Source organism: Ensifer sp. 22521, from assembly GCF_052044795.1.
Classification (GTDB): Bacteria; Pseudomonadota; Alphaproteobacteria; order Rhizobiales; family Rhizobiaceae; genus Ensifer.
Genome location: NZ_JBQENM010000010.1, coordinates 1 through 226,934, shown reverse-complemented (window position 1 = coordinate 226,934; position 226,934 = coordinate 1). Strand labels below are relative to the sequence as shown.

The 226,934-nt window shown below is 62.7% G+C and carries 206 protein-coding genes, 5 tRNA genes, 5 pseudogenes and 1 riboswitch (1 of these 217 running past the window's edge); of the genes and pseudogenes, 125 read left to right on the top strand and 91 right to left on the bottom strand.

Translation table 11 applies throughout. The features are described from left to right. The 3 genes from ACTJKE_RS17675 to ACTJKE_RS17665 form a co-directional block, all read right to left on the bottom strand. Positions 1-1,605: the 5' portion of an efflux RND transporter permease subunit gene (locus ACTJKE_RS17675; RefSeq protein ID WP_058329086.1), read on the bottom strand. 1,581 nt of this gene lie to the left of the window's left edge; 1,605 of the gene's 3,186 nt are visible here — the first part of the coding sequence; its start codon is at positions 1,603-1,605; its stop codon lies beyond the left edge, outside the window. Between the two features lie 130 nt (positions 1,606-1,735). Next, on the bottom strand, positions 1,736-2,938 hold the full coding sequence (locus tag ACTJKE_RS17670) for an efflux RND transporter periplasmic adaptor subunit (RefSeq protein WP_058323638.1): 1,203 nt from the start codon (positions 2,936-2,938) through the stop codon (positions 1,736-1,738). Between the two features lie 84 nt (positions 2,939-3,022). Then, on the bottom strand, positions 3,023-3,847 hold the full coding sequence (locus ACTJKE_RS17665; protein WP_058323637.1) for an alpha/beta hydrolase fold domain-containing protein: 825 nt from the start codon (positions 3,845-3,847) through the stop codon (positions 3,023-3,025). Between the two features lie 140 nt (positions 3,848-3,987). Between ACTJKE_RS17665 and ACTJKE_RS17660 the strand changes: the two genes are divergently transcribed. Then, positions 3,988-4,899 (top strand): LysR family transcriptional regulator, encoded by a 912-nt coding sequence (locus ACTJKE_RS17660; protein ID WP_058323636.1) that lies wholly within the window; start codon positions 3,988-3,990, stop codon positions 4,897-4,899. A gap of 3 nt (positions 4,900-4,902) precedes the next feature. Here the strand turns inward: ACTJKE_RS17660 and ACTJKE_RS17655 are convergent, their stop codons facing one another. After that, positions 4,903-5,253 (bottom strand): winged helix-turn-helix transcriptional regulator, encoded by a 351-nt coding sequence (locus ACTJKE_RS17655; protein ID WP_425986117.1) that lies wholly within the window; start codon positions 5,251-5,253, stop codon positions 4,903-4,905. Positions 5,254-5,386: 133 nt separating this feature from the next. Between ACTJKE_RS17655 and ACTJKE_RS17650 the strand changes: the two genes are divergently transcribed. After that, a complete protein-coding gene (locus ACTJKE_RS17650; RefSeq protein WP_058329132.1) occupies positions 5,387-5,704 on the top strand; it encodes a DMT family transporter in 318 nt (105 codons plus the stop codon). A 91-nt stretch (positions 5,705-5,795) separates the two neighbouring features. Here ACTJKE_RS17650 and ACTJKE_RS17645 read toward each other — a convergent pair whose 3' ends face one another. From ACTJKE_RS17645 to dapD, 3 genes are all read right to left on the bottom strand, one after another. Beyond that, positions 5,796-7,739: a DEAD/DEAH box helicase gene (locus ACTJKE_RS17645; RefSeq protein WP_058329085.1), complete on the bottom strand. Its 1,944-nt coding sequence runs from the start codon at positions 7,737-7,739 to the stop codon at positions 5,796-5,798. Between the two features lie 251 nt (positions 7,740-7,990). Further along, positions 7,991-8,374, bottom strand: a complete 384-nt coding sequence (locus tag ACTJKE_RS17640) for a DUF805 domain-containing protein (RefSeq protein WP_058329084.1) — start codon at positions 8,372-8,374, stop codon at positions 7,991-7,993. A gap of 4 nt (positions 8,375-8,378) precedes the next feature. Beyond that, positions 8,379-9,236 (bottom strand): 2,3,4,5-tetrahydropyridine-2,6-dicarboxylate N-succinyltransferase, encoded by an 858-nt coding sequence (dapD, locus tag ACTJKE_RS17635; protein WP_058329083.1) that lies wholly within the window; start codon positions 9,234-9,236, stop codon positions 8,379-8,381. A gap of 367 nt (positions 9,237-9,603) precedes the next feature. Between dapD and ACTJKE_RS17630 the strand changes: the two genes are divergently transcribed. Then, complete coding sequence (locus ACTJKE_RS17630; RefSeq protein ID WP_057248043.1) at positions 9,604-10,503, top strand: LOG family protein; 900 nt, start codon at positions 9,604-9,606, stop codon at positions 10,501-10,503. Positions 10,504-10,607: 104 nt separating this feature from the next. On the opposite strand, the gene ACTJKE_RS17625 is transcribed toward ACTJKE_RS17630, so the two are convergent. After that, the gene (locus tag ACTJKE_RS17625) at positions 10,608-11,129 is read right to left on the bottom strand and encodes an EF-hand domain-containing protein (RefSeq protein ID WP_162261268.1); all 522 of its coding nucleotides are present in this window, start codon (positions 11,127-11,129) and stop codon (positions 10,608-10,610) included. 127 nt (positions 11,130-11,256) lie between these two features. After that, on the bottom strand, positions 11,257-11,970 hold the full coding sequence (locus ACTJKE_RS17620; RefSeq protein ID WP_082615700.1) for a pyrimidine 5'-nucleotidase: 714 nt from the start codon (positions 11,968-11,970) through the stop codon (positions 11,257-11,259). 156 nt (positions 11,971-12,126) lie between these two features. Between ACTJKE_RS17620 and ACTJKE_RS17615 the strand changes: the two genes are divergently transcribed. The 4 genes from ACTJKE_RS17615 (at position 12,127) to ACTJKE_RS17600 (ending at position 15,810) form a co-directional block, all read left to right on the top strand. After that, positions 12,127-12,918 (top strand): sterol desaturase family protein, encoded by a 792-nt coding sequence (locus ACTJKE_RS17615; protein ID WP_057248045.1) that lies wholly within the window; start codon positions 12,127-12,129, stop codon positions 12,916-12,918. Positions 12,919-12,975: 57 nt separating this feature from the next. Next, positions 12,976-13,890: a DMT family transporter gene (locus ACTJKE_RS17610; RefSeq protein WP_057248046.1), complete on the top strand. Its 915-nt coding sequence runs from the start codon at positions 12,976-12,978 to the stop codon at positions 13,888-13,890. 76 nt (positions 13,891-13,966) lie between these two features. Next, positions 13,967-15,046 carry a bifunctional transcriptional activator/DNA repair enzyme AdaA gene (locus ACTJKE_RS17605; RefSeq protein WP_058329081.1) on the top strand — a complete coding sequence of 360 codons (1,080 nt, stop codon included), beginning with the start codon at positions 13,967-13,969 and terminating at the stop codon, positions 15,044-15,046. Beyond that, positions 15,043-15,810 carry an isocitrate lyase/PEP mutase family protein gene (locus ACTJKE_RS17600; protein WP_058329080.1) on the top strand — a complete coding sequence of 256 codons (768 nt, stop codon included), beginning with the start codon at positions 15,043-15,045 and terminating at the stop codon, positions 15,808-15,810. Before ACTJKE_RS17605 ends, ACTJKE_RS17600 begins: the two co-directional genes overlap by 4 nt. A gap of 88 nt (positions 15,811-15,898) precedes the next feature. Here ACTJKE_RS17600 and argB read toward each other — a convergent pair whose 3' ends face one another. Further along, positions 15,899-16,786, bottom strand: coding sequence for an acetylglutamate kinase (argB, locus tag ACTJKE_RS17595; RefSeq protein WP_058323632.1), 888 nt, complete (start codon positions 16,784-16,786; stop codon positions 15,899-15,901). Between the two features lie 157 nt (positions 16,787-16,943). Between argB and ACTJKE_RS17590 the strand changes: the two genes are divergently transcribed. From ACTJKE_RS17590 to msrB, 4 genes are all read left to right on the top strand, one after another. Next, positions 16,944-17,483, top strand: coding sequence for a sigma-70 family RNA polymerase sigma factor (locus ACTJKE_RS17590; protein WP_058329079.1), 540 nt, complete (start codon positions 16,944-16,946; stop codon positions 17,481-17,483). After that, positions 17,480-18,202, top strand: a complete 723-nt coding sequence (locus ACTJKE_RS17585) for an anti-sigma factor (protein ID WP_058329078.1) — start codon at positions 17,480-17,482, stop codon at positions 18,200-18,202. The genes ACTJKE_RS17590 and ACTJKE_RS17585 overlap by 4 nt, the downstream gene beginning before the upstream one ends. A 169-nt stretch (positions 18,203-18,371) precedes the next feature. Then, complete coding sequence (locus ACTJKE_RS17580; protein ID WP_058329077.1) at positions 18,372-18,929, top strand: fasciclin domain-containing protein; 558 nt, start codon at positions 18,372-18,374, stop codon at positions 18,927-18,929. 162 nt (positions 18,930-19,091) lie between these two features. Further along, positions 19,092-19,592 (top strand): peptide-methionine (R)-S-oxide reductase MsrB, encoded by a 501-nt coding sequence (gene msrB / locus ACTJKE_RS17575; RefSeq protein WP_058329076.1) that lies wholly within the window; start codon positions 19,092-19,094, stop codon positions 19,590-19,592. 142 nt (positions 19,593-19,734) lie between these two features. Here the strand turns inward: msrB and ACTJKE_RS17570 are convergent, their stop codons facing one another. The 6 genes from ACTJKE_RS17570 to rpmH all read right to left on the bottom strand — a co-directional run bounded on the left by ACTJKE_RS17570 (position 19,735) and on the right by rpmH (position 24,580). Next, on the bottom strand, positions 19,735-20,274 hold the full coding sequence (locus ACTJKE_RS17570) for a DUF1269 domain-containing protein (protein ID WP_057248054.1): 540 nt from the start codon (positions 20,272-20,274) through the stop codon (positions 19,735-19,737). Between the two features lie 160 nt (positions 20,275-20,434). After that, entirely contained in the window at positions 20,435-21,088 is a 654-nt protein-coding gene (gene yihA / locus ACTJKE_RS17565) for a ribosome biogenesis GTP-binding protein YihA/YsxC (protein ID WP_058329131.1), read from the bottom strand. A 56-nt stretch (positions 21,089-21,144) separates the two neighbouring features. Continuing rightward, positions 21,145-22,077 carry a DMT family transporter gene (locus tag ACTJKE_RS17560; protein ID WP_057248055.1) on the bottom strand — a complete coding sequence of 311 codons (933 nt, stop codon included), beginning with the start codon at positions 22,075-22,077 and terminating at the stop codon, positions 21,145-21,147. 156 nt (positions 22,078-22,233) lie between these two features. After that, complete coding sequence (yidC, locus tag ACTJKE_RS17555; RefSeq protein WP_058329074.1) at positions 22,234-24,027, bottom strand: membrane protein insertase YidC; 1,794 nt, start codon at positions 24,025-24,027, stop codon at positions 22,234-22,236. Continuing rightward, positions 24,027-24,425, bottom strand: a complete 399-nt coding sequence (rnpA, locus tag ACTJKE_RS17550) for a ribonuclease P protein component (RefSeq protein WP_057248057.1) — start codon at positions 24,423-24,425, stop codon at positions 24,027-24,029. The genes yidC and rnpA overlap by 1 nt, the downstream gene beginning before the upstream one ends. 20 nt (positions 24,426-24,445) lie before the next feature. Next, positions 24,446-24,580: a 50S ribosomal protein L34 gene (gene rpmH / locus ACTJKE_RS17545; RefSeq protein ID WP_077962533.1), complete on the bottom strand. Its 135-nt coding sequence runs from the start codon at positions 24,578-24,580 to the stop codon at positions 24,446-24,448. Positions 24,581-24,974: 394 nt separating this feature from the next. Between rpmH and ACTJKE_RS17540 the strand changes: the two genes are divergently transcribed. The 3 genes from ACTJKE_RS17540 to ACTJKE_RS17530 all read left to right on the top strand — a co-directional run bounded on the left by ACTJKE_RS17540 (position 24,975) and on the right by ACTJKE_RS17530 (position 29,327). Beyond that, positions 24,975-26,975: a methyl-accepting chemotaxis protein gene (locus tag ACTJKE_RS17540; RefSeq protein WP_113512219.1), complete on the top strand. Its 2,001-nt coding sequence runs from the start codon at positions 24,975-24,977 to the stop codon at positions 26,973-26,975. A 542-nt stretch (positions 26,976-27,517) separates the two neighbouring features. After that, positions 27,518-28,999 (top strand): sensor histidine kinase, encoded by a 1,482-nt coding sequence (locus ACTJKE_RS17535; RefSeq protein WP_058323625.1) that lies wholly within the window; start codon positions 27,518-27,520, stop codon positions 28,997-28,999. Positions 29,000-29,250: 251 nt separating this feature from the next. After that, positions 29,251-29,327: transfer RNA gene (locus ACTJKE_RS17530), tRNA-Arg, on the top strand. A gap of 75 nt (positions 29,328-29,402) precedes the next feature. Here ACTJKE_RS17530 and ACTJKE_RS17525 read toward each other — a convergent pair. The 7 genes from ACTJKE_RS17525 to spdA all read right to left on the bottom strand — a co-directional run bounded on the left by ACTJKE_RS17525 (position 29,403) and on the right by spdA (position 38,043). Beyond that, on the bottom strand, positions 29,403-29,804 hold the full coding sequence (locus ACTJKE_RS17525; protein ID WP_058329073.1) for a hypothetical protein: 402 nt from the start codon (positions 29,802-29,804) through the stop codon (positions 29,403-29,405). Positions 29,805-30,418: 614 nt separating this feature from the next. Continuing rightward, positions 30,419-30,850 carry a DUF1810 domain-containing protein gene (locus tag ACTJKE_RS17520; protein WP_058329072.1) on the bottom strand — a complete coding sequence of 144 codons (432 nt, stop codon included), beginning with the start codon at positions 30,848-30,850 and terminating at the stop codon, positions 30,419-30,421. Positions 30,851-30,890: 40 nt separating this feature from the next. Beyond that, positions 30,891-31,877 carry an aldo/keto reductase gene (locus tag ACTJKE_RS17515; RefSeq protein ID WP_058329071.1) on the bottom strand — a complete coding sequence of 329 codons (987 nt, stop codon included), beginning with the start codon at positions 31,875-31,877 and terminating at the stop codon, positions 30,891-30,893. A 185-nt stretch (positions 31,878-32,062) separates the two neighbouring features. Then, complete coding sequence (locus ACTJKE_RS17510) at positions 32,063-32,647, bottom strand: IMPACT family protein (RefSeq protein ID WP_058329070.1); 585 nt, start codon at positions 32,645-32,647, stop codon at positions 32,063-32,065. Between the two features lie 343 nt (positions 32,648-32,990). After that, the gene (gene putA, locus ACTJKE_RS17505) at positions 32,991-36,698 is read right to left on the bottom strand and encodes a trifunctional transcriptional regulator/proline dehydrogenase/L-glutamate gamma-semialdehyde dehydrogenase (RefSeq protein WP_058329069.1); all 3,708 of its coding nucleotides are present in this window, start codon (positions 36,696-36,698) and stop codon (positions 32,991-32,993) included. Positions 36,699-36,884: 186 nt separating this feature from the next. Next, positions 36,885-37,211 (bottom strand): YkgJ family cysteine cluster protein, encoded by a 327-nt coding sequence (locus ACTJKE_RS17500; RefSeq protein WP_440635215.1) that lies wholly within the window; start codon positions 37,209-37,211, stop codon positions 36,885-36,887. Between the two features lie 25 nt (positions 37,212-37,236). After that, positions 37,237-38,043, bottom strand: coding sequence for a 2', 3'cyclic nucleotide phosphodiesterase SpdA (gene spdA, locus ACTJKE_RS17495; RefSeq protein ID WP_058329068.1), 807 nt, complete (start codon positions 38,041-38,043; stop codon positions 37,237-37,239). Positions 38,044-38,241: 198 nt separating this feature from the next. On the opposite strand from spdA, the gene ACTJKE_RS17490 reads away from it, so the two are divergent. Next, the gene (locus tag ACTJKE_RS17490; protein ID WP_034797259.1) at positions 38,242-39,276 is read left to right on the top strand and encodes a proline racemase family protein; all 1,035 of its coding nucleotides are present in this window, start codon (positions 38,242-38,244) and stop codon (positions 39,274-39,276) included. A 133-nt stretch (positions 39,277-39,409) separates the two neighbouring features. On the opposite strand, the gene ACTJKE_RS17485 is transcribed toward ACTJKE_RS17490, so the two are convergent. Continuing rightward, positions 39,410-39,748 (bottom strand): tetratricopeptide repeat protein, encoded by a 339-nt coding sequence (locus tag ACTJKE_RS17485; protein ID WP_306341304.1) that lies wholly within the window; start codon positions 39,746-39,748, stop codon positions 39,410-39,412. Further along, positions 39,725-40,270: pseudogene (locus ACTJKE_RS17480) on the bottom strand (sel1 repeat family protein); the annotation flags it as partial. The gene ACTJKE_RS17485 and the pseudogene ACTJKE_RS17480, both read right to left, overlap by 24 nt. A 214-nt stretch (positions 40,271-40,484) precedes the next feature. Here ACTJKE_RS17480 and ACTJKE_RS17475 point away from each other — a divergent pair. Then, entirely contained in the window at positions 40,485-41,108 is a 624-nt protein-coding gene (locus tag ACTJKE_RS17475; protein ID WP_058323708.1) for a FecR family protein, read from the top strand. A 61-nt stretch (positions 41,109-41,169) separates the two neighbouring features. Here the strand turns inward: ACTJKE_RS17475 and ACTJKE_RS17470 are convergent, their stop codons facing one another. Together ACTJKE_RS17470 and ACTJKE_RS17465 are read right to left on the bottom strand one after the other, a co-directional pair. Further along, complete coding sequence (locus tag ACTJKE_RS17470) at positions 41,170-43,032, bottom strand: CHASE2 domain-containing protein (RefSeq protein ID WP_058329067.1); 1,863 nt, start codon at positions 43,030-43,032, stop codon at positions 41,170-41,172. A 5-nt stretch (positions 43,033-43,037) separates the two neighbouring features. After that, complete coding sequence (locus tag ACTJKE_RS17465) at positions 43,038-43,742, bottom strand: Crp/Fnr family transcriptional regulator (protein ID WP_058323618.1); 705 nt, start codon at positions 43,740-43,742, stop codon at positions 43,038-43,040. 261 nt (positions 43,743-44,003) lie between these two features. Here ACTJKE_RS17465 and ACTJKE_RS17460 point away from each other — a divergent pair, with 261 nt between their 5' ends. Then, positions 44,004-44,426 carry a DoxX family protein gene (locus ACTJKE_RS17460; protein WP_057248255.1) on the top strand — a complete coding sequence of 141 codons (423 nt, stop codon included), beginning with the start codon at positions 44,004-44,006 and terminating at the stop codon, positions 44,424-44,426. A 98-nt stretch (positions 44,427-44,524) separates the two neighbouring features. Here the strand turns inward: ACTJKE_RS17460 and ACTJKE_RS17455 are convergent, their stop codons facing one another. Continuing rightward, a complete protein-coding gene (locus tag ACTJKE_RS17455) occupies positions 44,525-44,953 on the bottom strand; it encodes an RbsD/FucU family protein (RefSeq protein ID WP_057248068.1) in 429 nt (142 codons plus the stop codon). Continuing rightward, positions 44,953-46,185, bottom strand: coding sequence for an ROK family transcriptional regulator (locus ACTJKE_RS17450; protein WP_057248069.1), 1,233 nt, complete (start codon positions 46,183-46,185; stop codon positions 44,953-44,955). Before ACTJKE_RS17450 ends, ACTJKE_RS17455 begins: the two co-directional genes overlap by 1 nt. Before the next feature lie 398 nt (positions 46,186-46,583). On the opposite strand from ACTJKE_RS17450, the gene ACTJKE_RS17445 reads away from it, so the two are divergent. The 7 genes from ACTJKE_RS17445 to ACTJKE_RS17415 all read left to right on the top strand — a co-directional run bounded on the left by ACTJKE_RS17445 (position 46,584) and on the right by ACTJKE_RS17415 (position 53,352). Further along, positions 46,584-47,609: a sugar ABC transporter substrate-binding protein gene (locus tag ACTJKE_RS17445; RefSeq protein ID WP_057248256.1), complete on the top strand. Its 1,026-nt coding sequence runs from the start codon at positions 46,584-46,586 to the stop codon at positions 47,607-47,609. Positions 47,610-47,806: 197 nt separating this feature from the next. Then, a complete protein-coding gene (locus ACTJKE_RS17440) occupies positions 47,807-48,892 on the top strand; it encodes an ABC transporter permease (RefSeq protein ID WP_057248070.1) in 1,086 nt (361 codons plus the stop codon). After that, a complete protein-coding gene (locus ACTJKE_RS17435; protein WP_057248071.1) occupies positions 48,892-49,674 on the top strand; it encodes an ATP-binding cassette domain-containing protein in 783 nt (260 codons plus the stop codon). The genes ACTJKE_RS17440 and ACTJKE_RS17435 overlap by 1 nt, the downstream gene beginning before the upstream one ends. Continuing rightward, positions 49,671-50,291: a nucleoside triphosphate hydrolase gene (locus tag ACTJKE_RS17430; RefSeq protein ID WP_057248072.1), complete on the top strand. Its 621-nt coding sequence runs from the start codon at positions 49,671-49,673 to the stop codon at positions 50,289-50,291. The genes ACTJKE_RS17435 and ACTJKE_RS17430 overlap by 4 nt, the downstream gene beginning before the upstream one ends. Before the next feature lie 193 nt (positions 50,292-50,484). Continuing rightward, positions 50,485-51,522, top strand: coding sequence for a dihydroorotase (pyrC, locus tag ACTJKE_RS17425; RefSeq protein WP_057248073.1), 1,038 nt, complete (start codon positions 50,485-50,487; stop codon positions 51,520-51,522). 125 nt (positions 51,523-51,647) lie between these two features. Then, a complete protein-coding gene (locus tag ACTJKE_RS17420; protein ID WP_057248074.1) occupies positions 51,648-52,340 on the top strand; it encodes an orotate phosphoribosyltransferase in 693 nt (230 codons plus the stop codon). 85 nt (positions 52,341-52,425) lie between these two features. Continuing rightward, a complete protein-coding gene (locus tag ACTJKE_RS17415) occupies positions 52,426-53,352 on the top strand; it encodes a carbohydrate kinase family protein (protein ID WP_057248075.1) in 927 nt (308 codons plus the stop codon). A 15-nt stretch (positions 53,353-53,367) separates the two neighbouring features. Here ACTJKE_RS17415 and ACTJKE_RS17410 read toward each other — a convergent pair whose 3' ends face one another. The 4 genes from ACTJKE_RS17410 to ACTJKE_RS17395 form a co-directional block, all read right to left on the bottom strand. Continuing rightward, entirely contained in the window at positions 53,368-53,583 is a 216-nt protein-coding gene (locus ACTJKE_RS17410; RefSeq protein ID WP_058329066.1) for a helix-turn-helix domain-containing protein, read from the bottom strand. 3 nt (positions 53,584-53,586) lie between these two features. Then, complete coding sequence (locus tag ACTJKE_RS17405; protein ID WP_058329065.1) at positions 53,587-54,141, bottom strand: DUF2975 domain-containing protein; 555 nt, start codon at positions 54,139-54,141, stop codon at positions 53,587-53,589. Between the two features lie 298 nt (positions 54,142-54,439). Next, positions 54,440-56,065, bottom strand: coding sequence for a glucose-6-phosphate isomerase (pgi, locus tag ACTJKE_RS17400; RefSeq protein ID WP_058329064.1), 1,626 nt, complete (start codon positions 56,063-56,065; stop codon positions 54,440-54,442). A 140-nt stretch (positions 56,066-56,205) separates the two neighbouring features. After that, the gene (locus ACTJKE_RS17395; protein ID WP_440635224.1) at positions 56,206-57,906 is read right to left on the bottom strand and encodes a long-chain fatty acid--CoA ligase; all 1,701 of its coding nucleotides are present in this window, start codon (positions 57,904-57,906) and stop codon (positions 56,206-56,208) included. Positions 57,907-58,245: 339 nt separating this feature from the next. On the opposite strand from ACTJKE_RS17395, the gene ACTJKE_RS17390 reads away from it, so the two are divergent. From ACTJKE_RS17390 to ACTJKE_RS17355, 8 genes and pseudogenes are all read left to right on the top strand, one after another. After that, the gene (locus ACTJKE_RS17390; protein ID WP_057248080.1) at positions 58,246-59,469 is read left to right on the top strand and encodes an MFS transporter; all 1,224 of its coding nucleotides are present in this window, start codon (positions 58,246-58,248) and stop codon (positions 59,467-59,469) included. A 187-nt stretch (positions 59,470-59,656) separates the two neighbouring features. Then, on the top strand, positions 59,657-60,823 hold the full coding sequence (locus tag ACTJKE_RS17385) for an AI-2E family transporter (protein ID WP_057248257.1): 1,167 nt from the start codon (positions 59,657-59,659) through the stop codon (positions 60,821-60,823). A gap of 326 nt (positions 60,824-61,149) precedes the next feature. Further along, complete coding sequence (kdpF, locus tag ACTJKE_RS17380; RefSeq protein ID WP_057248082.1) at positions 61,150-61,236, top strand: K(+)-transporting ATPase subunit F; 87 nt, start codon at positions 61,150-61,152, stop codon at positions 61,234-61,236. Positions 61,237-61,257: 21 nt separating this feature from the next. Beyond that, positions 61,258-62,967 (top strand): potassium-transporting ATPase subunit KdpA, encoded by a 1,710-nt coding sequence (gene kdpA, locus ACTJKE_RS17375; protein WP_058329062.1) that lies wholly within the window; start codon positions 61,258-61,260, stop codon positions 62,965-62,967. 13 nt (positions 62,968-62,980) lie between these two features. Further along, positions 62,981-65,098 (top strand): potassium-transporting ATPase subunit KdpB, encoded by a 2,118-nt coding sequence (gene kdpB / locus ACTJKE_RS17370; protein ID WP_058323707.1) that lies wholly within the window; start codon positions 62,981-62,983, stop codon positions 65,096-65,098. A gap of 2 nt (positions 65,099-65,100) precedes the next feature. Further along, a complete protein-coding gene (kdpC, locus tag ACTJKE_RS17365; RefSeq protein ID WP_058329061.1) occupies positions 65,101-65,670 on the top strand; it encodes a potassium-transporting ATPase subunit KdpC in 570 nt (189 codons plus the stop codon). 22 nt (positions 65,671-65,692) lie between these two features. Continuing rightward, a pseudogene (locus tag ACTJKE_RS17360) lies at positions 65,693-68,385 on the top strand (DUF4118 domain-containing protein). Next, positions 68,382-69,074 (top strand): response regulator, encoded by a 693-nt coding sequence (locus tag ACTJKE_RS17355; RefSeq protein WP_057248087.1) that lies wholly within the window; start codon positions 68,382-68,384, stop codon positions 69,072-69,074. Before ACTJKE_RS17360 ends, ACTJKE_RS17355 begins: the two are co-directional and overlap by 4 nt. A gap of 37 nt (positions 69,075-69,111) precedes the next feature. On the opposite strand, the gene ACTJKE_RS17350 is transcribed toward ACTJKE_RS17355, so the two are convergent. Next, the gene (locus tag ACTJKE_RS17350) at positions 69,112-70,389 is read right to left on the bottom strand and encodes an alpha/beta hydrolase (protein ID WP_082615711.1); all 1,278 of its coding nucleotides are present in this window, start codon (positions 70,387-70,389) and stop codon (positions 69,112-69,114) included. A 194-nt stretch (positions 70,390-70,583) separates the two neighbouring features. Then, positions 70,584-71,747, bottom strand: coding sequence for a class C beta-lactamase (gene ampC / locus ACTJKE_RS17345; RefSeq protein WP_063893416.1), 1,164 nt, complete (start codon positions 71,745-71,747; stop codon positions 70,584-70,586). 535 nt (positions 71,748-72,282) lie between these two features. Here ampC and ACTJKE_RS17340 point away from each other — a divergent pair. Beyond that, entirely contained in the window at positions 72,283-72,534 is a 252-nt protein-coding gene (locus ACTJKE_RS17340) for a glycine zipper 2TM domain-containing protein (RefSeq protein WP_057248089.1), read from the top strand. A 17-nt stretch (positions 72,535-72,551) separates the two neighbouring features. Further along, entirely contained in the window at positions 72,552-72,902 is a 351-nt protein-coding gene (locus tag ACTJKE_RS17335) for an EF-hand domain-containing protein (protein ID WP_058323613.1), read from the top strand. A gap of 72 nt (positions 72,903-72,974) precedes the next feature. On the opposite strand, the gene ACTJKE_RS17330 is transcribed toward ACTJKE_RS17335, so the two are convergent. Both ACTJKE_RS17330 and ACTJKE_RS17325 read right to left on the bottom strand, forming a co-directional pair. Beyond that, positions 72,975-73,649 (bottom strand): type 1 glutamine amidotransferase domain-containing protein, encoded by a 675-nt coding sequence (locus tag ACTJKE_RS17330; RefSeq protein WP_057248091.1) that lies wholly within the window; start codon positions 73,647-73,649, stop codon positions 72,975-72,977. Positions 73,650-73,706: 57 nt separating this feature from the next. Continuing rightward, positions 73,707-74,311: pseudogene (locus ACTJKE_RS17325) on the bottom strand (enoyl-CoA hydratase/isomerase family protein); the annotation flags it as partial. A 2-nt stretch (positions 74,312-74,313) separates the two neighbouring features. Here ACTJKE_RS17325 and ACTJKE_RS17320 point away from each other — a divergent pair. Then, a pseudogene (locus ACTJKE_RS17320) lies at positions 74,314-74,526 on the top strand (DUF2721 domain-containing protein); the annotation flags it as partial. A 58-nt stretch (positions 74,527-74,584) separates the two neighbouring features. Here ACTJKE_RS17320 and ACTJKE_RS17315 read toward each other — a convergent pair. Next, entirely contained in the window at positions 74,585-75,595 is a 1,011-nt protein-coding gene (locus ACTJKE_RS17315) for an AraC family transcriptional regulator (RefSeq protein WP_057248092.1), read from the bottom strand. Positions 75,596-75,798: 203 nt separating this feature from the next. Between ACTJKE_RS17315 and ACTJKE_RS17310 the strand changes: the two genes are divergently transcribed. The 3 genes from ACTJKE_RS17310 to ACTJKE_RS17300 all read left to right on the top strand — a co-directional run bounded on the left by ACTJKE_RS17310 (position 75,799) and on the right by ACTJKE_RS17300 (position 78,728). Beyond that, complete coding sequence (locus tag ACTJKE_RS17310; protein ID WP_057248259.1) at positions 75,799-76,260, top strand: hypothetical protein; 462 nt, start codon at positions 75,799-75,801, stop codon at positions 76,258-76,260. A 165-nt stretch (positions 76,261-76,425) separates the two neighbouring features. Further along, positions 76,426-77,859 (top strand): DUF1254 domain-containing protein, encoded by a 1,434-nt coding sequence (locus tag ACTJKE_RS17305; RefSeq protein WP_058329058.1) that lies wholly within the window; start codon positions 76,426-76,428, stop codon positions 77,857-77,859. Between the two features lie 197 nt (positions 77,860-78,056). Continuing rightward, positions 78,057-78,728 (top strand): VOC family protein, encoded by a 672-nt coding sequence (locus tag ACTJKE_RS17300; protein WP_058329057.1) that lies wholly within the window; start codon positions 78,057-78,059, stop codon positions 78,726-78,728. A gap of 122 nt (positions 78,729-78,850) precedes the next feature. Here ACTJKE_RS17300 and ACTJKE_RS17295 read toward each other — a convergent pair. Further along, a tRNA-Thr gene (locus ACTJKE_RS17295) sits at positions 78,851-78,926 on the bottom strand. Between the two features lie 76 nt (positions 78,927-79,002). Then, entirely contained in the window at positions 79,003-80,013 is a 1,011-nt protein-coding gene (locus tag ACTJKE_RS17290; RefSeq protein ID WP_058329056.1) for an NAD(P)H-dependent flavin oxidoreductase, read from the bottom strand. 328 nt (positions 80,014-80,341) lie between these two features. Here ACTJKE_RS17290 and ACTJKE_RS17285 point away from each other — a divergent pair, with 328 nt between their 5' ends. Further along, a complete protein-coding gene (locus tag ACTJKE_RS17285; protein WP_058329055.1) occupies positions 80,342-81,556 on the top strand; it encodes a hypothetical protein in 1,215 nt (404 codons plus the stop codon). 101 nt (positions 81,557-81,657) lie between these two features. Here the strand turns inward: ACTJKE_RS17285 and ppk2 are convergent, their stop codons facing one another. After that, the gene (gene ppk2, locus ACTJKE_RS17280) at positions 81,658-82,554 is read right to left on the bottom strand and encodes a polyphosphate kinase 2 (protein WP_440692046.1); all 897 of its coding nucleotides are present in this window, start codon (positions 82,552-82,554) and stop codon (positions 81,658-81,660) included. A 232-nt stretch (positions 82,555-82,786) separates the two neighbouring features. Between ppk2 and phoR the strand changes: the two genes are divergently transcribed. The 7 genes from phoR (at position 82,787) to phoB (ending at position 90,723) form a co-directional block, all read left to right on the top strand. Further along, the gene (gene phoR / locus ACTJKE_RS17275; RefSeq protein ID WP_057248261.1) at positions 82,787-84,055 is read left to right on the top strand and encodes a phosphate regulon sensor histidine kinase PhoR; all 1,269 of its coding nucleotides are present in this window, start codon (positions 82,787-82,789) and stop codon (positions 84,053-84,055) included. 195 nt (positions 84,056-84,250) lie between these two features. Then, on the top strand, positions 84,251-85,285 hold the full coding sequence (locus ACTJKE_RS17270) for a substrate-binding domain-containing protein (RefSeq protein WP_057248097.1): 1,035 nt from the start codon (positions 84,251-84,253) through the stop codon (positions 85,283-85,285). Between the two features lie 96 nt (positions 85,286-85,381). Continuing rightward, on the top strand, positions 85,382-86,866 hold the full coding sequence (gene pstC / locus ACTJKE_RS17265; protein WP_058329054.1) for a phosphate ABC transporter permease subunit PstC: 1,485 nt from the start codon (positions 85,382-85,384) through the stop codon (positions 86,864-86,866). Further along, positions 86,863-88,185, top strand: a complete 1,323-nt coding sequence (gene pstA / locus ACTJKE_RS17260; protein ID WP_058329053.1) for a phosphate ABC transporter permease PstA — start codon at positions 86,863-86,865, stop codon at positions 88,183-88,185. Before pstC ends, pstA begins: the two co-directional genes overlap by 4 nt. 13 nt (positions 88,186-88,198) lie before the next feature. Beyond that, positions 88,199-89,014, top strand: coding sequence for a phosphate ABC transporter ATP-binding protein PstB (gene pstB, locus ACTJKE_RS17255; RefSeq protein ID WP_058329052.1), 816 nt, complete (start codon positions 88,199-88,201; stop codon positions 89,012-89,014). 50 nt (positions 89,015-89,064) lie between these two features. Continuing rightward, positions 89,065-89,778, top strand: coding sequence for a phosphate signaling complex protein PhoU (gene phoU, locus ACTJKE_RS17250; protein ID WP_093231848.1), 714 nt, complete (start codon positions 89,065-89,067; stop codon positions 89,776-89,778). 261 nt (positions 89,779-90,039) lie between these two features. Beyond that, complete coding sequence (gene phoB, locus ACTJKE_RS17245; protein WP_057248102.1) at positions 90,040-90,723, top strand: phosphate regulon transcriptional regulator PhoB; 684 nt, start codon at positions 90,040-90,042, stop codon at positions 90,721-90,723. Positions 90,724-90,791: 68 nt separating this feature from the next. On the opposite strand, the gene ACTJKE_RS17240 is transcribed toward phoB, so the two are convergent. After that, positions 90,792-91,313 carry a GcrA family cell cycle regulator gene (locus ACTJKE_RS17240; protein WP_058329051.1) on the bottom strand — a complete coding sequence of 174 codons (522 nt, stop codon included), beginning with the start codon at positions 91,311-91,313 and terminating at the stop codon, positions 90,792-90,794. A 420-nt stretch (positions 91,314-91,733) separates the two neighbouring features. Here ACTJKE_RS17240 and ACTJKE_RS17235 point away from each other — a divergent pair, with 420 nt between their 5' ends. From ACTJKE_RS17235 to ACTJKE_RS17225, 3 genes are all read left to right on the top strand, one after another. Next, the gene (locus ACTJKE_RS17235) at positions 91,734-92,933 is read left to right on the top strand and encodes an aspartate aminotransferase family protein (RefSeq protein ID WP_058329050.1); all 1,200 of its coding nucleotides are present in this window, start codon (positions 91,734-91,736) and stop codon (positions 92,931-92,933) included. Between the two features lie 100 nt (positions 92,934-93,033). Beyond that, a complete protein-coding gene (gene argF, locus ACTJKE_RS17230) occupies positions 93,034-93,951 on the top strand; it encodes an ornithine carbamoyltransferase (RefSeq protein ID WP_057248105.1) in 918 nt (305 codons plus the stop codon). 267 nt (positions 93,952-94,218) lie between these two features. Continuing rightward, positions 94,219-95,208 (top strand): Hsp33 family molecular chaperone, encoded by a 990-nt coding sequence (locus ACTJKE_RS17225; protein WP_058323604.1) that lies wholly within the window; start codon positions 94,219-94,221, stop codon positions 95,206-95,208. Positions 95,209-95,229: 21 nt separating this feature from the next. On the opposite strand, the gene apaG is transcribed toward ACTJKE_RS17225, so the two are convergent. Next, a complete protein-coding gene (gene apaG, locus ACTJKE_RS17220) occupies positions 95,230-95,622 on the bottom strand; it encodes a Co2+/Mg2+ efflux protein ApaG (protein ID WP_057248107.1) in 393 nt (130 codons plus the stop codon). Between the two features lie 238 nt (positions 95,623-95,860). Further along, the gene (locus tag ACTJKE_RS17215; protein ID WP_058329049.1) at positions 95,861-97,045 is read right to left on the bottom strand and encodes an O-succinylhomoserine sulfhydrylase; all 1,185 of its coding nucleotides are present in this window, start codon (positions 97,043-97,045) and stop codon (positions 95,861-95,863) included. Positions 97,046-97,090: 45 nt separating this feature from the next. Then, positions 97,091-97,169, bottom strand: a riboswitch (SAM riboswitch). A gap of 74 nt (positions 97,170-97,243) precedes the next feature. Between ACTJKE_RS17215 and ACTJKE_RS17210 the strand changes: the two genes are divergently transcribed. The 3 genes from ACTJKE_RS17210 (at position 97,244) to ACTJKE_RS17200 (ending at position 99,472) form a co-directional block, all read left to right on the top strand. Then, positions 97,244-98,341 carry a 2'-deoxycytidine 5'-triphosphate deaminase gene (locus ACTJKE_RS17210; RefSeq protein ID WP_057248109.1) on the top strand — a complete coding sequence of 366 codons (1,098 nt, stop codon included), beginning with the start codon at positions 97,244-97,246 and terminating at the stop codon, positions 98,339-98,341. Positions 98,342-98,422: 81 nt separating this feature from the next. Beyond that, positions 98,423-98,497, top strand: a tRNA-Gly gene (locus ACTJKE_RS17205). A 141-nt stretch (positions 98,498-98,638) separates the two neighbouring features. Continuing rightward, on the top strand, positions 98,639-99,472 hold the full coding sequence (locus ACTJKE_RS17200) for a transporter substrate-binding domain-containing protein (RefSeq protein WP_057248110.1): 834 nt from the start codon (positions 98,639-98,641) through the stop codon (positions 99,470-99,472). Positions 99,473-99,615: 143 nt separating this feature from the next. Here ACTJKE_RS17200 and ACTJKE_RS17195 read toward each other — a convergent pair whose 3' ends face one another. The 3 genes from ACTJKE_RS17195 to ACTJKE_RS17185 all read right to left on the bottom strand — a co-directional run bounded on the left by ACTJKE_RS17195 (position 99,616) and on the right by ACTJKE_RS17185 (position 101,694). Next, complete coding sequence (locus ACTJKE_RS17195; RefSeq protein ID WP_058323602.1) at positions 99,616-100,026, bottom strand: tellurite resistance TerB family protein; 411 nt, start codon at positions 100,024-100,026, stop codon at positions 99,616-99,618. Positions 100,027-100,175: 149 nt separating this feature from the next. After that, positions 100,176-101,030, bottom strand: coding sequence for a thermonuclease family protein (locus ACTJKE_RS17190; RefSeq protein WP_058323601.1), 855 nt, complete (start codon positions 101,028-101,030; stop codon positions 100,176-100,178). Between the two features lie 13 nt (positions 101,031-101,043). Next, entirely contained in the window at positions 101,044-101,694 is a 651-nt protein-coding gene (locus ACTJKE_RS17185) for a S24 family peptidase (protein ID WP_057248113.1), read from the bottom strand. A 181-nt stretch (positions 101,695-101,875) separates the two neighbouring features. Here ACTJKE_RS17185 and ACTJKE_RS17180 point away from each other — a divergent pair, with 181 nt between their 5' ends. Further along, positions 101,876-102,964, top strand: a complete 1,089-nt coding sequence (locus ACTJKE_RS17180; RefSeq protein WP_082615702.1) for a calcium:proton antiporter — start codon at positions 101,876-101,878, stop codon at positions 102,962-102,964. Positions 102,965-102,991: 27 nt separating this feature from the next. On the opposite strand, the gene ACTJKE_RS17175 is transcribed toward ACTJKE_RS17180, so the two are convergent. Continuing rightward, a complete protein-coding gene (locus tag ACTJKE_RS17175) occupies positions 102,992-103,501 on the bottom strand; it encodes a winged helix-turn-helix transcriptional regulator (RefSeq protein WP_057248115.1) in 510 nt (169 codons plus the stop codon). Positions 103,502-103,636: 135 nt separating this feature from the next. On the opposite strand from ACTJKE_RS17175, the gene ACTJKE_RS17170 reads away from it, so the two are divergent. Next, positions 103,637-104,110: an SRPBCC family protein gene (locus ACTJKE_RS17170; protein ID WP_058323600.1), complete on the top strand. Its 474-nt coding sequence runs from the start codon at positions 103,637-103,639 to the stop codon at positions 104,108-104,110. A 60-nt stretch (positions 104,111-104,170) separates the two neighbouring features. On the opposite strand, the gene ACTJKE_RS17165 is transcribed toward ACTJKE_RS17170, so the two are convergent. Then, positions 104,171-104,752, bottom strand: coding sequence for a LysE family translocator (locus tag ACTJKE_RS17165; protein WP_058323599.1), 582 nt, complete (start codon positions 104,750-104,752; stop codon positions 104,171-104,173). 219 nt (positions 104,753-104,971) lie between these two features. On the opposite strand from ACTJKE_RS17165, the gene ACTJKE_RS17160 reads away from it, so the two are divergent. Beyond that, positions 104,972-105,856: a DMT family transporter gene (locus tag ACTJKE_RS17160; protein WP_058323598.1), complete on the top strand. Its 885-nt coding sequence runs from the start codon at positions 104,972-104,974 to the stop codon at positions 105,854-105,856. A 68-nt stretch (positions 105,857-105,924) separates the two neighbouring features. Here ACTJKE_RS17160 and ACTJKE_RS17155 read toward each other — a convergent pair whose 3' ends face one another. The 6 genes from ACTJKE_RS17155 to ACTJKE_RS17130 form a co-directional block, all read right to left on the bottom strand. Further along, positions 105,925-106,758, bottom strand: a complete 834-nt coding sequence (locus tag ACTJKE_RS17155) for a methyltransferase domain-containing protein (protein WP_058329047.1) — start codon at positions 106,756-106,758, stop codon at positions 105,925-105,927. A 73-nt stretch (positions 106,759-106,831) separates the two neighbouring features. Further along, positions 106,832-107,260 (bottom strand): GNAT family N-acetyltransferase, encoded by a 429-nt coding sequence (locus ACTJKE_RS17150; protein WP_058323596.1) that lies wholly within the window; start codon positions 107,258-107,260, stop codon positions 106,832-106,834. Positions 107,261-107,428: 168 nt separating this feature from the next. Continuing rightward, entirely contained in the window at positions 107,429-109,645 is a 2,217-nt protein-coding gene (locus ACTJKE_RS17145) for an FAD-dependent oxidoreductase (protein WP_058329046.1), read from the bottom strand. Positions 109,646-109,656: 11 nt separating this feature from the next. Continuing rightward, positions 109,657-110,058: a YbaY family lipoprotein gene (locus ACTJKE_RS17140; protein ID WP_156437035.1), complete on the bottom strand. Its 402-nt coding sequence runs from the start codon at positions 110,056-110,058 to the stop codon at positions 109,657-109,659. Positions 110,059-110,069: 11 nt separating this feature from the next. Next, positions 110,070-111,278, bottom strand: a complete 1,209-nt coding sequence (locus ACTJKE_RS17135) for an acetyl-CoA C-acetyltransferase (RefSeq protein ID WP_058329044.1) — start codon at positions 111,276-111,278, stop codon at positions 110,070-110,072. A 65-nt stretch (positions 111,279-111,343) separates the two neighbouring features. Then, positions 111,344-113,140: an acyl-CoA dehydrogenase C-terminal domain-containing protein gene (locus ACTJKE_RS17130; protein ID WP_058329043.1), complete on the bottom strand. Its 1,797-nt coding sequence runs from the start codon at positions 113,138-113,140 to the stop codon at positions 111,344-111,346. Between the two features lie 485 nt (positions 113,141-113,625). Between ACTJKE_RS17130 and ACTJKE_RS17125 the strand changes: the two genes are divergently transcribed. The 4 genes from ACTJKE_RS17125 (at position 113,626) to ACTJKE_RS17110 (ending at position 119,950) form a co-directional block, all read left to right on the top strand. Continuing rightward, the gene (locus ACTJKE_RS17125) at positions 113,626-117,447 is read left to right on the top strand and encodes a peptidoglycan-binding protein (RefSeq protein ID WP_058329042.1); all 3,822 of its coding nucleotides are present in this window, start codon (positions 113,626-113,628) and stop codon (positions 117,445-117,447) included. 339 nt (positions 117,448-117,786) lie between these two features. Beyond that, a complete protein-coding gene (locus ACTJKE_RS17120) occupies positions 117,787-118,713 on the top strand; it encodes a sulfite exporter TauE/SafE family protein (protein ID WP_057248126.1) in 927 nt (308 codons plus the stop codon). Further along, a complete protein-coding gene (locus tag ACTJKE_RS17115; RefSeq protein ID WP_057248127.1) occupies positions 118,713-119,513 on the top strand; it encodes a TIGR02186 family protein in 801 nt (266 codons plus the stop codon). Before ACTJKE_RS17120 ends, ACTJKE_RS17115 begins: the two co-directional genes overlap by 1 nt. Positions 119,514-119,713: 200 nt before the next feature. Further along, positions 119,714-119,950, top strand: a complete 237-nt coding sequence (locus ACTJKE_RS17110) for an Lrp/AsnC ligand binding domain-containing protein (RefSeq protein WP_034797129.1) — start codon at positions 119,714-119,716, stop codon at positions 119,948-119,950. Between the two features lie 48 nt (positions 119,951-119,998). On the opposite strand, the gene pdeM is transcribed toward ACTJKE_RS17110, so the two are convergent. The 4 genes from pdeM to ACTJKE_RS17090 form a co-directional block, all read right to left on the bottom strand. After that, complete coding sequence (gene pdeM / locus ACTJKE_RS17105; RefSeq protein ID WP_057248128.1) at positions 119,999-120,724, bottom strand: ligase-associated DNA damage response endonuclease PdeM; 726 nt, start codon at positions 120,722-120,724, stop codon at positions 119,999-120,001. 87 nt (positions 120,725-120,811) lie between these two features. Further along, positions 120,812-123,358, bottom strand: a complete 2,547-nt coding sequence (locus tag ACTJKE_RS17100; protein WP_162764741.1) for a ligase-associated DNA damage response DEXH box helicase — start codon at positions 123,356-123,358, stop codon at positions 120,812-120,814. A 175-nt stretch (positions 123,359-123,533) separates the two neighbouring features. After that, the gene (locus ACTJKE_RS17095) at positions 123,534-124,169 is read right to left on the bottom strand and encodes a YitT family protein (protein WP_065372333.1); all 636 of its coding nucleotides are present in this window, start codon (positions 124,167-124,169) and stop codon (positions 123,534-123,536) included. A gap of 106 nt (positions 124,170-124,275) precedes the next feature. After that, the gene (locus ACTJKE_RS17090; protein ID WP_058329040.1) at positions 124,276-125,214 is read right to left on the bottom strand and encodes a methyltransferase; all 939 of its coding nucleotides are present in this window, start codon (positions 125,212-125,214) and stop codon (positions 124,276-124,278) included. 162 nt (positions 125,215-125,376) lie between these two features. On the opposite strand from ACTJKE_RS17090, the gene ACTJKE_RS17085 reads away from it, so the two are divergent. The 3 genes from ACTJKE_RS17085 (at position 125,377) to ACTJKE_RS17075 (ending at position 127,835) form a co-directional block, all read left to right on the top strand. Then, a complete protein-coding gene (locus tag ACTJKE_RS17085; RefSeq protein WP_057248131.1) occupies positions 125,377-125,643 on the top strand; it encodes a DUF6460 domain-containing protein in 267 nt (88 codons plus the stop codon). Between the two features lie 2 nt (positions 125,644-125,645). Beyond that, positions 125,646-126,149 (top strand): CAP domain-containing protein, encoded by a 504-nt coding sequence (locus ACTJKE_RS17080; protein WP_058329128.1) that lies wholly within the window; start codon positions 125,646-125,648, stop codon positions 126,147-126,149. A gap of 330 nt (positions 126,150-126,479) precedes the next feature. Continuing rightward, positions 126,480-127,835: an MATE family efflux transporter gene (locus tag ACTJKE_RS17075; protein WP_058329039.1), complete on the top strand. Its 1,356-nt coding sequence runs from the start codon at positions 126,480-126,482 to the stop codon at positions 127,833-127,835. Here ACTJKE_RS17075 and ACTJKE_RS17070 read toward each other — a convergent pair. After that, positions 127,811-128,896, bottom strand: coding sequence for a quinone-dependent dihydroorotate dehydrogenase (locus ACTJKE_RS17070; protein WP_058329038.1), 1,086 nt, complete (start codon positions 128,894-128,896; stop codon positions 127,811-127,813). The two genes, ACTJKE_RS17075 and ACTJKE_RS17070, sit on opposite strands and share 25 nt — an antisense overlap. After that, complete coding sequence (locus tag ACTJKE_RS17065) at positions 128,893-129,240, bottom strand: DUF952 domain-containing protein (protein WP_058323584.1); 348 nt, start codon at positions 129,238-129,240, stop codon at positions 128,893-128,895. The genes ACTJKE_RS17070 and ACTJKE_RS17065 overlap by 4 nt, the downstream gene beginning before the upstream one ends. Positions 129,241-129,409: 169 nt before the next feature. Between ACTJKE_RS17065 and ACTJKE_RS17060 the strand changes: the two genes are divergently transcribed. Further along, positions 129,410-129,829: a hypothetical protein gene (locus ACTJKE_RS17060; protein WP_057248135.1), complete on the top strand. Its 420-nt coding sequence runs from the start codon at positions 129,410-129,412 to the stop codon at positions 129,827-129,829. 81 nt (positions 129,830-129,910) lie between these two features. Continuing rightward, on the top strand, positions 129,911-130,561 hold the full coding sequence (locus ACTJKE_RS17055) for a response regulator transcription factor (RefSeq protein WP_058329037.1): 651 nt from the start codon (positions 129,911-129,913) through the stop codon (positions 130,559-130,561). 67 nt (positions 130,562-130,628) lie between these two features. Here the strand turns inward: ACTJKE_RS17055 and ACTJKE_RS17050 are convergent, their stop codons facing one another. After that, a complete protein-coding gene (locus tag ACTJKE_RS17050; protein ID WP_058329036.1) occupies positions 130,629-134,132 on the bottom strand; it encodes a PAS domain-containing hybrid sensor histidine kinase/response regulator in 3,504 nt (1,167 codons plus the stop codon). A 262-nt stretch (positions 134,133-134,394) separates the two neighbouring features. On the opposite strand from ACTJKE_RS17050, the gene mscL reads away from it, so the two are divergent. Both mscL and ACTJKE_RS17040 read left to right on the top strand, forming a co-directional pair. Next, entirely contained in the window at positions 134,395-134,823 is a 429-nt protein-coding gene (gene mscL / locus ACTJKE_RS17045; RefSeq protein WP_057248138.1) for a large conductance mechanosensitive channel protein MscL, read from the top strand. Between the two features lie 207 nt (positions 134,824-135,030). Beyond that, a complete protein-coding gene (locus ACTJKE_RS17040) occupies positions 135,031-136,197 on the top strand; it encodes a pyridoxal phosphate-dependent aminotransferase (protein WP_058323581.1) in 1,167 nt (388 codons plus the stop codon). A 34-nt stretch (positions 136,198-136,231) separates the two neighbouring features. On the opposite strand, the gene ACTJKE_RS17035 is transcribed toward ACTJKE_RS17040, so the two are convergent. From ACTJKE_RS17035 to ACTJKE_RS17000, 8 genes are all read right to left on the bottom strand, one after another. Continuing rightward, positions 136,232-136,540: a chorismate mutase family protein gene (locus ACTJKE_RS17035; RefSeq protein WP_057248140.1), complete on the bottom strand. Its 309-nt coding sequence runs from the start codon at positions 136,538-136,540 to the stop codon at positions 136,232-136,234. Positions 136,541-137,007: 467 nt separating this feature from the next. Then, entirely contained in the window at positions 137,008-138,012 is a 1,005-nt protein-coding gene (gene cydB, locus ACTJKE_RS17030) for a cytochrome d ubiquinol oxidase subunit II (protein WP_058323579.1), read from the bottom strand. Continuing rightward, on the bottom strand, positions 138,002-139,423 hold the full coding sequence (locus ACTJKE_RS17025) for a cytochrome ubiquinol oxidase subunit I (RefSeq protein WP_112947173.1): 1,422 nt from the start codon (positions 139,421-139,423) through the stop codon (positions 138,002-138,004). The genes cydB and ACTJKE_RS17025 overlap by 11 nt, the downstream gene beginning before the upstream one ends. 315 nt (positions 139,424-139,738) lie before the next feature. Then, entirely contained in the window at positions 139,739-140,908 is a 1,170-nt protein-coding gene (locus ACTJKE_RS17020; protein WP_058329034.1) for a M20 aminoacylase family protein, read from the bottom strand. 1 nt (position 140,909) lies between these two features. After that, the gene (locus ACTJKE_RS17015) at positions 140,910-141,734 is read right to left on the bottom strand and encodes an ABC transporter permease (RefSeq protein ID WP_058329033.1); all 825 of its coding nucleotides are present in this window, start codon (positions 141,732-141,734) and stop codon (positions 140,910-140,912) included. Beyond that, entirely contained in the window at positions 141,731-142,456 is a 726-nt protein-coding gene (locus tag ACTJKE_RS17010) for an ABC transporter permease (protein ID WP_057248145.1), read from the bottom strand. Before ACTJKE_RS17010 ends, ACTJKE_RS17015 begins: the two co-directional genes overlap by 4 nt. A 101-nt stretch (positions 142,457-142,557) precedes the next feature. Further along, entirely contained in the window at positions 142,558-143,340 is a 783-nt protein-coding gene (locus tag ACTJKE_RS17005) for a transporter substrate-binding domain-containing protein (protein WP_058329032.1), read from the bottom strand. 36 nt (positions 143,341-143,376) lie between these two features. Continuing rightward, complete coding sequence (locus ACTJKE_RS17000) at positions 143,377-144,150, bottom strand: ABC transporter ATP-binding protein (protein WP_057248147.1); 774 nt, start codon at positions 144,148-144,150, stop codon at positions 143,377-143,379. Positions 144,151-144,422: 272 nt separating this feature from the next. Here ACTJKE_RS17000 and ACTJKE_RS16995 point away from each other — a divergent pair, with 272 nt between their 5' ends. The 8 genes from ACTJKE_RS16995 (at position 144,423) to ACTJKE_RS16960 (ending at position 153,646) form a co-directional block, all read left to right on the top strand. Next, the gene (locus ACTJKE_RS16995; RefSeq protein WP_057248148.1) at positions 144,423-145,046 is read left to right on the top strand and encodes a TetR/AcrR family transcriptional regulator; all 624 of its coding nucleotides are present in this window, start codon (positions 144,423-144,425) and stop codon (positions 145,044-145,046) included. Between the two features lie 17 nt (positions 145,047-145,063). Continuing rightward, a complete protein-coding gene (locus ACTJKE_RS16990) occupies positions 145,064-146,254 on the top strand; it encodes a pyridoxal phosphate-dependent aminotransferase (RefSeq protein ID WP_057248149.1) in 1,191 nt (396 codons plus the stop codon). Further along, entirely contained in the window at positions 146,251-147,858 is a 1,608-nt protein-coding gene (locus tag ACTJKE_RS16985; RefSeq protein ID WP_057248150.1) for a 5-guanidino-2-oxopentanoate decarboxylase, read from the top strand. The genes ACTJKE_RS16990 and ACTJKE_RS16985 overlap by 4 nt, the downstream gene beginning before the upstream one ends. Before the next feature lie 183 nt (positions 147,859-148,041). Next, on the top strand, positions 148,042-148,449 hold the full coding sequence (locus tag ACTJKE_RS16980) for a hypothetical protein (RefSeq protein WP_245296243.1): 408 nt from the start codon (positions 148,042-148,044) through the stop codon (positions 148,447-148,449). Between the two features lie 112 nt (positions 148,450-148,561). Then, complete coding sequence (gene secD / locus ACTJKE_RS16975; protein ID WP_057248152.1) at positions 148,562-151,099, top strand: protein translocase subunit SecD; 2,538 nt, start codon at positions 148,562-148,564, stop codon at positions 151,097-151,099. 510 nt (positions 151,100-151,609) lie between these two features. Then, positions 151,610-151,822, top strand: coding sequence for a hypothetical protein (locus ACTJKE_RS16970; RefSeq protein WP_057248153.1), 213 nt, complete (start codon positions 151,610-151,612; stop codon positions 151,820-151,822). A gap of 212 nt (positions 151,823-152,034) precedes the next feature. Next, positions 152,035-152,490 carry an RrF2 family transcriptional regulator gene (locus ACTJKE_RS16965; RefSeq protein ID WP_057248154.1) on the top strand — a complete coding sequence of 152 codons (456 nt, stop codon included), beginning with the start codon at positions 152,035-152,037 and terminating at the stop codon, positions 152,488-152,490. Between the two features lie 145 nt (positions 152,491-152,635). After that, on the top strand, positions 152,636-153,646 hold the full coding sequence (locus ACTJKE_RS16960; RefSeq protein ID WP_057248155.1) for a KpsF/GutQ family sugar-phosphate isomerase: 1,011 nt from the start codon (positions 152,636-152,638) through the stop codon (positions 153,644-153,646). A gap of 32 nt (positions 153,647-153,678) precedes the next feature. Here ACTJKE_RS16960 and ACTJKE_RS16955 read toward each other — a convergent pair whose 3' ends face one another. After that, on the bottom strand, positions 153,679-154,203 hold the full coding sequence (locus ACTJKE_RS16955) for an Lrp/AsnC family transcriptional regulator (RefSeq protein ID WP_057248156.1): 525 nt from the start codon (positions 154,201-154,203) through the stop codon (positions 153,679-153,681). Between the two features lie 48 nt (positions 154,204-154,251). Between ACTJKE_RS16955 and ACTJKE_RS16950 the strand changes: the two are divergent. Next, positions 154,252-155,412, top strand: a pseudogene (locus ACTJKE_RS16950) (MFS transporter); the annotation flags it as partial. Positions 155,413-155,449: 37 nt separating this feature from the next. On the opposite strand, the gene ACTJKE_RS16945 reads toward ACTJKE_RS16950, so the two are convergent. The 5 genes from ACTJKE_RS16945 to ACTJKE_RS16925 form a co-directional block, all read right to left on the bottom strand. Next, the gene (locus ACTJKE_RS16945; RefSeq protein WP_058329029.1) at positions 155,450-156,760 is read right to left on the bottom strand and encodes a capsule biosynthesis protein; all 1,311 of its coding nucleotides are present in this window, start codon (positions 156,758-156,760) and stop codon (positions 155,450-155,452) included. 28 nt (positions 156,761-156,788) lie between these two features. Further along, complete coding sequence (locus tag ACTJKE_RS16940; RefSeq protein WP_093231877.1) at positions 156,789-158,381, bottom strand: LTA synthase family protein; 1,593 nt, start codon at positions 158,379-158,381, stop codon at positions 156,789-156,791. Between the two features lie 97 nt (positions 158,382-158,478). Continuing rightward, on the bottom strand, positions 158,479-159,318 hold the full coding sequence (locus ACTJKE_RS16935) for an SDR family oxidoreductase (protein WP_058329028.1): 840 nt from the start codon (positions 159,316-159,318) through the stop codon (positions 158,479-158,481). A 100-nt stretch (positions 159,319-159,418) separates the two neighbouring features. Further along, positions 159,419-160,834, bottom strand: coding sequence for an aminotransferase class I/II-fold pyridoxal phosphate-dependent enzyme (locus ACTJKE_RS16930; RefSeq protein ID WP_058329027.1), 1,416 nt, complete (start codon positions 160,832-160,834; stop codon positions 159,419-159,421). Further along, complete coding sequence (locus ACTJKE_RS16925; protein WP_058329026.1) at positions 160,831-168,339, bottom strand: type I polyketide synthase; 7,509 nt, start codon at positions 168,337-168,339, stop codon at positions 160,831-160,833. The genes ACTJKE_RS16930 and ACTJKE_RS16925 overlap by 4 nt, the downstream gene beginning before the upstream one ends. 407 nt (positions 168,340-168,746) lie before the next feature. Here ACTJKE_RS16925 and ACTJKE_RS16920 point away from each other — a divergent pair, with 407 nt between their 5' ends. The 3 genes from ACTJKE_RS16920 (at position 168,747) to pncB (ending at position 172,047) form a co-directional block, all read left to right on the top strand. Continuing rightward, the gene (locus tag ACTJKE_RS16920) at positions 168,747-169,928 is read left to right on the top strand and encodes a polysaccharide biosynthesis/export family protein (protein WP_057248163.1); all 1,182 of its coding nucleotides are present in this window, start codon (positions 168,747-168,749) and stop codon (positions 169,926-169,928) included. Positions 169,929-170,104: 176 nt separating this feature from the next. Continuing rightward, a complete protein-coding gene (pncA, locus tag ACTJKE_RS16915; protein ID WP_057248164.1) occupies positions 170,105-170,704 on the top strand; it encodes a bifunctional nicotinamidase/pyrazinamidase in 600 nt (199 codons plus the stop codon). Between the two features lie 38 nt (positions 170,705-170,742). Continuing rightward, on the top strand, positions 170,743-172,047 hold the full coding sequence (gene pncB, locus ACTJKE_RS16910; protein ID WP_058329025.1) for a nicotinate phosphoribosyltransferase: 1,305 nt from the start codon (positions 170,743-170,745) through the stop codon (positions 172,045-172,047). A gap of 611 nt (positions 172,048-172,658) precedes the next feature. Here the strand turns inward: pncB and ACTJKE_RS16905 are convergent. Further along, positions 172,659-172,733: transfer RNA gene (locus ACTJKE_RS16905), tRNA-Thr, on the bottom strand. A 157-nt stretch (positions 172,734-172,890) separates the two neighbouring features. Here ACTJKE_RS16905 and ACTJKE_RS16900 point away from each other — a divergent pair. The 12 genes from ACTJKE_RS16900 (at position 172,891) to ACTJKE_RS16845 (ending at position 180,371) form a co-directional block, all read left to right on the top strand. Continuing rightward, positions 172,891-173,136 carry a hypothetical protein gene (locus ACTJKE_RS16900; RefSeq protein ID WP_057248167.1) on the top strand — a complete coding sequence of 82 codons (246 nt, stop codon included), beginning with the start codon at positions 172,891-172,893 and terminating at the stop codon, positions 173,134-173,136. A 253-nt stretch (positions 173,137-173,389) separates the two neighbouring features. After that, positions 173,390-174,682 (top strand): UDP-N-acetylglucosamine 1-carboxyvinyltransferase, encoded by a 1,293-nt coding sequence (gene murA / locus ACTJKE_RS16895; protein ID WP_057248168.1) that lies wholly within the window; start codon positions 173,390-173,392, stop codon positions 174,680-174,682. Between the two features lie 105 nt (positions 174,683-174,787). Next, positions 174,788-175,228: a DUF2948 family protein gene (locus ACTJKE_RS16890; RefSeq protein WP_058323703.1), complete on the top strand. Its 441-nt coding sequence runs from the start codon at positions 174,788-174,790 to the stop codon at positions 175,226-175,228. A gap of 42 nt (positions 175,229-175,270) precedes the next feature. Further along, positions 175,271-176,575 (top strand): histidinol dehydrogenase, encoded by a 1,305-nt coding sequence (gene hisD / locus ACTJKE_RS16885; RefSeq protein ID WP_058323568.1) that lies wholly within the window; start codon positions 175,271-175,273, stop codon positions 176,573-176,575. Further along, a complete protein-coding gene (locus ACTJKE_RS16880; protein ID WP_057248170.1) occupies positions 176,572-177,048 on the top strand; it encodes a UPF0262 family protein in 477 nt (158 codons plus the stop codon). The genes hisD and ACTJKE_RS16880 overlap by 4 nt, the downstream gene beginning before the upstream one ends. Before the next feature lie 14 nt (positions 177,049-177,062). Then, on the top strand, positions 177,063-177,530 hold the full coding sequence (locus ACTJKE_RS16875; RefSeq protein WP_057248171.1) for an arsenate-mycothiol transferase ArsC: 468 nt from the start codon (positions 177,063-177,065) through the stop codon (positions 177,528-177,530). Positions 177,531-177,801: 271 nt separating this feature from the next. Further along, positions 177,802-178,020, top strand: coding sequence for a translation initiation factor IF-1 (gene infA / locus ACTJKE_RS16870; RefSeq protein ID WP_004435948.1), 219 nt, complete (start codon positions 177,802-177,804; stop codon positions 178,018-178,020). A 150-nt stretch (positions 178,021-178,170) separates the two neighbouring features. Continuing rightward, entirely contained in the window at positions 178,171-178,791 is a 621-nt protein-coding gene (locus ACTJKE_RS16865) for a Maf-like protein (protein ID WP_058323566.1), read from the top strand. A 5-nt stretch (positions 178,792-178,796) separates the two neighbouring features. Next, the gene (yacG, locus tag ACTJKE_RS16860; protein ID WP_057248174.1) at positions 178,797-179,021 is read left to right on the top strand and encodes a DNA gyrase inhibitor YacG; all 225 of its coding nucleotides are present in this window, start codon (positions 178,797-178,799) and stop codon (positions 179,019-179,021) included. A 342-nt stretch (positions 179,022-179,363) separates the two neighbouring features. After that, a tRNA-Phe gene (locus ACTJKE_RS16855) sits at positions 179,364-179,439 on the top strand. 75 nt (positions 179,440-179,514) lie between these two features. Continuing rightward, positions 179,515-179,895, top strand: a complete 381-nt coding sequence (locus tag ACTJKE_RS16850; RefSeq protein WP_440692034.1) for a flagellin — start codon at positions 179,515-179,517, stop codon at positions 179,893-179,895. Between the two features lie 254 nt (positions 179,896-180,149). Then, a complete protein-coding gene (locus tag ACTJKE_RS16845; protein ID WP_113398434.1) occupies positions 180,150-180,371 on the top strand; it encodes a hypothetical protein in 222 nt (73 codons plus the stop codon). A 121-nt stretch (positions 180,372-180,492) separates the two neighbouring features. Here ACTJKE_RS16845 and ACTJKE_RS16840 read toward each other — a convergent pair whose 3' ends face one another. The 7 genes from ACTJKE_RS16840 to ACTJKE_RS16810 all read right to left on the bottom strand — a co-directional run bounded on the left by ACTJKE_RS16840 (position 180,493) and on the right by ACTJKE_RS16810 (position 187,465). Further along, positions 180,493-181,740, bottom strand: a complete 1,248-nt coding sequence (locus ACTJKE_RS16840; RefSeq protein ID WP_058329023.1) for a glycosyltransferase family 2 protein — start codon at positions 181,738-181,740, stop codon at positions 180,493-180,495. A gap of 512 nt (positions 181,741-182,252) precedes the next feature. After that, positions 182,253-182,639 (bottom strand): DUF930 domain-containing protein, encoded by a 387-nt coding sequence (locus ACTJKE_RS16835; RefSeq protein WP_057248178.1) that lies wholly within the window; start codon positions 182,637-182,639, stop codon positions 182,253-182,255. Between the two features lie 120 nt (positions 182,640-182,759). Then, positions 182,760-183,221 carry a YbaK/EbsC family protein gene (locus ACTJKE_RS16830; protein ID WP_058323563.1) on the bottom strand — a complete coding sequence of 154 codons (462 nt, stop codon included), beginning with the start codon at positions 183,219-183,221 and terminating at the stop codon, positions 182,760-182,762. An 89-nt stretch (positions 183,222-183,310) separates the two neighbouring features. Beyond that, positions 183,311-183,499, bottom strand: a complete 189-nt coding sequence (locus ACTJKE_RS16825) for a hypothetical protein (RefSeq protein WP_057248180.1) — start codon at positions 183,497-183,499, stop codon at positions 183,311-183,313. Positions 183,500-183,642: 143 nt separating this feature from the next. After that, complete coding sequence (locus tag ACTJKE_RS16820; RefSeq protein WP_057248181.1) at positions 183,643-183,897, bottom strand: GlsB/YeaQ/YmgE family stress response membrane protein; 255 nt, start codon at positions 183,895-183,897, stop codon at positions 183,643-183,645. A 158-nt stretch (positions 183,898-184,055) separates the two neighbouring features. Next, on the bottom strand, positions 184,056-185,351 hold the full coding sequence (gene rhaI / locus ACTJKE_RS16815) for an L-rhamnose catabolism isomerase (RefSeq protein ID WP_058329022.1): 1,296 nt from the start codon (positions 185,349-185,351) through the stop codon (positions 184,056-184,058). A gap of 14 nt (positions 185,352-185,365) precedes the next feature. Then, positions 185,366-187,465 carry a bifunctional rhamnulose-1-phosphate aldolase/short-chain dehydrogenase gene (locus ACTJKE_RS16810; RefSeq protein WP_058329021.1) on the bottom strand — a complete coding sequence of 700 codons (2,100 nt, stop codon included), beginning with the start codon at positions 187,463-187,465 and terminating at the stop codon, positions 185,366-185,368. A gap of 202 nt (positions 187,466-187,667) precedes the next feature. Between ACTJKE_RS16810 and ACTJKE_RS16805 the strand changes: the two genes are divergently transcribed. The 20 genes from ACTJKE_RS16805 to visR all read left to right on the top strand — a co-directional run bounded on the left by ACTJKE_RS16805 (position 187,668) and on the right by visR (position 208,716). Next, positions 187,668-188,480 carry a DeoR/GlpR family DNA-binding transcription regulator gene (locus ACTJKE_RS16805; protein ID WP_057248184.1) on the top strand — a complete coding sequence of 271 codons (813 nt, stop codon included), beginning with the start codon at positions 187,668-187,670 and terminating at the stop codon, positions 188,478-188,480. A gap of 116 nt (positions 188,481-188,596) precedes the next feature. Next, the gene (gene rhaS / locus ACTJKE_RS16800) at positions 188,597-189,586 is read left to right on the top strand and encodes a rhamnose ABC transporter substrate-binding protein (RefSeq protein WP_057248265.1); all 990 of its coding nucleotides are present in this window, start codon (positions 188,597-188,599) and stop codon (positions 189,584-189,586) included. Positions 189,587-189,888: 302 nt separating this feature from the next. Further along, complete coding sequence (locus ACTJKE_RS16795; protein ID WP_057248185.1) at positions 189,889-191,385, top strand: sugar ABC transporter ATP-binding protein; 1,497 nt, start codon at positions 189,889-189,891, stop codon at positions 191,383-191,385. Then, positions 191,382-192,362, top strand: coding sequence for an ABC transporter permease (locus ACTJKE_RS16790; protein ID WP_057248186.1), 981 nt, complete (start codon positions 191,382-191,384; stop codon positions 192,360-192,362). Before ACTJKE_RS16795 ends, ACTJKE_RS16790 begins: the two co-directional genes overlap by 4 nt. Continuing rightward, positions 192,362-193,366, top strand: coding sequence for an ABC transporter permease (locus ACTJKE_RS16785; protein ID WP_058328715.1), 1,005 nt, complete (start codon positions 192,362-192,364; stop codon positions 193,364-193,366). Before ACTJKE_RS16790 ends, ACTJKE_RS16785 begins: the two co-directional genes overlap by 1 nt. A gap of 7 nt (positions 193,367-193,373) precedes the next feature. Then, entirely contained in the window at positions 193,374-193,688 is a 315-nt protein-coding gene (gene rhaM / locus ACTJKE_RS16780; protein ID WP_058323557.1) for an L-rhamnose mutarotase, read from the top strand. A gap of 4 nt (positions 193,689-193,692) precedes the next feature. After that, complete coding sequence (locus ACTJKE_RS16775) at positions 193,693-195,081, top strand: FGGY-family carbohydrate kinase (RefSeq protein WP_113513735.1); 1,389 nt, start codon at positions 193,693-193,695, stop codon at positions 195,079-195,081. Positions 195,082-195,881: 800 nt separating this feature from the next. Continuing rightward, entirely contained in the window at positions 195,882-197,495 is a 1,614-nt protein-coding gene (locus ACTJKE_RS16770) for a globin-coupled sensor protein (protein ID WP_058328714.1), read from the top strand. 41 nt (positions 197,496-197,536) lie between these two features. Next, positions 197,537-197,830: an STAS domain-containing protein gene (locus tag ACTJKE_RS16765; protein WP_057248191.1), complete on the top strand. Its 294-nt coding sequence runs from the start codon at positions 197,537-197,539 to the stop codon at positions 197,828-197,830. Between the two features lie 3 nt (positions 197,831-197,833). Next, positions 197,834-198,199 carry a response regulator gene (locus tag ACTJKE_RS16760; RefSeq protein ID WP_025425897.1) on the top strand — a complete coding sequence of 122 codons (366 nt, stop codon included), beginning with the start codon at positions 197,834-197,836 and terminating at the stop codon, positions 198,197-198,199. 19 nt (positions 198,200-198,218) lie between these two features. Next, a complete protein-coding gene (locus tag ACTJKE_RS16755; RefSeq protein ID WP_058328713.1) occupies positions 198,219-200,519 on the top strand; it encodes a chemotaxis protein CheA in 2,301 nt (766 codons plus the stop codon). 5 nt (positions 200,520-200,524) lie between these two features. Next, a complete protein-coding gene (locus ACTJKE_RS16750; protein WP_058328716.1) occupies positions 200,525-200,995 on the top strand; it encodes a chemotaxis protein CheW in 471 nt (156 codons plus the stop codon). Further along, on the top strand, positions 200,992-201,900 hold the full coding sequence (gene cheR / locus ACTJKE_RS16745; RefSeq protein ID WP_058328712.1) for a protein-glutamate O-methyltransferase CheR: 909 nt from the start codon (positions 200,992-200,994) through the stop codon (positions 201,898-201,900). Before ACTJKE_RS16750 ends, cheR begins: the two co-directional genes overlap by 4 nt. Beyond that, the gene (locus ACTJKE_RS16740; protein ID WP_057248194.1) at positions 201,897-202,958 is read left to right on the top strand and encodes a protein-glutamate methylesterase/protein-glutamine glutaminase; all 1,062 of its coding nucleotides are present in this window, start codon (positions 201,897-201,899) and stop codon (positions 202,956-202,958) included. The genes cheR and ACTJKE_RS16740 overlap by 4 nt, the downstream gene beginning before the upstream one ends. After that, positions 202,958-203,347, top strand: coding sequence for a response regulator (locus ACTJKE_RS16735; RefSeq protein WP_025425902.1), 390 nt, complete (start codon positions 202,958-202,960; stop codon positions 203,345-203,347). The genes ACTJKE_RS16740 and ACTJKE_RS16735 overlap by 1 nt, the downstream gene beginning before the upstream one ends. Further along, the gene (cheD, locus tag ACTJKE_RS16730) at positions 203,344-203,898 is read left to right on the top strand and encodes a chemoreceptor glutamine deamidase CheD (RefSeq protein ID WP_057248195.1); all 555 of its coding nucleotides are present in this window, start codon (positions 203,344-203,346) and stop codon (positions 203,896-203,898) included. The genes ACTJKE_RS16735 and cheD overlap by 4 nt, the downstream gene beginning before the upstream one ends. 74 nt (positions 203,899-203,972) lie before the next feature. Continuing rightward, positions 203,973-204,365: a chemotaxis protein CheT gene (cheT, locus tag ACTJKE_RS16725; protein ID WP_057248196.1), complete on the top strand. Its 393-nt coding sequence runs from the start codon at positions 203,973-203,975 to the stop codon at positions 204,363-204,365. Positions 204,366-204,724: 359 nt separating this feature from the next. Next, positions 204,725-206,395: a flagellar basal-body MS-ring/collar protein FliF gene (gene fliF, locus ACTJKE_RS16720; RefSeq protein WP_058328711.1), complete on the top strand. Its 1,671-nt coding sequence runs from the start codon at positions 204,725-204,727 to the stop codon at positions 206,393-206,395. Positions 206,396-207,222: 827 nt separating this feature from the next. After that, entirely contained in the window at positions 207,223-207,963 is a 741-nt protein-coding gene (visN, locus tag ACTJKE_RS16715) for a transcriptional regulator VisN (protein WP_058328710.1), read from the top strand. Between the two features lie 12 nt (positions 207,964-207,975). Further along, positions 207,976-208,716: a transcriptional regulator VisR gene (gene visR, locus ACTJKE_RS16710; protein WP_058328709.1), complete on the top strand. Its 741-nt coding sequence runs from the start codon at positions 207,976-207,978 to the stop codon at positions 208,714-208,716. 56 nt (positions 208,717-208,772) lie between these two features. On the opposite strand, the gene ACTJKE_RS16705 is transcribed toward visR, so the two are convergent. The 6 genes from ACTJKE_RS16705 to motA form a co-directional block, all read right to left on the bottom strand. Continuing rightward, positions 208,773-209,213: a hypothetical protein gene (locus tag ACTJKE_RS16705; protein WP_058323549.1), complete on the bottom strand. Its 441-nt coding sequence runs from the start codon at positions 209,211-209,213 to the stop codon at positions 208,773-208,775. 5 nt (positions 209,214-209,218) lie between these two features. Further along, complete coding sequence (gene flhB / locus ACTJKE_RS16700; RefSeq protein WP_058323548.1) at positions 209,219-210,295, bottom strand: flagellar biosynthesis protein FlhB; 1,077 nt, start codon at positions 210,293-210,295, stop codon at positions 209,219-209,221. Positions 210,296-210,567: 272 nt separating this feature from the next. After that, on the bottom strand, positions 210,568-211,599 hold the full coding sequence (gene fliG / locus ACTJKE_RS16695) for a flagellar motor switch protein FliG (RefSeq protein ID WP_057248202.1): 1,032 nt from the start codon (positions 211,597-211,599) through the stop codon (positions 210,568-210,570). Positions 211,600-211,628: 29 nt separating this feature from the next. Next, complete coding sequence (gene fliN, locus ACTJKE_RS16690; protein ID WP_082663651.1) at positions 211,629-212,288, bottom strand: flagellar motor switch protein FliN; 660 nt, start codon at positions 212,286-212,288, stop codon at positions 211,629-211,631. Between the two features lie 24 nt (positions 212,289-212,312). Continuing rightward, positions 212,313-213,257, bottom strand: a complete 945-nt coding sequence (locus ACTJKE_RS16685) for a FliM/FliN family flagellar motor switch protein (RefSeq protein ID WP_058328707.1) — start codon at positions 213,255-213,257, stop codon at positions 212,313-212,315. Between the two features lie 4 nt (positions 213,258-213,261). Next, positions 213,262-214,140, bottom strand: coding sequence for a flagellar motor stator protein MotA (gene motA, locus ACTJKE_RS16680; RefSeq protein ID WP_057248205.1), 879 nt, complete (start codon positions 214,138-214,140; stop codon positions 213,262-213,264). Positions 214,141-214,324: 184 nt separating this feature from the next. On the opposite strand from motA, the gene ACTJKE_RS16675 reads away from it, so the two are divergent. The 14 genes from ACTJKE_RS16675 to fliP all read left to right on the top strand — a co-directional run bounded on the left by ACTJKE_RS16675 (position 214,325) and on the right by fliP (position 224,059). Next, positions 214,325-215,104 (top strand): DUF1217 domain-containing protein, encoded by a 780-nt coding sequence (locus ACTJKE_RS16675; RefSeq protein ID WP_058323700.1) that lies wholly within the window; start codon positions 214,325-214,327, stop codon positions 215,102-215,104. 2 nt (positions 215,105-215,106) lie between these two features. Further along, a complete protein-coding gene (flgF, locus tag ACTJKE_RS16670; RefSeq protein ID WP_057248206.1) occupies positions 215,107-215,832 on the top strand; it encodes a flagellar basal-body rod protein FlgF in 726 nt (241 codons plus the stop codon). An 18-nt stretch (positions 215,833-215,850) separates the two neighbouring features. Continuing rightward, positions 215,851-217,242 (top strand): flagellar protein export ATPase FliI, encoded by a 1,392-nt coding sequence (gene fliI, locus ACTJKE_RS16665; RefSeq protein ID WP_058323545.1) that lies wholly within the window; start codon positions 215,851-215,853, stop codon positions 217,240-217,242. Beyond that, positions 217,242-217,799, top strand: a complete 558-nt coding sequence (locus ACTJKE_RS16660) for a hypothetical protein (RefSeq protein ID WP_058328706.1) — start codon at positions 217,242-217,244, stop codon at positions 217,797-217,799. The genes fliI and ACTJKE_RS16660 overlap by 1 nt, the downstream gene beginning before the upstream one ends. 166 nt (positions 217,800-217,965) lie before the next feature. Continuing rightward, positions 217,966-218,346, top strand: coding sequence for a flagellar basal body rod protein FlgB (gene flgB / locus ACTJKE_RS16655; protein ID WP_057248268.1), 381 nt, complete (start codon positions 217,966-217,968; stop codon positions 218,344-218,346). Positions 218,347-218,351: 5 nt separating this feature from the next. Beyond that, positions 218,352-218,771: a flagellar basal body rod protein FlgC gene (flgC, locus tag ACTJKE_RS16650; RefSeq protein WP_057248209.1), complete on the top strand. Its 420-nt coding sequence runs from the start codon at positions 218,352-218,354 to the stop codon at positions 218,769-218,771. Beyond that, a complete protein-coding gene (locus tag ACTJKE_RS16645; RefSeq protein ID WP_058328705.1) occupies positions 218,771-219,112 on the top strand; it encodes a flagellar hook-basal body complex protein FliE in 342 nt (113 codons plus the stop codon). Before flgC ends, ACTJKE_RS16645 begins: the two co-directional genes overlap by 1 nt. A gap of 11 nt (positions 219,113-219,123) precedes the next feature. Beyond that, positions 219,124-219,912: a flagellar basal-body rod protein FlgG gene (gene flgG, locus ACTJKE_RS16640; RefSeq protein ID WP_057248211.1), complete on the top strand. Its 789-nt coding sequence runs from the start codon at positions 219,124-219,126 to the stop codon at positions 219,910-219,912. A 17-nt stretch (positions 219,913-219,929) separates the two neighbouring features. Then, complete coding sequence (gene flgA / locus ACTJKE_RS16635) at positions 219,930-220,442, top strand: flagellar basal body P-ring formation chaperone FlgA (RefSeq protein ID WP_082615704.1); 513 nt, start codon at positions 219,930-219,932, stop codon at positions 220,440-220,442. Continuing rightward, entirely contained in the window at positions 220,439-221,554 is a 1,116-nt protein-coding gene (locus tag ACTJKE_RS16630) for a flagellar basal body P-ring protein FlgI (protein WP_058323543.1), read from the top strand. The genes flgA and ACTJKE_RS16630 overlap by 4 nt, the downstream gene beginning before the upstream one ends. A gap of 8 nt (positions 221,555-221,562) precedes the next feature. Further along, positions 221,563-222,090, top strand: coding sequence for a MotE family protein (locus ACTJKE_RS16625; RefSeq protein WP_373419912.1), 528 nt, complete (start codon positions 221,563-221,565; stop codon positions 222,088-222,090). Next, the gene (gene flgH / locus ACTJKE_RS16620) at positions 222,087-222,797 is read left to right on the top strand and encodes a flagellar basal body L-ring protein FlgH (RefSeq protein ID WP_057248214.1); all 711 of its coding nucleotides are present in this window, start codon (positions 222,087-222,089) and stop codon (positions 222,795-222,797) included. The genes ACTJKE_RS16625 and flgH overlap by 4 nt, the downstream gene beginning before the upstream one ends. A gap of 18 nt (positions 222,798-222,815) precedes the next feature. Beyond that, the gene (locus ACTJKE_RS16615; RefSeq protein ID WP_057248215.1) at positions 222,816-223,313 is read left to right on the top strand and encodes a flagellar basal body-associated FliL family protein; all 498 of its coding nucleotides are present in this window, start codon (positions 222,816-222,818) and stop codon (positions 223,311-223,313) included. A gap of 8 nt (positions 223,314-223,321) precedes the next feature. After that, positions 223,322-224,059, top strand: a complete 738-nt coding sequence (gene fliP, locus ACTJKE_RS16610; protein WP_057248216.1) for a flagellar type III secretion system pore protein FliP — start codon at positions 223,322-223,324, stop codon at positions 224,057-224,059. A 99-nt stretch (positions 224,060-224,158) separates the two neighbouring features. Here fliP and ACTJKE_RS16605 read toward each other — a convergent pair whose 3' ends face one another. Next, complete coding sequence (locus ACTJKE_RS16605; protein WP_058323541.1) at positions 224,159-226,102, bottom strand: O-linked N-acetylglucosamine transferase, SPINDLY family protein; 1,944 nt, start codon at positions 226,100-226,102, stop codon at positions 224,159-224,161. Positions 226,103-226,475: 373 nt separating this feature from the next. Between ACTJKE_RS16605 and ACTJKE_RS16600 the strand changes: the two genes are divergently transcribed. Next, positions 226,476-226,934: flagellin N-terminal helical domain-containing protein (locus tag ACTJKE_RS16600; protein WP_440661287.1), on the top strand; the 459-nt coding region annotated here is incomplete at its 3' end.

Here is a 226,934-nt window from a genome sequence, read left to right as displayed (position 1 = left end):
ATAGGCCTCCGAGCTTGCCCCGAAGAAGCGGTTGAAGCCGCGGAAGAACCAGCCGAAGGCCTTGTCCATCGCCCGCGTCAGCCAATCCTTCGGCGCGTGATGGTCCTTCAGGAGAAGGGCGGCCAGCGCCGGAGACAGCGTCAGCGAGTTGAGGGCCGAGATGACAGTCGAGATCGCGATCGTCAGCGCGAACTGGCGATAGAACTGACCGGTGAGGCCGGTGATGAAGGCGAGCGGCACGAAGACGGCGACGAGCACCAGCGCAATCGCGATGATCGGGCCGGAGACTTCCTGCATGGCGCGATAGGTCGCCTGAACCGGCGACAGGCCCTGCTCGATGTTGCGTTCGACGTTTTCCACCACCACGATCGCATCGTCGACGACGATGCCGATCGCAAGCACCAGGCCGAAGAGGCTGAGCGCGTTGATCGAGAAGCCGAAGACATACATCACCGCGAAGGTGCCGACGATCGAGACCGGCACGGCGACGAGCGGGATGATCGAGGCGCGCCACGTCTGCAGGAAGATGATGACGACAAGCACGACGAGCGCGATCGCTTCGAGCAGGGTATGGATGACCGACTCGATCGAGGCGCGGACGAATTGCGTCGTGTCGTAGACGATCTCGTAGTCGACGCCCTCAGGCATGGTGAGCTTCAGCTCAGCCATGGCCTTGTGCACGTTTTCGGAGATCTGGATCGCGTTCGAGCCCGGCGCCTGGAAAATGCCCATGCCGACCGCCGGCTTGTTGTCGAGCAGCGAGCGCAGCGAGTAGTCGGCAGCGCCCATCTCGACGCGGGCGACGTCGCCAAGGCGGGTCACTTCGCCCTCGGCGCCGGATTTGACGACGATGTTGGCGAAATCCTCAGGCGTCTGCAGACGCCCTTGCGCGTTGACGGAAAGCTGCAGATCGAGGCCGGGAACGGAAGGCGAAGCACCGATGACGCCGGCGGCCGCCTGGACGTTCTGACCGCGCACCGCATTGGCGATGTCGCTTGCGGCAAGACCGCGCTCGGCGGCCTTCTGCGGGTCGATCCAGACGCGCATCGAATAGTCGCCGCCGCCGAAGATCTGCACCTGGCCGACGCCGTCGATGCGGGCCAGCCGATCCTTGACGTTCAGCACACCGTAGTTGCGCAGATAGTTGATGTCATATTGCCCGTTGGGCGAGATCAGGTGCACGACCAGCGTCAAGTCTGGCGAGCTCTTGACGGTGGTGACGCCGAGGCGGCGCACCTCTTCGGGCAGCCGCGGCTCGGCCTGCGAGACGCGGTTCTGCACGAGCTGCTGGGCCTGGTCCGGATCGGTGCCGAGTTCGAAGGTGACCGTCAGCGTCATCAGGCCGTCGGCGGTCGCCTGGCTCTGCATGTAGAGCATGCCTTCGACGCCGTTGATCTGTTCTTCGAGCGGTGTCGCCACCGTCTCGGCGATAACGGCCGGGTTGGCGCCCGGGTACTGCGCGCGCACGACGATCTGCGGCGGAACGACTTCGGGATATTCGGAGATCGGCAGACCGGTCATGCCGATCAGGCCGGCCACGAAGATCAGGACCGAAAGAACGCCCGCGAAGACCGGGCGGTCGACGAAGAAGCGTGAGAAATTCATGGTATCCCCCTTGGGACGAGTTCGGGCAGACGGCGGGTGTGCCGCGGCGAAAAGTGTCGCCGCGCGGCGCTGTCTGCTGAGTGATGCCTAGGCCGGCCGCCTCTTCACACCAGGCGAAGAGGCACCTGGATTACTTGGCGATCGAGGCGGTCGTTTCCTCAACCTGCTGCGGCGCCACGACGACGCCAGGGCGAACCCGCTGCAGGCCGTTGACGACGATGTTCTCGCCGGACTTCAGGCCGCTTTCGACGATCCGCAGACCATCGGAATTCGGCCCGAGTTTCACCTGGCGGTACTCGACCTTGTTGTCGGTGCCGACGACGAAGACGAACTTCTTGTCCTGGTCGGAGCCGATGGCGCGGTCGCTGATCACGAGCTTTTCCTCGGGGTCCGGCTCGCCGATGCGGATGCGGACGAACTGGCCAGAGATCAGCTTGCCGTCGGCGTTTTCGAGCGCTGCACGCACCCGGATCGTGCCGGTTGCCGCATCCACCTCGTTGTTGATGAGCTGGATATGGCCCGTGATCGGCGTGCCCTCGTCCGCGGCGGTGCCGACCTGGACCGGAAGGCGCTCGATCGCGTCGCCGCCTGCCGAGGAGGCAAGTTTGGCGAGTGCGGTCGTGACCACCTCTTCGCTGGCGTTGAAGCTCGCATAGATCGGATCGACCGAGACGAGTGTCGTCAGCACCGGCGAGGCAGAGCCTGCGGCGACCAGGTTGCCGGCGGTGACGTCGAGCCGGCCGACGCGGCCGGAAATCGGCGCCCGCACCTCCGTATATTGCAGGTCGAGTTCGGCGGTACGCAACGCCGCCTTGGCCGAGCGCACTTCGGCTTGAGCTTCGTCATAGGCGCTGGAGCGCTGGTCGACGCTGCTCTGCGGCACGGCGCTGGTGGTCACCAGCTTGCGGCCGCGCTCGAGTTCGATCTTGGCAAGCGCGACGCGCGCTTCGGCTGCCTCGACCTGGGCCTTCGCCCGTTCGACGGCCGCGGCATAGGGCTCGGGATCGATCGTTACCAAGAGATCGCCCTGCTTGACGAGCGCGCCTTCGCGGAAATGCGCCTTGAGAATGGCGCCGCCGACGCGCGGGCGAACCTCGACCCGCTCGATCGCTTCGAGCCGGCCGGAGAATTCCTCCCAGGTGGTGATACGCTTGGACTGCGCCCGCGACACCGAGACCGGCACGGCCGGAGGTGGCGCCGCGGCGGTCTCGGTTGCGGCGTCGGCCTCGAAATGCTGCGGCAGGCCGAGCATGACGGCACCACCGCCGGCGACAGACAAAAGGATACTCAGGCCGGCGCCCCAGAGGGCCCGACGGGTCACTATCGATGTCATCTTTTCTCTCCTTGCCGGTTGGGAGCCGGCGCGTTGCTTTCGATGTCAGACAAGGTGAAGGGGCTGGGTGACCGCCGCTCTCGTCTAACGCACCGTCATTTCCGCCGGCTTCGCCCCCGTCTTCTGGAAGAATCGGGAGAAGATGCCGGTAATTTCTTCCTGCTGTGCCGCCCAGTTTTCCTTGGCGACCGTATTCTGCGGCAGCCATCCGGCTCGTCCCGGCAGGACGTGAGATTCAACTGATACGCCCGCCTGACGCAGGCGTTTGGCATAGGCTTCGGTTTCGTCGCGCATCGGACACTCCTCGCTGGTGAGGATCAGCGAAGGCACGAGGCCGGCGAGCCGCGTGCAGTGGGCCGGCGCGGCGTAAGGATGCGTGAAGCCGCCGCTTTGCCCGAGGTAGCGCTGCCAGCCGTCGGCGATCGATTGCGCCGAGGACTGCGGACAGTATTGCCGGAACGATTCCGTCGCGAGACACGGGTCGAGCATCGGCGACAAAAGAATCTGGCCCTTGAGGTCGGTCAGATACTGGTCACGCGCCATCAGCGCGGCGCCGGCGGCAACATTGCCGCCCGCCTCTTCGCCGGCCACGAACAGCGACGATTTCTTGTGCGCGAACTGCGGGCAGCGCGAGCGCATCGACGACAGCATGGCGTAGGCGACATCAAGCGCCGCGGGAAACGGATTGAGGCAAGCTGTGGAATATTCCGGCGAGATCACCACGGCGCCAGCCGCCGCAAGCGCCTCGGCGACGCGCTCACCGGCGGCGATCGTTCCGCCCATGAAGGAGCCGCCATGCAGGTGCAGCACGATCGGCGGCGGATTGAGCAAAGCTTCGCCGCGGTAGACGCGTGCCGTGCAGCAGCCTTGGCCGGTCTGCATCGTCTCCACTTTGAACAGTTCGCCCATCTCTCTTGCCTTCGGCCCGAGCTCAACCCACATGTGGCGACAACACGCCACGGTAGGAGAATAACATTGTCTTCTGTCTGGAATAGTCTTTTCAAACTGACTACACTATTCGTATTCTCGAACAATTATGGCTCTTGAAAATGGACCAGCTCACGGCCATGCGTGCGTTCCTCCGGGTCGTCGAAACCGGGAACTTCACGCGCGCCTCCGCGTCGCTCAGCATGCCCAAGGCAACGTTGACCAATCTCATCCAGGGGCTGGAGGCGCATCTGCGCACGAAGCTCCTGAACCGCACCACGCGCCGCGTGCTGGTGACGCCTGATGGTGCGCTTTATTACGAGCGGGCCGCGCGCCTCTTGACCGACCTCGACGAACTGGACGGCAGCCTGTCGAGCGCCCAGAGTTTGCCGAAGGGGCGATTGCGTGTCGAGACGGCGGGCGCCTTTGCCAATCTGATCATCGTTCCAGCGCTTCCTGAGTTCAATCGGAAGTATCCGGACATCCAGATCGACCTCGGCGTTTCCGATCGCACCGTCGACTATCTCGCGGAGAACGTCGATTGCGCCATCCGTGGCGGCGCACTGACGGATCAGTCGCTGATCGCCCGACGCATTACAGAGATGAAATTCGTCACCTGCGCCTCGCCGGAATATCTCAAGCGGCACGCAATGCCGCAGCATCCTTCCGATCTCGCGAAGAATTGCTCCGTTGTCGGCTATTTCATGCCGAAGACCGGCCAGCCGATGCCCTACCAGTTCCGCCGCGGCAACGAAGAGATGGAGGTCCAGGGTCGTTACAGCGTCGCGGCAAACGAGGCGACGACCTATCTTGCTGCCGCGCGCGCCGGATTGGGTGTCATCCAGGTGCCGCTCTTCATGGTCCGCGACGATCTGCGGGCCGGCACCATGGTTCCGGTGCTCAGCGACTGGCAGATCGATCCGGAGCCGGTCTATCTTGTCTATCCGCCGAACCGCCACTTGAGCAGTCGCCTGCGCGTCTTTGCCGACTGGGTGGTGAAGGTGGTCGCCCAGTCGCAACTCGACGCGGAGTGAGCCTCACTTGTCTCGTTCGGCGTCGTAGCGCTCGCGGGCCACATCCAGCGCGCCGAAATGCGTCTCGGCCCAACGATCGAGCACCAGCAAGGTTTCGCTGAGTGAGCGGCCGATCGGGCTCAAGCTGTATTCCACATGCGGCGGCACGGTCTTCTTGTCCTCGCGGATAACGAGGCCGTTGCGCTCCAGCTCCTTCAGCGTCTGCGTCAGCATCTTCTGCGAGATGTCGCCGAGCCGGCGCATCAGCGCGGCATTGCGCATCGGCCCACCTTCGAGCGCCGAGATAATGAGCATCGGCCATTTGCCGGCGATCAGCTCCAGCGCGTGGCGTGACGAGCAGGTTGGATCGAACACGTCAGGGATCGAGGCTGCGGGCGCTTTCGCCGGGCTTTCCGGATTTTCCATAGTTACCAAAAGGTGCGTAATTGTTCTTTGGTGCCTACCCTACCAGATTGTGAACCATGTGAGAATTCCAATGGAGACGAACATGGCATGGATCATTCTGATAGCGGCGAGCCTCGTCGAGATCGTCATGGGGCTGGCGCTGAAATACGCCGAGGGCTGGACGAAACTGATGCCGAGCGCGATCGGCATCGCGGCAGCTCTCGGCAGCGTCTATCTCCTGACGATCGCGATGCGAGACCTGCCGGCAGGCACAGCCTACGCCGCCTGGACCGGCATCGGCTCGGTCGGCATCACTGTGCTCGGCATCGTGCTCTTCGGCGACCCGATCTCCTGGATGCGCATCACCTGCATCGCGATGATCATCGTCGCCGTCGCCGGCCTTCGCTTCCTGGAAGCCTGAGACCACATCGTTCGCAACCCTGCTCACGAAAAAAGCGCCGCGATCCGATCGCGGCGCTTTTTAATTGACTGAGAACTCTGCCGGTGTCGGCTTAGCCCTGGCGGTTCTTGGCGTTGCCCTTGGGCTTGGTTTTGGGCTTGAAGCCGCCGTCCTTGCTGGCGTCCGGCTTGCCCTTCTTCTTGTTGTTCCAGGGCTTGTCGGCACCCTTGGCCGGCGGCCGGTCCTCGGTATGGGTCGGTCCATCGGAATAGGCGGCCTTCTTTTCGAACTTCCGCTTCGGCTTGAAGTCGCCGCGATCATCGCTCCGCACAGCATCGTCGGAATAGGGGCGCTTCTTGGCAAAGCCCGGCTTGTCCTTGGAGTAGCTCGGCTTTTCCTGACGCTGCTGCGAAAGGTCAGGCGCGCCAGCGAGCGGCTTCACCCGAATGCCTTTCTCCAGCATCTTGTCCTTGCCGATGGCCGACAGGAACCGTTCGGCACCCTCGGAGGTCATCTCGACGAAGGTTTCCTCCTGCTGCATGCGGATCGCGCCGATGTCGCGCTTCGTCAGCTTGCCGTGGCGGCAGAGCATCGGGATCAGCCAGCGCGGCTCAGCGCTCTGCTTGCGGCCGACCGATAGCGAGAACCAGCTGCCGTCGCTGAAATCCGCGCGATCGGCGCCGAAATCCTCGCGGGGTCCGGCGCGCTCGTCCCGGCGCGGTTTTGCACGATTGTCCCCGACGGCAACCTCGATCAGGTCTTCCGGAGCGGAGCGTCCCGAGCGGAACTGGCGCACAAAGGCAGCGGCCATCTGTTCAGCGCCGTGGCGTTCGATGAGCGCCGCGACGATCGCCTGTTCGTCCTCGCGGATCGGCTCGGCAAAGCTGGTGTCGGCAAGCAGGCGCTCGTCGTCACGCTGGCTGACCTCGTCGGCCGACGGTGGCCGGGCCCATGTCGCGGTGATCCGGCCGCCGTCGAGCAGGCGCTCGGCCTTGCGGCGCTGGTTGACCGGCACGATCAGCGCGCTCACACCCTTCTGGCCGGCGCGGCCGGTACGGCCGCTGCGGTGCAGCAGCGTTTCCGAGTTGGTCGGCAGGTCGGCGTGGATGACCAGTTCGAGGCCCGGCAGGTCAATGCCGCGGGCGGCGACGTCGGTGGCAATGCAGACACGGGCGCGGCCGTCGCGCATGGCCTGCAGCGCGTGGGTGCGCTCGTTCTGGCTGAGCTCGCCCGAGAGCGCCACCACCGAGAAGCCGCGGTTGTTGAAACGGGCGGTCAGGTGGTTGACCGCGGCGCGGGTCGAACAGAAGACGATCGCGTTTCTGGCCTCGTAGTAGCGCAGCACGTTGATGATCGCGTTCTCGCGATCGTTCGGCGCCACCGTCAGGGCGCGATATTCGATGTCGACATGCTGCTTCTGTTCGGAAGCGGTGCTGATGCGCACGGCGTCGCGCTGGTAGTTCTTGGCGAGCGTGGCGATCGATTTCGGCACGGTTGCCGAGAACATCAGCGTGCGGCGGTCATCGGGGGATTCCTCGAGAATGAATTCGAGGTCCTCGCGGAAGCCGAGGTCGAGCATCTCGTCGGCCTCGTCGAGCACGATGGCGCGCAGCGAGGAAATGTCGAGCGAGTTGCGGCGGATATGGTCGCAAAGACGTCCGGGCGTGCCGACGACGATGTGAGCGCCGCGTTCCAGCGCCCGCTTCTCGGTACGCATGTCCATGCCGCCAACACAGGAAGCGATGGTCGCGCCGGTTTGTTCGTAGAGCCATTCGAGCTCGCGCTTCACCTGCAGCGCCAATTCGCGCGTCGGGGCGATCGCCAGCGCCAGCGGTGCGCCGGCCGGGCCGAAGCGGCGCTCGTCACCCAGCAGGGTCGGCGCGAGCGCAAGGCCGAAGGCGACCGTCTTGCCGGAACCGGTCTGCGCCGAGACCAGCGCGTCCCTGTCGGCGAGCTCCGGGTCGCGCATCGCCTTTTGAACCGGCGTCAATTCGTTGTAACCGCGTTTTGCCAACGCCTCGGCGATCGCAGGCGCGATCCCTTCGAATTCAGTCATATCGTATCTTTCGGATTTCGGTCGTCATGCCCAGGACGAACGGATCGTCATTGGCGCGAATTGCCGTGGCCAGCACGTCGCGGGCCTGTCATGGCGCGCTACATACGCGCTCGCACGGTTCTTGTACAGGGGCGAAGGGTCCAGAGCGGGATGAGGAAAGGTGTGCACGGCTTTCCGCCCGCATCCCGCTCCAACTTACAGGAAACGATCCTTTTGTGATTTTGGGTCGATCCGATCCAAAATCATCGTGTCTAGAGTCCCGGTTGGTCGCTGCGCGCGCCGAATTCGTTGGGTCCCGGCTCACCCGGCCACAGGCAAAGCGCGATGAAGACCACCGGGCTGAGGACGGGAATGAACAGACAGAGCGAGAGCGGTCCGGGATAGCCGATATCGTGCAGGCGCTTGATCGCCAGCATGGCGATCGAGGGCAGGGAGACGATCGCCGAGATGGCGAACGCCAGCGTCCAGAGGGCCAGCGCCGTCTCGTGTTCTTCGTTGGCAACCATCCTGGCGACGATGAAGCCGCCGATGAGGAACCAGAACAGCCAGGACAGGAAGAAGGGCAGGCGGCCGATGCGACCGGAGGGGCTGAAGAACAGCCAGGTCATGCTCGGCTGCGGCCCCTCCGGTGTCATCGCATCAGTCCCGCAGCAGCTCGTTGATGCCGGTCTTCGAGCGGGTCTTCTCGTCGACGCGCTTGACGATGACGGCGCAATAGAGGTTCGGTGCCGGCTGGCCGTTGCCCATGGTCGAGCCGGAAGGCATCGAGCCTGCGACGACGACGGAATAGGGCGGCACTTCGCCATAGGTGATTTCGCCGGTGGCGCGGTCGACGATCTTGGTCGACTTGCCGATGAAGACGCCCATGCCGAGGACCGAGCCCTCGCGCACGATGCAGCCTTCTACGACTTCCGAGCGGGCGCCGATGAAGCAATTGTCCTCGATGATCGTCGGGCCGGCCTGCATCGGCTCCAGTACGCCGCCGATGCCGACGCCGCCAGAGAGATGCACGTGCTTGCCGATCTGGGCGCAGGAGCCGACGGTTGCCCAGGTATCGACCATCGTGCCTTCGCCGACATAGGCGCCGAGGTTGACGAAGGACGGCATCAGGATCGCGTTGGGGGCGATATAGGCCGAGCGGCGCACGACACAGTTCGGTACGGCGCGGAAGCCGGCCTTCTCGAATTCGTTGACGCTCCAGCCGTCGAACTTCGACGGCACCTTGTCCCACCAGACGGACTGGCCCGGGCCACCCTTGACGATTTCCATCGGGTTGAGGCGGAAGGAAAGCAGCACCGCCTTCTTCAGCCATTGATTGACCGTCCACACGCCATCCTCGCCGCGCTGGGCAACGCGGACCTTGCCGCCGTCGAGCAGGTTCAGTGCCGTCTCCACGGCATCGCGCACTGCGCCGCGCGTTCCGGTGTTAACGGAATCGCGGTCTTCAAAGGCGGTCTCGATCGTCTGCGACAGGGAGGTGAGGTCGTGGTTCGTCATCGGAATTCCTTAAAGTTCGGCGGTTATCCTGCGAAAGCTCTACTGCATAATTCCTCAAATCGGAATCGATTTAAGGACAAAAATACGCAGCAGATCTAGGTGCTGCAGCGATCTTGACACGTCTTGGCGGACGTGTGGCGCTGTAGAAGCCGGTCCTGAAAAGTTGAAGGGCTTTTCAGGCCGATGCGCTTGCCCGGGGTTGGCAAATCCGGGCGATTCCTGCACTACAGCGCCGCGCACCCGTTCGGGACGCGCAAGGGGCGCGCAGCGCAGTGGTGCGCTTGCAACCTTCATGACCGAGGATTGAGGATAGGACGCGTCTGGCCGAGATGCCGATTGTCCGGAACGCGACGAGAAAGACGACACGATGGCACGCATGAAGAAGCGCGCACTGCGCCGCAAGGACGGGGTCTGGGATCCACTGGCCGACAGCTCGCAGAGCCGGCAGCGAGCGCAGACGGTCCCGATCACGCCGCAATCGGCATCGCCCTCCTATCGCCTCGCCTATATCGACGACGATTTCCTTTGCCGCGAGGAACTGCGCCCGGTCCGTCTGCAGCTCGAACTCATGAAGACCGAGATGATGCTGGAAGAACGCGGCATCAATTCCACCATAGTGATGTTCGGCGGTGCCCGCATTCCCGAGCCCGGCGGTGATGCCTGGGCGGCAAAGAACGAGACCCAGCGCAAGAACCTCGAGGCGGCCTCGGTCTATTACGAGGAAGCGCGCAAGTTCGCGCGGCTCTGCTCCGAGCATTCGGCCAAGCTGCACCACAAGGAATATGTGGTCGTCACCGGCGGCGGACCTGGCGTGATGGAGGCGGGCAACCGCGGCGCCCACGATGTCGGTGCACCGTCGATCGGCCTCAACATCGTGCTGCCGCATGAGCAGGCGCCGAACCGCTTCGTGACGCCGGAACTGTCGTTCAACTTCCACTACTTCGCCATCCGCAAGATGCACTTCCTCTTGCGTGCCAAGGCCGTCACCGTCTTCCCCGGTGGCTTCGGCACGCTCGACGAGCTCTTTGAAACGATGACGCTGATGCAGACCGGACGTCTGGCGCTGGTGCCGCTCATTCTCTTCGGCGAAAAGTTCTGGCGTTCGATCGTCAACTTCGAGGCGCTTGCCGAGTTTGGCACGATCGCACCCAATGACATCGATCTGGTACACTTTGTCGAAACGGCGGACGAAGCCTGGGAGATCATTGCCCGCTTCTACGAAACCGTCGATCCGAAGTCGGTGCCGATGGCGAACGGGCGGCGCTAGGCGCGGCGTTCAATAATGCACATAGCCCCTTGCGCGGGTTGCAAGGGGCTATGGGTCAGGCAGGAGCCTCTCCACCGGGCGGTGGAAAGAGGGGGATGCTCCCGTCAGATCTTCTTGGTGAAGTCGGCTGCGTCGATGACACCGTCACCGTTCTTGTCTCGCCGCTTGAACATGGTCTCGGCGGCGCTCGAAACTTCGCTCGCGCTGAGCGAGCCATTGCCATCGGTGTCGATGCGTTTGAAGGCCTTCGGCCTGAGACCCGGCAGCATCGTTGGGCGAACTTCCTTGACCTTGGCAAGGGCCGCTTCGCGCTCGGTGCCAGTCTTGTCCTTGGCCTCTTTCCAGGCCTTGCGTGCCTCGCGGAAGGCTTCGCGTTTGGCCTTCATCTCATCGGCGCTGATCTGGCCATCGCCATTGGTGTCGAAGGTTTTGAAGTTGTCGGAGATCCGCGCCTGGAACTCGGCGAGCGAAACCTTCTGGTCCTTGTCGGTGTCGAGCCGCTGGATCATGCGCTCGCCCCGTTGCTCGGGCGTCATCTTTTCGCGCGCGGCAAAAGAGGGGCCGGCCATGCCGGTGACGGCGACTGAGAGCGCGGTCACGGTAAGGATCAGGATCTTGTTCGGCATCATGCTTCCTTTCGATCGGGTTGTCCCTGATCGAAAGGATAGCCGGTGAAGAGCGCCGTTCCAGTTAAACTTTGGTAATTTAAGTCATTGGCCGCAAAGAGGTTTTTTGCTGGCCAAATTGTGTCGGTCAGAGATCGGACAGGACGTGGCGCAGGAAGCCGGTGAGGTCCTCCGTCACGTAGTCGATCTGCTCATCCGTATCGTTCGACTTCTCCCAGGACTCCGCAAACGTGTATTCGAGGTTGTGCGGCACCAGCAGCACCGTCTTCATGCCGAGCGCCTTCGGCACCAGGAGGTTGCGCGGCAGGTCCTCGAACATCACGGCGTTCCGGGTGTCGACCCGGTGCAGGCTCATGAACTTGTCATAGGTCTCACCAGCCGGCTTCGGCACGAAATCGGCGGCAACGATGTCGAAGATGTCGTCGAAATGGTCGAGGATCCCGAGCGCTCGCGCCGTCATCTGCGCATGCGCGACACTGCCGTTGGTGAAGATGAACTTGCGGCCTGGAAGCGACTTGATGGCTTCGCCGAGTGCCGGATCCGGCGGCACGATCGAGTAGTCGATCGCATGCGCCTGCTCGAGGAACTCGTTCGGGTCGATGCCGTGGTGGATCATCAAACCTTTGAGCGTCGTGCCGTGGTCGCGGTAGTAGTCTTTCTGCAGCTTCTTCGCATCGGCCGGGTCCAGCGACAAAAGCTTCGCCACATAGGCCGTCATGTTGCGGTCGATTTGCGCAAACAGGTTGACGTGGTGCGGATAGAGCGTGTTGTCGAGGTCGAAGACCCAGTCGGTGACATGGGCGAAGTCGGATTGGTTCGGCAGGCGGTTGAGCTTTTTCATGACCGCCTTATGACATGGGGAAAGGTGGCGGCAAATGAGAAAAATGCAAATCGCTGCTCGGGCCGCAATGCTGGCGCATAGAATTCCACTTTGAATTGTCAAACCGGCGTGGCATCTTCCGGCGCGCGGTTTTGGCTCGGGGGAATGTAGGTGCCAATGTCGGACGAACTGTTCTATCTGCTGTTTCTGTTCGGATTCTATTCGTTCACTGTCGGGACCTATTTCGCGCTCGGTTACGGCATCACTTGGCTCAACGAGCGCAATCCCGAGCGAAAGATCCAGAAGGGACGCGGCTCCGACAAGCGGCGCAAAGCCGAGATCCGCCAGAGCCTGGCATCGATGTTCAGCGCCTGCCTGCCGCTGACGATCGGCCTCTATGCGCAGCAGAAAGGCTGGGCGCCGGCACCCTGGGATTTCAGCTGGTGGTGGGCGGTGCCGTTCTTCGTGCTCAGCATGATCCTCTACGATGCCTGGTTCTATTTCATGCACCGGCTGCTGCACACCAAGTGGCTCTATCCGCTGCATGCCCTGCATCATAAAAGCGTCGCGCCGACGATCTGGAGCACCTATTCGGAAGATGTCTTTGACAACTTCCTGCTTCAGAGCTTTTCCGCCGTCGTCGTTTTCGTCGTGCCGTTTCCGCCAGTGATCCTCATCGGGCATAGGCTGTTCGAGCATTTCAATGGCATGATCGGGCATTGCGGCTTCGAGTATTTCGCCACGTCGACGGCCCGTTATCCGTCTCCCCTGTTGTGCACGACGTTCCATGACCAGCACCATTCAGGCTTCAAATACAATTACGCCAACTATTTCTCGTTCTGGGATCGTGTGCTCGGCACGCTCGCACCCAACTACGATCAGCGCGTGAAGACGTTTGAGGACGAGGCGCCGCGGATCGCGATCAATCCGTCCGTTGTGCTCGCCGAGGCTCAGGAAAAGGCGGACTGAAACGCTGGAGCGCGCGGGGCCTTGGCAATGCCGGGAGCCGCGTGCTAGCTCGCAGCCATGGAAACCTGGGTCCTCATCACCGTCGCTGCGGCATTCCTTCAGAACGTCCGCTCGGCCATGCAGAAACACCTGAAAGGCGTCATGGGCACGACGGGCGCGACCTTCGTGCGCTTCGGCTTCGGCCTGCCTTTCGCCTTTCTCTATCTGTTTCTGCTCTGGCAGGTGGCCGGTCGTCCGCTTCCAGTGCCGAATGGCACGTTCTTCCTCTGGGCTATTATCGGCGGGCTGGCGCAGATTGCTGCGACCTTCCTGCTCGTCCACCTCTTCTCGTTCCGCAACTTTGCTGTCGGCACTGCCTATTCCCGCACCGAGCCGGCGCAGGCGGCGGTGTTTGGCCTTATCTTCCTCGGCGAAAAGGCGAGCCAGGGAACCCTGGTGGCAATCGCCATCTCGGTCGTCGGCGTGATGCTGATCTCGGTGGCGCGCACGACACTCAGCCCACGCACGCTCGTGACCTCGGTGTTCAGTCGCACGGCCGGCATCGGTCTGCTGTCAGGTACGTTCTTCGGTCTTTCGGCCGTTTCCTATCGTTCGGCCTCACTGGCGCTCGCGCCGAGCCTTCCGGCGCCCGACTACATCATGCAGGCGAGCTATACGCTCGGATTCGTCATCCTGCTGCAGACCGTGGTCATGCTGATCTGGATCGTGCTTCGCGAGCGTGACGAGCTGCCACGCATCGCCGCCGCCTGGAAGCCCGCCTTCGTCGTCGGCTTCGTCGGCGCATCCGCCTCCTTCGGCTGGTTCATGGCGATGACGCTGCAGCAGGCCGCTGTCGTCAAGGTCGTGGCGCAGGTGGAAATGCTCTTCACCTTCGCCTCGTCCTTCTTCATCTTCCGCGAATGGATCAACCGGCTCGAACTTTTCGGCTGCCTGCTGATCGTGCTCGGCGTGGTGATGCTCGTACTGATCTGAAAACGCGTGCTGATCTGAAAAAATAGGCGCCCGAAAACCGGCGCCTTCGCGCATGCGGGCGTGGTAGAACGCCTGCATGTTGTTCGATCTTCCCTCCGATGAAACGCTCTACGACGCGCTGATCGCGCGAAGCACCGAATACGAAGGTGCTGCCTTCGTTTGCGTCAAGACGACAGGCGTCTTCTGCCGCCTGTCTTGCCCCGCCCGCAAACCGAAGCGCGAGAACACGATCTTCGTGGGCTCTATCGGGACCTGCCTGGAGACGGGTTTCCGTCCATGCCAGCGCTGCCGGCCGCTCGCGACGTTCGGCGCCAAGGACCCGCTCGTCGAGGACCTGCTGCAGGCGCTGGAAGCGGCACCGGAACGGCGCTGGAGCGAGGACGATATCGTTCGTCGTGGCCTCGATCCCTCGACGGTCCGGCGCGCTTTCAAGCGCAGCCTCGGCATCACTTTCCTCGATCTCGCGCGTCATCGTCGCCTGGGGCTGGCCGCCCGCCAGCTTGCCGACGGCGGCCGGGTGATCGATGCCCAGCTCGAGGCCGGATACGAATCGCCAAGCGGCTTTCGTGCCGCATTCCAGAACCTGCTCGGCGACGCACCGGCGGCAGCGCAGGGGAGGGCCCTGCTTTTCTCCGACTGGATCGAAACGCCGCTCGGGCCCATGGTCGCCGTTGCCGATGCCACGCATGTGCATCTGCTCGAGTTCCACGACCGCAAGGCGCTGCCGACCGAACTGGAGAAACTGAAGAAAGGGACACGCTCGGCCATTGTATCAGGCAGAACGGCGCCGATCGACCAGATCGAAAGCGAGCTCAACGGCTATTTCGCGGGCAAAACGGGTGCTTTCGAAACGCCGCTCGCACCGGGCGGCACGGCCTTCGAACGCAACGTTTGGGCGCAGCTTGCAAAAATTCCCGTCGGCGAAACGCGATCCTATGGTGACATTGCCCGCGAGGTCGATACGATCCAGGCCGCGCGTGCCGTGGCCAAGGCCAACGGTTCCAACCGGATCGCCATTGTCATCCCCTGCCACCGTTGCATCGGCTCGGACGGTTCACTGACGGGGTATGGCGGCGGGCTCTGGCGGAAGCAATGGCTGCTCCGGCACGAAGGAAAACTGAAACCCAAGGGATTGTTCGTGGAGGAAATGCAATGAGCCAGAAGGAAAAGGCGCTCGCCTTTGCTGCCCTGCATCGGAAGGGCGACCCGGTGGTGCTCTATAATATCTGGGACGCCGGCAGCGCCAAGGCCGTGGCCGAAGCCGGTGCCAAGGCTCTTGCCACCGGAAGCTGGTCGGTGGCGGCCGCCCATGGTTTCGGCGATGGCGAGAAGGTGCCGATGGCGTGGCTCGCCGATGTCTCGCGGCTGATCGTGGCTTCGACGGAGCTGCCCGTCACCGTTGACTTCGAAGGCGCCTATTCCGACGATCCGGCGACCGGCGCTGCCAATGTCTCGCGCATTCTCGATGTCGGTGCCATCGGCATCAACTTCGAGGACCAGGTGGTCGGCAAGGGCGGCGTGCATGCGGTCGAAAAGCAGGCGGCACGCATCCGCGCCATTCGCGAGATGGCCGATAGGCGCGGCATCCCGTTGTTCATCAATGCCCGCACCGACCTGTTCCTGCAGGAGAGCGATGAGACGCGGCACGGCGGCCTCGTCGACGAGGCGATCGCGCGCGGCAAGGCTTTCGCCGAAGCAGGCGCTAACGGCTTCTTCGTGCCGTGGCTGGTGGACGAAGGCCTGATCGCCAAGGTTTGCGCCGCCTCCAGCCTGCCGGTCAACATCATGATGCGGCCGGCAGCGCCCGACGTGAAGACGCTTGCCCGCGCCGGCGTCGCGCGCATCAGCCATGGCCCGTTCCCCTACCGGGCGATGATGGAGAAGCTGAAAGCCGCAGCGACCGAGATCTACAAGGGCTGATCGGGCATCGCCCTCAAAAGGAAAGCGGGAGAAGGCCGATGCCGTCTCCCGCTTCTTTGTTTGATACGGTGTAGGTCGTTAAAGTCGATCAGGGCACGATCAGCGTGCCGGCTCCGCGCTCGGTGAAGATTTCGAGCAGCACCGAGTGGGCCGTCTTGCCGTTGAGGATGACGACGCCCTGGACGCCCGCCTTGATCGCCTCGATGCAGGTCTCGACCTTGGGGATCATGCCGCCGGAGATCGTGCCGTCGGCGATCAGCGCGCGGGCCTGGGAAACCGAGAGCTCCTTGATCAGGTTGCCCTGCTTATCGAGAACCCCGGGAACATCCGTCAGGAACAGGAGGCGCGTGGCGTTCAGCGCACCGGCGATGGCGCCGGCGAAGGTGTCGGCGTTGATGTTGTAGGTGTGGCCGTCGCGGCCGGGCGCCACCGGTGCGATGACCGGGATCATCTCCGAGCGGGCGAGCAGGTCGATCAGCGTGCGGTCGACTTCGACCACTTCGCCGACGAAGCCGAGATCGAGGACGCGTTCGATGTTGCTATCCGGATCCTTGATGGTCTTGCGTGCCTTTTCGGCGAAGACCATGTTGCCGTCCTTGCCGCAAAGGCCGATCGCCCATTCGCCCGTCTGGTTGATGAGCGCGACGATCTCCTTGTTGATCGAGCCGGCAAGCACCATCTCGACGATCTCGACCGTCTTCTCGTCGGTGACGCGCAGGCCGCCCTCGAACTTCGATTCGATGCCCATCTTCGTCAGCATCGCGCCGATCTGCGGGCCGCCGCCGTGCACGACGATCGGGTTGACGCCTGACTGCTTCAGAAGCGCGATGTCGCTGGCAAAGGCGCGGCCGAGCTCGCTGTTGCCCATGGCATGGCCGCCATATTTGACGACGATCGTCTTATTTTCGTAGCGCTGCATATAGGGCAGGGCCTGGGTGAGCAGGCGTGCCTGGATTTCACTTTCATTGGCGGACATGGCGGACCCTCGAAAAATACCGGCTGCTGTTTAGCGCAAGTTCCGGACCGATGGAATGATCGGCGAGCAATATAAAGCCGGAATGACGGAGATGGCTGGTGCATTGTGATCCGCGCCCTATCTCTGTTTACGGACGAGATTTTGGGGCGCACGCTGAATGATCGAGGAGGATGTAGCCGCGTTGCTTGGTCGCGTCTCGCTTGGCGATCGCGACGCCTTCGCCGAACTCTACCGGCAGACGAGCCCGAAACTCTTCGGCATCTGCGTTCGTATCCTCGGAAATCGGGGTGAAGCGGAAGAAGCGCTGCAGGAAATCTACGTCAAGATCTGGCAGCGGGCTGACCGATTTTCCCAAGGACAGGCGGCGGCGACGTCCTGGCTGGCGGCCATTGCACGCAATCAGGCGATCGACGTCGTCAGGGCGCGAAAACCGGCCGCCAACGCGATTGACGAAGCCTACGATTTGGCTGATCCTGCTGCCGATCCGGAAAAATCGGCGGTCGTCAGAGCAGAGGGCAGGCGGATCGACGCCTGCATGGAGGAGCTTGAAAAGGACCGCGCGGAGGCGGTTCGGCGTGCCTATGTCGAAGGTCTGAGTTACCAGGAACTGGCGGATACCTTCGCTGTGCCGCTGAACACGATGCGGACTTGGTTGAGGCGCAGCCTCATGAAGTTGCGAGAGTGTATGGAGCGATGACGACACCAACCCCAGAGGGCCGAGACTTCCGCCGCGACGAGGTGATCGCCGGCGAATATGTGCTTGGCGTGTTGTCTGCTGACGACCGACGCAAGGTCGAGGCCCGTCTTGCCTCCGATCGCAACTTCGCCGCCATGGTCGACCGCTGGCAGAGCAATCTCTCCTCCTTCGACGAGGCCTATGACGCGGTGGTGCCCCCACCCAGGAGCTTTTCGGCAATCGAGCGGCGGCTCTTCGAAACGGCGCGGCCCGAGCCGGTCACGCCGCGCCGCGGGCTGTGGAATTCACTGGCCCTTTGGCGGAGCCTGGCACTGGCTTCGCTGGCCGCTGTCATGGTCATGGGCGCTTCGCTCGCCGGCCTGTTCGAAGCGCCTTCGGCCGGCACCTCGCTCGTCGCGGAACTCGCCGGCAAAGGCACTGCCATCGATCTCGTCGCCCACTTCGATCTGGCATCGGGGCGGCTGAAGGTAACGCCGGTTGCAGCAAGGCAGGCGGAGCAGAAATCGCTCGAGCTTTGGCTCATCAATGGCAGCAATCCGGCGATCTCGCTCGGCGTGCTGCCGCAGTCCGGCGAAGGCGAGATCACCGTTCCATCCGCCTTCCAGTCGAGAATTTCGGCAGGCTCGGTTCTTGCCGTCAGCGTCGAACCACTGGGCGGATCGCCGACCGGATCGGCGACCGGGCCGATCATCGCGCTCGGCAAGGCGCGAAACCTCTAATCCGCCACAGAGCAAGAATTACCATTTTCTATCAGATAGATACGTTTCAGGAAAATTCCTGAAACTCTTTCTCTCGTGCTTCCGTTGCTTGTTATGTTCCCGCGGTGGGAACGGCAGCTTCGGCGGGGCGGCTCACGCGTCGCCTCCCTCAACAGGAAGGAAGAGAAAGATGTTCACGTCTGCTATCCGCACTCTGGCGACAGCGTCCCTTCTTGCGGCAAGCGCACTTGTCGCCCATGCCGAAAATCCGATGGTCGGCGGCGCGCCGATGTATGCGGAGAAGAATATCGTCGAGAACGCCGTCAATTCGAAGGATCACACCACGCTGGTCGCGGCCGTCAAGGCAGCCGGTCTGGTAGAAACCTTGGAGGGCAAGGGCCCGTTCACGGTGTTCGCTCCGACGAACGCCGCCTTCGACGCGCTGCCCGCGGGCACGGTCGAGACACTTCTTAAACCGGAAAATAAGGAGAAGCTCACCAAGATTCTGACTTGCCACGTTGTTGCCGCCGACGCGATGTCCTCGGCGATATCAGGCATGATCAAGGACGACGGTGGCGAACATGACGTGAAGACCGTCGGCGGTTGCGTTCTCAAGGCCAGGGAGGATGGCGGCAAGCTGATGCTGACCGACGAGACCGGCGGCACGGCGACAGTAACGATCGCCGACGTCAAGCAGTCGAACGGCGTCATCCATGTGATCGACAAGGTGCTGCTGCCGAAGGGTTGACGAGCTTGCGCCGAGGCGGCGGTTCGTCGTCCCGGCGCTTTGCCAGCGGCCAGATGGCCGCTGGCTTTTCGAACCGCGCCTCACGGTGCTTTGATCCGCATTGTTTTGCCGTCGTTGTGGCCGGTCGCTATGCTCGCGAAAGGATCGGTAGGGGAGGCTTTCATGATCAACCGGCGCGTCTTCCTGTTGGCGGGCTCCGCATTCGCCGCGGTGCCGATAATCCAAAGTCTCACGCCGCTCGCCCGGGCCGCCGGCGGCGAATCCTTCGAGATCGTTAGGAGTGATGAGGAGTGGCGGGCGGTTCTGACCGACGACCAATACCGAATCCTGCGGCATGAGGATACCGAGCGCCCCTTCACCAGCGCTCTCAACCACGAGAAGCGCAAGGGTCTCTTCCAATGCGCCGGTTGTGCGCTTCCGCTTTATTCGTCCGAGGCGAAGTATGACAGCGGCACCGGCTGGCCCAGCTTCTGGCAGTCATTGCCCGGCGCCGTGGCAACGCGCGAGGACACTTCCCTGTCCATGACCCGCACGGAGTGCCATTGCCGCCGCTGTGGCGGGCACCTCGGCCATATTTTCGATGACGGTCCACCGCCGACCGGCAAGCGCCATTGCATCAATGGCCTGGCGCTTGCCTTCGTACCGGCCGCCAAATCCAGCTAGCACTCCGGCTGGTGCGCTACAGCGCCGCGCGTCTTATCAGACGCGCAACGGTCGCTGTAGCACTTTGATTTACTGCATGTCTTCGTCCTTGAATCGAGGTCGATCTAAGGAGACATGCAGTAGCATCGGGCGTTCCGAATGTTCAGAACGACCCGGCCGGCGGCGAGGCTGCCGCGGCGCCGGAGAGTGCAGCCTGAAGCTTCTGCTCCTGTTCCGGTGAAAGCGACGTCTTCAGGACGCGGCCGCGCAGGTCCGGGAATTCGGCGAGCACTTTCTCAGGCTGAACCTTCCGCACGAGGATGAACAGTGCCGAGGAATTGTTTGGAATGGTGTTGCCGAGCGATTTGATGAACTCGTCGTCGATGCCGTAGTCCGTCAGCGAACCGGAGAGGGCGCCGGCACCGGCGCCGAGCGCGCCGCCGATCGCAAAGCCCGCCAGCGGGTTGAGGAAAAGAAGGCCGACGAGCCCGCCCCAGATCGAACCGGAAAGCAGCCCGGACGTGGCACCGACGGCCGTCAGGTTCAGGCTCTGCTTGAGATGAACCTTGCCTTCCGTGTCGCGCACGACCACGACCGCGTCCTCGAGGTCGATCAGGTATTCCTTCTTCAGCCCGGCGAGCCGGACCAGAACCCTATCGGCTTCCTCAGGGGAATCGAACCCGACAACGATCAAATCGGACATGACTTTCTCCTATCTCTGGCCGCGCCACCGATGTGGACGCAACGCAGAGATAGAGCGGATTGCATGTCGGGGTAGTGACAGAGATCAAAGACTTTGGGTCGATCGACCCCGTGCGCAGCGCGCGGTTCAAGACGCGCTTCGAACGCTTTCCAGGATCCCCTTAGCGGGCGATCGCCGTGCCGATCGCGGCACGCAGTTCGTCGATCCCCTCGCCCTTTTCCGAGGAGGTCGAGAGAACCTCCGGGAAGGCTGCGGGATGCTTCTTGATCTTCTCGAGCGTCTCGGCGATCAGCCGCGGCACGCCGGCGGCCTTGATCTTGTCGGTCTTGGTGAGCACGACCTGGTAGGAAACAGCCGCCTTGTCGAGCAGGGCGAGCACGTCCTCGTCATTCTTCTTGATGCCGTGGCGGGAGTCGATCAGCACATAGACGCGCTTCAGCGTCGAGCGGCCGCGCAGATAGTCGAACACCAGCTTCGTCCAGGCGTCGACCTGCTCCTTCGGCGCCTGGGCATAGCCGTAGCCCGGCATGTCGACGAGCGCCATCGGCGGCAGGTCGTCGGCCTCGCCGGAATAGCCATCGGGTACGAAGTAGTTGAGTTCCTGCGTGCGGCCCGGCGTGTTGGAGGTTCTCGCCAGCCCCTTATGGCCGACCAGCGCATTGATCAGCGACGACTTGCCGACATTCGAGCGGCCGGCAAAGGCGATTTCCACCGGTCCCTCCGGCGGCAGGAACTTCATGGCGGGCACGCCGCGAATGAAAATCCACGGCCGGCCGAACAACGGCTTGTCGTCTTTGGTTTTGCTTTCGGCCATCGGCGGTCGGTCCTTCATCGAGAAAGTCCATGGCTTCCCGGTTTTGGCCGTGGATGTCAAGGCGTCGGCGTGCGGACCGGCCGTGTGGGGATGGTTTGCGCCCGCCGGAACTCGTTGAAGAGATAGGCAAGCAGCGCCAGAAAGATGAAGGTGCCGCCGATGATCGTCCGGCTGCTCGGCACTTCGCCATGAATGATCGCGACCCAGAGCGGACCGAGCACGGTTTCGGCGGTGCCGAGCAGGGCGGCCAGCGCCGAAGGCACCAGCCGGGCACCGGTGACGAAGAGCGCCATGCCAAGCCCGAGGTTGAAGGCGCCGAAGACGAAGAGAAGTGCCAATTCGCCCGATGTCACCGCAAGCCCGGAAGACTGGCCCCCCGCAATGGCGCTGGCGGCGAAGCAGCCGAAGCAGGTGGCGGGCGTCATCCGCACATGCGGATAGCGGCGCGTGATGACGGTTGCCAGCGCGAAGACCACAGGGATCAGCAGCGCCAGCGCATCGCCAACCGGCGACACGCTGCCCGTCAGGCTTTCCGACACCATGATCGCGACCCCGACGATGACGGCCGTGATCGCGCCCCAGGTGAAGCGCGATACCCGCTCGCGAAACAGGATCCAGCTCATCAGCGCCGCAAACAGCGGCACGCCGGCGCCGAGCAGCACAACATTGGCAATCGTCGTATAGGAAATGGCGATTATGAAGGAGGTCGAGGCGATGGTGAAGCAGAGCCCGACGGCGATGCCCGGCCAGCCCATGCCCTTGAAGAGTGCCAACGTGCCGCGCGGTCCGTCGCGCACCAGCATGAAGGCAAGCAGGAAGAGGCCGGCAAACAGGCAGCGCCAGAAGACGATCGTCCAGCTGTCGGGGATCTCCAGGAAGCGGGCGATGGCTCCTCCGAAACTCCAGAAGAAGGCCGAGCCGAAGACGAGCAGGGCGCCAAGCTTCTCGTTGGCGGCGAACGGAGCGGAGGTGGCCGACGGGTCGGTCATGGCAAATTGTCCTGGAGCGAGGCGCAGAGATTTCGATATCGCCTGATGCCCGCGCCGCGCGCCCGCGTCAACGCCATTGCGTGTCGCGCGAGGGCGCAGAAACGAAAAAGCCCCGGACCGTGGTCCGGGGCTTTGGGATTGTCGTGCCGGCCGGCGTCATTCCGCCGGTTTGGGTTTCTTCGAAAACAGGCCCTTCAGGTTGTCGAAGAGCTCGATCTTCACGCCCTGGCGCTTCATGATGATCGACTGCTGGAGCACCGAAAGGGTGTTGTTCCAGGCCCAGTAGATCACGAGACCGGCCGGGAAGGATGCCAGCATGAAGGTGAAGACCACGGGCATCCAGGTGAACAGCATTGCCTGGGTCGGATCCGGCGGCGTCGGGTTCATGCGCATCTGCACGAACATGGTAACGCCCATGATGATCGGCCAGACGCCGAGATGCAGGAAGGTCGGACCGTCGAACGGCAGCAGGCCGAAGAGGTTGACGATCGTCGTCGGATCGGGCGCCGAGAGGTCGTGGATCCAGCCGAAGAACGGCGCATGGCGCATCTCGATGGTGATGTAGATCACCTTGTAGAGTGCGAAGAACACCGGGATCTGGATGAGGATCGGCCAGCAGCCCGCCAGCGGATTGATCTTCTCGTCCTTGTAGAGCTGCATCATCGCCTGCTGCAGGCCCATGCGGTCGTCGCCGAACTTCTTCTTCAGTTCCTCCATCTTCGGCTGAACCTTCTTCATGTTCGCCATCGATGCGTACTGCTTGTTGGCGAGCGGGAAGAAGAGGCCCTTGACCACGATCGTGGTGATCAGGATCGCGATGCCGAAGTTGCCGAACAGACGGAAGAAGAAATCCATCATTTTGAACATCGGCTTGGTGATGAAGTAGAACCAGCCCCAGTCGATCAGCTTGTCGAAGTTGGGGATCGAGTAGGCCACTTCGTAATTGTCGACGACAGGAACTTCCTTGGCGCCGGCGAAGACGAGGTTCTTGACCTCGGACGTCTGGCCGGGGGCCACGGTCACGGCGTCGCTCTTGTAGTCGCTCTGGTAGCGGGCGCGGCCATCGGTGAAGTGCGTGAAGCGGGTGTCGTAAGGGGTCGCCTGCGGCGGGACGATCGCTGCTGCCCAGTACTTGTCGGTGATGCCGAGCCAGCCGCCGGTCGCCTTGCCGGGTTCGACGGACTTTTCGTCTTCGATCTTGCCGTATTTCAGTTCCTGCAGGCCGTGTTCGCCGAGGACGCCGATGAAGCCTTCATGCAGCACGTAGACGCTCGGCGTCGTCGGCTTGTTGAAGCGGGTCACGCGGCCATAGGACGAAAGCGCCAGCGGCTCGGCCGTGCCGTTCTTGATGCTGTCGACCACCTGGAACATGTAGTGGTCGTCGACCGAGACCGTGCGGGTAAAGGTGACGCCCTTTTCGTTGGTGAAGCTCAGCGTTACCGGGGTCGCCGCAGTCAGCTTGTCGCCGCCTGCAAGCGTCCACACGGTCTGCGGGCCGGGCACGCTGCCGGTCGCATCGCTGCCGACATAGCCGAGTTCGGCGAAGTAGCCGTCGGTGGTCTCTGCCGGACTGAAGAGGGTGATGACGGGGCTCTTCGGATCGACCGTCTCGCGGTATTCCTTGAGCTTGAGGTCGTCGAAGCGCGCGCCGGTCAGGTTGATGGAGCCGGAAAGGGCTGGCGTGTCGATCGCAACGCGGGCCGATTTGGCAATTGCCTGGTCGCGGTTCTCGCCGGCGCCCGGAATTGCACCGCTGCCCGGCAGAGCTTGGCCCGAAGGCTGCTGCGTCGGGGTCGCTGGCTGCGACTGCGACTGCGCCTGTTGCGCCTGCAGGGCTTCCGCAGCGATGCGTTCCTTTTCCATCTTCGGATTGACGTAAAGGAACTGCCAGGCAATGAGGATCAGCACGGACAGGCCAATCGCCACGAAATAGTTGCGGTTTTTTTCCATCATGGTTTCCTGGAACCGGCCGGCGGCCGCTTCTGTTTCGGCTTGTTTTCGATGCGCTCGCCAAGCCCCCGGGTCAAGGCGTCGAAGGGGGCGTTCAGGAGATCGCGTCGGGCGACAATCACATAGTCGTGTCCGGGTTTCATTGCAAACCCGGCGGAAAGCCGCACCGCCTCTTTCAGGCGTCGGCGCATCCGGTTTCGCTCGACGGCATTGCCGTGTTTCTTGGTAACGGTGAAGCCGACGCGGGCTTCGCCCTCCGGATCGTTGCGGTCGAGCACTTCGAGGAGAAACAAGGGGCCTCTACGGCTTTCTCCTGCCCGAACGGCCAAAAACTGCGGACGGCTTTTCAGCCGCCCGACAGTCGTTTTGTCTTTATCTGACGTCATGTGCCCGGACACTGGTTTCGGGCAGTTTCGGCTTAAGCCGAAAGACGCTTGCGGCCACGAGCCCGGCGGGCTGCGAGGACCTTCTGGCCACCCTTGGTAGCCATACGCGAACGGAAGCCGTGACGACGCTTGCGGACAAGCTTGGACGGTTGGTAGGTACGCTTCATTTATTTAATACCGCGGTGTGCGGCCCTTCTTGGGTTTGCGTGTAGCAAGGAGCGTTTACGTTACCGGACGCGGCTCCGCCTTGCGGGCAGGAGGGCTTGACCGGACGTGCGCGGCTTATAAGGGGAAATTTCCCGGAAAGTCAATTGCGGCCGGCGATTCAGTGGCCGCGGGATCGTAAAAGTAACCGGCACACTGGATTGAGGCGTGTCACAGGCGCGCGAAAGGCGGGCATCTAGCCGAGATTGGTAAACAGAACTCTAACCGGCGCTCCCCAGAATGCCTGCCGGCTGCGACGAGTTTTATTAACTACGGCTATTTTAGGGTCGCCTCGGTGCAATGGGGTGGCGGCGTGTCCGATAAGCGGACAGGTCTCGCGACCTTGTGGAGGTCGGGATGAAAATACGCGGTAAAATCTATCTGATCGTCGGGATCATGAGCCTGCTGGCGGTTGCGGTGACCGGGATGTCGCTGGTCGCTGTCAGCAGATACAACGAGAAATTCCACCAGTACGAGAATGTTGCGACGCGCGCCTTCAACGCGGAACGCCTGAACCGTCTGGTGACCGCGGTCGTCATGGAATCGCGCGGTATTTACGCCGCCCCGACCATCGAGAAGGCCAAGCCCTTCGCCGAAGGCATCCGCAAGAACCTCGACAAGATCGACGCGCTGCTCACCGAGTGGCGCCCGCTGATCCCGGCTGAAACGAAAGCGTCCTTCGATACGTTGGTCGCCCGCGCCGCGGAGTTCAAGACTTTCCGCGTCGAGACGGCGCGGCTTGGCGAGGAGGTCTCGCCGCAGGCCGCCAACGAGCAGGGCAACACCGATGCCAATCGCGCGAACCGCAAGGCTTTCCAGCAGCAGATCGACGGCGTTGTCGACATAAACCTGAAGACGCTTGAAGTCGTTACGGCTGACGTTGCCACCTTCGAGCGCGGTGTAATCATCACCATTCTCGCCATCGCCGGCCTCGGCATGCTCGCCGGCCTCGGCGCGGCCTTCTATATCGCAACGAACCATTTGAGCCGCCCGATCCTCGAGCTGACCGGCAAGATGAAGCAACTGGCTGGCGGCGATCTGACCGTCGACGTGCCCTTCGCTGGCCGCAAGGACGAAATCGGCGAAATGGCTGAAGCCGTTCAGGTCTTCAAGCAGAACGGCCTTGCCGTTCGCGACCTCAATGCACAGGAAGCGGTGCTGCGTGAAAAGAGCGCCGACCTCCAGTCGAGCATCGGCGTCGTCGTGGCGGCCGCTGCCGCCGGCGATTTCACCAAGCGCATCGGCAAGGACTACGAGAACGACGACCTCAACCGGTTCGCCGCAAGTGTCAACGAACTGGTCGGCAGCGTCGATGCGGGCATCGCCGAGACCCGCCGGGTGGTCGCGAGCCTTGCGGGCGGCGACCTGACCCAGAGCATGAACGGCCATTTCCAGGGCGCCTTCGCCGAACTGCAGAAGAACGTCAACGAAACGCTGTCGACGCTGCAGAAGACGCTGCGTGAAGTCCGCGTGACGACCGACACGATCAACGGCAACTCGTCCGAACTGCGTGCCGCAGCGGACGACCTTTCGAAGCGCACCGAACAGCAGGCCGCGGCCCTCGAGGAAACCTCGGCTGCCCTGGACGAGATCACCGTTGCGGTGAAGAGCTCGACCGAGCGGGCGCAGGAAGCGACCGTCATGGTCAACGAGGCCAAGCACAGCGCCGCGCAGTCGGCCGCTGTCGTACGCAACGCCGTCGACGCGATGGGCCGCATCGAGCAGGCGTCGAGCGAGATCGGCCAGATCACCAACGTGATCGACGAAATCGCCTTCCAGACCAACCTTCTGGCGCTGAACGCCGGCGTCGAGGCGGCGCGTGCCGGTGATGCGGGCAAGGGCTTTGCGGTCGTCGCACAGGAAGTCCGCGAGCTTGCCCAGCGTGCGGCAAGTGCCGCCAAGGACATCAAGTCGTTGATCTCGAAGTCCGGCAGCGAAGTGGCGACCGGTGTCCGGCTGGTTCAGGAAACCGGTTCGGCTCTTGGTGAGATCGAAGACCGCGTCCTGAAGATCAACGATCATATCCATTCGATCGCAACGGCGGCGCGCGAGCAGTCGACGGGCCTCAGTGAAGTCAGCACCGCGGTCAACCAGATGGACCAAGTGACCCAGCAGAACGCGGCGATGGTGGAGGAGGCGAATGCCGCCACCCACAAGCTCTCCGCCGAGGCCAACAACCTCGCCAACCTGATCGCCTACTTCAAGGTGGACAATGTCGCCGCCCGGCCGATCGCTGTGGCGCGTGAGGCAGCCCGCCCGGTCGAATCGCCGGCGCGCCGCATGATGGGCAACGTCGCCCGCGCCTTTGGCGGTAGCTCCGCTGCGGCTGTGGCGAAGGACGATTGGCAAGAGTTCTGATCGGCGACTTGCCTCGCGACTGCTTGTTTCCGCAGGTGATCAAGGGCGAAAGCAGGCAGCACTTGAAAGCGCTACAGCGACCTTTGCGCGTCTAAGAGGACGCGCGGCGCTGCAGGTGATCGGAGCCCGCGGTACCGTCATGGTGCCGCGGGTTCGCTTTTTTGGCAGCCTCGAATGCCAGCCGCCGGTCTGGCGTCACAGCCGCCGACAACGCACCGGCCAGACGATTGCAGAACTGTTCCCTGGGTGACTTACACCGATCCGGATTCTGTGCAGGTAGGCCAGACCGAGGCGGCAGCGCGCCGAAGATTTCGCTTCGGCGATGCGAGGGGAGGGAGATAAGCGGGATGTGGTCCTTTGCAATTGCCAACGGCGCGACACTGAATGATGTCCGCGCCTATGTCGCACCCCGCCCGGCCGCTCCGAGATTGGAAAACAGACGGCCATCTCCTATTATGGACCCTTGGCGCGAAGCCGATTGGCTCGGGCACGTGTGCGGGCGCTCGGGCGTTTTGGTTGACGGGCAGGGAAGTTTGTAAGGCATGGCGGAAGAGACGCGTCCGGCAACGGCAAGTGAGCCACTGAAGACGAGTGCGGGGTTCTTCCGGGGCCTTTCCGGCAAGCTGCTCCTGCTGACGATCGTCTTCGTCATGCTGGCGGAGGTGCTGATCTTCGCGCCGTCTGTCGCCACCATGCGCATTCGTTGGCTTGAGGATCGGCTGAACACGGCTGCCGCCGCTGCCGTCGTTGTCGACGGCTTGCAGAATGTCGAGCTGCCGCGCAGCGTGCAGAAGGACACGCTGATGGCGACCGGCACCAAGGCGATCGTCATCCGCCGCAAGGATGCGTCGCGCATGATCGCGCTCACCGACATGCCCCTTGAGATCGAAGGCGAATACGACGTCGCCAATTCCACGGCCTTTGCAGCGATCCGCGATGCCTTCGATACCCTGCTCTTCGGCGGCGATCGTGTGATCCGTGTCTACGGGCCGCTCGGCGAAAGCGACGCGACGATCGAGCTCCTGATGAAGGATGCGAGCCTGCGCAAGGCGATGCTCGTCTATTCGCGCAACGTCTTTGTCCTGTCGCTTATCATTTCGCTGATCACGGCGGCGCTGATCTTCCTCGCCATCAACCGCATGCTGATCACGCCGATCCGGCGGATGACGGCGAGCATGCAGGAATTCTCGGACGATCCGGCCGATCCGGGTCGGGTGCTCGTGCCGCCGGAGGGGCGAGATGAGCTTGCCGTCGCCGGCCAGCATCTCGCCAGCATGCAGCGCGAGTTGCAGAAGACGCTGAAGCAGCAGAAGAGCCTTGCCGAGCTTGGCCTTGCCGTGTCGAAGATCAACCACGACATGCGCAATATTCTGTCTTCGGCACAACTGATCTCCGACCGCTTGGCCGACGTGGATGATCCCGTGGTCAAGCGTTTCGCCCCGACCCTGCTGCGCACCATCGACCGGGCTGTCGGCTATACGCGCGAGGTCCTCTCCTATGGCCGCACCACCGAGGCCGAGCCGCATCGCCGCTTCGTGGCGTTGAAGCCGCTTGTTTCCGATGTCGCCGAACTGCTGGCGATCGATCCCCAGGCGGGCATCGATTTCCAGATCCAGATGCAGGACGACATCGAGGTCGATGCGGACAGCGAGCAGCTCTTCCGGGTGGTGCACAATATCTGCCGCAATGCCGTCCAGGCCCTGACCAACCATGAGCCGGAGGACGGCCGTCCGCGGCTTGTCACGGTGTCGGCCATGCGCATCGGCAGCGTCGTCACCATCTCCGTCGACGATACCGGCCCCGGCATGCCGCCGAAGGCGCGGGAAAACCTGTTCGCCGCTTTCCGCGGCTCGGCCCGCTCCGGTGGCACCGGACTTGGTCTCGCGATCGCGCGCGAGCTGGTGCTTGCCCATGGCGGCACGATCGCGCTTGTCGAAAAGCCGACGCCCGGCACGCTCTTCCGCATCGAACTGCCCGACCGGCCGGTGCCGCTCGACGCATTCCGCTCGAAGTTTCGCCACTAGCGCACGGCAATTCCCGCCCCATGAGGCGGGTAGCCGCTAAGGCTGGCGCCTCCAACAAATTTTTCCGGGGCCGCTTCCGCGGCGCAACACCCTGCTTTTCAGGGCATTGCTGCACCGCAGTCGTAGCGACTGTCCACAGCAAGTCGGGGCATCGTCGTAAAAATGAAATTTTTTTGCCGAACGGCGCTTGCAATCCCCGAAAGGACCCTTTAGAGAACCGCTCACGCAAGCGGTTCGACCGCTTCAGGCAAGCACCCGTAGCTCAGCTGGATAGAGCACCAGACTACGAATCTGGGGGTCAGGAGTTCGAATCTCTTCGGGTGCGCCATTCTTCTTCAATAGCTTAGGCTAGTCCAGATCCCCGTCGTTTGTGCGGGGATTTTTGCGTTTTGGGGCCATCCTTTCAGTCAAGCGCGGCGCTGTGCGACGTTGGCGCAGCTGTCGGTCGCGCAGCCGTTCGGCCACGCTTGGTTGCGAGCCGATTGCTTTGGCGGCGGTGCGCGAACGGCCGAGCGATCCCGCTCGCTCGGATGGCGGCCCGAGTTTCTCGATATGACGCAAACCCCACCGCTGCGAAGATCGCAAGGATGGTCACGGCGATCGCGCTGAGGATGGCCGCGCTGTTGAAGCCTGTCGTAAAGGCCGCCCGGGCATTCTCGATGAGGCCCGCCGGCAGTTCCGCCTGCACCGCCCACGGGCCCCACAGACTGTCGCTGACAGCCTCGCGGGCCGCGTCCCCGAGGTCATCGGGTGTGCTGAGACCAATCGAATGGCGATAGATCGCAGTCGAGATGCTGCCGAGCACGGCGATGCCGAGCGAAATGCCGAGATTCCTGCACGGTTTCGGTCATGGCCGAGGCGGAGCCTGCCTTCTCGGGCGGTGCGGAGCCGACGACGAGGTCGGTACCGACTTCGCACATGAGACGTTGCTCGTCGACGAGCATCGTCATTTGCGGATGACCGTCCACTTCGAGGGGTAGGGGCCTTGCCCACAGTCACGACGATTTTTGCTACTGCGACATATTCGCCGCGCGGAGCGTGGGGGCAATTGTTCAATGCTCCGAAGTGGTTACGTGACAAGGAATATATATTAGTATAATGTAATTTCTAGAGGTCGTGGAGGCGCCGAACCCGTCTCGGAGCCTTTGGGGGATAGTGACTCCGGATCACAAAAAGGCGGAAGCGCCTTCACGAACTTTTGACGCCTGTGTCTGAGAATTGGCCCAATGACTTCCTATATTCACGAAGATATCGCGGCCGCTGAAGGAAAGGAGGTGCCGGATGTATCGCTATATGATGAAAGAACTGCTGGTGATCGTAGCTGGCCTTTCGATATGTGCCTTCACGATCCTGTTCTTCCTGGTTAACTCGACGCCCAATCTCTGACGGACGCCAAACGGCGTTCCGCGAGCGTTGGTGTCACCGAAGGTGCGCCAGTATGTCCAGAGTGCGCCGATCCTTCTCTCCCCCGAAATAGTGCTCAAGCGCCTGTTCGAACAGGTGCCCGCCCTCGTCGGCCTCGGCAAACAAGGTCATCGATGACCGGAACTTCACGTCGTCGGGGCTGGAGAAGATGTCGTGTGCCGATTTCCCTGAAACCGCATTGACCAGTTCGGTGCATTGCCGAAGCCGCAGCCCCAGCAGCGGGTGGGCGAGATAGGCCCGCGCTTCGTCGAGCCCGGAGATCGCATAGCGCTCTGCCATCGGCGAATGGCCGAGGCCGGCGATCTGCGGGAAGACGAACCACATCCAATGTGTCCGTTTGCGGCCGTGGCCGAGTTCGTCCAGAACCGCGGCATAGACACGGTCCTGGGCTTCGACGAAACGTTTGAGCTCGAAGGGATCAGGCATTACCGCGTCTCCTTCTCCACGCCTGCGGCGGTGGCGTCAGTTACCAGCGATGATGAACATGAACCTTCACCAGCCGCTCGTAAACTGCGGTGATGGCCGCCTTGGTCTGCTCGTCTATGGCTGCAAGCGCGCTGGCGGCTGCGTTGGATTTTGCCTGCGCCTCGTTGCGGGCGCCGGGGATGACCACCGAGACGGCCTGCTGCTCGAGGATCCAGCGTAGCGCGAACTGTGCCATCGGCACGCCTTCGGGCACCAGCGGACGAAGTTGCTCGACGGCTTCCAGCGCCGCTTCGAACGGCACACCGGCAAAGGTCTCGCCGACGTCGAAGGCTTCGCCGTGCCGGTTGAAGTTGCGGTGATCGTCAGCGGCAAAGGCGGTTTCCCGGGTGATCTTGCCGGAAAGCAGGCCGGAGGCGAGCGGCACGCGTACGATGACGCCGACATTCTTCTTCTGAGCTTCCGTGAAGAACAGGTCGTGCGGGCGCTGGCGGAAGATGTTGTAGATGATCTGCACGGTCGCAACGCCGGGATATTCGATCGCCTTCAGCGCTTCCTCGACCTTTTCGACCGACACGCCGTAGTGCCGGATCTTGCCCTTGGCGACGAGCCGGTCCAGCGCACCGAACAGCTCCGGACGATAGTAGACCTCGGTCGGCGGGCAGTGCAGCTGTACGAGATCGAGCGTCTCGACGCCGAGATTGGCGAGGCTGCGGTCGATGAAGGCCTCGATGTTCTCGCCCGTATAGCCTTCGGTCACGTGCGGGTTGAGCCGGCGGCCGGCCTTGGTTGCAACGAAGGGCCTGTCGCCGCCGCGCTCCTTCAACACTGCCGCGATGATCTTTTCGGACCGGCCATCGCCATAGACGTCGGCCGTATCAACGAAGGTGACGCCGGCATCAAGTGCGGCATTGAGTGCACGCTTGCCGTCTGCCTCGCTGACATCGCCCCAGGAGCCTCCGATCTGCCAGGCGCCGAAGCCGATCTCGGAAATGGTTGCGCCGGTCTTGCCAAGAACTCTCGTTTTCATGGTGCTGTCTCCTGTTTTGCGTCGTCGATCATAGGCTGTGTGGAGCGCTTCTATTATGACCGGTCTGATCGAGTAAATTAGAGCGAGATAGAGAGCGGGAAACCGCGCACACTTTTCTCGACAGGCTGGCTGAGAACGCGTTTTCGGGCGGAAGCTGATCGCTTGGGGCGTGGGCGCGCCGGGAGCTAGTCGTCGAGCGAGACTAAGGCCTTGCCGCGGCTGAGATCGACGACCATGGAAAGGATCGCCTCCGCTTCATCCTTGCGCAGGTCCACGGTCAGAACCGGGCCCTTGTCCGTGAAGCTCTCGCCGGCAATGGTCACGTCGCGGGCGAGGAGCCGCGCCTTGATCAGCGCCATGTCGGAAAAGTCGACTGCGACGGTCGCACGCACGGTTTTGATCATCTCGATCTTTTCCGCAGCCCTGAGGCAGAGCGCCGCCGTGCCGCCATAGGCGCGCACCAGGCCACCGCTGCCAAGCAGGATACCGCCGAACCAGCGGGTGACCACCACGGCGACCCGGTCGAGCTCTTGGCCGTCAATCGCGGCGAGAATAGGCTTGCCGGCCGTGCCGCTCGGCTCGCCGTCGTCGCTGAAGCGATAGGCCTGGCCGATGCGCCAGGCCCAGCAATTGTGGTTCGCCGTGGGATCGGAATGGGCGCTCAGGAAATCCTTCGCCGCCTGTTCATCGGCAATAGGCGCGGCAATGGCCAGAAACCGGCTCTTCTTGGCGTCCTGGGTTGCCGTTTCGATGCGCGTGAGGGTGAACATGGCTGCTTCCGTTTCTGAAACGCTGATAACGGATTGCGGGCAAGGGCGCCACCATGGTTTGGGGCGCGACACAGGGCTTGAGTATCGGAGCGGGTCCGAACTTTTCCGGCCCTCATTTCTGTGCTTGTCACGGAAATGCAGTCACGGCGCGTCTGCGGCGCCGTCTGCAGTGTCGCCTTGAAAGGTTCTTTCGCGCCGCCGACGCGGCGCAGCTGGATCTCTGTGACAAGCACAGAGATGAAGAGGAGAGGGCAGCGCCACGACGACCGGGTGAAGCCCCAGCCCCTTCATCGCCTCTCCCGCGTTCGGGAGAGGCATTCTTGTCTGTGAGGACGAGTGACGATCAGCCGATCGCCATCAGGCTGGCATTGCCGCCGGCGGCCGCCGTGTTGATCGAGGTCGAGACCTCCTCGAGCAGCCAGTTCAGGCAATAGGCGTCGGGGTTCCTGCCGATCTCTTCGGTCGAAGCCGCCTGGACGAGAACGAGCGGGCCCGGCAGGCCGGCAATCGCCTTGCTGACCTCGCGCACGCGTTCGCCGTCGCCTTCGACGAGTGCACCAGCGAACGGACCATCGGCCGCCCATTCCTTCGACCAGGAAAGTCGGGCGGAAACGCTCGCCGGCAGGTCCTTCAACGAGGCCTGGAGGCCGGAAGCGGCGTCGACGACCACGGTGTTGCCGGTCGCAAGCGCAGCACCCAGCTGGTGGTAGAGACCGGTTTCCGTCGCCGGAACCAGCAGGACGCGGCCGCGCGGGTGCAGCGCATAGAGGTTGCGTTCGCCGACCGGGCCCGGAAGCTCCGAAAGCAGGCCGAGGGCCGAGTTGCTGCCGGCGGTGCGGGCAGCTTCTGCCTCAGTCTTGGCACCCTTGCCGTCGAGCCACTTGGCAAAGTCGAGCAGCGCCGGATCGGTGTGAACCGAGCTGTGCTGTGGCGGAACCGGTGCGGTGGCGACGAGACGGCCGAGATAGAGCGGGCCGCCGGCCTTCGGGCCGGTGCCGGAGAGGCCGCGTCCGCCGAAGGGCTGAACGCCGACGACAGCGCCGATGACGTTGCGGTTGACATAGAGATTGCCCGCCTTCACCCGTGCGGTCACATGCGCGATCGTCTCGTCGAGGCGCGTGTGCAGGCCGAAGGTCAGGCCGTAGCCGGTGGCGTTGATGTCGTCGATCAGCTGGTCGAGATCGTCGCGGCGGTAACGGATGACGTGCAGCACCGGACCGAAGACTTCGCGCTTGAGGTCGGAGAGCTTGTCGAGCTCGATGATCGTCGGTGGCACGAAGGTGCCCTCTTCGGTTCCGGAGGCAAGGCCGATCTGCTCGACCTTGCGGCCGAGACCGCGCATCGCGTCGATATGCTTCTCGATGATGCCCTTGGCTTCGGCGGTGATGACCGGGCCGACATCGACCGAGAGCCGGTCCGTGCGGCCGATCTTCAGCTCGTGCAGCGCACCCTTCAGCATCGAAAGCGTGCGGTCGGCGACGTCTTCCTGCAGGCAGAGAACACGCAGCGCCGAGCAGCGCTGGCCGGCGCTGTCGAAAGCCGAGGCGATGACATCGCCGACGACCTGTTCGGCAAGTGCCGAGCTGTCGACGATCATGGCGTTCTGGCCGCCGGTCTCGGCGATCAGCGGGATCGGTCGGCCGGCGGGCGAAAGCCGGTCGGCAAGCTGCGCCTGGATCAGGCGCGCGACTTCGGTCGAGCCGGTGAACATGACGCCGGCGATTTCCGGTGCAGCCACCAGGGCCGCGCCGATACGGCCGTCGCCGGGGAGCAACTGCAGGGCGTCGGCGGGGATGCCGGCCTCGTGCAGGATGCGCACGCCTTCAGCGGCAATCAGCGGCGTTTCCTCGGCCGGCTTTGCCAGCACCGGGTTGCCGGCAACGAGGGCCGCGGCAATCTGGCCGGCGAAGATCGCCAGCGGGAAGTTCCACGGGCTGATGCAGACGATGGGTCCAAGCGCCTTGTGGGCCGGGCCGAGCGTGCGGCGCGTCTGTTCGGCGTAGTAACGCAGGAAGTCGATCGCTTCGCGTACTTCGGCAATGGCGTTCGGCAGAGACTTGCCGGCTTCGCGGGCAATCAGGCCGAGCAGCGTCGGCATGCGTGCCTGCATCAGATCGGCGGCGCGCACCAGGCAAGAAGCACGTTCGGCCGGCGAGACGGCGGCCCAGCTTGCGGCGGCCTTGGCGGCAAGGGTCGCGGCCTGACGGGCATCGGCTTCGGAAGCCTCGGTGACCGAGCCGACCACGTCGCGGTGGTCGCCGGGGTTGACGACGGCCCGCGTTTCGCCCGAGGCCGGGCCGGTTGCCAGCTGCGGAACGGCCTTCCAGTCGACGGCCGCACTGGCCTGAAGTGCTGCGGTCAGCGAGGTGAGGCCCGCTTCGTTCGAGAGATCGAGACCGGCCGAGTTGCGGCGCGTTTCGCCGAAGAGATTGTCGGGCAGAGCGATCTGGTCATGCGGCGCGCCGACGATGGGCATGGCGCGGACGATCTCGACCGGATCGGCAATCAGTTCGTCGACCGAGACCTTCGGGTCGGCGATGCGGTTGACGAAGGAGGAGTTCGCACCGTTCTCGAGCAGTCGGCGAACGAGATAGGCAAGCAGCGTCTCATGTGTGCCGACCGGCGCATAGATACGGCAGGGACGGTCGAGATTGCCCTTGCCGACCACCTCGTCATAGAGCGGCTCGCCCATGCCGTGCAGGCACTGGAACTCGTACTTACCGACCTTGAAGTCCTTGCCGGCCATTTCGTAGATGGTCGCAAGCGATTGGGCGTTGTGCGTGGCAAACTGCGGGAAGATCACGTCGGTTGCGGCCAAGAGCTTCTTGGCGCAGGCGATGTAGGAGACGTCGGTGTAGATCTTGCGGGTATAGACCGGGAAGTCTTCGAGACCGTCGAGCTGGGCGCGCTTGATCTCGGCGTCCCAATAGGCGCCCTTGACGAGGCGAACCATGACGCGGCGTTCGGCGCGGCGGGCAAGATCGATGATGAAATCGAGCACGTAGGGGCAGCGCTTACCGTAGGCCTGGACGACGAAGCCCATGCCGGCCCAGCCGGCGAGGTCCTTGTCGAGGCAGAGTTCTTCGAGCAGGTCGAGCGAAAGTTCGAGGCGATCGGCTTCCTCGGCGTCGATGTTGAGACCGATGTCGTATTTCTTGGCGATGAGAGCGAGCGCCTTCACCTTCGGCAGCAGCTCTTCCATGACGCGCGAGGCTTGCGAACGGGCGTAGCGCGGATGCAGCGCCGAAAGCTTGATCGAGATGCCGGGACCTTCATAGATGCCGCGGCCGGCGGACGCCTTGCCGATGGCATGGATCGCCGTCTCGTAGTCGCGGTAGTAGCGCTCCGCGTCGGCAGCCGTCGTCGCCGCTTCGCCGAGCATGTCGTAGGAATAGCGGAAGCCCTTCTGTTCGAGCGCGCGCGAACGGCGCAGCGCCTCGTCGATGGTCTCGCCGGTCACGAACTGTTCGCCCATCATGCGCATCGCCATGTCGACGCCGCGGCGGATGACCGGCTCGCCGCAACGGGCGATGAGACGGGTCAGAGCGGCCGAAAGGCTGCGGTCGTTCACGGTGGCGGTGAGCTTGCCGGTGACGACGAGACCCCAGGTGGCGGCGTTGACGAACAGCGAGCGGCCGCCGCCGATATGCGACTTCCAGTCGCCGTCGGAGATCTTGTCGCGGATCAGCGCGTCGCGCGTTGCGGTATCAGGAATGCGCAGCAGCGCTTCGGCAAGGCACATCAGCGCCACGCCTTCCTGGCTCGACAGCGAATACTCCTGCACCAGACCCTCGACGCCCGAACCCTTGTGCTTGGCGCGCAGTGCCTCGATCAGCTTGCGTGCGGTCTTGGCCGCTGCCGCGCGGGTCGCGGCGTCAAGCGTTGCGGCTTCGATCAGCGCCGGCAGCGCTTCCGTTTCCGGGCGGCGGTAGGCGGCAGTGATTGCCTGGCGCAGCGTGCTCTGCGGCCGCACCGGCGGGGCGAAATCGGCGAAGGGAGCCTGCGGCGCGCCGGTTTCGGTCGTGGTCTTTTGAAGCGGTGTCTGGCTCATCGAGCGCTATCCTCCGGGAAGCGGTTTGGAGGGCGCGGCGCGCCCCCGATCGTGGGCGGAAAATACGCTTCCTTTCGCCGTACATCCATCCGGCATTTTTTGTCTTTTGCGGAATGTTTCACCGCTACGGCCGAACATTACCGGAGACAATGCGGATTGTTCGCGATATCACCGGATGATCAGAGATCAGGCTGCCTTACCGAAATGCTTCTCGCGCGCCATCAGGCACTCGTCATCGCCGGGCATGCAGGTGCGGCAGACGATTGGCCTGATCGCATAGATCTTGCAGCCGACGTGCTCGCCGAGCTTGCCGCCGAGTGCGGAGCAACGATCGTCCTCGCAGCGCATGCCGCCGAGATCGGTCGACACATATTCCGCCGGGATCAGGTCGAGCTCCTCGTCCGTCTCCAGCGAGAAGCGCGGCCAGTCGGCCGAATAGGCGCAGCAGGCGCCGCAGCTCTGGCAATCGAAGATGTCGTCGGAAGCGGAATGGGTCATGCGCCAAACTAGCATGAAGGTCTGCTGTCCGAAATGGCCCTCACGCGATGGTCGCGTCACGGCGGGCAATCTCGTAGTCTTCCGTATGCACCAGCACGCCATCGTCGGTCACGACGGCGATGCCGTAGGCCGCCGGCTCGTCGACAGACAGAGACGTATCGGGTGTGTCGAAGGGCATCGGCTGCTGGTGCACGGGGCTCTTGAAGATCGAGAACGGAATGCCGCGGCTGGAGCCGCTGATCGTGCGGTGCACGTGGCCGGCAAAGATATGCCGCACGTTGCCGTGTCGTTTGACGAGCGCGTAGAACTCCGTCTCGTTGGCGAGCCGGATCATGTCCATGCCGGTAAAGCCCGTTCTGTGTGGCGGATGATGCATGAACAGCAGCGCCGGTTTGTCGCCGGCCTCGGCAAGCTGCCGGTCGAGCCAGGCAAGACGTTTGGCACAGAGCACGCCGACATGGCTGGTGGGATAATCATAGGGCGGCGCAAAGAGCGTATCGAGCAGGATGACGCGGCAATCCGGAAAATCGATCGCCTGCTGCACGAAGCCGTGTTCGTCTGTCGCCGTATCGGCAAAGACGTCGAGGAAGACCTCGCGCCGATCGTGGTTGCCGATGGTTATGGCAACCGGCGGCGTGAGCTGATCGATGAGCCGTTTCAGCCGTTCGTAGGAGGTGCGATCGGCGTAGTGGGTGAGGTCGCCGGTGAAAATCACCCGGTCGGCGTCCGCATGGTAACGGTTGACGTGTTCGATGCCATTGGCCAGGCGCTGGTAGGGATCGAGCCCGATGATCGTCGTGCCTTCGGGCACCATGTGTAGGTCGGTAAAGATGATCAGCTTTGTCATGGAGATCCAGAAGGTTGCGTCGCGGGTGGCCCAAGCTGTCGCGCGGCGTATGACGCGTCAAGCGGCAACTTTGGGGCGACTCTCTCGGAGCTCGGCGGTTCTTCTTGCGGCGGGCCTAGGAAAGCGCTAATGCAAACGCATCTGATATATCAGCTATGATCGCCGCTAGGGCGACGGCAAGCGAATTGGAGAAACTGCATGCGGTGGAAGCGCACAATCCAGTTGCTGGACGTTCATTGCGAGGGTGAGATCGGCAAGGTCGCGATCGGCGGCGTGCCGAAGATCCCGGGAAACTCGATCGCCGAGCAGCTCAACCACATCAACACGGTCGATGACAGCCTGCGCCGGTTCCTGTGCCTGGAGCCGCGCTCCGGTTCGATCGGCTCGGTCAACCTGCTGGTGCCGCCGAAGCGGCCGGAGGCAGACGCCGGCTTCATCATCCTCCAGGCCGACCAGGCGCATGCCATGTCCGGCTCGAACTCGATCTGCGTCACGACGGCGCTGCTCGAATCCGGCATCATCGAAATGAAAGAGCCCGAAACGGTGGTCATGCTCGACACGGCCTCCGGCCTCGTCAAGGCCACTGCGACCTGCCGCGACGGCCGGTGCGAGAAGGTGAAGCTGACGATGGTCCCGTCCTTCGTGCATGAGCTCGACGTCGAGGTCGATACGCCGAAGTGGGGCAAGATCAAGCTCGACCTCTGCTACGGCGGCATCTTCTACGCGCTGGTCGATGTCGGCCAGATCGGCACAACGATCGACAAGGCGAACGCCCGCGAGATCGTCGAAGCGGGCATGATCCTGAAGGATATCGTCAACCGCACCATCCCCGTCGTCCATCCGGAGATCCCGGAAATCAAGGGCGTCGCCTACGTCATGTTCCGCGATGTCGAGGCGGACGGCACGATCCGCACCTGCACGACCATGTGGCCGGGCCGCGTCGACCGCTCGCCTTGCGGCACCGGCAGCTCGGCCAATCTCGCGACGCTGCACGCCCGCGGCAAGGTCAAGGTCGGCGACGTCCTGAAGTCGCGCTCGATCATCGGCTCCGAGTTCGAAGTGGGCCTCGAAGGCGTGACGACCGTCGCCGGCCGCGAGGCGATCATCCCGACGATTGCTGGCCGCGGCTGGACCTTCGGCCTGCACCAGGTGGCGCTCGATCCCTTCGATCCGCTGGCCGACGGCTTTGCGCTGACCGATACCTGGGGACCGCAGGCGGGCGAAATTCGCTAACCCGACCTGCTTTGAAACATGCAGTTCCGAATGAATCGTCGCTTCACACCGTTTCTGGAATTGCCCAAACGAAAACGCGGGCCGAAGATCCCTATGATCTCCGGCCCGCGCGGCCCTTGGGAGGCGTGTTGGATTATTTGATGCGGCTGGTCTTGCCGAGCATGGCCGTCTGCAGGGCGTCGTTGCCGGTAAGTTCCGCGAGCTTGCGTTCGGCGAAGGCGTCACCTTCGTTGGCGGCCTTGCGGAAGATCGCACGGGCGGCCGGGATATCCTTGGCGGTGCCTTCACCGTTCTCGAGCATCAGGCCGAGATTGACCATGGCATCGACATTGCCGCGGTCTGCGGCCAGGCGATAAAGCTTGGCAGCCTTGGCGTTGTCTTCCGGCACCAGCTTGCCTTCGTCCAGGATCACCGCGAGGTTGAAGGCGGCGACGTCGTCGCCGGCGAGCGATGCCCGTTCGAACCATTCGATCGCCAGCTTGCCGTTGACCGGCGTGCCCATGCCGTCGCGGTAGGAGACGCCGAGATTGTAGGCCGCGAGAACGTTGCCGGCAGCAGCGGCCTTCTGGTTCAGCGCGAATTCGGTTGCCGTGTCGCCCTGTTCACCGACGAGAACGGCATAGTTGGTCATCGCCAGCGCGTGGCCATGTTCGGCGGCTTCACCGAGAATGCGCAGCGACTGGGTCTTCTGCCCGGCCTTGTCGAGCACGCGGGCGAGCTGAAATTCGGTGCGGGCGCCGCTCTTCTGGTTGTAGGCCTCGCGGCAGGCCGAAAGCGCCACGCCGATCCTGATGTCTTCGGCGGAAACGGCCGGGAAAGTCTGGTTGCGCTGCAGGTCGAAGATGCTGCCCGCTTCGCGGTCGCAGACTTCGGCGGCGGAGAGATCGGCAGCGCGTGCCGACGGGAGGGCGATCGCGGCCACTGCCAGCAGACTGACGATCGCCAGGAAGAGGGCATTGATGATGCGGGTTCCGGATGTGCTGCGCTTTTCCATGATGCTCTCCCCGTGTCTTCAGGATCAATTTATCGGCGACCGTCACGGAGGGCTGTTACGGCGGGAACAGCCTGGTGGCGAAAGCTCTGGCGAAGTGACGGAGGGACATAGAGAGCCGGGCCCTTGAGCCGGCTTGCATCCGGGAACGCCGGGGCTATCCTCGAAGGTCGCAACGCTCAAACGGGAGAGGGCAATGGAAGATCTGGCAGCGCCAATGCGCAAGATGCTGGTGAGCCGACGCGTTGTCGTCGGCGGCCTGCTGCTGACGGCGGCCGGCGGCGGTGTCGCCACCTCCTGGGCAAGCCCTTCACTTGGCGAGGCAACGGAGGTCCGCGGCGACGTTAGACGGAAGCAGGCGAAAAAGGACGACCCGCTCACGGTCGGTAGCCAGCTCTTCGAGAACGACCGCGTGCGCACGAACGTCGAGAGCTATGCGACCTTGAACCTCGGCACCGATACGCGCGTGCTGCTCGGCGCCGAAACCGAGCTGCTCGTCGACAGCTTCATCGCCGGTCAGGGTGGTACGCTCGAACTCGGAACGGGCCGCATGGTGTTCGATCGGCCCGAGGGCCTGCCCAAGGTCGATGTGGCGGTCCGCACGGCCTTCGGCATGATCGGCGTGCGCGGCACCAAGTTCTTTTGCGGACCGAGCCGGGCCGCATTTGCCGTCTTCGTCGAACATGGGAGCGTTTCGGTCGCGCGTGGCGGCGTGACCCGGATCGTCGCTGCGGGGCAGGGGGTGGAGTTTCATCATCGCGGTGACGCCCCGAGCGAGCCCGTCAACTGGGGTGAGCCGCGCATCAGGGAAGCCTATGCCAGCGTCGGGCTAACGCGTTGAGCCGTCGCTACTCCCGACGAAAAGCGCGCTCCGCGCATTGTGTCCCAGGCTTTGCGGCGCTTTACTCCGAAACCGTGAAAAGCTCCATCGTCGAGAAGCCGCGAATTTCGTGGCTGCCGAGCGGGCGAAGCGGCTGCTTGCTTTCCGCCGCTGCAGCAGGCCCGACGCAGATCGATGTGCCTAGGAACTTGTTCGCCTCCTGAAGCCGCGCCGCCAGATTGATCGCGTCGCCATGGGCGGTGTAGTCGAGCTTGCCGCCGGCGCCGACTTCGCCGACCACCGCCGGTCCGGTCTCGACGCCGATCCGGGTCCTGCCGAAGCTGTTGGCGGCAAACTGCGGGCGTCCCCGCATCTCTTCCGTCAATGCATGGATCGCTCTGGCACACGCGATCGCCCTGTCGACGTGTTCCGGCAGGTCCTCGGGCGCGTTGAAAAAGGCGTGCACGGCATCGCCCACCACCTTGTCGACCATGCCGCCGTGCTCGGCCACCAGCGCGTTGACCTCCGAAAAGTAGATGTCGAGCAAGGCAATGAGGTCCCGCGGCTTCAGTCTCTGCGACAGGGAGGAAAAGCTCTCGATGTCGGTGAAGAGCGCTGTCACCTGCCGTTCCTCGCCGGCCACGCGTGCAAGCCCGGGATTGTCGATATAGCGGGCGACGACCGATTGCGGCAGGTATTGCGAGAATTTCTGCCGTGCCGCCGCTTCCGATCGCCGCACCCGAGCAAATTGCAGGATGCTCGTCACCGCCAGAACGACGGCGAGCGCGACCGAAATGCTGACCGCATCGATAAGCCAGCCACTGGTGTCATAGATGAACGCTGCTGCCGCGACGACGGCGGCGACGGCGATAAGGCCAAGGGCCGCCGATATCAGTGGCCGAAGGCGCGCGGCCGCGAAGGCGAGACCACATCCGGCGACGAGGACCATGGCGGCCTCGGCGAGCGGAAGCCGGCTTTCGCGCTTCGGTATGAAGCCGGTCAGGACCGCGTTGGCGATATCCGCGTGGATCTGCACCGAGGGTTCGAGCGGCATCGAGGCGCTGGGCCGTAAGCCCCCGAGGCTCGGCAGGCTGCTGCCGATGAGTACGAGTTTGCCTGCAAACCGGTCCGCCGCCGCCTTGCCGGACAACACGTCGGCGGCGGAAACGGTGCGGGCGGCGAGCCGGTCCGCAGCACTGGCGACGAAGCGCAGGCTGCCGGTTTCATCGAGCGCGATCACCCGTCCGTCGATGCGCAGCCAGGCCGGTGCGCCGCCGAGGATCGGCGTGCCGGCCCCGCGCATCAGCCGTGTCGCCTCGATCGCCAGCGTCGGATAGGCGTCGTTGCCGAGGATGGCATAGGCCTGCACCCGCCGGATCCGCGCGTCTTCGTCGCCAACGAGAAACGAAGCGGCGGCCGCCTTCGCCCGGTCCATGAACGCGGCACAGGAGGTTTCGGCGCCGTCGAGGAACCAGAGTTCGGGCGGGGCGAAGGGGCGGCTCAGTGCCAGCGGTGGCACCGGACGTGGCCGCTCCTGGATCGTATCGGCAATCAGAAAGCCGAGCACGACGGGGACACGTCCAAGCGCGGAGGCGAGGGCCGCATTGCCGTCGCCGGTCGTGTTGCAATCGGCGCTGAAGACGAAGTCGACCGCCACGGCCTCGGCGCCGGCCGTCGCAAGCCGCGACAGAAGATCGGCGGTTGCCGTCCTGTCCCATTCGCCTGACGGGCGCGATTGATGGGCCTGGCGGTCGATGTCGACCACAATGATGTCAGGCGACTGCGGCGCGGGAATCCACTGTGTCAGGCTGTCGAAGAACAGCTCGCGCTGCGTTTCTAATACCGGCTCGGCGAAGAGATAGAGGGCGACGGCAACCAGCAAGCTCGTCAGGAACCCGCCGGCAAGCGGAGTGAAACGCAATTGCCGGCGCGGCTCAGCGGCCATGCGCGCTAGTCCTCCTCCGGATCGGCGATGCTTTGCAGGCGGCCGACCTTGCAGGCGATGATGCCCTCGTTTCTTCTGATCGCGCCGCTTTCCTCCAGCCACTGGATGGCGCGGTTGACCTTCGGCCGGCTGGCGCCGAGCACACCGGCGATGTCCGTCTGGCTCATGGTCAGCCTTAGATTGGCGCTTTCCGGCAGCTCGTTGCCGTGGATCTGGCGGAGCGTGGCGAGGAAGAAGCGCGCGACGCGGGCATTGAGATCATAGAGCGCGATGGTCTCGAGTCGCTCGGTCGTGTCGCGCAGCTGGGCGCAGAGGAAGCGGATGACGGCCTCGGCCGCTTCCGGCCGGTTGGTGACGATATCGAGGAACGACTTCTTGCCGATGACATACCCTTCCGACGCTGTCATCGCCGTTGCGTCGGCCGACCGCGTCTGGCCATCGAGCACCGCCATCTCGCCGAAGATCGCGCCGGCTTCGTGCTGGCGCAGCATTAGTTCCCGGCCTTGCGGCGTGATCAGCGACAGCTTGATGCGCCCGGAAATGACGACAATCATGTAATTGCCTTCGTCGCCACGCTGGAAGATTACGGTGCCGGCCGGCCACTTCCTGTAGGTCGCGATGTCGGCAAGCTCGGCAATGGCATTCTTGTCGAATTCTTCAAAGATCGGAAACGAGCGCCAGAAAGTCGGGCTCCTGTTGATTTCGTTCATGACATGCCCCCGCGCGGCGTCCCCTGCCGCGCCGAAATTCTTCGCCCAGCCGCCTCGTCCTTGCAATAGAAAAGAACGATGTGCCGACGATGTAGTTCCGTGTTTGTCTGCGGATAAGTCAGAAAGCGCCAAGCTCGGAGGTTGACGATGCCGGCTGGTCGTTTCATTTTCTTGAACGATCTGTCGCTCTCGGAGCGGCTAGATGAATTTCAAAATGCTGATACTTCTGTTGCCAACAACCGTTTCTCACAGGAGCCTCGCATGCCTCAGAATGTTGTCGTCCTCATCGGACGCGTCCTCCTCTCTATCATGTTCATCATGTCCGGTTTCAGCAAGCTGATGGATCCGTCGGGCACGGCCCAGATGATCACCGGCGCTGGCTGGCCGGCACCGACCGCACTCGCTTACCTTGCCGGCCTCTTCGAACTCGTCGCCGGTCTTGCCGTTCTCGTCGGCTTCCAGACGAAGATTGCCGCCTATCTGCTTGCGGCGTTCAGCCTTATCACCGCTTTCGCCTTCCACAGCGGAGCGATCAACATCCCGAACTTCCCGCCGGAAGCCAACGGCCTGCTGACCGTCTTCAACGGCCTGATGATGATGAAGAATATCGCGATCGCCGGTGGTTTCCTCGTGCTCGCCGTCTTCGGCCCCGGCGCTCTGTCGGTCGACAAGCGCGGCGCCTGAGACCGAACATGCCGCGCGTTGGGATCAACGCACAAGGCATACTCTGGTTTACCGCAGTAACATCAAGCCCGTCGCTCGTTCGGCGGGCTTCTTGCATTTCAGGGATAAATCACGCCCTTGCGCAGAATGACGTTGCCGTAGAGCCTGGGCTCGCTCGTCTGGACGACCGTGTGGGCGGCTCTTACGCGCGGGTAAAAATCCGCTCCGAGCAAGGGCACGACACGGCGGCCGGGCTCGTGCCGGGCGCAGCACGCGACGATCTCCTGATGCACCGGGTCCAGCGCCTCCCTGTCCTGTTTGACGGTGGCGCGGAAGATCGCTTCGGGCACGAAATCGTCGATTGGCAAAACGCTGAGGATGGCGTCGAGCACCGGGATCAGCGGGTGCCCGTCGAGCCGGACGAGACGGCGTGCATGTTCCTGGCCCGGATAGTTGCCGTCGACCAGCGCGATTTCATCGCCGTGCCCCATCGCCCGGAGCGTTGCGAGCAACTCGGGACTGAGGATCGGGTTTAGTCCTTTCAGCATCAGCCGAGCTCCTTGAAGAGGACATTGGTGTCGAGCAGATAGCGGGAGAAGAGCGGCAGGCTGGCGCCGCCGATGGCGCGCGCGTGGCTACCAACCAGGCCTTCCACCAGTTCAGGGATGGTAACGCCCTGGAGGTCGAGCTCGTAGAGCGCCCTGCGGGTGGCGGCGAGCAACCGGGCCCGGACCCAGGGTGGGAAGCCGCCGTCGATGACAACGGCCGAGAAGTCGACGATCGAGACGGCCGACACGACAGCCTGGGCAAGCGCCGCGCCACAGTCGTCGATCCAGATGTCGAGCGGTTCGCCGAAGTCGATCCAGTCGTCAGCCGAGTACCAGAGCGGCCGCGGGTCGATGCCGCGTTCGCGCAGCAGATTTTCGAGCACGAAGACCGAGGCGATCTTGAGGAGCTGGATGGTCCTGCCGTCCTTGCCCGAGACCGGCAGGGGGCCGATGGCGCCAGCCGTTCCGGTACGCCCGGAGAAGAGCGCCGAGTTCAGGACGACGCCGCCGCCGATGAACGAGCCGATATAGAAATAGACGAAGTCCGGGTAGATGGCGCCGACGCCGAAGGCGAGCTCGGCGCCGCAGGCGCTGGTGCCGTCGTTCTGCAGGAAGACCGGATAGGTGGTGCGGGCCGAGATTGCCGCCTGCAGATCGATGTCGCGCCACTTGTTCATTTCTTCCCGCGGCGCGCCCACTTCCTCCGCCCAGTTCCACAGTTCGAAGGGCGTGGCGATGCCGATGCCGGCGATCCGCTTGCGCTGATCGGGGTTGAGTTGCTGTTCGAGCTTCGCCATGCCGGAAATGATGAAATCGACGAGATCGCCGGGCAGCGGATAGGCATGCACATGATGCAGATGCAGCCGGATGGTGCCGACGAAATCCATCAGCACGAGATCGGCGCTGCGCCGGCCGATTTTCACGCCGAAGGAAAAGACCGCGTCCGGATTGAGCCGCATCGGTGTCGATGGTTGTCCAACCTTGCCGCGAACGGGATCGCCCTTGACCAGCAGGCCGTCGCTTTCCAGCGCCCGCATGATCACCGATACGGTCTGCGCCGAAAGGCCGGAACGCCGGGCGATATCGGCTTTGGAGAGGCCGCCGTGACGCCTGACCAGCGACATGACCAGGCGCTCGTTATAGGCGCGCACGCGCGTCTGGTTGGCCCCGCCGCTAGGGTCAATGACCTCAGGTTGCATCGGTCCCCGATCAGGACCGTCTGTCAGTGACATGCCACCGTCTCCTCCCGTTGGCATTAGATCACGATGGTTCAGGGTCGGATCGACCCAAAACCATAGACGTGATCGCTTCTCAAAAGCTGGAGCGGGATCAGGCGGAAAACCGCATGCACTTTTCCTCATTCCGCTCTGGTGCCCGCTTGGCGCAGGTCTGTTGTTTCCGCTTGCTGTGACTCTGTCAATTTGTCTGACGCTCCGCTTCTCGGACGGAGCGTCGTCATCCCAAGAATGCCACATCGAAATAATAATTCAATTTGATTTATTTATTGACACCCCGGAATTTTAATGTTTGTTTTTGTCTCGGAAGCGTCGATTGCAACGGAGGAAAATGTTGCTGTCGCGTGGCCTGGGGGCGGTCCGCCGACCCGATTTTCAATCCTTGGGAGGATTTCATGAAGAAGACTGTTCTTTCCGCTGCTTTCGGCGCGCTGTCCCTTGGCGTCGTTTTCGCCGCGCCGGCACAGGCTGCTGATGTCGGCGCCTGCCTCATTACCAAGACCGACACCAACCCCTTCTTCGTCAAGATGAAGGAGGGTGCTACCGCCAAGGCGCAGGAACTCGGCGTGACGCTGAAGGCCTATGCCGGCAAGATCGACGGCGACCACGACAGCCAGGTGGCTGCAATCGAATCCTGCATCGCCGATGGCGCCAAGGGCATCCTGATCGCCGCCTCCGACACCAAGGCGATCGTCGATCAGGTGAAGAAGGCGCAGGACGCTGGTCTGCTCGTGATCGCGCTCGATACACCGCTCGATCCGCCGACCGCTGCCGACGCGACGTTTGCAACCGACAACCTGCTCGCCGGCAAGCTGATCGGCCAATGGGCCGTCGCCACCATGGGCGAGGGTGCCAAGACCGCCAAGATCGGCTTCCTCGATCTACTTCCGTCGCAGCCGACGGTCGACGTCCTGCGCGACCAGGGCTTCATGATGGGCTTCGGCATCGACACGAAGGATCCGAACAAGATCGGCGACGAAGATGATCCGCGCATCGTCGGCCACGACGTCACCAACGGCAACGAAGAAGGTGGCCGCAAGGCGATGGAAAACCTTCTGCAGAAGGATCCCGACATCAACGTGATCCACACCATCAACGAGCCGGCCGCCGTTGGCGCCTATCAGGCGCTGAAGGCCGTCGGCAAGGAGAAGGACGTGCTGATCGTCTCTGTCGACGGCGGTTGCCCGGGCGTCAAGTCGGTCGCTGAAGGTGTCATCGGCGCCACCTCGCAGCAATATCCGCTGATGATGGCGGCCCTCGGCATCGAGGCGATCAAGAAGTTCGCCGATACCGGTGAAAAGCCGAAGCCGACGGAAGGCAAGGACTTCTTCGACACCGGCGTTTCGCTCGTCACCGACAAGCCGGCTGCCGGTGTCGAATCGATCGACACCAAGGTCGGCACGGAGAAGTGCTGGGGCTGATCGCCTTTGCTCTTCGAACGCATGAGCCATTAACGGAAGGGCGGCCCCGGCCGCCCTTCGCGTAAGCGCCGATGTCTTTGACACGGCGATGAAAACCGCGCAGCTTCTTAAGAGTGCTTATGCCCGCGTCTTTGTGGGCGGGCTGTGCACGACTGCATCGCAACCCCTTGGGAGCGGGGTTCACGGGAGGAAGGTCCATGGGCGAGCCCAACACAGCCGCACAACCATCCCAGGAATTCGAAAAAGTCCTGGTCAACAGTTCGACGCAGGTCGCGTCGTTCGATACGCATGACAAGACCGCGATCCAGAAGATCCAGCATTTCCTGCATTCGACGCCGGCGGCCGTGCCGTTCATCGTGCTTGTCGCAGCAATTCTGATCTTCGGCATTGCCATCGGCGGGAAGTTCTTCTCGTCCTACACGCTGACCCTCATCCTCCAGCAGATCGCCATCGTCGGTATCCTCGGCGCCGCGCAGACCCTGGTGATCCTGACCGCCGGTATCGATCTTTCGATCGGGGTGATCATGGTGCTTTCGGCGGTCATCATGGGCAACTGCGCCGTGACCTATGGGCTTCCGGCACCGATCGCGATCTTCCTCGGCTTCGTCGTCGGCGGCGCCTGCGGCTTTCTCAACGGCTTCCTCGTCTCCAGGGTCAAGCTTCCGCCGTTCATCGTCACGCTCGGCACCTGGTACGTGATCATGTCGACGAACTTCATCTATTCGGCCAATGCGACGATCCGCGAGGCCGATGTGACGGCCGTCACCCAGATGCTCCACGTCTTCGGTGTCAGCTTCAAGGTGGGCTCCGCTGTGTTCACGCTCGGTGTGGTGATGATGGTCTTGCTGGTCTTCGGCCTCTGGTATGCGCTCAATCACACGGCCTGGGGGCGTCATCTTTACGCTGTCGGCGACGATCCGGAAGCGGCCAAGCTCTCCGGTATCCGCACCAGCCGCGTCCTGCTCAGCGCCTATACACTGGCCGGGCTGATCGCCGCACTCGCCGCCTGGGTCTCGATCGGCCGCAATGGTTCGATCTCGCCGTCGGCAGCCGTCACCGACTACAATCTGCAGGCCATCACAGCAGCCGTGATCGGCGGCATCTCGCTCTTCGGCGGACGTGGGTCGATCCTTGGAACCCTGATCGGCGCGATGATCGTCGGCGTCGTCTCCATGGGCCTCAACATGCTGGGCGCTGACCCGCAATGGAAGGTCTTCCTCACCGGCGTGCTGATCATCACCGCCGTCGCCATCGACCAGTGGATCAGAAAGGTAGCTGCCTGATGACACAGGAACCCATTCTCACAGCCCGCGGCCTCGTCAAGCGCTACGGTCGCGTGACCGCCCTCGACTATGCCGACTTCGACCTCTATCCCGGCGAGATCCTCGCCGTGATCGGCGACAACGGTGCCGGCAAGTCCTCGATGATCAAGGCGATATCGGGCGCCGTCACGCCCGATGAGGGTGAGATCATGCTCGAGGGCCAGCCAGTCCACTTCCGCTCGCCGATGGATGCACGCTCGGCCGGCATCGAGACGGTCTACCAGAACCTGGCGCTGTCGCCGGCGCTGTCGATCGCCGACAACATGTTTCTCGGCCGCGAGATTCGCAAGCCGGGCATCATGGGCAAGCTCTTCCGCACGCTCGACCGTGGGGAGATGGAGAAGCGGGCACGGGCAAAGCTGTCCGAGCTCGGTCTGATGACCATCCAGAACATCAACCAGGCGGTGGAAACGCTTTCGGGCGGCCAGCGCCAGGGTGTGGCCGTGGCGCGCGCCGCAGCCTTCGGGTCCAAGGTGGTGATCATGGACGAGCCGACGGCAGCACTTGGTGTCAAGGAAAGCCGGCGGGTGCTGGAGCTGATCCTCGACGTGCGTTCCCGCGGTCTGCCGATCGTGCTGATCTCGCACAACATGCCGCATGTGTTCGAGGTGGCTGACAGAATCCATGTCCATCGTCTCGGCAAACGGCTATGCGTCATCAATCCGAAGGAGCACACGATGTCGGATGCTGTCGCCTTCATGACCGGGGCGAAGGAGCCGCCGCGCGAAGCGCTCGCGGCATGAACGTCGAGCCGATCGCCAACGAAATCCTGAAACGGGCGGCTGGTGCTGCCCGTTTCGTCGTCGCCATTGCCGGCCCTCCGGGTGCCGGCAAGTCGACGCTGTCGGACGCGCTCGCCGAGGCCCTGGTCGCCCGCGGCGAAAAGGCGGCGGTGCTGCCAATGGACGGCTTCCACATGGACAATGCCGTCCTGGAAGAAAAGGGCCTGCTCCCTCGCAAGGGCGCGCCGGAAACGTTTGACGTTAGGGCGTTCCTGTCGACGGTTCAGGCGGTCCGCGCCAATGACGGCGAGGTGCTTGTTCCGGTTTTCGACCGGTCGCGGGAATTGGCGATCGCCTCGGCCCGGATCGTTGCGCCCGAAACACGCATGGTTCTCGTGGAGGGCAACTATCTGCTTCTCGACGAGGCCCCCTGGAACAAGCTCGCGGGTGCCTTCGATTTCTCCATCTTTATCAACCCGGGGATCGAGGAGCTGGAGCGGCGTCTTTTGAAACGCTGGTACGATCACGGTTACGAGGAGGAGGCGGCGAAGCGGAAAGCCCACGGCAACGACATCCCCAACGCGCATCGCGTCGTCGAGCACCAGCGACGCGCAGATCTCGTGCTTGCGGATTTCTGATCGATGGTCGGATTGCGGATTGTGTTTCCTGGCGCATTGGTGTTATCGAGACGCGGTTCCACCACATGAGTAACCGCCCGCCACCCGCACCTGCCGGCTGCAAAGCCGCGCGCGCGGATCGGGCGCGAGCAGAGCGGGATGAGTGTAAGCGGTTTCCGCCTGCATTCCGTTCTGAGCTAGGAGAACGCTGACCATGCAAGACCTCGTTATCCGCCGGCCGGATGATTGGCACCTTCACCTGCGCGACGGCGACATGCTGAAAGGCGTTATCGCCGATACCAGCCGCCATTTCGCCCGCGCGATCATCATGCCCAACCTGGTGCCGCCGGTCGTGACGACCGCCGACGCCAGCGCCTATCGCGAGCGCATCCTCGCCGCGCTTCCCGCGGGCGACCGGTTCGAGCCGCTGATGACGCTCTATCTCACCGCAGGCACCAATCCTGACGACGTCGAGGCCGGCCACAGGAGCGGCCTCGTCAAGGCGGTCAAGCTTTACCCGGCGGGCGCGACGACCAATTCGCACAGCGGCGTGCGCAACATCGATGAAGCGATGCCGGTGCTGGAGCGCATGGCGAAGGTCGGCCTGCCGCTCTGCGTCCATGGCGAGGTCACGAGCTCGGATGTCGACATCTTCGACCGCGAAGCCGTGTTCATCGAGACCGTGCTCGATCCGTTGCGCAAGCGGCTGCCGGAACTGAAGGTGACGATGGAACACGTCACCACCAAGGACGGCATCGATTACATCAAGGCGTCGAAGGCAAACCTTGCCGGCTCGATCACCACCCATCACCTGATCATCAACCGCAATGCGATCCTGGTCGGCGGGATCAAGCCGCACTACTACTGCCTGCCGGTCGCCAAGCGTGAGAACCACCGTCTGGCGCTGCGCGCGGCCGCCGTCTCCGGCGACAAGCGCTTCTTCCTCGGCACCGACTCCGCCCCCCATGTCGATCCGCTGAAGGAATGCGCCTGCGGCTGCGCCGGCATCTACACCTCGATCAACACCATGAGCTGCCTGGCGCATGTGTTCGAGGAGGAGGGTGCACTCGACAAGCTCGAAGCCTTCGCCTCGCTGAACGGCCCCACCTGGTACGGTCTGCCGGTCAACGAGGAAACGATCACGCTGCGCAAGCAGGCTGAAGCGGTCACCTATCCCAAGAAGATCGAGACCGGCGCCGGTCTGGTCACCGTTTTCGATCCGATGTTCCCGCTGCACTGGGCCGTCGTCTGATCACTGCATAATTCCTTGTATCGGATGGATCCAAGGACAAAATTATGCAGCAGTTAAAAATGTTACAGCGACCTTTGCGCGTCTGAACAGACGCGCGGCGCTGTAGAGTTTTGAAGGAGAGTTTGATGTTTTCCAACGCGTTCACCGACAAGGCCGTTATGGCTGAGCTGGTCGCCAAGATGCTCTGGGAGATCAAGGCTGTACACTTCCGTGCCGATGAGCCCTACAAGCTGTCGTCCGGCATGGCGAGCCCCGTCTATATCGACTGCCGCAAGCTGATTTCCTACCCGCGCATCCGTTCGGCTGTGATGGATTTTGCCGCAGCCACGATCCTGCGTCAGGCCGGTTTCGAGAAATTCGACGTGGTTGCCGGCGGCGAAACGGCCGGCATTCCCTTCGCGGCCATGCTCGCCGAGCGCCTGGGCCTGCCGATGATCTATGTCCGCAAGGCGCCGAAGGGCCACGGCCGCAACGCCCAGATCGAAGGGCACATGCCGGAAGGCGCACGCGTGCTCGTTATCGAGGACCTGACGACGGCCGGCGGTTCGATGTTCAAGTTCATCGACGCCATTCGTGCGGCCGGCGGCATCGTCGACCACGGCATTGCGCTCTTCTACTACGACATCTTCCCGGAAGCGGTCGGCGAGATGAAGGGCAAGGGCGTCGATCTGCACTGGATCGCGACCTGGCGCAACGTCCTTGCGGTTGCCCGCGAGCAGGCGCTGTTCGACGAGAAGACGCTGAGCGAAGTCGAAGCCTTCCTCAACGCGCCGCTCGCCTGGTCCGGCCGCAACGGCGGCGTGAGCGCCCTGGCCTAACGATTGAAGAGGCCTATGCCGGGGCCTCGCAACTCCTGAGTTTTCGTTTTTAAATCGATTGAAGTCCATCGAGGAGGAAGAGCCGATGATCGTATGTTGCGGAGAAGCGCTGATCGACATGCTGCCGCGGGACACGGCCGCGGGCGAGAGCGCGTTTGCGCCCTATGCCGGCGGAGCGATCTTCAACACGGCAATCGCGCTCGGGCGCCTTGGCATCCAGACCGGTTTCTTCACGGGCCTCTCCGACGACATGTTCGGCGATATCCTGCGCGAAACGCTGAAGGCGGCGAATGTCGATTTCGGTCCGTGCGCGACGCTTTCGCTGCATACGACGCTTGCCTTCGTTAAGCTCGTCAATGGCCATGCAAGCTACGCCTTCTTTGATGAAAACACGGCAGGCCGGATGATCACGTCAGAGCACCTGCCGGCGCTTGGCGATTTCTGCGAGGCGCTGCATTTCGGTGCGATCAGCCTGATCCCCGAGCCCTGCGGCTCGACCTATGAAGCCTTGATGACGCGCGAGCACGAGAAGCGGGTCATCTCCTTCGATCCGAACATCCGGCCCGGCTTCATCCGGGACCGCGAGGCACATCTCGCCCGCATGAACCGCATGGCGGCGATGTCGGATATCATCAAGTTCTCCGACGAAGATCTTGCCTGGTTCGGCATGGAAGGCAGCCACGACGACCTTGCCGCCGAATGGCTGAAGCGCGGACCGAAGCTGGTGCTGATCACCAAGGGCGCCGATGGCGCCGTCGGCTACACGGCGCGCCACAAGGTCGAAGTTGCGGGCGAGAAGGTCACGGTGGTCGACACTGTCGGCGCCGGCGACACGTTCGATGCCGGCGTGCTGGCATCCCTCAAGCTCGGCGGTCTCCTGACCAAGGCCGATGTCGCCGATCTCAGCGAAACTGCCGTTCGCAACGCGCTGGCGCTCGCCGCCAAGGCCGCCGCGGTCACCGTCTCGCGCGCCGGCGCGAACCCGCCGTGGAAGCACGAAATCGGCCTCTGAGTCATTTTCTCTGGCCTACTCTTCCTGTTCCGGGCGGTATTCCAGGATATCGCCCGGCTGGCATTGCAGCACGGCGCAGATCTTCTCCAGCGTATCGAAGCGCACGCCTTTCACTTTTCCCGATTTCAACAGCGAGATGTTCTGCTCGGTGATCCCCACCTGCTCGGCGAGATCGCGTGAGCGGACCTTGCGCTTCGCCAGCATCACATCGAGATTGACGACGATCGGCATCCGCTAGACGAAGCTCCTGTTCTCCGCCTCGACCCCCGACGCGATGACCAGGACGTGGCCGAGACCGACGACGAGCCCCGCCATCAGCAGCACGATGATAGCGCCGCCACTGATATCGAAGACCACCGCATGTCCCGTGGTGCCCGGGTTGTCGTAGGTGACAGCCAGGATGCCGATGCCATTGCTGATCGTCATGCATAGTGCTCCCGCAAGCGCCGTCAGCCCCACGCGCCGCAACAGCACGCCATTGCGGCTGGTAAGAATCTCGCCGCGCTGGAAGCCATCGAACAGCTGCCACGCGAAGGCGAGGCCGGCGATGACGAGTGCGTTGTTGATCGCGGTCAGGAAAATGACGGTGGCGATGGCGCGGTAGGAAAGGGTGATGACATCGACGCGGGGAAAGACGACGTCCCGAATACCCTGTTCGAAGCCCTGTCGGTCGAAGAAAATCTGCCAGTGCCCGTAGACGACGGCTGAGCAGAACAGTGCGCCGCTCAACACCACCATGAGCTTCATGAAGCGGCTGAGCTTGCGCAGCCTCTCGGCGGTTTCCGTCATAAAAATTCCCTTATCGTTTGGCTTGTATTTTTATCGTAAAACAATAAGTAATTCTCGTCAATTGTGATTTTGGTGTCGCGGCATGCCTCTTCGATTTCTCAAAAATCCCTGTCTTTTCCTGCAGTTGAATACTATTTTCCGGTCCTATCGAATCTCGATCTGATGCAGGTGCTGAAACCGGCGGGCGCCACGGTGCTGCCGGCCTGCGCTATATGATAAGGCCCGAGGCGCGATCTGCGCTTCGGGCCTTATCGTTTGACGCGATGCGGTTCAGGATGGAACCGCTTGGAGATGCTCCTCAGCGCGCTGCCTTCAGCAACGCTGCGACCAGACCTGCGGTTGAAGAATCGTGGCCGGCAGCACTTTCCTTGCCTTCGACGACCGGAAGCAGGCCTGTTGCCAGCTCCTTGCCGAGTTCGACGCCCCACTGGTCGAAGGAGTTGATGTTGAAGAGCGCGCCTTCGACGAAGACGCGGTGCTCGTAGAGCGCGATCAGGCGGCCGAGCGCGAACGGGTCGAGCTGGTCGTAGACGATCGTCAGCGACGGGCGGTTGCCGGCAAAGACGCGGTGCGGCGCGATCTTGTCAGCCTTGACGTCGGCCATGCCCTTGGCAGTGAGCTGCGCCTTGGCCTCAGCCAGGGTACGACCCTTCATCAGCGCCTCGGATTGCGCTAGGCAATTGGCAATCAGCAGTTCGTGCTGGTGGCGCAGGTTCTTTTCATGGCCGTTTGCCGCGATCATGAACTCGGCCGGGATGATGTCCGTGCCCTGGTGGATGAGCTGATAGAATGCGTGCTGGCCATTGGTGCCGGGCTCGCCCCAGACGACGGGACCAGTCGAAAATTCGACCGGCTTGCTGTCGAGCGTTACCGCCTTGCCGTTCGATTCCATGTCGAGCTGTTGCAGATAGGCAGGGAAGCGCGACAGACGCTGGTCATAAGGCAGGATCGCGCGCGACGGGTAGCCGAGCACGTTGCGGTTATAGAAGCCGAGAAGGCCGAGCAGGACGGGAATGTTCTTGCGGATCGGGGCGGTGCGGAAATGCTCGTCGATGGCATGGCCGCCATCGAGGAAGCGCCCGAAATTCTCCTTGCCGATGGCGATCATCAGCGGCAGGCCGATCGCGGACCAGATCGAGTAGCGGCCGCCGACCCAATCCCAGAAACCGAAGACGCGGGCCTGGTCGATGCCGAAGGCGGCGACCTTGTCGAGCGCCGTCGAGACGGCAGCGAAGTGGTGGCCGACGGCGACCTCGCCGAGCTTGTCGGCGATGAAGGCGCGGGCGGTCGCGGCATTGGTCATCGTCTCGATCGTCGTGAAGGTCTTCGAGGCGATGATAAAGAGCGAGGTTTCCGGATCGACGAGCTTCAGCGTGTCGGCGATGTGGGCGCCGTCGATGTTGGAGACAAAGTGAAGGCGCGGGCCGTCATGGAAGGGCGCGAGAGCCAGCGTCGCCATGACCGGGCCAAGGTCGGAGCCGCCGATGCCGATGTTGATGACATCGGTGATCTTCTTGCCGGTGGCGCCTTTCAGCGCGCCCGAGCGGATGCCGTCGGCAAAGGCGCCCATGGCGTCGAGCACGCCGTTGACGTCGGGCATCACGTCCTTGCCGTCGACGAGGATCGCGCGGTTGCCGCGGTTGCGCAGCGCCGTGTGCAGCACGGCACGCTCCTCGGTGATGTTGATAATGTCGCCGCGGAACATGGCGTCCCGCTTCTCCTCGACCTTGGCCGCCTTGGCTAGCGCTTCGAGGCCGTCAAGCACCCTGTCATTGACGGCGCATTTCGAATAGTCGAGCAGCAGGTCGCCGAGCGTGGTGCTGAAGCGCTGGAAGCGTTCGGCGTCGCTGGCGAAGGCAGCGCGGATATCGGTTGCGTTGGTCTCAGAGGCGGTTGCTTTGAGTTGGTCGACAAGCGCTTTCATCGCAGGGCTCCTTGTGTCGGACAGGGGTGTCGGACAATCGCCTGCGTAGCTATTCGCTTTAAGCCGCTCAAATCAAGCCCGCAAAACCGCCGAAGTGGCGGTTTTCAGGATTTATTAAATCGTTTGAATTTTGGACTAATTCAGCCGCGCAGGTCTTTACGCAGGATCTTGCCGACATTGGTTTTCGGCAGCTCGGTGCGGAATTCGACGTAACGCGGGCGCTTGTAGTTGGTGAGGTTGGCGGCGCAGTGGCGCTTCACGTCGTCCTCCGTCAGCGCCGGATCCTTCTTGACCACGAAGAGCTTGACGGCCTCGCCGGAATGCTCGTCGGGAACGCCGATCGCGGCGCATTCGAGAATGCCCGGATGGGTCATCGCTACTTCCTCGATCTCGTTCGGGAAGACGTTGAAGCCGGAAACGAGGATCATGTCCTTCTTGCGGTCGACGATCTTGACTAGGCCGTCCGTGTTCATGAAGCCGATATCGCCCGAGCGGAAGAAACCGTCCGGCGAGATCGCCTTGGCTGTTTCATCCGGCCGCTGCCAGTAGCCGGCCATCACCTGCGGGCCGCGAATGCAGATCTCGCCGACTTCGCCAATCGGCAGCGTGTTGCCCAGGTCGTCGCGGATCTCGACTTCGGTCGAAGGGATCGGCATGCCGATCGTGCCGGTGAACTCGGTCGCGTCGAGGATGTTGGCCGTTGCCACCGGCGAAGTCTCCGACAGGCCGTAGCCTTCGGCAATCGAGCAACCGGTCATCTGCTTCCAGCGTTCGGCGACCGGACGCTGGATCGCCATGCCGCCACCGAAGGTCAGCATCAGCGACGAGAAATCGAGCTTCTGGAACTCCGCATTGTTCATCAGCGCGTTGAACAGCGTGTTGAGGCCCGGGAAGATATTGATCTTGTGCTTGCCGAGTTCCTTGACGAAGCCCGGAATGTCGCGCGGGTTCGGGATCAGGATGTTGTTGCCGCCGGTGGCAAGGCCCATCAGCGAATTCACCGTCAGCGCGAAGATGTGGTAGAGCGGCAGCGCGCACATGAAGACGAGATTTTCCGGGCGGGCGCGTGAGCGGAACGCCGTGTGGAACCAGATCTCCATCTGCGCCATGTTGGAGAGCAGGTTCGAATGGGTGAGTGTTGCGCCCTTCGAAACACCCGTGGTGCCGCCAGTATACTGCAGGAAGGCGACGTCGCTGGGAACAACGTTCGGCTTCGTCAACTTGGCTCGGCCGCCCTTGGCGAGCACGTTTTTGAAGGAGAGGTGACCGGGGATCGACCAGGCGGGAACCAGCTTCTTGACGCGACGGACCACGAGATTGACGATCGCGCCCTTGAGGCCCAGCATGTCGCCCATCGTTGCGACGACGACGTGCTTGACCGAGGTCTTGTCGGCCACCTGCTGCACCGTATGCGCGAAGTTTTCCAGAACGAAGATCGCCTTGGCGCCGGAATCGACGAGCTGGTGCTGCAACTCGCGCGGCGTATAGAGCGGGTTGACGTTTACGACGGTAAAGCCGGCTCTAAGAATGCCGTAGACGATGACGGGGTTCTGCAGGATGTTCGGCATCATCACGGCGACACGGTCGCCCTTGACGAGGCCGAGAGATTGCAGCCAGGCACCGATCTTGGCGGATTCGGCATTGAGGTCCGCAAAACTCAGCGTCTTGCCCATGCAGGTGAAGGCTGGGCGGGTCGAATAGCGGGCGACGGCGTGGTCGAAAAATTCGCCGATCGATTTATAGGGCAGGGGGCCGATTTCGGCGGCTATGCCGGGTGGATAGGATTTCAGCCAGATCTTGCCTGGGCTGGTACCCGTTTGTTGTGCGCTGACTTCCACCATGACCTCTCTCCCTCTGGTCGCCACAGGCTGGCCTGCTCGCGGCCTGAGAAAATCCCTCCTGACCTTCTCATGCCGATGAAGATGATGCTTTTGAGACACCTCTTCAAGCTGAGATTCGGGATTATATAACTTTGACGTAAACGTCAACTGAGCTTACGGTTAACGGGCGCGGATTGCGCCCTTGAAAAAGTATGACGAGAGCTGCAAAGCCTTTGCCTGCTAGGGCAAAACACTGTATTGCATTGCAGCATATCCCTGTTGGTTCGATCCAACATCCGCCGACATATCCCCCAGATTCTTCTCCGGTCCGCTCGGGCCGGACGACGCAGGCCATTGCTCATGTGTGACGAAGCTTGTTCTTCCGCCGTCGAACCGCGCCGTGCCCGTGTTTCTGCTGCCGAAGTGGCGCTTGCAGTCGGCGGCTTCGGGATCGGCACCGGCGAGTTCGCGATCATGGGTCTCTTGCCGCAAGTCGCTGAGGATGTCGCCGTTTCGGTGCCGCGGGCAGGGGCAGTGATCAGCGCCTATGCTCTCGGCGTCGTCGTCGGCGCGCCGCTGATCGCGGTGCTTGCTGCCCGCTTCTCCCGCTTCCGCGTGCTGCTCGCGCTGATGCTGGTTTTCGCCGTCGGCAATTTTGCAAGCGCGATCGCACCGGATTTCTACACGCTGATCGCCGCGCGCTTCTTCGCCGGCCTGCCGCATGGTGCGTATTTCGGTGTGGCCGCCTTGGTGGCCGCCGGCCTCGCGGCGCCGAACCAGCGGGCGCGCGCAGTCGGCCGGGTGATGATGGGGCTGACGATCGCAACCCTCTTCGGCACGCCGCTTGTCGCGTGGTTCGGCCAGGCGCTCGGCTGGCGGTCCGCTTTCGCCATCGTCGGCGCCATCAGCCTTTTGACCGTGGCGCTGACCTTCGTCCACGTGCCGCGCGACAAGGGCAATCCGAAGGCAACGCCGCTTCGCGAGCTCGGCGCGCTTGGCAAGCTGCAGGTCTGGCTGATGCTTGGCATCTGCGCCATCGGCTGCGGCGGCATGTTCGCAGTCTTCAGCTACATCACGCCGGCGCTGACCGAGGTCGCAGGTGTTTCTCTTGCCAATGTGCCGGTCATGCTCTCGGTCTTCGGCGCCGGCATGATCCTCGGCAACATCGTCGGCGCGCGACTGGCCGATTGGGCGCTGCTGCCGGCAATCGGCATCGCCATCGTCTTCAACATCTTCGCCTATGTGCTTTTCTATTTCACCATGGGCAATCCGTGGATCGCGATCGTCAACGTGCTCTTCATCGGCGGCGGTTTCGCCGTCGTGCCGGGCGTGCAGACCCGGCTGATGGATGTCGCCGGCGAGGCACAGACGCTTGCCGCCGCCCTTAGCCATTCCGCCTTCAATCTCGCCAACGCGCTTGGCGCCTGGCTCGGCGGTGCCTCGATCGCTGCAGGCTATGGCTGGACCTCCACAGGCCTCGTCGGCGCCGTTCTCGGCGTTGCCGGCTTCGGCATCTTCCTCGCATCCGTCTTTGTCGATCGCGCTCAACCGGCCGGCATGCGTGCCAAGCCTGCGGCGGAATGACCGATCAGGCCGAAAGAAAGCCTGGGGATCTTGAACCCTCCTAAATTTTTCTGTCATGTCCCGCCGCTAGCGTCAGTTATCGCCCTCAAACTACCGTAAAGCAGGGGCAAAGGGCCGCGCTTGGCGCTGCAAAGGCTGGCAAGGCCTCTGGATTGTTGTAAGCTCGTCGAAAGACGGAGGATCATTGGTGCAATTGGGCAATCGCGAACGAGAAAACTTCGCCGTGGAGCCACGGCTTCTCGGGCACACCGCGATTTCGCGCCATGCCCTCGTTGGACCGATGACGGCTGCCCGCTGGATGCTGGTCTTCGTTCTTCTTGCCGGCGTTTACTTTTTCCACGGTTTCCTCGTCCCGGTTCTGGCCGCCGTCGTCATCGGCTTTGCCAGCTGGCCGATCTATCGCCGGCTGCTTGCCGCCGTGAACGGCAACCGCACGCTTGCGGCCACCATCGCCATCGTCTGCGTCATCTCCTTCATCGTCGTGCCGATTTCTCTTGCTGCCGTCTATGCGGTGGACGAAGTGCGCGACTGGGTCGTCTGGGCCGTCGAGACCAATGCCAACGGTGCCGTGGTTCCCGCCTGGCTGACCAGCATTCCGATTGCCGGCGTTTGGCTTGGCGAACAATGGGTCAAGCATGTCGGTCATCCGGGTGCGCTCGGGGAACTGGTCCAGTTGGTCAGCGGCTCCAACATCGGCAACATCTACCGCGGCGTCCTCGTCGTCGGCGCGTCGACCTTTCACGCCTTCCTGACGCTGCTCTTCATGCTGATCACGCTGTTCTTCGTCTATCGTGATGGCCAGTCCTTCTCCGGCCAGCTCGACCGTCTCGGCGAACGCATCTTCCCGATGCGCTGGGAGCGCTTGTCGCGCGTCGTGCCAATGACGATCAGCTCCACAGTCACCGGCATGGGCATCATCGCCATCGGAGAAGGCATAGTTCTCGGCGTCGCCTACTGGCTCGCCGGCGTTCCGTCGCCGGTCACGCTCGGCATCATCACCGGCCTGATGGCGCTTGTTCCTGGTGGTGCGCCGCTGTGCTTCTCGCTGGTCTCGGTCTATCTCGTCGCCAGCGGTTCGCCGGTTCACGGCATCGCGCTGTTTGCCTGGGGCACGACCGAACTCTTCATCGTCGACAAGACGCTGCGTCCGCGCCTCGTCGGCGGGCCGATCAAGCTTCCCTTCCTGCCGACCTTCTTCGGCCTCGTCGGCGGCGTGAAGACCATGGGTTTCCTCGGCCTCTTCGTCGGCCCGGTGCTGATGGCGCTGCTGGTTGCCATCTGGCGCGAGTGGATGCGTGAAGTCACCACCCCCACCCCCACCGACACGACCGTCAACCACATCATCAAGGGCTGAGTCACCAATGGCTGAGCCGCCGGTTGCCTGGGCGCGGCCGGTGAGACCGTCTCCCTGTTTCATTGGAAACGCGAGATGATCCGATGCCTCGTATCTGCGCTTTCCGCCTCTCTCGGAATGTCGTCGGCGGGCGTCTTTATCTTTTCCTTACACCCCCTCCCAACCATCGCAATCGATAATTGACCCTGAGCGGACGCAAGATCCGGACTTCAATAGTCCGGAGTATTTTTGCATGTCCGATGTTCTTTTCCTTGCCGCCGGCATCGGCGGCTTTGTCGTGTTTGCGCTTTATGCGCGCGCGCTGAGCCGTCTTTGAGGAGGGCGTCATGTTCGAAGCCCTGATTGGTCTCGCAGTCGCCGTCGCCCTTGCGGCCTATCTCGTCGTCACCCTCGTTCGCCCCGAACGATTCTGACGCCCTTCGCGGAGAAATCTCATGTCTATCATCGGGTGGCTGCAGATCAGCCTCCTCTTCATCGCCGTCCTGATCGTCATCAAGCCGCTGGGGCTTTACATGGCGCGGGTCTTCTCCGGTGAACGCAACGTCTTTTCACCTGTCCTCGGTCCTGTCGAGCGCGGTCTTTGTCTCGCCGCCGGCGTCGATCCGAACAAGGAGCAGGGCTGGCTCGCCTACGCGATGTCGATGCTCGCCTTCAGCCTTGCAGGCTTCGTTTCTCTCTATGCGATTCTGCGGCTGCAGGCTTACCTGCCGATGAACCCGCAGGGTTTTGCCGGCATGCCATCCGATCTCGCCTTCAACACGGCGGTCAGCTTCGTCACCAACACCAACTGGCAGAACTACGGCGGCGAAACCACGCTCAGCCATTTCAGCCAGATGGCGGGGCTGACGGTGCATAACTTCGTGTCGGCGGCGACCGGCATCGCCATGGCGCTCGCCGTGACCCGCGCCTTTGCCCGCTCGAACGCCTCAACCGTCGGCAATTTCTGGGTCGATCTCACCCGTTCGACCCTCTACGTGCTGTTGCCGATCGCCGTCGTCATGGCGCTTGCCATGGTCTGGACCGGCCTGCCGCAGACCTTCCACGCGGACCTCACCGCAACGACGCTCGAAGGCGCCAAGCAGACGATCTCGCTCGGCCCGGTCGCGAGCCAGGAGGCGATCAAGCAGCTCGGCACCAATGGTGGCGGCTTCTTCAACGTCAACGCCGCCCACCCGTTCGAAAACCCGACGGCCCTCTCCAATTACCTCAACATCTTCGCGATGCTGTCGATCTCGGCCGCCCTCGTCTACACCTTCGGCCAGATGGTCGGTAACCGTCGCCAGGGCTGGGCCTTCATCGCCGTTACCGGCATCCTTTTGATATCGGGCGTCGCGGTGGTCTACTGGGCGGAAGCGCAGGGCAACCCGATCCTGACGACACTCGGTCTCGATGCTGCCCAGGGCAACATGGAAGGCAAGGAAGTCCGTTTCGGCCAGGCGATGACGGCGCTCTATGCCGCGGTCACCACCGGCCTGTCGGATGGCGGCGTCAACGGGATGCACGGCTCGCTCACCGGTATCGGCGGTCTTGTACCGATGTTCCTGATGCAGCTCGGCGAAGTTCTGCCTGGTGGCGTTGGGTCCGGTCTCTACGGCATGGTCGTCTTTGCCATCCTCGCCGTCTTCGTCGCCGGCCTGATGGTTGGCCGCACGCCGGAACTGCTCGGCAAGAAGATCGAATCTCGCGAGATGAAATACGCGATGTTCGCGGTCCTCATCCTGCCGGTGACGATCCTCGGCTTTGCCGCCGTCTCCGCCATGCTGCCTTTTGCCGTCGCAAGCATCGGTACCGCAGGCCCGCACGGCCTGTCGGAAATCCTCTATGCCTTCACTTCGGCTGCCGGCAACAACGGCTCGGCCTTTGGTGGCCTTACCGGCAATACGCCCTGGTACAACACCACGCTTGGTCTCGCCATGCTGCTCGGTCGCTTTGCCTATGCGGTGCCCGTCATGGCGATCGCCGGCTCGATCGCGGTCAAGACCCGTGTACCGGCCTCCAAGGGCACCTTCCCGACCGACACGCCGCTCTTCGTCGGCCTGCTCGTTGGCATCATCCTCATTCTCGGCGGGCTGCAGTTCTTCCCGGCGCTCGCTCTCGGTCCCATCGTCGAGCATTTCTCGATGCTTGCCGGCCAGACCTTCTAAAGGAATTCGACACATGTCTTCCAAACCAGTTGCTCCAAGTCTTCTGGATCCGGCAATCCTCCTGCCGGCTATCAAGGCGGCCTTCGTCAAGCTCGATCCGCGCCAACTCGTGCGCAACCCGGTGATCTTCGTCACCGAAGTGGTTGCGGCCGTGGTCACTGGCCTCTTTGTCCGCGATCTTATGACCGGCACCGGCAGCCCGCTCTTCTCCGGGCAGATCGCCGCCTGGCTGTGGTTCACCGTGCTCTTCGCCACCTTTGCCGAGGCTGTCGCCGAAGGCCGCGGCAAGGCTCAGGCCGACAGTCTGCGTCGCACCAAATCCGAACTGACGGCACGCAAGCTCGTATCGGCCGAGGGTCGCGAAACCCAGACGATCCCGGCGACTTCGCTGAAGGTCGGCGACGTCGTTCTGGTCGAAGCTGGGGAACTGATCCCCGGTGACGGCGACGTCGTCGAGGGTGTCGCTTCCGTCAACGAAAGCGCGATTACCGGTGAATCGGCTCCTGTCATTCGTGAATCCGGCGGCGACCGTTCGGCCGTCACCGGCGGCACGCAGGTGCTTTCCGATTGGATCAAGGTCCGCATCGGCGTTGCGCCCGGCAATACCTTCGTCGACCGCATGATCGCGCTGATCGAGGGTGCCCAGCGCCAGAAGACCCCGAACGAGATCGCGCTGTCGATCCTGCTCTCGGGCCTGACGCTGATCTTCCTCGTGGCCGTCGTCACACTCTGGGGGCTCGCCGGCTATTCCGGCACTCTGCTGTCGGTCACCGTGCTTTCTGCGCTGCTCGTCACTCTGATCCCGACCACCATCGGTGGCCTGCTCTCGGCCATCGGTATCGCCGGCATGGACCGCCTGGTCCGCTTCAACGTGATTGCCACCTCCGGCCGCGCGGTCGAGGCCGCCGGCGACGTCGACACGCTGCTGCTCGACAAGACAGGTACGATCACCTTCGGCAACCGCATGGCCGCCGACTTCATGCCGGTGCCGGGCGTCAGCGAGGCGGAGCTTGCCGACGCAGCGCTGCTTGCGAGCCTTGCCGACGAAACGCCGGAGGGACGCTCGATCGCAGCGCTTGCGACCGGCGAGTTCGGCCGCCAGGCGCCGGATGTTTCGCTTCCCGCGTCCGGAAAGGGGGAGGTCGTCGCGCTTGCCGTCGGCGGTGGCGCAAGCTCGGCCGGTACGACCGGCATCGATGCGGTCATCCCCTTTGCTGCGGAGACGAGGCTTTCGGGCGTCGATTTCGGCGGCCGCCGGCTGCGCAAGGGTGCGGTCGACTCGATCCTGAAGTTTACGGGCATCCGCGACGAGAATGTGCCGGCCGAGTTCCGCCGCGCCGTCGACCAGGTGGCGCGCACCGGCGGCACGCCGCTCGCCGTCGCCGACGGCCCGCGCCTGCTCGGCGTCATCCACTTGAAGGACGTCGTCAAGCCGGGCATCAAGGAGCGCTTTGCCGCCCTTCGCGCCATGGGCATCCGCACCGTCATGGTGACCGGCGACAACCCGGTGACCGCTGCAGCGATCGCATCCGAAGCTGGTGTCGACGACTTCCTGGCCGAAGCAACGCCTGAGGACAAGCTTGCCTATATCCGCAAGGAACAGCAGGGCGGACGCCTCATTGCCATGTGCGGCGACGGCACCAACGATGCGCCGGCGCTTGCCCAGGCCGATGTCGGCGTTGCCATGCAGACCGGCACGCAGGCCGCCCGCGAGGCCGCCAACATGGTGGATCTCGATTCCAGCCCGACAAAGCTCATCGAAATCGTCGAAATCGGCAAGCAGCTCCTGATGACCCGCGGTTCGCTGACGACCTTCTCCATCGCCAACGACGTGGCGAAGTACTTCGCCATCATCCCGGCGTTGTTCATCACCACCTATCCGGCGCTCGCCGCACTCAACGTCATGGGCCTTGCCTCGCCGCAATCGGCGATCCTCTCGGCGGTCATCTTCAACGCGTTGATCATCGTCGCGCTGATCCCGCTAGCGCTGAAGGGCGTCAAGTATCGGCCAGTTGGTGCCGCAGCGCTCTTGCGTCGCAACCTCCTCGTCTACGGTCTCGGCGGCATCCTGTTGCCCTTCGCAGGTATCAAGCTCGTCGATCTCGCCGTCAACGCACTCAATCTGGTGTAACCATGCTGAACCAACTTCGCCCTGCCATCGTGATGACATTGCTCTTGACGCTCATCACCGGGCTTGCCTATCCCTTCGCCATCACCGGCATGTCGCAGGTGCTGATGCCGGCACAGGCAAACGGCAGCCTCATCGAGAAGGACGGTGCCCTGATCGGTTCCGAGCTGATCGGCCAGAACTTCACCTCCGACAAATACTTCTGGCCCCGCCCATCGGCGACCGGACCGGAAGCCTACAATGCCGGCGCCTCGAGTGGCTCCAACCTTGGCACGACCTCGGTCAAGCTGAAGGATCGCGTCGCCGCCGACGTCGAGCGACTGAAGACCGCCGGCTTTACGGGCGAAATTCCTGCTGATGCGGTGACGACGTCAGGCTCCGGCCTCGATCCGCATATCACGCCGGCTTTTGCCCAGGCGCAGGTGGCCCGCATTGCCAAGGCGCGCGGTCTCAGCGAGGCGGATGTCACAGCTCTGGTCGACAGGGCGACGGAAGGTCGTCTGCTCGGGGTCGTAGGCGAGCCGCGCGTCAATGTGCTAGAACTCAATCTGGCCCTTGATGCGCCCCGAACCTGATACCTCACGCCTGAGACGATGAATGCCCGACAGTGAACGCGACGCCAAAAGTCGCCCGGATCCAGACGCACTGCTGGCCCTTGCCGCGCAGGACCGCCGAGGAAAANCGTTTTCCTCGGCGCAGCCCCAGGCGTCGGCAAGACCTATGCGATGCTGAGCCGGGCCCGTCGTCTGAAGGAAGACGGCGTCGATATCGTCATCGGGCTTGTCGAAACCCATGGGCGCAGCGAGACCGCCGCGCTGGTCGAGGGACTAGAAATCTTGCCACGCCGCGATGTGCCCCTTCGCGGCCGCGTGCTGTCCGAGTTCGACCTGGATGCGGCCCTTGCCCGACGTCCCAAGATCATCGTCGTTGACGAGCTCGCTCACAGCAACCCGGCTGAAAGCCGGCATCCGAAGCGCTATCAGGACATCGAGGAACTGATCGCCGCCGGCATCGATGTCTGGACAGCGCTCAACATCCAGCACCTGGAAAGTCTTTCCGATGTCGTTGCGCAGATCGCTGGCGTGCCTGTGCGCGAGCGGGTGCCGGATACGGTACTGAAGCGGGCCGACGAGGTGCTGCTCGTCGATCTCCCGCCGGCCGAACTGATCGAGCGGCTGAAGGAGGGCAAGGTATACCTGCCCGACAGCGCCAAGCGTGCTGTCGATCGCTTCTTTCGCCTCGGCAACTTGACGGCACTGCGCGAACTGGCGCTCAGGCGCACGGCCGACCGGGTCGACGACCAGATGGTCGACTACCTCAAGCAGAATGCGATCGAAGGCGTTTGGGCGAGCGGCGAGCGCCTGCTCGTCTGCATCGGGTCCGATGCGCTTTCCGAGAAGGTGGTCCGCACCGCAAGCCGGCTGGCAGAGGGATTGAACGCTCCCTGGATTGTCGTCTTCATTGAGCGCGCCGACCGTGAGAGCGGCGATGGTGAGGATGTGCGCCGGCTCGACGAGACCTTTCGTCTTGCCGAACAGCTTGGCGCCGAGACGCGCCGCATCATCGGCAACGACTTCGTCGAGGAGATCTTGAAGCTTGCGCGTCGCGAACATGCGACGCAGATCGTCATCGGTGCGCGCCGCCAGTCCTTTCCGATGCGCTTTCTGCGTCAATCTCTTCCCGACGCCCTGGCCGAGCGCGTGTCCGGGGTCGGCATCCACCTTGTCACCGATCGCGAGACGGTGCCTGCCAAGCGGCGGTCCACCGCGAAAAAGACGCTGCCGCCCGGCACCGGGCGCGCCGTTGGCATTGCCGCCGGCTCGGTGGGCGTGGCCACGGCGATCGGCCTGTTGATCGAGCGCTTCATCATCCTGCCCAACATCTCGCTTCTCTATCTGCTCGCCGTCTTGGCCTCGGCGACCTATGCCGGCCACATCTCGGCGATCGCGGCGGCTTTGTTTTCGGTTCTGGCCTATAACTTCTTCTTCATCGAGCCGGTCGGCACGTTCACCATTGCCGAGCCGCACGAGGTCTTCGCGCTCTTCATCTTCCTGGTCGCCGCTGCCCTTGCCGGCAGCCTCGCATCGCGGGTGCGCGAACAGGCGAAGACCGCCCGCCGGCGCGCCGCAGCGACCCAGGCGCTCTACGATTTCTCCCGCAAGCTTTCCGGCACCGCCAAGGCCGACGACGTGCTTTGGGCGGCGGTGACGCAGATGCAGACCACACTCAGGCGCAGTTCGGCGCTGCTTTTGCCGGAGGAGGGGGACCTGCAGTTGAAGGCCGCCTGGCCACCGGACACCGAGCTCGACGTCACCGACGTGATGGCGGCGCGCTGGGCAATGGACAAGAAGGAGCCGGCCGGAAATGGCACGGGAACGCTACCGAACAGCCCGTTTCACTTCCGTCCGCTGACGAGCCCACACGGCGTCGTCGGCGTCTGCGGCTTCGTTCAGGCGGACAAGCCGCTTGAAATCAACGAGGAGCGCGCGCTGGCGGCAATCCTCGACCAGACCGCGATCGCTGTCGACCGGGCGCGTCTGTCGCGCGAAAGCCTCGATCACGCAGCGAAACTTGAAGGCGAACGCTTTCGTGCGGCCCTCCTGTCGTCGATCTCCCATGACCTCCGGACGCCGCTTGCGACCATCACCGGCGCGGTCACCAGCCTGCGCCAACTCGGCGACCGCATGCCGCCGGAAAGCCGCGATGACCTGCTGCAGTCGATCGAGGAGGAGGGAGCGCGCCTGACGCGCTTCGTTGCGAACCTGCTCGACATGACCCGCATCGAGGCGGGCACAGTTAATGCCAAGCGCGATTGGGTCGATGTCGCTGATGCTGTGCGCGCCTCGGTCGATCGTGCCCGCAAATACTTCCCCGAGCGCGAGATCGAAACCAGCATCGCGCCGGATCTGCCTTTGATGCGCGGCGACAGCGTGCTTCTCGGGCAGGTGCTCTTCAACCTGCTCGACAACGCCAACAAATATGGCGGCGACGAGCCGATCAGCATCTATGCCCGCTCGGACGGTAACGAGATCGTGCTGTCGGTGACCGACCTCGGCAGGGGCATTGCGCCGAAGGATCTCGAGCAGGTCTTCGAGAAATTTTTCCGCCGCGGCAAGGCGGATGGCCGTACGCCAGGGACAGGCCTTGGGCTGTCGATCGCCAAGGGCTTCGTCGAGGCCATGGGCGGGCAGATCAAGGCGGAAAGCCCGGCGCTTCGCCGCCGCGGCACGCGCATTTCCATGCGCTTTCCTGCCGCCAAGGCCGAAATCTCCGAAAAGGACAGTGCATGAGCGTGGAGCGTATCCTCGTTGTCGACGACGAACCGCAGATCCAGCGTTTCCTGAAGCCCGCATTGAGCGCTGCCGGCTATGACGTGCTGGAGGCCATGACCGGTGCCGAGGCATTGAAGGCGGCCGCAACGACGGCGCCGGACCTCGTCATCCTCGATCTCGGCCTGCCCGATATGGACGGCAAGGAGGTCATCGCAAACCTGCGTGGCTGGTCCCAGGTGCCGATCATCATCCTGTCAGCCCGCGACCGTGAAAGCGAAAAGATCGCCGCGCTCGACCTTGGCGCCGACGATTACATTGAAAAACCCTTCGGCATCGGCGAGCTGACCGCCCGCATCCGCACGGCACTGCGTCACCGCATCCAGATGGAGGGCGGCCAGACGCAGCTTTCTGCCGATGGCGTATCGATCGACACCATCAAGCGCGTGGTGACGAAGGATGGCGAGCCGGTGCGGCTGACGCCGAAGGAATATGATCTCTTGGTGATGCTGGCGCACCATGCCGGCCGTGTCGTCACCCACAAGACGCTGCTGACCTCGGTCTGGGGCGTCGCGCATGGCGAGGACCTGCACTATCTCAGAGTCTTCATCGGTCAGTTGCGCGGCAAGATCGAGCGTGACCCGGCCGACCCGAAGATCATCCGCACGGAGCCGGGCGTCGGCTACCGCTTCGTCGGCGACGACGGTTGATGGCGGCTGCCGTCAAAGAGCGGCAGCCGCTGATCCGTCACTTGATCTTCACGGGCTGCGGCGTGTCGCTTGACAGCGTATCTCCGACGACCACCCTCTTCTTCTTCGTCGGCTGCGGATTTTCGAGGATCGATACCGGCGCCGAGACGGTGACCGCAGCGACATTGCCGACATTTCTCGCCGTGCCGGCAACAACCGCGGCAATGCCGGTTCCGACCGAGATGTCGGAGTCGGTGAGCGTCTGCCCCGTGGCAAGCCGCGTGCCGATGAGCTGAACGATCTGCGGGCTTTCTGCGAACTTGCCGTGATGCAGGCCGTCCTCCGTCTTGACCTTGGTCAGGTCGATGGCGGTGATGCCGGCCCTTTCCAGCTGGGTACGGTAGGGCTCCGCCGATGGGTCGATCGCGCCAAGGCGAGATACGTCACCGGAAATGAAACTCGAAAGTGCCAGCGCACGATCGTCCTGCGAAACGAAGATCGTGAACTTCGGCCGCTTCTTGCCCATCTCGACGAATTGCTTGGCAAAGACGTCGAGATCGATATCCGGCGAGGCGAGAATGACGTTCTCGATCTTCGACGGCACGTTGCCGTCGCGGATGGCCATCTGCCGGAGCGATTCCATCGTCAGCCAGGTCCCCATCGAATGGGCGAGGATGGTGATGTCCTTCACCTTCGGCGCGTCCGAGAGCTTTTTCAGAATGTCTTCGAGTGCCGTGCGCGAATAGTTCGTGCTTTCCTTGTCGTAATTGTAGTCGAACACATTGGCACGGGACGGCCAGGTAAACAGGACTGGCGTTGCCTGGACCTCCGAGTCGTGGACGATCTGGGCAAGGCGGTAGACGGAATCCTCGTAGCGGTTGTTGAAGCCGTGGACGAAGACGAAGGCGTGGCCGCCGACGTCGTGTTGTAGAAACCAGGACTTGGCTTCATCGAGTGTCTGGAGCTCACGCACACGCGTGACGGCGAATTCCTTGGCGGGATCCGGGGGCAGCTTGCGCGGCCATTGCACGGTGCCAGATTTCCGCACCGTGTCCGGCGGGATCGAGACCGCGACGTCGGTGAGGAAGGTATTGGCGTCTCGCTCGCCGGAAAACAGCGTCGCCGGATCGCCGGACGGTTGGCGCGTGGTTGCGACAAGCATGTCTACGGTCGATGTACCGGGGGTGGGAGCGGTGACCGCGACAGGTGCCATCACGCCCTTGGCATGACCACCGCATCCGGCAAGCAATGCCAAAGCCGCCAGGACGAAGGTTGTCCGCCCTCCTCTTGCACATCCGTGCTGCAGCGAACCCTGAAACCCCACCCGCTCGAACATCGGCATCCCCATATACGCCTGAACTTGGCCGCATCTGATCGCGCTTTCGCGAAACGAAGATGACAACACTCGGCGCTAATATGCAAGCGGCTGGGGATTGCGGTTTCGCCGTTGGGTTGTTGATGAGCGCAGGTTCTCCCGTGCTGCGGGCTGCCGCAACACGGGGAGGGTGCCTTTGATGGACGCTTGGCCGCCTATTCCGCCGCAGTTGCCAGCGTCTTCAGAATTGCATGCACTGCCTTGATGCGCTCCGGATTCGGGAAGTTCCGGTTCGCCAGCATGACGACACCGATCTTCTTTTCCGGAACGAAGGCGACATAGCCGCCGAAGCCGCTGGTGGATCCGGTCTTGTTGTAAAGCGTCGCGCCATCGGGCCGCTTCGGAGGGTTCAATGCCGTAGCCGGATTGGCTTCCATGGCCATCGTCCCGGAGTTGCCGTCGAGCAGCCGCTCCAGCGAAACCGGGTAGGGATACTGCTCCCAGCCGAGGCTCTGGATCATCTTGCCGGTATCGAAGTAGCCGATATGCGTTCCCTCTAGGGCCTTGCGAACGGGGCCGTCGAACTGCTCCGGCTGGATATTGGCTTCGACGAAGCGGATCATGTCTGCCGCGGAGGATTTCACGCCGTAGGCCTCGGCGTCGAACATGCCCGGGTTGACCCGGATCGGCTTGTCTGCCTTGCCGTAGCCCCAGGCGTAGCTGCCCATCGCGCTTCTGGGCACGGTGACATAGCTGTGCTTGAGGCCGAGCTTCGGAAACAACTCGGTCTCGAGCGCCGTGGCGAAATTGCTGCCCATCGCCAGGCCCGCGGCATGGCCGAAGAGGCCGATGCTCGGGTTGGAGTAGCGACGCTCCTTGCCTGGTTCGGCGCCCGGTTTCCAGTTGCTGAAGTAAGTCAGCATGTCAGCGTTGCTCTTGACCTCGTCGGGGAACTGCAACGGCAGGCCGCCGGCGGTATAGGTGGCGAGATTGAGCAGGGTCGCCTTGTCGATCGCGCTGCCGCTGAGATCTGGCATGTATTTGCCGGGATGGTCGTCGAAGGACAGCTTGCCGAGCACCTGCGCATAGGATGCGAGCGTGCCGGCAAAGGTCTTGCTGATCGAGCCCAGCTCGAACAGTGTGTTTTCGGTGACGGGCGCCTTCGTTTCCTTGGAGGCGACGCCGTAGTTGACGAAGTAGTGCTGGCCGTCAACGGTGACCGCGATCGCCATGCCCGGCACCTTGTATTCGCCCATGATCGGTCGGATTGCCTTGTCCACGGCTGCGGCAATTCGGGCCTGCTCGCCGTCGGCGGCAAAGACGGTCGCGGTGAGTGAAAAGAGGATTGCAGTAGTAAGCCCTAATTTGATTGTCGTCATTCTATCCATTCGGTCTGCTCTTTCTTGCAAGGCGGGGATGCCCATGGTTTGGCCGGATCGGGCATCTGCCCGAAACAGCAGCGGATAATCGGGTCGGTTCCGCTGAATGTGCGTTTCGTCCGTGCGGTGGATACGCGAGGTGAAAGCAAGAGGCCCGTGCCGGGCAAGCCAGACCTAGCCCGCTCGCCGCTAGGCCACAAACGATGATATCTCGCGGGAGACCCAAATAAATCTAGGGCGAGGGGGTTTTTCGTCCGTCGGCGCACGTCCCTGGCCAAGGCTGTGGGTTATTGCGGCGGGAAAGCTAATACTACGCGGAACATTGTCATTGCCGGCGGCAAAGGGTAGTATTCGCCCGTCAAGTTTGGGGCCCTTGTCTCCGGACTATGTGTTTTATTGGTGAGCTGCTTCAGAAAAAACAGAAGAGCCTCCCTTATCCTGGGAGCATACTCGGAAGCTTATTTACATCCGACGCCACTCAATGGCGCCTCCGCCCGATCTCTATTCCAAACAGACGGCCATATTGGAGGATAAAATGAGCAAACAGACCGTAACTATCATTCTTGCCGGCGCCCTAGCCTTGTCCGGGTGCCAATCTGCCTACGTGTCGAAGAGCGGCCCGACGGGCAACGAATTCGGCTGCATTGCCGGAACGGTGGGTGGCGCAATCGTCGGCGGCCTGATCGGCTCGACGATCGGCTCTGGTACTGGTCAGCTCTGGGCGGTTGGCGGTGGTGCGACACTTGGCGCTGCAGCCGGCAATGCGCTGACGTGCCGCTACTATTGATCGCGGAAGGTTGAGGGATGAGAAAGCTCGTTCTTTTGAGCGTCCTTGTGTTCTACCCGGCTGGTCTCGCTGTCGCGCAGCAGGCTGCAACGATGAACCAGGGCCAGATGAGTGCGCTCGACAGCAACAAGGACGGCGCGGTCGAACGTTCCGAATACGAGAGCTTCATGACGGCCGCCTTTGCCAACCTGGACAAGAACAAGGACGGAAGTCTCAGCCCCGACGAGACGAAGCAGGCGCTGAACGCTCAGCAGTTTGCAGCCACCGACGCCAACAGCGACGGCAAGGTCACCCAGAAGGAGTTTCTGGACAGGGTGATGGCCGACTTCAAGACTGCGGATCGCAGTGGCGACGGCAACCTGAAGTGACGGCTGAAACGGCAGGTTGGTCTGGGTTTGATGTCCCGTTGTGAATGTAGCGGCCGGNCCGCCACCTCGCATTCACCGCAGAAGCTTCAGCAATTCCTTGGCGCCAGAGGTCGAGGACGCCGGATTCTGTCCGGTGACGAGACGGCCATCGACGACCGTGAAATCCGCCCAATCGGCCGCCTTTTCGAAGCGACCGCCGAGACGCTTCAATTCGTCTTCGACGAGGAAGGGGACGACATCCGTCAGTTGCACGGCTTCCTCCTCCGAGTTGGTGAAGCCGGTGACGCGCTTTCCCTTGACGATAGGCTCACCCTGATAGGTTACCTTGCGGAGCACCCCCGGCCCATGGCAGACGGCAGCGACCGGCTTGCCGGCATTGTAGAAGCTCTCGATCAGCGCGATCGAGTTCACGTCGTTGGCGAGGTCCCACATTGGTCCGTGACCGCCCGGATAGAACACCGCGTCGAAATCATCGGCCTTGACGTCGGCAAGCCGGTGGGTGTTGGCGAGGACCCGTTGCGCGGCGGGATCGTCCTTGAAGCGGGCCATCGCTTCGGTCTGGTTGCCCGGATCGTCGCTTTTCGGGTCGATCGGCGGTTGCCCACCCTTGGGCGAGGCCAGGGTAATGTCGACGCCTGCATCCCGGAAAACGTAATAGGGCGCAGCGAATTCCTCGAGCCAGAATCCGGTCGGTTTGCCGGTATTGCCAAGCTGGTCATGTGAGGTCAGAACCATCAGTATCTTCATCTTTCGCTCCCTTTGACGCGGTGGCTCCCGTTGAGCCGCCGATTGGCATGGCACCGGCTACTCGCGGTACTTCGCGGTGTAGTGGCCGAGGTTCCTTTCAACGTCGCCGGGTTGCTGCAGTCCCTGCTCGACCAAAGCCTTGACGCGGGATTGCGCCGCTGGGCGCTGGACCGAAGTGATGAACGCATCCCACCCGGGTTGCATTTCCGCCTGCGGTGGCAGGCTGGCTCTGTCAATCAGCTTCTTGGTCTCGACAATGGCATATTGATCGAACGAGGCGATGCGTTTCGCCAGGGCATCGACAAAGGCATCAGTTCCGCGTCCGGTAGTGCTCTGTTCACGTAGCCGTAGCGTTCGGCCAGTTCACCGTTGAAATCATCCGCGCCGATCAGAATTTCGATCGCTCGGCCGCGGCCGACGAGGCGAGGCAGGTAGGCCATCGGCCCGCCGCCCGGGACGAAGCCGGCACCGACTTCGAACTGCGATAGTACCGCTTTCTCGCGGCTGGCGAAACGCATGTCGGCCGCAAGCGCCAGTTCGCTGCCGATGCCGCTTGCCCGCCCGCGAATGGAAACGATCGTCACGGCCTGCAGGCGGCTGAGGCGCGTCATGAAATCGGGCACGGGATGCATGCCCGTCGGCCCGGGAGGCATGCCGGTGGAAGATGGCCGGCATTTGCACGGGCGGCGCAATCCTAAATCTCCTTGCTGGCGCTCTTGCCATCGGGCTGCGCCAGGAGAATCTCTTCTGGTTTTTCGGTGGTGCCATAGTCTCGCTCATTGGATCACTTGTCGCATTCCTGTTTGAATTGCTGATCGCGGGACGAAACCTGTTACGGCAGATACGAATGGACCGAGTTCCCATGGAGCAAGACTGACCAAATACTTCTCACCTTGGCAGCCGTTCACGCTGCTGAACGGCCAACGGCCGTACCTTCAAGGCGAGATATTCGAGCGAAATTCCCGCGGTCCGTTGCCGGTTGCCTTTCGGAATGCCCGGGCAAAATTGGCTGGGGACGAATACCCTAACTCCGCCGAGACGCGCGTGATCGAGCCGTTCGTATGCAGCAGCAGCTCAATGGCTCGCTGAACCCTTGCGGCGCCCGCCAACCCGCGAAAATCGGTGCCAGCCCGATTCAGTTCACGTTGCAGCGTCCGGACGCTGGTGTCCAATGTTTGCGCGGCGCTATCGATCGACACGCTGCCGGTGAGAACTTGGACCCGCACCTGCTCCACGATGACCTCGAGCAGATCCCGTGGAGCGCCGCCTTGCCGGTCTCGCGCCACATCCTCGATGGTGACAATTGGCCACGAAGCGGCCCTTGGAGCAGCGGAAAGATGATGGCGATCCATGACGATGCTTGTCGCGGGTGCGTTGAAGAGAACCGGACACTGGAAGACGTCTTCAAAAATGCCCGTCTGGCGCGGTCTGTCGGTGTCAAGCTCGACGCGCAGCGGTCGCCAGTCAGAGGGCAGATAAGGCTTGAAGAGGCTGAGCAGGACGCCCGCGGCGGCACAGACAATACTGGCATATCCAGAGTGGCCGGCCAAAGCGAACGCATAGCTGTACCGTACCTCGTCGCCAACCACTGCGACTGACATCCTATCAACCGTACTGTGAAAACGAAGGCCAGCAATGCTGCGCTCGATGGCCTGCCCCAAGGAGTCGGCGCCAAGCACGTAGTGTCCGAAGCTGCCATAGTTGGCGATGTTCATCATCGGCGTGATCAGAATTCCGAAGTTGGCCTCACCGGCTGTCCGCGCGGCCGCCTCGACGAAGCCGATTACCGCCGCGTGCGGGATGAAGCAGTTCTCTCCCTCGGTCAGTTCGAGATCGAACCCGATAGCACGATTGGCCTGCAGCAGCGCCTTTTGCCCCATTTCACGGCGTATGAAGGCCGGCATACCAGACAGGATGCGGTTGGAGATGACCGGGATCTCAGCCATGCGTGCAACACTCCAGAAATAAGACAGCCGTGGCGCAAAATGAGTGGTTTTGTATTGCGAATACTGTTTAGTGCCGTAAAACGTGTGAGTAGCACAAGTAGAGATCTGAACGTCTTGCGACCTATGGGAGGGGTACGACTATGACAACCAGACGGAACCTACTGCTAGCAGCCACAGCTGTCGCGGCGACGACAGTGCCGTTCATGCCGCGACTGGCGCAGGCGACCGATGAAGCGGCCGACTTCTTGTTCGTTCAAACCGCAAGCGCTATGAAATTCGACAAGGCGACGAGCAAGCTGACGCTCGAAGGTATTGGCGGCGCCACGTTGTTTTTCTCTGACCGTCCGGAGCGCATTGCCGGGAACATGGCCACGACCGCTTTCTTGCCGTTCTGGAGCAAGGGCAAGGACAGCTTCCTTTCCGATCCGCCGAATGCCGACCTGTCGATCCTCGAAGGGAACAAGCTCCGACAGGTTGTCGTCGTCCTGGAGAATCCGGAGCTGAACGACAATAACTTGACTTACACGGTCAAGGTGGTTGGTGGCGAAATGCCGGAGAAGGGCTCCGAGGTCTCTGTGTTCATCGACATCATCGGCATGCCGTTGACGCCGCTCTCTTATGCAGGCGTGGCCAGGCGCGGCTACCGGCGGGCATTTCTGTATTAGCACCCGCCGGATTGCGCGTCGGTGCGATCCCGACTGCAGCCTGCACAGCTCTCGCGAATACCTCACCAACAGCCAACGAACTGCACAATTGCGTCCAGGGTTCCTGAGCTGCCCCACAGCTCTCGTCGTTTCGATAACTCATCGAATAATGGAGGAGTACGGTAAATGTTGACGAAGAGAGATCTACTTCGATCCACCGCGGTGATCGCCGCTAGCGCTGCGATTGCGAGGCCAAACCTGCTGATGGCGCAGAGCTATCCCGGCATCATCGAGGCCAAGGACATTGCCGAGGAAGGCTTCATCTATGGCCTGCCGCTCGTGATGAACTATGCCGTCATGCAGGAGTATGCCGTAGACAGAAACTCGGGGCAGTTCAAGGCACCGTTCAACGAAATTTACAACATGCACCATGTCGCCACCCCGGCGGACACGGCAATCATCACGCCGAACAGCGACACGCCTTACTCGATTCTCTGGCTGGATTTGCGCGCCGAACCGATGGTCATCTCTGTGCCGACGGTCGAAAAGGACCGCTACTACTCGGTCCAGCTGATCGACGGCAACACCTACAATTTCGGCTACATCGGCACGCGCGCCACGGGGACCGAGCCGGGCGACTATCTGGTGGTCGGCCCCGATTGGAAAGGGGAAACGCCCCCCGGAATCAAGCAGGTCTTCCGATCGACGACGCCGTTCACGTTCGCGGCTTTCCGTACCCAGCTCTTCCACCCCGACGACATGCCGAACGTCGAGAAAATTCAGGCCGGCTACAAGGCGCAGCCGCTTTCCGCTTTCCTTGGACAACCCGCCCCGCTTGCCGCGCCCAAGATCGAGTTCCTTCCTGCCACCACTGCCGGGATCAAGGATAACTTCTTCCAGTATCTCGACGCGGCCCTGCAGTTCGTCCCTGAGACGCCAAGGGACAAGGCGGTTCGTGCGAAACTTGCCAAGATTGGTATCGGCCCCGGCAAGGCCTTCGAGTTCAAGGAGCTATCGCTCGAACACAAAGCCGAATTCCTGGTGGCCATGAAGCAAGGAAATGACAAAGTCGACAAATGGCTGGCCAGCGGAAACAAGGACATCAACGGCTGGAACATCGGCTCGTTCTTTGGCGACGAGGCCTTCTACAACGGCGATTGGTTGATGAGGGCAGGCGCCGCCAAGGGCGGTCTCTATGGCAACGATGCCGTGGAAGCCATGTACCCCTATACCCGAACGGACGCTACCGGTGAGCCGCTCGACGCCAGCAAGCACAACTACACGATCACCTTCGCACCCGATCAGTTGCCGCCAGTGAATGCGTTTTGGTCCGTTACGATGTACGACGGCAAGAGCCAGCTCTTGGTCAAGAATCCGATCAATCGCTACCTCATCAACTCTCCGATGTTGCCGGCGATGAAAAAGGGGGCGGACGGCTCGCTGACGCTGTACATCCAAAAAGACAGCCCCGGTGCGGACAAGGAGTCCAATTGGCTTCCGGCGCCGGACGACAAAATCTATCTCGTGATGCGCCTATATTGGCCGAAGCCTACGCCACCTTCGATCTTGCCGGCGGGCCAGGGCACCTGGCAGCCGCCGGGCGTCAAAGTGGCGCAATAATCCCGACCAAGCTGATGCGCGGCCGGTGCCAGTGCCCCTCGCGGCCATCGTGCCCGGAGGACAGTTGGCGACGGCCGGCATTTGCGCACACGGCGCCGGCAGCGGTGAATTGGTATCGCGAGCTTCTTGACCTCAACTTATGTTGAGGTCGTAACAAGGAGCTCGAAAAGCTAATTGCGTCGTCGGGATCGGATTTCATGCGCATAAATAAACTGACACTCCCTGCATCGGATGTCTCGAAGAGCGTAGCCTTCTTTCGCGATGTGCTGAAACTGCCGACAGCCGGGAATTCCATCCAAGTGGGATGGAGCGAAATCCGGCTGGTCTCGGCCGTTGGAGATGCACCACACGGCGTGCACCTGGCTTTCAATGTGCCCTATGATCGGTTCGATGCCGCAATAGAATGGCTGAAGGAACGTACGCCTCTCCAACGGGAACCGGATGGCGGAGAGTGCTTCGTTCTTGAGGGGCATTGGCAGTCAAAATCCATCTACTTCGATGGTCCCGATAGCTCGGTGCTGGAATTGATCGGCCGCCGGAGGCTAATCCGCCCGACTGGAAAGCGGCCGTTCAGCGGCGCTGATTTATCCTGCCTCAGCGAGGTCGGACTTCCGACCGAAGACGTCGGGAGTGTCGTTGCCGAGGCCGCCCGGACGTTCGGGGTCGCAACGCTCGGACCGGCCTCTCCCGGCTTTGCCGTGATCGGTAATGATGAGGGGATGCTTATCGCTGTCGCGCCTAGCCGGCCATGGTTCCCGGAAAAGCGCCAATTGCCGAGCGCCAAGGGTTTGGAAATTTGGTTGGGCGGCGTGGATGCGCCTGGAGCCATGTCGGACCTGGCTAATGGTTGGAAGATCCACGCGGCATAACGCCGTTCTCCGTCGCGACCTGCAAACGGTCGCCTTGCCGCAAGCGAAAGCGCCGAAACGCGGACTTGGGAAACACCGCACCAGTCTGCTGAATGGAGTTCGATTTGATTTCCGGAGAAGAATGGTGCCGCTTACGTGACTCGAACACGTGACCCCATCATTACGAATGATGTGCTCTACCGACTGAGCTAAAGCGGCCCGGAGGCGGTTCCGCGGAAGACCGCGGAACGAATGTGAGGCGCTGATAAACGCAAAGCGCCAAGATTTCAAGCCATCAGTTTCGAGAACTTGAAAATTCCTTGTTGGTGGCCGCGACGGGCATGGCTTTCAGGCCAAGGCGGGTACGTGCCGCATCGTATTCGCGCTCGAACCGGTCGACGAGACGGGCGACGGAGGTCACTTCCTTGACCGCGCCGATGCCCTGGCCGCAGCCCCAGATGTCCTTCCAGGCCTTGGCGCTGTCGGTTGCGGCGCCAAAGTCCATCTTCGACGGATCTGCTTCCGGCAGATTGTCCGGATCCATGCCGGCAGCAGCGATCGAGGGCTTCAGGTAGTTGCCGTGAATGCCGGTGAAATAATTGGAATAGACGATGTCGGCGGCGTTGCTGTCGACGATCATCTGCTTGTAGGCGTCGGTGGCGCGCGCCTCTTCCGTCGCGATGAACGGCGAGCCGATATAGGCCATGTCGGCACCCATCGCCTGGGCGGCCAGGATGGCGCCGCCGGTGGCGATCGCGCCGGAAAGAAGCAGCGGGCCGTCGAACCAGGAGCGGATTTCCTGGATGAGCGCAAACGGCGAAAGCGTGCCGGCATGACCGCCGGCGCCGGCAGCAACGGCGATCAGGCCATCGGCGCCCTTGCGGATCGCCGAATTGGCGTGGCGGTTGTTGATGATGTCATGCAGCACGATCCCACCATAGGAATGGATCGCGGCATTGACCTCGGGCACGGCGCCGAGCGACGAAATGACCACCGGAACCTTGTATTTGATGCAGAGCATCAGGTCCTGTTCGAGACGCGCGTTGGACTTGTGCACGATCTGATTGACGGCGAAGGGCGCGGCGCGCCGGCCCGGGTTCTTGGCGTCGTGATCGGCGAGCGTCTCGGTGATCTCGGCAAGCCATTCGTCGAGCTGCGAATGCGGACGAGCGTTGAGCGCAGGGAAGGCGCCGATCACGCCGGCCTTGCACTGTGCGATCGTCAACTGCGGATTGGAGATGATGAACAGGGGCGCGCCGACGACCGGCAGTCTCGTCGTTCCGGAAAGAATTGGCGGAAGCGGCATCGGTTTCTCCATCCCTCGATTGGCGCATTGAACTTTGACGTTTGCGTAAACGTCAAAACAGATAGCAGCAAGTTCATCGCTTGCAAAGAGGTGGTTTTCGCGCCGGCGACGCCGGCTTATCCTGCATTGTGCCTGCGAAGTTGTCGCGTTTTCCCCGGGCTTGGNCGCCGGACTTGCGGATTCCGAAAGCAGCGGTTACGCAATTGTTAACAAAACCAACGGCGTGCCTCCAGATTTAACCGTTAGGCCCTTGGAGAAAGATCGAGGGGTACCGATCAGCTGGAGCGCGCCGGCAGGCCCAAAGCCCTGCCTACACAGAGGACTTGATGTGAGCGGACTTGAGACTGCGATCAGAAATGCGCTTGAGCGCTCCGACCGCGCCAGCGCGGAAACTCGCGCGCGCATCTATCAGTCGGCCCGCCAGGCGCTGGAAGCCGGGCTGCAGAAACAGGGAATTGAGGACGGCAACGTCATCGCCCAGCAGCGCCATCGGCTGGAGGCGGTGATCCATGCGATCGAAACGGAGGAGCGTGCCGCCCTCAGGGCGCGGCAACCGGCGCCTCCCGTTGCCACACCTCCCGTCGTCAGTGTCGATGATAACGTCCGCGCACGTGGCCCTGAGCAGGCGCGTATCGAGCCGCAATCCCAAGCGCAATCCCGGCCTCAGGCCCAAGCGCAGTCGCCGGCGGCGGACCGCCGCGAGCCTGGCTTTGCTGCCGATGCGTCCCGTCCCGCGGCGAATGACGGCGGTCTCGGCGGCCTTCGTGCCGACCGTGTTGGCCCGGTCGTCTCGACGCGTGCGGCAGCGGATACTGCCACAAAGAGCGCGGAAGCCGCCACCGCCGCGCCCGAGGTTCGTGGTGATACCGATCGAAAGCGCCGCCGCAAGCGCAGCCGCTTCCTGTCCTTCACCATGGTGGTCGTCACCCTTGCCGCAGCCGCAGGTGCCGCCGCCTGGTGGGTGCAGACCAATGATCTTCTGAAATCCGCGGCCGAACGCGACACCAACGTCGCCAACCCGCCGGCATCGGTGGCATCGGAAGATTTCGACGGTGCTGCCGGTCTGCAAACGCTCGGCGCCCAGCAGGGCTTCACCGGTGACTGGGTGGAAGTCTTTGCGCCTGAAAACACTGCCGCGGTCGTGGCGGGCTCACGCGCCAAGGCCGAGCCGGTGGATGACGACGGTGGCAAGCGCATCCAGTTGACTTCCTCGGTTGCCGAAACGGAAGGCGACATCACCATCGAAATCCCGGCAACGGTCCTGGCGCAGCTGTCCGGCAAAACCTCGACCATGGCGCTGACGGTGCAGGCCCAGCCAGGCAAGACGACCGAGTTTGCCGTCGAGTGCAATTTCTCCTCGCTTGGCGAATGCGGCCGTCATCGCTTCACGGTGCATGACGAACGGCTCGACATGCTGTTCAAGGTCACCTTCGATCGCAGCCTTGCACCGAACTCCGCCGGCCGGATCGTGATCAACAGCGATATCAGCGGCGAGGGCAAGGGCCTCACCCTCTACGCCATACGCGTCCTTCCGGGCCAATAAGTCCCGCACGAGGCCTCTTCGTCCTCGAGCCTCTGACCCCAATTGACCGCGTTGGCCGCCCTCTGGCGGGGCCGTCTCCTTCGGCCGCTGTCGTATGGGCGCTACTTCAGAAAGCCCGGGCCGGACCCGACAATCTTGTCGTCGACCTCACCGATCGCGCTCTTGTCCTTGCCGTCATAGTCGAGCGTGGAGAGGATGTGGCGGATGAGATTGAGGCGCGCGCGTCGCTTGTCGTTGCCGCGCACCACGGTCCAGGGTGCGTGTTCCGTGTGTGTTGCCTTCAGCATCTCGTTGCGCTTTGCCGTGTAGTTGTCCCACTTGTTGAGGGCGGCGATGTCCATCGGCGACAGCTTCCAGATCTTCAGCGGATCGTGGCAGCGATCGTGGAAGCGCTTGAGCTGCATCTCGCGGCCGATGTTGATCCAGAATTTGAAGAACTGGATATCCTCGTGCACGATCATTTTTTCGAAGCGAGGCGCCTGCTTCAGGAACTGCTTGTGCTGCTCGGGCGTGCAGAAGCCCATGACCGGCTCGACGCCTGCGCGGTTGTACCAGGAGCGGTCGAACAGCACGAATTCCCCAGCCGTCGGCATGGTCGCGACATAGCGCTGAAAATACCATTGCCCGCGCTCGGTCTCTGTCGGCTTCGTCAGCGCCACGATGCGCGCCCAGCGTGGGTTCAGGTTGCCCATGGTCGCATGGATCGCGCCGCCCTTGCCGGCGGCGTCGCGGCCCTCGAACAGCGCGATGATGCGTTTTCCGGTTTTCTGCTGCCAGAGCTGAACCTTGACGAGCTCGATCTGAAGCTTCTCCAGCGTCTCGAGATATTCTTCCTCGTCGAGCTTCTTCTTGTAGGGATAGTCATCGGACGAAAACGCTGCGTCGTCGATCCACTTCGGCAACTCGGGATTGTCGATGTCGAAGACGCGGCTCTTGCCGTCGATCTGCAGCTCCACTGCGCGGCTTTCCGCCTTTTCCGTCGTCTCCGCTAACGCCATATGCTCGCCCTTTCGGCTTGGCGCACGGGCCCGAAAACCGGCTTCGATCATCGGCAGGATCATGCGCGTTTTCAAACTTCTGCAGCTCCAAGCAGCGCCGAAAAGTCGCGGTGCTCAAGGCCCGATTTCCTTGGAGGAGGCCACAATTGCATTGCGGATTCAAGCCGGTCGTGAAAATCATGTCATGAAGGATCGCTATTCCTCGATCATTTTGGTCCGGGAGGAAGACAAAGTGATTCATGAGGATGTCGAGGTGGACGGTTCGAAAGCGTTCTGGCGGGACCTGGTGCCGCGGCTGAAGGCTGAGCGCTGGCTGCTGGGCCTCACCCTGCTTTTGGCGATCCTTGCGACCTTTGCCGGCATCCATTTCCTTATCGTGCTTCCCTTCTGGATCGTTCTGGTTGCGGCGCTGCTCAACCGCAGTGCGCCGGCCTCGGTGATCTTGAGCCCGGCCAAGGCTGTGGCCGTCGATGGCCCGACCAGCGATCCGCTGGTGCCGGCGCTGAATGCGCTCGACATGCCGGTGTTGGTCGTCGCCGCCGATGAGACGGTGGTTTTCCAGAACATCGCCGCGGAGAAAGCCTTCGGCACCATTCCGCCGAACACTTACCTGGCCGCCCGGGTGCGTTCGCCCGGTGTTCTCGACATGATCCGCGAGACGATGGCGACCGGCAAGGCCAACCAGATCGAGCATACCGAGCGGCTGCCGTCGGATGCCGTCTATGTCGTGCGCGTGGCACCCGCCGAAATCGGCGGCGAGGGGCGGACGCCCCGCATCTTCCTGATCACCTTTCGCGATATCTCGCAGGCGCGCCGCATCGACCGCATGCGGTCGGATTTCGTGGCCAATGCCAGCCATGAGCTGCGCACGCCGCTGGCATCGCTGCGCGGTTTCATCGAGACCCTCCAGGGCCCCGCGCGCAACGACTTGAAGGCGCAGGAAAAATTCTTCGGCATCATGCATGAGCAGGTGACGCGCATGAGCCGCCTCGTCGACGACCTCCTGTCGCTCTCGCGACTGGAGCTGCGCTCGCATATCGCGCCGGACGATCCGGTGGACCTTGCGCCCTTGCTCGGCCATGTCCGCGACAGCCTCCTGCCGCTGGCGAAGGACCTGAACGTCACGGTCTCTCTCGTGGTGCCGGACAAGCCCGTCATCGTACAGGGCGATCGCGACGAGCTCATCGAAGTCTTCGAGAACCTGATCGAGAATGCCTGCAAGTACGGCCAGGAGGGCAAGAAGGTCGACATAACCTTGCGTGGCGGCGAAGAAGGCACGCAGGCCGAGGTGATCGTGAAGGACTATGGGCCGGGCATCCCCGCCGAGCATGTCCCGCGCATTACCGAGCGTTTTTATCGGGTCAATGTCGAGGCGAGCCGCTCGAAAAAGGGCACTGGATTGGGCCTTGCCATCGTCAAGCACATCCTCACCCGGCACCGTGCCCGGCTGCTGATCCATTCTGAGATCGGCAAAGGTACGACTTTTACGGTCCGGTTCTGACATATTGGCGCGGGAAAACCCGGGACCGTTCATTTTCCCTTAGCATTTTCAATGACATGAGCTGTCATAAATGTTTCGTCAAACTGACATAAAAGGTGTGGCCATCGGCAGCTAACTAGGGGCAGCCGATAAGACGGCGAAGAGCGCTGCAACGCTTGGCGCACACCAACACAAGCCCATTCCGGGAGAACTTTTATGAAAGCTCTTAAACTCACTGTCGCGGCGCTGGTAGCGTCTGCCGCATTTGCCGGCGCAGCCGCCGCCCGTGACCAGGTTCAGGTCGCTGGCTCCTCGACCGTTCTTCCCTACGCCAAGATCGTAGCCGAGACGTTCGGCGAGACCTTCCCCGACTTCAAGACCCCGGTCGTTGAATCTGGCGGCTCCTCGGCCGGCCTGAAGGAATTCTGCAAGGGCGTCGGCCCGGACACCATCGACGTCGCGAACTCCTCGCGCAAGATCAAGGACAGCGAAGTCGAGGCCTGCAAGGCCGCTGGCGTGACCGAAATCCAGGAAGTCAAGATCGGCTATGACGGTATCGTCTTCGCGACCGACGCCGGCAATGCCGACCTCGCCCTGAAGCCGGAAGACCTCTACAAGGCTCTCGCTGCTGAAGTCGTCGTCGACGGCAAGCTCGTTGCCAACCCTTACAAGAAGTGGTCGGAAGTCAACTCCGCCCTTCCGGAAGTTGAAATCGCCGCCTTCATCCCGGGCGAAAAGCACGGCACCCGCGAAGTCTTCGAAGAGAAGATCCTGGCTGCAGGCTGCAAGAACGCCGGCGCCGTTGACGTCATCAAGGCTGCCGTTACCGATGAAAAGCAGCAGCACAGCAAGTGCGTCGCGGTCCGCAAGGACGGCATGGCTGTCGACATCGACGGCGACTACACCGAGACGCTCGCCCGTATCGCTGCCAACAAGAACGGCATCGGTGTCTTCGGCCTGTCCTTCTACGAAAACAACGCCGACAAGCTGAAGGTCGCGACCGTCAACGGCATCGTACCGTCGACCGAAACGATCGCTTCCGGCGAGTATCCGGTTTCCCGCCCGCTGTTCTTCTACGTCAAGAAGGCACACCTCGGCGTTATCCCGGGCCTCAAGGAATATGTTGAGTTCTTCATCAACGACCAGATGATCGGCCCGGACAGCCCGCTCGCCGAGTACGGCCTGGTTGCTGCTCCGGACGCCGAGCGCGAAGAAATCCGCAAGGCTTTCGCAGCCGGCAACATGCTCTGATAACGACAAGCCCCGGCGCGATATCCTTCGCGCCGGGGCATGCCTTCATTCGATTTGCCGGCGGCCCGTGACGGGCGATACCGGGGAGACGTGCGGATGAGTACCTCGCTCCTTCTTTTGCTAATTATTGTTATTGGTTTCATTGCCTATTTTGCCGGTCGCGCACGTTCGCTGGCGCAGGCTGGCGGCAAGCTCTCCAACCTTCATTCCTTGCCGGGCTATCACGGTAGCTACGTCGCTATCTGGGCGATGCTGCCGGCGGCGCTCGTTCTCGGCGCCTGGCTGATTACCGGTCCTATCTATATTGACGGGAGCACGCGCGCGGCCCTGCCGGACACCGTCCAGAACCAGGGGGCCGCCGCGGTTCAGCTCGCGCTCGGCCAGGTCAAGTCCGTTGCCGGTGGTCTGCTGCGCCTGAGCGGCGAGGAGGTCGCGGCACTCGAAAGCGGTGCCGCCAATCTCCGCTCGACGCTCGCGGCCAAGGGCGTCGCCCTGGCCGGCGAAGGCGAGCCCTACATGGTCACCGTCGCCCAGCATTTCAACGCGATGACCGCCGCCAACCGCTGGCTGATGACCGCGGCCGTACTGTTGATCGCGATTGCCGGCGGCATCTACGCCATCCGCAACATCGCTACCCGCTTCCGTGCACGCAACCAGGTCGAGCGGGTCATTCTCGGTTCGCTGATCGTCGCGTCTTCCATCGCCATCCTGACGACGGTCGGCATCGTCGCCTCGATGCTGTCGGAAGCCGGCCGCTTCTTCACCATGGTCTCGCCGTTCGAATTCTTCTTCGGCACGGTCTGGGATCCGCGCTTCGCTGCTGCCGGCAGCGGCGGCGCCTCCGGCCAGTTCGGGCTGATCCCGCTTCTCACCGGCACGCTCTACATCGCTTTCGTCGCCATGCTCTTTGCAGTGCCGATCGGCCTCTTCGCAGCCATCTACATGGCGGAGTATGCAAGCCCGCGCTTGCGTTCGACCGCAAAGCCGCTGCTCGAAGTGCTCGCCGGCATCCCGACCATCGTCTACGGTTTCTTCGCTCTCGTGACCGTTGGTCCGTTCCTGCGTGATATCTCGGCGCAGCTGAACGGCCTTGCCACCGGCAATTACCAGAACTTCATCCAGGCGCAGAGCGTGGTCACCGCAGGCATCGTCATGGGCATCATGCTGATCCCGTTCGTGTCGTCGCTTTCCGACGACATTATCACCCAGGTGCCGCGCGCGCTGCGTGACGGGTCGCTGGGCCTCGGCGCCACCCGTTCGGAAACGGTCAAGAAGGTCATTCTTCCGGCTGCACTTCCCGGCATTGTCGGCGCGCTGCTTCTGACCGCATCGCGTGCCGTCGGCGAAACGATGATCGTGGTGCTTGCAGCCGGTGTCGCGGCCCGCATGCAGATCAATCCCTTCGAGCCGATGACGACGGTGACCGTGAAGATCGTCAACCAGTTGACGGGCGACCTCGAGTTCACCTCGCCGCAGACGCTGGTGGCCTTCGCGCTGGGCATCACGCTCTTTGTCATCACGCTCGGCCTCAACATTTACGCGCTCTACATCGTGCGCAAATACCGGGAACAGTACGAATGACCGACATCGCTTCCCCGACCGTCCGGATCTCCGCCCGTCCTGAATCCGCAAAGCGCGATATCGGCATCAAGCGCCGCTATGCCGCCGAGCGCCGGTTCCGCGCCTACGGCATTGCGGCAATCAGCACCGGTCTCTTCTTCCTGGCGCTGCTGCTGTGGACCGTCATTTCCAACGGCTACACCGCGTTCCAGCAGACGACGATCACGCTGCCGATCGAATTCACCGAAAAGGTCATCGACCCCAACGGTGAGCGCACGACCGACAGCAAGGTACTGATGACCGCCAACTATCCGCTGCTGGTGCGTGATGCGCTCGTCAAGCAGCTCGGCATCGATGCGACCAAGCGGCCGCTGGTCAAGCAGGCGACCGACATGGTTTCTGCGAGCTCCCGTACGCTCTTGCGCGACATTGTCGTGGCGGATCCGTCCATCGTCGGCAAGACCATTCCGGTCACCCTTTTGGCCGAAGCCAACATCGACTCCGCCAACAAGGGGCAGATCGACCTCAAGGTCGAAGAGAGCAAGCGCAAGGTCAAGGACCAGCAGGTCACCTGGATGAACGAGCTCGCAAGCGCCGGCGTCCTGAAGAAGAGCTTCAACACCGGCATCTTCACCTTCGGCGCCTCCAGCCGTCCTGAAGCGGCGGGCGTCGGCGTTGCCGCCCTCGGCTCGTTCTACATGATGCTGATCGTGCTCCTGCTGTCGTTGCCGATCGGCGTTGCCGCCTCGATCTATCTCGAAGAGTTCGCTCCGAAGAACCGGCTCACCGACCTGATCGAGGTCAACATCAACAACCTCGCGGCCGTTCCGTCGATCGTCTACGGTCTGTTGGGTCTCGCCGTCTTCATCAACTTTGCCGGCATGCCGCGTTCGGCGGCCGTCGTCGGCGGTTTCGTGCTGACGCTGATGACCCTGCCGACGATCATCATCGCCACCCGCGCGGCCTTGAAGGCGGTTCCGCCGTCCATCCGTTCGGCGGCGCTCGGTCTCGGTGCCTCGAAGATGCAGACCATCTTCCACCACGTTCTGCCGCTGGCCATGCCGGGCATTCTGACCGGTACGATTATCGGTCTTGCCCACGCGCTTGGCGAAACCGCGCCGCTCCTGCTGATCGGCATGGTCGCCTTCGTCGTCGACTATCCCGGTTCGCCGATGGAGCCGTCGACAGCGCTGCCGGTGCAGATCTACATGTGGGCCAACGAGGCGGAACGCGCCTTCGTCGAGCGCACCTCCGGCGCGATCATCATTCTTCTCATCTTCCTCGTCGTCATGAACCTTGGCGCCATTCTGTTGCGACGTCGCTTTGAGCGCCGTTGGTAGTGAGGTAATTACTATGAACATCATGTCAGAAGCAGCGGTCGAGAAAGCCTTGGATCAGAAAATGAACACGGTTCCCTTCAAGATGATCGGCAAGGATGTGTCGGTCTACTACGGCGAGAAGCGTGCGCTTTTCGACGTCAACCTCAACATCCGCGAGAACACGGTAACGGCGCTGATCGGTCCGTCGGGCTGCGGCAAGTCGACCTTCCTGCGCACGCTGAACCGCATGAACGACACCATCGAGAACTGCCGTGTGACCGGCAAGATCACGCTCGATGAGGACGACATCTACGACCCGACCATTGACGTGGTCGAGCTGCGCGCCCGCGTCGGCATGGTCTTCCAGAAGCCGAACCCGTTCCCGAAGTCGATCTACGACAACGTCGCCTACGGTCCGCGCATCCACGGACTTGCCCGCACCAAGGCGGACTTTGACGATGTGGTCGAGACCAGCCTGCAGAAGGCAGGTTTGTGGAACGAGGTGAAGGACCGCCTGCAGGAGCCGGGCACCGGCCTCTCCGGTGGTCAGCAGCAGCGCCTTTGCATCGCACGCGCTGTTGCCGTCAGCCCGGAAGTCATCCTGATGGACGAGCCCTGCTCGGCACTCGACCCGATCGCGACCGCCAAGGTCGAGGAACTCATCCACGAACTGCGCACGAACTTCACGATCGTCATCGTGACCCACTCGATGCAGCAGGCCGCCCGCGTGTCGCAGCGCACCGCCATGTTCCACCTCGGCAATCTCGTCGAGGAGAACGACACCGACAAGATGTTCACCAATCCGGATGACCAGCGCACCCAGGATTACATCATGGGCCGCTTCGGCTGAGGCCAATCACGGCTGCAACAGTCACTGGAAAGCGCCTGTAAGGATCGACGATCATGTCCATGCATATCATGTCCGCCTATGACGAAGAACTGAAGTACCTGACGCGCCGCATCTCGGAAATGGGCGGTCTCGCCGAGCAGATGGTCGCCGAATCCGTCCGCGCCCTGGTCAATTCCGACCTGGCGCTGGCGCAAAAGGTAATCTCGGACGACACCGTTCTCGATGATGCCGAGCGCCAGATCGGCGAGAAGGCGATTGTCACGATCGCCAAGCGCCAGCCGGTCGCCGCCGACCTTCGCGAGATCATGGGGTCGATCCGCATCGCCTCCGACCTGGAGCGTGTCGGCGACCTCGGCAAGAACACTGCCAAGCGCGTGATCGCGGTTGCCGGTTCGGGCATCCCGCGCAAGCTCGCCCGCGGTCTCGAGCATCTCGCCGAACTCGCTCTGGTGCAGCTCAAGGAAGTGCTCGACGTCTATGCGTCGCGTTCGCCGGAAAAGGCCAACAGCATTCGCGAACGCGACGAGGAGATCGATGCGATCTACACCTCGCTGTTCCGCGAGTTGCTCACCTACATGATGGAAGATCCGCGCAATATCACGCCCTGCACGCATCTTCTGTTCTGCGCCAAGAACATCGAGCGTATCGGCGACCACGCGACCAACATCGCCGAGACGATCTATTACATGGCGACGGGTGCCCAGCCGGAAGGTGAGCGCCCGAAGGATGACAACACGTCGACGTTGGGCTCGGTCAACGACTAGAAGGTTGGAGCGGGATGCGGGGGGGACAACCGCATACACTTTTCCTCATCCCGCTCTGGCGTTAAACGCGCCGTTCGCAATGCGTGCCCCATGAATATCATCCGGTCGCGGCTTCGGTCGCGGCCCCGAATTCCTGCATCTGAAGCATGCGGCTTTTCGCACCGCCTTTGAAATTGGCGGGGGTGCTCCAGATTTAGAGTGTCTGAGTGCCGGCCGGTCCGCTGGACCCGCACGGCGCTCGCGGTAAGGAGACGTTACCTGATGTTGCCAAAAATCGCCGTGGTCGAAGACGAAGAGGCGCTGAGCGTCCTGCTGCGTTACAATCTGGAAGCTGAAGGCTTCGACGTCGATACGATCCTCAGGGGTGACGAGGCGGAGATCCGGCTACAGGAACGCCTGCCCGACCTTCTGATCCTCGACTGGATGTTGCCGGGCGTCTCCGGCATCGAGCTTTGCCGTAGGCTGCGCCAGCGCCCGGAGACGGAGCGGTTGCCGATCATCATGCTGACGGCGCGCGGCGAGGAAAGCGAGCGCGTTCGCGGTCTGGCGACCGGTGCCGACGACTATGTGGTCAAGCCCTTCTCCACGCCGGAGCTGATGGCCCGCGTCAAGGCGATGCTCCGCCGGGCGAAGCCCGAAGTTCTCTCGACGCTGCTGCGCTGCGGCGACATCGAGCTCGACCGGGAAACCCATCGCGTCCATCGCCGCAGCCGCGAAGTTCGCCTGGGGCCGACAGAGTTCCGCCTGCTGGAGTTCCTGATGTCCTCTCCGGGCCGTGTCTTCTCGCGCTCGCAGTTGCTGGACGGCGTCTGGGGCCACGACATCTATGTCGACGAGCGGACCGTCGACGTGCATGTCGGCCGCCTGCGCAAGGCGCTGAACTTCTCGACCATGCCTGATGTCATCCGCACCGTGCGCGGCGCCGGCTACTCGCTCGAAAGCTGAGAAGGGCAAACAAAAGTCAATAAAAAAGGGGCCGATCGGCCCCTTTCGTTTTGGTCCTGTGCGGATCCTTAGCGCATCCGACGGCGCTCGGCGGACGGCTGGTAGGCAAGCCGCGCATGGAAGCTGCAATAGGGCGAAGCTTCCGGGGAATCGTTGCCGCAGAAATGGAACTCTTCCTTCAGCGGGTCGCCGATCGGCCACTTGCAGGTGCGTTCGGTGAGCTGGGTCAGCTCGAGGCGGCGCGACATTGGCACGACCACGTCGGTCTGGATGCTGAAATCCTGCTCGGCAACGAGATCGACTTCGATCTCCTCCTTGAGAACGGTGGCGCCGGACGGACGGGCAACGGTGCGGGTCGAAACGCGCGAGGCGTAGTTCGGAGCGCGCGGCGCCGAGGTCGGCCGCTTCGGGCGGGTCGCCGCAGTGGTGCTGCCGCCGGCTTTGGCGCGGCCTGGAAGGCTCAGGCGATGAACCTTGCCGATGACAGCGTTACGGCTGACGCCGCCGAGCTGTGCCGCGATCTGGCTTGCGCTCAGGCCCTCGGACCAAAGCTTCTTCAGTTTCTCCACCCGCTCGTCAGTCCAGTTCATTTCTGCACTCTCCGTTCTCAGCGTTGGGGATGGCAGAATCCCTCACCGCACCCCGGTTGAATCCCGAGGTTGCAAACGCGATAACTCTTTTGGTGACTAGGTCCGCCGCATGCGTCTAGTAATTGAATGTTAACGTACTGACCGTCGGACTCCGTGGCAAGAGTCCCGGGATTCACGCCGAATCGATTTCGTAGTTTTCCCCAACTTGCTCGGCTGGCGTTGCATTTTTGCAAGCCCTTCCGGGCGATTTTTTCGCCGCCGGGAAACGGGCTTCTCTGTTGCACTGCAAGGCTTGGTTTTATTGACATTGCGGCGCGAAATAGGAATAGTGCCTGCGCCGCCGAAAGGCGGCATTTTTGATTTTTATCGGGCCGCATGAAGCAGCGGGACCGATGCCGACTGGAGTAAGGAGAGCCTCGCATGACTGCAACCACGCCGCTTTACGATACCTACATGCGCGCGCCGTTGCGTTTCGAGCGAGGAGAGGGCGTCTGGCTGATCGCCGAAGACGGCTCGCGCTATCTCGACTTCGCCGCCGGCGTTGCCGTGAACTCGCTCGGCCACGCGCATCCGCATCTCGTCGAGGCGCTGAAGGCGCAGGCCGAGAAGGTCTGGCACCTTTCCAACCTTTACGAAGTTCCCGGTCAGGAAAGTCTTGGACGCCGCTTGGCGGCCGTCACCTTTGCCGATCGGGTCTTCTTCACCAATTCCGGTGCGGAAGCGCTGGAATGCGCGATCAAGACGGCGCGGCGGTACCACTTCGCCAAAGGCCAGCCGGAGAAGTTTCACATCATCACCTTCGAGGGCGCGTTCCACGGTCGCACGATCGCGACGATCGCCGCCGGTGGTCAGCAAAAGTACATTGAAGGTTTCGGGCCAAAGGCCCCAGGGTTCTACCAGGTTCCGTTCGGCGACATCGCGGCCGTCAAGAATGCGATCACCGAGGAGACCGCCGCGATCCTGATCGAGCCGATCCAGGGCGAGGGCGGCATCCGTCCCGCGACCAAGGAATTCATGCAGGAACTGCGCGCCCTCTGCGACGAATTCGGCCTGCTCCTGATCCTCGACGAGGTTCAGACCGGCGTCGGCCGCACCGGCAAGCTTTTTGCCCATGAGTGGACGGGCATCCGCCCGGATATCATGGCCGTTGCCAAGGGCATCGGCGGCGGCTTCCCGCTCGGCGCTTGCCTGGCGACGGAAGAGGCGGCAGCCGGCATGGTGGCGGGCACGCATGGCTCGACCTATGGCGGCAATCCGCTGGCGATGGCCGTCGGCAACGCCGTGCTCGACGTCATCCTCGCTGATGGCTTCCTCGCCCATGTGCGCGACGTCGCGCTCGTCTTCCGCCAGGGTCTTGCTTCGCTGAAGGATCGCTATCCCGATATCATCGAAGATATCCGCGGCGATGGCCTGATGCTGGGCATCAAGGTAAAGGGCCCCTCGGCGGATCTCCTGAAGGAGATCCGCGCCGAGAAGCTCCTGGCCGTGCCGGCCGGCGACAACGTGTTGCGCCTGCTGCCGCCGTTGACGGTGACGGCGGAGGAAGCACGCGAGGGCCTCGCACGCATCGAGCGCGCCGCCGAAGCAGTGCGGAAGGCAAGTGGTAACGCTGCGGCCTGACCGATAGGGCCAAGACTGACCCAGGATGGTAGAATGACCTTCGTGCGTTCACGCCGCTGCGTGGCGCACATAGGTTCGATTTTTTGAGGAACCGAGTACGATGGCAGGCACCAGACACTTTCTCGATCTTTCGGCCATGACGGCCGCCGATCTTCGGACGATCATCGATGATGCCCGCGTCCGAAAGGCGACGACCAAGGCCGGAACCGCCGAGAAGCCGCTCGCCGGCAAGATGCTGGCGATGATCTTCGAAAAGCCGTCCACCCGCACCCGCGTGTCCTTCGATGTCGGCATGCGCCAGCTCGGCGGCGAAACCCTGTTCCTTTCGGGCACGGAGATGCAGCTCGGTCGCGCCGAGACCATCGGCGATACGGCAAAGGTCCTGTCGCGCTATGTCGATGCGATCATGATCCGCACCACCGACCATCGCCGCCTGCTGGAATTGGCAGAACACGCGACGGTCCCTGTCATCAACGGCCTGACCGACGACACCCATCCCTGCCAGATTATGGCCGACATCATGACCTTCGAGGAGCATCGCGGACCGGTGAAGGGCAAGACGATCGCCTGGACCGGCGACGGCAACAACGTGCTGCACTCGCTGATCGAAGGCTCCGCCCGCTTCGGCTATCGCATGAACATGGCCGTGCCGCTCGGCTCCGAGCCGCAGGACAAGATCCTGAACTGGGCCCGCAACAACGGCGGCGAGATCCTGCTGTGTCACGATGCCGAGCAGGCGGTCGCCAACGCCAATTGCGTTGTCACCGACACCTGGGTGTCGATGAACCAGGAGCATCGTGCCCGCGGCCACAACGTCTTCCAGCCCTATCAGGTCAACGAGGCGCTGATGAAGCAAGCGGCATCCGATGCGCTGTTCATGCATTGCCTGCCGGCGCACCGTGGCGAGGAGGTGACCGACGAGGTGATCGACGGTCCGCAGTCGGTGGTCTTCGACGAGGCCGAAAACCGCCTGCATGCGCAGAAGTCGATCATCGCCTGGTGCATGGGGCTCGTCTAGGCCCTTGCGAGCGCCGCGGTGAGCGCGATGGCGCAGCGCTTCGGCGGCTGTGAGGCCGGCTATTGACATTGCCGCCGTGCGACACGATCTAGGCGGCTGCAGGGCGCTCCTGGCAACAGTGAAGCGCCGACTGCCACGGGTGGTGCGCGGCGCAATGGCTGATGGCACATATCCGGTGGACAATCCGTTTATCGCGGGATCGATTGAGACAGCGGGCACGTTGCGCCGGGGNCGGCGCAACGCAGTTGCTGAGGCAAGGAGCAAGACATGACTGACATGACGCCAGGGCTTGGTGAATTCGACTTCGCCGGTGACGATCACGTCGTGCCTTTCCAGGTGGAAGGCCTCGACGTGCGCGGCCGCGCCGTGCAGCTCGGCCCGATGCTCGACGCAATTCTGGAGCGCCACAACTATCCGCTTCCGGTCGCGCGGCTCGTTGCCGAAACCGTCGTGCTGACGGTTCTGCTCGGCACTTCGCTGAAGTTCGAAGGCAAGCTGATCGTCCAGACGAAAGGCGATGGTCCGGTCGATCTCGTCGTCGCAGACTTCTCGACGCCGGATCGCGTGCGCGCCTATGCCCGCTACGATGCAGATGCGCTTGCCGACGCCGAGAAGGATGGCCGCACCCTTTCGCATGAACTGCTTGGCAAGGGCGTACTCGCCTTCACCATCGACCAGGGCGCTCATACTCAGCGCTATCAGGGCATCGTTGCGCTGGACGGCGCCACGCTGGAAGAAATCGCTGGCGTCTATTTCCGCCAGTCAGAGCAGATCCCGACCAAGGTCAGGCTCGGCGTTGCCGAGCTGCTCGACCGCGATGAAAGCGGCAAGCCGCGCCATCGCTGGCGTGCCGGCGGCATGGTCGCGCAGTTCCTGCCGGAAGCGCCGGAGCGCATGCGCCAGCCTGATCTTTCCGGCGGCGATGGCGATGACGGGGAAGGCGTCTTCGAGGATGACGATCTCTGGGCGGAAGCCAAGGTGATGGTCGAGACGATCGACACCGACGAGCTGACCGACCCGATGGTCGGAACCGAACGCTTGCTCTACCGGCTGTTTCACGAGCGCGGCGTTCGCGTCTATGAGCCGCAGGCGGTCTTTGACCGTTGCAGCTGCTCGCGCGAGAAGCTGCGTTCGGTGCTCGCCAATCTGGACGCTGATGATATCGAAAGCACCATCGAGGAGGGGGCCGTGAAGGTCACCTGCGAATTCTGCTCGACGACCTATCGTTTCGAGGCAAGCGAAGTGCGTCCGCAGTAGCCGGCGCCACTCCGGATCAAGCTAGTTCAGGGTACGCACGAGCCCGGGTGAATCGAGTGAGAAGGCGGGGATGGCCACGTTGAAGGTCTCTCCGCCTTCCGCTTCCATACTGTAATGGCCGAACATTACGCCCGACGGCGTATCCAGCGGGCAGCCGGACGAATACTCATAGGTGTCGCCGGGGTTGAGCAGCGGCTGTTCGCCGATCACGCCGGGACCGCTGACCTCATCGACCTGCCCATTCTCATCTGTGATATGCCAGTAGCGGGTCATCAACCGCACGGCTGCGTCCGAATGGTTTGAGATGACAATGCGATAGCCCCAGACATAGCGGCCGTCATCGGGGTCCGACTGCTCTTCGAGATAGTACGGCTCCACCGTAACTTCTATGTCGCGGGTCAAAGCGCGATACATGGGCAACACCTTGCTTCGGTCTTTCAGGGTATTCTACAGCAAGATGGTTTCGTCAAGAATAACGGCAAGATTGTGCATACCCATTCTGGGGCAAGGGCTTGCGGGTATCCGGATCGGCTGTTCGAACCCGCTCGATCCCGCTGGTGAAGCCATATTGGATGGCGGGGCGCCCGCTGCATGAGCGCCACGAGGGGTCGACGGCCGCCGCCTGTCGTGGCGGCCGTATCTTTTCGTTGCCTCAGGCTTTGACGGCCCTAAGCGCGCGGGCGAAATCCTCGACGACATCCTCGCTGTCTTCGATGCCGGCCGAGAAACGCACCGTGCCGGCGGAAATGCCCAGCTCTTCGCGGGCCTCGTCGGTCAGGTTCTTGTGCGTCGTCGTTGCCGGATGGGTGATCAGGCTCTTGCTGTCGCCGAGGTTGTTAGAGATGCGGACGATCTCCAGTGCGTTCTGCAGCGCGAAGGCCGCATCCTTGCCGCCCTTCAGTTCAAACGCGACGAGGGTGGAGCCGCCGGTCATCTGCTTGGCGATGATGTCGGCCTGCGGGTGATCCTTGCGGCCGGGGTAGATGACCTTCGCCACCTGCGGCTGCTCAGCCAGGAAGTCGGCGACGCGGCGTGCGGTTTCCGTCTGCTGGCGCACGCGCAGCGGCAGGGTTTCGATACCCTTCAGCAGCGTCCAGGCATTGAACGGCGACATGGCCGGGCCGGTATGACGGAAGTAGTCGTGCAGGTTCTCGTTGATCCATTCCTTGTCAGCAAGCACGACGCCGCCGAGGCAGCGGCCCTGGCCATCGATATGCTTGGTGGCGGAATAGACGACGATATGGGCGCCGAGTTCCAGCGGCTTCTGGAAGAGTGGCGTCGCAAAGACGTTGTCGACGACGACCTTGGCGCCGATCTGGTTGGCGAGCTTGGCCACACCGGCAATGTCGATGACTTCGAGGGTCGGGTTGGTCGGGCTTTCCAGGAAGAAGACCTTGGTGTTCTTCTGGATCGCCTTTTCCCAGTTGGCGAGATCGCGTCCATCGACCAAGGTGCATTCGATGCCGTATTTCGGCGCCAGCGTTTCGACCACCCAGCGGCAGGAACCGAACAGCGCACGGGCGGCAACGATATGATCGCCGGCCTTCAGCTGGCAGAGGATTGCTGCAGAAACGGCAGCCATGCCCGAAGCCGTGGCCCGCGCGTCTTCGGCGCCTTCCAGCATGCACATGCGCTTTTCGAACATGTCGTTGGTCGGGCTGCCGTAGCGGGCATAGATGAAGCCTTCGGTCTCGCCCTTGAAACGCGCTTCTGCCGCCTCGGATGTCTCGTAAACGAAGCCCTGGGTGAGGAAGATCGCCTCGGACGTCTCGCCATGCTGGGAGCGGGTGGTTCCGCCGTGGACGAGTTGGGTTGCCGGGCGCCAGTTTTTGCTCATGTGACGATCACCTTCAAAAACAAAAAAACCGGCCGCAAAAACGAGCCGGTTTGACACCCGGCCTTTTTAGCTACTTGTTTAACGTGGCTGCAAGCCGACCGGCCAAATCACCACGGGATAAAGCTTCAATACTGCTAGGGTGCGCTTGCGTCAATTCCCGGAGTTTGGTTTTGTCTCGCAACTGGAAAGAGGACTGCAATGGCCCGCGATACTGGGATTTTGGCCGACCGCGCGATTGCCGCGCTGCTCGAAACGGGGCGCCTGAAGAGCGAGAGGCCGCTGGATGACGATCAGATCCAGCCGGCAAGCCTCGACCTGCGCCTTGGCGCCAAGGCTTTCCGCGTCCGCGCGAGCTTCATGCCCGGCCCGTCCCACCTCGTCGCCGACAAGCTCGACCGGCTGAAGCTGCATGTCGTCGATCTCACCGACGGTGCCGTGCTTGAAACCGGCTGCGTGTACATCGTGCCGTTGATGGAGAGCCTGGCGCTGCCTGCGGGCATGTCGGCCTCGGCCAATCCGAAAAGCTCGACCGGCCGCCTCGACATCTTCACCCGCGTGATCACCGACCGCGCCCAGGAGTTCGACAAGATTCCTGCCGGCTATAGCGGTCCGCTCTATCTCGAAATCAGCCCGCGCACCTTCCCGATCGTCGTGCGCCGTGGTTCGCGCCTGTCGCAGATCCGCTTCCGCATGGGCCAGTCGCTGCTCTCCGAACAGGAGCTGCTGGCGCTGCATGAAAGCGACGTGCTGGTGGCGAGCGAACGCCCGAATGTCAGCGGCGGCGGCATTGCGCTGTCGATCGACCTCAAGGGCACCGGTCCGGAGGGTCTGATCGGCTACCGTGGCAAACACCACACCGCGGTCATCGACGTCGACAAGAAGGCGCAGCACAAGATCTTCGATTTCTGGGAGCCGCTCTACAGCCGCGGACGCGACGAGCTGATCCTCGATCCGGACGAGTTCTACATCCTCGTCTCGCGCGAAGCGGTGCATGTGCCGCCGCTTTACGCGGCCGAGATGACGCCGTTCGATCCGCTGGTGGGCGAGTTTCGCGTGCACTATGCCGGCTTCTTCGATCCCGGCTTCGGCCATGCCTCTGCCGGTGGCAGCGGTAGCCGCGCCGTTCTGGAAGTGCGCAGCCACGAGGTGCCGTTCATCCTCGAACATGGCCAGATCGTCGGCCGCCTGATCTATGAACACATGTTGGAGCGTCCTGACGGTCTCTACGGCCTCGGCGTCGGCTCCAACTACCAGGCCCAGGGCCTGAAGCTTTCGAAACATTTCCGCGCCGAGTAGGGATTTTGCACGGGACCCTCGTGCGATACCGCGCAAGGGTCCTTGACAGATCGTCCCGGTTCGGGAAATTTCGCAGGCATCGCGGGTGTAGTTCAGTGGTAGAACGCCAGCTTCCCAAGCTTGATGTCGTCGGTTCGATCCCGATCACCCGCTCCAATCCTTCCTGAAGCCTCTTTTGCCTCGTTCGAGCGAGACCTATGGCCAGTTGCCTTGCGGACGGTTACTTTACCGCTCGATGAATCATCCCGCGGTTCCAAGCGCCGCCCCTGAGACAAGAACCGTGCCGGCCCGCTGCCCATGAGATTTCTTTCCCTGTTCGCTCTCTGCGCGTCCCTGATCGCAACGCCGCTTGCGGCCCAGCCCAGGGACCTGCCCATTCTGTTCGATGCGCGCGAACGCATCGCCAAGCCCGATCTCACGGGCCTTGCGCGCTTGCGCTTCCTGACGACGGTCGACTTTCCGCCGTTCAACTTCATCGATCAGTCCGGCAAGCTCTCCGGTTTTCACGTCGATCTCGTGCGCGAGATCTGCCGCGAGCTCGACATCGAAGCCAAATGCCAGATCCAGGCAGTGACCTATGCGGAACTGCTGCCGGCGCTGGAGCAGGGGCAGGGCGAAGCGGTTGCCGCCGGTATCGCCGTCGGCCCGGAACTGCGCCAGCGCTTCGGCTTCTCGCGCGCCTTCATGCGGCTTCCGGCCCGCTTGGCCATCAACACCAAGGCGGCCGGCGCCGTGACGGGTCCGAAGGACCTCAGGAAAAAAACGGTCGGTGTCGTGGCGGGCACCACCCATGAGGCCATGTTCAAGGCGTTCTTCCCGAGTATCGGGGCCAAGGTCTTCCCAGATCGCGATGCCATGCTCACGGCACTGCAGAAGGGTGAGGTGCCGGCGGTCTTTTCCGACGGTTTGCAGCTTTCCTTCTGGATCTCAGGCACGACTGCCGGGGGCTGCTGCGCACTCGTCGATGGTGCCTATTTCTCGCAACGCTTTCTCGGTGAAGGCCTGACGATCATGAACCGCAAATCCGAACCGGCGCTGACCCAGGCGATCGACCACGCGCTGCTGGCGCTTTCGCGCAGCGGCCGGCTCGAGGAAATCTACCTGCGCTACTTCCCCAACGGCATCTATTGAGCGCCCACTGCATGTTTCCTTTAATCGTACCCGATCAAAGGTCAAAAACATGCAGCAATTCAAAGTGCTACAGCGACCTTTGCGCGTCTGATAAGACGCGCAGCGCTGTAGACAGCTTGGCGTGAACGCCAGGAAATGATGAGCTACCGGCGGAAGCGAGCAAGCGCCCCTCGTTCGATGGCGGCGCAGGTGAGCTTGTCGAGACCGAGGCGGTCGCGCAGCAATTGCAACAGCCGGATCTCTTCGTTGCGAATGCGCTGGTCCGCGGCGGCGATCTCGACGGCAAGTGCATAGGCCGTCTCATGGAACTTTTCCGGAAGCGCCTCGCGCACGATTTCCAGCGCGATGTCCAACCCCTCGGGAGCCGCGAGCTGGGCGGAGCATTCGTGGCCGATATGGACGAGCTGGTCCTCGTCGAATCCCTCGAAGACCGGCAGGAACTGCACCAGCCGGCCGATGCGGGTGAATTCGTCGTCGCTCATCTCGCGGTCGACCGCCGACATCATCACCATGACATAGATGAGCGCTTCGTGGTGGCTGAGGCTTGGCAGCATGGGTCTTTCCGGCGGTAGCGCAATTCCGGGAACGGCGTGAAGCGGTGTCCATCCGGATTGCAGAGTTTCAAAGAGTTGGATCATCTCACTGTTTCAACGATGTAATGAGATGATCTGGACGGTTGAGAGCTGGGAATTGCCGCGGCTGTTTACAAGTCTGGCTGCGGCTCGTCCATCCCGGTGCCGAGGGTTGGGTCGTCGAACGTCATCGGCGTGTGACTGAGGTCGCGCGGATCTTCGCCATAGAAGCCGAGCTTCGCCTGGCGCGCAGCGTCGGCCCGCGTCTTGAGCGGCGAGCCGGGTACCGGCGTCGCCCAGCCGTTGTCGACGAGCCAGGTTGCGAGATCCTGCCCGCCGAGCGAGCAGGAAGCGGTGGCCGATGCGCCGGCGCTCCCCTCGGGCATGTCGCAGCTGACCGCGCGTGCGCGCAGCAAGTTTCTGAAGGCCGTCCGTGCGACGATGCCGCAGGGCCAACTCTTCCCCCCGGTTTCGCAGGTTCTCTCTGCCTGCTCGGGCTCGATGCCATCGATCTGCAGCGTGAGCTTGTCGAACTGGATCACACCGGCGGCGATCGCCACGGGGCGATAGAGGATGGTCGGCCCGGCGGTCGCCTTCGCTTGCTTCTCCGGCTCTGACAGCGGGGCACGCGGCTCCGCGCGTTCGAGCGGCGCGCCGGTGACGGTGTCGGGCAGACCGAATTGTTGCGGCTCGATGGCGCGTGCGGCGTTTTCCGTCGTCGACGTCTGCGGTTGATCGCCGGTCGTAACCGCACCGGGCTGCGCGGTGCCGTCGGTCGGTGTTCCCAAGTCGAGCGGTACGTTATCATCCGTTTCGGCGTCATCCGGCGCCGGCTCGATTTCCGTCATGTCGGGCGTTTCGAGGACGAAGTCCGGCGTGGCGGCACTCTCGCGGTCGCGAATGGCGGCTGCACCCGCGTAGAGGATGCCGGTGAAAAGCGCGATCGCGGCGATGCCGCCGGCAAGGGAGTATAAATGCTGCCGCATCAGGAAGAACGTCCTATTGGCTGGCCCAGATGATCCGGGCGATCCATTCGATCTGGCTGATCTCGAAGCCCCGGTTCGGGTGCTCCGGGTTGAGGGAAAGGAGTTCGATCGTGCGCGGCGTCTGGCGTGTCAGGACCTTCGCCATGACCTCGCCTTCGCGTGTCTTGACCACGACGCGGTCGCCGCGCCGAACCTGCGCCCCCGGATCGACGATCAGGGTGTCGCCGTCGCGGTACAGTGGCAGCATGCTATCGCCCTGCACCTCAAGCGCGTAGATGCCCGTCCGGCGTTCCGCCACTGTTGGAAAGTCGATCACGTCCCAGCCCTGGCCGGCCGGAAAACCGCCGTCGTCGAAGAAGCCGCCGGCACCCGCCTGGGCGAAGCCGATCAGCGGGATCGCGGCACTTGCAGTCGCCGGGGTGGCCTGAGTGTCATTCGGGCTCAACAGGCTGGTGAACTGGTCCATCGTGGCGCCGGTCGCCTCGAGCACCTTGGCGATCGATTCCGTCGAAGGCCAGCGTTCCCGCCCGTCGGCAGAGTGGCGCTTGGACTTGTTGAAGGAGGTGGGGTCGAGCCCGGCGCGGCGGGCGAGACCGGAAGGCGAGAGCTGATTGCGCTCGGCCAATGCATCGATGGCGTGCCAGATCGTGCCGTGAGACAACATGCGAAAGGTCCGGGCCGAACAGGCGGCCACTTGCTGGGTTTGTTCGACACCACACTATCGAAACGCGAAGTACCGGTAAAGAATCCGAAGGAAAATAGTCCTTTCTCCGTCATTTGCTTTGGGGGCGGCGGCCCCTATAGTTCGCGTGACGGGCAGGACAGGCTTTCATCGGAGGGAACGTTTGTTGGCGCGCATGAGATCGGAGCGTCTGCTGTTCGTGGCCCTCGCTGCGGCGATTGCCGGGATCGCGCTGGAGCATGAGCTTCTCGAAATGGGGCGCCTGGCAACGCTTCTCGGTGCCGCCGGTCTCGTGGTGGCGATCGTGCTCGCCTCGCTGCGCGTGTCGCACCATGCCGAGGTGCTGGCGTCCAAGGTCGGCGATCCCTATGGCACGATGATCCTGACGCTCTCGGCGGTCTTGGTCGAGGTCGTCGTGCTGGCGATCATGATGACCAGCGAGACCTCGCCGACGCTCGTGCGCGACACGATCTATGCGGCCGTCATGCTCGATATCAACGGCATCCTGGGCCTCGCCGCCCTGCTTGGTGGCCTGAAACATGGAGAGCAGCCCTATAACGACGATTCCGCCCGCACCTACAGCGTCATGATTCTGACGGCGATGGGCATCTCGATGGTCGTTCCGGAGTTCGTGCCGGCGGCGAGATGGCATCTCTATTCGGCCTTCACCATCGGCGCGATGATCACCCTCTATGCCCTGTTCCTGCGCATGCAGGTGGGGGTGCACAGCTACTTCTTCAGCTACAGCTATCCGAAGGCGAAGGGCGAGGGGAGCGCGATACAGGGTGGGCCGGATCAGCCGGTGCTGCCGTCGATCGTGATACTGATCCTTGGCATCGTGTTGATCGGCGTGCTGGCGGAAGTGATGTCGTCGCTGCTGACCTCGGGCCTGAAGGGGAGCGGCGCCCCGCCGGCGGTGACCGCCATCGTCGTTGCCGTGATCTCTGCCTCGCCGGAAGTCATGACCGCGATGCGGGCGGCACTCGCCAACCGCATGCAGGCGGTCGTCAACATCGCGCTCGGGGCATCGCTTTCGACGGTGATCCTGACGGTGCCGGTCATGGAGGCGATCGCGCTCTATACCGGCCAGCCCTTCCTGATGGCCATGTCGCCGGTGCAGACGGTGATGGTGGCGGTCACTTTGATCGTGGCCGCGATCAACCTCAACGACGGCCAGACCAACGCCATTGAGGGCATGACTCATTTCGTGCTGTTCGCGACCTTCGTCATGCTGTCTGTGATCGGGCTCTGAGCGGATGAAGTGCCTGTTCGTATAGCCTCAGGCCGTCGCCTTTTCGCGTGCCTTTCTTGCCACCACCTCTTCATAGGCTGCCTGCAGTGTAGCGCGCACCCGCGGCGGACCATCGAGCAGCGCGCCGAGATGATCGTGTCGCAACTCGTCCATGAAGCGGTCCCAGAGTTCCGGACCGCCGTTTTCCATCTGCTCGGCGCGAATACTGAGCTCTTCGCTGACCGGCAGATAGCGCCGCCCCCAGGCGCCGAGCTGGGCCATGATCGGCACCAGCGCGATCGTCATCTCCGTGAGACTGTAGATCGCCTTCTGCTTGTGCGTGGGGTCGTCCGCCTTGGTCAGCATGCCCTGCTCGACCAGCATCTTCAGCCGATCCGCCAGGATGTTGGACGAGATGCCCTCCTGGGAACGCAGCAATTCCCGGAAGTGCCGTTTACCGCCGAAGATCATGTCGCGAATGATCAGCAGGCTCCATTTGTCGCCGAACACTTCGAGCGAAAGATTGATCGGGCAACCCGAGCGAATGTCGTCCTTCATTGGCACCTCTTCAAAACCGCTTGCATTATCGCATCAGTGAAGCTATCGTGCAACTGCTTTCAAAATTAGAGCAGTTTTTATATGAAACCAGTTAGGCAAAGGCCAGCGGTTTTCGAACATCAGAGGAGAGAGAACATGACCGACAGATCCGTGGAACATGCGAGCTTCACCATCGAGCGCAGCTTCAAGGCGACGCCGGGACAGGTGTTCAGGGCTTTCTCCGAGCCGGCCGCGAAGGAACGTTGGTTCGTCAGTGCTGACGGGCCGGTGGCCGAATTCAGCCATGACTTCCGCGTCGGCGGTCGCGAGAGCGGTCGCTTCAGCCAGGACGGCGAAACGATCTATCATGACGACACCGTCTATCTCGACATCGTCGAGAACCGCCGGATCATCTTTGCTTACACGATGGCTGAGAACGACAAGAGGATCTCGGCGTCCGTCGCGACCGTCGACATTCAGCCGGAAGGCAACGGTACGCGCCTCGTCTTCACCGAACAGGTTGCCTTCCTCGACGGGCTCGACAAGCTCGAATACCGGCGCGACGGTTGGCAACAATTGATCGGTGTGGCACTGGCAGAGGAACTCGGCGAAGCGGCTGTTGCTGCGTGACGCAGCAATCGGTCTCGTGAGCGCATTGAACCCCCGAGACCTTTCTGTCTCCGGGGGGTCTCAGTGCATGGCCGCGATCGCGCTGCCGGCGATGCCCACCGAAAAAAGGGTGAGACAAACGGCAGCAATCCGTCGCGGCAGATGCGAGGCCGACAAGCCCGTCGACATCTGCACCAGCATGGCGCCGGCGCCGATCCAGGTCGATCCGGCGGCGACGACCAGCAGCGAGAAGCCGGCGATCCAGGGCCAGACGGCGGCCAGTCCAGTCTGTGGCAAGAGCACCAGGGCGACGATCAGCGCCTTCGGATTGAGCAGCGTCGTAACGAAGACCTGGCGGATGGAGATGACGACACCTTCGCTGCGCTCGGCATCGGTGGTCCAGAGCGCATAGGCGAGGTAGAGAACCCAGCAGGCGGCGACGAGCCTGAGCGCAAGGCCGAGCTGCGGATGGGCGGCAAGGAATGGCGCCAATAGTGCTACGGCCGGGATGATGACGGCGAGATAACCGCCGAGCTCGCCGGTGAGCAACGGCAGCGAACGGCGGAAACCGGCAGAGGCGCCGGACAGCCAGAGCAGCGTGTTTGTCGGCCCCGGCGTTGCGAGCAGGATCAGGGCGGCGAGGGCGAAGGTGAGCGGCTGCATGTCGTTGAACCTGGTTTTGTGGCCGTTATCGCCGTCTTCTACCAGCCGCGCAAGCGTCCGCTCTTGATCTCCATCAAGCGTGGCGCCCGATAGTACCGGAATCTACCCGCAAGAAATCGCCACACGTGTCCGTGGGAATGCCTCTTCCGCGTGTGTCGCGGCCGCGCTATCAGACGGGACGCTGCCGCTTCTCTCCCGCCGGCGCGATCGAGGCCTCCCATGAACAAGACCGTACTGTCAGGCATCGTCATGACGACGTTTTCCTATTTCCTGTTCTCGTTGCAGGATGCGTCGGTCAAATGGCTCGTCGTCGGCTATTCGGTCTGGCAGATCCTGTTTACCCGCAGCATCACCATTCTCGTGCTTTGCCTCGTCATCGGCCGCGGCAAGCTGGTGCGCAGCGCCATCTCATCTCCGGTGATCAAGCCGCTCTTCGTGCGCAACCTGCTGCTGCTCGCGGCCTGGCTTTCCTATTTCAACGCGGCGCGCGATCTTGGCCTCGCGGAGATGACGACGCTCTACTATGCAGCGCCGATCATCGTGACGCTGCTTGCCGTGCCGATCCTGAAGGAAGACGTGCCGCCGATCCGCTGGTTCGCCGTTTTCATCGGCTTCGTCGGCGTGCTCATCGCCTGTGACCCGCTCGGCACCGGCATGAAGCTGTCGCTGCCGGTGTTCCTGGCGCTCACCGCCGCCGTCTTCTGGGCGATCGGCACCGTCATGCTGCGCAAGACCGCGCTGCAGGAAACGACCTTGGTGCAGATGACCATCTCAAACGTCTTCTTCATCGCGATGACCGGGCTTGCGGTCGGCTTCTTCTGGACGCCGCCGGCGCTCTTCGACGTCGCACTGATGGCAGGCACCGGCGTGATTGCCGGCATCGCCCAGTACGCGCTGTTCGAGGGCATGCGTCGGGCGCCGATCTCGGTGATCGCGCCGTTCGAATACACCTCGCTCGTTTGGGCCTTCGGTCTCGGTTTCCTGATCTGGGGCGATGTGCCGGCGGCGAACGTCTTTGCCGGCGCCGGCCTGATCTTTGCGGCCGGTCTGCTGATCATCGTCGGCGAACGCCTGGCGCACCGTCGCGCCGGTGCTGCCGCCTAGAGCGCCGTGCGTTCGGAGCACAAAGGACGCTCTAGCTGAATTGATTGCAGAGCGATCAAGAGGCCGCTTCAGGCCTTCATGACAAGTGTTTCGGGCACCCGGCCAGTCAGCCGGAAGAACAGGTGCGAGGTGACGAGGACGGACGGGTCGGCGAGGTGCCGATCCAGCGCCATGAGGTCGTCGTCGAGATCGTCGCGGTCGATGAAGCCTTCACCGATCAGGCCGTCACGCACATTGTTGATGAAGTCTCTGAGGATCGGCCGGCGGTCGTGACCGGGCGGGTAGACATGCGCAACGGCATCGACCGAAATCGCCTCGACACCCGCTTGCCGGAACAGCCGGTGCACGCGGCGGCCGATATGGAGGTCGATGCCTCTGGCCGCCGAATAGGCGATATAGGCGGCAAGCAGGCGGTCCCAGGCGGGAAGCGGCGGATCGCAGATATGCGCCAGAAAATCGGCCTCGAAGCTCGCGATCCAGCCGCCGGGTTTTACCAGCGACACCATTTCGAGCACGATGAGCTCCGGCCGTGGCACGTTGACGAGCACCAGTCGCATATGGGCACCGTCGAAGGAACGGCGGGGCAGGCCCGTCGCATAGGCGTCGCCTTCGCGCACTTCCACCTGAGGCAGGGCGTGGCTGGCGACGAAACGGCGCGCAAGTTCGACGAAGTGCGGGTCGCGCTCGATACCGAGCACGGAGCCCGTCGGCCCGACGCGTTTGCCAAGCAGGTGCAGCACGCCGCCGGGGCCACAGCCGAGATCGATGACGCGCTCGCCTGGCCGGATGCCGACCCTTTCGAGCTGCTGGTCGGAATCTGGGGCAAGATTGGCAATCTGTCGCTTCAGGCGTTCTTCCTCGGGCCCGGCGCGCCCAAGCAGATAGAGATCAGGCTCGCTCATGGCGTGTCCCCCTCTGATCCCGGCGAGCATGCGCCCGCGCAGGGAGGCCGTCAATCGGGAGGTGCAAGTAGCCTTAACGCACCTGCGACGTCATCATGCGCCGTTCTGGGGTCTCCTCGTAGATGCTGAGACCTTCGCGCTGGTAGAAGGCGACGGCGGGGTTGGTGGCCAGGACGCTGAGGCGCAAGGGCAGGCCAACCGCCCTTGCTTCGCCGAGCACCTGCCTGAGCGCGATCGCGCCATTGCCGCGTTTCTGATGGCCGGGCGCCACATAGAGCTTGTTGACCCAGACATGGTCGTTGCGCACGGTGACCGAGACGCAGCCGACATCCTCGCCGTTCGCAACGATGATGCGATGTTCGTCAAGGATAAGCGCATCCGCCGGACGCGGCCGCCAGTTGCCCCAGAGCGCCATGGCATAGTCGCGCATGCAGGCCTCTTCCAGCCAGTGCAGATAGGGTTCGTCGCCGGCGATCGCGGGGCGGAGCAGGACTTTGTTCATGGCTTCATCACTTGCGCGGCTTCAACCCGAATAGGTCTAACATCGCAACCATAACAACTTGATGGTCACGCGAATGCGGGCGCTGCGTTAGGCCATGAGCCTTGGACGAGCCGTCGCCCAAACGAAAACAGGCCCCGAGGGGCCTGCTTCCAATTCGATGCGCGGAACTTACGCCGCCTGTTTCTTCTCGCCGTAGGGGTCGAAGCGGCCGTAGAAGGTCTCGCCGCGCTCGGCCATTTCCTTCAAGAGCGCCGTCGGCTTGAAGTGGCTGCCATAGTCCTTGGCAAGCTTGTCGCACATCTTGACGAAGGCCTTTACGCCCATGCCGTCGATGTAGGAGAGCGTGCCGCCGGTATAGGGCGCAAAGCCGAAGCCGAGGATCGAGCCGACGTCTGCTTCGCGCGGGTCGGTGACGATGCCCTCTTCCATGGTGCGGGCGGCCTCGAGCGCGATCGTCGCCAGGAAGCGCTGCTTCAGCACTTCGACGTCGATCTTGTCGGCGTTCTTCTGCGGGTAGAGCGTCTTCAGCTCCGGCCAAAGATACTTCTTGGCGGGCTTCACCGGATACTCGTAGAAGCCCTTTCCGTTCTTGCGGCCGCGACGGTCGAGGTCGTCGACCATCTTGTTGATCAGCGCCATGTGCTTGGGATCGACGGCCTTTTCGCCGAGGTCGGCGACGGTGGCCTTGAGGATCTTCTGGCTGAGGTCGATCGCCACTTCGTCGTTGAGCGACAGCGGTCCAACCGGCATACCGGCCATCTTGGCGGCATTCTCGATCATCGCCGGCGGCACGCCTTCGATCAGCATGTCATAGGCTTCGTGGATGTAGCGGAAGACGCAGCGGTTGACATAGAAGCCACGCGTGTCGTTGACGACGATCGGCGTCTTCTTGATCGCGGCGACATAGTCGAGCGCGACGGCGAGCGCCTTGTCGCCGCTTTCCTTGCCGAGGATCACTTCGGTCAGCATCATCTTTTCGACCGGCGAGAAGAAGTGGATGCCGATGAACTGGCCGGGGCGCTTGGAGTTCTTGGCAAGGCCGGTGATCGGTAGTGTCGAGGTGTTGGAGGCAAAGATCGTGTCTTCGCCGATCACCGCTTCGACCTTCTCGATGACGTCCTTCTTGACCTGGCGGTCTTCAAAGACGGCTTCGACCACAAGGCCGACTTCCTTCAGGTCGTTGTAGTCGGCCGAAGGCGTGATGCGGGAAAGCAGCGCTTCGCCTTCTTCCTTGGTCAGGCGGCCCTTGCCGACCGAATCCTTGACCAGGCCTTCCGAGTGGGCCTTGCCCTTTTCGGCCGCTTCCATGTCGCGGTCGATCAGCGTGACGGCAATGCCGGCGGCAGCCGTCACATAGGCGATCGAGGCGCCCATGAAGCCGGCGCCGACGACGCCGACATGTTTGAATTCCGATTTCGGCACACCGGCCGGGCGGCGGGCGCCCTTGCCGAGTTCCTGCATCGAGACGAACAGCGAACGGATCATCGAGAAGGCTTCGGTCGTCTGAAGGATCTCGGTGAAGTAGCGCTGCTCGATCTTGAGCGCCGTGTCGAACGGCACCTGCAGGCCTTCATAGACGCATTTCAGGATGGCAACGGCGCCCGGATAGTTGCCGTAGGTCTCGCGGCGCAGGATGCCGGAAGCGGCCGGCCAGAGCTGGGCCGAGGCCGGCGTCCAGATGCCGCCGCCCGGAACCTTGTAACCCTTTTCGTCCCAGGGCTGGACCGGCTTCAGGCCGTTCTTGATCATCGCCTTGGCGGCGTCGATGAGCTTGTCGGCTTCGACGACTTCATGCACGAGGCCGAGCGCCTTGGCGCGCGCCGACGTCAGCGACGAGCCCGTCGTCATCATCTGCAGCGCGTCCTGCGCATTGGTGAGCCGCGGCACGCGCTGGGTGCCGCCGGCGCCCGGGAAAATGCCGACCTTGACTTCAGGCAGGGCGATCTTCACCGACTTGGAATTGGAAGCAACGCGGCCGTGGCAGGCGAGCGAAAGCTCGAAAGCGCCGCCCATGCAGGTGCCGTTGATCGCCGAGACCCAGGGCTTGCCCGAGGTTTCGAGCTTGCGGAAGAGCCCGGTCATGCGCCCGACCAGGTCGAAGAGCTTCTGGGCGGCGTTATCCGGATCCTTCTTCTTCTCTTCCTGCTGGAAGGTGAACATCGACTTGATCATCGACAGATCAGCGCCGCCGGAGAAGGTCGACTTGCCGGACGTGAAGACAACGCCCTTGACCGCTGCGTCGGCAGTCGTTGCGTCGACGATGGCATTCAGTTCCTCCATCACCTCCTGGGTGAAGACGTTCATCGACTTCTCAGGCATGTCCCAGGTGACGAGTGCGATGCCGTCGGCGTCGGTCTCGATCTTGAAATTGGTGTAATTCGTCATGGTTCTCCCCCTCAGTAGAGAATGGGTTCGATGCGCAGCGAGATATTCGATCTGCCGCTGTAACGTTGTTTGCTGGTATTGGTGGCGATCAGCCGGCTGTCGCGCTCGACGCGGATGGTGAAGCCCGCATCGACGGCCTTGTCCAATTCGGGCTTGGGCACCTGCAGCACGAAGGGCACGCGGGTCGCCTTGCCATCGCTGACGACGGAGGTTTCCGCGATCAGCTTGGCAGCGGCGTCAGCCACGCCCTGCTCTTCGAGCCTGATCGTGACCGTGCCGGCCGGAACCGGGCCGCTGGCGACATTGGTGATCGCACCGGTGAGCGTGAAGCTGTCGCCGCCTTCCTCGTCGGAGACGCAGCCGGCGGCTGCAAGCAGCCCCAGGCCCATCAGTCCGAGAAAAGAGCGGCGCATCACGTCCATCGTCAGACCCTTTCGATGATCGTGGCCGTGCCCATGCCGGCGCCGATGCAGAGCGTCACGAGCGCGGTGTTGAGATCGCGACGCTCCAGCTCGTCGAGCACGGTGCCGAGGATCATCGCGCCGGTGGCGCCGAGCGGATGGCCCATGGCGATCGCGCCGCCGTTGACGTTGATCTTGTCGTGCGGGATGTCGAAGGCCTGCATGTAGCGCAGCACGACGGCGGCGAAGGCTTCGTTGAGTTCGAAGAGGTCGATATCCGACAGCTTCATGTCGGCGCGCTTCAGAAGCTTTTCGGTGACGTCGACCGGGCCCGTCAGCATCAGCGCCGGATCGGAGCCGATATTGGCGAAGGCGCGGATGCGGGCGCGGGGCTTCAGGCCCATGCTCTCGCCGCCGGCCTTGGAGCCGAGCAGCACGGCTGCGGCGCCATCGACAATGCCCGACGAGTTGCCGGCGTGGTGCACGTAGTTGATCTTCTCGATCTCCGGATGCGCCTGGATGCCGACGGCTTCGAAGCCGCCCATTTCGCCCGGCATCTGGAACGACGGGTTGAGCGAGGCGAGCGCCTGCATGTCGGTGCCCGGACGCATGTGCTCGTCACGGTCGAGGATCGTCAGACCGTTCCCGTCCTTGACCGGCACGACGGACTTCTTGAAATAGCCCTTCTCCCAGGAATGCGCCGCGCGCTTCTGGCTTTCCACCGCATAGGCGTCGACGTCGTCGCGGCTGAAACCGTATTTCGTGGCGATCAGGTCGGCAGAAACACCCTGCGGCATGAAGAAGGCCGGCAGGTTGACCGAGGGGTCCATGAACCAGGAGCCGCCGGACATGCCGAGACCGACGCGCGACATGCTCTCGACGCCGCCGGCAATCACGATGTCGTCTGCACCCTGGGCGATCTTGGCCGCGCCGAAGTTGATGGCGTCGAGACCGGAGGCGCAGAAGCGCGAGATCTGCATGCCCGGCGCGCGGGTGGAATAGCCCGCTTCGAAGGCGGCTGCCTTCGGGATCACCGAACCGGCATCCATCACCGGATCGACGCAGCCCATGATGATGTCGTCCACGGTCGAAGTATCAAGGTCGTTGCGGTCACGCACCGCCTCCAGCATCTTGGCGGCGAGGCGAACGGATGGCACTTCGTGCAGCGATCCGTCCTTCTTGCCACGGCCGCGCGGCGTGCGCACGTGGTCGTAAACGAAGACTTTCGTCATGTCTCATCTCCCTTTCGGCAGCACCATCAGGTGCTGCCCGTCAAAACAGTTTGAAATCGAACGGCTCAGAAGGCGGCCGCGTCGAGCGCCATCAGCGTGTCGGCGCCGGTCTCGATGCGGGCCTTGCGCAGGGCCGTTTCCGGCAGAATCCTTTCCATGAAGAAGGTCGCGGTGATCAGCTTGTTCTTCAGATAGTCTGCGCGCGCCGTTTCGCCAGAGGCAAGTTTTTCCTCAGCAGTCTTCGCAATTTTTGCCCACATGTAACCAAGCACGACGAGGCCGAAGAGGTGCATGTAGTCGGTCGAGCCGGCGCCGGCATTGTCGGGCTTGGCCATAGCGTTCTGCATGAACCACATGGTGGCGGCCTGCAGGTCGTTGAGGCCCTTCTTCAACGCTTTGGTGTAGCTCGCCAGCTTCTCGTTGTTGCGGTTTTCCTCACAGAAATCGCCGATTTCCTTGAACAGTGCCATGACGGCGCGACCGCCATTGAGGCCCAGCTTGCGCCCGACGAGGTCGAGCGCCTGGATGCCGTTGGCGCCTTCGTAGATCATCGCGATACGGGCATCACGGACATACTGGCTCATACCGTGTTCTTCGATATAGCCGTGGCCGCCGAACATCTGCTGTGCCATGACCGCGTGGTCGAAGCCCTTGTCGGTGAGCACGCCCTTCAGGATCGGCGTCATCAGGCCGAGAATGTCGTCGGCCGTCTGGCGGTCGGCGTCATTGTCGGAGCGGTGGGCGATATCGGATTTCAGCGCGGTCCAGAGCGTAAAGGCGCGGCCGGCCTCGTTGAAGGCGCGGATCGTCATCAGCGTGCGGCGCACATCCGGATGCACGATGATCGGGTCGGCCTTCTTGTCCGGCGCCTTCGGCCCGGAAAGCGAGCGGCCCTGGATGCGGTCACGGGCATAGTTGGCGGCGTTCTGGTAGGCGATTTCGGCGATCGACAGGCCCTGCAGGCCGACGCCGAGGCGGGCCTCGTTCATCATGACGAACATGGCGTTGAGGCCCTTGTTCTCCGTACCGATGAGGTAACCTTCGGCCTCGTCATAGTTCATGACGCAGGTCGAGTTGCCGTGGATGCCCATCTTGTGTTCGATCGCGCCGCAGGAAACGCCGTTGCGGTCGCCAGGCTCGCCGTCGGCATTGAGCTTGAACTTCGGAACGATGAACAGCGAAATGCCCTTCACACCATCAGGCGCGCCCTCAAGGCGGGCGAGCACCAGATGGATGATGTTATCCGACATGTCGTGTTCGCCGGCCGAGATGAAGATCTTCTGGCCGGAGATCTTGTAGGCGCCGTTGCCGGTGGGCACTGCCTTGGTGCGCAGCAGGCCGAGATCGGTGCCGCAATGGGGCTCGGTGAGATTCATCGTGCCGGTCCAGGTGCCGGCAACCATCTTCGGCAGATAGGCCTGCTTCTGCTCGTCGGTTCCATGCACCAGGATCGCGGCGATCGCGCCCTGGGTGAGGCCGGGATACATGGTCAGTGCCATGTTGGCGGACGACATGTACTCGCCGACGGCGGTGTGCAGCGTGTAGGGCAGGCCCTGGCCGCCGAATTCCTCCGGAACGGCGAGGCCGAGCCAGCCGCCTTCGCGGTAGAGGTCGAAGGCTTCCTTGAAGCCCTTGGGTACGCTGACCGAGCCGTCGTCGCGGCGCTTGCAGCCTTCCTGGTCGCCGGAGAGATTGACCGGGAACAGGGCTTCCTCGGCAAGCTTGGCCGCTTCGCCGACGATCGCTTCGATCATGTCCGGCGTAGCATCAGCAAAACCGGGCAGGTTGTTGTAGCGCTCGATGCCGAGCACGTCGTTCAGGATGAAGAGGGTATCGTCGACCGGGGCTTTGTAGATGGGCATGCTTTCCTCGCCTTTTGGTGCTTCGGGCGCCGTACCTCGTCGTCGACGCCCGGTTGCAGGATGCCGGATGCGCCGCCATCCTCTTTGATTCTAGAGCATCTTTCCCTTCCAGTGATTCCACAGGAAAGCGGCATGCTCCAGGGCGGTCTCGCATCGTTGGCCGGATGCTACAAAATTTTGACGTTTGCGTAAACGTCAAAAATTGCGGGCTGCGAAGTTTCGTCGCGGCACCAGGGGAGCCGAAAGGGGCGCCGGCAACCCGCGCTCACGGTACGATCCTGCCAAATCGTTAAAAATCCTGGGCAGATTAACGGCTTATTTACCACGTTTCGTGAAAGGTGCGTGTTGAGATGGTCAAAGCTGCAACCGGTCCTGGCGTCGTGTCGTTGTAGCTTTGCCCACGTCGGAAGCGCCACAGGGGTGAGGAAAGCTGTTTTCTTCCGTGACGACTTTCGGGATGGCCGACGACAGGGGCGAAGAACACCATGAATGGATCGCGATCAAATCCTCAGCGCGCAGGCAGCCAGTCCTATAGCGAGCGGCCGTCGCTCGACGCTTTGAACCGCACCATCGAAGGACTTGAGGCGCGGATCGAAGGCCTGATGAGCGGCGCTGCCCGCGACGTGGCGCCAAGGCCTCCCGAGCGTCTTCCGGCCCGCGAACCAGCCAGGGAACCCGCAACGCCCCGTGACGCCGTCGCCGAAATCATGCAGCGCCAGCGCAGCCTCAGCGCTTCGCGCGAGCGCCCGCCGCTTCGCGACCGAATGTCGGCGCGCGAACCGGAACGCTATGTTCCCGAACGTCCGGCCTCTGACCGTCTTACCGAAGAGCCCCGCCTGCAACCGTTGCACAGCCAGCCGCAGCGCCCGTCTTTGGCCGTTAACGATATCGCCGAGGCGCTCGTCGGTCTGCGCCAGGACCTGAAGCGCGACATCACCGATGGCCTCACGCGCGAGATGAATTCGCTCAGGTCCGAGATTCGCGGCATCAAGGCTCAGGCGCAGGATCACAGCTTCGCCGAAGACGTGCGCGGCGACATGCAGCGTCTTGCCGACAGCATCCAGCAGCTCGGCCGCCAGGCCTCGCCCGCCCAGGCCGACGCGCTGCGTGGCGACTTCGACGAACTGCGTGCGATGATCGACGGCCTTGCGCGTGAAGACAGCATGCGCCGCATGGAAAACCGCTGGACCGGCGTCGAGGATCGGCTGATCGCGTTTGATCAGAACCGCGACGACGAGCTGGTGGCGCTGGCCTACCGCCTGGACGAGATCAAGTCGCAGATCGGCTCGCTGAAGGGCAGCTCGGCCGTCGACGCGCTTGAGGACAAACTGATCGCCGTCGCCCAGGCCATCGAAATGCTGGGCCGCCAGATCCAACCCGATGACCGCCGTCTCGTTTCGCAGTTTGCGGATCTCGACGGTCGGCTCGATGAAATCAGCCGCGCGATCGCTGCCAACAGTCGCACGGCGACGGGTCTCGACGGTAGCTTCGTCAACCGGCTGGAAAGCCGGCTTGGCGACCTGTCCCGTCAGATCGACAGCCTGTCGCGCCCGAACGATTCCGGCCTCGGCGCCCGCCTGGAAGCCTTGACCGCCCGGGTCGAAGATCTCGCCGGCGAAAAGGCGGCCGCCCGTCTCGAAGAGCGTCTCGACCAGCTTTCGCTGGTGATGGAGCGCAGCAACAGGACCGCGCAGTCGGATCTCAACGATTATCTGTCGGATATTTCGCGCAAGATCGAGGCCCTGGACCAGGGCAGCGTCAACGACACACTGGCCGAGCGGCTCGACTATCTGGCACGCCGGATCGACGAACTCGACGCCCATGGCGTTCAACCGGCCTCCGATCCGCGCTTCGACCGGCTGGAAGATCGCCTTGTCGGCATCGCGCAGCGTCTGGAAGAGACCCACGCTGCGCCGTTCGATGATCGTGTCGCCCTGCAGAACCTCGAAGCGCAGATCGCCAATCTGTCGACGCTGGTCAGCCAGCCGCGCGCGGACGTCGCTGCGAGCGCGGTGCCCGTCGATTTCGAAAACCGCATGAGCGCGCTCGAGGACTACCTCTCGACCAGCGACGAATACATCGTCGAGGCCGCTCGCCAGGCGGCCGAAGCGGTGATGGAAGCCTATGCCAAGAACGGCTCTCCGCGGGGTTCCGGTGGAGATCTGGCCGCAATCTCGGCGCTTGCCGAAGACCTTCGCACGCTCGAGGACCTCAGCCGCTCCAGCGAGGAGCGCACGGCGCGCACCTTCGAGGCGCTGCACGAGACCCTCGTGCATATCGCCGACAAGCTGGAGCGCATCGAAAATCGCGAGCCGGCAATGCCGGCACGGGCTGAGACGCCGGTGCTGCGCGAACCCGCGCAGATGCCGAGGGCAGCGCAGCCGGAACTCGATCCCTTCGGCGGCAACGACCTCGATGACCGCTACGAGGACCTGCAGCGCAACGTCCGTGCGCTGCAGGCCGAAGATCAGGCTGTGGTCGCCCAGACGGACGAGCCGGCAACGGCGTTTGCCGATGACCGGCAGGTCTCGACCGTTGAAGTCGAAGATGCGCGTGAACCCGCCGCTGCAGCCCGCACCGGCCTGCTTGCCGGCCTGACCCGGCGCTTCTCCGGCAAGCGGTCCGAGCCGGTGCACGAGCAGGAGCAGTCCCGACAGCTCGTCGAGCCGACCCCGTCGATCGATCCCTCCGAAATGCTTGCGCCCGAGGAAGCCAACCAGCTGCTGGAGCCGGGTTCCGGCGTTCCCGATGTCAAGAAGATCCTGGAACGCGTGCGCGCCGGGCAGATGAACAAGGCAGGCATTCAGCCTGCCGATGGCGACAAGTCGGACTTCATCGCTGCCGCCCGCCGTGCTGCCCAGCTCGCCGTTGAAGAGGCCGACACCTTGAACAAGGTCGGTCAAAGCGGAAAGACCTCCGGCATCGGCGGCGCTTTTGCCCGTCACCGCCGGCCCATCCTCATGGCCGTCGGCGCGGTCCTGCTGGCGATCATGTCCTATCCGCTGGTCAGCAATATGCTGAAGAAGCAAGAGACCGCACCGGTGGAGCCGGCCGCGATCATCGAGCAGCAGGCGGTGCCGGAATCGCGCGAAAACAAGATCGTCGAAGGCCTTCTGCCGCAGACCGCGGCCGTAGCCCCGGCTGAAACGCCGGTCACGGCATCCGAAATCGCAGTCGCAGCACCGGTCGATTCCGTTGAAGCCCCGGCGAAGGTATCCGAAGCTTCGATCTCGGTACCGGCGACGGCCGTGCCGACGACCACCATTGCGACACCGGCCGAAGAGAAGGCACCGATGCTCGCGCCGGTCGCAGAAACGAAAACCGCTTCGGCGGCCTCCGAGTTCCAGGCGACGCCCGCTGGCAACGCACCCGCCAGTGGTGCGGCCCTTATCAGTTCTCCGGCCGAGGGCGCGGCAACGACCGCGCTGGCGCCGGTGGCCGCACCGAGCGAGATCGTGCTGCCGGAAGGCTTCGGCCCGGCAGCCCTGGTGACGGCCGCCAAGGGCGGCGACCCGCTTGCCTTCTACGAAATCGGCGCCCGCTTTAGCGAAGGCCGCAGCGTTCCTGAAAACATGGCGGAAGCCGCCAAGTGGTATCAGCGCGCCGCCGACGCCGGCGTCGTTCCGGCGCAGTATCGCCTCGCGAGCATGTATGAAAAAGGCATGGGCCTAACGCGTGACGCCTCCAAGGCGAAGGCGCTCTATCTCGCCGCCGCCGGCCAGGGCAATGCCAGCGCCATGCACAACCTCGCGGTCATGCTGGCGAGTGGCCGCGATGCTTCGCCTGACTTTGCCGAGGCAACGAAGTGGTTCGCGAAGGCTGCCGAACTCGGCATTCGCGATAGCCAGTTCAACCTCGCCGTCCTCTATGCGCGTGGCAACGGCGTGCCGCAGGACCTGACCGAATCCTACAAATGGTTCTCCGCCGCCGCCCGCGAAGGCGACATGGATGCCGCCGCCAAGCGTGACGAAGTTGCCAAGGCGATGAAGCCTGAGCAGCTCGAAAGCGCCAAGGCGAAGGCCGATGCCTGGAAGGTGCAGCCGGTCGACGCCAAGGCGAACACGGTCGACGTTCCGGATGCCTGGGTCGGCCCGGCCAACAAGACCGCCAGCGTCGACATGACCAAGGCGGTCCGCAATATCCAGGCGATCCTGAACAACAACGGCTTCGACGCCGGCAAGCCCGACGGCCAGATGGGCAAGAAGACCGTGGCTGCCATCAAGGCCTTCCAGAAGTCGGTCGGCCAGGAGCCGACGGGCGAAATCACCGAGCAGTTGGTCAAGGAATTGCTGAAGCGCAATTCCTGACCCTTGGGCTTGCGCCGTAATAAAGCCGCAGAGCCGGGCGACACGGGTTGCGGGTGGCGAAGCCGTCTGCCATGTGGCTGAAAAGGTTGAAATGTCGGGCCTGCTGCATAATTCCTTAATCGGAATCAGGCTAGGGAAGAACTGATGCAGCAATCAAGGTCCGGTTGTGACCTTGGCATGTCCTGGCGGAAGCGCAACGCTGCAGGAGTGCATGACGGAAGCCGCCTCGCCCTCGGGAGAGGTGCCGGCCTTTCGAATAATCCCTCATTCGTGGTGAATTGCTTGCCACACTAACCGGTTTGCCCGCATTGCGGGCCGTTGGCATATCGAGGACCCGGCGTGACGATCTATCTGCCCATCGCAGAGTTGTCGGTGAACATACTCATCATTCTCGGTATGGGCGCGGCCGTCGGCTTTCTTTCCGGCATGTTCGGCGTTGGCGGTGGTTTCCTGATCACGCCGCTCCTGATCTTCTACAATATTCCGCCTGTCGTGGCGGTGGCGACCGGCGCCAACCAGGTGGTTGCCTCGTCGATATCCGGCGCGATCACGCATTTTCGGCGCGGCACCATCGATATCAAGCTCGGCACGGTGTTGCTCTGCGGTGGCCTCGTGGGCGCGACGGTCGGCGTCTGGCTGTTTTCGCTGCTGCGCCGCCTCGGCCAGCTCGATCTGGTGATCTCGCTGCTCTACGTCGTGCTGCTCGGCACTGTCGGCGGTCTGATGCTTTGGGAAAGCATCGTCGCCATGCGCAAGGCCGCCAAGAACGAGGCGACGACCCTGCGTCGCCCCGGCCAGCACAATTGGGTGCACGGCCTGCCGTTGAAGATGCGTTTCAAGAAGTCGAAGATCTATCTCAGCGTCATTCCGGTTGCCTTCCTCGGCTTCTGCATCGGTATCCTGACCTCGATCATGGGCGTCGGCGGCGGCTTCATCATGGTGCCGGCAATGATCTATCTCCTGCGCATCCCGACCAACGTCGTCGTCGGCACGTCGCTGTTCCAGATCGTCTTCGTCTCGGCCTATACGGTCATCGTCCAGGCGTCGACCAACTATACCGTCGATATCGTACTCGCCTTCGTCCTGATGATCGCCGGCGTCATCGGCGCGCAATACGGCGTGCGCGTCGGCCAGAAGCTGCGCGGCGAACAATTGCGAGCGCTCTTGGCGTTGCTCGTCCTTGCCGTCGGCATTCGTCTGGCGATCGAGCTCGTCATTCCGCCGAAGGATATCTATTCGGTCGTATCAGCGGGGCTCGGCTTCTGATGATCCGGTTCGCGCGCACAGCTCTCGCCCTTCTGGCACTCGCCGTCGCCGCTCCGACCCATGCGGCACTGCAGGACGAGAACGCCGATTTCACCGAGAAGCTGGAGATCGGCATCTCCACCGACGAGATTGCCATCACCTCGGATTTCCGCGGCGCGGATCTGACGATCTTCGGCGCCGTCGATGGTTTCGACCAGGGACTGCTGGCCCAGGGCAGGTACAACATCATCGTGTCCCTCGAAGGCCCCAAGGACAATGCGACGGTGCGCAAGAAGGAGCGCGTCTTCGGCATCTGGGTAAACACGCGGTCGATGACCTTCGAGCTGGTGCCGGAATCCTATTCGCTGTCGAGCACGCGCGACATCGAAACGATCGCGCCGCCCGGCGAGATGGGCAATATGGGCATCGGCGTCGATCACATGCGGCTGGTGCCGCTCGGCTTCGTCGGCGACGGCAGCAATCTCGGCGAGTTCCGCAACGCCTTTCGCCGCATCCGCGAAACGAGTGGCGTCTACGAGCGCGATCCGGGCGGGGTGCAGTTCATCAGTGCGAGCCTGTTCAAGGCGTCGGTGCGCCTGCCGGCGAACGTGCCGAACGGCGTCCACGTGGTGCGCGCCTACCTCTTTCGCGACGGTGTCTTCGTCGCCGCCAAGGCGCTGCCGTTGCGTGTCGTCAAGACTGGTCTGGAACAGTTCATTACCCAGGCAGCGCATCAGCAACCGCTCTTCTACGGTCTCGTCGCCGTGCTGCTCGCAGTCATCACCGGCTGGGGTGCCAGCGTGATCTTCCGCAAGGAATAGTTGGGCCAGGAGCTTACCCTGCGTTTTCTTTTGCCCGGCGTGCGTTTAAAGAAAGGGCAGCAGGATGCTGTAGGGATAAGATACCCAGGCATCTCGAACATGTTGATCTGAACACGCCGCGCCGAACGCGCGCTGAAGTTCGAGAAGGCGATGCTTGCGCTGGTAGCGGCAAGCGACGCCACACAGACAGAGGAAGCTCGATGAAACCGATTTTTGTCCAGTTGCAGTGCGCTCCCGGCAAGACCTACGAGGTCGCTGACGAGATCTACCGCAAGGAAATCGTTTCGGAAATGTACTCGACCAGCGGCGACTACGACCTGATCATCAAGGTCTACATCGAGGAAGGCCAGGACATCGGCAAGTTCATCAACGACAACATTGCCACGGTGCCGGGTATCTCGCGCTCGTTGACGACGCTGACCTTCAACGCGTTCTGATCACGGGGTCGGCGGTGTGCGGACGGAACCGCACGCCTTCCCCAAGCGTCAGGCAATCAGATTGGCAAACCGGACCGAATAGATCCGGTCGCGACCGAGCATGTGGGCGACCAGCCTGCTGCGGTCGAAGAGGCCGGTCATGGCCCGGTGTCGCAGATCTAGCCCGCCGGTCGTGACCCCGAAGGCGGGCATCAGCATGCGCGTGCCATCCGTCGCAAAGCAGGCGCGGCGCACGGCCCTTTCGCGTCTCACCACCGTTGCCGCCGGATGCAGATGCCCGGCGATCTCGCCAACGGCATCGCCGCGCTTGGGCTCGTGCCGGAAGGCAAGACCCGCATGGTTGAGCTCGTCCATCGAGGCGCCCGGGAGCCCGAAGGCGCCATCCGGATCGTGATTGCCGTTGATCCAGACCCACTCGCGCCCGAGCGCCATCGCCGCGATCATGTGCCGGAAGGCGTCCGGCATCACGGCCGAACCGACACGATCGTGAAAATTGTCGCCGAGGCTGATGACGAGTTTCGGGTCGTGGCGCACGATCGCCGCCTCCAGCACGCGCAGCGTCGCAAGCGTGTCATAGGGCGGCAAAAGCATGCCGCGGCGGGCGAACGCCGAACCCTTTTCCAGATGCAGGTCGGAAACCACGAGCGTGCCGGTCTCGGGCAGGTAGAGACTGCCGAGCGGATCGCAGATCGCGACGACGCCGTTCACGATCGTCTGGGCGTGGAGGAGGGGGGCAGTCGTCTGAGCTGATAGGGCGTGGGCGAGGCGGTGCATGGTCACGATCCCGCACGCGACTGACTGTCGAGACGGAAGTGACCGGCCCAATTCGTTAGACTGCTCGTTCTCAAAGCCATTTTCCTATCAATCCACATCCAGACCGCCCATCGCCTCGTGGATCAAGTCGTCGGCGGCCTCCGAAAGCAGGAAGTCCTGCGCTTCGCCCTGGATCATTTCCTTGCCGATCTCCAGCATCACAGGCACCGCCAGCGGCGAGATCCGGTCGAGACGCCTGTGGGTGATGTGGCCCTTGATTCGCTTCAGCATATCCCCGAGCCGAGCGATGTCCAAAAGCCCCGTTGCCGCATCGTTGCGGGTCGCTTCGAGCAGCAGGTGATCCGGCTCGTGCGCGTGCAATACGTCGTATATGAGGTCGGCCGAGACCGTCACCTGCCGACCGGTCTTCTCCTTGCCGGGGTGACGCTGGTCGATGAGGCCGGCGATGACGGCGCAGTTGCGGAAGGTGCGTTTCAGAAGAAAGGACTCGTTCAGCCAGGCTTCGAGGTCATCGCCGAGCATGTCTTCGTCGAACAGCTCGGCAAGCGCGCCGCGCTTGAGCTTGAAGGTGGCGCCGAGGTCGTCGAGCGCCCAGACCGCCAGCGAGTAATCCGTCGCGACGAAGCCGAGCGGCTTCAAGCCGGCGCGGTCGAGCCTGCGGGTGAGCAGCATGCCGAGCGTCTGGTGCGCCAGTCGTCCTTCGAAGGCGTAGATGACCATGTAGTGGCGGCTGCCGCGCGGGAAGGTCTCGATCAGAAGCTCGTCCTCGCGCGGCAGCATCGAGACGTCCTTCTGTAGCGAGAGCCAGTCGCGCACCTGTTCCGGTAGCGCCGCCCGGCGCGCCGGATCGGCGAGCATCCTGCGAACCTGCTGTGCCAGATAGGTCGAGAGCGGAAACTTGCCGCCGGCATAGCTCGGCACCTTCGGGTCAAAGGTAAAGGCCTGGCTGACGAGGCATTCGTTCTCGCGAATGCCCTCGAAGCGCAGCACCTTGCCGGAGAACATGAAGGTGTCGCCCTGGGACAGCATTTCGAGGAAATACTCCTCGACCTTGCCGAGTGACATGCCGCCGCGACCGAGCGAGCCGCGCTGGTTGCGTTTGACCATGCGCACGTTCAGCATCGGCGACTCGACGATGGTGCCGACATTCAGGCGGTATTGTTGCGCCACCAGCGGATTGGAGACGCGGTAGAGCCCGTCCTTGGTCTTGCGGATCCGGGCGTAGCGCTCATAGGTCTTCAGCGCATAACCGCCGGTCGCGACGAAATCGATCACCCGCTCGAAGGTCTCCCAGGCGAGCGTCCTATAGGGCGAGGCACTGGTGATCTCGTCGTAAAGCGACAGCGGGTCGAAAGGCGCGGCACAGGCCATGCCGAGCACGTGCTGGGCGAGCACGTCGAGCGCGCCCTTGCCGACCGGCGGCGTGTCCTGCGCGCCGATATAGTTGGCGTCGAGCGCCGCCTGGCATTCCATCACCTCGAAGCGGTTGGCCGGCACCAGGATCGCCTTCGAGGGTTCGTCCATGCGGTGGTTGGCGCGGCCGATGCGCTGGGCCAAACGGCTTGCCCCCTTCGGCGCACCGACATGCACGACGAGATCGACGTCGCCCCAGTCGATGCCGAGGTCGAGCGTCGAGGTCGCGACGACAGCGCGCAACCGGTTCTCGGCCATCGCCGCCTCGACCTTGCGGCGCTGGGCGACATCGAGCGAACCGTGATGCAGCGCGATCGGCAGATTGTCGTCGTTGATCGTCCAGAGTTCCTGGAAGAGCAGTTCCGCCTGGCTGCGGGTGTTGACGAAGAGCAGGGTGGTGCCGTGCTCCTTGATCGCGGCGTAGACATCGGCGATGGCGTAGCGCGCCGAGTGCCCGGCCCAGGGCACGTGCTCTTCCGTCTTGAGGATGGAGATCTGCGGCTTGGCGCCGCCTTCGACAAGCACGAGCCCTGCGTGATTGTTCGTGTTCGGCTCCTGTGGCGCCAGCCAGCGCTGCAGGTCCATGGGATCGGAAACCGTTGCCGAGAGCCCGATCGTCTGCAGCCGCGGCGCCAGCCGGCGAAGCCGCCCGAGGCCGAGGGAGAGCAGATGGCCGCGCTTCGAGGTGACGAGCGAGTGCAGCTCGTCGAAGACGACGTAGCGCAGGTCTTTGAAGAAGCGCGTCGCCTCGCCATTGGCAAGCAGCAGCGCCAGCTGTTCCGGCGTCGTCAGCAATATGTCGGGTGGATTGAGCTTCTGTCGCTGCCGCTTGGCGGTGGGCGTGTCGCCGGTGCGGTTTTCGATGCGAACCGGCAGGCCCATTTCGCCGACCGGTTTCATCAGGTTGCGCTCGATATCGACGGCAAGCGCCTTCAAAGGCGAAATGTAGAGCGTATGGATGCCGACGAAGGCGGAGCCGGGCGGGATCTTGCCGCGGCGGGTGAGATCGACCAGCGAAGGCAGGAAGCCGGCAAGCGTCTTGCCGGCACCTGTCGGTGCGATCAGCAGCGTGCTGTCCCCCGCCTCGGCGCGTGCCAGGAGCTCAAGCTGGTGGGCGCGCGGCCGCCAGCCCTTCTCGCCGAACCAGCGCAGAAAGGGGGCGGGCAAGGTCAAGGCATCACCTTGCGGTTCTCTGGAATCGATCCTGTTCACGGAGAACAAAGGTAGATCAAATCTGCCAAAAGAGAAGCCCGGAAGACCTGCCGCCGGGCGGCACATTGACTCCTGTTCGAAATTGGATCGCCGTCGGCTTCTGCTCTCCGCATCCGGTCGACGCACCGGGAAAGGGTCGCCTGAGACAGCCCAGCAATCGTTTCCGCGTGACGACTGGACTGATCTAGAGTGCGATGTAACGATCGGCGCGGTGGTTGATGGCCACAAACAGGTTGAGCACGACCGCGCCGAGCACCGACCAGGCGACCACCGTGGGCGTCGTCACCCCAAAGGCGGCGACGAGCACGACCATGTCGATCGCAAGCTGCACGAGGCCGGCGCGAATGCCGAAGCGCTCCTGCAGGTAGATGCCGAGAATGCCGACGCCGCCAAGGCTGGCGCGGTGGCGATAGAGCGCGAGCAAGCCATAACCGAGCAGCAGGCCGCCAAGCAGCGCTGCCCAGGCCGGCTGGATCGTGCCGATCTGGAAGAGGCGCGATTGGATGTCGGTCAGGAACGAGGTCACGCCGATGGCGATGAAGGTCTTGACGGTGAAGGCCGGGCCGAGCCGCTTCAGCGACAGATAGAAGAACGGCAGGTTGAGCAGGAAGAAGGCAAGACCGAAATTGATGCCGAACGCATAGTGCAGCAGGAAGGCGACGCCCGCCGTGCTGCCGGTGAGCAGGCCGGCACTTGCGAGAAAATAGAGGCCGAGCGCGGCGATCAGGCTGCCGGTGAAGATGCCCTGCAGGTCCTCGACCGCCGTATGCCGGGTCGGGCTGGTGTTCCAGATACCGAAAACGCTGCTGATCTGAGCCATGGCAAAACCTCGATTGCGATGGCCGCAGCAATGCTGCAACGCACAACAATATTCAAGAAAAATATGTCAGTATTGCTGACTTATTTTTGCGACTCTGCCTTGCGTTTTATGCAGGCTTGCGCGCCAGGAACAGGATGCCGAAAACCGGTTCGCCGGCATCCATGCGTATGACGGTACGCTCGATGGCCAGCAGCTTCAGCCCGTGCGCGGTGCAGAGGCCGCGAATATAGGCTTCGCTATGGGCGTAGCGCAGCGAGGGGCGCAGCAGAAATTCCACGCCATCGCCCGCATCCTCGACGGAAAAGGCGAAGTAGCCATCGGCGGCCAGCAGACGGAGCGCGATGTCGAAGACACTGTCGAGATTGCCGAGATACATGAGCACATCGGCGGCGCTGACGAGATCGGCGCGGGCGGACGCGAAGTTGCCGAAGATGCCGGAAGCTTCCGGCGGGAGCGAAAGATCGGCGCGTGCCAGCCGATCGTAGGTGGATTTCGCCTCGGCCTTGGCGAGCATGTTGATGGAGATGTCGAAACCTTCAAGGAATTGCGCCTGATCCCGGATGCGTTCGCCGAAGAGGCCGGTGCCGCAGCCGAGATCCGTCACATGCTCGAAGATGAGGCCCCCGGTGTGGCTTTGGATCAGCGCGGCGAGCTTTTGCGGCACCGTGTAGCCGAGCTTTTCCACCAGCGCCTGGTCGAAGCGATCGGCATAGTCGTCGAACAGGCGCTCGACATAGAGGCTCGGCGGCTGTTCGGGCACCGCGGCGGCACCGAGAAGCGCCAGCTTCAGGCCGGCGCCGAAGATGTCCTGAGGGCTCAGCGCCAGGGTTTTTCTGAGCGCGTCGATCGCCGCCTCTTTCCGGCCCGATTTTTCCTCATAGTCCGCGAGCCGAAACCAGCCGGCTGCCCAGTCCGGCGCCCGTTCCAGCGCCTGTGCCATGAGTTCGGCAGCACTTCCGGGCTCGCCGCCTTCGGCAAGCATTTTTGCGTAGTCGGCGCGGCGGTCGGCGATCAGGTCGCCGGAGGAGAGCTGGTTGAGCGTCATCAATGTGAGATATCGGTTGCGATCAGCGCTTCTGACGCCGGATGCTGCAAAACACAAGCGGAATCTGGCTGAAACCGAGAGCTTGGGCGCTGTGCAAGGTCTGGCCGACTTGCGACGCTGCCGATCGCGGCTTATGTGAAGACAAACAGGAGAAGTTCGCGGATGTCGGACGGAATGAACAGATTTTTGGGTGACTCGCCGCTGCGGGTGCTGGTCAAGCTCGTCGTGGTGTCGATCCTCGTCGGCTTCGTCATGACCGTCTTCGGCTGGTATCCGACCGACATCTATTTCGCGGTCCGCAACTTCCTGCTCGACCTCTGGTACACCGGCTTTGCCGCACTTGGCCGGGTGGGCGACTATCTGCTGCTCGGTGCGGCGATCGTCGTTCCGGCCTTCGTGATCCTGCGTGTTATGAGCTACCGGCGCTGATGATGCACGACCGGTTTCTCTTGATCGAACGCCGCGGCCTGCTGCGTGCAACCGCCATCCTCTCGCTCGGCGCGCTTGCCGGCTGCACGACGTCCCAACTGCTGACGCCCGATAGTGGCACTGGCAGCGACCAGACCGAGGCGAGCCTCGGCTACGTCAACAAGCTGCGCAAGGGCAAGGGGCTGACGGAGCTCGTGGCGGACCACGCGGCCTCGGTCGCCGCGATGAACCAGGCCGCCCGCATGGCCAAGGTCGGCAAGATGCAGCATCTGATCGGCTGGAACGACAGTTTCTACGACCGGATGAAGGGCCAGGGCGTGACGCTTCCGGCAGCCGAAAACATCGCCATGGGCCAGGACGACGCCGAACGCGCCTATGATGCCTGGTACAAGTCGCCCAAGCATCTGGAAAACATGCTCGGCAACTATCGCGGCCTCGGCGTTGCCGTCGCCCAGAACGCCGCCTCCGGCAACCGCCCGTTCTGGGCGATGGTGCTGTCGGCCTGATCCGGCTTAGCAGCCGATCCCTTTAGACCTTTGCCCCTCATCCCCCTGCCGGGACCTTCCCCGCAGGCGGGGAGAAGGCAGCTTGCCGCCCCCGCTCGTACCCGCAATTTCCATGCTTGAAGCTGTCGCCGACGGTAGCTCAGGATGTGGCGCTTCAGCTTGCGCGCGTCCCCTCTCCCCGCCTGCGGGGAGAGGGCTAGGGTGAGGGGCTTTGGCAGGCACAGACTTAGATACGCACTCATCGCCGCTGAACAGCGCATGGTCCCTTGCATCCTCCCATGCACTTTCCCTAAAACGGTCGTCACTCACCTATAACGCCCGGACCGTTCGATGACCGCCTCTCCCGCCTCGCCGAACGATCCCGCCGGCGCCTTTCACGTCACCCATCGGCTGATCCTGGCGATTGCGCTGCCGATGACGCTCGGCTTCCTGACGACGCCCTTGCTGGGCCTGGTCGATACGGCTGTTGTCGGCCGCATGGGGCAGGCGACGCTGCTCGCGGGGCTCGCGATCGGCGCCATCATATTCGACCTGATCTTTACCACCTTCAATTTCCTGCGCGCCGGCACGACCGGCCTCGTTGCTCAGGCCTACGGTCGTGGTGACAGACGTGAGCAGCAGGCGGTGTTCTGGCGGTCCCTTACGATCGCGCTTGTCTGCGGCACGGTCAGCGTTCTCATTTCGCCTCTTCTGTTATCCGGCGGCCTCTGGCTGATGGGACCTGAGCCGGAGGTGGCGGCCGTCACCAGCACCTACTTTCTCTGTCGTATCATTTCGGCACCGGCAGCCCTTGCGAACTACGCCGTCCTCGGCTTCGTGCTTGGCCGCGGCGAAGGCACCATCGGTCTGATGCTGCAGACGCTGATCAATGGCATCAACATCGTGCTGTCGATCCTGCTCGGTCTCGTCCTTGGCTGGGGGGTGATGGGGGTCGCGCTTGCCACCGTCACAGGCGAGGTGATCGGGGCGCTTGCCGGCTTTGCGATCGTCTATGGCCGTTTCGACCGCAAGGATGCGCCGAGCTGGGCGCTGATCTTCGATCGCGAACGATTGAAGCCGCTCTTCGGCCTCAACCGCGACATCATGATCCGCTCCTTCGTGCTGCTCGCTGCCTTCACGCTGATGACGCGCATCGGCACGGCCTTTGGGCCGGTGACGCTTGCGGCAAACGCGGTGCTGATGACGATCTTCCTGGTCGCCGGCTACTATCTCGACGGCCTCGCCAACGCCGCCGAGCAATTGATCGGCCGCTCGATCGGTGCCCTCTACCGGCCAGCCTTCGATCGCGCGCTACGCCTGACGGCTGCCTGGTCGCTGGGGCTCGCCTTGGTCACCACCATCGTCCTTCTGTTTTTCGGCGATCGGCTCATCAATCTGTTGACGACGGCCGCCGATGTCCGCGCGGCCGCTTACGAGTATCTGCCCTGGGCGGCTGTCACTGCGACTACCGGCGCGCTCGCCTTTCTGATGGATGGCGTCTTCATCGGCGCCACCTGGTCGCGCGAGATGCGCAACATGATGGTCGCGGCCTTTGTCGGCTACGCGGCGGTGCTGGCTGTGCTCGTGCCCGTCTTCGGCAATCACGGGCTTTGGGCCGGCCTCAATCTTTTCCTGCTGCTGCGCGGCCTGTTCCTGCTTTCGAGAATTCCCTCGAAGGCGCGTCAGACCTTCCGGCCGGCCCAGTAGTCGAGGCGGCTGTCTCTGATATCGCGGATCGAGCTGATCCGCTCACGGTCGCAGAGATCGGAAAGGCCACGCACGATGCGGCCGGGGAGCGCAGGGCCTTCATAGACCATGCAGGAATAGAGCTGGACCAGATCGGCGCCGGCGCGGATTTTTTCTGCCGCGGTCTCGGCCGAACTGACGCCACCGACACCGATGATCGGCAGATTTGGTCCGACGCGCTTGCGCATGCGGGCAAGCACCGCCGTCGACTTCTCGAAGAGCGGCTTGCCGGAGAGGCCGCCAGCTTCCTTCGCCTGGTTCTGGTCCTTCAAGCCTTCGCGCGAAAGCGTCGTGTTGGAGACGATCAGGCCGTCGAGATTGTGGGCGAGAACTTCGGCTGCGATGTCGTCCATGCCCTCTTCCGTCAGATCGGGCGCGATCTTGAGGAACACCGGAACGTACCGGTTGCTACGGCGGGCTTCCTCGTCGCGAGCGGCGAGCACGGCGGACAGCAGGGCGGCAAGGCTCTCGCGCGCCTGCAGGTCGCGCAGGCCCGGCGTGTTCGGCGAGGAGATGTTGGCGGTGAAATAACGGGCGACCGAATAGAAGGCGTGAATGCCGTTCACATAGTCGGCAACGCGGTCGGCACTGTCCTTGTTGGCGCCGATATTGACGCCGATCAGCGCAGCGCGCGAGCAGGCCTTGAGCCGCGCCAGCGCCGCGCCATGACCCTCGTTGTTGAAGCCGAGGCGGTTGATGACGGCCTCGTCCTCGACCAGCCGGAAAATGCGCGGCTTGTCGTTGCCGGACTGCGGTTTCGGCGTGACGGTGCCGATTTCGGTGAAACCAAAACCGATCTTCAGGAGCGCTTCCGGCACCTCGGCGTTCTTGTCATAGCCGGCCGCCATGCCGATCGGGTTTGGGAACTCGATGCCGGCGACCGTCTGGGAAAGCCGCTTGTCGGCCTTGGAAGGACAGCTGGGCACGAGCCCGGTCTTCAGCGCCTTGATCGACAGGCCGTGCGCGGCCTCAGGATCGAACAGGAAGAGGCCGCGGCGGGCGAGATTGGTAAGCGGATTCATGCGTCAAGTTCCGGGAAGATATGCGAGCCATCGGCGCCAAGCGGCAGGGGCTTTTCCCAGACCACGGCGGAGAGGAAGAGGGGTGCATAGAGATGCGGGAAGAGGGCGCCGCCGCGCGAGGGTTCGTAGACCAGTTCCACGCCGAGCGCGTCGCCGTCGACGGCGACCAAAAGCAGGCCTTCCTGTCCCTCGAAATGCCGCGCTGCCGTCTCCACGGCCTGTTCGGCGGTGGAGAAATGGATGAAGCCGTCAGCAAGGTCGACGGGTGCGCCGTCGAAGCGTCCGCTGCGCTTGGCTTCCTGCCACAGCGAGGCCGGAACGATCTTGTAGATGATGGAACCCATTGTGCCCGTCTGCCCCCGTAATCTTCTGTCGTGGCCTTGCCGCAAATATCAGCGATTGTCCATCGCAGAAGGACGTCGATTCGCGCATAATCCTTGGTGAAGATCGATTTCGCTCTTCCCGTTCATGTGCCGGGCGTCATCTGGCAAGGACCGCAACGGAGAGGACGTCATGAGAAAAGCTACAGTCGCACTTCTGATCGGAGCCGGCCTGGCATTCGCCGGCATCGCCTCGGCGCAGGATCCGGCGCCCGGCCGCTACAGCATGCAGAAATCCGAGACCGGCATTGCCCGGCTCGACACGCAAACCGGCGAAGTGTCGCTCTGCCAGGAAAGGAGCGGCGAGCTCGTCTGCCGCATGGCAGCCGACGAACGCTCCGCGCTCGAGCTGGAGATCGAGCTTTTGACCAAACGGGTAGAGACCTTGGAAAAGGCCGTTAAATCCGGTGAAAGCGTCGCGAAACCGAACCTTCCGACCGACGAAGAGATTGACCGGACAATGGGCATCATGGAAAGAATGATGCGTAAGTTCATGGATATCGTGAAGGATCTCGAAGGCAGCGACCCCGCGACGGAGCCGCAGAAGACCTGAGACGCCGGAACGGCCATGCGGGATGCGGATCGGCGCGTGGAGGCGCGCAGGTCGCAGACCGGGCTCTTGGGAGGGAGCGACATGACGCCGGACATGACCATCATCATCGCGGACGATCACCCGCTGTTTCGTGGCGCCATGCGCCAGGCCCTGAGCGGGATGGACGGCGCGCCCGCCATCGTCGAGGCAGCTGATTTCGCCGCCGCGCGCAAGGCGGCAGCCGATTATCCAGATGCCGATCTCCTTCTTCTGGACCTGACCATGCCTGGCGTCAGCGGCCTTTCCGGCCTGATTGCACTTCGGGCCGAGTTTCCGAGCCTGCCGGTCATGGTGGTTTCCGCCCATGACGATCCGGCGACGATCCACCGCGCGCTCGACCTCGGCGCGTCCGGCTTCCTCTCAAAGTCGGCCGGTATCGAAGAGATCCGCGAGGGCATCGAGAAGGTCATGGCTGGCGAGGTCTTCGTGCCGGCGGGTTATGACCAGGCGCAGGAATACGAACCGGAAGTCGCCGATCTGCTCCAGCGGCTCCAGACGCTGACGCCGCAACAATCACGCGTCCTCAGCATGCTGGGCGAAGGCCTGCTCAACAAGCAGATCGCCTATGAGCTCGGCGTCTCCGAGGCGACCATCAAGGCGCATGTCTCGGCGATCCTGTTGAAGCTCAATGTCGACAGCCGCACCCAGGCAGTGATCCAGCTTTCGAAGATCGGCACCGTCGCCGCCGCCTGAGGCGGTCAATCGAGCACTGCAGCAGCATTCGTCTATCGCAGGCGCGTTGCCGCAACGCCGAAGCCGCTCACTCCGCAGCCGTTCGCGCCGCCGTCGAAAGCTGCGTCAGCCACGCCCGCATCGCTGCCGGCCGCACCGGCTTGTTCTGGATCGAAACGCCATCGCGCTCGGCCGCGGCGCGCACTTCCGGCGAGCGGTCCGCCGTCACCAGCAGGGCTGGGATCGCCTCGCCGGCGGAAAGCCGGATCTTCGCAATTGCCTCGATGCCAGTGCCGTCGTCGAGATGATAGTCGGCGATGATCGCGTGCGGTTTCTCGGCCGGCTCTCCCGTCATCTCGGCACAGGCGGCAACCGATTCCGCCGTGCTGACGACGCAGCCCCAGCCCGAAAGCAGCACTTTCATGCCCTCGAGGATGCGCGGTTCGTTGTCGATGCAGAGCACGCGCAAGCCGTTGAGCGCCTCGCTCGCCTTGTTGGGGACAACTGGGCGGACCGCGACCGGTTCGCCGGCGCTTACGTCCAGCGGCAGCGTCACCTTGAACCCGGTGCCTTTGCCCGGTGTCGATTGCAGGCTGACCGGATGGTTGAGTACGCGCGAGATGCGATCGACGATCGAAAGACCGAGGCCGAGCCCGGAAGCGGTGCGCGCGCCCTCGTCGAGCCGTGCGAATTCCTTGAAGACCGTCCGGAACTTCGACGACGGAATGCCGATGCCGGAATCGAGCACCTCGATCGTCGCCATCGCGCCATGCCTGCGCACGCCGACAAGCACCTTGCCGGTGAGCGTATATTTGATCGCGTTGGAAACGAGGTTCTGCACCACGCGGCGCAAAAGGTTCGGATCGCTGCGCACGACCAGCGAGGTCGGCATGACCACCAGGTCGAGATCCTTGGCGCGCGCGATCGGCGCGAAGTCGGTCTCGATGCGGCGGAGCAGGTCGTTGAGCGGCACGGATTGCAGCCGCGGCTTCATTGCGCCGGTGTCGAGGCGCGAAATATCGAGCACGGCGCCAAGAATGGCCTCGACCGATTCCAGCGAGGAATCGATGTTCTCGACGAGCGTGCTGTTGTCGGAATCGCCCAGCCGCTCGACCAGCGAGGACGAATAGAGACGGGCGGCGTTGAGCGGCTGCAGAATATCGTGGCCGGCGGCGGCGAAGAACCGCGTCTTGCCGATATTGGCCTCTTCCGCGGCCGCCCGCGCTTCGGCGAGTTCCCGGTTCACGCGGGTCAGTTCGCCGGTGCGTTCCTCGACGCGCAGTTCCAGCGTTTCGTTCGCCTGCTTCAGTGCCATGTCGGCGGCAACGCGCTGGGTGATGTCGGTATAGGTGGTGACGATGCCCTTGTCGGGCATGGCATTGGTGCGCACTTCGATGATGCGTTCGCCATTGCCAAGTTCGAGCAGGAAGGGCTTGTCCAGCGTCAGGAAGTTGGCGATCAATCCCTTTTCCTGATCCTTGCGGATATCGCCGCGCTTGGTGAGGATCGAAACGATATCGGCGAGCGGGAAGCCCACTTGGCCGGCCGCCTCCGGCAGATCGAGAAGCTGGCGGAAGCGCCGGTTCCAGATGATCAGGTTGTTGGCGTTGTCGAAGACGGCAATGCCTTGGTCCATCTGCGAGAGCGCGGTCTGCAGCATATCCTGATTGTATTGCAGCGCCTCGCTCGCCTGGTCGAGCAGCCAGGCCGTGTCCGACGACGTGTCGTCGCCGCGCTGCAGGACGAGCGAAAGCACGAGCCGCGCCGAGGACGAGCCGATGGCACTGCCGAGCAGCTGCTCGGAAAAATGCACGACGGCCATGTCCGCCGGCGCATTGTCGTCCAGCCAGCGGCCGGACTGGCGCTCATAGGTGTGGAACGAGCGCTGCATGCGCTCGGTGCCCATGTAGCGGCCGATCGTCGCCTTGAGATCGCGCACCGTGACCTTGGTCTTGCGGCCGCGGAACGTGCCTTCGGTGCGCGACCGCCGGGTGATGAAGATGCCGGCCTGAAAGCGCTCGATCGGCTTGGGCGTCCGGGTCAGCGAGCCGAGCACATAGGCGCTGCAGTTCACGAGCAGGCTCAGCATCGTGGCATTCACCAACGGGTCGGCGCGGGGACCCGAAAAGAGGTCCGTAAATGGCAGCAGGAAGCTCAGCACCGTTGCCGCGACCTGGGAATTGTCCGGTCCGCCGAGGCTCGGCAGGAACAGGAGATAGGCCCAGACGAAAAAGCCGGAGACCATGCCGGTGATCGCGCCGCGCGCATTCGCCTGGCGCCAGATGAGACCACCGAGCATGGCCGGCGCCATCTGGGAGATGGCGACGAAGGAGAGGAGCCCGAGCGAAGCAAGGCCGGCACTGATATCGGCGGAGCGGTAGTAGCCATAGCCGAGCAGGAGGACGACGAAGATCGCCGAACGGCGGATGTTGAGCAGCGTCCCCGCGAGGTTTTCCTGAAGCCCGCCGCGCTGGCTGAGATTGCGGCGCAGGAACACCGGCATGACGATGTCGTTGGAGATCATGATCGACAGCGCCACGGAGGCGACGATTACCATGGCCGTTGCTGCCGAGAAGCCGCCAATGAAAGTAATCAGCGTCAGCAGCGGCAGGCCGTTGGCGAGTGGCAGAGTCAGCAGATAAAGATCCGCATCGCCGGAGCCCGAGAAGGTGAGGAGGCCGGCAATCGCGATCGGCAGCACGAAGAGATTGATGCCGATCAGATAGAGCGGAAAGAGAATGCCGGCGGTACGCAACTCCCCTTCGGTGCGGTTCTCGACGACGGTCACATGGAACTGCCTGGGCAGCATGATGATCGCGAAGGCGGAGGTGACGATCAGCAGGATCCACCGCGCCGTCGGCGTTTCATAGGAAAGTGCGGATTGCACCGCCGGGCTCTCGGTCGCCAGTGACCAGAGATGGGCCGGGCCGTTGAAGATGACGAAGACGATGTAGAAGCCGGCGGTGACGAGGGCGACGAGCTTGACCAGCGATTCCATTGCGATCGCGAGGATCAGTCCGTCCTGATGTTCTGTCGCGTCCGTATGGCGCGTGCCGAAGACGATGGCGAAGCAGGCGAGGAACAGGGTCACGAGCAGGGGCAGGTCGATGAAACTCTGCCCCGCGCCGATGCCATAGTCGCTGGTGTTGATCATCGCCGCGACGGAGCTCGAAATCGCCTTGAGCTGCAATGCGATATAGGGGATGGCACCGACCAGCGAGATCAGTGCGACGATCGCCGCCACGGCCGGGTTCTTGCCGTAGCGCGCGGCGATGAAGTCGGCGACGGAGGTCAGCTTCTCGGTCTTGGCAAGGCGGATGATCTTGCGGATCAGCGGCATGCCCAGCGTGAACATCAGGATGGGTCCGATGTAGATGCCGGTGAATTCGAGCCCGCGCTCGGCGGCAAGCCCGATGCCGCCGAAATAGGTCCAGGACGTGCAATAGATCGCAAGGCTGAGCGCATAGACGAGCGGTCTGCCTTTCAGCGCAGCGCTTTTCCTCCTGGCCCGCCGGTCGCCATAACTCGCGACTGCAAACAGCAGCAGCAGATAGGCGAAGGCCGAGGCAAAGATGACCGAACCCGAAAGCATGCCTCACTCCTCCGACGCGAAGCATAGGACAAGTCCGCCAGGTTGAGAATTGCCCGGCATATGAGTCTTAAGTCCAAGGTGCTGCAAGAGAAAATGGTCTGCCGGATGCGGAAGAGAGTTTGATCCTTCTTTTGGCAGGCGTGGTTTGACCAAAGGCAAAGAAAGGTTTTCTCGCTGCCCGCTTTGGTTTAGTTTCCGTAAACGGTTGCAGCGCGGGACAGCGCCGGCGGTCGTTTTAAACGGGGATAATACGGAGAGACGTATGCTGAATGAGTTCAAGGAGTTTATTGCCCGCGGGAACGTGATGGACCTCGCGGTCGGTGTCATCATCGGCGCCGCCTTCAGCAAGATCGTGACGTCGGTCGTCGAAGACCTCGTGATGCCCATCGTCGGTGCGCTGACCGGTGGTGGTTTCGACTTCTCCAACTACTTCCTACCGCTGTCGGCCAACGTCACGGCGACGTCTCTCGCCGCTGCCCGTCAGCAGGGCGCCGTCTTTGCCTATGGCAACTTCATCACCGTGCTCATCAACTTCCTGATCCTCGCTTGGATCATCTTCCTGATGATCAAGGCCGTGAACCGCATGCGCGCGTCGATCGAGAAGAAGAAGGACGAGGCACCGGCCGCGCCACCGCCGGAAGATATCCTTCTGCTCTCGGAAATCCGCGACCTGTTGAAACAGCGCGCCTGAGGCTTCTCGCGGCCCCGTTCTGGCGGGGCCGCGAAACATCACAGAAATCGATAAACCGGTCAGATAAAGTCGCGTGATCGCAGAAGCGAAAGCGGCTAGAAGCGATGGGCAGTCTGGAGCGGTCCATTTCCGCTCTAATCCATTGGAATCTTTCACGATGCTCCCGGGCGATCCGGCGCGGGACCGTCGTGCCTCCGGAGCCCGCCGATGACCATCCTCAGCACCATCAGCCCCCGCGCACTTGCGGCGCCCGAAAGCGGCATCGTCGAGGTGGTGAACTATGCCCGCGGGCGCGACGGCCTGATCCCGCTCTGGGTCGGCGAAGGCGACCTGCCGACGCCGGCCTTTATCAGCGATGCGGCACGCGAGGCGCTTTCCGCCGGCGAGACCTTCTACACTTGGCAGCGCGGCATCCCGCCGCTGCGCGAGGCGCTGTCGCGCTACTATCAGCGGCGTTTCCAGAAAGCCCTTTCGCCCGAAAATTTCTACGTCGTCGGCTCCGGCATGCAGGCAATCAAGCTCTCGATCGAGGCGATCGCTTCGCCGGGAGACGAGATGGTGCTGCTGACGCCGGCCTGGCCGAATTTTGCCGCTGCCGCTGACCTCTCTGGCGTCCGTCCAGTTTCCGTCGAACTGCGCTTTGAACACGGAAAGTGGCAGCTCGATCTCGATCGACTGGAAGCGGCGATCGGCCCGAAGACCAGGGCACTGTTCATCAACACGCCGTCGAACCCGACGGGATGGACCGCGACTAAGGAAGAACTGGCCGCGATCCTGGCGCTGGCGCGCAAGCATGGTCTGTGGATCATCGCCGACGAGATCTACGCGCTCTATTACTATGCCGGCGCCCGCGCGCCGTCCTTCCTCGATGTCATGGAAGAGGGCGACCGGATCCTCTTCGTCAATTCCTTCTCGAAGAACTGGTCGATGACCGGCTGGCGGGTGGGTTGGATCGTCGCCCCGCCGGAGATGGGGCAGGTGTTGGAGAACCTGGTGCAATATTCGACGTCAGGCGTCGCCCAGTTCATGCAGCGCGGTGCCGTCGTGGCGCTTGACGAGGGCGATGCCTTCCTGGACGCGAATGTCGCCAAGGCGACCAGCAACCGTGACGTCTTCTGCGACGCGCTGATCGCTACCAACCGGGTGGAAACGCTGAAGCCGGATGGAGCGCTCTACGCGTTCCTGAAGATCGATGGCGTCACGGATTCGCGCGCGGCCGCGATCGATATCGTCGACAAGACGGGCGTCGGCCTGGCGCCCGGCACCGCCTTTGGCGATGGTGGTTCGCTGTTCATGCGCGCCTGCTTCCTGCGCGACCCGGCCCAGGTGAAGGAAGCGGCGGCCCGCTTGCAGCGATACATCCTCGGGCGCTGACTTCTGCCAGGAAGGGCGATCGAAGACGGCGACGCTATTCGTCGCCGGTTTCGCCGAGCAGCTTCTGCTCATGGGCAATTGCGTGGCCAATCAGCCGCGCCCAGATGTCCTCGTAGAAGTCAGGATCGAGGTTGTAGCTCGCGGCGTTCTTGCGGGCGTTCTCACGCACTTCCATCACCCGCGCCGGAATGTCGGCCTTCAGCTTCAGCGGCCGTTTGATCTCGGCCGCCCGGTCGATATAGCCCCAGCGTTCGGCAAACAGCGTCATCAGCGCCTGGTCGAGCCGGTCGATTTCGGCACGCACGTCGGCCATGGTGGTGCATTGCGCGGGGGTCTTTTGCATCTGTCTCGTCCGATTGCCTGGTGCATGGCCGTCGTGGCCAAGCGCAGGTCCAGGTGTTCGAGCGTCCCTCGGCTCTGGGCAAGCGGAGCGCTCTTGCGGCGCACTGCTAACAAACGATGAGCTCAATGAGAAGGGGCAACAGGGTCGCAGCATGCGACCGGTGACAGTGGTCACCTCAGCAGGCGATCGCTGGGCAGGGGAGGAGGGTGCGGTCCTGTCTCCGTCTGCGGCGATCGCCTGCTGACGTGTTGAGGGAAGTTAGCCGGCCAAGCTTGAGCGAGGCTTTTTAGAGCGGGATGAGGAAAAGTGTATGCGGTTTTCCGCCCGCATCTCGCTCGAACTTAAGAGAATCGATCATGTTCCGATCATTAGCTTGATCGCGAGGCCGACGATCGTCACGGCTGCCACCCCGGCGCACCACAGGCCCACGAACCAGAGAAGCTTGCGGCCGGTTCCGGTTTCATCAGTCAATGGTAACCCTCCTCCGGATCGACCTTGCCGCGGAACACCCAATAGGAATAGCCGGTATAGGCGAGGATGATCGGCACCAGCACCAGCGCGCCGGCGAGCAGGAAGGACAGGCTCTCCTCAGGCGCCGCCGCATCCCAGATGGTCAGCGATGGCGGCACCATATAGGGGTAGAAGCTGATGCCGATGCCGGCATAGCCGAGCACGAACAGGCCGAGCGCCGCAAGAAACGGCCGGCTGTCGTGCCTGTTGCGAATTCCTGTGATCAGCGCATACAGGCAACCGAGAACGAGGGCTGGCACGATGACGCTGAAGATCGCCGTCGGAAAGCCGAACCAGCGCTTCAGATATTGCGGCTCCAGGAACGGAGTCCACAGACTGACGATGCCCATGGCGGCGACGGTGCCGAACGAGCACTTGAGCGCGAGGTCGCGGGCGCGGTCGGCGAGGTCGCCATGGGTCTTCATGACCAGCCAGGTGGAGCCGAGCAGGGCATAACCGACGACGACGGCGACGCCGGTCATGATCGAGAAGGGCGTCAGCCAGTCCCACCAGCCGCCGACATAGGCGCGGTTCTCGACGGGGATGCCCTGGACGAGCGCGCCGAGCGTGATGCCTTGCGCGAAGGCGGCGAGCATCGAACCGCCCGAGAAAGCCCAGTTCCAGAGATATTCGGCGCGCCTGGTGCGCCAGCGATATTCGAAGGCGACGCCGCGGAAGATGAGGCCGATGACCATGGCGATAACAGGGGCGTAGAGTGCCGGCAGGATCGTCGCATAGGCGAGCGGAAACACCGCCATCAGACCGCCGCCGCCGAGCACCAGCCAGGTTTCGTTGCCGTCCCAGACCGGCGCGACGGAATTCATCATCACGTCTCGGTCGTGCTTCTCCGGGAAGAACGGGAAGAGGATGCCGACGCCGAGGTCGAAGCCGTCGAGAATGACATAGGCGAGCACCGCAAAGGCGATGATGGCGGCCCAGATGAACGGCAGATCAAACTCCATGACGACCTCCATGAGTGCTGGTGCTGGCGATGGCGGGGCCTGGCATGATGCCGGAGCTGCGCAGCGGCCCTTCGTCGAGATCCGGCATCGGATCACGCGGCAATCGCGCCATCAGCCTCAGGATGTAGAAGGTGCCGGCGCCGAAGACGAAGAAGTAGACGATGATAAAGGCGATCAGCGAGGCGGCGACGGCAGGGGCTGCGATCGGCGCCACCGAGTTCACTGTCAGCAGGTGGCCGTAGACCGTGTAGGGCTGGCGGCCGACTTCGGTGGTGACCCAGCCGGCGAGCACGGCGACGAAGCCGGCCGGGCCCATCACGACTGCCGCCCGATGCAGCCAGACATTGCTGTCGAGCGTGCCGCGGTAACGACACCAGAGCGACCAGAGGCCGATGCCGAGCATGGCGAACCCAAGGCCGACCATCACCCGGAAGGACCAGAACACGATGCCGACGGGCGGATGCAGCTCTTCCGGGATCGTATCGAGGCCGGCGAGCGGCGCGTTGAGGTCGTGCTTCAGGATCAGGCTGGAGAGTTTTGGAACCTCGATGGCATAGTCGACGCGCTTTTCGGGCGAGTTCGGAATGCCGAAAAGGATCAGCGGCGCCCCATCCGGATGGCTCTGGTAGTGGCCTTCCATCGCCATCACCTTGGCCGGCTGGTGCTCCAGCGTGTTGAGGCCGTGCATGTCGCCGGCAAAGATCTGGATGGGCGCGACGATCGCCGCCATCCACATCGCCATCGAGAACATTTTGCGGGCGCGGCGCGGCGCCGTCTTGCGGATGAGGTGCCAGGCGCCGCAGGCGCCGACGACGAAGGCGGTCGTGAGGTAAGCGGCAAGCACCATATGGGTGAGGCGATAGGGGAAGGACGGATTGAAGACGATCGCCCACCAGTCGACCGGGACGAACTGGCCCGATTCGTTCATGGCGAAACCGGCGGGCGTCTGCATCCAGGAATTTGCCGAAAGGATCCAGGTGGCGGAAATCAACGTGCCGATGGCGACCATGACTGTGGCCAGGAAATGCAGTTTTGGCCCAACGCGGTTGAGCCCGAAGAGCATGACGCCGAGGAAGCCCGCTTCGAGGAAGAAGGCGGTCAGCACCTCGTAGCCCATCAACGGCCCGATGATCGGCCCGGCCTTGTCGGAAAAGACGCTCCAGTTGGTGCCGAACTGGTAGGACATGACGATGCCGGAGACCACACCCATGCCGAAGGCGACCGCGAAGATCGTTTTCCAGAAGTGGAAGAGTTCGAGGTAGACCCCGTCCTTCTTCAGGAGCCACAAACCTTCCAGTACCGCGAGGTAGCTTGCAAGGCCGATGGAAAAAGCAGGGAAGATGATGTGGAAGGAGACGGTGAAGGCAAACTGGAAGCGAGCGAGCAGGGTCGCATCGAAACTCTCAAACACGGGCGCAATCCTTTCAGACATACGGCAACGCGCGTCGCTGACGCGTGGCCGTATCGCTCTGGCTGCTGCATCATTCGTCCCATGATCGATCGTCGATCAGGGGACTTTTCTTGGCCGTCCGTCGGGGCGTTTTCGGTGTTGGCCCCGGCTTCTCAGCACGCGCTTGAATCTGCGCCAAATTTGCCAAACGTCAATGACGGCGCGTCCGCCACGTTGTCACACTGCGGCAATGTTGCGCTGCGGCATATTGGACGGAGTTTCACCAGAGAGCGAAGCAGGCGACCGGCAATCGATCAAAGGGTTGCCGGGACGGCGTCAGCGGACCGGGAGATAGGCTTCGGCAAGCTCGGTCCAGAAGGCGGCGCCGATCGGCAGCAGGTCGTCGTTGAAGTTGTAGGCCGGGTGGTGCAGCGGCTTGTCGTCGTCGCTGACTTTCGAGCCGAGGAAAAAATAGGTCCCCGGCTTTTCCTGCAGCATATAGGCGAAATCCTCGCTGCCCATGAAGGGACGGGCGAGATCGACGACCTTGTCGGCACCAGCAAAGCGTACTGCGAGATCGCGCACGAAGTCGGTCTCGGCCTTGTGGTTGATCGTCGCATCGTAGCTGCGCTGGTAGTCGACCGTCGCGCGCATGCCGAAGCTCACGGCCTGCGCTTCGGCGATCATGCGGATGCGCCGTTCGAGTTCGTCGCGGACATCAGGCTCGAAAGAGCGGATGCCGACGACGATCTCGGCACGCTCAGGAATGATGTTGCTGGCGGAACCCGCATGGAAGGCGCCGACGGTGACAACAGTGGGGTCCATCGGGTGGATGTTGCGCGAGACGATCGACTGCAGCGCCATGATGATCGAGGCGCCGCAGACGATCGGATCGGCCGTCTCCTGCGGTTCCGCGCCATGCCCGCCGCGGCCGTGAACGGTGATGCGCGCCTCGTCGACGGCCGCCATGATCGGGCCTTCCCGGAGGGCAAACCGGCCGAAGGGCAGGCCCGGCTCGTTGTGAAGCGCAAACACCGCGTCGCAGGGGAACTTCTCGAACAGGCCCTCGTCCATCATGATCTTGGCGCCGCCGAAGTTCTCCTCGGCCGGCTGGAAGATCAGGTGGATCGTTCCGTCGAAATTGCGCCGCTCGGCGAGCGCCCGCGCCGCGCCGAGCAGCATGGTCGTGTGGCCGTCGTGACCGCAGGCGTGCATCAATCCTGCGGTCTTGCTGGCATAGTCGAGACCGGTTTCTTCCAGGATCGGCAGCGCATCGATATCGGCGCGAATGCCGATTGATCTCCCGCTCGTGCCGTTCCGGAGCGTGCCGACGACGCCGGTTTGGGCGAGACCCGTCGTCACTTCATAGCCGAGGCTTTCGAGATGCTTGGCGATGAAGGCGGAGGTGCGCTTCTCCTCCAATCCAAGTTCCGGATGGGCATGCAGATCGTGGCGGATGGCAACGAGTTCCGGCATGGCGTTGGTGATCGAGGGGGAAAGCTTCATGTCAGGCGCCACGGGTTGGGATGCGATTTTCGAATGTGCGGAAGGCCACCACCAGAATGCCGGTGAGGCACATGTAGATGAGCGCCAGCAGGAGCAGCGGCTCGTAGGTGAGGAAGGTTTCCTGCCTGACCTTGGAGATCACTGCATAGACGTCGACGACGGTCACGGTGGCAACGAGCGGCGTCGATTTGAGCTGCAGCACTGTTTCGCCGTTCAGCGTCGGCAGCGCCCGGTGGATGGCGCGCGGCAGCCAGATGCGCCGGAACATCGTCCAGGGGCTCATGCCATAGGCTTTGGCCGCCTCCAGCTCGCCCGGCGGCACGCCGGCAAAGGCGCCGCGCATGACCTCGCCCTCATAGGCGGCAAACGAGACGGTGAGTGCCGCCACGCCATAGGGCCAGGCCTCGCGCAAATAGGGCCAGAGGAAGGACTGGCGGATCGCCGGAAACTGCGGAAACAGCGAGCCGAGCCCGTAATAGAGCAGCCAGAGCTGCAGGAGCAGCGGCGTGCCGCGAATGACAGTGCAGAAGACCTTGGCCGGCAGTTTCAGGAACCAAGGGCCTGTCACCTGCACGAGGCCGATCGGCACCGCCAGCAGGAAGCCGAGGATCGCGGTACTGAACAGCATCACGAGGCTGACGAGAATGCCCCAGCCAAGCCGAGGCAGATAACGCGGCAGCCAGTCCCAGCGCATGAAGACGGCAACGGCGACGACGAAGGCGGCGAAGACCAGCATCATCACGATGCGATGCGGTACGAAGAAGCTCCGAGCCGTCGGCAGGTCCTCGGGCGTGAAGGCAACGGCGTGGGTGGTTTCGTTGGTCATCGCTGCACCGCAAAGCCGCGTCGGGCATGGCGTTCGAGCATGCCGATGAAGACGTTGGACACGAGTGTCAGCGCCAGATAGAGCGCGCCGGCGGCAAGGAAGAACAGCAGGTATGCCTTGGTCGTGCCGGCCGCCTGGCGCGTGACCAGCGTCAGCTCGCTGAAGCCAACGACAGCGAGAAGGGCGGTGTCCTTGGTGGCGATCAACCAGAGATTGGAAAGACCGGGAATGGCATAGGGCAGCATCGCCGGCAGCGTGATACGCCTCAAGACCTTGGTCGGCGACATGCCATAGGCCCGCGCCGCTTCGATCTGTCCGGCGGGCACCGCCTTGATCGCGCCACGCAAGACTTCGGTCGAGTAAGCCCCCTGGACGACGCCGATGACGAAGATGCCGGCCATCAGGCCGCTGATGTCGACCGGGCCGATCGCAAAGAGCGCCAGCACCTGATTGAGAAGATCGGTGCCGGCGTAATAGAGCAGCAGGATCAGCACCAGTTCCGGCACCGCACGCACCACCGTGGTGTAGCATTCAAGCAGATCCCGCAGCACCGGACCGCCATAGAGCTTGCCGAAGGCGCCGCCGATGCCGAGTGCCAGGCCGAGCGTGAAGCCGCCGACGGCGATCTGGATGGAGTTGAAAAAGCCCTGCAGCAACACGCCGCCCCATCCGGGCGCGTTGAGCGAGAGCAGGCCCCAATTGATGAGGGAATCCGCAGCCATGCGTCGTACTCCGATGGCGCCAGCCGGCGGCGGCTGCTGCGCCCGCGTCCCCTTTCAGGCACACAAGGCACAGCACCTCTGGGCCGCCGGCCGATCGCGCCTTAATCGCCGTAGATGTCGAAGTCGAAGTACTTCTTCGAGAACGTATCAAAGGTTCCGTTGTCACGGATCGCCTTGATCGCAGTGTTGACCTTGTCCTTGAGCTCGGTTTCGCCCTTGCGCAGGCCGACGCCCACACCCGGGCCGATCACGGCAACGTCTTCGGCGACGTCGCCCTTGTAGTCGCAGCATTCCTTGCCCTGGTCGGTCGCAAGGAAAGCCTTCAGCGCGATGGCGTCCGCCTGGACGGCATCGAGGCGGCCGGCGGCGAGGTCGTTGTTGGCTTCGTCCTGCGTCTGGTATTCCTTGACGTCGACGCCTGCCGGCGCGAAGTGCTTGGCGGCATAGGCTTGGTGGACCGTCGAGACCTGGACGCCGAGCGCCTTGCCGTTGAGACCTTCCGGCGTCGGCTTGATGTCGACGCCCTTGGTGCCGATGATGCCGGTCGGGGTGTTGTAGTATTTGTCCGAGAAATCGATCGTTTTCAGGCGTTCGTCGGTGATCGACATCGAGCTGATGATCATGTCGATCTTCTTCGAGGTCAGCGCGGGGATGATGCCGTCCCAGGCGACCGGCGTCAGCACGCATTCGAGCTTCGCCTCGGCACACATCGCGTTCATGAACTCGACTTCCCAGCCTTCCCATTTGCCGCTGGCGTCGGGCGCCGTGAACGGCGGATAGGGCTCGGCGGCGACGCCGACCTTAAGCGCTTCGGCCGAAGCGGCGACGCCGCCGCTGACGGCGATTGCCGTCGCAACGGCCAGGACTTTCAATGCCTTCTTCATGCTGTTCCCCTTTTTGGTTGTTTAGCATTCCGGAATTCAGTGAATGGAACTGATGAACTTCTTGAGCCTTTCCGACCTCGGCGAACCAAAGATGGCCTCTGGCGGGCCCTGTTCCTCGATCACGCCGTTGTGGAGGAAGACGATGTGGTTGGCGACGTCGCGCGCGAACTTCATCTCGTGGGTAACCAGGATCATCGTGCGCTTCTCGCGCGCGAGATCGCCGATGACCGAAAGCACTTCGCCGACGAGTTCAGGATCGAGCGCCGAGGTCGGCTCGTCGAAGAGCATGACCAGCGGTTGGATAGCGAGCGCCCGCGCGATCGCCGCGCGCTGCTGCTGGCCGCCGGAAAGAAAGGCCGGGTAAGCGTCGCGCTTCTCATAGAGGCCGACGCGCTTGAGCAGCGTTTCGGCGGTGGCGACCGCTTCGGCCTTCGGCTTGCCGAGCACGTGGATCGGCGCCTCGATGACGTTTTCGAGGATGGTCATGTGCTGCCAGAGATTAAAGCTTTGGAAGACCATGCCGAGCTGGCTGCGGATGCGCTGGACTTGGCGGCGGTCCTCCGGCACGAGGCCGCCTCGGCCGTCGGGTTTCATCCGGATCTTCTCGCCATGCACGCTGACGCTGCCGGCGGACGGGAGTTCCAGAAGGTTGATACAGCGCAGGAAGGTGGATTTGCCGGAGCCGCTGCCGCCGATGATGGCGATCACGTCGCCCTGTTTCGCCGTCAGCGAAACACCCTTCAGCACTTCCAATGGCCCGAAACGCTTGTGCAGGTCAGTGACCGCGATTGCCTGGGCCGCATCCGTCATCGGCACGCCGCTCCAACGGCTCTGCGCGCTTTTTCTGTCAGCATGAGAACAGTTCCCCTGTCGTTTCCCGCGCGGCATCTTTGGCCTGTCACGGTTTTGTTGATTGGCATGGTTGCACTTGTGTCGCTATTATTCAAGCGTATAATAATACGCATCGTCGATTTTTCGACGCCCGCCCCCAGCCTTGATTTCCCGAAGGAGCCGCCCATGTCCCCGTTCCGGCCGAAGCCATCGTCGACCGCGCCAGGGCACTTGTTCCAGCGGGTCGCCGCATGAACCGGCGCAGCTTTCACCGCGCTCCGGAAGGCGAACGCCGCCAGGAGCTGATCGAGGCGACGCTCGATTGCATCTCCGAATTTGGGCTCAAGGGCGCGACGGTGCGGCAGATCGCGATCCGCGCCGGCGTGACCGCCGGGCTCGTGCGTCACTATTTCGAATCGAAGGATCAGATGGTCGCCGAGGCCTATCGCGCCGTCATCGCATCCTTGACGGACAAGGCGAGCCAGGTGGAGGGTGATCCGGAAACCCGCCTCAGGGACTTCATCGCGATCAACCTCACCGAACCGGTGGCCGACAGCCGGAGCATCTCGCTGTGGGCCGCCTTCATCAGCCAGGTGCGTGTCGATCCGGTACTCGCCGAGATCCATCGCGAAGGCTACCTCGCCTTCCGCAACACACTGCAGGAACTGCTCGCCGATTTTCTTGCGGCGAAGGGCAAACCGGCGGACGCAGAAACCTGCCGGGCGTTCGCCATCGCCATCAACGGGCTGGTCGACGGTCTTTGGGTGGAGGGGTGCCTGGCGGGCGACCTCTTTCGCGAGGGTGAACTGGTCGCCATCGCCATGTCGTCGGCCGAGGCACTGCTCGGCACGTCGATCGGAACTGCAAAACAATGACAACGGGAGAGAACACCATGCGCTACGCGTCCATCACCGAACGTCTTGCCGATCTTGGTTCGGGAAAATGGTCGCTGCATATTCGTGCCCGCCAACTGAAGGCAAGTGGCGCCGACATCATCGAACTGACCATCGGCGAACCGGACCTTCCGCCGGACCGCGCCCTTCTCGATGAATGCCAGCGCGCGATGAATGCCGGGCGCTACCGCTATTCCAATGGCCGCGGCGAGCCGCCGGTCGTGGCTGCTCTCGCGGAAAAATATCGCCGGCGCCGTGACGACGTCACCGCGGCGAACGTCTTGTGCTTCCCCGGCACCCAGACGGCGCTCTTCTCCGTGATGCTGGCCCTGGTCGAAACCGGCGACGCGGTGCTCGTCGGCGACCCGCTCTATGCGACCTATGAGGGCGTGATCCGCTCCACCGGCGCCCATCCGGTACTGGTGCCGCTGAAGCCGGAATTCGGCTTCCACATGCAGGCCGAAGATCTTGAAAAGGCGATCACACCCGAGAGCCGGGTGCTGCTGCTCAACACGCCGCACAATCCGACCGGGGCCGTGCTGACCGCGACCGAGATCGCCGCGATCGGCGAGGTCGCGCGCCGTCACGATCTCTGGATCGTCTGCGATGAGGTGTACGAGGAACTTGTCTTCGACGCCGTCTTTGCCTCGCCCTTCGACAATCCGGATCTCGCCGAACGCACCGTCGTCGTCTCGTCGATCTCCAAGTCCCACGCCGCGCCCGGCTTCCGCAGTGGTTGGGCAGTCGGCCCGGTCGAGTTTGCCAACCGGCTGCTGCCGGTTTCGGAAACGATGCTCTTCGGCACCCAGCCTTTCATCGCCGACATGACCGCCTATGCCCTGACCCATGACATCGATACCGCGCGGCGGATGCGCGAGTCCTATCAGTCCCGTGCCGCACAGATCGTAGCCGGTCTTGCCGCGGCACCCGGCATCGAGGTGTTCGCGCCGGAAGCCGGCATGTTCATTGTGATCGACGTTTCCGGAACCGGCCTTGACGGCGATGCGTTTGCCTGGGCGCTGCTCGAAGAGGAGGGGGTTGCCGTCATGCCTGGATCATCCTTTGGCGATCAGGCGCAGAACTATCTGCGCGTCAGCCTGACCGTGCCTGATCGGGACATCGACGAGGCCTGCCGTCGCATCGCTGCGCTCGCCGAGCGGTCCAGCCTGCGTAAGGAGCGCTGCGCATGACGATGGAAAAAACAGTTGGAGAAGTGCTGGTCGATCTGCTCGAGGCCAATGGCGTCGAGGTGGTTTTTGGCATTCCCGGGGTGCACACGGTCGAGCTTTATCGCGGGCTGGCGGCATCGAAGATCCGCCATGTGACCCCGCGCCATGAACAGGGTGCGGGCTTCATGGCCGATGGATATGCCCGGGTCAGCGGCAAGCCGGGTGTCGCCCTCGTCATCACCGGTCCGGGACTCACAAACACCATCACGGCGATGGCGCAGGCTCGGCAGGATTCCATCCCGATGCTGGTGATTTCCGGCGTCAATCGCCGCGATTCGCTCGGTCACGGTCGCGGGCTCTTGCATGAGTTGCCCGACCAGCACGGCATGATGAAGACGCTGGCGCTCTACTCGCACACGCTGCTCAATCCGGAAGACCTGCCTTTCGTCGTCGACCGCGCCTTCTCGGTGCTCGTCTCCGGCCGGCCGGGGCCGGTGCACATCGAGATCCCGACCGACGTGATGGCGGCGAAGATCGCGCCGCAGGCGGTGCGGCCGGCGACGGCGACGCGCCCGCGCTCCGACAGCGAGACGCTGCAGCGTGCAGCGATCCTCTGTGCCGACGCCTCGCGGCCGGTGATCATCTGCGGCGGCGGCGCGTTGACGGCGGAAGCCGAAGTGACGGCGCTTGCCGAGAAGATCGGCGCGCCTGTCGTCACCACGGTCAACGCCCGCGGCATGCTCGCCGGCAACCCCTTGCGCGTTCCCGCAAGCCCCAGCCTGAAGGCGGTGCGGTCGCTCCTCAAGGAAGCGGACCTTGTCCTGGCGCTCGGCACCGAAATGGGCCAGACGGACTACGACATGTATGCCGATGGCGGTTTCCCGGCCTTGCGCAATCTCATCCGCACCGACATTGACTCAGCGCAGCTCGCGCGCGGGCCGCATGCAGCCCTTTCCATTCTCTCCGGCGCCAAGGCGGCCACGGCAGGCATCCTCGCCTTCCTGCCCGGCCACACCGCGAAGGATGGAGTGGGGCGCGCCGAAACCGCGCGACGGGCAGCGCTGAAGGAACTGACGCCGAAGATGAAGGCCGAGATCGGCATCATCGACACGGTCTACAGGACGTTGCCGGACTGCACCGTTGTCGGTGACTCGACCCAGGCCGTCTATGCCGGCAATCTCTATTGCGATGCGCCGCGCCAGCGCAGCTGGTTCAATTCCGCGACCGGCTACGGCTCGCTCGGCTACGCCCCGCCGGCGGCCGTGGGCGCTGCCGTTGCCGATCCGTCGCGTCCGGTCGTGTGCCTTGTCGGCGACGGCGGCTTCCAGTTCTCGCTGGCCGAGATCGGGTCCGCGGTGGATGCGCAGGCGAAGGTGATCTTCCTCGTCTGGAACAATGACGGCTACCAGGAGATCGAGTCCTACATGGTCGACGCCGGCGTTACCCCTGAAGGGGTCAGGCCCTCGGCGCCGGACTTCCTGATGGCGGCCAAGGCCTATGGGGTCGAGGGGCAGCGGCTCACCGCGGTTGCCGATCTGGCGCAGGCGCTTGCCGCAGCCGCAGAGCGCAAAGGCCCGTCGCTCATCGAGATCCACGAGAGGCGGACGGCGGGTCTCTCGGCCTGACCGCGCCTCAGTCGCACAACGGGCCGGATTTGACTTTTCCGGCCCGCAATGGTGTTAAGGGCGCCCATGCTCGAATCCGGCCACGTTCTTTCGTTAAGGTCGGGCATTCGGGCTGAGTTTCGTCTCGCTGGCGCTGGAGCGCCGCGCGTCTTGTAGGCGCCAAGGAAAGGGACCGCGTCCTCGATGGACCGCTTGGGTGGTGGCAGCAAGAATATGCAGGCCGGCCGGCTTCTCGCCGTGCTGTGGCTGTTCTGCGCCTCCTTCGCAATGCAGGTCATCTCGGTTGGGCAGAGCATTCCGTCCCGCTCGTCCTCTGGCGCCCAGGCCGGTAATGTCACCGATACCGGCTCGACCGATCGCCCTGCAGCCCGGCAGATCTCGCGGGCGACACCGCTTTCAGACCTTCGGTTCACGGCCGAGCGCAAGGACGCGAAGTCCGCGACCGACGATGGGTTACCGGCGCTGCTGCCGGTATCCGCGGAGCTGGAATTTCCCCAATCGTCGGACGGTCGGTTCCTGCGCCGTGTCGCAGAGCAGATCGGCGGGGCTTCGAGCCATGGGCCCCATATTCGCGCACCCCCGCGCGCCTGATCCATCAAGCATATTCTGGCTCGTTTGCGGCTTGGACCGCTACGCCGCCATTGATGAAACAAAGTCCTGACGACGCGCCCCGCGCCCGTGCAGGCTCTTCTGGAACCACAACATGCGTACATCGAAATGGGCGATTCTCGTCTATGTCGCCGTGATCATCTTCGGATGCGTCGCGGCGCTTCCCAACGTGCTGACGCCAGCACAGCGTGAACAATTCGCCGCCTGGCTGCCGGTCAAGCCGGTGACGCTCGGCCTCGACCTCAAGGGCGGTTCGCACCTCGTCCTCGAAGTCGACGCCGCCGGCCTGCGCAAGGCCCGCCTCGAAACCTTGCTCGACGATACGCGTCGGGCGCTGCGCGCCGAACGCGTTCCGGCTTCGTCTGCCCGCATCGCCGGCGACACCGTGACGGTCAAGATCGAAGACGCTGCCGACCGCGAGAAGGTTCTGCCGAAGCTTAAAGAGTTGGCTGCCCCGGTTGGCACGCTCGGCTTTGGCGGCTCGGCTTCCGATATCGCGGTCACCGAGGATGGCGACACCATCACGGTCGCCATGACCGAGGCCGGCCTCGCCGACCGCACCACCAAGGCGGTTGAGCAGAGCCTGGAAATCATTCGTCAGCGCGTCGATACCGTCGGTGTTGCCGAGCCGCTGATCCAGCGCGTCGGCTCCGACCGCATCCTCGTCCAGCTTCCAGGCCTCGAGGATCCGACGGCACTGCGCCAGCTTCTCGGCTCCACAGCCCAGATGAGCTTCCACATGGTCGACCAGACTGTGGATCCCAATCAGCCGGCACCACGTGGCGTCGACATCCTGCCGGGTGCGCACGACAACAACAAATATGCGGTCGAAAGTCGCGTTGCGATTTCGGGCGAGCGGCTGGCCGATGCCAAGGCCGGCTTCGATCAGCGCACCAACGAGCCGATCGTTTCCTTCACCTTCGACTCCCTGGGTGCCCGCCAGTTCGCGGAAATTACCCAGGCCGCCGTCGGCCGGCCCTTTGCGATCGTGCTTGACGGCAAGGTTCTGACGGCACCGGTCATCCGCGAGCCGATCATCGGTGGCAATGGCCAGATCAGCGGCAATTTCACCGCGCAGGAAGCAACCGTTCTGTCAGCGCTCCTGCGCTCGGGCGCGCTGCCTGCACCGCTGACTGTCATCGAAGAACGCTCGGTCGGCCCGAACCTCGGCTCGGATTCCATCCGCATGGGCATCTATACCGGCCTTGCCGGCTTCGCCCTCGTGGTTACCCTCATGGTCGTGCTCTACGGCGCATGGGGCATGATCGCCAATGTCGGCCTGGTGCTGCACACGATCCTGACGATCGCGCTGTTGGCCATGCTCGGCTCGACGCTGACGTTGCCCGGCATCGCCGGTATCATTCTCGGCATCGGCATGGCGGTGGACGCCAACATCCTGATCAACGCGCGTATTCGCGAAGAGACGGAAGGCGGCGCCGGCGCGATGAAGGCGCTCGATATCGGCTTCAACAAGGCCTACGCAACCATCATCGACTCCAACGTCACGACGCTTTCGGGCACCGTGCTGCTGTTCGCCTTCGGCTCCGGCCCGGTGAAGGGCTTCGCGGTCACCATGATGCTCGGCATCATCATCTCGATGTTCACGTCGATCACCGTCGTACGCCTGATGATGCGTGAGGTCGTCGTTCGCCGGAAGATGAAGAAGCTCGAAATTCCGTCGCTCTTCGGCAAGGTTCCGAAGCTTCCGTCCTTCTCCTTCATGAAGGGCCGCTTCGTCGCCATCGGCATGTCTGCCTTCCTGTCGATAAGCTCCGTGGTGCTGTTCTTCACACCTGGCCTCAACTACGGCATCGACTTCGTCGGCGGTATCCAGGTCGAAACCACCTCGAAGAACACGCTCGATCTTCCGACGCTGCGCCATAACCTCGAAGCGCTCAACATCGGCGAAGTGGCGCTGCAGGAATTCGGCCAGGACAAGTCGGTTCTGATCCGTGTTCAGCGTCAGCCGGGCGGCGAGCAGGAGCAGACGGCGGCACTGAACCGCATCAAGGACACCGTAGTCCAGACAATCTCCGATGCGACCTTCGAGCGTACCGAGGTCGTCGGTCCGACCGTCAGCACCGAACTTGCCCGTTCGGGCTTCCTCGCCGTCGGTCTCGCGATGGTGGCGATCCTGCTCTACATTTGGTTCCGCTTCGAATGGCACTTCGCCGTCGGCGCGATCGCAGTTCTATTGCTGGACATCACCAAGACGATCGGCTTCTTCGCGCTCACGGGCATCGACTTCAACCTGACGGCCATCGCCGCGCTGCTGACGATGATCGGCTACTCGGTCAACGACAAGGTCGTGGTTTATGACCGCATGCGCGAGAACCTCCGCAAGTATAAGTCGATGCCGTTCTCCGACCTGATCGACATGAGCATCAACCAGGTGATCGCGCGATGCATCTTCACCTCGATGGCGACGGCCCTGTCGCTGGTGCCGATGGCGATCTGGGGTGGCGACGCGGTCAAGAGCTTCGCCTGGCCGATGATTTTCGGCGTGATCGTTGCGACCACGTCGTCGATCTATATCGGCGGACCGATCCTGCTCTTCCTGAACCGTTGGTGGAAAGATCGCGAAGCGTCTCGTTCGAGCACCACGCCTCAGGCGGGCACGCCGGCGGCGTGATCCGGCGGTCCCGGGATACAAAACGTGAAGGGGCGGCCCGGCGGGCCGCCCCTTTTTTGTCCGAATGTGCTGTCTTTATCCCCCTCGTGCCTTGCAGACTGATTCTTCGCTACCTAGATAGCGAGGGTCTCCGGTTCCGGGGCGGGAGAACGGATTTTGCGTCCGCGTCCCCCTAAGATTTGAAGGGTGAGAATTATTTTTCGCATCTTCATCTTTTTAATTGACGGAATTGGTAGATTATTCTAGTTTGCCAATACGTGACGCGGGGAGTCCGCCTCACGGTTGTTCATCAAACGCACCGGCATGCTGATGCCGGGCCAGCCAAAGGAGAGTGACATGTTCGGAAACGTCTCGACCGCCGCCTTCTTCGGCACGCGTCTCCTTTGTCGCGCAACAGAGAAACGTCACATTCGCAATCTCTGCCGAATGTGACCGTCGAACCCCTCGAACTTTATCTTTTGCCGAAATTGAAAGTCTCCGCGCCTCCGGCGTGGAAGGAGCGTTATTTGTATGAGCAAGCAAGTTATCGAATTTGGCGGCGAAGCCGTCGGTGTGGTCGTCCCGGATGAAGATCGCTTCAAGTTCGTGGCGGTGAAGTATCACGTCTGGGATCTGGACGCGAAGCGCTTCGGCTCGGCCGAGGAAGCACGTGCCGCGATCCGCCAGCTGCTGGCCCACCAGGCCGTGTCGGCGAAGCGGCGGGGTCACAGCGCAGCCGCATGAAGCGGGTGAGAAAGGTCGTTTTCGGCTTTTCTCCCGCATCCGCCCGATACTTCTGAAAATCGTCGTTGCTTCCGCTGCAAGCGTGGCCGCGACTTCGGCCAATTCTCCACTATAATTATATGTTGGCAGTACGTTTCTTGTGCTATGCCAAGATGTATTTGCATTTGCGCGGATGATTCCCGTATCGGGAGCCGCAGGGAAAGCGTGCCGGAATGCTGACGAAGAAGGGAAAATACGGTCTGAAGGCTTTGGTCGATCTTGCACGGCTGGAGCCGGGGGAGACCGCCTTCATCACCGAAATCGCCCAGCGCAACAATATCCCGAAGAAGTTCCTGGACACGATCCTGCTCGAACTGCGCAACGCCGGCATGCTGCGCTCGAAGAAGGGCCCGGGCGGCGGTTATTCGCTATCGCGGCCCGCTGCCGAAATTCGCATCGGCCATGTGATCCGCACGCTGGATGGGCCGTTGGCGCCGATCCGCTGTGCCAGCCGCACGGCCTATGAGGTCTGCGAGGACTGCAACGATCCCGAGACCTGTCAGGTGCGGGTATCGATGACCACGGTGCGCGACGCCGTTGCTGCGATCCTCGACTCGATGACGCTTGAAGAGTTCGCCGCCGACAAGTCGATGCCGCTCGAAACTGTCGAAGAAATGCGGGCCGGCTGACGAAAACGCCGCCGATCGCGCCAGTTTTCCCCCGAAGTCTGCTTCCAAGGCTTGGTTTGCCAAGAAAAAGCGCTTATCTGCCGTCAATGGTCTGGCGGGCAGCGTTGCAGCCTGCCACTTAAGTCTTCGTAAGATCGGGGTCATCATGGGTTTGAGACAAGCATCTGCGCATGAGCGCACCGCGGTTGCGGCTTTGGAGTCGATCGGCCGGACGCTGACGACTGCAATGGTCGGCATCAAGGCGCTGACTGACCACCTTGGCTCCGACGAAGCTTTTGCCCGCAGTGTCGTCGATGCAGTCGAGTTGATCGGCGAGAGCCAGGGGCGTGTCGTCGTCTCCGGCGTCGGCAAGAGCGGCCATATCGGCCGCAAGATCGCTGCGACCCTAGCATCGACCGGCACCTCGGCCTATTTCGTGCATCCGACCGAAGCGAGCCACGGCGACCTTGGCATGGTCACCTCGCAGGACGTGCTGATCCTGCTCTCGTGGTCGGGGGAGACGGCCGAGCTCGCCAACATGCTCACCTATGCCAAGCGCTTCAACGTGCCGATCGTCTCGATCTGTGCCAACCGCGACAGCGTGCTGGCGCGGAATTCCGAAGTGCCGATCGTACTGCCCAAGGTGCAGGAAGCCTGCCCGCACGGCCTCGCGCCGACGACATCCGCAATGCTGCAGCTCGCCGTCGGCGACGCGGTGGCGATCGCGCTTCTGGAACGGCGCGGCTTTTCGGCCGAAGATTTCAAGACATTCCACCCCGGTGGCAAGCTCGGTGCGCAGTTGCGGCTGGTCCGCGAGCTGGCGCATGAGGGCGCCCAGATGCCGCTGCTCCAGACGGGGCGGCCGATGAGCGAGGCCCTCATCGAAATGTCGTCGAAGGGTTTCGGCGTCGTCGGCATCGTCGATGACACCGGCAAGCTTGTCGGTGTGATCACCGATGGCGACCTGCGCCGCCACATGTCGGGCGATCTGCTCCAGCAACCGGTCGAGGCGGTGATGTCGCGCAATCCGCGGGTGATCCGTGGCGACGTGCTCGCGAGTGGCGCCATGGAATTCATGCAGCAGCACAAGGTAACGGTGCTGTTCGTCGTCGGCGATGGCGGAGCACCGGTCAGCATCCTGCACATTCACGACCTGCTGCGCGCCGGCGTCGTCTGAGGGCTAGGGGTAGTACACCTCGCGAAAGCTGCCTAACCCTTGACCACGGCGGGCCAGTCGCCCGTCGTGCCCGGCTGCACCGGCCGTTCCAGATAGGTTGAAAGCACCACATAGCTGCGCGTCGCCTTGACGCCGGGCGTGTCGTAGAGGCGCGCCAGCAGCCCCTCCAGCGCATGGGTGCTTTCCGTGCGGACTTTGAGCAGCATGCAGGTATCGCCCGCGACCGAGTGGATCTCCTCCACCTCGGGGCATTCCTCGATGGCAAGCAGCGCCTGTGTCTTTCCCCAGCCGGTCGTGTCGACATGGACGAAGGCGAGCAACGTCTTGCCGACGGCCTCGGGATCGATCAGCGCTGCCACGCGGCGGATCGCCCCTGATCGCCTGAGCCGCTTCACACGCTCATGCGCCGCCGGTGGCGAAAGCCCGACCCGTTCACCGAGTTCGACATAGCTCGTCGTCGCATCCTCGACCAGCACGCCTAATAGTTTTCGGTCCATCGCGTCGAGGTCGCGCTCCGGTGGACGCTTCCGCCGAACGTCATCTGTATTTTGATCCATTCCGATGTTTCCTCTTGCTGCTGAATTTCATTCTGCAAACATGAGACAATGACGAACATCAATCAATCCATTTCCAGCGGTTCAGTCGACAGGGCACGTATCCCGCCCTTCGCCTACCTGCTCACCATCTGCATCGGCGTCATCGGCTCCAACTCCCTCGCCCTCGGGCCGATCGCGCCGGAGGTGGCGCGAAGCCTTGGCGCCAACGTTCCCGCCGTCATGACGGCCTCTGCCATCTTTGGCCTGGGCACGGCCGTCAGCGCCGTTTTCCTTGGCCGCTTCATCGATCGCCATGGTCCGCGCCGCATGTTGGCTGCGGCTCTCTTGCTTCTGGCTGCAGGGCTCGGCGGCAGTGCGCTCGCGCCATCGCTTGCGTTCCTGGTTGCCGCCCAGCTCGTCGTCGGTCTGGCCGCGGGCATTGCGCTTCCCTCGATCTATACGCTGGCCTCGGTCATTGCGCCGGCCGGACGCGAGAGCGAGACGATCGGCCTGGTGCTGACCGGCTGGACGCTCAGCATGGTGGCGGGCGTGCCGCTATCGGCAGCGATCGCTGATTTTGCCGGTTGGCGCACGGTCTATGTCATTGTCGCCGCCGCCACGTTGATCGCCTGCACTGCGGTCAAGTTTGCGCCGGCGCAGGAAGGCGCCACCGGTACAGCGACATCACCGCTGGCGGCATTGAGTGTTCCCGGCGTCGCACCGCTCTTGATCGCCTGCGCCGCCTTCATGGCCGCCTTCTACGGCGTCTATGCCTATATCGGCGAGCACCTGCATGCCGCACTCGGCCTGCCTGTCACCGCCAACGGTCTCATCGCCGTTTCCTATGGATTCGGTTTCGGCGCCGCCGCTTTTCTTGACCGCCTGATCGATCGTTTCGGCGCCGCCCGGTTGTTGCCGCTGATCTTCCTGGCGGTCGCGGGCGTCTACGTTGCCATGGCTGTGGCGAGCGGCTCCTACGCTGCCATGCTGGCCGTCGTCTTCCTTTGGGGGCTTGCCAACCATTTCGGGCTGAATGTGCTGATCATGCGGCTCACCGGCCTCGACCCCGCCAAGCGCGGCGCGATCATGGGGCTGAACAGCGGCGTCACCTATATCGCGCTCTTTGTCGGCACGATCGGGTTCGGTGCAGCCTATGCCCGGGCAGCCTTCTTTGTGCTGCCTTTGGCAGCGGCAGGCCTGATGCTCCTGGCGGCCTTCGNCGCGGCGGTAGTCTGGCTTAACAGACCCGCTGTTACGTCAGTCGTCGTCACGCGGAGGAGGCGATCCTCGGCCGCTTTTGCGGCTTGCGGCGTGGTGGCGGGTCCACGAAGGCGCCTGGCTGGTTGAGGCTGTTCTCACTCAGCCGCTTGGCGATCGACTCGGCGCCGGCATCGCTTCCGGCGCGCGAATAAAGATTTCCGCGTACCTGGATCGAGGCGGCGAGCAAGCGGAACATTGCGTTCGCCAGATCCGGATCTGGCGCCTGCGGCGCACGCCAGAAATCGTCGAGCGGCTGCTGGTCGGTCAGTCCGGCGATGTCGAACAAGGCCGTGCCAAGCACCTTCACCGGTCGCCCCTGCTTCAATGCATGCAGACCGGCCGTCGAGTTGACCGTGACCATGCCTGCGCTTGCCTCTCCAAGCGTATCGAGGTTGCCGCCATCGAGATAGAAGACGCGCCCGCGAAGCCCCAGCGCTGCCGCTCGTTCGTCGATGATTCTGCGCCAGGGGATCAGATCATTGTCGAGCGGATGCACCTTGAAGACGAGGCGCGCGTCGCGCGCCGCAAAGGCGGCGAAGGAAGCCAGCACTTCGGCAATCGCTTGCCTCTGGCTATGGAAAGGCGAGTGGGCCCTGAGCTGGAAATCGGTTTCGAGCTGCAGCGGATAGACGAAATAGGGCGCGTCCTGCGAAAGCAGTTTGGCAACGGTCGCCTCGGCTTCCGAGTTGCGCCGCTTTTCGGACAGGAGCCGGCGGACCCAGCCCGCATATTCGGCGAGCGGATGAAAGATCGCGTGGCGCTGATAGTGTGGGAAGAGGAACCAGAGAAAGACGTTCGGCAGATTGTAGAGCAGGTCATAGCTCGCATCGGCGAGGAACGTCTGGCTGTAGTGCTTGCGCCAGTCCGGTTCCGGGACGCCCGCTGCCGCCGCAAGGATTTGCGCGGGATCGGACGGGAAATGTGAGTTCGAGGACATGCCGTTGCGCTCGAGCGTCAGCCAGTCCGGCCGAAGATACCCCATCTCGACGATGGCGACTGCGACACCCTTGCGCCGCGCGACCGTGGTGGCTGCCTGGTGGTAGGCGCGTTCCTCGCCGAGCAGCAGCATGTCGGTGACGCCATGGCGCGCGATGAAGGCCTCGATATAGGCTGGCCAATCGGCTGCAGTGCCGCGATAATTATAGGCACCCTTGCGGCCCCAGATGATCTGGTCGCCGACATTGAGGTTGATCCTCAGGCAGGTGTGGCCAATGGCTTCGAGCCGATCGGCGATCTTGCGGAAGATCGGCGACGAAGGGCCTTGCAGGAACAGGAACACCCGTCGCCTTGGCCGATCGACCGCCCCGGTCGATGTCATCGAAGCGTTCTCCATCCGTCCACTGCTGCTACCGCAGCGTATCCTTTCTGAGGTTGGCGTGGTTGAGCAGGGCCTCGATCAAGTTCCAGGCTTCGACATTACTCGGTTCCACCGGCTTGTGGGAAGACGACTTGGCCTTGGCAAGCGGTACGATCAGGTAGTCGGTTCGCGGGTCGGGGAAGGGATCGGCAAAGGATTTGAGCAGCGGCGCATGGTCGCCGTAGAAGACGAGCCAGACCGGGCGGTCCAGCTTGTCGAGTCGTTCGCTCAGCATGTTCAGCGCCGCATCGGATTGTTCGAGAATGGCCAGATAGATGTCGACGGGATTGGTGAGATCACCGACGCGACCCGGCTCCCACGGACCGTGATTGGCCATGGAGGCAACGAAGATGAAGCCGTTTTCATCCTCCGGCAGCTTCTCGCATGCGTCGATCACTTTTGCCGCAAGTTTCTCGTCGGAGACGTAGGGGCCGTCTCTTTCGGGGCGATGGTCGAAGCCGTCGAGCATGGTCAGCTTGGAAAAGCCGAGTTGCGGCATCGCCTTGTGCCGGAGAAAGAAGGTGCGGTCATAGGGATGGATGAAATGCGTGTTCCAGCCGGCGCGCTTCATCTTTCCCGGCCAGACCACGTCGGCATAGTGCGAGGCCCTGAGATAGGGGTAGCTGGCGTCGACGTGGATGTCGTCAGGCACCAGGCCGCTGATGACCGCGAATTCCGTGCGCAGCGTATAGCCGCCTTCGAAGACGCTGCTGAGGCGACCCCATTGCACCGCCTCGCGCCGCAGCCGATCCAAGGTCGGCATGTCAAGCGTATCGACGCCGAAGTGCCGCATGTCGATGAAGGATTCCGATTGCCAGACGACGATCAGCGGCGAGCCGTCGTCGCCGATCAGATCATGCACGGCGGCCCGGACGATCTCGGAGAGTTCCGCGACGATCTTTTCACGCCGCACGCCGAGCCAGACGATGAAGCGGAACACGACCGAGCCGAAGGTGCCGAAGCGCACCGTGTTCACCTTGACGTCGAGTGTTTTCAGCAGCCTTTGCACCAGCGCCGCCGTCGGGCGGTTCACCGGGCCGTAGAACAGCAGAAGCCAGGGTCCGTAGGCGATCCCGAGCATCAACAGGATCCAGAACGCCTTGCCGCGATCGGGCAGGATGGCCGGCTCGAAATACATGTAAAGGCCGGACACGCCGAAGACATAGAGGAAGGCGACGGTCCAGAAGACGACGTTTAAAGAACTCGCATAGAAAATCGTCTTGTACTTGAAGACGTCGACGACGAGCGCGATATCCGAAAAGATCAGCGGCTCGCGGATGAACTTGAACTTGGCGCGGGAAATGCCGGTGAAGATGATGAAGAAGCTCATCGTGCCGGCTGCGGCATAAAGCGGCCGCCAGGAGCCGGCGAAGAATCCTGCAAAGACCAGCGCGATGACCGGCAGGCGGGCAACCGCATCGACGACATCCTGCGTCCGCCCGAAGGGCGAGGGATGGGCGCGCCGCTCCCGCTTCGGCAGGGCAAAGCGATCGGTAAAGAAGATCACCGCACAGGAGAGCACGTAACAACAGAGCGTCAGTGTTCTTGGGTAGTCGTGCAGCTGAAAGGGAAGCAACGCCAAGCGGAAACCTTCATGTCTTCATGCCGGCCGACGCCGCTTGATGCGGCACAGCGTCCGCCCGACACTTAGATCTTATCGCTTGGACGTACAAGCGCCGTCAGGTCCGGCGCTCCGACACTCCACTATTATGCGTCGCGGTGTTGCCGCCGCGCGCAATCGCCCTGTCGAACCACCAGTTGAGCAAGGGACGAATGGCCGGCGCGAAGCGGCCGAGGAGAAAGAGCGTGGTGCCGAAGTAGATTTCGAACCGCCCGCGGTCGATGCCCTTGGCGATTGTCTTCGCCACGGCGTCGGCAGGCCAGGGACGGACCGTGCCCATGATTTTGGCCGCTTCCGGAGGACGGCTTGCGAGTTCACGCTGAAACTGGGGTGTCTCCGTATCCGGCGGAAAACACACGGAGACGCTGACGCCGTGGGCGCAGGCTTCCGAGCGCAGCGCCTGGGCGAAGCCGTGCAGCGCGAACTTCGACGCGCAATAGGCGGAATAGCCGTAGATGCCGATGAGGCCGGCGCCGGAGGAGATCATCATGATCCGGCCATGGCCACGCCGCTTCATGCCGTCATAGACAGCACGGACCGCGTGCACCGTGCCGGAGAAGTTGGTTTCCATCTGGCGTCGGAATGAAGCGCTGTCGAGTTCCTCGAAACGGCCGGGCTCGACGATACCTGCCGATGTCACCAGGATGTCGCAGGGACCGAAGGCTTGTTCGCACCGTAGGATCGCCGCCTCGACATCGCTTTCCGCAGCAACATCGGCAGCCTCGATCCTGATGTTGTCGGCGCCGCTAGCGCCTGAGCGGGCCAGGTCTGCTTGCGCCCGTTCCAAGAGGTCCCGGGAGCGCGCGATCAGCGAGACGCGGGCGCCACGAGCCGCGTAGATGGACGCAACCGCAAATCCGATACCGCTCGAGCCACCGGTGATGATCACATGCGTCATGCTGATATCCCGCTCAAGAGCAATTCCAGGAAAAGTGCGAAGCGGTTTTGCGTCCGGATTTGCGTGAAAACAACTCGGCGGCACACGCGGTGATCTCTAGTCAGCGCGCCGAGAGTGCCTTCATCATCTCGTCGATGTCGATGCCGCCCAGTCCGAAGTTTCGCTCGGTAAGGTCCGTCAGCCGTTCCGCCGTCAATGTTACCGTCCGGCGGATCTGCTCTTCCGTATGGTCGCTGGTGATGAAGAAGCGCAGGCGCGCCAGCCCCTCGGGCACCGCTGGATGGATGATCGGCAGTGCATTGACCCCTTCGGCAAGCAGGTCGTTCGAAAGCTGAACGGCACGCAAGGAATCGCCGACGATGACCGGGACGACGGAAAAGCCGCTGCTGAGACCCGTGTCGAGGCCGGCTTCCTTGGCAAGCTTCAGGAACAGGGCACCGTTGCGGCGCAATGCCGCCGTCCGCGCCGGTTCGCGTTCCAGCACGTCGAGGCTCGCGGTGGCGGATGCGGCCAGCACCGGCGCAAGGCCGACGCTGTAGACGAAGCCGCCGGCGGATGCCTTGAGCACCTCGACCAGTGCTTCGCTACCGGCGATGTAACCGCCACAGCTCGAGGTGGTCTTCGACAGCGTGCCCATCCAGACGTCGATCTCATGCGGATCGACGCCGAAATGCTCGGCAAGCCCCCGGCCGGTCTTGCCGAGGACGCCGAGCGAGTGCGCCTCGTCGACCATCAGCCAGAAGCCGTATTCGGCCCGGAGCTTCAGAAGAGCCGGCAGGTCGGCGACGTCACCGTCCATCGAGTAGATGCCCTCGACGATGACCATGATGCGGCGATAGTCGCCCGCGACGGTGCGCAGCACGTGTTCGAGATCGGCGACGTCATTGTGTTTGAACAGCCGCCGGGTCGCGCCCGAGAGCTTGATGCCGGCAAGCGCGCTGTTGTGGATGAACTCGTCATGGACGACGAGGTCCTTCGGGCCCATCAGGCAGCTGATGGCAGCGACGTTGGTCAGGTAACCGCTGACGAAACAGACGGCGGCATCGACGCCGTAGAAACCCGCGATCTTCTCTTCGAGCGCCATATGCACCGGCCGCTCTCCGGCGACGAGGCGGCTCGCCGAGGCTGAGATGCCAAAGGTGCCGATCGTATCCCGCGCCTTGGCCAGCACCTCCGCATGGCGGTTGAGGCCGAGGTAGTCGTAGGAGGCGAAGTTGATCAGCTTGCGGCCGTCGATGACGGTGGTCGCCCCGGCCGCGGTCTGGTGCGCGCGATAGAACGGATTGGCGATGCCGAGTTGCTCGCTCGCGAACTTCTGGGTCATCACCTGCTTGTATTCCGGCAGATCTTCGAAACGGGCCTGCTGCCGGCGCGCCGGCGGCGGCATCTCCCGCTCCGAGCGCGCCATGCGGTTGCGCTCGGAGGATTGATGCGTGTTCCGCATCCGGTCCAGCAGGTTCTCCTTGAGGCTGCTGGTCATCTTGGATGCGCCTGGACCGTTTCCGTTCGTGCTCATTGGCTCTGTGCTTTTTCCTTCGCCGTGCCGACGTGCCGCTGTGCGAGTTCGTTGACGATCTTGTCGTCGGCGGGCTCGGCATCGTCGCTCTGGTCGCGCTTGCTGACCTTCTCATAGAGCTTGCGGGCGACATCGCCAACCGTCGTGTTGTCCGCGACCCCACTGAGCGGCATGTCGAAGCCGGTATTCTGCTGGAAGCTCATGCCGAGTTCGACCGCCATCAGGCTGTCGAGGCCGATTTCCTTCAGCACCTTGCTGCGTGTGACCGTATCCTTCGATACGCGCAGGATCGCGGCGATCTCGCCGGCGACGAGGTCGAAGAGGATGTCCTCGGCCTCCTGCGGCGACTTGCCCTCGATCATTGCGACGAGGTCCATCTGGGCGCCTTCGCCGCCGGTGGCGTGCTGGTCGGCGCTACGCAGGATGACTTCGAAGAGGGCGTTTTTGGCAACCGGCAGGTTGCGCGCAGCCGACCAGTCGATCTCCGAGATCATCACCGTGGCCGCATCGACGGTGCCCGGATCGAAGGCCAGGTGGCTCTCGACCATGTCGAGCGCCGTCTGTGCCTTCAGCGCCGTCTTGCCGATACGCTTGGCGAGCAGGTCGTTCACATCGGTGTTCTGGACCAGGTAACCCTTGTCGGCGATCGCGCCGAAGCCGACGGCAAGACCCGCAAGACCGCGGGCGCGACGGGCGCGGGCGAGACCTTCGAGGTAGCCGTTGGCGGCGACGTAGTTCGCCTGTCCCGGGTTGCCGACAAGTGTCGTCGCCGACGAGAACAGGATGAAGTTGTCGAGCTTGTCGTCGTTGGTCAGCTGATCGAGAACGGCTGCGCCCTTGGCCTTGGTGTCAATGACCGGTCGGTTGCGCTCGCGATTGAGATTGCTGATCAGCGCGTCGTCGAGCACCATGGCGGCGTGGACGATCGAGCGGAGCGGTGCAATCGCACGCAACTCCTTGAGGAGACGCTCGGTCGCCGTCGGGTCGGTGACGTCACAGGCGTGTACCGTTGCCGACACGCCGGCCTTCGCCCAGGCCTCGATCATCGCCGTCGTTTCGGCATCCGCCTGGCCGCGGCGCGAGCAGAGCGCGATCGTCGTCGCGCCCTTTTCGACGAGCCAGTTGGCAGCAGCCAGACCGAAACCGCCGATGCCGCCGACGACGAGATGCATGCCGTTCGGATCGACCTGCATGCCGCCATGCGGACGCTTGGCAACGCGATGCTTACCAGCAACCGGCGGCAACACGACGATCTTGCCGATATGGCCCGCATTCTGCATCAGCCGGAACGCATTGCCGATTTCGTCGAAGTCGAAGGCACGGTAGGGAAGCGGCGTCAGCTTGCCGTCTTCGAACAACGCGCCGATCTCGGTGAAGATCCGCTTGGTGAGCTTCGGCTGATTGACCAGCAGCTGGTCGGCGTCGATGCCGAAATAGCTGACATTGCGGCGGAAGGGCCGGAGACCAATCTTGCTGTCGGCATAGTAGTCGCGTTTGCCGAGCTCGAGGAAGCGACCGAAGGGCTTCACGAGTGCCAGGCTCTGTTCCATGGCTTCGGCAAAGAGCGAATTCAGAACGAGATCGACACCCTCTCCGTCCGTTACGGCGCGAACGTCGTTGACGAAACCGAGCGAACGGGAATCGAAGACGTGATCGGCACCCAGCATCGACAGGAAGCGGCGCTTCTCGCGCGTGCCTGCCGTGGCGATGACCTTGGCACCCTTCAGTTTCGCGACCTGCAGCGCGGCAAGGCCGACGCCGCCGGCAGCGCCGTGGATGAGGATCGTTTCGTCCGGCTGGATGCGGCCGAGTTCCACCATGGCGTAATAGGCGGTCAGGAAGGCGACAGGCACCGTTGCTGCGGCAACCGGGCTGACAGTCTGCGGCAACCTGGCGACGCCGGCGCGTGAGACGACGGCGTGGGTCGAGAAGGCGGATGAGGCGATTGCCATGACGGCATCACCGACCACGAGATCGTCGACGCCTTCGCCAACGGCAACCACGTGGCCGGAGAGTTCCATGCCGATCGTCGCGCCTGCGAAACCATCTTCGAGCGCTTCTTCGGGCAGCAGGCCCATCGCCCACATCACGTCGCGGAAGTTGAGGCCTGTCGCGGCAACCGCGACGACGACTTCACCCGGACCTGCGGCGGGAATGTCGCTCTCTTCCCAGACGATGCTGCCCACCTGCGAGCTGACGCGCTGACGGATCGTTGCGGCCTTGAAGGTGTCGATCGCCGCATGGGCGTTGTCGACCGGGCCGGGCACGGCACGGATTTCGGAAAGCGCCGCGTCTTGTCCCTCCAGCAGCCACTCGCGGTTGGCGTTGGCGCTGCCGAGCAGCGGAGATGCTGCCGCGATCTGCTCGATCGTGGTCGGCGAACCGTCGATATCGAGCGAGTGCACTTCGAGGAACTCATATTCGTTCTGAAGCACGCGGGCGAAGGCCCAGAGACCGGCATTGACGCCGTCGCTTGCAACCGTTTTGCCCGTTGTCCGGCTCGCGATCGGGGCTCCGCCTGGCGCGACGAGCACGAGACGCGGACGATTTTCGCCAGCAGGCTCGGCTCCGCCGATATGCTGACGCAAGGCTTCGGCAAAGGCGCCGAGAGCAAGGATTTGGGTCTGCAGCGAAGCGGAATCGTCTGTTCGGGATGCAGCTGTCGGCGACGCGAGGAAGATTGCCCGCAGCGGCTGTTCGCCAAGGGCCTCGAAACCGCTGAGAAGCGCTGCTTTGTCGGCTGCGATATCGCCGCTGAGATTGACCGGAATAGCCGATGCCGAAGGCTTGTTGCCCTTGCCGCCCGCGATCTGCAGCAGCAGATAGGGGCCGGTAGCCGGTGCTTCGGCACTTACGGACGCCGCGGCGGCGCCGCGCGCTTCGAGCAGGATGACATTGCCGCTCGCGCATTCGCGATCTGCAATATTGACGTCGCGCAGATCGAGATCACCGAAACATTTCTGCCAGTGCGGGACCGCCGCAAGATTGCCGATCGGGAATTCCGCGGTCTGGCTGCGGGCGAACCACCCCTCGGAAAGTCCGAGGGCAAAATCGTTGAAGAGCGATGGCGCGCTGACGGCGGCTATCAACCCGCCGGTATCGCGAAGCGTCGAGCGAAGCGCGGTGCGGACCGCCACGTCGTCCTCGATCAGGCTGTAAAGCCCGTCAGAGGCGCTGACTGCGAGGTCGAAGGACGTGAGCGTTGCAAGCTCACCCTTTTTGAGAATGCGCACATGGGCGTCGTTCTCGAAGGCCAATTCAAGCCCACGCTGGGCGTTGTCGCGCGCTTCGAATACGGTGAGGCTTGCGCCGTGCTTTTCGGCAAGCGTCGCCAGTCGGCGGGTAAAGGCGGACGAAACGCTGCCGAGTTCGACGATGCGCAGGCGCGCGCCGGAAGATGCCGAAGTCAGGATCTTTTCGAGCGCCTCGAGGACGAACGCCATCCGCTCCCGGCTTGCCCCGGAGTGGACGGCTTGATGATCAAGCGTGGCATCGCTGATGAAGGTGGTGCCATGAGCCGTTTCGTCGCCGGCCTGGAGCGCGTCAAGGCGCGCAAGGGCCTCCGCATAGGCATTGTTGATCAAGACGGCTTCGACGGCGCGGTCGGACCGCTCGCCATAGAGTTCGCGCAGGATCTCCGGGACGCTCGGCAGGTTGAAGTCCTGAGCAATCGTCCAGACGCCGTCCTTGTGCTCGCAGAGACCGGCGTCTTCCAGGACGTAGAGGCAGCTCGTCAGGAAACATTGGAAGGCAAAATCGCCGGGCAGGTTGTTGCCCTGAATGGTCGATCGACCCTTGGCGAGTTTGAGCGCAATCTCCTGGCAGGCGCGATAGATGGCTGCGTTGAAGAGCAACGTCGTGTTGTCGACGCCGGCTTCGCTGGCGGCAGGCATGGTGATCTTGATCGGCGCCGGCGCTTTACCCTGCAGACCCGGCAGCGTCGCTTCCGATTGCACGGCCTCGTAGTGGAAGGACAGCGCGTCGAGCGTCTTGTGCTTGCGCAGATAGGTACGGCGGAAGCGGCAATCCTCGAAGTGCGCGATCGGTGCGCCCGACTTGTCGAAGAAATGGAACTTCGCCTTGATCGAATTGGGGCTGACGCGCTCGATCTCGATCATTGCGCGCGCGATTGGCTGGCTGCCGTTGACGACCCGCACCGAACCGAAGCGCACGGGGATATAGGGGGCACCGCTCTTGTCGCCGGTGAAACGATCGAAGAGGGCGACAAGCCCGTGGAAGGTTGCGTCGACAGAGATCGGGTTCAAGGCGTAGGTGACGAGCGGATGGCCAGCTGCATCAGGCGTCTTCAGCTCGACATCGACAAGCCGATCGCCATAGGCGACGGCCTTGGCCAGCAGCTGGAAGCGCGGGCCGTAGTCGAGACCGAACTGTTTCGCCGTCTCATAGGCACGGCCAGGCGCAACCGTTGCGGTCTTCGCCAAGCCGGCAAGCGACGGATAGGCGCGCTCCTCGGCCGGCAATGGCTTGCGGCAGCGGGCAACCGCATGCACGGCCCAATCGTCTTCCGACAGCCGTTCGCGCGAGCGGATCTCGATGTCGCCGGTCTCCGGCGAAAGCACCGTCGACAGCTCCATGATCTTCGTATCGCTGAGTTCCAGCGGGCGAACGATCTCCAGATTGGTGATCTCAACTTCGTCGCTGCCGTAGAACTGCTGTGCAGCGGCGACAGCGATTTCGATGAAGCCACTGCCCGGCAGGATCGCCTTGCCGTCCACGACGTGTTCGGCGAGGTCGGGGAAGAGATGGGCGTCGACATGGTTCTTCCAGCTGCCGCTGTTCGGGTCGCTGCGCCAGCCGATCAGGCGGTAGGGCTTGGCGGTCCGGCCGAAGAGGTCGGTGGCGTCGGTCGTTGCTGCGGGGCGCAGCTCGACGGGCTCGAACGGCAGGCTGGGAAGGGCGATCGAAGCGTTGCGCTTGCCGAAGACGCGGGTCGTGTCGACCACCGCGCCGTGCGCGACGGCACGCGCCATCGCTGCCGAAATCGGGTCCTGGCCGGTTTCGCCGACATCCCGGAGCAGGGTCGGTACGACCATGCCCGGGGCTGCAGCCTGCTTGATCGTCTCCTTGACATAGGACGACAGGATCGGACGCGGCGAAATTTCAATGAACAGGCGGCAACCCATCTCGATCGCGGCCTCGGCGGCCGCCTGGAAGCGGACCGGCTCGCGCACGTTCTTCCACCAGTAGTCCGGATCGAGTTGCGTGCCATCGAGCGCGGCACCCGTGACCGTCGACAGATAGGCGAGCTCGGTGCGCCGCGGTGCGATATCCGGAATGTCGGAGAGGAAGGCGTCCTTCGCCCGATCGATGATCGGGTGGTGGAAGGGATAGTTGATGTCGAGAATCTGGACCGGGATCTTCGCCTTGCGCGCAGCGTCGCGGAAGGCCGAGATCTGGTCGGCCGGTCCCGAGATCGTCACGGAATTGTGGGCATTGACCGCTGCGACGCAGAGGTTGTCGAGACCGCGCGCCTCGGCAAAGGCGCGGGCGGCGTCTTCTCCGAGCATGACGGCCGCCATCGTGCCGTGGCCGGCAAGCAGGTCCTGATGCAGCGAGCGCTTCGCCACGATCGAAACGGCGTCGACCAGTGAGAGCGCACCGGCGGCGTAGGCGGCGGCGATTTCACCGACGGAGTGGCCGAAGACCGCGACCGGCTTGACGCCCATGGCAACCAGCGAGTCGGAGAGGGCGGCCTGCACCGCGAAGAGCAATGGCTGGGCGATCTTCGTATCGGCAAGCTTCTTGTCGAGATCAGGATCGGTGAGAAGATCGGTCAATGCGATGTCGGAGTGGAACTTGAACAGCGCGCTGACCGAGGTGAAGCACTGACGGAAATGCAGGTTCTCGCGGAACGCTTCGACGCCCATGCCGGCCCATTGTGAGCCGTTGCCGGAGAAGACGAAGGCGACCTTGGCGTCGCGGACGACGGCTTCGCCGACTTCACCGATGCCGGAGCCCGGCTTTTCCAGGTGGCTGGCGATCGCGCGGACGATATCTTCCGGCTGATCGCTGCGGGCGGCAAAGCGATGGCGCATGTGGGTGCGGTTTGCACCCGATGCGGCGATCATCGCCCGTGCTTCCCCCTTGGAAGCATGTGCGAACGCCGCCTTATAGTCGCTGAGAAGCGCCTCCAGGCTCGACGCCGTATGGGCGCTCGCCAGGAAGACATGGCCGGAAGACGATGGGTTTGACGCCCTTTCGTCGGCCGCGGGTTCCGGATCGCTGATGACGACGTGGGCATTGGCGCCGCCGAAGCCGAAGGAATTGATGCCGGCAAGGCGAGCGCGTTTTCCCCGCAGCAGCTCGATCGGGTTCGCCGTGACGCGCACGTTGAGACCGTCGAAGTCGATGTGTTCGTTCGGCGTGTCGAAGTGCAGCGAAGCCGGCAGATAGTTGTTTTCAAGCGCCATGACGGCCTTCAGCATGCCGAAGAGGCCGGAAGCGGGTTCCGTGTGGCCGATGTTCGACTTGATCGAACCGATCGGCACCGGTGCCCGGCGCTTGGCGCCGATGACCGTTCCGATCGACCAGACCTCGGCGGGATCGCCGACCTTGGTGCCGGTGCCGTGGCCCTCGACGAAGGCCACCTGGTTGGCGTCGATGCCGTTGCCTTCGTAGATCGCCCGCAGAAGATTGGCCTGCGCCTCGCGGGAGGGGAGCGAAATGCCGTTGGTGCGCCCGGCCGAGTTCACGCCGGTCGCAACGATGCGCGCGTAGCTGCGGTCCTTCTCCCGGCGCGCCCTGTCCGAGCGGCGCAAGACGAAGACCACGCCACCTTCGGCGCGCACATAACCGGCGCCGTCATTGTCGTAGGCGCGGCAAAGCCCCTCGGGCGAAAGCATGCGTGCCTGGGCGAAGCCGACGAAGGGAAGGGGATGGGCAAGGATGTTGACGCCACCGACGATCGCGGTGTCGATCTCGCCCGACGTCAGAGCCCGCATCGCCTGGTCGAGCGCGACCAGCGAGGAGGAACAGGCGGTATCGACCGTCATGCTCGGACCGCTGAGGCCAAAGATATGCGAGATACGGTTGGAAACGATCGACAGCGTGTTGCCGGTCATGAAGTAAGGGCCGGCGGCAGCCGGGTCCTCGACCGTCAGGTTGGCATGATCGAGGCTCGATGCGCCGATATAGACGCCGACATTCTCGCCATTCAGCGACGTTGCAGAGATATTGGCGTCTTCCAGTGCGCGCCAGGCGAGCTGAAGCAGCACGCGCTGCTGCGGATCCATGTACATGGCTTCGCGCTGCGACATGCCGAAGACGGCGGGATCGAAATCATAGAGTTGGTCCAGCACGCCGGCGGCAAAGGAATAGGTCTTGCCCTGCGTGCCCATGACGGGGTGCCAAAAACGCGCGACGTCCCAGCGATCCGACGGAATGCTGGTGACGGTGCACTTGCCCTGACGAAGAAGTTTGAACAACGCCGAAGGCGATTCTGCTCCAGGGGCGAGGCATGCTCGCCCAATTATCTCAACAGCCATGTATGATCGAACGCTCTAAACTGCCGCTAAAGTTGCATCTGCGATTGCGCGTCGGAGGCCGAAATGCAATCGCCAATCGTCATGCTGCCAGGCTATCCCCAGCTATATTCGTTCCGCCTCATTAGTCAGCTTTTAACTTAAAGTCCCTAGCTTTCAACCCCAAAGACTGAAGATATACACGCTGTCAACGCCAATCCAAGGCGGATAGGGCGATAAACCACACTCAAGGTAGAGAAGGTATGACCAGAAAGACGCGGCTCCAAATATTTTGCCCGTCTTGGTCTTCGGATGACTTGTTGTGGGACGGCGATTGTGCTTTTCAGAGACCGGCGAATTCCCGGTCGGGAGATAATGCGGCACGGAACTGTGAGTAAAATCATGGCTGTGTCGAATTTGGAGTGTCGTAGTTGAAACGAGTCAGTGCCCTTCTGCTTTGTACCGCCCTCGTGGGATGCCAGGCCGTTCCGGGCGAGGGGCCGCTGGCTGGGGCGATCGTCAAGGATGCCGGTCAATCCGGCGCCGAGATCGGCCGGCAAAATGCCACCGTTTTTGATATTGTCGATGTGGATGGCCGCTCCGCGCGCCTCGTTTCCGACTATGTCTCGTCGACGCTCAACCGCCGTTTCGGCATTGGCGGCGGCGTCGGCCGAGTCGTGATCGGCGTCGGCGACCAGCTCAAGGTCTCAATCTTCGAAGCCGGCAGCGACGGGCTGTTCTCGACGGCAGAGTCCAAGCAGACGAGCATCGATCTCGTCGTTCAGCCTGATGGCAAGGCTGCGATCCCCTATGTCGGTCCGGTCAACTTTGCCGGCCTGACGCTGGAGCAGGCGCGCCAGGAGATCCTGGAGGCGCTGAAGCAGAAGGCGGTCGAGCCTGATGTCATCGTCACCAGCATGAGCACCGCCTCGCGCAACGTCACGGTTTCCGGTGCAGTCGGCAAGTCGTCGGTCGTGCCGCTCAGCCTCGTCGACGAGACGATCAATGAGGTCATCGCCAAGGCGGGTGGCCCCGTTGCGCAGCCCTACGAGACCTATGTCACGCTGGTGCGCGGCAAGAAAACCGGAACGGTCCTCCTGAAGTCGATTATCGAAAATCCGTCGGAAAACATCCACGTCAAGCCGGGTGACCAGATCTTCGTATCGCGCGACCCGCGCCGCTTCACGATCCTCGGCGCAGTCAAGGCCAACCAGCGTGTCGAATTCGGCGCCAATGACCTGAACCTGCTCGAAGCCATGGGCCTTGCCGGCGGCGGCTCGGACTACACGCTCGACATGAAGGGCTATTTCATCTTCCGTTACGAAGAGCCTGATGTCGTCATGAGCCTGCTTGGCCAGCAGCGTTTCAACGAGATGCTGCGCAAGGGCATGAAGACCGACAGCACGGGTCGCTACCCGATCGTCTACCGCTTCGACATGAGCAAGCCGGATAGCCTGATCGTCGGCCAGACCTTCCCGATCAAGAACCGCGACGTCATCTATGCTTCGCGCCACCCCTCGGTCGACTTCTCGAAGTTCCTCAACTTCATCGCCCAGCCGGTCGGCATCGCCAATTCCGGTTTCTCGATCGCCGACAATCTCAACGGCAACTAATCACGTTAAACAGCTTTTCTCGGGGGCGTCGACCGCAGGGTCGGCGCCTTTTGCTTATCTATCCTCCTGATTTTCAAAGCACGTGGAAGCGGCTTGTCGCCGCTCAAATTCTGTGATTGATCTTGGACTTAAATCGATTTTGGTGATCGATGGACGTTGGCAGGCAGGAATGAACTATGGCGGATAAAGCGTTGATCGTCGTGGACGTGCAGAACGATTTCTGCCCGGGCGGAGCGCTTGCGGTTGCAGGCGGTGATGAGATCGTGCCGATGATCAACGGCTTGATTGGCCGCTTCGAGCACGTGGTGCTGACGCAGGACTGGCATCCCGCCGGCCATTCGAGCTTTGCCTCCAGCCATCCCGGCAAGACCCCGTTCGAGATGATCGCCATGCCCTATGGCGGCCAGACGCTCTGGCCGGATCATTGCGTCCAGGGAACAGCCGGTGCCGATTTCCATCCGGCGCTCGCGTGGACGCGGGCCGAACTCCTGATCCGCAAGGGCTTCCGGCCCGAGATCGACAGCTATTCTGCCTTCTTCGAAAACGATCGCCGGACACCGACGGGTCTCACCGGCTATCTCAGGGACCGCGGCATCAAGAAGGTGACGCTGTGTGGGTTGGCGACTGATTTCTGCGTCGCCTTTTCTGCGCTTGATGCGGTTACACAGGGATTTTCGACATCCGTCATTCTCGAGGCCTGTCGGGGCATCGACCTCAACGGTTCGCTTCAGGCAATGGTCACGCGCATGCGCGATGCCGGTGTCGAGCTGAACTAGTTCGAGACCCTCGCGCTGAGGAAGGAGAGATTTCACCAATGACGAAGACCGATATCGCCAGGCGTGTCTATAACCATGCCTGGAAGCTCGACCCGATCGTGCGCAGCCTGCTGGACACGGATTTCTACAAGCTTTTGATGCTGCAGATGATCTGGCAGCTCTATCCGGATGTCGATGCGGCCTTCTCGCTGATCAATCGCACGAAGACGGTACGGCTTGCCGACGAGATCGACGAGCAGGAACTGCGCGATCAGCTTGATCATGCGCGCGAGCTGCGCTTCTCCAAGAAGGAGATGATCTGGCTCGCCGGTAACACGTTTTACGGTCGCAAGCAGATCTTCTCGCCGGAATTTCTTGCCTGGCTCGCCAAGTTCCGCCTGCCGGACTATGAGTTGAAACGCAGCGGCGGTCAGTTCGAATTGACCTTCCGTGGCCGCTGGGCGGAAACCACCATGTGGGAAATCCCGGCGCTCGCGATCATCAATGAGTTGCGTTCACGCTCGGCGATGAAGGGCCTCGGCCCCTTTACCCTCGACGTGCTCTATGCTCGCGCCAAGGCAAAGATGTGGTCCAAGGTCGAGCGCCTGCGGCAGTATCCGAACCTCAGGATTTCGGATTTCGGTACGCGGCGCCGACACAGCTTCCTCTGGCAACGCTGGTGCGTGGAGGCGCTGAAGGAAGGGATCGGAAGTTCCTTCTCGGGCTCCAGCAACGTGCTGCTTGCCATGGATACGGATCTGGAAGCGCTCGGCACCAACGCGCATGAGCTTCCGATGGTGGCCGCGGCGCTTGCCCGCAACGACAAGGAACTGGCCGCCGCCCCCTACAAGGTGTTGCAGGACTGGAACCAGCTCTATGGCGGCAACCTGTTGATCGTGCTGCCGGATGCGTTTGGAACGGCGGCGTTCCTTCGCGATGCACCCAAATGGGTCGCGGACTGGACGGGCTTCCGGCCGGATAGTGCGCCGCCGATCGAAGGTGGCGAGAAGATCCTCGCTTGGTGGAAGAAGATGGGCAAGGACCCGCGGGAGAAGCTGCTGATCTTCTCCGATGGCCTCGACGTCGACACGATCATCGAGACCTATCGCCATTTCGAGGGACGCGTGCGCATGAGCTTCGGCTGGGGCACCAACCTTACCAACGATTTTGCCGATTGCGCCCCGACGGAAATCAGCGGCCTCAACCCGATCTCGATCGTCTGCAAGGTCAGCGAAGCCGATGGCCGCCCGGCGGTGAAACTCTCCGATAATCCACGCAAGGCGACCGGCGATCCGGCGGAGGTCGAGCGCTACCTCAAGTTCTTCGGCTCACAGGACTTCGTCGAGCAGGCGGTCAAGGTTTAGCCGCCAAGCTATTCCAGGAAAAGTATGGAGCGGCTTTCCACCACTTCAAAAAAAGAAACCGGCAGAAGCCGGTTTCAAAAGGGGATCAAAGATGTTGCGACTGTCCATCATCGCAATGTCAAATCTGGCAGTGGAATCTTAAGGTTGCGTTAAGGCGCCAACCTGCCGTTGCATTTCACCTCTCTAGAACACGAACATATAGAGAAGGATGATGACGATGAGCGGCACGCCCATGAGCCAGAGAACGATACCTTTCATATGCAAGCCTCCGCGTTACTGCCTTTGAAACGGTAACGCGGCATCGGGGAATACGTTCCCGATGCTTGGTGCTCGAACAGTCGGTTCGATGGCGAGAGTGCCCCGTATGAAATCTACTTTCCCGAGCGGAGGGGGGAGGCGTGGGCGCGCCCGAATCGAAGGATATCGCAATTGGCCGAACACGATAATTGCTCCCGAAGGAAAATTCGGGAGCGGGAGGTCGGACTTTTGCGGACGCCTTGGATGGTTGCCCGAACAGAACGGCAGTGCAGGTGTCGCCGTTTACGCAGGACAAGCCAGGATAGTCGCGGCGTCCCAACGGAGATATCTGATTGATTTCGCATGAGGAAAACTGGTGCTGCTAGAGAGATTTGAACTCTCGGCCTCTCCCTTACCAAGGGAGTGCTCTACCCCTGAGCTATAGCAGCATCTGGCGGCCGGTTCGTTGACAAGCCGCATCAAGCGAGGGGGCTATTGCCATAGCTGAGCGGGGAGTGCAAGTCGCATTTCGAAGTTTTTCGTGAAGACCTGTGAGAAAGTTCGCCGGTGCTTCCGAAGACCCTGGTTTTGCGCTAATGCAGGACTATGCAAACAAACGACAGCGACGGCAAGAAAACCGAGCCCGTGCCGGAAGAGCAGCGGACCGAGGGCAAGGTGCGCCGGGAGAAGAAGAAGGATACGACCGAGTCGGACCTGAAAAAGGCGCGTCTTGCCAGGAACTTGCGCGACAATCTTCAGCGCCGCAAGCAGCAGGCGCGGGCGCGCCGTTCCGGTGCAGCCGATGAGGTCAGCGGCCTTCCTGCCGCAAAAACGGACGAATCCCAAGATTAGTACGGGGCAGGGGCGGCGTTCGCCGGCTCCTTCCCGTTTGCCGGCGGCTCAGCCGTCTGGCGTCCAATTGCATAAATGCCCTTGGTCGGGTCGATCCAGGGCAGCGACTTAACCGATATGGCGACCTTTCGCGTCCGAATGGGCGCGCGGCGTTCAAGGCACTTCTAATTTCGCGGCGTCTCCACTAAAGAGGCGCCTTCAGACAACATAGAAAATATTTGGAAAGGCGGGCCAAGCCCGTTCGAGAGGCCTCATGGATCGCATCAGGATTGTAGGCGGCAACAAGCTTAACGGCGTCATCCCGATTTCCGGCGCCAAGAACGCGGCCCTGCCGCTGATGATCGCGTCGCTTCTGACCGACGACACGTTGACGCTCGAAAACGTGCCGCATCTGGCCGACGTCGAGCAGCTGATCCGCATCCTCGGCAACCACGGCGTCGACATCTCCGTCAATGGTCGCCGCGAGCGCCAGGGCGAGAGCTACGCCCGCACCATCCATTTCACCTGCCGCAACATCGTCGATACGACCGCGCCTTACGAGCTGGTGTCGAAGATGCGCGCAAGCTTCTGGGTGATCGGCCCGCTGCTCGCCCGTGAAGGCAAGGCCCGCGTATCGCTGCCCGGCGGCTGCGCCATCGGCACGCGCCCGGTCGATCTCTTCATCGAAGGCCTTCAGGCACTCAGCGCCAATATCGAGATCGACGGCGGCTACGTCAACGCGACGGCGCCGGAAGGCGGCCTGGTCGGCGCACGCTACACTTTCCCGAAGGTGTCCGTCGGCGCCACCCACGTCCTGATGATGGCCGCGACGCTTGCAAACGGCACCACGGTGCTGGGCAACGCCGCGCGCGAGCCCGAAGTCGTCGACCTCGCCAACTGCCTCAATGCCATGGGCGCCAAGATCACCGGCCAGGGCACCCCGACGATCACGATCGAAGGCGTACGTTCGCTCTCCGGCGCCCGTCACCGCGTGTTGCCGGACCGGATCGAGACCGGCACCTATGCCATGGCGGTTGCCATGACCGGCGGCGACGTCATCCTTGAAGACACGAACATGGCGCTGCTCGACACGGCGCTGGAAGCGATCCGCCGCGCCGGCGCCGAGATCACCGAGACCAACAGCGGCATCCGCGTCGTGCGCAACGGTGCCGGCATCAAGCCGGTCGATATCGTCACCGATCCTTTCCCGGGCTTCCCGACCGACCTGCAGGCGCAGTTCATGGGGCTGATGACCAGGGCGAACGGCACCTCGCACATCACCGAGACGATCTTCGAGAACCGTTTCATGCATGTGCAGGAGCTCGCCCGCCTCGGGGCCAAGATCTCGCTCTCCGGCCAGACGGCCAAGATCGAGGGCGTTAGCCGGCTGAAGGGCGCGCCTGTCATGGCAACCGACCTTCGTGCGTCGGTCTCGCTCGTCATCGCCGGCCTTGCAGCCGAAGGCGAAACCATGGTCTCGCGCGTCTATCACCTCGACCGCGGCTTCGAGCGGCTGGAAGAGAAGCTCACCCGTTGCGGCGCGCATGTCGAGCGTGTCAGCGACTGATTTGATCGGTTGCGCCTGATACCGTTGCGGTTTCAGGCGCAACATCCTATGTCCATTTCAATTGTGGCACGGAAAATGTGCGGCGAAACGAAAGGAATGGACGGTATGAATGGTCTGAAGCTGCTGGCGCTCGACGAGGAAGATCTCGCTGTCGTCTCCGCCCATGTCCAGGATGCCGTGTTCAAGGTATCGGGGCTGGAATATGACGCCCGCCGCAAGCTATTTTCGCTTGTCGTCAATCGCTTCGTCTGGGAGACGGCCGACGGCAAGCGCCGCTCCTTCGAGCGTCGTCGCGCGCTGCTGCTGTTCAAGCGGGTGAATGCGGTCCGCTCGGTCGGCTTTGACCGCCGCGACGATGAAGCGGTACTTGACCTGCTGACGCTCAAGTTCACGGTGCGCGGCGAGGGGCCGGAAGGCACGCTCGAACTGGTTCTAGCCGGCGATGCCTCGATCGCGCTTGACGTCGAATGCATCGAAACGCAGCTTGCGGATACCGGCGGGGCGTGGGAAACCGCTTTCAAGCCCAAGCATCCCGAAGGCGCTTGAGCCGCTCGACCCGAACGACACTGGCATACAAGGACGTCCCCTTTGGCAATCAGGCTCAATTTTCTCGACGGTGACTTCGAACAAAAGTTCGCGTCATTCCTGACGACCAAGCGTGAGGTGTCCGAAGACGTCAATGCGGTGGTCAAGGCGATCATCGACGACGTGCGCGCCCGGGGCGATCAGGCACTCGCCGAATATTCCAAGCGCTTCGATGGCGTCGATTTCTCCGTGACGCCGATGGCCGTCAGCGCGGCCGAGATCGATGCGGCGATCCAGGCGGTCGAGCCGGAAGTGCTGGGCGCGCTCAAGGTCGCTGCCACCCGCATCGAGGCGCACCACGCGCGCCAGCGGCCGAAGGACGATATCTACGAAGACACGATGGGCGTCGGCCTCGGTTCGCGCTGGACGGCAGTCGATGCCGTCGGCCTCTATGTGCCCGGTGGCACGGCGAGCTATCCGAGCTCGGTGCTGATGAATGCGCTGCCGGCGAAGGTGGCGGGCGTTCCCCGCATCGTTATGGTGGTGCCGGCAAGCGGCGGTGAGATCAATCCGGCGGTGCTTGCAGCAGCAAGGCTTGCGGGCGTCGAGGAGATCTACCGCGTCGGCGGCGCGCAGGCCGTTGCGGCGCTTGCCTATGGCACCGAGACGATCGCCCCCGTCGCCAAGATTGTCGGCCCGGGCAATGCCTATGTTGCCGCCGCCAAGCGCCAGGTCTTCGGTACCGTCGGCATCGACATGATCGCCGGTCCCTCGGAAGTGCTTGTCATCGCCGACAAGCACAACGATCCGGACTGGATCGCCGCCGATCTCCTGGCCCAGGCCGAGCACGACGTCGGCGCCCAGTCGATCCTGATCACCGACGATCCGGCCTTCGGCCAGGCGGTCGAGGACGCGGTCGAGCGGCAATTGAAGACGCTGCCGCGGGCCGAAACGGCCTCGGCAAGCTGGCGCGATTTCGGCGCCGTCATTCTCGTGCCCGATCTCGAAAAGGCCGTGCCGCTCGCCAACCGTATTGCAGCGGAACATCTTGAGCTGGCGCTCGCCAATCCCGAGCCGATGGTCGAGAAGATCCGCAATGCCGGCGCGATCTTCGTCGGGCGGCACACGCCCGAAGTCATCGGTGATTATGTCGGCGGCTCCAACCACGTTCTGCCGACCGCGCGCTCGGCGCGCTTCTCGTCCGGCCTCGGCGTGCTCGATTATATGAAGCGCACGTCGATCCTTCGGCTCGATCCGGAGCAGTTGCGGATCCTCGGACCGGCGGCGATCGTGCTGGCAAAGTCCGAGGGGCTGGAGGCCCATGCGCGTTCCGTCGCTATTCGCCTCAATCTCGGGGATGCTGGATGAAGGCGGACCGCAATCTGCGCCTCTGCGATGTCGTTCTGGACGAGACCATCGGCCGCTCGACGCCCGACGTGGAGCATGAGCGCGCGGTTGCTATCTTCGACCTGCTCGAAGAAAACCTGTTCGAACCGGTCGGCCATCCCTGTGGCCCCTACAAGCTCAATCTCTCGCTCGTCGATGCGAAGCTGGTCTTTTCGATCTCGACCGAAAAGGGCGGCGATGTCGCCACCCACATCCTGTCGCTGACGCCGTTTCGCCGGATCGTGAAGGACTACTTCATGATCTGCGAGAGCTACTACGAGGCGATCCGCTCGGCGACACCGAGCCAGATCGAGGCGATCGACATGGGGCGCCGCGGCATTCACAACGAGGGCTCGCAGACCCTGATGGATCGCCTGTCCGGCAAGATCCGGCTGGATTTCGATACGGCCCGCCGGCTGTTCACGCTCGTCTGCGTGCTCTATTGGCGCGGGTAGAGGCGCGAACCGGCATGACGGCAACCGAGGCACCGCAGTTGAAAGCGCCCCGCTCGGTCCTCTTCATGTGCGGCATGAATGCCATCCGCTCGCCGATGGCCGAAGCGCTCGCCAAGGCGGCGCTGCCAGCGGGAACGTATGTTGCCTCGGCCGGCGTCCGGCATGGCGAACGCGATCCGTTTGTCGACGTGGTCATGGCCGAGGTGGGCTTGAGCCTCGGCCGCCACCAGCCCCACACGCTGGATGAACTCGAGGACGACTACTTCGACCTCATCGTGACGCTGGCGCCGGAGGCGCATCACAAGGCGCTGGAATTGACTCGCTCGATGGCCGTCGACGTGGTCTATTGGCCAACGCCGGACCCGACGGTGGCAGCCGGCACCCGCGAGCAGATCGTCGATGCGTATCGCGCCGTGCGCGATCACCTGTCGACGCTGATCAATCATCGGTTGGTCGGCTCGCACAGACGAGAGAAAACTTGAGAGCTTCCCGGAAATCCGAGTGCGGTTTCCGACGACAGTTCTTTTCCATGTCTTCTTAGATCCCATCCGATTTAAGGCTAAAGACACGTAGCAGTTCAAAGTGCTATAGCGACCTCTGCGCCTCTGATAGGACGCGCGGCGCCGTAGCCGTCACAAAAGCGCAAAAGCCGGTGTTAGACGGTTCACAAATCCTCGTTGATTGTGTAGTTTCCGGCGAATTTTTCGGGATACCTGACGTATCCCTAAACAAAGATAGAAAGAACAGTCCTACATGGCGAAAGAAGAAGTCCTTGAATTTCCGGGCGTGGTCACCGAATTGCTTCCGAATGCGACCTTCCGCGTGAAGCTCGAAAACGAGCATGAGATCATCGCCCACACGGCGGGCCGCATGCGCAAGAACCGCATCCGCGTGCTTGCCGGCGACAAGGTTCTCGTCGAGATGACCCCGTACGACCTTACCAAGGGCCGTATCACCTACCGCTTCAAGTAAGCCGCTCCGGCTCTACGCAATTCCTGGAGCATTTCCGCTTCTTCTTCGAATCGCGAAAACGCTCTAACCTTTGGTTGGATTGCAATTCCAGACGCAAAACCGCTTCACCCGCATTTTGCTGGAATTGCTCTGGAGTGACGGCTCGTTCCGATGACAGTGGCCAAGAAACTGATACTGGCGTCCGGCTCGCCGCGTCGCGTCGAACTTCTGGCGCAGGCGGGCATCGAGCCCGCGCGCCTGATGCCGATGGATCTCGACGAGACGCCGAAGCGTGCCGAACACCCGCGTTCGCTCGCAAGGCGTCTGTCGGCTGAAAAGGCGCGCGCAGCACTTGCGGCGATCAAGGGCGAGCCCGGCTGGGACGGAAGCTATATTCTGGCGGCCGATACGGTCGTCTGCGTCGGCCGGCGCATCCTGCCGAAGCCGGAACTGGTCAGCGAAGCCACCAGCGCACTGCACCTTCTCTCCGGCCGCAGCCATCGCGTCTATACCGGCGTGTGCCTGATCACCCCGGACAAGACGCTCAGGCAGAAGGTCGTCGACACCAAGGTGCGCTTCAAGCGCCTGTCCGGTTTCGATATCGAAAGCTATCTCGCCTCGGGCCAATGGCGCGGCAAGGCGGGCGGCTACGGCATCCAGGGCATTGCCGGCAGCTTCGTGGTGAAACTCGTCGGCTCCTACAGCAACGTCGTCGGCCTGCCGCTCTACGAAACCGTCAGCCTGCTTGTCGGCGAAGGCTATGATGTGCACAATCGTTGGCTGGAAGGCTGAAGCCGGTGCCAGACGAGACAAATAACGACGAAACGAAGAAGAGCGGTTCGAACGTCGCGCCCCTGCGGGCGCCTCGACCCTGCCCGGAATGCGGACGGCCGTCGCATCGGGAGCACTATCCCTTCTGCTCCGACCGCTGCCGCAATGTCGACCTCAATCGCTGGCTCTCCGGCTCCTATGCCATTCCGGTTGCCGACGACGAAACGAAGGCCGACGACGACGATCGCTAAGGCGTACCGCTGCGGTCGGGCGCGTGGGTCCGGCCTTTCCCTCAACGCTCCTCTTTATCGTGAACGACGCCTGGATGGTCCTGCGCGCCAGCAGGTGAATGCGGCCGCCATTTTCGGTCTCCGAGGACCACTTCTGTCTCGGAGAGTACGGGGGAAGCGAATGCGATCTCTCTGAAACTCTTTGCTTTTTCGGTTTTTTTGACTGTCCACAGGATTTCGGTCAAAAAACTTTCATTTGGCGCTGGACACCGCCGAACAAGATGCTATAACCCCGCTCGCTTCCGGGGCAAACACAAGCGCCCCGAGGGTTCCGCAAGGAACCGCTGCCCGAAACGGCAGGATGCCCGGATAGCTCAGTTGGTAGAGCAGCGGATTGAAAATCCGCGTGTCGGTGGTTCAAATCCGCCTCCGGGCACCATTCATCTCCTTGAATGTTTGGTCTCGAAAAGCTTGAAAGCCACGTTCGGCGTTTACTGAGCGTTGCGTCACTCGTTTGCCCTCAATATGTCGTCCACTCCTGCACCAGCATCTCGCGAAAGCGGATCGCTGCCGGCGGCGCAACTTCCTGGATACCGATGTCGCCGCGAACCCGCAGTCGCTCGATTCCTACATTCAGTACATTGAAGTCGTGTTGCAGAAGACGATTGACGGAGCGGCCGCGTTGGGCTCGCTGCTGACGCGCATCGACATGCAGACGACCTTTGGTCAGACGCTGATGGCCACCATCGAAAAGGGGGGCGGACGTTTGCTGGATGCCGATATGAACGAGACGTCGACGCGGCTGAAGGCATTGCAGACGCGGGAACAGCTTGGCATCCAGGCTTTGCAGATAGCCAACTCCAATGCGCAGAACATCCTGCAGCTTTTCCGCTGAGCGATCGCGTCGTCGCGAAGCGATGACGAAAGCATCGCAGCCGAGAGGGTTCCAGCACGTCGCTGATCAGGCATCGATCCTCCCTTTTAGCGAAGGTGGGAATCGACGGCTGTCACCTGCGTTACATGTTCGTCGCAGCTTCCGCATATTCTCACGCCCGGGAGGACCTGAGCGGCGAACGTCTTCGTCGCGTAATCGATGCCACGAAACCACAACAAAAACAGGGTCGTGGCAGGGTCAACCGAGGATCAGAAATGCGTAAATTTTCCAGGCTCTCTCTAGCAACGCTCGTCGCGGCCACGATCGCTGCGGGTGTGTCCGCTCCTGCGTTCGCAGGAGGCAGCTACTACAAGGGCGTTTCACCAACGGCGGTCAATGAAGGCCACGGGAGCGAGAAGTACAACCCGCCCGGAAAGACCGTAAACCGCCCGCCGCCGAGAAATGGTTCCTACTACAAGGGCGTCATGCGCAAGTAGGAAAAGCACGTGAGAGGACGTCGATCGGCCGGGACGCCGTCGGCTATCGGCCACAGGTCCGCCTCTCAGGCGTGAGTGACATCGCGAAAAACAAGGAAGGGCGCCATGGCGCCCTTCCGTTTCAGATCAGAACATGACTGAGAATATCGCCTTCGCTGACCACCATGTTCGGCGGATGGCCGTTGCGCAGATACTGCTTGCGGTCACTATCGGCGGTAATGAACACGGCGGTGCGGGCAACCTCGTCCGCTGTCAATTGTGTCGTTGGCGGCACGACAGCGATTTCGGAACGAAGGCCCAGCTCGCGCAACAGTTCCTCGATCGCGCGGTGGTCGTCCACGCCGTGAAGAACAAGCCGATCGATTTCTGCGATCGCGTTTGTGTGCCAGGTGACTGTCTGAAGCGCGACCATGAGGGGCAGCGACCCCCGTGCCTGCTGCACATCGGGATGGTGCTCGAAGCCGCCCAGCATCAGCCGCGTATAGAGTTCATAGGCGCGAACGTAGTCCTTCTTCATCATCCACATGCGCAAGGCAACGCTCATGCGGATCATGGTGAAGTCCCTGATCTGGGCATCGAAATAGGTGCGCCGATCGGCGGTCAGCTTGACGGCACCGCGCTTGGCGCCGCTGTAGAGGAAGTACTCAAGACCGCCCCGGTACGTATCCCATGCCGTCAGCGTCTCGGCGTGGCCGGCCTGCGGCCGATCGCGGACGATCTTCGAGCGTATCACCTGGCGATAGAAAGGCTTCTTCAGGAAGGTGACGGCGCCCAGTTCCAGAAAATGTGCGAGATAGGCGAAGGCCCAATAGGCGAAGTGCCGGGGCGCCCAGGCGGAGCGCAGGGCCGAGGTCCGGTAAATGCCGATCTCGGGAAAGACATGTCGGTCGACGAGAAAATCGAAAACCGGCTCGAAGTCCCGTTTCTTGAACTTGGTATCCTTATCGACCGAGAAGAACGGCGCACTGTCACGTTCGTCGATCTCGTCGTGTGTGTACCAGGGCGCAAAGCACACCGTCACTTCCGGATTGAGATCCAGATAGCGGATTGCCTCGCGCAAGCCATCGTTGATGAGCACGTCGTCATCGGCGAGGTAGAGCGTGTATTCGCCGACCGCGCGGCTGACGGCGCTGATGACGTTGGGAATCGCGCCGAAATTCTCCGACTGGCGGAAATAGCGGATCGGCAACCCCTTGGCGACAAAGCGATCGACGATCTCCCGGGTGCCGTCGGTCGAGGCGTTGTCGGAAATGATGATCTCGTACTTGAAGGAGAACTGGTAGAGTTCGACGAAGTAGCCGAGCGCCTTTTCGAGGAAGGGCGCGCGGTTATAGGTGGGAATGCAGATGCTCAGCTTAACCTGGCTCACTCGCCTCTCCATTGTCAGTCACATGCGACAGCGGGCCTTCCGCAGACCGCCGGTCGCGTCTCGTTTGCTTGCACGCCGGCACGAGAACAGCGGTGGCTGGCGATGCAACGGCAGGGATCGGGCGCCTCAGGGCGCAAGGGGCAGCGCGCAGAGAAGGCCGATCCTACGCTCCGTTATTCCGCTTCGATCTTGCGTGAGCCTTGTCTTGAATAAAGGCCGTTCAGGCGGCAGCTGTGCAGAGGGTGAGCAGGACCCCCGTTAGCGATTTGTTAACCATGCTTGCGCAATCTCGATGGTTGTAACAATGGCGCTCGAACCCGGTCTTCATCGAGCCACATGCCCGAAAGCAGACGCATTCGTTCATTCCTAAGGGAGCAGAGACAAGGATGTACGAAATGGCAGCCCATATGATGAAGATGCTGATGAGCATCATGGCCGCGCTTTCGCTCGGCTCGCTGCTGTTTCTAATGGCTGTGCTCTAACGACGGTCAAAGGTTCGGGCGGCGCGCCCGTCAGGGGTAGAGGTAGAACTCGTCCCAGCTCTCGTGCGGCACAAGCTCGCCGATCTTGTATTCGAAAGACAGGACATCCAGGTGCTCCGCGTCGGTGCGGCACTTGAACTTCAGCTTGTACCATTCCCCCTTGCTGCGGAACACGGCGCCCAGCGCCTTCATCTTGTCTTCCTTCACGACCGGCTCGGCGAAGGTGTAGGCGATCACCTTGTCCGGCTTGAAGGTCGACTTGTCGGCGTTGATGCGCTCCATCGCCTCGGTATCGCACCGCTGTTCGAGCCGGGTCTGCGGGTCGAGCTTTTCGAACTGGCGCACCAGGGACTGATCCATCGCCAGCGCCGGGGAACATGTGGCGGCGAAGATGAGCGGGTACGCGATTGTCTTCATGCTCGACGGACTCCTGCGATGAAAAAGAACCGGACCCGGCAAATCACTCCGGGACGCGCCTGCGGTTTCAGTTAAGCTTTGTGGCCATTCCAAGGCAGGTCACGTTTCCGAAACGTTGAACTACGTTTCCGACACGTCGATCCATTCGGCCCCGGTCAGTTCGACGATGCGGGCGGGACTGATGTGCACCGCCGCATTGGTGGCACCGGCGGCCGGCACGACGATGTCGTAGGCCTTGAGCGACAAGTCGCAATAGATGCTGTGCGGCTTGGCAAGACCGAAGGGGCAGACGCCGCCGACCGGGTGCCCGGTCTCCGCCTCCACCTCGTCGAAGCCGAGCATGCGGGCCTTGGTGCCGAAGCGGGCCTTGTACTTTTTGTTGTCGAGGCGGGCGTCGCCGCGCGTGACGATGAGGATCACATCGTCGCCAACCCGAAGCGCCAGTGTCTTGGCGATCTGCGCCGGCTCGACGCCGTGGCCCTCGGCCGCGAGCGCAACCGTGGCGGTGCTCTGTTGAAGCTCGATGACATCGATATCTGGGGCGTGCTGGGAAAAGAAGTCTTTGACGGAAGTCAGGCTCATGGCGAAGGATTCACGTTATTGAAGAGCGATGGCGATCAGCCGCGCTACGAACAACCGCCACGGCGTTCGGCTTCGCGCGGGCAAATCTCTCAGTCGTCGTTGGAAGCGTCAAGGTCTTCGGGGCGTCGGCCTTCTTGCCCAGGCGGCAGATAGCCATGGCTGGTGAACCAGTTCTCGAGGATCGTGGCGATCGCCTGATCCCGTGACAGCGTTCCCGGGTGATCGGCGATGAAAGACCTGAGCGCCGTCTCGATCTTGTCGGTGTAAAGCGCGTTCATGCGTGCCTCCGTCTGGCAAGTGCGATGTTCCGTCCGGTGACCCGTCCAGCAGATCACAGTGCTACAGCCCTGTTCGCGCGTCCAGATGGAACGGCCGAGGGCCGTTCCATGCGCGAAGGCGGCTGCCGCCGAATGGTGTGGGCTCAGGCCTGCTTGACGATGCGGATCAGCACCAGAAGGATCACCGCACCGATTGTCGCGTGCAGGATTGCCGAGAGAATACCGCTGCCGAGGCTGATGCCGATCGCCGGGAAGAGGAAGCCGGCGATGAAGGCGCCGATGATGCCGACGACCATGTTGCCGATAAGGCCGAATCCGCCACCCTTGACGATGAGGCCGGCGAGCCAGCCGGCGACCGCGCCGACGATCAGGAAGACGAGAATGCTTTCAATACCCATGAATGGTCCCCTTTCCATTGGATCTCGATTGGAAAGATAGATCAGGAATCGAAATCAGATAGAGGGCAATTTCATCGCGCAGCGATTTTTTGAGATTTGAATGATCGCCGGCGCGCGCCGGACCCCCAAGACGAGGGCACGGCGCTGCTCGATCGGTATCAGACGATGCCGCCTCCGCCGCCGGCAACGGCCGGGCGTTCGGCGGCGACCTTCGCGCGATATCCACTTTTCCGATAGGTCGCGACCGGCGCCACCGCTCCGCCGCTCTCAAGTCGCGCCATCGCAAGGATCGGCTCGATATCAGTGCGGAAGGCGGTCTTCAGCGTCTCGCTCGCCATCAGCGCGTCGTTGTCTTCCTGGCAGCCTTCAAGCACCTTACGATCGACGATCAGCGCCTGGGCATAGGCCCGGCAAACCTCGGTCGCGCTCGTCATCAGGCTCTCGATCGGATCGGTGACGTTGTGGCTCTGGTCGAGCATATGCGCCGGCTTGAATCCCTTGGCGCCGCGCGTTTCCGCATCCACCAGCTCGTTGAACACGAGGAACAGCCGATAGGGGTCGATCACGCCCGTGTCGAGATCGTCATCGCCGTACTTCGAATCGTTGAAGTGGAAACCGCCGAGCTTGCCGAATTGGATGAGGCGGGCGACGATCATTTCGATATTGACGTTCGGCGCATGGTGACCGAGATCGACGAGGCAGAAGGCCTTGGGGCCGAGCTCCTGCGCGATCAGATAGTTTGTGCCCCAGTCCTGAACGACGGTCGAATAGAAGGCCGGCTCGAACATCTTGTGCTCGGTAAAGACCCGCCAATCCTCAGGCAGCGCCGCATAGACCGATTTCATCGCGTCGAGATAACGCTCGAAGGCGCGGGTGAAGTTGCTCTGGCCGGGGAAGTTGGAGCCGTCGCCGACCCACACCGTTAGCGCCTTGGAGCCGAGTTGCCGGCCGATCTCGATGCATTCGAGATTGTGCTCCACCGCCTGGCGGCGGGTTGCGGCATCGACATGCGACAGCGAGCCGAACTTGTAGGAGTGCTCCTGGCCCGGTGTGTCGGAGAAGGTGTTGGAGTTCATCGCGTCGAAGCCGAGGCCGAGCGACGTGCCCTTCTGCTTCAGTTCGGGAATGTCGCTCACATTGTCCCAGGGAATGTGCAGCGAGACGGTCGGCGTCGCCCTGGTCAACTCATGGATGACCGCACAATCCTCGAGCTTGTCGAAGATGTTGCGTGGCTCGCCCTTGCCGGGGAAGCGGGCAAAGCGCGTGCCGCCGGTGCCGACACCCCAGGAGGGGACGGCGACGCCATAGGCGGCGACCTTGCGCTTGATCTCGTCGATCGCGATACCGCGGCGGTCGAGCCGCTCGCCGAGGCTGTCATAATCCCGGCGAAGCGCCGTGAGACGGCTTTCGTTCTCGGCCTCGACCGTTGCCGGGCTGATCATCGTCGTCGTCATGGAAACCTCCTCGATCAGCGGGTGAAGGACTGGGCGTTGCCCGCGTCGACATTGATGATGTTGCCGGTGGATTTCGCCGACATGTCGGAGGCGAGGAAGTAGATCGCCTCGGCGATGTCCTCCGGGAAGACGCTGAGCTTCAGCATCGAGCGCTCGCGATAATGCGCCTCGAGGTCGTCGACATCCATCTTGTAGGCGGCGGCGCGCTGCTCCTTCCACTCGCCAGTCCAGATCTTCGAGCCGCGCAGCACCGCGTCCGGGTTGACGACGTTGACGCGGATCTGCGCCGATGCGCCCTCAAGTGCCAGGCAACGGGCGAGATGGATCTCGGCCGCCTTGGCGGTGCAATAGGCCGAGGCGCCGGGGGAGGCGGCAAGCCCGTTCTTGGAGGCGACGAAGACGATATTGCCGCCGGCTTTCTGCTGGCGGAAGATGCGGAAGGCTTCGCGCGAGACGAGGAAGTAACCGGTCGTGAGGATCTCGATGTTCTTGTTCCAGAGCGAAAGCGTCGTGTCCTCGATCGCAGCGGACGAGGCAAGACCCGCATTGGAAACGAGAATATCGAGGCCGCCAAAGGCCAGCAGCGCATCAGCGAAGCCGCCTTCGACGGCCGCCTCGCTGGTGACATTCATGGTGACGGAGCGGACGACATCCTTGCCGTAGCGTGCCGAAAGATCGCTCTCGGCAGCGGCGAGCGCCGTCTCGTCGATATCGGCCAGCACCACGCACGCGCCTTCCTGCATCAGCCGGTTGGCCGTCGCCTTGCCGATGCCGCCGGCACCGCCGGTGACGAGCGCGATGCGGCCGACAAGGCTCTTCGGCTTCGGCATGCGCTGCAGCTTCGCTTCCTCCAGCAGCCAGTATTCGATGTCGAAGGCTTCCTGTTCCGGCAGGCCGACATAGGTGGAGACACCGGAAGCGCCGCGCATGACGTTGATGGCGTTGACATAGAACTCGCCGGAGATGCGGGCGGTCGCCTTGTCCTTGGCGAATGTGATCATGCCGACGCCCGGCACGAGATAGACGACCGCATTGGGATCGCGCATAGCCGGGCTGTCTACGCGTTTGCAGCGCTCGTAGTAGGCCGCATAGTCGGCGCGATAGGCGGCGATTGCCTCGGGAAGCGCAGCGAGCGTCCCGTCGATATCCGGCTTGGCCGGATCGAATTCGATCACCAGCGGTCGGATCTTGGTGCGCAGGAAGTGGTCGGGGCAGCTCGTGCCGAGCGCCGCCAGCGGCTTCAGGTCCTTCGATGTGACGAAGTCGAGCACGGCCTGGCTGCCGTCGAAATGGCCGACCTTCTTCTCGTCGGCGCTGATCAGGCCGCGGATGACCGGCATCAGCTTGCGGGCGACATCGGCGCGGGCAGTAGCGTCGAGCGTCGCTGTTACTGCGCCCCCGAAGGCAGGCTTAGTGTTCTCGACCTCGAACCAGGCGATCGCCTTGTTGATGATCTCGATCGTCGTCTCATAGGCCTCTTTCGCCGTGTCGCCCCAGGTGAAGAGGCCGTGGCTTTCGAGCACGACGCCACGGGCACTCGGGTTTTCCAGGCAGAATTTTTCCAGCCACAGACCGAGCTCATAGCCGGGGCGCTTCCACGGCAGCCAGCCGATGTCGTCGCCGAAGATTTTTGCCGTCAGCTCGCGGCTGTTGTTGGCGGCGGCAATCGCGATGATCGCGTCGGGATGCATGTGGTCGACGTGCTTCTTCGGCACGTAGGCATGCAGCGGCGTGTCGATCGAGGCGGCGCGCGGATTGAGATTGAAGGTGCAATGCGGCAGGTAGCCGACCATCTCGTCTTCGAAATCAACGCCGCGATAGATCGTCTTCAGCGCATTGAGCTTGTCCATGTAGAGCGTCGCGAAGCCGTCGAGCTTGATCGTGCCGACGTCGCCGCCGGAGCCCTTGACCCAGAGAACCTCGACAGTGCCGCCGCCAAGCGGATCCTTTTCCATCACCTTAGCCGAGGTGTTGCCGCCGCCATAATTGGTGATGCGCTTGTCGGAGCCAAGCAGGTTCGAGCGATAGAGCAGCCGCTCGGATTCGCTCATACCGGCAGCCTTCGCCTCGTCCCAAAGGTTTGCAAGTCGTGCGCCCTGCTGCTTGTCGAGCATCTCGAATTCCTCCCGGTCTGATGTCGTGCGGCTTGGCGTCCGCACGGAGATATGGTTGGCATCAGATCATAGGACTTGAGCGTTAAAGTCAATCAAAAACGATCAAGTTCGCGCATATTGCGCTGCACAATGAAAAAATATGATTGATTGTGATTGACAATGGTCGATCGTGATGGAAGCATGAACGCCATCGGAGGAACGCATGCACGAGAAAGAAAGACATCGGATCATTCTGTCGGCGGTTCAGGAAAAACCCGTCGTCACCGTCCAGGAGTTGGTCGATCTGACCGACAGTTCCGAGGCGACGATCCGGCGCGATATCGCGGCACTCCACGTGCAGAAGAAGCTGCGCCGTGTGCGCGGCGGCGCCGAGGCAATCAACCCGCCGCAATTCGTCGGCCTTGCCGGTCGGCCGTTCAAGGTCAACGAAGGCCTGCACGCCCGCGAGAAGCAGGCGATCGCCAAGGAGGCGGTGGCGCTCTGCGAGGATGGCGAGCCGATCATCATCAATGGCGGCACCACCACCTTCCAGATGGTGCATTTTCTCAGCAATCGCCGCATGCAGGTGTTCACCAATTCCTTCCCGATCGCCGAGCACCTTTTAAAGCACTCAAAGAACACGGTGATGCTGTCCGGCGGCACGATCTACCGCGAGCAGAACATCATCTTAAGCCCCTTCGACAACGACGTGACGCGCAATTTCTATGCGCGCCGCATGTTCATGGGGGCTCAAGGACTGGGGCCGCTCGGCCTGATGGAAGCGGACCCGCTTCTGATCCAAGCGGAACAGAAACTGATCGATCAGGCGGACGAACTCGTCGTGCTGGTCGACTCGTCGAAATTTCACAAGCGATCGAGCCTCATTCTTTGCGGGCTGAAGCGGATCGCCACTGTCATTACGGATTCGGGCATCGAGGACAGGCATGCCGCGATGCTCGAAAATGCCGGGGTGAGGCTGGTTGTGGCCAGCAGCAGGGCCGGTACGGATGCGGAGAACATATCCTCGTCCGCCTGACGCGGGTGAGGAGAGGGGAAGGCGGTGGTCACGGTTAAGGGAGCCGGGTCGTTGCCGAACGGAGGAATTTGCGCCGGATGCGATTTTCGCGAACCGGACAATGGGAGGAAATGAGCATGAAGATCCTGAAGTCACTGATGGTCACGGCCGCGGTTTCGCTTGCGCTGATGGCCAATGCCGCGCATGCGGAAAACAAGAAGATCGCGCTCGTCGTCAAGGCGCTCGGCATCGGCTTCTTCGAAGCTGCCAACAAGGGCGCCCAGGAAGCCGCCAAAGAACTGGGCGACGTCGAAGTGATCTACACCGGCCCGACCTCGACCACCGCCGAGGGCCAGATCGAGGTGATCAACTCGCTGATCGCCCAGAAGGTCGATGCGATCGCCGTTTCGGCCAACGACACGGACGCCCTGGTGCCGGCGCTGAAGAAGGCGATGGACCGCGGCATCAAGGTCATCTCCTGGGACAGCGGTGTCGCCAAGGATGGCCGGTTGATGCACCTCAACCCGTCGTCGAACCCGCTGATCGGCAACATGATCATCAAGCTTGCCGCCGACAACCTGCCTGAGGGCGGCGACGTCGCCGTGCTCTCGGCGTCCGCAACAGCGACCAACCAGAACACCTGGATCGCCGAGATGAAGAAGGTCCAGGGCAACTACAAGGGCATCAACGTCGTAACAACCGTCTATGGCGACGACCTTGCCGACAAGTCCTATCGCGAAACCCAAGGGCTCATTCAGTCCTATCCGAACCTGAAGGCGATCATCGCGCCGACCTCGGTCGGTATCGTTGCCGCCGCACAGGCCGTTACCGACGCCGGCAAGATCGGCCAGATCAACGTAACGGGCTTGGGCCTTCCCTCGGAAATGGCCGGCCACGTCAAGTCGGGCGCTTCCAAGTCCTTCGCCATCTGGAACCCGATCGACCTCGGCTATTCCGCAACGATGATCGCCTATGATCTGATCGGCGGTGCCGAAGCCAAGCCCGGCGCGGAACTGAAGATGGGCCGTATGGGTGCCGTCAAGCTCGACGACAACAATGAAGGCGCGATGGCCGACCCGTTCGTCTACGATGCCAAGAACGTCGAGGAATTCGCCAAGATCTTCTGATCTGGCGAACGACCAAACTGGCGTCGCCCCTCATCCGCGCGGTGAGGGAAGGGCCCCTCATCCGCCTGCCGGCACCTTCTCCCCGCAGGCGGGGAGAAGGGACAAGCGGCAACCGTTCGCTCCTCTTCCACGTCAAGGAGGGAGGAGAGCGGCGTCCTCGTTCCCTCTCCCCGCGCGCGGGGAGAGGGTTAGTCCTCGGGTTAAACCCGAGGAGAGGGGCATTTGCAGACTGCGGTGCCCTCGATGTCAGGCACATAGATCAGGCGGAACGGAACTTGCTCCAGGATACGCTCACATCGCGGATGAAGCCCGCCATCGCGCTTGAGGGGATCTCGAAGTCCTTCCCCGGCGTCAAGGCGCTCTCTGATGTTTCGCTGTCGCTCTATCCGGGATCGGTGACCGCGCTGATCGGCGAAAACGGCGCCGGAAAGTCGACGCTGGTGAAGATCCTGACCGGCATCTATCAGCCGGATGGCGGCACGATCCGCGTTGCGGAGCAGGAGGTCCATTTCCCGACGGCACTTGCCGCAGCGCGTGCCGGCGTCACCGCGATCCACCAGGAAACCGTGCTTTTCGATGAGCTCTCGGTCGCCGAAAACATCTTCCTCGGCCATGCACCGCGCAATCGCTTCGGCCTGATCGACTGGAAGAAGCTCAATACTGATGCGCGCGCGTTGCTTGCGCGCGCCGGTGCCGATCTCGATCCGACGATCCGCCTGCGTGATCTCGGCATTGCCAAGAAACATCTCGTCGCGATCGCCCGCGCGCTTTCCGTCGATGCCCAGGTGGTCATCATGGACGAGCCGACCGCCGCGCTGTCGCACAAGGAGATCCACGAGCTCTATGCGCTCGTCGAGCGGTTGAAGGCTGACGGCAAGGCGATCCTCTTCATCAGTCACAAGTTCGACGAGATCTTCCGCATTGCCGATCGCTACACCGTCTTCCGCGATGGAACGATGGTGGATGAGGGCCTGATTGCCGATGTCAGCCAGGACGAACTGGTGCGCCTCATGGTCGGCCGCGCCGTCGGTTCGGTCTACCCGAAGAAGGAAGTGGTGATCGGCGCGCCGGTGCTCACCGTTTCGGGCTACCGCCACCCGACCGAGTTCGAGGACATCAATTTCGAGCTTCGCCGCGGCGAGATCCTCGGTTTCTACGGTCTCGTCGGCGCCGGCCGATCGGAATTCATGCAGTCGCTGATCGGCGTCACCCGGCCTTCCGCTGGTGCGGTCCGGCTCGATGGCGAGGTGCTCGTGATCCGCAGCCCCTCCGAGGCGATCCGCAGCGGCATCGTCTATGTGCCCGAAGAGCGCGGCCGCCAGGGCGCGATCATCGGATTGCCGATCTTTCAAAACGTCACCTTGCCGTCGCTGTCGCGGACCTCGCGCTCGGGCTTCCTGAAACTTGCCAACGAGTTCGCGCTCGCCCGCGAGTACACCGCGCGCCTCGATCTGCGTGCTGCTTCGCTCGATCAAGACGTCGGCACGCTCTCGGGCGGCAACCAGCAGAAGGTCGTCATCGCCAAGTGGCTGGCGACCAAGCCGAAGGTGATCATTCTCGACGAGCCGACCAAGGGCATCGACATCGGCTCCAAGGCGGCCGTGCACGCCTTCATGAGCGAGCTTGCGGCTCAAGGCCTCAGCGTCATCATGGTCTCCTCGGAAATCCCCGAGATCATGGGCATGTCCGACCGCGTCATCGTCATGCGCGAGGGGCGGATCGCCGGGCGCTTCGAGCGCGCCGATCTGACGGCCGAAAAGCTGGTGCGTGCCGCTGCCGGCATTCAGGAGGCCGCGTGATGGCGAAGTTTCTAAAGAATCGTGAGCTGCTGCTCGTCGGCGCGATCGCCGTGCTGCTCGCGCTCATTACCTGGCGTTTCCCGCCTTTCGTCGCACCCGCCAATCTCGCGCGTGTCTACAACGACACCTCGATCCTCATTATCCTGGCGCTCGGCCAGATGGCTGTGATCCTGACGCGCTGCATCGACCTTTCGATGGCTGCCAACCTGGCGCTCTCCGGCATGGTCGCGGCGATGCTGAACGCTGCTTTTCCGGGCCTGCCGATCCCACTGATCATGCTCGCCGCGATCGCGCTCGGCGCGTTGCTCGGTATGATCAACGGCGCGCTCGTCTGGAAACTCGATATTCCGCCGATCGTCGTGACACTCGGCACGCTCACTATCTATCGCGGCCTGATCTTCCTCTTGACCGACGGCAAGTGGATCAACGCGCACCAGATGAGTGATGCATTCAAGGCGCTGCCGCGCGACGCGCTCTTCGGCTTCCCGGTTCTTTCCTGGCTGTCGCTGGTCATGATCGGGCTCGTCTTCCTGCTGATGAACCGCACGGCCCTCGGCCGCGCCTTCTATGCCGTCGGCGGCAATCCGCATGCGGCCGTCTATACCGGCATCGATGTCGGCCGCACCCGCTTCTCGGCCTATTGCCTTTCGGGCGCGCTCGCCGGGCTATCCGGCTATCTCTGGGTGTCGCGTTATGCCGTCGCCTATGTCGACATCGCCGCCGGCTTCGAGCTCGACATCATCGCGGCCTGTGTCATCGGCGGCATCTCGATCGCCGGCGGTATCGGTACCGTCGCGGGTGCAGTGCTCGGCGCGCTGTTTCTCGGCGTGATCAAGAACGCCCTGCCGGTCATCAACATTTCGCCCTTCGCGCAGATGGCGATTTCCGGCACGGTCATCATTATCGCTGTTGCCGTCAACGCCCGCGCCGAGCGGCGAAAGGGCCGTGTCATCCTGAGAAAAGCGGAGGCTGTCTGATGGCCGAAACCCACCTGGCTCCCCGCCACATCCCCGATCGGCTGGAAGGGCGCAGCGCCCGGCTTTTGAGGAGCTGGGAAAGCCTGCTGTTCGTCGTCGCCTGCCTGATCTTCCTCGGCAACTCACTGGCGTCGCCGTATTTCCTCGATCCGTGGAACCTCTCGGACGCGACCTTCAACTTCACCGAGAAGGCGATGATCGCCTTTGCCATGGCGCTCGTGATCATCTCCGGCGAGATCGATCTGTCGGTGGCCTCGATCATCGCGCTTGCCTCGACGGCGATGGGCTATGCCGTCCAGCTCGGCTTCGATACGCCGGCGCTGGTGGCGATCGGCCTCTCAGTGGGCCTCATTTGCGGCGCGGTCAACGGCCTGTTGATCACTGGTCTCGGGCTGCCGTCGATCGTGGTGACCATCGGCACCATGAGCCTCTTCCGCGGGCTCTCCTTCATCATTCTCGGCGACCAGGCCTTCACCGGCTATCCCGGCAGTTTCTCCTGGTTCGGCCAGGGCTATGTCTGGTGGGTGTTTTCCTTCGAGTTCACGCTCTTCGTCATCCTCGCCGTCGTCTACGGCATCGTCCTGCACAAGACCAATTTCGGCCGTGCGGTCTATGCCATTGGCAACAATCAGACTGCAGCGCTTTTTTCCGGCATCCGGGTCGCGCGCATCAAGTTTATCCTCTTCCTGCTTACCGGTCTGATGGCGGGGCTTGCATCGATCTGCCTGACCTCGCGCCTCGGCTCGACCCGTCCGTCGATCGCGCTCGGCTGGGAGCTCGAAGTGGTGACGATGGTGGTGCTCGGAGGCGTCAACATTCTCGGTGGCTCCGGAACCATCCCCGGCGTCGTGCTCGCGGCGCTGATCATGGGCATGGTGACCTTCGGCTTCGGCCTTCTCAACGTGCCCGGTATCGTCATGTCGATCTTCATCGGCCTGCTGCTGATCTCGGTCATCGCACTCCCCATTCTCTGGCGGCGTGCCCGCCGCCGTCTCGCGCATTGAGGTTCCGATGGAAAAATACGCCTTCCGCATGCGGCTGAACCCAGGCATGGCGGCCGAATACAAGGCGCGGCACGATGCCATCTGGCCGGAGCTGGCGGCGCTCCTGAAGGAGGCGGGCGTCTCCGACTATTCCATCCATCTGGACGAGGAGACCAGCCTGCTCTTCGGCGTTCTCTGGCGCACGGACGACCACCGAATGGCCGACCTGCCGTCCCATCCCGTCATGCGGAAATGGTGGGCCTATATGGCCGATATCATGGAGACCAAGGCCGATAACGAGCCGGTGGCGGTGCCGCTCAAAACCGTCTTCCATATGGACTGATCGGATGCGGGTCGTTTGCGTCATCGATATCGGCAAGACCAATGCGAAGGTCGCGGCCGTCGATCTCGAACGGTTCGAGGAGATCGCCGTCCGCAAGACGGCGAATGCGGTGCTAACTTCCGGTCCCTATCCGCATTTCGATATCGAGCACCTCTGGGCCTTCCTGCTTGAGAGCCTCGCGGCGCTTAACGCCGAACACGCTTTCGAGGCAGTCTCCATTACCACCCATGGCGCGACAGCGGTCGTGCTCGATGCTGCAGGCCACCTTGCGCTACCGGTGCTGGACTATGAATACGCCGGACCCGACAGCCTTGCCGCCGAATATGATGTGGCGCGGCCCCCGTTTTCAGAGACTGGCTCTGCACGCTTGCCTATGGGCCTCAATGTCGGCGCGCAACTCTATTGGCAGCAGAAGACCTTTCCGGATGATTTTGCGCGGGTCGCGTCGATCCTCACCTATGCGCAATACTGGACCTATCGCCTGACCGGCGTTCTCTCAAACGAACTGACGTCGCTCGGTTGTCATACCGATCTTTGGAACCCGCGAGCCGGCACGTTCTCGTCTCTGGTCGAACGCCAGGGCTGGAGGCCACTCTTTGCGCCGGTTTTGAAGGCGAGCGATATCGCCGGTGCCTTGCGACCGGAAGTCTGTGCCGCAACCGGCATTGCGCCTGATACACCCGTCTATTGCGGCATTCATGATTCCAACGCATCGCTGCTCCCGCATCTGCTGACGCGCGCTTCGCCATTCTCGGTCGTTTCGACCGGAACCTGGGTCGTCATGCTGGCGGTCGGCGCAGAGCCGAAGGCGCTCGACGAACATCGCGACACGCTCATCAATGTCAACGCGCTCGGCGAGCCCGTGCCCTCGGCCCGCTTCATGGGCGGCCGCGCCTTCCAGCTTCTGCTGGGGGAGGGGTCGGTTCCCCCATCGCCGGATGTGGAAGAGACGGTCGCCAAGGCCGGCCACATGCTGCTGCCGTCCATTCCCGAGGGGTCTGGTCCCTTTCCGACTTCGAAGGCGATCTGGACGACCGACGAACAGGCGCTTGGCGCCGCCGAGCGTTTTGCCGTCGTCTCGTTTCACCTGGCGCTGATGACGGCCACCTGCCTCGATCTGATCGGCGCGCGCGGGGAGGTCGTCGTCGAGGGACCGTTTGCCGCAAACAAGGCCTATCTGCGCATGCTCGCAGCGGCGACCGGAAGGCCGGTCTTCGCCGATCCCCAGAATGTTACGGGCACGAGCCTCGGTGCAGCCTGCCTCGTCCAGGGATCGAGGGTCAGGACCGGGATCGAGCCGGTTGCGGGCGAGATTCCCGAGAGCTTCGTCATCTATGCGCAGGCATGGCGCGAGGCGGCACTCAAGCATACAGGCAAAGAAAAGCGGCCATAGAACATTCGCTCACGGCCGCAAAGATGCTTGGCTGTATCAGGAAGATACGGGCCTGAGCCTGCTCAAAACACAGAGCTGCGCTTTGCCGAGCGGTTATGCTCGATGTTGAGCACGATCGATACTGCCATCATTGTCAGGATTGCTGTGAGTGCGGCGCCAATACCAAGAACAATCATTGTTCGTTTCCTGTAAGCGCATCGTCATGATGTCGCTTTGCCTAGATCACGATGATTTGGGTCGCAGCGACCCCAATCATAAACGTGATCGATTTCTTATAACTTAGAGCGGGATGCGGGAGGAAAACCGCACACACTTTTCCTCATCCCGCTCTTGCGAAGGTTTCTTCGCGCATTGAGCGCCCACTTCACTTTCGCTTCGATACGCGAGCGCAAGTCGAAGTACAATTCTAAACTCTTGTGAGTGAGAACCTGTTGTAATCCAGGGGCTTTATTACAGTTTTGTTGCGGTGCAAAAATGGCCCGCGAAAACACCCTGCGAATTTTAGTGAATCCGATTAGAGGCGAGGGACCGTTAACCTTCAAGCAAGGAATTAACCATAAACATGGTCCCACACGTCGGAATGGGATAATTCACAAGTCTCCTCAAGGCATGATGCCGCCCCGCCGTACCGGTTCCGGTCCGGTATCCATTCTTCACCGAATTTACTTGCGGGATGAACGATAGCAGACGCTGCTGGCGGGGGCTGATCTCATCGATGTGGCGTGCACGTCCGGTGGACTGTGGCTCCCCTTGAACCTCTCCGGGCAAATTCGAAAACGCGCATTACCCGGGGATCAGCGTTGAGGCAGGAAGCATCGTCAGAACAGGCAAGGAAGGGCCAGGCAGGCAGCCTGCTGGAGCGCTTGCGTTTTGCCGGGCTCGACGACGAGAGCTGCAACCGCGTCCGGGATCACAGACAGAAGCTTTCTCCCCGCATCGACCAGGCGCTTCGCGACCTTTTCCAGCGCCTCCAGACCTATCCCGATGCCGCCCGCCATTTCGACAGCGACCGCCAGATCGATCGCCTTCAGGACCTTCAATCGTCGCACTGGAACGTGCTGACGGACGCGCGTTTCGACGGGCTCTATGCCGAGCGCGTCAAGGTGCTCGCCGACACGGCAAGCCGCATGGGTCTCGATCCGCGCTGGCAGATGGCCAGCCATGCGGTCGTGCTCGAGCATCTGCTCGTCGGTCTCATCGAAGAGGCCTGGCCGAGATCTTTCCTGCCGATGGGCAAGGCGCGCCGCCGCGAGCTCTGCGACCTCGTCGCGGCGCTGGTGCGCACCGTCTTCGTCGACACCGAGATCGGTGTTTCGCTCCGTTTCAATGCCCTGCGCCAGCAGCACCAGCGGCAGCTGACCGAGCAGCGCAGCGCCGACGAACAGGAAGTCAAGGCGCTCTTCGGCGACTTTGCCGAGAGTCTGAGCCAGGGCGATCTTGGTGCGCGGCTGCCGGAAGCGGCAGCGGAAGCCTACCAGCCGATCGTCGCCAGTCTGAATGCGGCGCTGGAACAAATTCAACAGAGCCTGCAGGCATCTGACCACCACAACCGTTCCGCCGAAGCTCTGGTCGATCGCATGCGCGGAAACGCGGCTGCCTTCTCGGACAAGGCGAGTGTGGAAGCCGATGCGCTGTCCGGGCAGCTTGCAGCACTTGCCGACATGGCTGGACGCATGGCGAGCGGCTCCGGCCGCATCAGCGCCACGGAAACGAAGGCCAACGAAACCCGCATCGCCGTCGAGCGCAGCGGCGAAATCGCCGGCCAGGCAATCAGCGCCATGGCCGACATCGAGGCATCGGCTGAAAAGATCGGCCAGATCATCGGCGTGATCGACGAGATCGCCTTCCAGACCAATCTGCTGGCGCTCAATGCCGGCATCGAAGCGGCGCGGGCTGGCGACAGCGGTCGCGGCTTTGCCGTCGTCGCCCAGGAAGTGCGCGCCCTCGCGCAGCGCTCCGGCGAGGCGGCCCGTGAAATCAAGCAGCTCGTCTCCGGCACCAAGGCGCAGGTCGAAACCGGTGTCGAGATCGTCGGCCGCACCCAGGACGCGATCAGCAGCATCGTCGAGCAGGTCACGTCGATCAATTCGGCCGTTTCCGGCATAGCCCGCGAAGCGGAGCAACAGGTCGGCGACCTCCGGGGTGTCGCGGCCGAGATCGGCACGATCTCGCAGGGCGTGCAGGCAAGTGCTGCCCTGGCGGGAGAAACCGCGCGTTCGTCGGACGATCTCCACACCGTCATCGTCGAGCTTGGCGAAACCATCCGTCGGTTTCGTCTGGAGCGGCGTCATCCTGTTTCGTCAGCTGCCGGTCGTGAACCGAGCCGGCCGGCCCTGGGCGTGATTGCCGAAGAGCCGGGACTGCCGCTGTTCGACGACGGGCCGCAACGGCAGCTCGCCGGATGGCAGCGCTGATTTCAAGAGCAGTACAGAGTTAGCAGTCGAGGAAGACAGGAATGGCCAGCAAGAAGACCGCTCAGAAGACGCTCAGCCTCGCTCCGGTGCTGGACCTGAATGAGGCGACGGCGTTGCACGAGAAGCTGATCGCTCTGAAAGGCAGCGACATCGTGATCGACGCTTCGGCGGTCGAGCGGGTGGGCACGCTTTGTGTCCAGGTGCTGATGGCCGGCGCCAAGACCTGGGAAGAGGATCATTTGTCTTTCACCTTCAGCAAGGTGTCGGACGCTTTCGAGAAAACGACACAGCTCATCGGGGTCGAAATCGATCATCTGGTGGCAAAGGAGATTTGAGAAATGAAGAAGCGAGTTCTGACGGTCGACGACTCCCGGACGATCCGAAACATGCTGCTGGTCACGCTGAACAATGCCGGGTTCGAGACGATCCAGGCCGAGGACGGCGTCGAGGGACTTGAGGTTCTGGAAGAAGCCAACCCGGATGTGATCGTCACCGATATCAACATGCCGCGTCTCGACGGTTTCGGTTTCATCGAAGGCGTGCGCAAGAACGATCGCTACCGCGCCATCCCGATCCTGGTGCTGACCACCGAAAGCGATGCGGAAAAGAAGAACCGCGCGCGCCAGGCGGGGGCAACGGGCTGGATCGTCAAGCCGTTCGACCCGACCAAACTCATCGATGCAATTGAGCGCGTAACGGCCTGAAGTCCGGGGATAACCTCCAATGGATATGAACGAAATCAAAGAGATCTTCTTCCAGGAGTGCGAGGAGCAACTCGCTGAACTGGAATCGGGTCTGCTGAAGCTCAATGACGGCGACCGCGACCCGGAAACGGTCAATGCGGTGTTCCGCGCGGTGCACTCGATCAAGGGCGGCGCCGGCGCCTTTGGGCTCGACGACCTCGTCTCCTTCGCGCATGTGTTCGAGACGACCCTTGATTGCGTTCGTTCCAACCGGCTCGATCCCGGTCCGGAGGTTCTGAAGGTCATGCTGAAGTCGGCCGACGTGCTCGCCGACCTCACCAATGCCGCTCGTGACGGCGGCAGTGTCGACGAGGCGCGCAGCCGCCAGCTGATCAAGGAGCTCGAGGCTTTGGCGAACGGCGAAGTGCCGCAAGCGTCAGCAGCCGCCCCAGCGCCGGTCGAAGTGGTTGCCAAGCCCGTCACCGCCGTGGCCCCGCCGCCGGTCAACGACGAAGGGTTCCAACCGGTCGCTTTCTCCTTCGACGACTTCGACGCTGCCGAAGAACCGCCGCTGATGGAAATGCCCACCTACGAGATCGTCTTCAAGCCGAAGTCCGATCTCTATGCCAAGGGCAATGAGGCAACGCTGCTTCTGCGCGACCTCTCCCGCCTTGGCGAAATGAGCATCCATTGCGACATGGGCGCACTGCCGACGCTCGAGCGGCTGAGCCCGGAGAGCGCCTATTTCTCCTGGAAGATCCAGCTTGCGACCGACAAGGGCGAGGACGCGATCCGCACCGTCTTCGAATTCGCCGAGTGGGATTGCGACCTGGAGATTTCCCTGGTCGAAGACGAGGCTACGCAGTCGGGCGAAGAGCTGCCGATGCAGCCGGTGCCTTTCGATCTTTCGATCCTTGATGATGAGCCGGCGGTTTCGGTCGGTGTCGTCGAGGAGGAAGAACAGCTCGCGTCCCGACAGCAGGACATCCGCAACGCCGCCGTTTCGGCCGCAGGCACCGCCAGCAACGTGCTGCAGATGGCGCAATCCGCAGCCCGCGCCCCTGCCGAAAAGGCAGCGCCCGCCGCCAGCGCGGCCCAGAGCGCTGCCGCCCAGCAGGCAGCCGCATCGGCCGGCACGCCGACGATCCGCGTCGATCTCGACCGTGTCGATCGCCTGATCAACCTCGTCGGCGAACTGGTCATCAACCAGGCGATGCTCTCGCAGAGCGTCGTCGAGAACGACGCCAACGGCACGTCCTCGATCAACATGGGTCTCGAAGAGCTGCAGCAGCTCACCCGCGAGATCCAGGATTCGGTGATGGCGATCCGCGCGCAGCCGGTGAAGCCGGTGTTCCAGCGCATGTCGCGCATCGTCCGCGAAATCGCCGACATGACCGGCAAATCGGTCCGCCTGATCACCGAGGGCGAGAACACCGAAGTCGACAAGACGGTCATCGACAAGCTTGCCGAGCCGCTGACCCACATGATCCGCAACGCGGTCGACCACGGCCTCGAAACGCCGGAGAAGCGACTTGCCGCCGGCAAGAGCGCTGAAGGCACGGTGCGCCTGACGGCCAAGCATCGCTCAGGCCGTATCGTCATCGAACTTGCCGACGACGGCGCTGGCATCAACCGCGAGAAGGTGCGCCAGAAGGCGATCGACAACGACCTGATCGCGGCCGACGCAAATCTCTCGGACGAAGAGATCGACAACCTGATCTTCCACGCCGGCTTCTCGACGGCGGACAAGATCTCCGACATTTCCGGCCGCGGCGTCGGCATGGACGTGGTCAAGCGCTCGATCCAGGCGCTCGGTGGCCGCATCAACATCTCCTCGAAGCCGGGTCACGGTTCGGTCTTCACCATGAGCCTGCCGCTGACGCTCGCCGTGCTCGACGGCATGGTGGTCACCGTCGCCAACCAGACGCTCGTCGTGCCGCTGACCGCGATCGTCGAGACCCTGCAGCCGGAAGCTTCGGCAATCCATTCCTTCGGCTCCAACCAGCGGCTGATCTCGATCCGCAACTCCTTCTGCCCGCTCGTCGACGTCGGCCGCATCCTGAATTTCCGCGCCATCCAGGCGAACCCGGTCGAGGGCGTAGCACTTCTGGTGGAATCGGAAGGTGGCGGTCAGCGTGCGCTGATGGTCGATGCGATCCAGGGGCAGCGCCAGGTGGTGATCAAGAGCCTCGAGGCCAACTACACCCACGTGCCGGGCATCGCTGCGGCGACCATTCTCGGCGACGGCCGCGTGGCGCTCATTCTCGACGTCGACACGATCGTGGCCGCTTCGCGTGGCCAGTCGCTGAAGCCTGAAATGTCTCTCGCCGCTGCTGGATGAATGTGATGACCTATGTCGCAAAAAGTCTGACCACGGACGGGCGAGAGCTGATCGCTTTCCGCGTCGGCGACCAGGAGTTCTGCGTGAACGTGATGTCCGTGCGCGAGATCCGTGGATGGACACCGGCGACGGCAATGCCGCATGCGCCGTCCTACATGCTCGGCATCATCAATCTGCGCGGTGCCGTGTTGCCGATCATCGATCTTTCGGCCCGGCTCGGCATGAAGCCGGCCGAACCGACAGTGCGTCACGTCATCATCGTTGCGCAGGTCAAAAGCCAGGCCGTCGGTCTCCTGGTCGATGCCGTCTCCGACATCCTGACCATCACCAATGACAAGATCCAGCCGACACCCGACGTCGTCTCGTCGGAGTTCGAGAAGAGCTTCGCCCGCGGTGTGCTGGCGATCGAGGGCCGGATGATCTGCCTCATAGAGCTGGAAGCAATCTTCCCGCAGGAAGAAAGGGAAGCGGCATGAGGAACCAGGTCGCATTCGAACAGAAGCTGTCGCCGGACGAGTGCCTGGCCAGCGGCGAGTATCCATTGACCCGCCGCGATCTCACCGAGATCGCCGCGATGATCTATGCGGATGCCGGCATCTATCTCAACGAAAGCAAGGCGTCGCTCGTCTATTCGCGTCTGTCGAAGCATATCCGCAATCTCGGGCTCAAGGGCTTCCGGGATTATTGCCAGCTGGTCGCTTCGCCCGTCGGAGCCGCCGCCCGTCGCGACATGCTTTCGCACCTGACCACCAACTTCACGCGGTTCTTCCGCGAGAACCACCATTTCGAGCACTTGAAGACCGAAGTGCTGCCGGAGCTGATCGCGCGCGCCAAGGCCGGCGGCCGGGTGCGTATCTGGTCGGCGGCCTGCTCGGACGGGCAGGAGCCCTATTCGATCGCGCTGACGGTTCTGTCGCTGCTGCCGAACGCGGCCGACTACGACTTCCGCATCCTTGCGACCGACATCGATCCGAAGATCCTGGCGCTCGCCCGTGCCGGCGCCTATGACGCAACCGCGCTTGAAACCGTCAACCCGGCGATGCGCAAGCAATGGTTCTCCGAGGTCAATGCCGGCGGCCGCTTCAAGTGGCAGGTCGACGACCGGGTCAAGCGCCTGATCACCTTCAACGAGCTGAACCTGATGGCGCAATGGCCGTTCAAGGGCCCGTTCGACGTCATCTTTTGCCGCAACGTCGTCATCTATTTCGATGAACCGACGCAGATGAAGATCTGGTCGCGCTTCGCCGGCATGCTGAACACCGACGGTCATCTTTACATAGGGCATTCCGAGCGCGTGTCGGGTGACGCCAAGTCGCACTTCGACAACATCGGTATCACCACCTACCGCCATACCGGCAAGTTTCATGGAGGACGGGCATGACCGCTCCCGCTCGTGTTCTCGTCGTTGACGATTCGGCCACCATGCGTGGCCTGATCACCGCTGTCCTGAACGCCGACCCTGATGTGACCGTCGTTGGCCAGGCGGCCGACGCAATGGAAGCGCGCCAGGCGATCAAGCAACTCGACCCCGATGTCGTCACGCTCGACATCGAAATGCCGAACATGAACGGCCTCGAATTCCTCGACAAGATCATGCGGCTCCGACCGATGCCGGTCATCATGGTCTCGACGCTGACACACAAGGGCGCAGAGGCGACGATCGCCGCACTCGAAATCGGTGCTTTCGATTGCGTCGGCAAGCCGCACCCGGGCGATCCACATCCCTTCGCCGGCCTGGTCGACAAGGTGAAGGCGGCAGCGCGTTCGCAACGCAAGTTCATCATCACCGGCAACAAGATCGCGGGCTCTCCCGCTGCCGCCAACGCGAACACGGCTTCGGAATACCGGGCCGGCCGCAAGATCATCGCCATCGGTGCGTCGACCGGCGGCGTGGAAGCACTGATCACGGTGTTGCAGAAGTTCCCGGCCAATTGCCCGCCGACCGTTATCACGCAGCACATGCCGCACACCTTCACCAAGAGCTTTGCCGAGCGGTTGAACCGCCTGTGCGCGCCGACGGTGCAGGAGGCGACGGATGGTGCGCGGCTCGAAATCGGCAAGGTCTACCTGGCACCCGGTGGCGAGCGCCATCTGCAGGTCGCGAACGCGACGGCACCCTGCTGCCGCCTGGTCGATCGCGAACCGGTCAACGGACATCGGCCGTCGGTAGATGTGCTGTTTGATTCCGTTGCTGAACTCGCCGGCCGCAATGCGATCGGCGTCATTCTGACCGGCATGGGGCGCGATGGCGCCTCCGGTCTCCTGAAAATGCGGCATGCCGGGGCAAAGACCTTCGGACAAAACGAAAAGACATGTGTCGTCTACGGCATGCCGAGAGTCGCCTATGAATTGGGCGCCGTTGAAACCCAGCTCCCCCTCGGTTCCATCGGGGAGGAGGTCCTGAAAGCAGCGGCGCTCCGCAAGGAAGGAAGCGAATAATGTCCATCGCCGAAAAAATCAAAGTTCTGATCGTTGACGATCAGGTGACGAGCCGCCTGCTGCTGGGTGATGCCCTGCAGCAGCTCGGTTTCAAGCAGATCACCGCCGCCGGTGACGGGGAGCAGGGCATGAAGATCATGGCCCAGAACCCGCACCATCTGGTGATCTCCGACTTCAATATGCCGAAGATGGATGGTCTTGGCCTCTTGCAGGCGGTCCGTTCCAACCCGGCGACCAAGAAGGCGGCCTTCATCATCCTGACGGCCCAGGGCGATCGTGCCCTCGTCCAGAAGGCGGCGGCCCTCGGTGCCAACAACGTGCTCGCCAAGCCCTTCACCATCGAAAAGATGAAGGCGGCGATCGAAGCCGTATTCGGGGCGCTCAAATGAACATGGAAGCCGCCGGCAAGCGCGTGCATGTCATCCAGGGCGAGTACAAGGTCTTCAACGATCCCAATATCGTGCTGTCGACCATTCTCGGCTCCTGTGTGGCGGCATGTATGCGCGATCCCGTGGTCGGTGTCGGCGGCATGAACCATTTCCTGCTGCCAGGTTCCGCGACGTCGCCCGCTTCCGGCGGCGACGCGACCCGCTACGGGGTCCATCTCATGGAGCTCCTGATCAACGGACTGCTGAAGCAGGGCGCGCGCAGAGATCGTCTTGAAGCCAAGATCTTTGGCGGCGCCAAGACGATCGCGCGTTTCTCCAATGTCGGCGAACAGAATGCCGCTTTCGCACGGCAGTTCCTGCTCGACGAAGGCATCCGCATCGTCGGCGAAAGCACCGGCGGCGAGCACGGTCGCAAGCTCGAATATTGGCCGTCCAGCGGCCGGGCTCGGCAATATGCCCTGACCGGCGTCGAGACGCAGCGCACCGTACAGTTGGAGGAGCGTCCGGTCATCGCGCCGAAGCCGGCCGAAAGCTCGATCGAATTCTTCTGATCCTGCGGGGCAGGCGCCTCGCAGGCCGCAAATAAGACCTTCTACCGAAGCCCCGAGCCACGTGAGACATACCAATGCAGACCGACTACCAGGGCCACATGCCGCACGTGGAAGAAGCACTGCCCGAAGTGCTGATGCGCATCGTCACCGAGCTGCATGACGTCGCCTATCTGATCGAACGGATCGAACCGCAGCTGGCAGGTGATGAGGGGGCCGATGCGCTCGCCAATCCGGACAAGATGATGCTGCTGCAGGGCATCGACCTCGCGGTGCAGAAGACGCGCGGCATCGCGGAGTTCATCGACACCATAACGGCGTCGATCCCCGACGACTGGCTGGTCGACGTGACCACTGCCGTCAGTCTCGTCAAGCTTGCCGATATGAAGAAGGCACTTGGCAACGGCATGTTGCGCCACGGCCACTCCCAGCCGCTGACCAAGGCAGCGGGTGATTTCGAGGCATTCTGACGCTCGTCGGAAGTCTGTGCGACGCGCGAATCTGGCAATAGCGCCGCAAAATCAGCGGCTTGCGGCGTGCAGACCAGCGCTCAGCTCATGCCGCTTACCCCGGATATCCGCCTTCACAGGCTCTTGTCAGTCAGTGGATAACTCTGCCGATGCGTCCATTCGATCGGCGATCCGGGCCGATCAAGCCAATTTCGCGCAAGTTTCGTTTCCTACGGTCCCGATCGGGGCTGGTAGATTCGCGCGCATTGGAAGTCGATACAAAGCATGTCGATACCCAGCAAACCCGAATGTTGGAACTGCGCAGGGCGCTCGGCCGATGACCGGCTTGAAAGCTCTGCGATACTGGGTGCGGAAACAGAATGAGTCTGTTGGATCAACTTTCGACGGTCACGAAGAACCTGAGCAATCTCGGGCAGGGCAAGCTGATCGCGCTGGCGGCAGCCGGCATGGTCGCGGTCGGCCTGGTGCTCGGGGCGGGCATTTACGTCAACAGACCCTCGTTCGAAACGCTCTATGTCGGGCTCGAACGCAGCGATGTCACCCAGATCAGCATCGCGCTGGCTGAGGCCAATATCGATTTCAATGTCGGCTCCGATGGCGCCAGCCTCCAGGTTCCCGTCGGCATGACGAGCAAGGCGCGCCTCCTGCTCGCCGAGCGTGGCCTGCCGAGCAGTGCCAATGCCGGTTACGAACTCTTCGACAATGTCGGTTCGCTCGGCCTCACCTCCTTCATGCAGGAAGTGACGCGGGTGCGTGCCCTCGAAGGCGAAATCGGCCGTACCATCCAGCAGATTTCCGGCATCGCCGCCGCCCGCGTCCACATCGTGATGCCGGAACGCGGCAGCTTCCGCAAGGCGGACCAGAACCCCACAGCCTCGGTCATGATCCGCGCCAGCGCCACCGTCGGCCGCAGCGCCGCTGCCTCGATCCGCCATCTCGTCGCCTCTTCCGTACCGGGGCTCGACGTCGATGACGTGACCGTGCTTGATTCGACCGGACAGTTGCTCGCCTCCGGCGACGATCCGGCCAACAGCGCTCTCAACCAGTCGCTCGGCGTCGTCCAGAATGTGCAGACCGAGCTCGAGAAGAAGATCGACAATGCGCTGGCGCCCTTCCTCGGAATGGACAATTTCCGTTCGAGTGTCACCGCGCGGCTGAACACCGATACGCAGCAGATCCAGGAAACGGTTTTCGATCCGGAATCGCGGGTTGAGCGCTCCACGCGCGTGACTAAGGAAGAGCAGAAGTCCAGCCAGCAGCAGCCGGACAATGCCGCGACCGTCCAGCAGAACATTCCTCAGGCTGCCCCGAGCGGCGGCGCCGGCCCGAAGTCGAGCGACGAGGCCGAGAAAAAGGAAGAGCAGACCAACTACGAGATCAACAGCAAGACGATTGCTACCGTCAAGAACAGCTACACGATCGAACGCCTCTCCATTGCGGTCGTCGTCAACCGTGGCCGACTGGCCGCGATGGTCGGCGAGCCGGCCGACCAGGCGAAGATCGACGCCTATCTTCAGGACATGCAGAAGATCGTCGCTTCCGCTGCCGGCCTCGATACGAACCGCGGCGACGTCGTGACCCTGACCGCCATGGACTTCGTCGAAACGCAATTGCTCGACCAGGCCGTCGCCGGCCCCGGCGTGATGGAAACCCTGACCCGCAATCTCGGCGGCATCATCAATGCCCTTGCCTTTATCGTGGTGGCCGCTCTGGTCGTCTGGGGCATGCGGCCGCTCGCCCGTCAGCTCGGGTTCGGCAGCACTGCCGGCCAGCTGGAAGGCGAAGCCGCCGGTCTCGAACTGCCCGACTTCTCTCCGGCCAGTGCCGGTGCCGGCGGGGCGCTCATGGAGGGCTTCGGGTCGGACTTCGGCTTCGACAGCACCGACGACCTGCTCAATATGGGCGAAGACGGTGGCTTCAACCGCCGTGTCAAGGAAGGCCCGGAAAGGCGCCTGGCCCGGATGGTCGAGATCAGCGAAGAACGCGCGGCGAAAATCCTGCGCAAATGGGCCCTCGACAAGGCCGCCTGATATCGCCGCAGCCCTGCCGCAATCAAACAGATCCCGCCCTTGTGGCGGGATTTGTGTTTGTGGCGTCGCTCCCGCATGTCAGGCGGCGTCGTCTATGTTCGGGCCAAATATTGTGAGAGTCCGGGCGCGTCCGCCGCCACTGCCGCAAATTTGCTTCAAGTTTCGAAGTGAGGCCGCTGAGTCCTGTGGGAGCCGAGAATGGTAATATTTTAACGATATCTTAATTTATAGATTCGTCGCGCGCGCATGGCGTGCATTCGGTGCGGTCATCTACTATACCGGATTCCAGCTATACATAGTCAAACTGAAATATAACTTCGCATGCACTCAGATTTATTCTGAAAATTTTACAATTTATATATCGGTAAAATGAGAAGAGCCCGAAAAACTCCTGATGCATTTCAGCCACAGCTGTGAAAACAAAGTATAATTTCTTCAGGTTCTAATTTTCGAATTTCGGCAATAAGCGCCCGTTTGTTGGGCAAAACCACGCCAATAGCGCTGTCCAGGATCGCGGCTGACGCGCGGGAACGGCAGGTTTTCAAGTAGAAATGCATTGTCTATCAATGTGTTGTGCCTTGGCATAGGCGATGAACGTCATTGGGCAGAACAGGCGAGGCCTGTCTGGGCCGAATCGGTCTATGCACAGGGTGTGAAGTAAATAGCCAGAACAGGGCGGTGGTATTTTTCTCGTGCCGATGTACATTTTTAACAGTTGATTCGCGTCCTGATCTGCGACTGGTGGTAATATTCGGCTTCGGCCGGCTGTTGGCGGCGACAGTGCAAGTGCAGTTCCGGGATGTGAATCCGGCACGGGGGCTGAACTCATGGACATTTCGCAAGCAGACATTGCTGTCTGGCCTTTGCCGACGGCACCGGCACGTGCACGCGGCGGCGGTTTCTCGCGCGAACAACTTTTGCGAAGGCTGGGGGAAGTCGCCGGTCGGGGCGGTCTTGGCAGCGGTCTGTCGGCGCTGACCGAATATGTCGGCGCGAGCCACTATCTTCTGGCGCGCTATGACATCTCGCAGGACAACGGGCTCGACTTCGTGGTCTGTTCCGATTGGCCCTTCGACGTGGTGCGGCGCCTCTCCGGCGTCGTCACGTCGCTCCACGCCAAGACGACCGAGCTTGAAAAATGCCTGGCGGTGCTGCAGCCGTGCTTCTACGCGCTGCCCGATGACATCGGCCTGCCGCGCGGCATCAGCCGCGAATATTGTGCGGTCACCTTCAACGTCGGACGGCTGCGCTTCTCGCTGATGCTGCTCATGCCGGAAGACGTGATCCTGTCGCAGGAGAGCCTGCGGGACGTCACGCTGCTTGCGGGTTACCTCGCAAGCTTCACGACGCGCGCCGAAGTCCGGCACGATCGAGACTTCGAGTTGACGGAGCGCGAGCTCGAATGCCTCTTCTGGATCGCCGAGGGCAAAACCAGCGAAGAGATCGCGGTGATCCTCGGAATTTCGCGCAACACCATCAACAACTACATCACCAGCGTCATGCGCAAGACCGCGACCAGGACGCGATCGGAAGCGATAGCTTACGCGGTGCGCAACAATCTTGTGTGAGGAACGGGCGCGATGACGCATTTTCTCGGTGGTGGGCGGTTCGACGACGACCACAAGCTCGCCCGGCAGGGCAACCGCGCCGCACGTGCCGCAACCCTGGTCACGCGTCTGCAAGCGATGCAGCGGCAGATCAATGCCAAGCATTTCGCCGTGCTGCGCCTCAGCGGTAAAGGCACGGCCCGAAAGCTGACCTGCGTCCTCGACAACTGGAGCCTTACGGCCGAAGCGAACGCGCATGATCTCATCACCGCCTATGGCGAGGAACTGGTTGCCCATCTCGATCAATCCCTGCTGCCGGTGCTTTGGAACGGGGCAGGGGAGCATCAGGCAGCGGAAGTCTCGGAACTCGCGCCCTTTGCGTATCGGTTGAAAGTGCGCAAGCTTGCCTATTCGGGCATAGCCTTTCCTGTCAGGCTCGGCGCCCAGGGCAACGGCTACGTCATCTTCGCCGGCAGCTACATCGATGCCTCGACCGAACAGGTGGTGGATCTGCATGGTCGCAGTTACATGATCATGACCGACCTGCTGGCCGCCGATGAAAAGCGCATGGCGCCGGCCGAAACCTTGAGTGACCGCGAGATCGCCTGCCTGCAGATGGCGGGCGACGGCCATATCAGCGAAGAGATTGCCGAGCGCATGGGCCTCTCCGTCCATACGGTCAACGCCTATCTGGGCGCTGCGACCACCAAGCTCGATTCGGTCAACCGCATCCAGGCGATCGCCAAGGCGATCCGCCTTGGCTACATCAGCTAAGCGCATTCAGCGCCGGCGCCTTCTGCAGAATACAGGTGCGCGCATGCGCGGTTCTTTTAGCTTGCGAGCGGCAGTTCGTAGGATTTGATGAATTTTGCGTCCGCCAGGCTCCGCGCCAGGAAGGCCGTGTTCTCGTCCGGGTCGGCCGACGGGTTCTGGAAGCTGATATGGCTGATCTCGATGCCGGCCGTCTCGTTGCCGAGGGACAGGCGGACATAGATGGTGATACCGCGGGGCTTAAGCTCCAGGTCGAGAACGATTTCCGGCTCGCAATCCCAATCGAGATTGTAGTTGCCGCCGAGACCGAAGTTGACCGTACCGGGCAGAAAGTAAAGTTCTGCCGCGGATTCGACGAGATCGGCGAGGCTGGCGTAGGATTCGAACCGCAAGAGGGCGATGAAATCGGCGGCGTCGATGAGCCGCAGTTCGGTCGCCACAGGGCGGATTGCTTCAGCTACGATCTGTTCCCGCTTCTCGGAGAATTCGCACTTTTTCATCGGAGTTATGTCATCCGTTTTGGTTGCGACGCATGCACCCTGTGAATGAGCTCGGCAACAGCCTTGTAAAACACGGGTGGAATCACACTATCGACCGAGACTTGTGCAAACATGGAGCGTGCAAGTGGCGGATCCTCGAAGACGGGGATGCCATTTTTCTCTGCAATTTCACGGATTTTCAGGGCAACCAGGTCCTGGCCCATCGCCACGACGATGGGCGCGTCGCTTTCCTCGCGGACATAACGCAACGCGACCGCGTAGTGAGTCGGGTTGGCGATCACCAGCGTGGCACGCGGTACGGACGAGATCATCCGTTTGCGCGCCCGGTCACGCTGCATCGAACGCAGGCGCGACTTGACGATCGGGTCGCCCTGGGCCTGCTTCATTTCCTCCTTCACTTCCTGCTTGGTCATCATCAGTTCGGTGTACCAATGGTGCCGTGACCAGAAGAGGTCGGCGATCGCCAGAACCGCGGTCGCAAACAGGATGACGATCATGATCTCGTTGAGATCGTTCGCCATCGTCGAAAACATCGTGACCGGGTCCGAAAACATCAAGTCGAGCGTCGCGAAGTAGTTGTTCCACAGCACCAGCACGACGACGACGGAGACGATGATGATCTTGAACAGCGACTTGCCGAACTCGACCAGTCCCTGCACGCCGAAGATGCGCTTGAGCCCGCCCATCGGCGAAATGCGGTTCAGCTTCGGCTGGACGCGGTCGAGAACCGGCCGCGGCAGGTTCTGGAAGATCGAGGAGCCGACACCGAAGAGGATGAGCAGCACGAAGGCCGGAACGACCAGCGCGGTCGATTTCCATGCGAGATGGGTGATGAGCGCCACCACGTCGGTCGAATTTTCCAGCCGCCAGGCTTCCGGCTGCTCGAAGATGTCCTTGAGGGCCTCGGCCATGGTGCTGACGCCGTCGGCAAGGAAGAAGACGAAGAAGATGTAGATCGCGAGCGTCGAGGCGAACATCGTCGCCTCGCGGGAGAAGGGCACGTTACCCTTCTCGGCAGCGTCGGAGATCTTCTTCTCTGACGGGGCCTCTGTTTTGCTGTCTTTATCCTGATCATCAGACATGAAGCAGGAAGGCTCCGGTTACATCTGGGCAGCGTCGATCGCGTTTTCTGCAGCGCCGTGCGTCTGTTAAGACGCGCAAAGGTCGTTGCAACGCGTCGAGCTGCTGCGTGCTCCTCAAATCGAGGCCGATCCAAGGAAAATGCAGTAGTGTACCCGGAAGGCTGGGCAGGCAAGCGTTGAGCCCCGGCATTCGCCAGGGCTCAACAGGAAATACGGTGAGGAGGGGCGCGCCAGCCGTCCGCTCGACGGGCCCATGCGGCGCGCCTACCCGATCAGGCCGCCTGCGCGTCCTTGTCCTTGAGCTCGAGCTGGCCGCTGGCCGCCAGGCGAATGGCTTCCTGGGTGATCGAGCGCCGTGCGATCGCGATGTCGCGCGGGTTGATGCCGGCATCGCCCATGGCGAGATCGGATTCGATCATGCGGCGCTGGCGTGCGCCGATCGAGGCAAGTACCGATTCGCGCAGTTCTCCCGTCGATCCGCGCAGCGCCATCGTGATGATGTCCGTCGACACGTCGTTGAAGAGTTGTACGCGGCTGCGCTGCGGCATGTAGAGCACGTCGTCGAAGAGGAAGATCTTCGGGCGCACCTTGTTGGCGGAAGCGGTGCTGAGCGATTCGAGCGACGCGAGCAGGGTGTCCACCTGCGGCTTGTCGAGTTCGTTCATGACCTCGGCGATCTTGGCCGGGCCGGCCGAATTGCGTTCCGCTTCCATCTCGCCGATCATTTCCATGACGCGCTTCTCGATGATCGCGGCGGCTTTCGCGTTGACGTCCTTCATGTTGACGGCGCGCTTCAGGATGTCCGGCCGCTGCTCTTCGGAAAGCTGCAGCAGCACCTTGGCGCCGAAGCCCGAAGGCATCATCGACAAAACGTAGGCGATCGTCTGCGGATGTTCCTTGGCAAGCTGTACCGATACGGCGACCGGGTCGCATTCCTGCAGGCGATCCCAGATGCTGGCCTCGTAGGACTGGAAAGTGGCGCGGCGGCCGAGCAGGCCGTCGACCTCGTCTGGGGTCAGGCCTTCTTCGAGGATGCTTTCAATCGCCTTGGCATTGTCCATCAGCCCGGCGCCCTCGGTGAAGAGGTCTTCGAACTCGTTGACGAGCGCTTCCAGCTCATGCGGCGGAATGGCGCGCAGCGACTGCGCCGCGGCGATGATCGACTGCAACTCGCTCTGGGTGAAGAACTTCAAGAGCTTGCTTGCGACGCCCTTGCCCATGGCAAGCAGGACGGCCGCCGCCTTGTCCGTCTGACTCAGCGGCCTTGATAGCGCCTGAGCCTCGAAACTTTCGAAATCCATCATGGATTCATCCTTCGCCCGATCATCGGGTTTTATGACTTCTTGCTGCCCTTGATCTCGATGAGTTTGACGCCGAATCGGGTGTCGTCGCCTTCGAGAACGGTAATTTCGCCGCGGCCGATCACCCGGCCGTTGACCATGATCTCGACTGGCTCGCCAATCCGGCGATCGAGCGCGATCGTTGCACCTTCGCTCAAGTTCATGAGACCGGACACCTGCATGCGGCTTGTGCCGAGCACGATCTGGACGTCGATCGGGATATCCATGATCAGGTCGAGGTTGGCCGTCATGCCGCTGCCGGGCGGCGCGTCGATCGCAGCTTCAGCGCTGTCGAAGGACGTCGCGCCGAAATCGGTGCCGCCGAAATCGCTCGAAACGGAACCGCCGCCGAGGTCGGCGCCGAAGTCGTTGGAGCCGAAGTCGTTGGAGCCGAAATCGCCGCCGAACGCGTCGAGGCCGCCGGCCGGTGCGCCGAATTCGCTACCGAAGTCGGTTGCGGCGCCAGCGGGTTCGCTGCCGAAATCCGAGCCGAAGGCTGCCGGCGCATCCGAATCCTGCTTGAGGACACCGCGCAGGTCATTGATCGCCTGGTCGAGTTCCATGTCTCCGACAGCGGCTTCTGCCTGTTCGTTGATGGGTGCTTTCTTGGGTGCCATGTGAGAACTATTCCAGTTGAAGCTTGCCTCAGGCATGCTGCGAGCGCGCGGCAGGCCGATTTAACTCATGATGTGGCGAAGGATATCCTGCTCGGAGCCGTGGGTATCCTTGACCCGAACCGTGTATTTTGATCCCGATCGTCCGAATTCGCAGACATAAAGGTCGCGGCCATTGGCGTTGACGTCGACGCGAACGTCCTGGGCGTCGTGGAAGGGAATGACGTCGCCCGCCTGCAGCCGGCTGATCGTTTCGAGCGTCAGGCTTTCGAGCCGGATGCGCGCCTCGATCGTGACGGCAGAGCGGCGTACCTGTTCTTCGAGCTGCTCGGTCCATTCGGCCTTCGCCTTGCGCTGCTGGCCGCTGCCCTTGGGGAAGACGATAGCGGTCTTCAGGAGCACGCTCTGGGGTACGATGACGGAGAAGGTGGACATGACCGGGCCGAAGCCGATCGTCATGTCGATGGCGCCCGCATGAATGTCCTCGATCATGGGATCGGGCTTGGGGCGCGATGCGCTGTTGAGCGGACGTTCGACGATCGCTTCGAACCCGCCCGGCGCGTTGACAGCGGTGCGCAACACGTCGGCGATCTTTTCGAAAAGCGGCACGGCGACGTCGATCTCGATCTGGGAGAGCGCACGCGGCTGCGGCTCTTCTATCCCGGTCGGCTCGGCGCCGAGCAGCGCCTCGACGAGAGTGATGATGATCGGGCTGTCGCAGCCGATCTGGAAATCCGCGCACCAGTTGCGCAAGGACACGTCACTGATCACCACGCCGGTACCTAGGCCGGCGATCAGCTCCCGCCGCAGCCCCGTCCGGAAACCGGCATAGCCGATCGTGACGTCAAGACCCGTTTCCGCCCGGCAGATGTCGGGCAGGAACTCACTGAAGACCTGGCCGAGTTCGAGTGCCAGCCGGCCGATCACCCTGTCGTCGCCGAGCGCGCCGGTCATGCGCGCCAGGAGTTTCCGGTCGAATGCGTGAACGTTGGATGTTGCGGAATTCATGGGATCAAGCCGCCTTGCTTTCGCCGCCGCCGCCGGGGTTCATCATTTCCTGCTCGACCGCGTCGATCGACGGACGCTCATAGGCCGAGATGGTCTTGCGGCCGTATTCGAGAGCGACCTGCGGTACCGAGCCGTTCATGTAGGCAAGCAGCGTTTGCTTGACGATGATGTAGAGGCGGTTCTGCTTCTCGCGCACCGATTTGATGTTGGCGACCAGCGGCGCGACGATCGAATAGGACAGGAACACGCCAAGCAGCGTGCCGACGAGTGCGGCTGCGATCTTGGCACCGAGAACTTCCGGCGCCTCGCTGATCGCGCCCATCGCCTTGATGACGCCGAGAACCGCCGCGACGATACCGATCGCCGGGAAGGCGTCGCCCATCGTGTTCAGCGCGTGATAGCACTTCATCTTGTCGTGGGTGATGGTCTGGATTTCTTCGTCCATCAGCGCTTCGATCTCGTGCGATCGGGCGTTGCCGATGATGATCAGACGTACGTAATCGCAGATGAAGGCGGTCAGTTCCTTGTTCTTCAGAACCGTCGGCGCTGCCTGGAAGATCGAGGATTCTTCCGGGTTGTCGATGTGGCTTTCGATCTCGTTGCGCGACTTGGTGCGCAGATCCCGCATCAGCGAATAGAGAACGCCGAGCGTGTCGAGATATTCGCGCTCCTTCGGCACCTTGTGGCGAAAGGCTTCGCCGAGCGCCTTGCCGGTATCCTTAACCACCTTCATCGAGTTGGCCATGATGAAGCCGCCGATGCCGGCGCCGCCGATGATCAGCAGTTCGAAAGGCTGGTTGAGGACCTCCATGTGGCCGCCCATGGCCAGATAGCCGCCGAGAATACAGCCGAACGTCACAAGAAGCCCGATGATGATGTTCATTTTCGATACCTGTCGCGATCCTATTTTCCGCTAACGGGATACGGTTTCATCCTTGCGTGAGGCTGGCCGGCGCGGGCGATGGGGGTCATTCATCGGAACAGGTTCGCGCAAGGCTATCCGGTCAGGATTTGTCAAGGCAGGGCGCATGCTCTGTCTGTGTCATTCCGGCAGGGGCGAACCGATCGTGACCACGACCTACACGAGCTACAAGCTGATAACGGCCGACTTGACGAAGTCGCTGGCCCGCGTTGCCGAGCAGCCGGATGTGGCGCGCGAGACGGAGTACTACCTGTCGAAGATCGGCGACGTCAAAACGATCGACGATTTCTTTGCCGATACCAGGCTCTACAACTACGCGATGAAGGCTCACGGTCTCGAAGACATGGCCTATGCCAAGGCTTTCATGCGCAAGGTGCTGACCGAAGGCATCGACAAGGACGACGCCTTTGCCAACAAGCTGACCGACAACCGCTACAAGCAGCTCGTCGAATCGCTGAACTTCGCCGCCCACGGTGCGGCCGCCACATCCTTCGACCGTGCCCAGAAGGGCGTCGCCGACAAATATGCTCGCCAGACACTGGAGCAGAACGCCGGTGAGGAAAATGCCGGCGTGCGGCTTGCCCTCTATTTTTCGCGCATGGCGCCGACGATCAGCAGTGGCTACGCCATCATCGCCGACGAGGCGCTCGCCCAGGTGGTGCGCACCGCGTTGCAATTGCCCGACGAATTCGCGGCAACCAATGTCGATCGTCAGGCCGAGGTCTATGAAGCGGCGATCGATTTCAAGGATTTCCAGAACCCGGGCAAGGTGACCGAGTTTCTCGACCGGTTCACGGCGCTCTGGGAAACCAAAAATTCAACGGACGGTTATGATCCGCTCGCAGTCTTCGGCTCTTCGAGCGGCTACGGCATTTCTTCCGATCTTCTCCTGTCCATCAACAGCCTGAAACTCGGGGGAAATTGAACGTGCAAACCGGTCTTTACGTCGCGATTTCGTCGCAGATGGCGCTCGAGAAGCGCCTCAACACACTTGCCGACAATATCGCGAACTCCGGCACCGTCGGTTTCCGTGGCACCGAGGTGAAGTTCAATCAGATGCTCGGCGACACCAAGCCGACCAAGGTTGCCTATGTCAGCAAGGGCGAGGAATTCCTGAACACCAACAACGGCTCGCTGTCGCGCACGGGCTCGGCTCTCGACTTTGCGATCAAGGGCGATGCCTGGTTCCAGATCGAGACGCCATCCGGCCCGGCGCTGACGCGCGACGGGCGTTTCACGCTCACCGATACCGGCGAACTCGTCACTATCCGTGGCTATCCGGTGCTCGACGCCGGCGGAGCGCCGATCCAGCTCAACGGCAGCGGCGGCGAGATCACCGTCGGCGCCGATGGTGCGATCCATCAGAACGGCGTGGCTGTCGCCTCGCTCGGTCTCTATGAGGCAGATTTCAGCAAGGGTTTCATGCGCCTCGACAACAGTGCTGTTCAGCCGACGGCACAGGCCGAGCCGGTGGTCGATCGCTTCGATGTCGGCGTGATGCAGGGCTTCGTCGAGGAATCCAACGTCAATGCCATCCAGGAAATGTCGCAGCTGATCATGGTCACGCGCGCCTTCGACAACATCACTGGCCTGTTGCGTGACAGCGAGGGATCGCTCGAAGAAGCGGTCAAGACGCTCGGCGGCAGTCGCTAATTTCTGACGGGTACCGGCATGCAACGCGAAGGCCTGAAGACAAGCGCGGGATCGACCTCTCTGGCAGCACTTGCCGGTCTGGTCGAGCGCTACGCAAAGCCCGAATTCTCGATCGCTCCGGGCGGACACGTGCAGACGATTTCGCCCGGTCACTACACGGTGACCGGCCTTTCGCGGCATGTGCGGCTCGGTGATTTCGTCGCCCACAAGAGCGTCACCGGAACCCATCTCGGCGAAGTCGTGCGGGTCGAACCGGAGCGGGTGGTCGTCTGCCCGATCGAACCCGGCGATCCGATCGGCATCCATGACACCGTGATCCGCAAAGGTGCCTTCCGCGTCGCGCCGACCGATCAATGGTGCGGCCGCGCCATCAATGCGCTCGGCGAGCCGATCGATGGTCTCGGGCCGCTGCTGCAGGGCGATGTGCGCCGCTCGATCTCCAACACCGCGCCGCCGTCGATGAGCCGCAAGCGGGTCGAGAAGGGCTTTCTCACCGGGGTCAGGGCGATCGACATCTTTTCGCCCCTCTGCCTCGGCCAGCGTCTCGGCATCTTCGCCGGCTCCGGCGTCGGCAAGTCGACGCTGCTCTCCATGCTGGCGCGCGCAGACGCCTTCGACAAGGTGGTGATCGCGCTCGTCGGTGAGCGCGGCCGCGAAGTGCGCGAATTCATCGAGGATACGCTTGGCGACAATCTCGCAAAGTCGGTCGCGGTAGTGGCAACCAGCGACGAAAGCCCGATGCTGCGCAAGATGGCGCCATTGACCGCCGTCACTATCGCCGAGCACTATCGCGACAATGGCGACAACGTGCTGCTGATCGTCGACAGCGTCACCCGTTTCGCACACGCGATCCGCGAAGTGGCGACGGCTTCCGGCGAGCCGCCGATTGCCCGCGGTTACCCGGCCTCCGTTTTCACCGAGCTGCCGCGGCTGCTGGAGCGCGCCGGTCCCGGTACCGAAGGCTCAGGCACGATCACGGCGATCATCTCCATCCTTGTCGACGGTGACAACCACAACGACCCGGTCGCCGATTCGACGCGTGGCATCCTCGACGGTCACATCGTGCTCGAACGCAGTCTTGCGGAAGAGGGGCGCTATCCGCCGATCAATCCGCTCGCCTCCATCTCGCGCCTGGCGCGCAAGGCCTGGACTCCCGACCAGGAAAAGCTGGTGTCGCGGTTGAAGGCGCTGATCCACCGTTTCGAGGAAACCCGCGATCTTCGCCTGATCGGCGGTTACCGCCCCGGTGGCGATCCCGACCTCGACATGGCGATCAAGCAGGTGCCGGTTATCTACGACGTGCTGACGCAGACCGCCGGTGAGCGCCCGGCGCAGGACGCCTTTGCCGATCTCGCCAATGCATTGAAGGCGGCGGCGATGGGCAATCAACCGGGCGCGAGAGCGAGGTGATGGCGGTGACCGATTACGATGCGGACGAAATGGTTCATCAGCGCAAGCGAAGCAGCCGCATGCCGATGACCGACAAGTTCCTGGCCGCGACTGGCGTCGCGCTTGCCGCGTTTGCGACTTTCTTTCCCTGGTACGCCTTCTTCCACCAGGACAAGTTCACCATGCCGCCGCTCTGGCAGGGTTCCACCCGCGATCTGCCGGAGCGCGCCGCCCGCAACGTCGTCTCGGTTTCGCCGCTGGCGATGCCCGACGCGGACGGCGAGACCATGGCGGCGATCGACCAGCTGACGACGGCGACCGTGCCCGGCATCGCCGGCGGTCCGGGTCCCGAAGGGTCGGCTGCGGAAGAGGGGCTGTCGCAGCCCTTTCCGGGAAAGTCCGGCTACAAGCTGATGCATGTCGCCAATGGCCGGGCGCTGATCGAGGATGCGAGCGGCATGTATATCGTGCGCATCGGCTCCGTCCTGCCTGACAACACCCGGCTTGCCACGCTCGAGCAGCGCGACGGCCACTGGGTGATGATCACCTCGACAGGCGAAGTCTACCAGGCAAACTGATTTAGCAGCCCATCGTCAGAGTTGATGGTCGCGTATCTCTTCGGATGCGCGGCGCGCTGCTGTTCGCCCGCAGCGGAATGCAAGCGTCCGAACCCCAGCGACCTCCGACGAAAGTCCCACGCAAGATTACCGGCCTAGGTTCGCATCACCAAGCATGGAGCTTTTGATGCAACCGATTCAGCTTTTCGAACTCGCGTCCCGGCAGGCCCAGTGGCTGACCGTTCGCCAGAACGTGGTGGCCGGCAACATCGCCAATGCGAACACGCCGCATTACAAGGCGAAGGACGTCAAGCCGTTCGAAAGCGTGCTGCAGGATACCGGCATGCAGATGGCGGCGACCCACAAGGCGCATTTTACCGAGGGCCTCGAGGCCTCGCAGGTGGCCGAAGTCGGCATGGTCGACGGTGTGCAGATCCAGCAGTCCGGCAACAGCGTCGCGATCGAGCAGGAAATGATGAAGACCGGCGAGATCAAGCGCGACTACGAGCTCAGCGCCGGGCTTGTGAAGGCGTTTCACCGCATGATGCTGATGACGGTACGGAAGTAAGAATCATGGATCCATTGACCTCAGCCCTCAAGGTATCGGCCTCCGGCCTCCAGGCGGAATCGACCCGTCTGCGTATCGTCTCGGAAAACATCGCCAACGCCCGCTCGACCGGCGACACGCCGGGTTCGGAACCCTACCGCCGCAAGACCATCAGCTTTGCCGCCGAAGTCGACCGGGCAAGCGGCGCCTCGCTTGTCGAGATCGAACGGCAGGGCACGGATGATTCGGACTACAACATCGAGTTCGATCCGGGCAATCCGGCGGCCGACGAGAAGGGCATGGTCAAGATGCCGAACGTGAACATCCTGGTTGAGATGGCCGACATGCGCGAAGCCAACCGCGCTTACGAGGCCAACCTTCAGACCATCAAGCAGTCCCGCGATCTGATTTCCCAGACAATCGACCTGTTGAGAGCCTCGCAATAATGATCGATGCAGTCAAATCCCTCGGCGCGTTCTCGGTCACCAAAGAGACCGACGGCACCCGTTCCACATCTTCCTCGTCGTCGATCTTCGGCATGCCGGCCGCCACACCGGGCGTGCCGCAGGGGCAAAGCTTCGCCTCGGTCCTCGGGGATATGACGACCGACACAATCAACGCGATGAAAAAGGCCGAGGGCGCATCGCTCGACGGCATCCGCGGTCAGGCAAACACCCGTGAAGTTGTCGATGCTGTCATGAACGCCGAACAGTCGCTCCAGACAGCACTCGCCATCCGCGACAAGGTGGTCACCGCCTACCTCGAAATCGCGCGCATGCAGATCTGAAGGAACGAGACATGAAGGCCCTTTCCATTGCCGCAACCGGCATGAACGCCCAGCAGCTGAACCTCGAAGTGATCGCGAACAACATCGCGAACATCAACACGACCGGTTACAAGCGCGCCCGCGCAGAATTCTCCGATCTGCTTTATCAGACTGAGCGCGCCCAGGGCGTGCCGAACCGCTCCAACCAGGCCATCGTACCGGAAGGCGCGATCATCGGTCTCGGCGTCCAGACGGCTGCCGTGCGCAACCTGCATATCCAGGGCAGCATGGTCAACACCGGCAACGACTATGACCTGGCGCTGATGGGCCGCGGCTGGTTCCAGGTCGAAACGCCGGATGGCGAGACGGTTTATACGCGCTCGGGCGCCTTCAACAAGAATGCCCAGGGCCAGCTCGTGACCATCGACGGTTACACGGTCGTCCCCGGCATCACGGTTCCGCAGGATGCGACGGAAATCGCCTTCACCAGCTCCGGCCAGGTGATGGTGCGCATCGGCAACGATCCCGCGATGCAGGAAATCGGTCAGCTGACGATCGCCAACTTCGTCAACGAGGCCGGTCTCGAGCCGCAGGGTGACAACCTCTTCAAGCAGACCCCGGCTTCCGGCGACGCGATCGTCGGCACACCGGCCGACCCGGGCTTCGCGCAGATCAAGCAGAAGTATCTCGAGGCGTCCAACGTCGATCCGGTCAAGGAAATCACCGACCTGATCTCGGCCCAGCGCGCCTACGAGATGAACTCCAAGATCATCCAGGCGGCCGATGAAATGGCGGCCACGGTGAGCAAGAACCTCAGGTAACGAAAGAGGGGGCAAACATGATGTTTCGCCGATCCGCAGACATCAAGGTATCGAAGGGCGACAGCGCATCCAAGGCGCTTCGTCTGGCGGCTGGCGCCTTGCTTGCCGCCACTTTCCTGTTGCCTTCGGCGAGCCTCGCGGAGCGGCCGACCGCGGTGATCCCGACGCGGACGATCTATCCGGGCGAAACGATCGACCGCAGCCGCGTCGAGGTTGTCGACGTTACCAACCCCGATCTTGCGGACGGCTACATCAGGACGCTCAACGAAATCGACGGCAAGGTCACCAAGCGCACGCTTCTGCCCGGTCGGGTGATCCTCGCGAACGCGCTGCGCGAGCAGTATGCCGTCGAGCGCGGCTCCACCGTGCGCCTCGTCTTCAGCAATGGCGGCCTGACCATCAGCGCCGCCGGATCACCGCTCCAGGATGCCGCCGTCGGCGAACTGATCCGGGCGCGCAACATCGATACCGGCATCATCGTTTCCGGAACGGTAATGGCCGACGGCACTGTCCATGTGGTGGCGAAATGAAAATGCTTGCCTGCAAATGGTTCCTGACGCTGGCCGTCGCGATCTCGACGGCGCTGACGCCGGCTTTCGGCGCGTCCAGGATCAAGGACGTCGCCTCGCTCCAGGCGGGACGCGACAACCAGCTCATCGGCTATGGCCTCGTCGTCGGCCTTCAGGGAACCGGCGACAGCCTGCGTGCCTCGCCCTTCACCGACCAGTCGGTCCGGGCGATGCTGCAGAACCTCGGCATCTCCACCCAGGGCGGCGATTCCCGCACGCGCAACGTTGCGGCCGTTCTGGTGACGGCGACGCTGCCGCCGTTCGCAAGCCCCGGCAGCCGCGTCGATGTGACCGTCGGTTCGCTCGGCGACTCCACCTCGCTTCGCGGCGGCACCCTGGTGATGACCTCGCTCTCCGGCGCGGACGGCCAGATCTATGCAGTCGCGCAAGGGTCCGTCGTCGTGACGGGCTTTGCCGCGCAGGGCGATGCGGCAACCCTCAACCAGGGTGTGACGACGGCCGGGCGCGTGCCCAATGGCGCAATCATCGAGCGCGAGCTGCCGTCCAAGTTCAAGGATGGCTTCAACCTCGTTCTGCAACTGCGCAACCCGGACTTCTCGACGGCTGTCGGCATGGCTGCGGCGATCAACAAATATGCCGCCCAGCAATATGGCGGTCGCATTGCCGAGGCACGCGATTCTCAATCCGTGCTCGTCGAAAAGCCGAAGATGGCCGATCTCGCTCGGCTGATGGCCGATATCGAGAACATCGTGATCGAGACGGACGTCCCGGCCCGCGTCGTCATCAACGAACGCACCGGCACGATCGTGATTGGCCAGGACGTTCGCATCAACGAGGTGGCGGTGAGCTACGGCACCCTGACCGTCGAGGTCAGCGAGACGCCGACGGTGGTTCAGCCGCTGCCATTCTCGCGTGGACGAACGGAGGTGGAACCGAACACCACCATCAACGCGCAGTCCGATGGCGGCACGGTGGCGATCCTCAACGGATCGAGCCTTCGCTCGCTCGTCGCCGGCCTTAACAACATCGGTGTCAAGCCGGACGGCATCATCGCCATCCTGCAAAGCATCAAAACGGCCGGGGCCCTTCAAGCGGAGCTAGTGCTGCAATGACGGCGAACATGAACCCATCTTTCGGCAAGGTCCGCAATCTGTTGCTTGTCGGCGCGGCCGCCGCTTCGATGCTGACGATGCCCGGCGCCTTCGCGCAGGACGTTACCGCGCCTCCGGCAACCGACGCGACGCAGAATGAGATCCAACAGTTCTGCACGAATATTGCCGACGCCGCCCGCGACCAGCGCTACGTGCTGCAGCGCAAGGACCTCGAGACCTTGCAGGCAAGCATCGATGAACGCATCGCCACGCTGGAGAAGCGACGCGACGAATACGAGGACTGGCTGAAACGCCGCAACGACTTTTTGAAACAGGCCCAGCTCGGTCTTGTCGACATCTACAAGACGATGAAGCCGGATGCGGCTGCCGGCAAGCTGGAAATGGTCAATCCGGAGATCGCCGCTGCGATCGTCATGCAGCTGCCGCCGCGACAGTCGTCTCTGATCCTCAGCGAAATGACGGACGAAAGGGCGGCGATCCTTACCAATATCATCTCGAGCGCCAGCGACCCGAACACCTCGAAGGAACCATCATGAAAATGCGTCTAACGGCCGTGCTGACGGCGGGTCTCCTTGCCGGGTGTCAGAACCAGGCGTTCAACGAGATTGGTCGGGCGCCTTCGATGAGCCCGATCGGCAGCGGTCTGCAATATTCCCAGACGCCGCAGCTTGCCATGTATCCGAAGCAGCCGCGCCAGGTGGTAAGTGGCTACTCGCTCTGGAACGACCAGCAGGCCGCCCTGTTCAAGGACGCGCGCGCGATCAATGTCGGCGACATCCTGACGGTCGATATCAAGATCAACGAAGGCGCCACCTTCGACAACAAGACGGATCGCAGCCGCAAGAACAGCAGTGGCTTCAACGTCGGTGCCAACGGCAAGTCGGAGGCCAGCGATTTCGGCTGGGAGGGCGACCTGAAATATGGGTCGAATACCAAGACCGAGGGTGACGGCACGACCGAGCGTTCGGAAAAGCTGAGGGTGCTCGTCGCCGCAGTCGTGACCGGAGTTCTCGAAAACGGCAACCTCTTGATCAGCGGTTCGCAGGAAGTGCGCGTCAATCACGAACTGCGCATCCTCAACGTTGCCGGCATCGTGCGGCCGCGGGATGTCGATGCCGAGAACGTCATCAACTACGACCGCATCGCCGAGGCACGCATCTCCTATGGCGGCCGCGGTCGCTTGACCGAGGTGCAGCAGCCGCCCTACGGCCAGCAGTTCATGGACCTATTTTCGCCGATCTGATCGGCAGGGAACGGCAAGATGGAAGAATTGGATACCGCCACCGCGCCGAAGTCGCCGTCAAAGGTGATGACCATCGCGATCGTCGCCGTGCTGACGCTCGTTGCCGGCGGCGGCGGCTGGCTGGTCGGCGGCCTGCTCGCGCCGCCTCCGCCGAAGGAGCAGGTCGAGGCGACCAAGGAACCGGCCGCCAACGCCACGGGCGAAGAGGGCCTGCCGAAGGTCGCGACCGAAGCGAACGGTGTCGTCCAGCTGGAGCCGATCACCACCAACCTTGCCTATCCTTCGGAGAACTGGATACGGCTCGAGGTGGCGCTGCAGTTCGACGGCGCGCCCGATCCCAAACTGGCGGAACAGATCCACCAGGATATCGCCGCCTATCTGAAGACGGTCTCGCTGCAGCAGATCCAGGGGCCGCGCGGCTTTCAATATCTCCGGGATGACATTCAAGAGCGGGTTGACCTGCGCTCCGATGGGCGCGTAACCAATGTGATGTTCAGAACCTTCGTCATCCAATGATTCGATAAATGGTCCGGCTTGTCGCCTTCATAGTCGCCATGATGGCGATGTCCGGTATTGCCGGCGCCCAGAGTTTTCCCTCTGATATCCTGAATACACCTATCGACGGGTCGGCCGCCTCGTGGATCATCCGCACTTTCGGTCTTCTGACCGTTCTGTCGGTGGCCCCGGGCATCCTGATCATGGTCACCAGCTTTCCGCGCTTCGTGATCGCCTTTGCGATCCTGCGCACCGGCATGGGCCTGGCGACCACGCCGTCGAACATGATCATGGTGTCGCTGGCCCTATTCATGACCTTCTATGTCATGGGGCCGACCTTCGATCGCGCATGGCGCGACGGCATCGATCCGCTCATGAAGAACCAGATCACCGAGGCCGAGGCGATCCCGCGGATCAGCGAGCCGTTCCGCGAATTCATGCTCGCCAACACCCGCGACAAGGACCTGCAGCTCTTCATCGATATCGCCAAGGAAAAGGGCCAGACGGTGGTCGTGGACGACAAGGTGGATCTGCGCGCTGTCGTGCCGGCCTTCATGATCTCCGAAATTCGCCGCGGCTTCGAAATCGGCTTCTTGATCATGCTGCCATTCTTGGTGATCGACCTGATCGTTGCCACCATCACCATGGCCATGGGCATGATGATGCTGCCGCCGACGGCGATCTCGCTGCCCTTCAAGATCCTGTTCTTCGTGCTGATCGACGGATGGAATCTGCTCGTCGGCAGCCTGGTGCGCTCCTTCAGCTAGATACCTGTCATTAAAGGTTTGGGCGCTTCGAAAGGCGCAAACAAAAAAGGCAGCGCCTCGGCGCTGCCTTTCGTCGTTCGGGGTCGAGGGTCGGATCGCTTAGCGTTCGAACGAACCAGTCCGCGCCGGTAGCGCCGGAACGTCGATGTGATCCGGTACCAGACCTCTCTTCGCGCGGTCAGCCATCATTTCGTAGCCCTGTTCCAGGTGGCGGCAGAAGCGTTCGGCATCGAACAACGGCATGCGGAACCGGTTCTCCTCGAGGGTCTTTCGATAGTCGGCGATCCTGTCTCGGTTGTTGTAGAGCGCGACCGCCTCGCGAACATAGTCCTCCGGCCCGGCGGCTACGAGTTCCGGCACGCCAATGGCGTTGAGCAGGCTCTCACTCACGCGTGAGGCGAAGTTGGTGCCTTTGAAGGTCAGCACCGGAAGGCCGGCCCAGAGCTGTTCCGAGGTCGTCGTGTGGCCGTTATAGGGATAGGTGTCGAGGCCGATGTCGGCGACCGGGATACGGCTGATGTGGTCTTGATAGAGGACCTTGGGGCAGACGATGATGCGCTTGGTGTCGAGGCCGGCACTCTTGAACTTTGCGATGATGTTCGCTCGCGCATCCGGGCGGCTGCACATCAGCCAGAGCACGCTGTCCGGGGTCTGCTGAAGGATCTCGATCCACAGGTTGATCGTCTGCAACGAGATCTTGCGGTTGGCGTTGAACGACGCGAAGACGAATACTTCCTCGGGAAGGCCGAGCTGGCGACGCGACAATGGCTGCGGCAGCGGGCGGTTGAGAGGGTCGTTCGGCTGATAGGTGTCGGGAAGCCGGCAGTATTTCTCGTAGTAGTGCGGTTCGCTGCCATCCGGCAGGACATGGGGGTCGCCGATGATGTAGTCGAGGTCCACATTGACCGTCGTCCCGGGAAAGCCGAGCCAGCTCACCTGAACCGGAGCGGTCTGCCGGTTGAAGATGTTCACCCGGCTCTCGAGCGTGTGTCCTTTGAGGTCGACAAGAATGTCGATGTTCTCGGAACGGATGACCTCCGCCGCTTGGTCATCGCTAAGGTCGTTGATGGAAACGATCTTGCCCCACTTTTCGCGGGACCCGTCGTCGCGCACGACGTTGTTGGGCGATGTGTGGCAGAAGAGAGTGATATCGAAACGCGAGCGATCGTGCGCCGTGAGCACGGCTGCGAGCAGCTTCATGGTCGCGTGGTCGTGCCAGAAGTCGGAAGAGACATAGCCGATACGGATGCGGTCGTTCCAGGCATGTGGCATGGCGCGGCGGGCTTCCGTCAGTCCGGCAGGGAAGGGACGGTGCTGCGCGCCGGCAATCCGGTTCAGCCGTTCGTCGCCGCACCAGGTGATATGGTAATAGGGCGCCTCGGCGGCGAGGATATCCGCCTCGCCGAGCCTCAGCGCTCGGTCGATGTCGCGGCTGTGTTTCTCGACTTCGGCAAAGTCGTTTGCCTCGCGGGCATAGACGAGATAGGCGGAGCGCAATGTCGTGTTCTTGGGGTGCGTCTTGAAGAGATTTGCGACGGCCTCACGGTCTAGCGCATCGTTGACATCGGCTGTCAAAAGTTTGAATGCCAGCGATTGATGATGGCGATTGGCGCTGGTCGACAGCGGTGCCTTGAACAGGCCGAGGATTTCCTTCTGGTCGCGCTTGAGGAAGATCGAAGCAATGATGAATGCGATCTCCGGATCCGTCTTGGCTTTCTCCAGCAGCGGGAGGCCGATGGCCAGAGCTTCGTCCTCGTGTCCATTGACGAAATAGAGTTTCATCGCCTCGGTCAGATAGTCCTGCGACCGCGAACCGCCGGCCTCTCCAGCGAGCTGGTAGGCGCGTGCTGCCTCGGGCTTGAAGCCGAGCTTCAGCAGAACCTTGGCGAGCAGCACAAAGGTCTTCGTATCCCGATTGATATTCATCAGGATGTTTAGCTGGTCGAGCGCGTCCGTGTACTGGCCTTTCTGATATTGCCGGGAAGCGGTCGAGAAAATGGCTTGGGCGTTCACTGATAGCTCCGTCGTCTGGGCTGCCGGCATCAAAGGCTTGGCACCTCGATGTCGCAAAGCAGGTCTCGTGGCCATCGTAGTAATGGGAGCTTGCCTCAGGCATGACGCGTCAACCCCGATCAAAGCCTGGTCCTGTCTCGCAAGGGGCCATTCGAACGGCGCGTTTGGCGACCCGGACCGTCCACTTAAGGCGTTGTTAAGTATAAATTATCTCTCGTTGAGGCCGCTTCGGCATTTAAGGAATTCGCAAGCATTGGGCTCGATATTCGGCCTCACATGACGGGTTTGGTTTCTTCCGAGAAAGTCGTTGGAACCGAGAGGCATGAAGCCGATCCATCATCACCGGTAGTGTAAACAGTCCGGTATGTCCCCCAATCGTCTTAAGTAATAAAGGGACACTCTAATGACGAGCATCATGACCAATTCCGCCGCAATGGGCGCTCTCGCTACCCTGCGTTCGATCAATTCGGATATGGAAACCACCCAGGACCGCATCTCGTCGGGCCTGCGCGTCGGTTCCGCTGCCGACAACGCCGCTTACTGGTCGATCGCGACCACCATGCGTTCGGACAACAAGGCGCTCTCGACCGTTCAGGACGCACTCGGCCTCGGCGCTGCCAAGACCGACGTTGCCTACACGGCCATGGAAAACTCCAAGAACGTCGTCGACGAGATCAAGAAGAAGCTGGTTGCCGCCAGCGAGCCGGGTGTTGACAAGAGCAAGATCCAGAAGGAAGTCAAGGAGCTGCAGAACCAGCTCGTGAGCATCGCGAAGTCGGCTTCGTTCTCCGGCGAAAACTGGGTCTACAACGACGCCAACAACACGGCTGCCACCAAGTCGATCGTCGGTTCGTTCAACCGC

Bases quoted from the DNA above. Each gene is read 5' to 3' on its own strand.
- ACTJKE_RS17650 (WP_058329132.1), top strand. From the start codon at position 5,387: ATGGCATGGATCATTCTGATAGCGGCGAGCCTCGTCGAGATCGTCATG.
- flgC (WP_057248209.1), top strand. From the start codon at position 218,352: ATGGATCCATTGACCTCAGCCCTCAAGGTATCGGCCTCCGGCCTCCAG.
- ACTJKE_RS17055 (WP_058329037.1), top strand. From the start codon at position 129,911: ATGACGCCGGACATGACCATCATCATCGCGGACGATCACCCGCTGTTT.
- ACTJKE_RS17420 (WP_057248074.1), top strand. From the start codon at position 51,648: ATGTTTTCCAACGCGTTCACCGACAAGGCCGTTATGGCTGAGCTGGTC.
- kdpA (WP_058329062.1), top strand. From the start codon at position 61,258: ATGTCTATCATCGGGTGGCTGCAGATCAGCCTCCTCTTCATCGCCGTC.
- ACTJKE_RS17160 (WP_058323598.1), top strand. From the start codon at position 104,972: ATGAACAAGACCGTACTGTCAGGCATCGTCATGACGACGTTTTCCTAT.
- ACTJKE_RS17020 (WP_058329034.1), bottom strand. From the start codon at position 140,908: ATGAAGCTTTCCCCCTCGATCACCAACGCCATGCCGGAACTCGTTGCC.
- ACTJKE_RS17625 (WP_162261268.1), bottom strand. From the start codon at position 11,129: ATGCCGAACAAGATCCTGATCCTTACCGTGACCGCGCTCTCAGTCGCC.
- pdeM (WP_057248128.1), bottom strand. From the start codon at position 120,724: ATGCACCGCCTCGCCCACGCCCTATCAGCTCAGACGACTGCCCCCCTC.
- msrB (WP_058329076.1), top strand. From the start codon at position 19,092: ATGATCAACCGGCGCGTCTTCCTGTTGGCGGGCTCCGCATTCGCCGCG.
- ACTJKE_RS17150 (WP_058323596.1), bottom strand. From the start codon at position 107,260: ATGAACAAAGTCCTGCTCCGCCCCGCGATCGCCGGCGACGAACCCTAT.
- ACTJKE_RS17440 (WP_057248070.1), top strand. From the start codon at position 47,807: ATGGGCGAGCCCAACACAGCCGCACAACCATCCCAGGAATTCGAAAAA.
- yihA (WP_058329131.1), bottom strand. From the start codon at position 21,088: ATGGCCGAAAGCAAAACCAAAGACGACAAGCCGTTGTTCGGCCGGCCG.
- rpmH (WP_077962533.1), bottom strand. From the start codon at position 24,580: ATGAAGCGTACCTACCAACCGTCCAAGCTTGTCCGCAAGCGTCGTCAC.
- ACTJKE_RS17315 (WP_057248092.1), bottom strand. From the start codon at position 75,595: ATGGCTGAGATCCCGGTCATCTCCAACCGCATCCTGTCTGGTATGCCG.
- ACTJKE_RS17390 (WP_057248080.1), top strand. From the start codon at position 58,246: ATGTGTGACGAAGCTTGTTCTTCCGCCGTCGAACCGCGCCGTGCCCGT.
- ACTJKE_RS17660 (WP_058323636.1), top strand. From the start codon at position 3,988: ATGGACCAGCTCACGGCCATGCGTGCGTTCCTCCGGGTCGTCGAAACC.
- apaG (WP_057248107.1), bottom strand. From the start codon at position 95,622: ATGTATCGCGCTTTGACCCGCGACATAGAAGTTACGGTGGAGCCGTAC.
- ACTJKE_RS17235 (WP_058329050.1), top strand. From the start codon at position 91,734: ATGACTGCAACCACGCCGCTTTACGATACCTACATGCGCGCGCCGTTG.
- ACTJKE_RS17185 (WP_057248113.1), bottom strand. From the start codon at position 101,694: ATGTTGTCTCACGGCACGATCTGGCACGCCATCGATGCATTGGCCGAG.
- ACTJKE_RS17095 (WP_065372333.1), bottom strand. From the start codon at position 124,169: ATGGCTCAGATCAGCAGCGTTTTCGGTATCTGGAACACCAGCCCGACC.
- ACTJKE_RS17215 (WP_058329049.1), bottom strand. From the start codon at position 97,045: ATGAGCAAAAACTGGCGCCCGGCAACCCAACTCGTCCACGGCGGAACC.
- ACTJKE_RS17155 (WP_058329047.1), bottom strand. From the start codon at position 106,758: ATGAGCGAGCCTGATCTCTATCTGCTTGGGCGCGCCGGGCCCGAGGAA.
- ACTJKE_RS16630 (WP_058323543.1), top strand. From the start codon at position 220,439: ATGAAAATGCTTGCCTGCAAATGGTTCCTGACGCTGGCCGTCGCGATC.
- ACTJKE_RS17130 (WP_058329043.1), bottom strand. From the start codon at position 113,140: ATGCCCATCTACAAAGCCCCGGTCGACGATACCCTCTTCATCCTGAAC.
- ACTJKE_RS17080 (WP_058329128.1), top strand. From the start codon at position 125,646: ATGCACGACCGGTTTCTCTTGATCGAACGCCGCGGCCTGCTGCGTGCA.
- ACTJKE_RS17630 (WP_057248043.1), top strand. From the start codon at position 9,604: ATGGCACGCATGAAGAAGCGCGCACTGCGCCGCAAGGACGGGGTCTGG.
- ACTJKE_RS17615 (WP_057248045.1), top strand. From the start codon at position 12,127: ATGTCGGACGAACTGTTCTATCTGCTGTTTCTGTTCGGATTCTATTCG.
- ACTJKE_RS16890 (WP_058323703.1), top strand. From the start codon at position 174,788: ATGAATGGTCTGAAGCTGCTGGCGCTCGACGAGGAAGATCTCGCTGTC.
- ACTJKE_RS16985 (WP_057248150.1), top strand. From the start codon at position 146,251: ATGACGATGGAAAAAACAGTTGGAGAAGTGCTGGTCGATCTGCTCGAG.
- ACTJKE_RS17170 (WP_058323600.1), top strand. From the start codon at position 103,637: ATGACCGACAGATCCGTGGAACATGCGAGCTTCACCATCGAGCGCAGC.
- ACTJKE_RS17035 (WP_057248140.1), bottom strand. From the start codon at position 136,540: ATGCAAAAGACCCCCGCGCAATGCACCACCATGGCCGACGTGCGTGCC.
- ACTJKE_RS17005 (WP_058329032.1), bottom strand. From the start codon at position 143,340: ATGAAGAAGGCATTGAAAGTCCTGGCCGTTGCGACGGCAATCGCCGTC.
- fliF (WP_058328711.1), top strand. From the start codon at position 204,725: ATGAGTCTGTTGGATCAACTTTCGACGGTCACGAAGAACCTGAGCAAT.
- ACTJKE_RS16775 (WP_113513735.1), top strand. From the start codon at position 193,693: ATGCGGGTCGTTTGCGTCATCGATATCGGCAAGACCAATGCGAAGGTC.
- rhaS (WP_057248265.1), top strand. From the start codon at position 188,597: ATGAAGATCCTGAAGTCACTGATGGTCACGGCCGCGGTTTCGCTTGCG.
- ACTJKE_RS16615 (WP_057248215.1), top strand. From the start codon at position 222,816: ATGGAAGAATTGGATACCGCCACCGCGCCGAAGTCGCCGTCAAAGGTG.
- putA (WP_058329069.1), bottom strand. From the start codon at position 36,698: ATGAGCCAGACACCGCTTCAAAAGACCACGACCGAAACCGGCGCGCCG.
- ACTJKE_RS17225 (WP_058323604.1), top strand. From the start codon at position 94,219: ATGACTGACATGACGCCAGGGCTTGGTGAATTCGACTTCGCCGGTGAC.
- visN (WP_058328710.1), top strand. From the start codon at position 207,223: ATGGACATTTCGCAAGCAGACATTGCTGTCTGGCCTTTGCCGACGGCA.
- ACTJKE_RS16875 (WP_057248171.1), top strand. From the start codon at position 177,063: ATGACGGCAACCGAGGCACCGCAGTTGAAAGCGCCCCGCTCGGTCCTC.
- motA (WP_057248205.1), bottom strand. From the start codon at position 214,140: ATGAACATCATCATCGGGCTTCTTGTGACGTTCGGCTGTATTCTCGGC.
- ACTJKE_RS17670 (WP_058323638.1), bottom strand. From the start codon at position 2,938: ATGACATCGATAGTGACCCGTCGGGCCCTCTGGGGCGCCGGCCTGAGT.
- ACTJKE_RS17605 (WP_058329081.1), top strand. From the start codon at position 13,967: ATGTTGTTCGATCTTCCCTCCGATGAAACGCTCTACGACGCGCTGATC.
- ACTJKE_RS17165 (WP_058323599.1), bottom strand. From the start codon at position 104,752: ATGCAGCCGCTCACCTTCGCCCTCGCCGCCCTGATCCTGCTCGCAACG.
- ACTJKE_RS17430 (WP_057248072.1), top strand. From the start codon at position 49,671: ATGAACGTCGAGCCGATCGCCAACGAAATCCTGAAACGGGCGGCTGGT.
- dapD (WP_058329083.1), bottom strand. From the start codon at position 9,236: ATGACGAACCACGACCTCACCTCCCTGTCGCAGACGATCGAGACCGCC.
- ACTJKE_RS16705 (WP_058323549.1), bottom strand. From the start codon at position 209,213: ATGAAAAAGTGCGAATTCTCCGAGAAGCGGGAACAGATCGTAGCTGAA.
- ACTJKE_RS17075 (WP_058329039.1), top strand. From the start codon at position 126,480: ATGACCGCCTCTCCCGCCTCGCCGAACGATCCCGCCGGCGCCTTTCAC.
- ACTJKE_RS17510 (WP_058329070.1), bottom strand. From the start codon at position 32,647: ATGTTCACCCTCACGCGCATCGAAACGGCAACCCAGGACGCCAAGAAG.
- visR (WP_058328709.1), top strand. From the start codon at position 207,976: ATGACGCATTTTCTCGGTGGTGGGCGGTTCGACGACGACCACAAGCTC.
- pstB (WP_058329052.1), top strand. From the start codon at position 88,199: ATGAACATCATGTCAGAAGCAGCGGTCGAGAAAGCCTTGGATCAGAAA.
- ACTJKE_RS17475 (WP_058323708.1), top strand. From the start codon at position 40,485: ATGCGCAAGATGCTGGTGAGCCGACGCGTTGTCGTCGGCGGCCTGCTG.
- flgH (WP_057248214.1), top strand. From the start codon at position 222,087: ATGAAAATGCGTCTAACGGCCGTGCTGACGGCGGGTCTCCTTGCCGGG.
- pncA (WP_057248164.1), top strand. From the start codon at position 170,105: ATGGCGGATAAAGCGTTGATCGTCGTGGACGTGCAGAACGATTTCTGC.
- ACTJKE_RS17590 (WP_058329079.1), top strand. From the start codon at position 16,944: ATGATCGAGGAGGATGTAGCCGCGTTGCTTGGTCGCGTCTCGCTTGGC.
- ACTJKE_RS17415 (WP_057248075.1), top strand. From the start codon at position 52,426: ATGATCGTATGTTGCGGAGAAGCGCTGATCGACATGCTGCCGCGGGAC.
- ACTJKE_RS16810 (WP_058329021.1), bottom strand. From the start codon at position 187,465: ATGCTCGACAAGCAGCAGGGCGCACGACTTGCAAACCTTTGGGACGAG.
- argB (WP_058323632.1), bottom strand. From the start codon at position 16,786: ATGTCCGCCAATGAAAGTGAAATCCAGGCACGCCTGCTCACCCAGGCC.
- ACTJKE_RS17000 (WP_057248147.1), bottom strand. From the start codon at position 144,150: ATGACGGATGCGGCCCAGGCAATCGCGGTCACTGACCTGCACAAGCGT.
- ACTJKE_RS16830 (WP_058323563.1), bottom strand. From the start codon at position 183,221: ATGAGCCTGACTTCCGTCAAAGACTTCTTTTCCCAGCACGCCCCAGAT.
- kdpC (WP_058329061.1), top strand. From the start codon at position 65,101: ATGCTGAACCAACTTCGCCCTGCCATCGTGATGACATTGCTCTTGACG.
- ACTJKE_RS16995 (WP_057248148.1), top strand. From the start codon at position 144,423: ATGAACCGGCGCAGCTTTCACCGCGCTCCGGAAGGCGAACGCCGCCAG.
- ACTJKE_RS16645 (WP_058328705.1), top strand. From the start codon at position 218,771: ATGATCGATGCAGTCAAATCCCTCGGCGCGTTCTCGGTCACCAAAGAG.
- ACTJKE_RS16930 (WP_058329027.1), bottom strand. From the start codon at position 160,834: ATGAGCACGAACGGAAACGGTCCAGGCGCATCCAAGATGACCAGCAGC.
- ACTJKE_RS17490 (WP_034797259.1), top strand. From the start codon at position 38,242: ATGCGGTGGAAGCGCACAATCCAGTTGCTGGACGTTCATTGCGAGGGT.
- ACTJKE_RS17290 (WP_058329056.1), bottom strand. From the start codon at position 80,013: ATGCCGCTTCCGCCAATTCTTTCCGGAACGACGAGACTGCCGGTCGTC.
- ACTJKE_RS17445 (WP_057248256.1), top strand. From the start codon at position 46,584: ATGAAGAAGACTGTTCTTTCCGCTGCTTTCGGCGCGCTGTCCCTTGGC.
- kdpF (WP_057248082.1), top strand. From the start codon at position 61,150: ATGTTCGAAGCCCTGATTGGTCTCGCAGTCGCCGTCGCCCTTGCGGCC.
- ACTJKE_RS17175 (WP_057248115.1), bottom strand. From the start codon at position 103,501: ATGAAGGACGACATTCGCTCGGGTTGCCCGATCAATCTTTCGCTCGAA.
- ACTJKE_RS17145 (WP_058329046.1), bottom strand. From the start codon at position 109,645: ATGACGAATTACACCAATTTCAAGATCGAGACCGACGCCGACGGCATC.
- ACTJKE_RS16750 (WP_058328716.1), top strand. From the start codon at position 200,525: ATGACCTATGTCGCAAAAAGTCTGACCACGGACGGGCGAGAGCTGATC.
- ACTJKE_RS17350 (WP_082615711.1), bottom strand. From the start codon at position 70,389: ATGTTCGAGCGGGTGGGGTTTCAGGGTTCGCTGCAGCACGGATGTGCA.
- flgB (WP_057248268.1), top strand. From the start codon at position 217,966: ATGCAACCGATTCAGCTTTTCGAACTCGCGTCCCGGCAGGCCCAGTGG.
- ACTJKE_RS17585 (WP_058329078.1), top strand. From the start codon at position 17,480: ATGACGACACCAACCCCAGAGGGCCGAGACTTCCGCCGCGACGAGGTG.
- ACTJKE_RS16925 (WP_058329026.1), bottom strand. From the start codon at position 168,339: ATGGCTGTTGAGATAATTGGGCGAGCATGCCTCGCCCCTGGAGCAGAA.
- ACTJKE_RS17115 (WP_057248127.1), top strand. From the start codon at position 118,713: ATGATCCGGTTCGCGCGCACAGCTCTCGCCCTTCTGGCACTCGCCGTC.
- infA (WP_004435948.1), top strand. From the start codon at position 177,802: ATGGCGAAAGAAGAAGTCCTTGAATTTCCGGGCGTGGTCACCGAATTG.
- ACTJKE_RS17190 (WP_058323601.1), bottom strand. From the start codon at position 101,030: ATGCGGCAGCATTTATACTCCCTTGCCGGCGGCATCGCCGCGATCGCG.
- ACTJKE_RS17125 (WP_058329042.1), top strand. From the start codon at position 113,626: ATGAATGGATCGCGATCAAATCCTCAGCGCGCAGGCAGCCAGTCCTAT.
- cheT (WP_057248196.1), top strand. From the start codon at position 203,973: ATGCAGACCGACTACCAGGGCCACATGCCGCACGTGGAAGAAGCACTG.
- pstC (WP_058329054.1), top strand. From the start codon at position 85,382: ATGAGTACCTCGCTCCTTCTTTTGCTAATTATTGTTATTGGTTTCATT.
- ACTJKE_RS16740 (WP_057248194.1), top strand. From the start codon at position 201,897: ATGACCGCTCCCGCTCGTGTTCTCGTCGTTGACGATTCGGCCACCATG.
- pncB (WP_058329025.1), top strand. From the start codon at position 170,743: ATGACGAAGACCGATATCGCCAGGCGTGTCTATAACCATGCCTGGAAG.
- ACTJKE_RS16965 (WP_057248154.1), top strand. From the start codon at position 152,035: ATGCTGACGAAGAAGGGAAAATACGGTCTGAAGGCTTTGGTCGATCTT.
- ACTJKE_RS17450 (WP_057248069.1), bottom strand. From the start codon at position 46,185: ATGTCACTGACAGACGGTCCTGATCGGGGACCGATGCAACCTGAGGTC.
- ACTJKE_RS17195 (WP_058323602.1), bottom strand. From the start codon at position 100,026: ATGCTGCCAAGCCTCAGCCACCACGAAGCGCTCATCTATGTCATGGTG.
- ACTJKE_RS17270 (WP_057248097.1), top strand. From the start codon at position 84,251: ATGAAAGCTCTTAAACTCACTGTCGCGGCGCTGGTAGCGTCTGCCGCA.
- ACTJKE_RS17645 (WP_058329085.1), bottom strand. From the start codon at position 7,739: ATGACTGAATTCGAAGGGATCGCGCCTGCGATCGCCGAGGCGTTGGCA.
- fliP (WP_057248216.1), top strand. From the start codon at position 223,322: ATGGTCCGGCTTGTCGCCTTCATAGTCGCCATGATGGCGATGTCCGGT.
- ACTJKE_RS17610 (WP_057248046.1), top strand. From the start codon at position 12,976: ATGGAAACCTGGGTCCTCATCACCGTCGCTGCGGCATTCCTTCAGAAC.
- ACTJKE_RS16685 (WP_058328707.1), bottom strand. From the start codon at position 213,257: ATGAATTCCGCAACATCCAACGTTCACGCATTCGACCGGAAACTCCTG.
- ACTJKE_RS17015 (WP_058329033.1), bottom strand. From the start codon at position 141,734: ATGACCAACGAAACCACCCACGCCGTTGCCTTCACGCCCGAGGACCTG.
- cheR (WP_058328712.1), top strand. From the start codon at position 200,992: ATGAGGAACCAGGTCGCATTCGAACAGAAGCTGTCGCCGGACGAGTGC.
- ACTJKE_RS17085 (WP_057248131.1), top strand. From the start codon at position 125,377: ATGTCGGACGGAATGAACAGATTTTTGGGTGACTCGCCGCTGCGGGTG.
- cydB (WP_058323579.1), bottom strand. From the start codon at position 138,012: ATGGAGTTTGATCTGCCGTTCATCTGGGCCGCCATCATCGCCTTTGCG.
- ACTJKE_RS16945 (WP_058329029.1), bottom strand. From the start codon at position 156,760: ATGACATCGACCGGGGCGGTCGATCGGCCAAGGCGACGGGTGTTCCTG.
- ACTJKE_RS16935 (WP_058329028.1), bottom strand. From the start codon at position 159,318: ATGACGCATGTGATCATCACCGGTGGCTCGAGCGGTATCGGATTTGCG.
- ampC (WP_063893416.1), bottom strand. From the start codon at position 71,747: ATGACGACAATCAAATTAGGGCTTACTACTGCAATCCTCTTTTCACTC.
- ACTJKE_RS17540 (WP_113512219.1), top strand. From the start codon at position 24,975: ATGAAAATACGCGGTAAAATCTATCTGATCGTCGGGATCATGAGCCTG.
- ACTJKE_RS16990 (WP_057248149.1), top strand. From the start codon at position 145,064: ATGCGCTACGCGTCCATCACCGAACGTCTTGCCGATCTTGGTTCGGGA.
- ACTJKE_RS16825 (WP_057248180.1), bottom strand. From the start codon at position 183,499: ATGAACGCGCTTTACACCGACAAGATCGAGACGGCGCTCAGGTCTTTC.
- ACTJKE_RS17535 (WP_058323625.1), top strand. From the start codon at position 27,518: ATGGCGGAAGAGACGCGTCCGGCAACGGCAAGTGAGCCACTGAAGACG.
- ACTJKE_RS17435 (WP_057248071.1), top strand. From the start codon at position 48,892: ATGACACAGGAACCCATTCTCACAGCCCGCGGCCTCGTCAAGCGCTAC.
- flgG (WP_057248211.1), top strand. From the start codon at position 219,124: ATGAAGGCCCTTTCCATTGCCGCAACCGGCATGAACGCCCAGCAGCTG.
- ACTJKE_RS17560 (WP_057248055.1), bottom strand. From the start codon at position 22,077: ATGACCGACCCGTCGGCCACCTCCGCTCCGTTCGCCGCCAACGAGAAG.
- rhaM (WP_058323557.1), top strand. From the start codon at position 193,374: ATGGAAAAATACGCCTTCCGCATGCGGCTGAACCCAGGCATGGCGGCC.
- ACTJKE_RS16880 (WP_057248170.1), top strand. From the start codon at position 176,572: ATGAAGGCGGACCGCAATCTGCGCCTCTGCGATGTCGTTCTGGACGAG.
- fliN (WP_082663651.1), bottom strand. From the start codon at position 212,288: ATGCCTGAGGCAAGCTTCAACTGGAATAGTTCTCACATGGCACCCAAG.
- ACTJKE_RS17335 (WP_058323613.1), top strand. From the start codon at position 72,552: ATGAGAAAGCTCGTTCTTTTGAGCGTCCTTGTGTTCTACCCGGCTGGT.
- ACTJKE_RS17300 (WP_058329057.1), top strand. From the start codon at position 78,057: ATGCGCATAAATAAACTGACACTCCCTGCATCGGATGTCTCGAAGAGC.
- ACTJKE_RS16755 (WP_058328713.1), top strand. From the start codon at position 198,219: ATGGATATGAACGAAATCAAAGAGATCTTCTTCCAGGAGTGCGAGGAG.
- ACTJKE_RS17520 (WP_058329072.1), bottom strand. From the start codon at position 30,850: ATGCCTGATCCCTTCGAGCTCAAACGTTTCGTCGAAGCCCAGGACCGT.
- ACTJKE_RS16805 (WP_057248184.1), top strand. From the start codon at position 187,668: ATGCACGAGAAAGAAAGACATCGGATCATTCTGTCGGCGGTTCAGGAA.
- ACTJKE_RS16970 (WP_057248153.1), top strand. From the start codon at position 151,610: ATGAGCAAGCAAGTTATCGAATTTGGCGGCGAAGCCGTCGGTGTGGTC.
- ACTJKE_RS17470 (WP_058329067.1), bottom strand. From the start codon at position 43,032: ATGGCCGCTGAGCCGCGCCGGCAATTGCGTTTCACTCCGCTTGCCGGC.
- kdpB (WP_058323707.1), top strand. From the start codon at position 62,981: ATGTCTTCCAAACCAGTTGCTCCAAGTCTTCTGGATCCGGCAATCCTC.
- ACTJKE_RS17050 (WP_058329036.1), bottom strand. From the start codon at position 134,132: ATGCTTTCGGGTTCGGTCATCTTTGCCTCGGCCTTCGCCTATCTGCTG.
- ACTJKE_RS17070 (WP_058329038.1), bottom strand. From the start codon at position 128,896: ATGAATCCGCTTACCAATCTCGCCCGCCGCGGCCTCTTCCTGTTCGAT.
- ACTJKE_RS17305 (WP_058329058.1), top strand. From the start codon at position 76,426: ATGTTGACGAAGAGAGATCTACTTCGATCCACCGCGGTGATCGCCGCT.
- ACTJKE_RS16980 (WP_245296243.1), top strand. From the start codon at position 148,042: ATGGACCGCTTGGGTGGTGGCAGCAAGAATATGCAGGCCGGCCGGCTT.
- ACTJKE_RS16760 (WP_025425897.1), top strand. From the start codon at position 197,834: ATGAAGAAGCGAGTTCTGACGGTCGACGACTCCCGGACGATCCGAAAC.
- ACTJKE_RS17040 (WP_058323581.1), top strand. From the start codon at position 135,031: ATGACCATCCTCAGCACCATCAGCCCCCGCGCACTTGCGGCGCCCGAA.
- phoB (WP_057248102.1), top strand. From the start codon at position 90,040: ATGTTGCCAAAAATCGCCGTGGTCGAAGACGAAGAGGCGCTGAGCGTC.
- ACTJKE_RS16865 (WP_058323566.1), top strand. From the start codon at position 178,171: ATGACAGTGGCCAAGAAACTGATACTGGCGTCCGGCTCGCCGCGTCGC.
- ACTJKE_RS17455 (WP_057248068.1), bottom strand. From the start codon at position 44,953: ATGCTGAAAGGACTAAACCCGATCCTCAGTCCCGAGTTGCTCGCAACG.
- ACTJKE_RS16960 (WP_057248155.1), top strand. From the start codon at position 152,636: ATGGGTTTGAGACAAGCATCTGCGCATGAGCGCACCGCGGTTGCGGCT.
- ACTJKE_RS17395 (WP_440635224.1), bottom strand. From the start codon at position 57,906: ATGGTGGAAGTCAGCGCACAACAAACGGGTACCAGCCCAGGCAAGATC.
- fliI (WP_058323545.1), top strand. From the start codon at position 215,851: ATGCAACGCGAAGGCCTGAAGACAAGCGCGGGATCGACCTCTCTGGCA.
- ACTJKE_RS16765 (WP_057248191.1), top strand. From the start codon at position 197,537: ATGGCCAGCAAGAAGACCGCTCAGAAGACGCTCAGCCTCGCTCCGGTG.
- ACTJKE_RS17500 (WP_440635215.1), bottom strand. From the start codon at position 37,211: ATGCTAGTTTGGCGCATGACCCATTCCGCTTCCGACGACATCTTCGAT.
- ACTJKE_RS17570 (WP_057248054.1), bottom strand. From the start codon at position 20,274: ATGTCCGATTTGATCGTTGTCGGGTTCGATTCCCCTGAGGAAGCCGAT.
- ACTJKE_RS16625 (WP_373419912.1), top strand. From the start codon at position 221,563: ATGAACCCATCTTTCGGCAAGGTCCGCAATCTGTTGCTTGTCGGCGCG.
- pyrC (WP_057248073.1), top strand. From the start codon at position 50,485: ATGCAAGACCTCGTTATCCGCCGGCCGGATGATTGGCACCTTCACCTG.
- secD (WP_057248152.1), top strand. From the start codon at position 148,562: ATGCGTACATCGAAATGGGCGATTCTCGTCTATGTCGCCGTGATCATC.
- ACTJKE_RS16795 (WP_057248185.1), top strand. From the start codon at position 189,889: ATGAAGCCCGCCATCGCGCTTGAGGGGATCTCGAAGTCCTTCCCCGGC.
- fliG (WP_057248202.1), bottom strand. From the start codon at position 211,599: ATGATGGATTTCGAAAGTTTCGAGGCTCAGGCGCTATCAAGGCCGCTG.
- ACTJKE_RS17340 (WP_057248089.1), top strand. From the start codon at position 72,283: ATGAGCAAACAGACCGTAACTATCATTCTTGCCGGCGCCCTAGCCTTG.
- rhaI (WP_058329022.1), bottom strand. From the start codon at position 185,351: ATGACGACGACGATGATCAGCCCGGCAACGGTCGAGGCCGAGAACGAA.
- pstA (WP_058329053.1), top strand. From the start codon at position 86,863: ATGACCGACATCGCTTCCCCGACCGTCCGGATCTCCGCCCGTCCTGAA.
- mscL (WP_057248138.1), top strand. From the start codon at position 134,395: ATGCTGAATGAGTTCAAGGAGTTTATTGCCCGCGGGAACGTGATGGAC.
- ACTJKE_RS17310 (WP_057248259.1), top strand. From the start codon at position 75,799: ATGCCGCGACTGGCGCAGGCGACCGATGAAGCGGCCGACTTCTTGTTC.
- ACTJKE_RS16605 (WP_058323541.1), bottom strand. From the start codon at position 226,102: ATGCCGGCAGCCCAGACGACGGAGCTATCAGTGAACGCCCAAGCCATT.
- ACTJKE_RS17210 (WP_057248109.1), top strand. From the start codon at position 97,244: ATGGCCCGCGATACTGGGATTTTGGCCGACCGCGCGATTGCCGCGCTG.
- ACTJKE_RS17600 (WP_058329080.1), top strand. From the start codon at position 15,043: ATGAGCCAGAAGGAAAAGGCGCTCGCCTTTGCTGCCCTGCATCGGAAG.
- ACTJKE_RS16835 (WP_057248178.1), bottom strand. From the start codon at position 182,639: ATGAAGACAATCGCGTACCCGCTCATCTTCGCCGCCACATGTTCCCCG.
- ACTJKE_RS16785 (WP_058328715.1), top strand. From the start codon at position 192,362: ATGGCCGAAACCCACCTGGCTCCCCGCCACATCCCCGATCGGCTGGAA.
- ACTJKE_RS17460 (WP_057248255.1), top strand. From the start codon at position 44,004: ATGCCTCAGAATGTTGTCGTCCTCATCGGACGCGTCCTCCTCTCTATC.
- ACTJKE_RS17580 (WP_058329077.1), top strand. From the start codon at position 18,372: ATGTTCACGTCTGCTATCCGCACTCTGGCGACAGCGTCCCTTCTTGCG.
- ACTJKE_RS17405 (WP_058329065.1), bottom strand. From the start codon at position 54,141: ATGACGGAAACCGCCGAGAGGCTGCGCAAGCTCAGCCGCTTCATGAAG.
- ACTJKE_RS17640 (WP_058329084.1), bottom strand. From the start codon at position 8,374: ATGACACCGGAGGGGCCGCAGCCGAGCATGACCTGGCTGTTCTTCAGC.
- flgA (WP_082615704.1), top strand. From the start codon at position 219,930: ATGATGTTTCGCCGATCCGCAGACATCAAGGTATCGAAGGGCGACAGC.
- ACTJKE_RS16735 (WP_025425902.1), top strand. From the start codon at position 202,958: ATGTCCATCGCCGAAAAAATCAAAGTTCTGATCGTTGACGATCAGGTG.
- ACTJKE_RS16955 (WP_057248156.1), bottom strand. From the start codon at position 154,203: ATGGATCAAAATACAGATGACGTTCGGCGGAAGCGTCCACCGGAGCGC.
- ACTJKE_RS17090 (WP_058329040.1), bottom strand. From the start codon at position 125,214: ATGACGCTCAACCAGCTCTCCTCCGGCGACCTGATCGCCGACCGCCGC.
- cheD (WP_057248195.1), top strand. From the start codon at position 203,344: ATGAACATGGAAGCCGCCGGCAAGCGCGTGCATGTCATCCAGGGCGAG.
- ACTJKE_RS17135 (WP_058329044.1), bottom strand. From the start codon at position 111,278: ATGACGAAAGTCTTCGTTTACGACCACGTGCGCACGCCGCGCGGCCGT.
- ACTJKE_RS17330 (WP_057248091.1), bottom strand. From the start codon at position 73,649: ATGAAGATACTGATGGTTCTGACCTCACATGACCAGCTTGGCAATACC.
- ACTJKE_RS16845 (WP_113398434.1), top strand. From the start codon at position 180,150: ATGCGTAAATTTTCCAGGCTCTCTCTAGCAACGCTCGTCGCGGCCACG.
- murA (WP_057248168.1), top strand. From the start codon at position 173,390: ATGGATCGCATCAGGATTGTAGGCGGCAACAAGCTTAACGGCGTCATC.
- ACTJKE_RS17010 (WP_057248145.1), bottom strand. From the start codon at position 142,456: ATGGCTGCGGATTCCCTCATCAATTGGGGCCTGCTCTCGCTCAACGCG.
- argF (WP_057248105.1), top strand. From the start codon at position 93,034: ATGGCAGGCACCAGACACTTTCTCGATCTTTCGGCCATGACGGCCGCC.
- ACTJKE_RS16820 (WP_057248181.1), bottom strand. From the start codon at position 183,897: ATGGGTATTGAAAGCATTCTCGTCTTCCTGATCGTCGGCGCGGTCGCC.
- ACTJKE_RS16660 (WP_058328706.1), top strand. From the start codon at position 217,242: ATGGCGGTGACCGATTACGATGCGGACGAAATGGTTCATCAGCGCAAG.
- ACTJKE_RS17065 (WP_058323584.1), bottom strand. From the start codon at position 129,240: ATGGGTTCCATCATCTACAAGATCGTTCCGGCCTCGCTGTGGCAGGAA.
- yidC (WP_058329074.1), bottom strand. From the start codon at position 24,027: ATGGAAAAAAACCGCAACTATTTCGTGGCGATTGGCCTGTCCGTGCTG.
- ACTJKE_RS17240 (WP_058329051.1), bottom strand. From the start codon at position 91,313: ATGAACTGGACTGACGAGCGGGTGGAGAAACTGAAGAAGCTTTGGTCC.
- ACTJKE_RS17060 (WP_057248135.1), top strand. From the start codon at position 129,410: ATGAGAAAAGCTACAGTCGCACTTCTGATCGGAGCCGGCCTGGCATTC.
- spdA (WP_058329068.1), bottom strand. From the start codon at position 38,043: ATGACAAAGCTGATCATCTTTACCGACCTACACATGGTGCCCGAAGGC.
- ACTJKE_RS17140 (WP_156437035.1), bottom strand. From the start codon at position 110,058: ATGCGCCGCTCTTTTCTCGGACTGATGGGCCTGGGGCTGCTTGCAGCC.
- flhB (WP_058323548.1), bottom strand. From the start codon at position 210,295: ATGTCTGATGATCAGGATAAAGACAGCAAAACAGAGGCCCCGTCAGAG.
- ACTJKE_RS17200 (WP_057248110.1), top strand. From the start codon at position 98,639: ATGAGATTTCTTTCCCTGTTCGCTCTCTGCGCGTCCCTGATCGCAACG.
- ACTJKE_RS17110 (WP_034797129.1), top strand. From the start codon at position 119,714: ATGAAACCGATTTTTGTCCAGTTGCAGTGCGCTCCCGGCAAGACCTAC.
- ACTJKE_RS17410 (WP_058329066.1), bottom strand. From the start codon at position 53,583: ATGCCGATCGTCGTCAATCTCGATGTGATGCTGGCGAAGCGCAAGGTC.
- ACTJKE_RS17515 (WP_058329071.1), bottom strand. From the start codon at position 31,877: ATGAAAACGAGAGTTCTTGGCAAGACCGGCGCAACCATTTCCGAGATC.
- pgi (WP_058329064.1), bottom strand. From the start codon at position 56,065: ATGAAAGCGCTTGTCGACCAACTCAAAGCAACCGCCTCTGAGACCAAC.
- ACTJKE_RS17620 (WP_082615700.1), bottom strand. From the start codon at position 11,970: ATGAAAAAGCTCAACCGCCTGCCGAACCAATCCGACTTCGCCCATGTC.
- ACTJKE_RS17665 (WP_058323637.1), bottom strand. From the start codon at position 3,847: ATGGGCGAACTGTTCAAAGTGGAGACGATGCAGACCGGCCAAGGCTGC.
- ACTJKE_RS17355 (WP_057248087.1), top strand. From the start codon at position 68,382: ATGAGCGTGGAGCGTATCCTCGTTGTCGACGACGAACCGCAGATCCAG.
- ACTJKE_RS17465 (WP_058323618.1), bottom strand. From the start codon at position 43,742: ATGAACGAAATCAACAGGAGCCCGACTTTCTGGCGCTCGTTTCCGATC.
- ACTJKE_RS16900 (WP_057248167.1), top strand. From the start codon at position 172,891: ATGCAAACAAACGACAGCGACGGCAAGAAAACCGAGCCCGTGCCGGAA.
- ppk2 (WP_440692046.1), bottom strand. From the start codon at position 82,554: ATGGCGTTAGCGGAGACGACGGAAAAGGCGGAAAGCCGCGCAGTGGAG.